Source organism: Nonomuraea sp. CA-143628, from assembly GCF_050942315.1.
GTDB lineage: Bacteria > Actinomycetota > Actinomycetes > Streptosporangiales > Streptosporangiaceae > Nonomuraea.
Map to the genome: position 1 here is coordinate 1,463,200 of NZ_CP192072.1, position 224,985 is coordinate 1,688,184.

The 224,985-nt window shown below is 68.0% G+C and carries 215 protein-coding genes, 3 tRNA genes, 2 pseudogenes and 1 CRISPR repeat array (2 of these 221 cut by a window edge); of the genes and pseudogenes, 128 read left to right on the top strand and 92 right to left on the bottom strand.

What is annotated here, in order from left to right:
* Positions 1 to 48: the 3' end of a benzoate/H(+) symporter BenE family transporter gene (locus ACQP2T_RS06795; RefSeq protein WP_433515339.1), read on the top strand. 1,191 nt of this gene lie to the left of the window's left edge; the window shows 48 of its 1,239 coding nt (coding positions 1,192-1,239); the start codon falls outside the window, past its left edge; it ends in the stop codon at positions 46 to 48.
* 17 nt (positions 49 to 65) lie between these two features.
* On the opposite strand, the gene ACQP2T_RS06800 is transcribed toward ACQP2T_RS06795, so the two are convergent.
* The 3 genes from ACQP2T_RS06800 to ACQP2T_RS06810 all read right to left on the bottom strand — a co-directional run bounded on the left by ACQP2T_RS06800 (position 66) and on the right by ACQP2T_RS06810 (position 3,286).
* Positions 66 to 1,634, bottom strand: a complete 1,569-nt coding sequence (locus ACQP2T_RS06800) for a hypothetical protein (protein WP_433515340.1) — start codon at positions 1,632 to 1,634, stop codon at positions 66 to 68.
* Positions 1,635 to 1,884: 250 nt separating this feature from the next.
* Entirely contained in the window at positions 1,885 to 2,262 is a 378-nt protein-coding gene (locus tag ACQP2T_RS06805) for a VOC family protein (protein ID WP_433515341.1), read from the bottom strand.
* A 46-nt stretch (positions 2,263 to 2,308) separates the two neighbouring features.
* Positions 2,309 to 3,286: a hypothetical protein gene (locus tag ACQP2T_RS06810; protein ID WP_433515342.1), complete on the bottom strand. Its 978-nt coding sequence runs from the start codon at positions 3,284 to 3,286 to the stop codon at positions 2,309 to 2,311.
* Between the two features lie 212 nt (positions 3,287 to 3,498).
* On the opposite strand from ACQP2T_RS06810, the gene ACQP2T_RS06815 reads away from it, so the two are divergent.
* Positions 3,499 to 3,942, top strand: coding sequence for a hypothetical protein (locus tag ACQP2T_RS06815; protein WP_433515343.1), 444 nt, complete (start codon positions 3,499 to 3,501; stop codon positions 3,940 to 3,942).
* Positions 3,943 to 4,131: 189 nt separating this feature from the next.
* On the opposite strand, the gene ACQP2T_RS06820 is transcribed toward ACQP2T_RS06815, so the two are convergent.
* On the bottom strand, positions 4,132 to 4,551 hold the full coding sequence (locus tag ACQP2T_RS06820) for a DoxX family protein (RefSeq protein ID WP_433515344.1): 420 nt from the start codon (positions 4,549 to 4,551) through the stop codon (positions 4,132 to 4,134).
* A gap of 382 nt (positions 4,552 to 4,933) precedes the next feature.
* On the opposite strand from ACQP2T_RS06820, the gene ACQP2T_RS06825 reads away from it, so the two are divergent.
* The 3 genes from ACQP2T_RS06825 (at position 4,934) to ACQP2T_RS06835 (ending at position 10,799) form a co-directional block, all read left to right on the top strand.
* Positions 4,934 to 7,480 (top strand): hypothetical protein, encoded by a 2,547-nt coding sequence (locus ACQP2T_RS06825; protein WP_433515345.1) that lies wholly within the window; start codon positions 4,934 to 4,936, stop codon positions 7,478 to 7,480.
* Positions 7,481 to 7,647: 167 nt separating this feature from the next.
* Entirely contained in the window at positions 7,648 to 8,130 is a 483-nt protein-coding gene (locus tag ACQP2T_RS06830) for a hypothetical protein (RefSeq protein ID WP_433515346.1), read from the top strand.
* The gene (locus ACQP2T_RS06835; RefSeq protein WP_433515347.1) at positions 8,127 to 10,799 is read left to right on the top strand and encodes a M48 family metalloprotease; all 2,673 of its coding nucleotides are present in this window, start codon (positions 8,127 to 8,129) and stop codon (positions 10,797 to 10,799) included. The genes ACQP2T_RS06830 and ACQP2T_RS06835 overlap by 4 nt, the downstream gene beginning before the upstream one ends.
* Here ACQP2T_RS06835 and ACQP2T_RS06840 read toward each other — a convergent pair.
* The 3 genes from ACQP2T_RS06840 to ACQP2T_RS06850 form a co-directional block, all read right to left on the bottom strand.
* On the bottom strand, positions 10,796 to 11,419 hold the full coding sequence (locus ACQP2T_RS06840; protein ID WP_433515348.1) for a neutral zinc metallopeptidase: 624 nt from the start codon (positions 11,417 to 11,419) through the stop codon (positions 10,796 to 10,798). The genes ACQP2T_RS06835 and ACQP2T_RS06840 overlap by 4 nt on opposite strands.
* A gap of 172 nt (positions 11,420 to 11,591) precedes the next feature.
* Positions 11,592 to 12,548 (bottom strand): cyclase family protein, encoded by a 957-nt coding sequence (locus ACQP2T_RS06845; protein ID WP_433515349.1) that lies wholly within the window; start codon positions 12,546 to 12,548, stop codon positions 11,592 to 11,594.
* 87 nt (positions 12,549 to 12,635) lie between these two features.
* Positions 12,636 to 14,246, bottom strand: coding sequence for a thiamine pyrophosphate-binding protein (locus ACQP2T_RS06850; protein WP_433515350.1), 1,611 nt, complete (start codon positions 14,244 to 14,246; stop codon positions 12,636 to 12,638).
* Positions 14,247 to 14,418: 172 nt separating this feature from the next.
* Between ACQP2T_RS06850 and ACQP2T_RS06855 the strand changes: the two genes are divergently transcribed.
* Entirely contained in the window at positions 14,419 to 15,522 is a 1,104-nt protein-coding gene (locus ACQP2T_RS06855; RefSeq protein WP_433515351.1) for an FAD-dependent oxidoreductase, read from the top strand.
* A gap of 17 nt (positions 15,523 to 15,539) precedes the next feature.
* On the opposite strand, the gene prfH is transcribed toward ACQP2T_RS06855, so the two are convergent.
* The 5 genes from prfH to ACQP2T_RS06880 all read right to left on the bottom strand — a co-directional run bounded on the left by prfH (position 15,540) and on the right by ACQP2T_RS06880 (position 19,388).
* A complete protein-coding gene (gene prfH, locus ACQP2T_RS06860; RefSeq protein ID WP_433515352.1) occupies positions 15,540 to 16,217 on the bottom strand; it encodes a peptide chain release factor H in 678 nt (225 codons plus the stop codon).
* The gene (locus ACQP2T_RS06865; RefSeq protein WP_433515353.1) at positions 16,214 to 17,380 is read right to left on the bottom strand and encodes an RNA ligase RtcB family protein; all 1,167 of its coding nucleotides are present in this window, start codon (positions 17,378 to 17,380) and stop codon (positions 16,214 to 16,216) included. Before ACQP2T_RS06865 ends, prfH begins: the two co-directional genes overlap by 4 nt.
* A gap of 245 nt (positions 17,381 to 17,625) precedes the next feature.
* Entirely contained in the window at positions 17,626 to 18,495 is an 870-nt protein-coding gene (locus ACQP2T_RS06870) for a LysR family transcriptional regulator (protein ID WP_433515354.1), read from the bottom strand.
* Entirely contained in the window at positions 18,492 to 19,187 is a 696-nt protein-coding gene (locus tag ACQP2T_RS06875; protein WP_433515355.1) for a CTP synthase C-terminal region-related (seleno)protein, read from the bottom strand. Before ACQP2T_RS06875 ends, ACQP2T_RS06870 begins: the two co-directional genes overlap by 4 nt.
* 54 nt (positions 19,188 to 19,241) lie before the next feature.
* Positions 19,242 to 19,388, bottom strand: coding sequence for a hypothetical protein (locus ACQP2T_RS06880; protein ID WP_433515356.1), 147 nt, complete (start codon positions 19,386 to 19,388; stop codon positions 19,242 to 19,244).
* A gap of 149 nt (positions 19,389 to 19,537) precedes the next feature.
* On the opposite strand from ACQP2T_RS06880, the gene ACQP2T_RS06885 reads away from it, so the two are divergent.
* The 3 genes from ACQP2T_RS06885 (at position 19,538) to ACQP2T_RS06895 (ending at position 25,096) form a co-directional block, all read left to right on the top strand.
* On the top strand, positions 19,538 to 20,716 hold the full coding sequence (locus tag ACQP2T_RS06885) for a lactonase family protein (protein WP_433515357.1): 1,179 nt from the start codon (positions 19,538 to 19,540) through the stop codon (positions 20,714 to 20,716).
* Between the two features lie 245 nt (positions 20,717 to 20,961).
* Positions 20,962 to 21,750 (top strand): hypothetical protein, encoded by a 789-nt coding sequence (locus tag ACQP2T_RS06890; protein WP_433515358.1) that lies wholly within the window; start codon positions 20,962 to 20,964, stop codon positions 21,748 to 21,750.
* 283 nt (positions 21,751 to 22,033) lie between these two features.
* Positions 22,034 to 25,096: an NACHT domain-containing protein gene (locus ACQP2T_RS06895; protein ID WP_433515359.1), complete on the top strand. Its 3,063-nt coding sequence runs from the start codon at positions 22,034 to 22,036 to the stop codon at positions 25,094 to 25,096.
* Between the two features lie 411 nt (positions 25,097 to 25,507).
* Here ACQP2T_RS06895 and ACQP2T_RS06900 read toward each other — a convergent pair whose 3' ends face one another.
* The 3 genes from ACQP2T_RS06900 to ACQP2T_RS06910 form a co-directional block, all read right to left on the bottom strand.
* Positions 25,508 to 26,002, bottom strand: coding sequence for a cupin domain-containing protein (locus ACQP2T_RS06900; RefSeq protein ID WP_433515360.1), 495 nt, complete (start codon positions 26,000 to 26,002; stop codon positions 25,508 to 25,510).
* Between the two features lie 75 nt (positions 26,003 to 26,077).
* A complete protein-coding gene (locus ACQP2T_RS06905; RefSeq protein WP_433515361.1) occupies positions 26,078 to 26,320 on the bottom strand; it encodes a hypothetical protein in 243 nt (80 codons plus the stop codon).
* 54 nt (positions 26,321 to 26,374) lie between these two features.
* Entirely contained in the window at positions 26,375 to 27,343 is a 969-nt protein-coding gene (locus ACQP2T_RS06910; protein WP_433515362.1) for an NmrA/HSCARG family protein, read from the bottom strand.
* An 85-nt stretch (positions 27,344 to 27,428) separates the two neighbouring features.
* Here ACQP2T_RS06910 and ACQP2T_RS06915 point away from each other — a divergent pair, with 85 nt between their 5' ends.
* From ACQP2T_RS06915 to ACQP2T_RS06950, 8 genes and pseudogenes are all read left to right on the top strand, one after another.
* On the top strand, positions 27,429 to 27,902 hold the full coding sequence (locus tag ACQP2T_RS06915; RefSeq protein ID WP_433515363.1) for a MarR family winged helix-turn-helix transcriptional regulator: 474 nt from the start codon (positions 27,429 to 27,431) through the stop codon (positions 27,900 to 27,902).
* A 591-nt stretch (positions 27,903 to 28,493) separates the two neighbouring features.
* On the top strand, positions 28,494 to 29,273 hold the full coding sequence (locus ACQP2T_RS06920; RefSeq protein ID WP_433515364.1) for a class I SAM-dependent methyltransferase: 780 nt from the start codon (positions 28,494 to 28,496) through the stop codon (positions 29,271 to 29,273).
* On the top strand, positions 29,270 to 29,392 hold the full coding sequence (locus ACQP2T_RS06925) for a hypothetical protein (protein WP_433515365.1): 123 nt from the start codon (positions 29,270 to 29,272) through the stop codon (positions 29,390 to 29,392). Before ACQP2T_RS06920 ends, ACQP2T_RS06925 begins: the two co-directional genes overlap by 4 nt.
* 100 nt (positions 29,393 to 29,492) lie before the next feature.
* A complete protein-coding gene (locus tag ACQP2T_RS06930) occupies positions 29,493 to 30,503 on the top strand; it encodes a ferritin-like domain-containing protein (protein ID WP_433515366.1) in 1,011 nt (336 codons plus the stop codon).
* 204 nt (positions 30,504 to 30,707) lie between these two features.
* Positions 30,708 to 30,851: pseudogene (locus tag ACQP2T_RS06935) on the top strand (hypothetical protein); the annotation flags it as partial.
* Positions 30,852 to 30,923: 72 nt separating this feature from the next.
* Positions 30,924 to 31,311, top strand: a pseudogene (locus ACQP2T_RS06940) (transposase); the annotation flags it as partial.
* Between the two features lie 383 nt (positions 31,312 to 31,694).
* Positions 31,695 to 32,999: a hypothetical protein gene (locus ACQP2T_RS06945; RefSeq protein WP_433515367.1), complete on the top strand. Its 1,305-nt coding sequence runs from the start codon at positions 31,695 to 31,697 to the stop codon at positions 32,997 to 32,999.
* Positions 33,000 to 33,656: a hypothetical protein gene (locus ACQP2T_RS06950; protein ID WP_433515368.1), complete on the top strand. Its 657-nt coding sequence runs from the start codon at positions 33,000 to 33,002 to the stop codon at positions 33,654 to 33,656. It begins immediately after the preceding gene.
* Between the two features lie 150 nt (positions 33,657 to 33,806).
* On the opposite strand, the gene ACQP2T_RS06955 is transcribed toward ACQP2T_RS06950, so the two are convergent.
* The 3 genes from ACQP2T_RS06955 to ACQP2T_RS06965 form a co-directional block, all read right to left on the bottom strand.
* On the bottom strand, positions 33,807 to 35,831 hold the full coding sequence (locus ACQP2T_RS06955; RefSeq protein ID WP_433515369.1) for a WD40 repeat domain-containing protein: 2,025 nt from the start codon (positions 35,829 to 35,831) through the stop codon (positions 33,807 to 33,809).
* Between the two features lie 183 nt (positions 35,832 to 36,014).
* Entirely contained in the window at positions 36,015 to 36,278 is a 264-nt protein-coding gene (locus tag ACQP2T_RS06960) for a GntR family transcriptional regulator (protein WP_433515370.1), read from the bottom strand.
* A gap of 22 nt (positions 36,279 to 36,300) precedes the next feature.
* The gene (locus tag ACQP2T_RS06965; protein WP_433515371.1) at positions 36,301 to 36,459 is read right to left on the bottom strand and encodes a hypothetical protein; all 159 of its coding nucleotides are present in this window, start codon (positions 36,457 to 36,459) and stop codon (positions 36,301 to 36,303) included.
* Between the two features lie 755 nt (positions 36,460 to 37,214).
* Here ACQP2T_RS06965 and ACQP2T_RS06970 point away from each other — a divergent pair.
* Positions 37,215 to 37,892, top strand: coding sequence for an ABC transporter ATP-binding protein (locus ACQP2T_RS06970; RefSeq protein ID WP_433515372.1), 678 nt, complete (start codon positions 37,215 to 37,217; stop codon positions 37,890 to 37,892).
* Here ACQP2T_RS06970 and ACQP2T_RS06975 read toward each other — a convergent pair.
* Positions 37,880 to 38,305 (bottom strand): DUF1801 domain-containing protein, encoded by a 426-nt coding sequence (locus ACQP2T_RS06975; protein ID WP_433515373.1) that lies wholly within the window; start codon positions 38,303 to 38,305, stop codon positions 37,880 to 37,882. The two genes, ACQP2T_RS06970 and ACQP2T_RS06975, sit on opposite strands and share 13 nt — an antisense overlap.
* On the bottom strand, positions 38,296 to 38,439 hold the full coding sequence (locus tag ACQP2T_RS06980; RefSeq protein ID WP_433515374.1) for a hypothetical protein: 144 nt from the start codon (positions 38,437 to 38,439) through the stop codon (positions 38,296 to 38,298). The genes ACQP2T_RS06975 and ACQP2T_RS06980 overlap by 10 nt, the downstream gene beginning before the upstream one ends.
* Positions 38,440 to 38,922: 483 nt before the next feature.
* Here ACQP2T_RS06980 and ACQP2T_RS06985 point away from each other — a divergent pair, with 483 nt between their 5' ends.
* The gene (locus tag ACQP2T_RS06985; RefSeq protein ID WP_433515375.1) at positions 38,923 to 41,532 is read left to right on the top strand and encodes a TrlF family AAA-like ATPase; all 2,610 of its coding nucleotides are present in this window, start codon (positions 38,923 to 38,925) and stop codon (positions 41,530 to 41,532) included.
* A gap of 377 nt (positions 41,533 to 41,909) precedes the next feature.
* On the opposite strand, the gene cas3 is transcribed toward ACQP2T_RS06985, so the two are convergent.
* Positions 41,910 to 44,957: a CRISPR-associated helicase Cas3' gene (gene cas3, locus ACQP2T_RS06990; RefSeq protein WP_433519723.1), complete on the bottom strand. Its 3,048-nt coding sequence runs from the start codon at positions 44,955 to 44,957 to the stop codon at positions 41,910 to 41,912.
* A 50-nt stretch (positions 44,958 to 45,007) separates the two neighbouring features.
* Between cas3 and ACQP2T_RS06995 the strand changes: the two genes are divergently transcribed.
* Genes ACQP2T_RS06995 through cas6e form a run of 5 tightly spaced genes read left to right on the top strand, consistent with a single transcriptional unit; the run spans position 45,008 to position 50,071 of the window.
* Entirely contained in the window at positions 45,008 to 46,543 is a 1,536-nt protein-coding gene (locus tag ACQP2T_RS06995; RefSeq protein ID WP_433515376.1) for a type I-E CRISPR-associated protein Cse1/CasA, read from the top strand.
* Between the two features lie 3 nt (positions 46,544 to 46,546).
* Positions 46,547 to 47,110, top strand: a complete 564-nt coding sequence (gene casB, locus ACQP2T_RS07000; protein WP_433515377.1) for a type I-E CRISPR-associated protein Cse2/CasB — start codon at positions 46,547 to 46,549, stop codon at positions 47,108 to 47,110.
* The gene (locus tag ACQP2T_RS07005; protein ID WP_433515378.1) at positions 47,107 to 48,480 is read left to right on the top strand and encodes a type I-E CRISPR-associated protein Cas7/Cse4/CasC; all 1,374 of its coding nucleotides are present in this window, start codon (positions 47,107 to 47,109) and stop codon (positions 48,478 to 48,480) included. Before casB ends, ACQP2T_RS07005 begins: the two co-directional genes overlap by 4 nt.
* Positions 48,477 to 49,331, top strand: coding sequence for a type I-E CRISPR-associated protein Cas5/CasD (cas5e, locus tag ACQP2T_RS07010; protein WP_433515379.1), 855 nt, complete (start codon positions 48,477 to 48,479; stop codon positions 49,329 to 49,331). The genes ACQP2T_RS07005 and cas5e overlap by 4 nt, the downstream gene beginning before the upstream one ends.
* Positions 49,328 to 50,071, top strand: a complete 744-nt coding sequence (gene cas6e, locus ACQP2T_RS07015) for a type I-E CRISPR-associated protein Cas6/Cse3/CasE (protein ID WP_433515380.1) — start codon at positions 49,328 to 49,330, stop codon at positions 50,069 to 50,071. Before cas5e ends, cas6e begins: the two co-directional genes overlap by 4 nt.
* A 633-nt stretch (positions 50,072 to 50,704) precedes the next feature.
* Here cas6e and ACQP2T_RS07020 read toward each other — a convergent pair.
* Positions 50,705 to 51,118: a GntR family transcriptional regulator gene (locus tag ACQP2T_RS07020; RefSeq protein WP_433515381.1), complete on the bottom strand. Its 414-nt coding sequence runs from the start codon at positions 51,116 to 51,118 to the stop codon at positions 50,705 to 50,707.
* Positions 51,119 to 51,226: 108 nt separating this feature from the next.
* Here ACQP2T_RS07020 and ACQP2T_RS07025 point away from each other — a divergent pair, with 108 nt between their 5' ends.
* From ACQP2T_RS07025 to ACQP2T_RS07035, 3 genes are all read left to right on the top strand, one after another.
* Positions 51,227 to 51,541 (top strand): hypothetical protein, encoded by a 315-nt coding sequence (locus tag ACQP2T_RS07025; protein WP_433515382.1) that lies wholly within the window; start codon positions 51,227 to 51,229, stop codon positions 51,539 to 51,541.
* A 194-nt stretch (positions 51,542 to 51,735) separates the two neighbouring features.
* A complete protein-coding gene (locus tag ACQP2T_RS07030; protein WP_433515383.1) occupies positions 51,736 to 52,215 on the top strand; it encodes a GntR family transcriptional regulator in 480 nt (159 codons plus the stop codon).
* A gap of 3 nt (positions 52,216 to 52,218) precedes the next feature.
* Positions 52,219 to 53,133, top strand: a complete 915-nt coding sequence (locus tag ACQP2T_RS07035; RefSeq protein ID WP_433515384.1) for a phosphotransferase enzyme family protein — start codon at positions 52,219 to 52,221, stop codon at positions 53,131 to 53,133.
* Positions 53,134 to 53,208: 75 nt separating this feature from the next.
* Here the strand turns inward: ACQP2T_RS07035 and ACQP2T_RS07040 are convergent, their stop codons facing one another.
* Complete coding sequence (locus ACQP2T_RS07040; RefSeq protein WP_433515385.1) at positions 53,209 to 53,403, bottom strand: hypothetical protein; 195 nt, start codon at positions 53,401 to 53,403, stop codon at positions 53,209 to 53,211.
* Between the two features lie 867 nt (positions 53,404 to 54,270).
* Between ACQP2T_RS07040 and ACQP2T_RS07045 the strand changes: the two genes are divergently transcribed.
* Together ACQP2T_RS07045 and ACQP2T_RS07050 are read left to right on the top strand one after the other, a co-directional pair.
* Complete coding sequence (locus ACQP2T_RS07045; protein WP_433515386.1) at positions 54,271 to 54,579, top strand: hypothetical protein; 309 nt, start codon at positions 54,271 to 54,273, stop codon at positions 54,577 to 54,579.
* Positions 54,579 to 56,522 carry a hypothetical protein gene (locus ACQP2T_RS07050; RefSeq protein ID WP_433515387.1) on the top strand — a complete coding sequence of 648 codons (1,944 nt, stop codon included), beginning with the start codon at positions 54,579 to 54,581 and terminating at the stop codon, positions 56,520 to 56,522. Before ACQP2T_RS07045 ends, ACQP2T_RS07050 begins: the two co-directional genes overlap by 1 nt.
* A gap of 10 nt (positions 56,523 to 56,532) precedes the next feature.
* On the opposite strand, the gene ACQP2T_RS07055 is transcribed toward ACQP2T_RS07050, so the two are convergent.
* Together ACQP2T_RS07055 and ACQP2T_RS07060 are read right to left on the bottom strand one after the other, a co-directional pair.
* Entirely contained in the window at positions 56,533 to 57,006 is a 474-nt protein-coding gene (locus ACQP2T_RS07055) for a hypothetical protein (protein ID WP_433515388.1), read from the bottom strand.
* Positions 57,007 to 57,114: 108 nt separating this feature from the next.
* Positions 57,115 to 57,501, bottom strand: a complete 387-nt coding sequence (locus ACQP2T_RS07060) for a hypothetical protein (RefSeq protein WP_433515389.1) — start codon at positions 57,499 to 57,501, stop codon at positions 57,115 to 57,117.
* A 46-nt stretch (positions 57,502 to 57,547) separates the two neighbouring features.
* Positions 57,548 to 57,880: a CRISPR direct-repeat array (repeat unit 28 nt; unit sequence GGACCATCCCCGCGTGCGCGGGGAGCAC).
* Between the two features lie 344 nt (positions 57,881 to 58,224).
* Here ACQP2T_RS07060 and ACQP2T_RS07065 point away from each other — a divergent pair.
* On the top strand, positions 58,225 to 59,283 hold the full coding sequence (locus tag ACQP2T_RS07065; RefSeq protein WP_433515390.1) for a tyrosine-type recombinase/integrase: 1,059 nt from the start codon (positions 58,225 to 58,227) through the stop codon (positions 59,281 to 59,283).
* Positions 59,284 to 60,557: 1,274 nt separating this feature from the next.
* Here the strand turns inward: ACQP2T_RS07065 and ACQP2T_RS07070 are convergent.
* Positions 60,558 to 60,633 (bottom strand) — tRNA-Arg (locus ACQP2T_RS07070).
* Positions 60,634 to 61,923: 1,290 nt separating this feature from the next.
* On the opposite strand from ACQP2T_RS07070, the gene ACQP2T_RS07075 reads away from it, so the two are divergent.
* Positions 61,924 to 62,949 (top strand): D-alanyl-D-alanine carboxypeptidase family protein, encoded by a 1,026-nt coding sequence (locus tag ACQP2T_RS07075; RefSeq protein ID WP_433515391.1) that lies wholly within the window; start codon positions 61,924 to 61,926, stop codon positions 62,947 to 62,949.
* Positions 62,950 to 63,011: 62 nt separating this feature from the next.
* Here the strand turns inward: ACQP2T_RS07075 and ACQP2T_RS07080 are convergent, their stop codons facing one another.
* Positions 63,012 to 63,458, bottom strand: a complete 447-nt coding sequence (locus ACQP2T_RS07080) for a flagellar biosynthesis protein FlgA (protein ID WP_433515392.1) — start codon at positions 63,456 to 63,458, stop codon at positions 63,012 to 63,014.
* A 374-nt stretch (positions 63,459 to 63,832) separates the two neighbouring features.
* Complete coding sequence (locus tag ACQP2T_RS07085; protein ID WP_433515393.1) at positions 63,833 to 64,639, bottom strand: S-methyl-5'-thioadenosine phosphorylase; 807 nt, start codon at positions 64,637 to 64,639, stop codon at positions 63,833 to 63,835.
* 109 nt (positions 64,640 to 64,748) lie between these two features.
* Between ACQP2T_RS07085 and ACQP2T_RS07090 the strand changes: the two genes are divergently transcribed.
* Positions 64,749 to 66,731: a DHA2 family efflux MFS transporter permease subunit gene (locus tag ACQP2T_RS07090; RefSeq protein ID WP_433515394.1), complete on the top strand. Its 1,983-nt coding sequence runs from the start codon at positions 64,749 to 64,751 to the stop codon at positions 66,729 to 66,731.
* A 38-nt stretch (positions 66,732 to 66,769) separates the two neighbouring features.
* On the opposite strand, the gene ACQP2T_RS07095 is transcribed toward ACQP2T_RS07090, so the two are convergent.
* The 3 genes from ACQP2T_RS07095 to ACQP2T_RS07105 form a co-directional block, all read right to left on the bottom strand.
* Positions 66,770 to 67,087: an FmdB family zinc ribbon protein gene (locus tag ACQP2T_RS07095; protein WP_358542049.1), complete on the bottom strand. Its 318-nt coding sequence runs from the start codon at positions 67,085 to 67,087 to the stop codon at positions 66,770 to 66,772.
* Between the two features lie 68 nt (positions 67,088 to 67,155).
* Positions 67,156 to 68,661: a potassium/proton antiporter gene (locus ACQP2T_RS07100; RefSeq protein WP_433515395.1), complete on the bottom strand. Its 1,506-nt coding sequence runs from the start codon at positions 68,659 to 68,661 to the stop codon at positions 67,156 to 67,158.
* Positions 68,662 to 68,685: 24 nt separating this feature from the next.
* The gene (locus tag ACQP2T_RS07105) at positions 68,686 to 69,246 is read right to left on the bottom strand and encodes a 5-formyltetrahydrofolate cyclo-ligase (RefSeq protein ID WP_393476318.1); all 561 of its coding nucleotides are present in this window, start codon (positions 69,244 to 69,246) and stop codon (positions 68,686 to 68,688) included.
* A gap of 33 nt (positions 69,247 to 69,279) precedes the next feature.
* On the opposite strand from ACQP2T_RS07105, the gene galU reads away from it, so the two are divergent.
* The 7 genes from galU to ACQP2T_RS07140 all read left to right on the top strand — a co-directional run bounded on the left by galU (position 69,280) and on the right by ACQP2T_RS07140 (position 73,903).
* Complete coding sequence (gene galU / locus ACQP2T_RS07110; RefSeq protein WP_433515396.1) at positions 69,280 to 70,182, top strand: UTP--glucose-1-phosphate uridylyltransferase GalU; 903 nt, start codon at positions 69,280 to 69,282, stop codon at positions 70,180 to 70,182.
* The gene (gene glp / locus ACQP2T_RS07115; protein WP_433515397.1) at positions 70,169 to 71,356 is read left to right on the top strand and encodes a molybdotransferase-like divisome protein Glp; all 1,188 of its coding nucleotides are present in this window, start codon (positions 70,169 to 70,171) and stop codon (positions 71,354 to 71,356) included. Before galU ends, glp begins: the two co-directional genes overlap by 14 nt.
* Positions 71,357 to 71,394: 38 nt before the next feature.
* Positions 71,395 to 71,820 carry a cyclic pyranopterin monophosphate synthase MoaC gene (gene moaC / locus ACQP2T_RS07120; RefSeq protein WP_372470479.1) on the top strand — a complete coding sequence of 142 codons (426 nt, stop codon included), beginning with the start codon at positions 71,395 to 71,397 and terminating at the stop codon, positions 71,818 to 71,820.
* A gap of 37 nt (positions 71,821 to 71,857) precedes the next feature.
* Entirely contained in the window at positions 71,858 to 72,352 is a 495-nt protein-coding gene (locus ACQP2T_RS07125; RefSeq protein ID WP_433515398.1) for a MogA/MoaB family molybdenum cofactor biosynthesis protein, read from the top strand.
* A gap of 56 nt (positions 72,353 to 72,408) precedes the next feature.
* On the top strand, positions 72,409 to 73,062 hold the full coding sequence (locus tag ACQP2T_RS07130; RefSeq protein ID WP_357944580.1) for a GNAT family N-acetyltransferase: 654 nt from the start codon (positions 72,409 to 72,411) through the stop codon (positions 73,060 to 73,062).
* Positions 73,063 to 73,186: 124 nt separating this feature from the next.
* A complete protein-coding gene (gene sepX / locus ACQP2T_RS07135; RefSeq protein WP_433515399.1) occupies positions 73,187 to 73,777 on the top strand; it encodes a divisome protein SepX/GlpR in 591 nt (196 codons plus the stop codon).
* Between the two features lie 49 nt (positions 73,778 to 73,826).
* A tRNA-Ala gene (locus ACQP2T_RS07140) sits at positions 73,827 to 73,903 on the top strand.
* Between the two features lie 104 nt (positions 73,904 to 74,007).
* On the opposite strand, the gene ACQP2T_RS07145 is transcribed toward ACQP2T_RS07140, so the two are convergent.
* The 11 genes from ACQP2T_RS07145 to ACQP2T_RS07195 all read right to left on the bottom strand — a co-directional run bounded on the left by ACQP2T_RS07145 (position 74,008) and on the right by ACQP2T_RS07195 (position 84,558).
* Positions 74,008 to 74,655 (bottom strand): tyrosine-type recombinase/integrase, encoded by a 648-nt coding sequence (locus ACQP2T_RS07145; RefSeq protein ID WP_433515400.1) that lies wholly within the window; start codon positions 74,653 to 74,655, stop codon positions 74,008 to 74,010.
* Positions 74,627 to 75,511 carry a helix-turn-helix domain-containing protein gene (locus ACQP2T_RS07150; protein ID WP_433515401.1) on the bottom strand — a complete coding sequence of 295 codons (885 nt, stop codon included), beginning with the start codon at positions 75,509 to 75,511 and terminating at the stop codon, positions 74,627 to 74,629. Before ACQP2T_RS07150 ends, ACQP2T_RS07145 begins: the two co-directional genes overlap by 29 nt.
* A gap of 9 nt (positions 75,512 to 75,520) precedes the next feature.
* Positions 75,521 to 76,354, bottom strand: coding sequence for an alpha/beta fold hydrolase (locus ACQP2T_RS07155; RefSeq protein ID WP_433515402.1), 834 nt, complete (start codon positions 76,352 to 76,354; stop codon positions 75,521 to 75,523).
* A 127-nt stretch (positions 76,355 to 76,481) separates the two neighbouring features.
* Positions 76,482 to 78,197 carry an ABC transporter ATP-binding protein gene (locus ACQP2T_RS07160; protein ID WP_433515403.1) on the bottom strand — a complete coding sequence of 572 codons (1,716 nt, stop codon included), beginning with the start codon at positions 78,195 to 78,197 and terminating at the stop codon, positions 76,482 to 76,484.
* Complete coding sequence (locus tag ACQP2T_RS07165) at positions 78,194 to 80,014, bottom strand: ABC transporter ATP-binding protein (RefSeq protein ID WP_433515404.1); 1,821 nt, start codon at positions 80,012 to 80,014, stop codon at positions 78,194 to 78,196. Before ACQP2T_RS07165 ends, ACQP2T_RS07160 begins: the two co-directional genes overlap by 4 nt.
* Positions 80,015 to 80,039: 25 nt before the next feature.
* On the bottom strand, positions 80,040 to 80,402 hold the full coding sequence (locus ACQP2T_RS07170) for a cupin (protein ID WP_433515405.1): 363 nt from the start codon (positions 80,400 to 80,402) through the stop codon (positions 80,040 to 80,042).
* An 18-nt stretch (positions 80,403 to 80,420) separates the two neighbouring features.
* The gene (locus tag ACQP2T_RS07175) at positions 80,421 to 80,609 is read right to left on the bottom strand and encodes a hypothetical protein (RefSeq protein WP_433515406.1); all 189 of its coding nucleotides are present in this window, start codon (positions 80,607 to 80,609) and stop codon (positions 80,421 to 80,423) included.
* Positions 80,610 to 80,786: 177 nt separating this feature from the next.
* Complete coding sequence (locus ACQP2T_RS07180; RefSeq protein ID WP_433515407.1) at positions 80,787 to 80,990, bottom strand: hypothetical protein; 204 nt, start codon at positions 80,988 to 80,990, stop codon at positions 80,787 to 80,789.
* Between the two features lie 448 nt (positions 80,991 to 81,438).
* On the bottom strand, positions 81,439 to 82,302 hold the full coding sequence (locus ACQP2T_RS07185) for a hypothetical protein (RefSeq protein WP_433515408.1): 864 nt from the start codon (positions 82,300 to 82,302) through the stop codon (positions 81,439 to 81,441).
* Positions 82,299 to 82,805 (bottom strand): SigE family RNA polymerase sigma factor, encoded by a 507-nt coding sequence (locus tag ACQP2T_RS07190; RefSeq protein WP_433515409.1) that lies wholly within the window; start codon positions 82,803 to 82,805, stop codon positions 82,299 to 82,301. Before ACQP2T_RS07190 ends, ACQP2T_RS07185 begins: the two co-directional genes overlap by 4 nt.
* Before the next feature lie 499 nt (positions 82,806 to 83,304).
* Positions 83,305 to 84,558, bottom strand: a complete 1,254-nt coding sequence (locus tag ACQP2T_RS07195; protein WP_433515410.1) for a hypothetical protein — start codon at positions 84,556 to 84,558, stop codon at positions 83,305 to 83,307.
* Between the two features lie 364 nt (positions 84,559 to 84,922).
* On the opposite strand from ACQP2T_RS07195, the gene ACQP2T_RS07200 reads away from it, so the two are divergent.
* Positions 84,923 to 86,440: an apolipoprotein N-acyltransferase gene (locus ACQP2T_RS07200; RefSeq protein WP_433515411.1), complete on the top strand. Its 1,518-nt coding sequence runs from the start codon at positions 84,923 to 84,925 to the stop codon at positions 86,438 to 86,440.
* A gap of 247 nt (positions 86,441 to 86,687) precedes the next feature.
* On the opposite strand, the gene ACQP2T_RS07205 is transcribed toward ACQP2T_RS07200, so the two are convergent.
* Complete coding sequence (locus tag ACQP2T_RS07205; protein ID WP_433515412.1) at positions 86,688 to 89,501, bottom strand: BTAD domain-containing putative transcriptional regulator; 2,814 nt, start codon at positions 89,499 to 89,501, stop codon at positions 86,688 to 86,690.
* 271 nt (positions 89,502 to 89,772) lie between these two features.
* Between ACQP2T_RS07205 and ACQP2T_RS07210 the strand changes: the two genes are divergently transcribed.
* Positions 89,773 to 90,318, top strand: a complete 546-nt coding sequence (locus ACQP2T_RS07210) for a dihydrofolate reductase family protein (RefSeq protein ID WP_433515413.1) — start codon at positions 89,773 to 89,775, stop codon at positions 90,316 to 90,318.
* A 576-nt stretch (positions 90,319 to 90,894) separates the two neighbouring features.
* Entirely contained in the window at positions 90,895 to 92,391 is a 1,497-nt protein-coding gene (locus ACQP2T_RS07215) for an apolipoprotein N-acyltransferase (RefSeq protein ID WP_433515414.1), read from the top strand.
* 164 nt (positions 92,392 to 92,555) lie between these two features.
* On the opposite strand, the gene ACQP2T_RS07220 is transcribed toward ACQP2T_RS07215, so the two are convergent.
* Positions 92,556 to 93,524, bottom strand: coding sequence for a GlxA family transcriptional regulator (locus ACQP2T_RS07220; RefSeq protein ID WP_433515415.1), 969 nt, complete (start codon positions 93,522 to 93,524; stop codon positions 92,556 to 92,558).
* Positions 93,525 to 93,650: 126 nt separating this feature from the next.
* Here ACQP2T_RS07220 and ACQP2T_RS07225 point away from each other — a divergent pair, with 126 nt between their 5' ends.
* The 4 genes from ACQP2T_RS07225 (at position 93,651) to ACQP2T_RS07240 (ending at position 97,203) form a co-directional block, all read left to right on the top strand.
* Positions 93,651 to 94,466: a dienelactone hydrolase family protein gene (locus tag ACQP2T_RS07225; RefSeq protein WP_433515416.1), complete on the top strand. Its 816-nt coding sequence runs from the start codon at positions 93,651 to 93,653 to the stop codon at positions 94,464 to 94,466.
* 731 nt (positions 94,467 to 95,197) lie between these two features.
* Complete coding sequence (locus ACQP2T_RS07230; protein WP_433515417.1) at positions 95,198 to 95,851, top strand: hypothetical protein; 654 nt, start codon at positions 95,198 to 95,200, stop codon at positions 95,849 to 95,851.
* Between the two features lie 123 nt (positions 95,852 to 95,974).
* The gene (locus ACQP2T_RS07235) at positions 95,975 to 96,625 is read left to right on the top strand and encodes a TnsA-like heteromeric transposase endonuclease subunit (protein ID WP_433515418.1); all 651 of its coding nucleotides are present in this window, start codon (positions 95,975 to 95,977) and stop codon (positions 96,623 to 96,625) included.
* The gene (locus ACQP2T_RS07240) at positions 96,622 to 97,203 is read left to right on the top strand and encodes an N-acetyltransferase family protein (protein WP_433515419.1); all 582 of its coding nucleotides are present in this window, start codon (positions 96,622 to 96,624) and stop codon (positions 97,201 to 97,203) included. The genes ACQP2T_RS07235 and ACQP2T_RS07240 overlap by 4 nt, the downstream gene beginning before the upstream one ends.
* A gap of 135 nt (positions 97,204 to 97,338) precedes the next feature.
* On the opposite strand, the gene ACQP2T_RS07245 is transcribed toward ACQP2T_RS07240, so the two are convergent.
* Positions 97,339 to 98,472, bottom strand: coding sequence for a hypothetical protein (locus ACQP2T_RS07245; protein WP_433515420.1), 1,134 nt, complete (start codon positions 98,470 to 98,472; stop codon positions 97,339 to 97,341).
* 294 nt (positions 98,473 to 98,766) lie between these two features.
* On the opposite strand from ACQP2T_RS07245, the gene ACQP2T_RS07250 reads away from it, so the two are divergent.
* The 3 genes from ACQP2T_RS07250 (at position 98,767) to ACQP2T_RS07260 (ending at position 101,158) form a co-directional block, all read left to right on the top strand.
* A complete protein-coding gene (locus ACQP2T_RS07250) occupies positions 98,767 to 99,699 on the top strand; it encodes a MerR family transcriptional regulator (RefSeq protein ID WP_433515421.1) in 933 nt (310 codons plus the stop codon).
* 329 nt (positions 99,700 to 100,028) lie between these two features.
* Positions 100,029 to 100,598, top strand: a complete 570-nt coding sequence (locus ACQP2T_RS07255; protein WP_433515422.1) for an RNA polymerase sigma factor — start codon at positions 100,029 to 100,031, stop codon at positions 100,596 to 100,598.
* A gap of 5 nt (positions 100,599 to 100,603) precedes the next feature.
* A complete protein-coding gene (locus ACQP2T_RS07260) occupies positions 100,604 to 101,158 on the top strand; it encodes a hypothetical protein (RefSeq protein WP_433515423.1) in 555 nt (184 codons plus the stop codon).
* Positions 101,159 to 101,550: 392 nt separating this feature from the next.
* Here the strand turns inward: ACQP2T_RS07260 and ACQP2T_RS07265 are convergent, their stop codons facing one another.
* Positions 101,551 to 101,769, bottom strand: a complete 219-nt coding sequence (locus ACQP2T_RS07265; RefSeq protein WP_433515424.1) for a helix-turn-helix domain-containing protein — start codon at positions 101,767 to 101,769, stop codon at positions 101,551 to 101,553.
* Between ACQP2T_RS07265 and ACQP2T_RS07270 the strand changes: the two genes are divergently transcribed.
* Complete coding sequence (locus ACQP2T_RS07270) at positions 101,768 to 102,886, top strand: MFS transporter (RefSeq protein ID WP_433515425.1); 1,119 nt, start codon at positions 101,768 to 101,770, stop codon at positions 102,884 to 102,886. The two genes, ACQP2T_RS07265 and ACQP2T_RS07270, sit on opposite strands and share 2 nt — an antisense overlap.
* Before the next feature lie 84 nt (positions 102,887 to 102,970).
* Here the strand turns inward: ACQP2T_RS07270 and ACQP2T_RS07275 are convergent, their stop codons facing one another.
* Entirely contained in the window at positions 102,971 to 103,738 is a 768-nt protein-coding gene (locus ACQP2T_RS07275; RefSeq protein ID WP_433515426.1) for an SDR family NAD(P)-dependent oxidoreductase, read from the bottom strand.
* Positions 103,735 to 103,866 (bottom strand): hypothetical protein, encoded by a 132-nt coding sequence (locus tag ACQP2T_RS07280; protein ID WP_433515427.1) that lies wholly within the window; start codon positions 103,864 to 103,866, stop codon positions 103,735 to 103,737. The genes ACQP2T_RS07275 and ACQP2T_RS07280 overlap by 4 nt, the downstream gene beginning before the upstream one ends.
* A gap of 334 nt (positions 103,867 to 104,200) precedes the next feature.
* On the opposite strand from ACQP2T_RS07280, the gene ACQP2T_RS07285 reads away from it, so the two are divergent.
* From ACQP2T_RS07285 to ACQP2T_RS07320, 8 genes are all read left to right on the top strand, one after another.
* Positions 104,201 to 104,806, top strand: coding sequence for a TetR/AcrR family transcriptional regulator (locus tag ACQP2T_RS07285; RefSeq protein ID WP_433515428.1), 606 nt, complete (start codon positions 104,201 to 104,203; stop codon positions 104,804 to 104,806).
* A gap of 345 nt (positions 104,807 to 105,151) precedes the next feature.
* Positions 105,152 to 106,222, top strand: coding sequence for an adenosine deaminase (add, locus tag ACQP2T_RS07290; RefSeq protein WP_433515429.1), 1,071 nt, complete (start codon positions 105,152 to 105,154; stop codon positions 106,220 to 106,222).
* 11 nt (positions 106,223 to 106,233) lie between these two features.
* Positions 106,234 to 107,313 carry an ABC transporter substrate-binding protein gene (locus tag ACQP2T_RS07295; RefSeq protein ID WP_433515430.1) on the top strand — a complete coding sequence of 360 codons (1,080 nt, stop codon included), beginning with the start codon at positions 106,234 to 106,236 and terminating at the stop codon, positions 107,311 to 107,313.
* A complete protein-coding gene (locus ACQP2T_RS07300; RefSeq protein WP_433515431.1) occupies positions 107,310 to 107,915 on the top strand; it encodes a helix-turn-helix domain-containing protein in 606 nt (201 codons plus the stop codon). The genes ACQP2T_RS07295 and ACQP2T_RS07300 overlap by 4 nt, the downstream gene beginning before the upstream one ends.
* A 91-nt stretch (positions 107,916 to 108,006) precedes the next feature.
* Entirely contained in the window at positions 108,007 to 108,744 is a 738-nt protein-coding gene (locus tag ACQP2T_RS07305; protein ID WP_433515432.1) for an ABC transporter ATP-binding protein, read from the top strand.
* 10 nt (positions 108,745 to 108,754) lie between these two features.
* Positions 108,755 to 110,359, top strand: a complete 1,605-nt coding sequence (locus ACQP2T_RS07310) for an ABC transporter permease (RefSeq protein WP_433515433.1) — start codon at positions 108,755 to 108,757, stop codon at positions 110,357 to 110,359.
* Between the two features lie 87 nt (positions 110,360 to 110,446).
* Positions 110,447 to 111,697, top strand: coding sequence for an ABC transporter substrate-binding protein (locus ACQP2T_RS07315; RefSeq protein WP_433515434.1), 1,251 nt, complete (start codon positions 110,447 to 110,449; stop codon positions 111,695 to 111,697).
* Entirely contained in the window at positions 111,694 to 112,701 is a 1,008-nt protein-coding gene (locus ACQP2T_RS07320) for a Gfo/Idh/MocA family oxidoreductase (RefSeq protein WP_433515435.1), read from the top strand. Before ACQP2T_RS07315 ends, ACQP2T_RS07320 begins: the two co-directional genes overlap by 4 nt.
* A gap of 116 nt (positions 112,702 to 112,817) precedes the next feature.
* Here ACQP2T_RS07320 and ACQP2T_RS07325 read toward each other — a convergent pair whose 3' ends face one another.
* The gene (locus ACQP2T_RS07325) at positions 112,818 to 112,976 is read right to left on the bottom strand and encodes a hypothetical protein (RefSeq protein ID WP_433515436.1); all 159 of its coding nucleotides are present in this window, start codon (positions 112,974 to 112,976) and stop codon (positions 112,818 to 112,820) included.
* Positions 112,977 to 112,993: 17 nt separating this feature from the next.
* Entirely contained in the window at positions 112,994 to 113,566 is a 573-nt protein-coding gene (locus ACQP2T_RS07330) for a dihydrofolate reductase family protein (protein WP_433515437.1), read from the bottom strand.
* Between the two features lie 219 nt (positions 113,567 to 113,785).
* On the opposite strand from ACQP2T_RS07330, the gene ACQP2T_RS07335 reads away from it, so the two are divergent.
* The gene (locus tag ACQP2T_RS07335; protein ID WP_433515438.1) at positions 113,786 to 114,994 is read left to right on the top strand and encodes a hypothetical protein; all 1,209 of its coding nucleotides are present in this window, start codon (positions 113,786 to 113,788) and stop codon (positions 114,992 to 114,994) included.
* A 270-nt stretch (positions 114,995 to 115,264) separates the two neighbouring features.
* On the opposite strand, the gene ACQP2T_RS07340 is transcribed toward ACQP2T_RS07335, so the two are convergent.
* Together ACQP2T_RS07340 and ACQP2T_RS07345 are read right to left on the bottom strand one after the other, a co-directional pair.
* Positions 115,265 to 116,386, bottom strand: a complete 1,122-nt coding sequence (locus tag ACQP2T_RS07340; RefSeq protein ID WP_433515439.1) for an erythromycin esterase family protein — start codon at positions 116,384 to 116,386, stop codon at positions 115,265 to 115,267.
* Positions 116,383 to 116,970, bottom strand: a complete 588-nt coding sequence (locus ACQP2T_RS07345; RefSeq protein ID WP_433515440.1) for an NADPH-dependent FMN reductase — start codon at positions 116,968 to 116,970, stop codon at positions 116,383 to 116,385. Before ACQP2T_RS07345 ends, ACQP2T_RS07340 begins: the two co-directional genes overlap by 4 nt.
* A 103-nt stretch (positions 116,971 to 117,073) precedes the next feature.
* On the opposite strand from ACQP2T_RS07345, the gene ACQP2T_RS07350 reads away from it, so the two are divergent.
* On the top strand, positions 117,074 to 117,715 hold the full coding sequence (locus tag ACQP2T_RS07350) for a TetR/AcrR family transcriptional regulator (RefSeq protein ID WP_433515441.1): 642 nt from the start codon (positions 117,074 to 117,076) through the stop codon (positions 117,713 to 117,715).
* Here the strand turns inward: ACQP2T_RS07350 and ACQP2T_RS07355 are convergent.
* The gene (locus ACQP2T_RS07355; RefSeq protein ID WP_433515442.1) at positions 117,657 to 118,331 is read right to left on the bottom strand and encodes a TetR/AcrR family transcriptional regulator; all 675 of its coding nucleotides are present in this window, start codon (positions 118,329 to 118,331) and stop codon (positions 117,657 to 117,659) included. The two genes, ACQP2T_RS07350 and ACQP2T_RS07355, sit on opposite strands and share 59 nt — an antisense overlap.
* A 45-nt stretch (positions 118,332 to 118,376) precedes the next feature.
* Between ACQP2T_RS07355 and ACQP2T_RS07360 the strand changes: the two genes are divergently transcribed.
* Genes ACQP2T_RS07360 through ACQP2T_RS07370 form a run of 3 tightly spaced genes read left to right on the top strand, consistent with a single transcriptional unit; the run spans position 118,377 to position 120,636 of the window.
* Positions 118,377 to 119,252: a lysostaphin resistance A-like protein gene (locus tag ACQP2T_RS07360; RefSeq protein ID WP_433515443.1), complete on the top strand. Its 876-nt coding sequence runs from the start codon at positions 118,377 to 118,379 to the stop codon at positions 119,250 to 119,252.
* Between the two features lie 33 nt (positions 119,253 to 119,285).
* Positions 119,286 to 119,792 (top strand): VOC family protein, encoded by a 507-nt coding sequence (locus tag ACQP2T_RS07365; RefSeq protein WP_433515444.1) that lies wholly within the window; start codon positions 119,286 to 119,288, stop codon positions 119,790 to 119,792.
* A gap of 25 nt (positions 119,793 to 119,817) precedes the next feature.
* A complete protein-coding gene (locus ACQP2T_RS07370; protein ID WP_433515445.1) occupies positions 119,818 to 120,636 on the top strand; it encodes a MerR family transcriptional regulator in 819 nt (272 codons plus the stop codon).
* Between the two features lie 8 nt (positions 120,637 to 120,644).
* Here ACQP2T_RS07370 and ACQP2T_RS07375 read toward each other — a convergent pair whose 3' ends face one another.
* On the bottom strand, positions 120,645 to 121,328 hold the full coding sequence (locus ACQP2T_RS07375) for a metalloregulator ArsR/SmtB family transcription factor (RefSeq protein WP_433515446.1): 684 nt from the start codon (positions 121,326 to 121,328) through the stop codon (positions 120,645 to 120,647).
* Between the two features lie 43 nt (positions 121,329 to 121,371).
* On the opposite strand from ACQP2T_RS07375, the gene ACQP2T_RS07380 reads away from it, so the two are divergent.
* Positions 121,372 to 122,481, top strand: coding sequence for an MFS transporter (locus tag ACQP2T_RS07380; protein WP_433515447.1), 1,110 nt, complete (start codon positions 121,372 to 121,374; stop codon positions 122,479 to 122,481).
* 13 nt (positions 122,482 to 122,494) lie between these two features.
* Here ACQP2T_RS07380 and ACQP2T_RS07385 read toward each other — a convergent pair whose 3' ends face one another.
* On the bottom strand, positions 122,495 to 123,439 hold the full coding sequence (locus ACQP2T_RS07385; RefSeq protein WP_433515448.1) for a LysR family transcriptional regulator: 945 nt from the start codon (positions 123,437 to 123,439) through the stop codon (positions 122,495 to 122,497).
* 107 nt (positions 123,440 to 123,546) lie between these two features.
* Between ACQP2T_RS07385 and ACQP2T_RS07390 the strand changes: the two genes are divergently transcribed.
* The 3 genes from ACQP2T_RS07390 (at position 123,547) to ACQP2T_RS07400 (ending at position 126,569) form a co-directional block, all read left to right on the top strand.
* Positions 123,547 to 124,260, top strand: a complete 714-nt coding sequence (locus tag ACQP2T_RS07390; RefSeq protein WP_433515449.1) for an MBL fold metallo-hydrolase — start codon at positions 123,547 to 123,549, stop codon at positions 124,258 to 124,260.
* 58 nt (positions 124,261 to 124,318) lie between these two features.
* Positions 124,319 to 125,236 carry a transglycosylase SLT domain-containing protein gene (locus ACQP2T_RS07395; RefSeq protein WP_433515450.1) on the top strand — a complete coding sequence of 306 codons (918 nt, stop codon included), beginning with the start codon at positions 124,319 to 124,321 and terminating at the stop codon, positions 125,234 to 125,236.
* A gap of 79 nt (positions 125,237 to 125,315) precedes the next feature.
* Positions 125,316 to 126,569, top strand: a complete 1,254-nt coding sequence (locus ACQP2T_RS07400) for a serine hydrolase domain-containing protein (protein WP_433515451.1) — start codon at positions 125,316 to 125,318, stop codon at positions 126,567 to 126,569.
* Between the two features lie 55 nt (positions 126,570 to 126,624).
* On the opposite strand, the gene ACQP2T_RS07405 is transcribed toward ACQP2T_RS07400, so the two are convergent.
* From ACQP2T_RS07405 to ACQP2T_RS07415, 3 genes are all read right to left on the bottom strand, one after another.
* A complete protein-coding gene (locus ACQP2T_RS07405; protein ID WP_433515452.1) occupies positions 126,625 to 127,797 on the bottom strand; it encodes a PQQ-binding-like beta-propeller repeat protein in 1,173 nt (390 codons plus the stop codon).
* 51 nt (positions 127,798 to 127,848) lie between these two features.
* Positions 127,849 to 128,403, bottom strand: a complete 555-nt coding sequence (locus ACQP2T_RS07410) for a dihydrofolate reductase family protein (RefSeq protein WP_433515453.1) — start codon at positions 128,401 to 128,403, stop codon at positions 127,849 to 127,851.
* Positions 128,404 to 128,489: 86 nt separating this feature from the next.
* The gene (locus ACQP2T_RS07415) at positions 128,490 to 129,137 is read right to left on the bottom strand and encodes a TetR/AcrR family transcriptional regulator (protein ID WP_433515454.1); all 648 of its coding nucleotides are present in this window, start codon (positions 129,135 to 129,137) and stop codon (positions 128,490 to 128,492) included.
* A 121-nt stretch (positions 129,138 to 129,258) separates the two neighbouring features.
* Between ACQP2T_RS07415 and ACQP2T_RS07420 the strand changes: the two genes are divergently transcribed.
* Both ACQP2T_RS07420 and ACQP2T_RS07425 read left to right on the top strand, forming a co-directional pair.
* On the top strand, positions 129,259 to 129,639 hold the full coding sequence (locus ACQP2T_RS07420) for a VOC family protein (protein WP_433519724.1): 381 nt from the start codon (positions 129,259 to 129,261) through the stop codon (positions 129,637 to 129,639).
* 145 nt (positions 129,640 to 129,784) lie between these two features.
* Positions 129,785 to 130,006, top strand: coding sequence for a DUF5701 family protein (locus ACQP2T_RS07425; RefSeq protein ID WP_433519725.1), 222 nt, complete (start codon positions 129,785 to 129,787; stop codon positions 130,004 to 130,006).
* 262 nt (positions 130,007 to 130,268) lie between these two features.
* Here ACQP2T_RS07425 and ACQP2T_RS07430 read toward each other — a convergent pair whose 3' ends face one another.
* On the bottom strand, positions 130,269 to 131,879 hold the full coding sequence (locus ACQP2T_RS07430; protein ID WP_433515455.1) for an FAD-dependent monooxygenase: 1,611 nt from the start codon (positions 131,877 to 131,879) through the stop codon (positions 130,269 to 130,271).
* Between the two features lie 109 nt (positions 131,880 to 131,988).
* Here ACQP2T_RS07430 and ACQP2T_RS07435 point away from each other — a divergent pair, with 109 nt between their 5' ends.
* Both ACQP2T_RS07435 and ACQP2T_RS07440 read left to right on the top strand, forming a co-directional pair.
* Positions 131,989 to 132,645: a TetR/AcrR family transcriptional regulator gene (locus ACQP2T_RS07435; protein WP_433515456.1), complete on the top strand. Its 657-nt coding sequence runs from the start codon at positions 131,989 to 131,991 to the stop codon at positions 132,643 to 132,645.
* A 71-nt stretch (positions 132,646 to 132,716) separates the two neighbouring features.
* Positions 132,717 to 133,193 carry an NUDIX hydrolase gene (locus ACQP2T_RS07440; RefSeq protein ID WP_433515457.1) on the top strand — a complete coding sequence of 159 codons (477 nt, stop codon included), beginning with the start codon at positions 132,717 to 132,719 and terminating at the stop codon, positions 133,191 to 133,193.
* 105 nt (positions 133,194 to 133,298) lie between these two features.
* On the opposite strand, the gene ACQP2T_RS07445 is transcribed toward ACQP2T_RS07440, so the two are convergent.
* Positions 133,299 to 134,444 carry a helix-turn-helix transcriptional regulator gene (locus ACQP2T_RS07445; protein WP_433515458.1) on the bottom strand — a complete coding sequence of 382 codons (1,146 nt, stop codon included), beginning with the start codon at positions 134,442 to 134,444 and terminating at the stop codon, positions 133,299 to 133,301.
* Between the two features lie 137 nt (positions 134,445 to 134,581).
* Here ACQP2T_RS07445 and ACQP2T_RS07450 point away from each other — a divergent pair, with 137 nt between their 5' ends.
* The 3 genes from ACQP2T_RS07450 to ACQP2T_RS07460 are packed head-to-tail and all read left to right on the top strand — an operon-like array spanning position 134,582 to position 136,376.
* Entirely contained in the window at positions 134,582 to 135,139 is a 558-nt protein-coding gene (locus tag ACQP2T_RS07450) for a YceI family protein (protein ID WP_433515459.1), read from the top strand.
* A 42-nt stretch (positions 135,140 to 135,181) separates the two neighbouring features.
* Positions 135,182 to 135,784 carry a dihydrofolate reductase family protein gene (locus ACQP2T_RS07455; RefSeq protein ID WP_433515460.1) on the top strand — a complete coding sequence of 201 codons (603 nt, stop codon included), beginning with the start codon at positions 135,182 to 135,184 and terminating at the stop codon, positions 135,782 to 135,784.
* Between the two features lie 4 nt (positions 135,785 to 135,788).
* Positions 135,789 to 136,376, top strand: a complete 588-nt coding sequence (locus ACQP2T_RS07460; RefSeq protein WP_433515461.1) for a dihydrofolate reductase family protein — start codon at positions 135,789 to 135,791, stop codon at positions 136,374 to 136,376.
* A gap of 339 nt (positions 136,377 to 136,715) precedes the next feature.
* Here ACQP2T_RS07460 and ACQP2T_RS07465 read toward each other — a convergent pair whose 3' ends face one another.
* Positions 136,716 to 138,074: an erythromycin esterase family protein gene (locus tag ACQP2T_RS07465; RefSeq protein WP_433515462.1), complete on the bottom strand. Its 1,359-nt coding sequence runs from the start codon at positions 138,072 to 138,074 to the stop codon at positions 136,716 to 136,718.
* 124 nt (positions 138,075 to 138,198) lie between these two features.
* Positions 138,199 to 139,353 carry a cytochrome P450 gene (locus tag ACQP2T_RS07470; RefSeq protein WP_433515463.1) on the bottom strand — a complete coding sequence of 385 codons (1,155 nt, stop codon included), beginning with the start codon at positions 139,351 to 139,353 and terminating at the stop codon, positions 138,199 to 138,201.
* Between the two features lie 200 nt (positions 139,354 to 139,553).
* Between ACQP2T_RS07470 and ACQP2T_RS07475 the strand changes: the two genes are divergently transcribed.
* The 3 genes from ACQP2T_RS07475 to ACQP2T_RS07485 all read left to right on the top strand — a co-directional run bounded on the left by ACQP2T_RS07475 (position 139,554) and on the right by ACQP2T_RS07485 (position 141,962).
* Positions 139,554 to 140,024, top strand: a complete 471-nt coding sequence (locus ACQP2T_RS07475; protein WP_433515464.1) for a MarR family winged helix-turn-helix transcriptional regulator — start codon at positions 139,554 to 139,556, stop codon at positions 140,022 to 140,024.
* 105 nt (positions 140,025 to 140,129) lie between these two features.
* The gene (locus tag ACQP2T_RS07480) at positions 140,130 to 141,041 is read left to right on the top strand and encodes an aminoglycoside phosphotransferase family protein (protein ID WP_433515465.1); all 912 of its coding nucleotides are present in this window, start codon (positions 140,130 to 140,132) and stop codon (positions 141,039 to 141,041) included.
* A gap of 42 nt (positions 141,042 to 141,083) precedes the next feature.
* Positions 141,084 to 141,962 carry a phosphotransferase enzyme family protein gene (locus ACQP2T_RS07485; RefSeq protein ID WP_433515466.1) on the top strand — a complete coding sequence of 293 codons (879 nt, stop codon included), beginning with the start codon at positions 141,084 to 141,086 and terminating at the stop codon, positions 141,960 to 141,962.
* A gap of 15 nt (positions 141,963 to 141,977) precedes the next feature.
* Here the strand turns inward: ACQP2T_RS07485 and ACQP2T_RS07490 are convergent, their stop codons facing one another.
* The 3 genes from ACQP2T_RS07490 to ACQP2T_RS07500 all read right to left on the bottom strand — a co-directional run bounded on the left by ACQP2T_RS07490 (position 141,978) and on the right by ACQP2T_RS07500 (position 144,008).
* Positions 141,978 to 142,817, bottom strand: coding sequence for a hypothetical protein (locus ACQP2T_RS07490; protein ID WP_433515467.1), 840 nt, complete (start codon positions 142,815 to 142,817; stop codon positions 141,978 to 141,980).
* A gap of 146 nt (positions 142,818 to 142,963) precedes the next feature.
* On the bottom strand, positions 142,964 to 143,527 hold the full coding sequence (locus tag ACQP2T_RS07495) for a hypothetical protein (protein ID WP_433515468.1): 564 nt from the start codon (positions 143,525 to 143,527) through the stop codon (positions 142,964 to 142,966).
* 130 nt (positions 143,528 to 143,657) lie between these two features.
* Positions 143,658 to 144,008, bottom strand: a complete 351-nt coding sequence (locus tag ACQP2T_RS07500; RefSeq protein WP_433515469.1) for a hypothetical protein — start codon at positions 144,006 to 144,008, stop codon at positions 143,658 to 143,660.
* Positions 144,009 to 144,236: 228 nt separating this feature from the next.
* On the opposite strand from ACQP2T_RS07500, the gene ACQP2T_RS07505 reads away from it, so the two are divergent.
* Together ACQP2T_RS07505 and ACQP2T_RS07510 are read left to right on the top strand one after the other, a co-directional pair.
* Positions 144,237 to 145,157, top strand: coding sequence for an alpha/beta fold hydrolase (locus ACQP2T_RS07505; RefSeq protein ID WP_433515470.1), 921 nt, complete (start codon positions 144,237 to 144,239; stop codon positions 145,155 to 145,157).
* The gene (locus ACQP2T_RS07510; RefSeq protein ID WP_433515471.1) at positions 145,154 to 145,813 is read left to right on the top strand and encodes a TetR/AcrR family transcriptional regulator; all 660 of its coding nucleotides are present in this window, start codon (positions 145,154 to 145,156) and stop codon (positions 145,811 to 145,813) included. The genes ACQP2T_RS07505 and ACQP2T_RS07510 overlap by 4 nt, the downstream gene beginning before the upstream one ends.
* Positions 145,814 to 145,845: 32 nt before the next feature.
* On the opposite strand, the gene ACQP2T_RS07515 is transcribed toward ACQP2T_RS07510, so the two are convergent.
* Complete coding sequence (locus ACQP2T_RS07515) at positions 145,846 to 146,778, bottom strand: LysR family transcriptional regulator (protein WP_433515472.1); 933 nt, start codon at positions 146,776 to 146,778, stop codon at positions 145,846 to 145,848.
* A gap of 251 nt (positions 146,779 to 147,029) precedes the next feature.
* On the opposite strand from ACQP2T_RS07515, the gene ACQP2T_RS07520 reads away from it, so the two are divergent.
* The 5 genes from ACQP2T_RS07520 to ACQP2T_RS07540 all read left to right on the top strand — a co-directional run bounded on the left by ACQP2T_RS07520 (position 147,030) and on the right by ACQP2T_RS07540 (position 152,255).
* Positions 147,030 to 148,217 carry an MFS transporter gene (locus ACQP2T_RS07520; protein ID WP_433515473.1) on the top strand — a complete coding sequence of 396 codons (1,188 nt, stop codon included), beginning with the start codon at positions 147,030 to 147,032 and terminating at the stop codon, positions 148,215 to 148,217.
* Positions 148,218 to 148,245: 28 nt separating this feature from the next.
* Complete coding sequence (locus tag ACQP2T_RS07525; RefSeq protein WP_433515474.1) at positions 148,246 to 149,004, top strand: ArsR/SmtB family transcription factor; 759 nt, start codon at positions 148,246 to 148,248, stop codon at positions 149,002 to 149,004.
* Positions 149,005 to 149,113: 109 nt separating this feature from the next.
* Entirely contained in the window at positions 149,114 to 150,283 is a 1,170-nt protein-coding gene (locus ACQP2T_RS07530; protein WP_433515475.1) for an MFS transporter, read from the top strand.
* Between the two features lie 81 nt (positions 150,284 to 150,364).
* On the top strand, positions 150,365 to 151,489 hold the full coding sequence (locus tag ACQP2T_RS07535) for an NAD(P)/FAD-dependent oxidoreductase (protein ID WP_433515476.1): 1,125 nt from the start codon (positions 150,365 to 150,367) through the stop codon (positions 151,487 to 151,489).
* A gap of 25 nt (positions 151,490 to 151,514) precedes the next feature.
* The gene (locus tag ACQP2T_RS07540; RefSeq protein WP_433515477.1) at positions 151,515 to 152,255 is read left to right on the top strand and encodes a hypothetical protein; all 741 of its coding nucleotides are present in this window, start codon (positions 151,515 to 151,517) and stop codon (positions 152,253 to 152,255) included.
* A gap of 19 nt (positions 152,256 to 152,274) precedes the next feature.
* Here ACQP2T_RS07540 and ACQP2T_RS07545 read toward each other — a convergent pair whose 3' ends face one another.
* Positions 152,275 to 153,132: a polysaccharide deacetylase family protein gene (locus ACQP2T_RS07545; RefSeq protein WP_433515478.1), complete on the bottom strand. Its 858-nt coding sequence runs from the start codon at positions 153,130 to 153,132 to the stop codon at positions 152,275 to 152,277.
* Between the two features lie 164 nt (positions 153,133 to 153,296).
* Between ACQP2T_RS07545 and ACQP2T_RS07550 the strand changes: the two genes are divergently transcribed.
* Entirely contained in the window at positions 153,297 to 154,322 is a 1,026-nt protein-coding gene (locus tag ACQP2T_RS07550) for a helix-turn-helix domain-containing protein (RefSeq protein ID WP_433515479.1), read from the top strand.
* A 69-nt stretch (positions 154,323 to 154,391) separates the two neighbouring features.
* Here the strand turns inward: ACQP2T_RS07550 and ACQP2T_RS07555 are convergent, their stop codons facing one another.
* A complete protein-coding gene (locus ACQP2T_RS07555) occupies positions 154,392 to 155,921 on the bottom strand; it encodes a serine/threonine-protein kinase (protein ID WP_433515480.1) in 1,530 nt (509 codons plus the stop codon).
* Positions 155,922 to 155,982: 61 nt separating this feature from the next.
* On the opposite strand from ACQP2T_RS07555, the gene ACQP2T_RS07560 reads away from it, so the two are divergent.
* From ACQP2T_RS07560 to ACQP2T_RS07630, 15 genes are all read left to right on the top strand, one after another.
* Positions 155,983 to 157,248 (top strand): SMI1/KNR4 family protein, encoded by a 1,266-nt coding sequence (locus ACQP2T_RS07560; protein ID WP_433515481.1) that lies wholly within the window; start codon positions 155,983 to 155,985, stop codon positions 157,246 to 157,248.
* Between the two features lie 90 nt (positions 157,249 to 157,338).
* Positions 157,339 to 158,178 (top strand): NAD(P)H-binding protein, encoded by an 840-nt coding sequence (locus ACQP2T_RS07565; protein WP_433515482.1) that lies wholly within the window; start codon positions 157,339 to 157,341, stop codon positions 158,176 to 158,178.
* Positions 158,179 to 158,318: 140 nt separating this feature from the next.
* A complete protein-coding gene (locus ACQP2T_RS07570) occupies positions 158,319 to 158,927 on the top strand; it encodes a dihydrofolate reductase family protein (RefSeq protein ID WP_433515483.1) in 609 nt (202 codons plus the stop codon).
* 170 nt (positions 158,928 to 159,097) lie between these two features.
* Positions 159,098 to 160,471, top strand: coding sequence for a cytochrome (locus ACQP2T_RS07575; RefSeq protein WP_433515484.1), 1,374 nt, complete (start codon positions 159,098 to 159,100; stop codon positions 160,469 to 160,471).
* A 60-nt stretch (positions 160,472 to 160,531) separates the two neighbouring features.
* Positions 160,532 to 161,047: a hypothetical protein gene (locus ACQP2T_RS07580; RefSeq protein ID WP_433515485.1), complete on the top strand. Its 516-nt coding sequence runs from the start codon at positions 160,532 to 160,534 to the stop codon at positions 161,045 to 161,047.
* 215 nt (positions 161,048 to 161,262) lie between these two features.
* Positions 161,263 to 161,742 carry a hypothetical protein gene (locus ACQP2T_RS07585; RefSeq protein WP_433515486.1) on the top strand — a complete coding sequence of 160 codons (480 nt, stop codon included), beginning with the start codon at positions 161,263 to 161,265 and terminating at the stop codon, positions 161,740 to 161,742.
* Positions 161,742 to 162,845: an SRPBCC family protein gene (locus ACQP2T_RS07590; RefSeq protein ID WP_433515487.1), complete on the top strand. Its 1,104-nt coding sequence runs from the start codon at positions 161,742 to 161,744 to the stop codon at positions 162,843 to 162,845. Before ACQP2T_RS07585 ends, ACQP2T_RS07590 begins: the two co-directional genes overlap by 1 nt.
* 107 nt (positions 162,846 to 162,952) lie before the next feature.
* Positions 162,953 to 163,348, top strand: coding sequence for a gas vesicle protein GvpJ (gene gvpJ, locus ACQP2T_RS07595; RefSeq protein WP_433515488.1), 396 nt, complete (start codon positions 162,953 to 162,955; stop codon positions 163,346 to 163,348).
* Position 163,349: 1 nt separating this feature from the next.
* Positions 163,350 to 164,159 (top strand): GvpL/GvpF family gas vesicle protein, encoded by an 810-nt coding sequence (locus tag ACQP2T_RS07600; protein ID WP_433515489.1) that lies wholly within the window; start codon positions 163,350 to 163,352, stop codon positions 164,157 to 164,159.
* Positions 164,160 to 164,165: 6 nt separating this feature from the next.
* On the top strand, positions 164,166 to 164,432 hold the full coding sequence (locus ACQP2T_RS07605; protein WP_433515490.1) for a gas vesicle protein GvpG: 267 nt from the start codon (positions 164,166 to 164,168) through the stop codon (positions 164,430 to 164,432).
* A gap of 130 nt (positions 164,433 to 164,562) precedes the next feature.
* Positions 164,563 to 164,826 carry a gas vesicle protein gene (locus ACQP2T_RS07610; protein ID WP_433515491.1) on the top strand — a complete coding sequence of 88 codons (264 nt, stop codon included), beginning with the start codon at positions 164,563 to 164,565 and terminating at the stop codon, positions 164,824 to 164,826.
* A 17-nt stretch (positions 164,827 to 164,843) separates the two neighbouring features.
* On the top strand, positions 164,844 to 165,221 hold the full coding sequence (locus tag ACQP2T_RS07615) for a gas vesicle protein (protein WP_433519726.1): 378 nt from the start codon (positions 164,844 to 164,846) through the stop codon (positions 165,219 to 165,221).
* Entirely contained in the window at positions 165,214 to 166,011 is a 798-nt protein-coding gene (locus tag ACQP2T_RS07620) for a GvpL/GvpF family gas vesicle protein (protein WP_433515492.1), read from the top strand. The genes ACQP2T_RS07615 and ACQP2T_RS07620 overlap by 8 nt, the downstream gene beginning before the upstream one ends.
* Positions 166,001 to 166,210, top strand: a complete 210-nt coding sequence (locus tag ACQP2T_RS07625) for a gas vesicle protein (RefSeq protein WP_225296244.1) — start codon at positions 166,001 to 166,003, stop codon at positions 166,208 to 166,210. The genes ACQP2T_RS07620 and ACQP2T_RS07625 overlap by 11 nt, the downstream gene beginning before the upstream one ends.
* Positions 166,200 to 166,523, top strand: coding sequence for a gas vesicle protein K (locus ACQP2T_RS07630; protein WP_358541825.1), 324 nt, complete (start codon positions 166,200 to 166,202; stop codon positions 166,521 to 166,523). Before ACQP2T_RS07625 ends, ACQP2T_RS07630 begins: the two co-directional genes overlap by 11 nt.
* On the opposite strand, the gene ACQP2T_RS07635 is transcribed toward ACQP2T_RS07630, so the two are convergent.
* A complete protein-coding gene (locus tag ACQP2T_RS07635) occupies positions 166,520 to 167,413 on the bottom strand; it encodes an aminoglycoside phosphotransferase family protein (RefSeq protein ID WP_433515493.1) in 894 nt (297 codons plus the stop codon). The genes ACQP2T_RS07630 and ACQP2T_RS07635 overlap by 4 nt on opposite strands.
* A gap of 611 nt (positions 167,414 to 168,024) precedes the next feature.
* Between ACQP2T_RS07635 and ACQP2T_RS07640 the strand changes: the two genes are divergently transcribed.
* Positions 168,025 to 170,025 carry a zinc ribbon domain-containing protein gene (locus ACQP2T_RS07640; protein WP_433515494.1) on the top strand — a complete coding sequence of 667 codons (2,001 nt, stop codon included), beginning with the start codon at positions 168,025 to 168,027 and terminating at the stop codon, positions 170,023 to 170,025.
* A gap of 26 nt (positions 170,026 to 170,051) precedes the next feature.
* Here ACQP2T_RS07640 and ACQP2T_RS07645 read toward each other — a convergent pair whose 3' ends face one another.
* From ACQP2T_RS07645 to ACQP2T_RS07655, 3 genes are all read right to left on the bottom strand, one after another.
* Positions 170,052 to 171,512 carry a DHA2 family efflux MFS transporter permease subunit gene (locus tag ACQP2T_RS07645; RefSeq protein ID WP_433515495.1) on the bottom strand — a complete coding sequence of 487 codons (1,461 nt, stop codon included), beginning with the start codon at positions 171,510 to 171,512 and terminating at the stop codon, positions 170,052 to 170,054.
* Positions 171,513 to 171,590: 78 nt separating this feature from the next.
* Entirely contained in the window at positions 171,591 to 172,076 is a 486-nt protein-coding gene (locus ACQP2T_RS07650) for a MarR family winged helix-turn-helix transcriptional regulator (protein ID WP_433515496.1), read from the bottom strand.
* Between the two features lie 26 nt (positions 172,077 to 172,102).
* The gene (locus tag ACQP2T_RS07655) at positions 172,103 to 172,906 is read right to left on the bottom strand and encodes an AfsR/SARP family transcriptional regulator (RefSeq protein WP_433515497.1); all 804 of its coding nucleotides are present in this window, start codon (positions 172,904 to 172,906) and stop codon (positions 172,103 to 172,105) included.
* Positions 172,907 to 173,137: 231 nt separating this feature from the next.
* Between ACQP2T_RS07655 and ACQP2T_RS07660 the strand changes: the two genes are divergently transcribed.
* The gene (locus ACQP2T_RS07660) at positions 173,138 to 173,353 is read left to right on the top strand and encodes a DUF397 domain-containing protein (RefSeq protein WP_433515498.1); all 216 of its coding nucleotides are present in this window, start codon (positions 173,138 to 173,140) and stop codon (positions 173,351 to 173,353) included.
* An 82-nt stretch (positions 173,354 to 173,435) separates the two neighbouring features.
* Here the strand turns inward: ACQP2T_RS07660 and ACQP2T_RS07665 are convergent, their stop codons facing one another.
* Together ACQP2T_RS07665 and ACQP2T_RS07670 are read right to left on the bottom strand one after the other, a co-directional pair.
* On the bottom strand, positions 173,436 to 174,308 hold the full coding sequence (locus tag ACQP2T_RS07665) for a Scr1 family TA system antitoxin-like transcriptional regulator (protein ID WP_433515499.1): 873 nt from the start codon (positions 174,306 to 174,308) through the stop codon (positions 173,436 to 173,438).
* A gap of 442 nt (positions 174,309 to 174,750) precedes the next feature.
* Positions 174,751 to 175,539, bottom strand: a complete 789-nt coding sequence (locus ACQP2T_RS07670) for an MBL fold metallo-hydrolase (protein WP_433515500.1) — start codon at positions 175,537 to 175,539, stop codon at positions 174,751 to 174,753.
* Positions 175,540 to 175,592: 53 nt separating this feature from the next.
* Here ACQP2T_RS07670 and ACQP2T_RS07675 point away from each other — a divergent pair, with 53 nt between their 5' ends.
* The gene (locus ACQP2T_RS07675) at positions 175,593 to 175,991 is read left to right on the top strand and encodes a MerR family transcriptional regulator (RefSeq protein WP_433515501.1); all 399 of its coding nucleotides are present in this window, start codon (positions 175,593 to 175,595) and stop codon (positions 175,989 to 175,991) included.
* Between the two features lie 283 nt (positions 175,992 to 176,274).
* Here ACQP2T_RS07675 and ACQP2T_RS07680 read toward each other — a convergent pair whose 3' ends face one another.
* Together ACQP2T_RS07680 and ACQP2T_RS07685 are read right to left on the bottom strand one after the other, a co-directional pair.
* Entirely contained in the window at positions 176,275 to 177,459 is a 1,185-nt protein-coding gene (locus ACQP2T_RS07680) for a hypothetical protein (RefSeq protein WP_433515502.1), read from the bottom strand.
* 113 nt (positions 177,460 to 177,572) lie between these two features.
* Positions 177,573 to 179,219: a dolichyl-phosphate-mannose--protein mannosyltransferase gene (locus ACQP2T_RS07685; RefSeq protein WP_433515503.1), complete on the bottom strand. Its 1,647-nt coding sequence runs from the start codon at positions 179,217 to 179,219 to the stop codon at positions 177,573 to 177,575.
* A gap of 78 nt (positions 179,220 to 179,297) precedes the next feature.
* Between ACQP2T_RS07685 and rsmI the strand changes: the two genes are divergently transcribed.
* Positions 179,298 to 180,146, top strand: coding sequence for a 16S rRNA (cytidine(1402)-2'-O)-methyltransferase (gene rsmI / locus ACQP2T_RS07690; protein WP_433515504.1), 849 nt, complete (start codon positions 179,298 to 179,300; stop codon positions 180,144 to 180,146).
* A gap of 52 nt (positions 180,147 to 180,198) precedes the next feature.
* A complete protein-coding gene (locus ACQP2T_RS07695; RefSeq protein ID WP_433519727.1) occupies positions 180,199 to 181,743 on the top strand; it encodes a dolichyl-phosphate-mannose--protein mannosyltransferase in 1,545 nt (514 codons plus the stop codon).
* Here the strand turns inward: ACQP2T_RS07695 and ACQP2T_RS07700 are convergent.
* Positions 181,679 to 183,223: a hypothetical protein gene (locus ACQP2T_RS07700; protein ID WP_358541796.1), complete on the bottom strand. Its 1,545-nt coding sequence runs from the start codon at positions 183,221 to 183,223 to the stop codon at positions 181,679 to 181,681. The genes ACQP2T_RS07695 and ACQP2T_RS07700 overlap by 65 nt on opposite strands.
* Positions 183,224 to 183,322: 99 nt before the next feature.
* Here ACQP2T_RS07700 and ACQP2T_RS07705 point away from each other — a divergent pair, with 99 nt between their 5' ends.
* Both ACQP2T_RS07705 and metG read left to right on the top strand, forming a co-directional pair.
* A complete protein-coding gene (locus tag ACQP2T_RS07705) occupies positions 183,323 to 184,546 on the top strand; it encodes a glycosyltransferase (RefSeq protein ID WP_433515505.1) in 1,224 nt (407 codons plus the stop codon).
* Positions 184,547 to 184,608: 62 nt separating this feature from the next.
* A complete protein-coding gene (metG, locus tag ACQP2T_RS07710) occupies positions 184,609 to 186,390 on the top strand; it encodes a methionine--tRNA ligase (RefSeq protein WP_433515506.1) in 1,782 nt (593 codons plus the stop codon).
* Here metG and ACQP2T_RS07715 read toward each other — a convergent pair.
* Positions 186,335 to 187,558, bottom strand: a complete 1,224-nt coding sequence (locus tag ACQP2T_RS07715; protein WP_433515507.1) for an FAD-dependent monooxygenase — start codon at positions 187,556 to 187,558, stop codon at positions 186,335 to 186,337. The two genes, metG and ACQP2T_RS07715, sit on opposite strands and share 56 nt — an antisense overlap.
* A 24-nt stretch (positions 187,559 to 187,582) precedes the next feature.
* Positions 187,583 to 190,786 carry an ATP-binding protein gene (locus ACQP2T_RS07720; protein WP_433515508.1) on the bottom strand — a complete coding sequence of 1,068 codons (3,204 nt, stop codon included), beginning with the start codon at positions 190,784 to 190,786 and terminating at the stop codon, positions 187,583 to 187,585.
* On the opposite strand from ACQP2T_RS07720, the gene ACQP2T_RS07725 reads away from it, so the two are divergent.
* Together ACQP2T_RS07725 and ACQP2T_RS07730 are read left to right on the top strand one after the other, a co-directional pair.
* The gene (locus tag ACQP2T_RS07725; protein ID WP_433515509.1) at positions 190,785 to 191,660 is read left to right on the top strand and encodes a TatD family hydrolase; all 876 of its coding nucleotides are present in this window, start codon (positions 190,785 to 190,787) and stop codon (positions 191,658 to 191,660) included. The genes ACQP2T_RS07720 and ACQP2T_RS07725 overlap by 2 nt on opposite strands.
* A 142-nt stretch (positions 191,661 to 191,802) precedes the next feature.
* Positions 191,803 to 192,660 (top strand): ubiquitin-like domain-containing protein, encoded by an 858-nt coding sequence (locus ACQP2T_RS07730; RefSeq protein ID WP_433515510.1) that lies wholly within the window; start codon positions 191,803 to 191,805, stop codon positions 192,658 to 192,660.
* Between the two features lie 26 nt (positions 192,661 to 192,686).
* On the opposite strand, the gene ACQP2T_RS07735 is transcribed toward ACQP2T_RS07730, so the two are convergent.
* Positions 192,687 to 193,880 carry a hypothetical protein gene (locus tag ACQP2T_RS07735; protein WP_433519728.1) on the bottom strand — a complete coding sequence of 398 codons (1,194 nt, stop codon included), beginning with the start codon at positions 193,878 to 193,880 and terminating at the stop codon, positions 192,687 to 192,689.
* A 2-nt stretch (positions 193,881 to 193,882) separates the two neighbouring features.
* Positions 193,883 to 195,847: a serine/threonine-protein kinase gene (locus ACQP2T_RS07740; RefSeq protein ID WP_433515511.1), complete on the bottom strand. Its 1,965-nt coding sequence runs from the start codon at positions 195,845 to 195,847 to the stop codon at positions 193,883 to 193,885.
* A gap of 92 nt (positions 195,848 to 195,939) precedes the next feature.
* On the opposite strand from ACQP2T_RS07740, the gene rsmA reads away from it, so the two are divergent.
* Positions 195,940 to 196,782, top strand: a complete 843-nt coding sequence (rsmA, locus tag ACQP2T_RS07745) for a 16S rRNA (adenine(1518)-N(6)/adenine(1519)-N(6))-dimethyltransferase RsmA (RefSeq protein WP_433519729.1) — start codon at positions 195,940 to 195,942, stop codon at positions 196,780 to 196,782.
* Between the two features lie 417 nt (positions 196,783 to 197,199).
* On the opposite strand, the gene ACQP2T_RS07750 is transcribed toward rsmA, so the two are convergent.
* Positions 197,200 to 197,397, bottom strand: coding sequence for a hypothetical protein (locus ACQP2T_RS07750; protein ID WP_433515512.1), 198 nt, complete (start codon positions 197,395 to 197,397; stop codon positions 197,200 to 197,202).
* Positions 197,398 to 197,614: 217 nt separating this feature from the next.
* Between ACQP2T_RS07750 and ACQP2T_RS07755 the strand changes: the two genes are divergently transcribed.
* Positions 197,615 to 198,436 (top strand): C40 family peptidase, encoded by an 822-nt coding sequence (locus tag ACQP2T_RS07755; protein ID WP_433515513.1) that lies wholly within the window; start codon positions 197,615 to 197,617, stop codon positions 198,434 to 198,436.
* Positions 198,437 to 198,802: 366 nt separating this feature from the next.
* Here ACQP2T_RS07755 and ACQP2T_RS07760 read toward each other — a convergent pair whose 3' ends face one another.
* On the bottom strand, positions 198,803 to 199,537 hold the full coding sequence (locus ACQP2T_RS07760) for an arginase family protein (RefSeq protein WP_433515514.1): 735 nt from the start codon (positions 199,535 to 199,537) through the stop codon (positions 198,803 to 198,805).
* A gap of 559 nt (positions 199,538 to 200,096) precedes the next feature.
* On the opposite strand from ACQP2T_RS07760, the gene ACQP2T_RS07765 reads away from it, so the two are divergent.
* Positions 200,097 to 200,294, top strand: coding sequence for a hypothetical protein (locus ACQP2T_RS07765; RefSeq protein WP_433515515.1), 198 nt, complete (start codon positions 200,097 to 200,099; stop codon positions 200,292 to 200,294).
* A gap of 2 nt (positions 200,295 to 200,296) precedes the next feature.
* Positions 200,297 to 200,614: a hypothetical protein gene (locus tag ACQP2T_RS07770; protein WP_433515516.1), complete on the top strand. Its 318-nt coding sequence runs from the start codon at positions 200,297 to 200,299 to the stop codon at positions 200,612 to 200,614.
* Between the two features lie 84 nt (positions 200,615 to 200,698).
* Here the strand turns inward: ACQP2T_RS07770 and ACQP2T_RS07775 are convergent, their stop codons facing one another.
* Both ACQP2T_RS07775 and ACQP2T_RS07780 read right to left on the bottom strand, forming a co-directional pair.
* On the bottom strand, positions 200,699 to 201,052 hold the full coding sequence (locus ACQP2T_RS07775) for a hypothetical protein (RefSeq protein ID WP_433515517.1): 354 nt from the start codon (positions 201,050 to 201,052) through the stop codon (positions 200,699 to 200,701).
* Between the two features lie 872 nt (positions 201,053 to 201,924).
* Positions 201,925 to 202,383 carry a hypothetical protein gene (locus ACQP2T_RS07780; protein ID WP_433515518.1) on the bottom strand — a complete coding sequence of 153 codons (459 nt, stop codon included), beginning with the start codon at positions 202,381 to 202,383 and terminating at the stop codon, positions 201,925 to 201,927.
* Between the two features lie 561 nt (positions 202,384 to 202,944).
* Between ACQP2T_RS07780 and ACQP2T_RS07785 the strand changes: the two genes are divergently transcribed.
* A complete protein-coding gene (locus ACQP2T_RS07785) occupies positions 202,945 to 203,847 on the top strand; it encodes a 4-(cytidine 5'-diphospho)-2-C-methyl-D-erythritol kinase (RefSeq protein ID WP_433515519.1) in 903 nt (300 codons plus the stop codon).
* Between the two features lie 355 nt (positions 203,848 to 204,202).
* On the opposite strand, the gene ACQP2T_RS07790 is transcribed toward ACQP2T_RS07785, so the two are convergent.
* Both ACQP2T_RS07790 and ACQP2T_RS07795 read right to left on the bottom strand, forming a co-directional pair.
* Positions 204,203 to 205,195, bottom strand: coding sequence for a CU044_5270 family protein (locus ACQP2T_RS07790; RefSeq protein ID WP_433515520.1), 993 nt, complete (start codon positions 205,193 to 205,195; stop codon positions 204,203 to 204,205).
* Positions 205,195 to 205,758 (bottom strand): RNA polymerase sigma factor, encoded by a 564-nt coding sequence (locus ACQP2T_RS07795; protein ID WP_433515521.1) that lies wholly within the window; start codon positions 205,756 to 205,758, stop codon positions 205,195 to 205,197. Before ACQP2T_RS07795 ends, ACQP2T_RS07790 begins: the two co-directional genes overlap by 1 nt.
* A 138-nt stretch (positions 205,759 to 205,896) precedes the next feature.
* Here ACQP2T_RS07795 and ACQP2T_RS07800 point away from each other — a divergent pair, with 138 nt between their 5' ends.
* Positions 205,897 to 207,696 (top strand): ABC-F family ATP-binding cassette domain-containing protein, encoded by a 1,800-nt coding sequence (locus ACQP2T_RS07800; RefSeq protein ID WP_433515522.1) that lies wholly within the window; start codon positions 205,897 to 205,899, stop codon positions 207,694 to 207,696.
* Positions 207,697 to 207,941: 245 nt separating this feature from the next.
* Here the strand turns inward: ACQP2T_RS07800 and ACQP2T_RS07805 are convergent, their stop codons facing one another.
* Positions 207,942 to 208,442 carry a MarR family winged helix-turn-helix transcriptional regulator gene (locus ACQP2T_RS07805; protein WP_433515523.1) on the bottom strand — a complete coding sequence of 167 codons (501 nt, stop codon included), beginning with the start codon at positions 208,440 to 208,442 and terminating at the stop codon, positions 207,942 to 207,944.
* Positions 208,443 to 208,550: 108 nt separating this feature from the next.
* Between ACQP2T_RS07805 and ACQP2T_RS07810 the strand changes: the two genes are divergently transcribed.
* Genes ACQP2T_RS07810 through ACQP2T_RS07825 form a run of 4 tightly spaced genes read left to right on the top strand, consistent with a single transcriptional unit; the run spans position 208,551 to position 212,387 of the window.
* Positions 208,551 to 209,321, top strand: a complete 771-nt coding sequence (locus ACQP2T_RS07810) for a trans-aconitate 2-methyltransferase (RefSeq protein ID WP_433515524.1) — start codon at positions 208,551 to 208,553, stop codon at positions 209,319 to 209,321.
* Positions 209,318 to 209,653 (top strand): glyoxalase, encoded by a 336-nt coding sequence (locus tag ACQP2T_RS07815; protein WP_363989957.1) that lies wholly within the window; start codon positions 209,318 to 209,320, stop codon positions 209,651 to 209,653. Before ACQP2T_RS07810 ends, ACQP2T_RS07815 begins: the two co-directional genes overlap by 4 nt.
* A gap of 53 nt (positions 209,654 to 209,706) precedes the next feature.
* Positions 209,707 to 211,215: a CHAD domain-containing protein gene (locus ACQP2T_RS07820; RefSeq protein WP_433515525.1), complete on the top strand. Its 1,509-nt coding sequence runs from the start codon at positions 209,707 to 209,709 to the stop codon at positions 211,213 to 211,215.
* On the top strand, positions 211,212 to 212,387 hold the full coding sequence (locus tag ACQP2T_RS07825) for a cytochrome P450 (protein ID WP_433515526.1): 1,176 nt from the start codon (positions 211,212 to 211,214) through the stop codon (positions 212,385 to 212,387). The genes ACQP2T_RS07820 and ACQP2T_RS07825 overlap by 4 nt, the downstream gene beginning before the upstream one ends.
* 41 nt (positions 212,388 to 212,428) lie before the next feature.
* Here the strand turns inward: ACQP2T_RS07825 and ACQP2T_RS07830 are convergent, their stop codons facing one another.
* From ACQP2T_RS07830 to ACQP2T_RS07845, 4 genes are read right to left on the bottom strand one after another with little or no spacing between them, the layout of a single operon-like run.
* Positions 212,429 to 213,262, bottom strand: a complete 834-nt coding sequence (locus tag ACQP2T_RS07830; RefSeq protein WP_433515527.1) for an NUDIX hydrolase — start codon at positions 213,260 to 213,262, stop codon at positions 212,429 to 212,431.
* On the bottom strand, positions 213,255 to 215,315 hold the full coding sequence (locus ACQP2T_RS07835; RefSeq protein WP_433515528.1) for an RNA degradosome polyphosphate kinase: 2,061 nt from the start codon (positions 215,313 to 215,315) through the stop codon (positions 213,255 to 213,257). Before ACQP2T_RS07835 ends, ACQP2T_RS07830 begins: the two co-directional genes overlap by 8 nt.
* A gap of 53 nt (positions 215,316 to 215,368) precedes the next feature.
* On the bottom strand, positions 215,369 to 216,271 hold the full coding sequence (locus ACQP2T_RS07840; RefSeq protein WP_433515529.1) for a TetR/AcrR family transcriptional regulator: 903 nt from the start codon (positions 216,269 to 216,271) through the stop codon (positions 215,369 to 215,371).
* Between the two features lie 58 nt (positions 216,272 to 216,329).
* Entirely contained in the window at positions 216,330 to 217,268 is a 939-nt protein-coding gene (locus ACQP2T_RS07845; RefSeq protein ID WP_433515530.1) for an acyl-CoA desaturase, read from the bottom strand.
* A 232-nt stretch (positions 217,269 to 217,500) separates the two neighbouring features.
* On the opposite strand from ACQP2T_RS07845, the gene ACQP2T_RS07850 reads away from it, so the two are divergent.
* The 9 genes from ACQP2T_RS07850 to cysN all read left to right on the top strand — a co-directional run.
* Positions 217,501 to 217,572: transfer RNA gene (locus ACQP2T_RS07850), tRNA-Gln, on the top strand.
* Between the two features lie 119 nt (positions 217,573 to 217,691).
* Positions 217,692 to 219,143: a bifunctional UDP-N-acetylglucosamine diphosphorylase/glucosamine-1-phosphate N-acetyltransferase GlmU gene (gene glmU, locus ACQP2T_RS07855; RefSeq protein ID WP_433515531.1), complete on the top strand. Its 1,452-nt coding sequence runs from the start codon at positions 217,692 to 217,694 to the stop codon at positions 219,141 to 219,143.
* A gap of 64 nt (positions 219,144 to 219,207) precedes the next feature.
* On the top strand, positions 219,208 to 220,185 hold the full coding sequence (locus ACQP2T_RS07860; RefSeq protein WP_357943919.1) for a ribose-phosphate diphosphokinase: 978 nt from the start codon (positions 219,208 to 219,210) through the stop codon (positions 220,183 to 220,185).
* Positions 220,186 to 220,277: 92 nt separating this feature from the next.
* Positions 220,278 to 220,892, top strand: a complete 615-nt coding sequence (locus ACQP2T_RS07865) for a 50S ribosomal protein L25/general stress protein Ctc (RefSeq protein ID WP_433515532.1) — start codon at positions 220,278 to 220,280, stop codon at positions 220,890 to 220,892.
* Between the two features lie 61 nt (positions 220,893 to 220,953).
* A complete protein-coding gene (gene pth / locus ACQP2T_RS07870; RefSeq protein WP_357943921.1) occupies positions 220,954 to 221,538 on the top strand; it encodes an aminoacyl-tRNA hydrolase in 585 nt (194 codons plus the stop codon).
* A gap of 200 nt (positions 221,539 to 221,738) precedes the next feature.
* Complete coding sequence (locus tag ACQP2T_RS07875) at positions 221,739 to 223,091, top strand: sugar transferase (RefSeq protein WP_433519730.1); 1,353 nt, start codon at positions 221,739 to 221,741, stop codon at positions 223,089 to 223,091.
* Positions 223,091 to 223,855, top strand: a complete 765-nt coding sequence (locus tag ACQP2T_RS07880; RefSeq protein WP_358444411.1) for a 3'(2'),5'-bisphosphate nucleotidase CysQ — start codon at positions 223,091 to 223,093, stop codon at positions 223,853 to 223,855. The genes ACQP2T_RS07875 and ACQP2T_RS07880 overlap by 1 nt, the downstream gene beginning before the upstream one ends.
* 18 nt (positions 223,856 to 223,873) lie before the next feature.
* Complete coding sequence (gene cysD / locus ACQP2T_RS07885; RefSeq protein WP_357943925.1) at positions 223,874 to 224,788, top strand: sulfate adenylyltransferase subunit CysD; 915 nt, start codon at positions 223,874 to 223,876, stop codon at positions 224,786 to 224,788.
* Positions 224,789 to 224,792: 4 nt separating this feature from the next.
* Positions 224,793 to 224,985, top strand: partial view of a sulfate adenylyltransferase subunit CysN gene (gene cysN / locus ACQP2T_RS07890; protein ID WP_357943927.1) — the 5' end (the start) only. Its footprint extends 1,070 nt past the window's final position; only the first 193 of its 1,263 coding nucleotides appear in the window; the start codon lies at positions 224,793 to 224,795; its stop codon lies beyond the right edge, outside the window.

A 224,985-nucleotide genomic window follows, 5' to 3' on the forward strand; every position in this document is an offset into this window, starting at 1 on the left:
CGACCCGTGGGCCAAGTGGCTGGTATGTCGGCCGATCAGCCGTCGTAGTGGAAGGTCCTCGCCCCTCAGTCCCACATCATGGGCCCGTCGCTTGAGGGATTCAGTGCGGTGAGTGGCGAGGCCAGTCTGCTTGTCAGGTCGGCGATCACCAGCTCGGTCAGGGTGCCGGGGAAGGTGTGCCGGTTGAATTCGACGTCCCAGACCATCGTCCACCGGTTGGGGTCCGGATCGCTGGTGTCCCACCAGATGGTGTCGCGGCCTTCAGTGTTCGCGCACCACAGCAGTCCTCCAAGGGCGGGATGCACGGTCATCGCCGTGTCTTCTTCCCAGTCGAGGTATTCGACCCGCTCTTCGTGCTGCTGCTGGAGTTCCTCCGGATGTCCGATCGTGATGCCGTTGATCCCGATCGCCCCGTACACCTCGAACAACCGCTTGTAGTCGGCCGGAAGCCGCAACCCGAGCGCCCGCTCGATCGCCGGCCAGTCGTAGGTATAGCCGCTGGTCCGTGGCTCCCCGATGATCGTCGCCAACTGCGCCAGCGTGTCTCGCGGCCCCTCCTCTACAGCCGCGGCGGGGTCGACGTCCGGCGGGAACAGCACGCGCGGACGTGGCACCGCCGACAGCGACAGCACGGACAGGTCCAGCCGCCCGTCGAGCCACCGATCGAGGAACCCTGTGGCGCTGTACGGCAACCGCTGCCACCCCAGACCATCGGCATCGACCAGCACCACCGGCCACTCGGCCGGCTCGCCGCTGACCGGAAGCCACCAGCATGTCTCACCACCGTCGAACATCCCCCACAACCGCAAGCCGCCGGGCTCAGGCGCGATCGGTGACGGGACCACCCGCTCGCCCGCCGCTCGCCGTGAACGCAGCCGCTCGCTCACCACGGCCTCCTCCGCATCCAGGTCGAAGCCCTTCGGCGCCCCCGGAGCGAGCAGCCGCAGCACGCCGGCCAGCCTCCCGACGCCGTACTGGCCGACCAGCGCGGCATAATCCTCGGGCACCCCTGTGGTCGCCTTGACCGTCGCCGCCTGCCCGGCGACCTCGAGTGCGAGCGGCACTCCCGGGAAGGAGGCCCGCTCCGGCACATCCTTCAGCACGAGCGGAGCGAATTCCCAGGCGTACGGAGGCGACACCGCGACCAGGGCCTCTCCCAGACCGAGGCTGCCGCGCACCCGCGCGGCGAGCACCTCCGTCATGGGTGCGTCCACCAGTTGCCACGCCGGATCCGGCGAATGCTGGGTGAAGATCCTGGTCGGCCAGTCGTTCGGGTCGGCGGAGACCGAGGTGTCCCAGAAGTAGTACTCGCTTCCGCGCGACTCACCCCACACCAGGAGCCCGCCTGGTTCGGGATGGAAGGCGTACGGGTGAGACGGCGGATCACCGGCGCGGATGCTGCGTTGCAGCCCTTGCCGCTGGTCGAGTTGCCGGAAATACCCGCGGCGCCCGGAGCGATGGGGCATCACGACCCAGATCCACTCACCGACCAGCACAGGTCCGTACCTCTCGGTGAACTCTTTGTAGTCGTCGGGAAGCCGGAGGCCGAGCCACTGTTCGACGCCGGGCCAGTCGACGGGAAAGGCGGCAGGGGGCGGCGGGCCGATGACGGCGGCCAGGGCAGCAAGATCCATGCCTGGATTCTGCAGCACCGCCCGACACCGTACTCGCCGCGGTCGATGAGCCGGCCTCGGGTGATGACGCTGTTGACCCGTGTGGCGTTGCGGATGTCGTGCATCGGGTCGGCGTCCATTAGGCGGCGTTGAGGGCTTCGGTGATTTTGCTGGCCATTTCGGTCATGGTGGGGTTGGGCTGGCCTTTGTGGGGTTGTGTGGCGGCGTCGATGCCGTCCTGACGCGGACACTGACAAAGGCAGGTGTGATCTCAGCGGGGATCAGCGACGCAGAATTCGTTGCCCTCTGGGTCTCGCATGATCGTCCAGGAGTCGAACTCGCGAACCACTGACGCGCCTTGCGAGACCAGCCGTTCGACTTCAGCCGATCGATCAGCGGCGATGAGATCGAGATGGAGGTGGTTGCCGGGGTTGCCGGTCTCAGGGACTTCGCTGAAGAACAAGATCGGCCCAGGGCCGTCGACGGCCACGCTGGGGTCGGTCTCGGGTGTTCGGCCCAGGCGGGCGAGCCGCTCGATCTCGGCGTCGTCGTATGGCCGTATCTCGTATCCGTCTAGTGCTTGTGCCCAGAACCGGGCCATCGCAGACGGCCGCTCACAATGGAACACGATCTCCCGTAGTACCGCCATCTATGTCCCTTCTTCGGCAGTTGAAGCAGAGCCGGCGCGGCGACGATCATGCTGGGGGTGCGGAGACACCTTCCCGGGATTGAGCCGGAGTAGTGGCGTAGCAGGGAGGAAGGGGCGCTGGAACGACCGCGGCCGGGTCGATGACGGCGCGGCGCTCGCCGGTGGGCTGGGGGCAGTGGTCGTCGCGGCTGATGCGGATATCGGCCACTTTCGGGGCCAGGCGGTAGGTCGCGAAGGGCACGGTGCACTCGGTGTGGCCGTCCTCCCAGCGCAGCCACACCACGTCGTCCTTGCGCGGGTTGACCATGGCCAGCGTGTCGCGGCTGTCGTTGAGCGGCTGGTAGTCGTCGGTGACGTCGTGGAACCGGCCGGTCTGCCCGTGATCGTAGAAGCAGACGGAGGGCGAATCGCATCGGTTGGGATCTTCGCCGTGAATCTGGGGGATGGCCTGACTGGCGGCGGGCCGTACTAACAGGGTCACCACCGTGGCGATCAGTGCCCCTGCCACGAGCCCGGCCAGGCCGACCAGCATGACGCGGGCGCGACCCGGCCGGGCGGCGGCCGGGTCCGGTGCGTCGGTCTGGGATGCCTCTCCCTCGGCGTCCTGGGCGGCGGGCTCGAGGTCCCCCGGAGCAGCGGGGTCGAGGTCGCCTGGGGTGGCGGGGTCGAGGTCGCCCGGGGCGGCGACCCGCCGCCAGGCGTCCTGCCAGCGCGCGACCTGCGCCTCGATCTGCTCGGACGGCATGTCGCAGGCGGTGAGGCATGCCGTTATGTAGGCCTCGACGAAGGCCAGCCGCGGCAGGCTGGGCAAACCCCGCCCATTGAGTGTGTAGGACACGGTGCTCGGCGGCAGGGCGTCCACCTCATGGCCGTCTGGGGTGGTCGAGCGGCCGGCCAGGTGGCGCAGTCGGCGCAGTGAGGGCCGTCCCGCCCAGAGCCTGAGCCGATCGAGCGCCTCGACGAATTCTCGGGCGGTGCTTGCTGATGCCGGGTCCGGCGGAGGCGAGGTCACCGCATCGGCCATTTGAAGATCACCTTCGTGGAGTCGGAGAGCGGAGTAGTCGGCTGCACCTTTAGCGTCTTACGCCCGTTGTACGAGATCAGTCAATTGTGTCCAAGAGTGTTGCGCCGCTTGTTGGACACCTGTCCGCCCAGGTGAGCTGGCTGTGCCTGGCCGAATTCGGGCCAGCATCCTGCAATTCCCCAAATGGTGGAAACACCGAGAGGACTCCCGCCATGCATGCCGCAAGATACGCCGCGCTCGGTGCCGTCCTGGTGGCCGGCGCGATCATCGCCGCGCCGCCGACCCAGGCGGCCACCTCATCTGTTCCCCTGGGCTCGACTGTCGCCCAGGCGTCCCAGAGCACCGCCGTCCAGGCCGCCCACGGCAAGGAGGTCGCCGCAGGGTGCCTGCACATGTACCGTCCCGAGGTACGTCCCGGCAAGATCGCGGCCACCGTCTATGCGCCGGGCTGCCGCGGCGTGCTCTTCGGCACCAACCTGGTGCGCAAGCGCGCGTGGGGCTGGCAGACCATCAAGTACATCACCTGGCGCGGCCCCGGCCCCCGCACGCTCTACGCGGGCTGCAAGAGGGGCACGACCTTCACCTACATGACCGAGGCGTGGGTCGTCTCCCAGAACCGCCCGGTCTACAGCCCCAAGCGTCGCGGCCGCTGCTGACCTCACCGGCCTGACCCCGGCACTCGGCGCCCCGGCATGCCTGACCCTGGCGCTCCGGCATGCCTTGCCGAGGTCCGCGCCGATGTCCGCGCCGACGTCCGCCGGCTCAAGGGCATCGCACGGCACGCCCCGCCAGGTCACCGGCGGGGCGTGCCCTGCGAAGGCGTCGGCTCGGGGATCGGCGGGCCGTCATCTGCCTCTGTCGTACTCCAGAGTTCGCGAGGGCAGCAGCGTGGCCAGTGCCCAGCGTCCGGGGCCGAAGACGGCGATGATCAGAAACGACCAGCAGAAGAGGGCGGCCGGTTCGCCGCCGTTCTGGATCGGGAACAGCGCCTGGGGCTGGTGGACCACGAAGTAGGCGTACGCCATGGTGCCGGAGCAGACGATGGCGGCGGTACGGGTGCCCAGCCCGAGCAGGACGAAGATCCCGCCGGCCAGTTCGATGACCGCGGCCCACCACCCGGGCCACTGCCCGAAGCCGGGCGCCGGGCCGTGCGGCCCGCCCAGCACGTTGAAGAGGGTCGCGGCGCCGTGGCAGGCGAACAGCAGACCCACCACGAACCGGTACAGGGCCAGGACCAGCCCCTGATTCTTGGCCAGAAGCTCCATAGCGCATCCCTTTCAGAAAGAGGTCGGGAAGCGGGTTCATGGCATGTCGGCAGCCGGCCCGGTGGAGGGACGGCCGCGATCGTGACCCGCTAGAAGGGCATTGGGAGCGCTCCCAATGAGTTTCTGGAAGCTGGTCGTGAGCTGTCAATCTCAATCCCCGGAAAAAGGCGCCCCCAATAGTCGGCAAACGCCTCATGTGGCCATATATCCGCACTGACTCGGACGGTCAGTGAAATTTTCACCCCTGCATGACTAGGGCAGGGCCAGGGCAACCTGTTCCACCAGTAGGGGCCGATCTTGAAATGCCCGTGCCCGTCACATCTGTGTTGCAGCTTGACCTCTCCTACCCGTCACAGACGCTTGCCGGAAAATACTTCTCTACATGAGCAGCCGGGAGCGGATCTTCGACGACTTCGCCAAAGCCGTCTTCACAAAGGTGCTTCGCCGCAGGAAGTGGCGGAGCCGCCTGCTCATAGGAATTCATGAGGGAGCCGCGGGTTTGGCGCCCACGGTGCTCATCGATGCCCTGACAAACCGGCTGCGACTAGGCAAGACACCGCTGGTGCCGTACGCGGTGGTGGATGAGCGGGCTCGTGTGGCGCGGCAGATCGCGACAGGGCTGACGGCTCCGAGGGGGTGGGGCACGCTTCGCTTCCCCCAATACAACGTCTTCAGGGCACTCGAGTCGGATGCCTTCGCCGGAATGGATCCGCAGGATTGTGCCTTCAGAAAGCTCCACCCTTTCCTGTGCCGGTTCGTCCAACTTCCGGGCGCGCCTGATCCGGTTCTTTGGTGGATCCGGATGGTCGGCTTCGCCATAGTGTTCGCGGGCTGGTTCGAACAGTTGCGGTTCGGCGGGACATGGAGACGTCGCATGCGCCGCAACTGGTTCGCGAAATTCGCCGGGGGAAGCCACGAGGATTTTTTCGAGCAGGCCGCGACCATCATGCGTGGCAGCGACGAGCGGAAGAAGGAAGGCGTGCTTCTCCGCGCGCTCCTGTGCGATCTGGACGCGGCGTTCACCCCGCGGCTGTCTCCTTGGCGGCGACGCCGGCGGAGCGGATTCATGCTGTTCATCAAGAACGGCGACGAGCTCGCTGATCTCGTACGGCAGGCGATAGAGGACACCAAAGCGCGACACATCACCGTGATCTTCGCCCGATCCGGTCAGGCCGCGGGCGCGCCGAATCTCGCCGAGGCCACGCTCCGTCTCATCCTGCACGGAGACACCGAGCTTCAGGTGACGACGAGGGACATGGCGGCGGGTGCCACCGCGGAGCAGCTCGCCGGCGCGTACAAGATTCCGGTGAGGCTGAGCAGCTCCGCCCTGGTCGTCGTCGTCGCTGTCCTGCAGATCGTGATCCCCACCGTCGTTGGCTATTTCGGCGCCGCGCGGCTTTTCCAATTCTGGCCCTGGTCCAGGGATGAGACCTGTCTCGGCGAGACCGCTGGTCATGCGGCGACGGCGACCACGCCGATCGGCCTGCTCTCCTCTCAGGAGGCGACCCGTCTCTACAACGCCGACAAGCAGGCGATCGACGACGAGAACACCCGGGTCAGGGGCCTGGCCAGTAAGAACCCCGACATGAGATACACCATCAAAAGGATCGTCTACCTGGGCTCCGGTGTCGCGGGCGCCTTCGACGCCGGAGTCGCCTACAACGGCGTGATCCCCGAACTGCACGGCATCCGACTGGCGCAACGGAAGATGAACGAACTCGCCGAGGGCAATCCGCGAACGAAGGATCAGCTCTCGGGCAACGTCTTCGTCATCGTCGACATCCGGGAGGCCGGCAAAGACTATGCCCAAGCGCCTCAGATCGCTCAGCAGGTGGTGCGGCAGTCAACCGAGACCGTCCTCGGTGTCATCGGGCTCGGCGAGAGCAGACAGCAGACACTGGAGGCCCTGAAGACCCTCGGCGACGGCGGGCTGCCCATTCTCGGCATGGGCGCCACCTCCGAGGATATGCAGGCCCATCCGCTCTACCATCAGATCTCCTTCGACAACCCGTACCAGGCGCGCATGTTCGCGGCGTTCGCTCGACAGGCCAACATCATCCGGGCAGGTGAATCCGGCCGCTGTGTCCCCGCTGACAAAGCACTGGTCATCGGCGACCCCACTGACAACTACAGCCTCCGGCTCGGGGAGGACCTCGTGGCCGCGTTCCCCGTAGACAAGGCGCACGTCATCTGGTTTCCGCCGCCGGGATCGGCGACGTCCGTCCATCCCGCGGGCACCTTCGTGACCAGCGACTCGGAGTTGCTGGAAAAGGCGTGCGCGCAACTGACTCAGGGTGCCGACGACCGTACCGTGGTCTTCTGGTCCGGCAGGGGGGAGCGTCTGCGGGACTTTCTTGTCGCGGCCAAGGACAGCGCCGCCTGCCCCGCGTCGTTCACTGTGGTCAGCGGTGGCGACATCTCGACCACGGCCGTTCTCAAAGAGCGATTTCCCACCGACTTCGCCGGCGTGACGCTCTTCTACTCCGCGCACGCGCTGCCGAGCAGCCCGCCCAACAGCGCCGGGGATGACTACGCTCACCGTTACCTGGACCTGTACAAGACCACGAATGATCCCTGGTACGACAACTGGCGAGGACCGATCGCCTATGACGGCCTCGTCACCATGGTGTCGGGAATCAACACCGTGTGCCGGGAGAACGGGCCGGCCGGCTGCGGGAGGGGATCGGTGGCCAGCCATTTCCGCTACCGCGTCGGAGGAGAGTCCGGGCTTCGGGGCGCGACGGGGATCATCCGGTTCGTCAAGGATCCGTGGGCGACCGCGGTTCCCGCGCCTCTCCAGAAGCGGTTCCTGATGCTCCGCGCGACGCCTACGGGACCATCGATCGTCATGGAGTGCGGGCAGCGCGACACCAACGACCTCAGGACCACCTGGGGGCCCAAGGGCGCGTTCGACTGCCCGAGTGCATAAAGGCCACGAAATCCGGACGCGGCGTACCATTTCCGCTCGAATCGGAACTACTTTTGGACTTGACGCGCACCACGTATCACGCCGGCCGGAATTTTTCTTTCTGGTGTTCCTTCCGGAACGGAAGTTAACATGCGGTGACTCTAGCCATTCATTCGGTAAGGACGGATATGGCGCTGGAATCGGAGAACGGGGCCGTTCGTCGCTTTGACGACATCGCTCGCGCCATTGTCGCCGAGGTCGCCCCCAAAGAGGCGGAATACTTTCCGGCGATCGCCCGGGCCACCCGGAGCAACCCTCGGCGAGCCTTCCGCGGCGGCGGTGACGACCTTCTCGGGTTCTCGCTCGCGGACGCGGTGACGCTCCTGACGCCCATCGTCCTGACCGTCCTGACCGGCGCGGCGACCAACACGCTCACGCAGGCCGTCGAACGTACCTCGAAACAGGTCTCCAAGAGCGTGTGGAACAAGCTCTTCCCTTCACGCCCGGCACCGATCGCCGACTCTGAGGCCGTCGTCCCCGTTCTCGACCCCGCTCAGGTGAAGGAGACCGCGCGGGCGGTCGAGGAGATCGCACTCGCGCTGGGCGTGGACAAGGCGACCGCCCTCCTCCTGCGACAGGCGACCTTCGGGCACCTGTCGGGCGAGAGGTGACCACGCCGGGCGAGATGGTGTCAGGCCGCAGGCTGAATCCGTTCACGCTGCCGTCGTCGACGACGTCCCGGTTCCTCATCCTGATCACCGCGACGATCGCCTGCTCCCTCTACCTCGCCCTGTTCCTGTTCGAGCTCCGGCTGCGCGTCGCCTATCTGCCCGAGCACGTCCGGCACGCGGAGTGCCTGTCATCGCTGCGTTCCGGCGCGGGCTCGGTCGAACCGACCCTGCTCGTGGACAGGTACGGCGAGTGCGCCGCGGGAGTGACGGCGGCCGAGGCACTCCTGCCGATCGGGTCGCTCGTCGTGCCCGCGCTGTTCGCCCTGCTGCTGTACGCGCTTCACCCGCTGTGGGCGTTCCGCCGCGGGCTCATGACCCTCGCGGAGGTGAGTGACGGAGAAGCCCACGCGGACCTGGTACGTACGTTCACCTCCATCGCCGAGCAGGAGGCTCCCGGCAAGAACGTCCGATTGCTGGTGGATCCGGGCAGGGGAGAGGTCACCGGGCGCGCGCTCGGCCTGCCGCGACGCCACATGGTGGTGCTGAGCATGGGGCTGGTCCTCGAACACGCGACGACGCCCACTGTTACCGAGGCGGTCCTGCGGCACGAACTGGCGCACATTCGCAACCGCGACGTCGGCATCGCGCACTTCACGGTGGCGATCTGGTGGTCGTTCCTGCTGACGGCCTGCGTGCCCGCGCTGGTCGCCACGGCGATCTGGGTTCCCAGCGGCCTGCCTCTCCAGTGCGCCAGGCTGGCGGCGATGACTGTGGTGCTGTGGCTGGCCAGGACCGCGGTGCTGCGCGCTCGCGAGCACCACGCGGACGTCAGGGCGGGCGACACCGCCGAACGGCAGGAGACGATGGCCGCGGCGATCGAGACCGCCTCGTCGAACCGGCACTACCCGGGGCCGCTGCGCTTCTTCAGCAGCCATCCCGCCCGGCGGTATCGCCTGGACGTACTGAACGAGCCGGGCAGGCTCCTGCGCCTGGACCAGTGGGAGATGTTCAGTGCGGGGTCGCTGGCGGGCCTGGGTTTCGCACCCGTCTACCACTCCTATTCGCGGCTCGACACCGAGGGCGTGATCGACGCCCGCTACTTCATGCCCGGGCTCATGTTCGGGCTGCTCATCTCGGGCGTCGTTGTCGTGGCCGTCTGGAGGGCGAGCATCGGGCGGCTCGCGGGACATGGTTCGCGGATGAGTCTGTGGTGGGCCTCGGCCAGCTTCACGGTGGGCGTCGTCGCCGGCCAGTACGCGGCGATGATCCGCGCGGAGGTGTGGATCTGGACCCTCGTCTCCGTGAACCCGCTGGTCGGACTCACCTACTGTCTCGTGCTTCTGCTGATCATCCGGGCCTTCCTCTCCTGGGCCAAGGCCTGCTCCTCGGCCTGGCTGGCCGGCACCACCCACCCCCGGACGATCACCCTGGCGGCCGTGGCGGTGTCGGCGGTGGTGATCGGCCCGTGGCTGGGTTTCTGGTTCTACGGCATCGCCGCCGTCGTACAGGTCGGTGTCACGTGGGACCTGCTGGTGGTGACCCTGGTGACGATGGTCAGATACACCCCACTGGTGCTCACCATCGCGCTGGCCTGCGCCTACCTTGTGGCGGCCGGGACGCGAGCGCGGCCGGCACCGGGGCGCGGCCTGCGGCTTCATCTCGACGACTCCGCGCCCGTCCCGCTCCAGCGCCTGACCGCCCATCTCGTACGGGCATCCCTGCCGTTCGCCGTGGCCTGCTGCCTCATGGCGGTCGGCGGTTTCGCGCTGCAACCCATGCTCACCGCGGGCAGCAGGCAGAAGGAAACGGGTCAGTTCCTCGAGGCCGTCTACGTGACCATGGGCGTGGCCGTGGGCCTGCTGGCGCTGGCCGCGCTGACGGCCGGGATCCTGGTCGGAGGCCGCGGCCGGGGAACGTGGGCCGTGGCTCATGCGGGGGTCATGCTCCTGACGGCGGCCGTTCCGATGGCCCTGGTGATCCTCGGCCACGTCGCCGTGGCCGAATGCGGGTGGGAGCGGGCGGGCGCCTGCTTCGCGCAGGGCGCGCCGCTCCAGGTGGCGATCGGCAACTACGCCACGCTCACGTACACGTACGCGATCTACCCCGGTCTTCTGCTCGCCGGGTGCGGCAGCCTCATCAGGACCTGGAAGCGCTCGCCTGCACCCGAACCGTCCCGGACCGTCAACCGCCCGGTCGTGGCGAGCGCGACGATCGTGATCACGCTCGCCCTGGCGGCCGGCGTCTACGGCGCCGTGGTGAACTGGCGGCTGGCCGTCGGAGCCATCCCCGCGGCGCGCATGACCTGGCAGCAAGCGGTCATGGAGGCGGCCGACCAGCCGATCAAGCCGGGCTCGGTTCCGCAGCTCGACGCCTGCCGCAACGCATTGCGCGTGTTCGCCAGCCCGGGGGTGCGCGACGCGCTCAACACCGACCAGCGCTACTACGTGCTGGCGGCCGGGCTCATCAACCATGTCGCCTCGTCCGACGACCCCGCCCTGCGGGCGATGGCGCAGGCCGGACGCGTCTGGCTGGACAGGGGTCGCGCGGACATGGTCACCAAAGTAGTCACCAGAGTGCTGCACTACTGCGTGCTCGTCGGAGGCGAACACCAGGTCGATCTGCAGGCGAGCGTCGTTCCTCGGGCAAGCGTCGTTCCGGGGACAAGCTAGGCCAGGCACGCCCTGACGCCGTACCGGACGCCGGTGTTGAACGCGTTGATCCGTTGGGTGGCGCTGCCGTGATCGCGCGGATTCGTCCAGGGCGTGTCACCCGACAGCCCCCGCAGCGTCGCCGCGATCTCTCGGTTGTCGCCCTGCTCCCACGTGAGTGTGCCGTCCCTCGACGCCCCCGCGAGTGCCGCCCCTCCCATGCAGTCCGCCTGCAGTTCGATCTGCGGCACCAGATATCTGGGCGGCATACGATTCTGGATGGAGTGGCTCCATTCATGCGAGATGACCTGGTAGACGAGCCCGTCGCCGTAGGTGTAGCTCATCCTCATCAGGTTGATGTCCCAGGCGATGAAATGCTGGGACGTGCAGTAGGAGGCGTTGTAGGGCAGCACCTTGTATCCCGAGCACGCGGGCCGGTACGGGCTGCGCCCGTCGTAGGAGCCCAGGACGCGGGGCGGCGAATATCTGCCGGGGAAGTAATCCGACCAGTGATCTGACCAGAATCGATGGACCGCGTAGACGGCCGTCCCGATGTCCTCCTGGAGGCCGTCGGCTTTCACCCCCGCCTCGGCTCCGTTCGCGCCTCCTCCGCCGATCCATGTGACGGCGAGAATGGTCACCACAGCCAGTCGTAAACCCGCTGACATGGAGCCCCCATTTGCTGGTTGTTCGCTTTCGCCAGGCTCCGAACGATAAACGCGTGCATACGCTGCGAATAGTCTCGGTTACCGAAATATCACCGTTGCCTTCGGGTGGGCGAGGGCCTGCGTCGTACCCCCTCGTGAACTGGGGTCAGAATGTGGCGATCGGGTTGACTGGGCTGCCGGACGTACCGGCGAAGCGGACCGGCGCGACCGCGAGGTGGAAGTCCCACTGCCCGAGCTCGGCGGCGGTCGTCGCGCACGCCTCCAGGTCGCAGTTGTCGAGCAGCCACAGACCCATAGCGACGAGGCTCACGGCATGAACCGGCATCAACACGTCTTCGTACCCCGACGGCTGAACGTCCTGGGGGGTGTCAGCGCCGATCAGCGCCACTCCCCGTTCATGCAGCCAAGGCAGGCAGGACGCGTGCCAGCCGGCCTGCGTGAAACCGCCGACCGCACCGGCCTCGTGCCGGACGCGGCCATAGCCGGTCCGCAGGAGTACGGCATCGCCGGGTCGCACCCGCACACCCTGGCGACGTTCGGCCTCCTCGAGATCGTCGGGATAGACACCCTGCCCCGGTTCCAACCACGGCACATCGCGGACCTTCGCGATGTCCAGCAGGACGCCACGCGTGATGATCCCGTTCGCCGCCGCCGTGACGGCGGCCCACGCCGATCCTGTTTCGGCGTCGACCAACGAATGCGACCGTCCGTTGTACATCGTGCCGTCCCAGAAGATGTGGCACGGCGAGTCGACGTGGGTGATGGTGTTGCCGTGGAACATGATGCCGAGCCGCTCGTTCGAAAAGCCCCAGCGCCGGTCGTTGTGGAATGCGGGCACCGGCATGTTCTCGGCACCCGGCATGTCGGCGGCGCACGGGCACGTCGTCGTCGACCGCTCCATGTCTTCCGGTACGGCAACCTCCCACGCGCACGACACACTCCTGCCGTGGCGCACGGCCCGCGCCGCCGCCAGCCGGACATCGTCGGTGATGTGGTTCAGGGTGCCGAGCTCGTCGTCGTCGCCCCACCGTCCCCAGTTCGACAGCGTGTCGAAGTATCCGAGCACGTCGTCCTGTGTGGGCATCGGTCGCCCTGCCGTCATCCCAGCATCAACTCCTCCGGTCACCTGGTACGAGGCACCGCGGGCAGCGTATCCCGCCCTCTCCTTTGACATGACGATCCCCGCGGGTCAGGGCAACTGCGCCGGCAGGCCGCGCGGGCTGACCTTCGCGACGATCAGCGCCGGGGCGCTGGACGTCTTCACGGCGGCGAGCGCCTGGTCGAGCTCCGCCGCGGTGTCGACGGAGTAGGTGGACCGGACACCGAGGCCGTTGGCCAGCTTGACGAAGTCCCATCGGTTGAGCAGGACGTAGGGCTTCGGCGGCACGCTGGGATCGCTGAAGTAGTGCACGTCGATGAGGTACTGCTCCAGGCCGTAGATGCCGTTGTCGATGACCACGACGACGGGATTGCGGCCGTAGCGCGCGAACGTGGACAGTGCCTGGGCGGTCATGTGGAAGCCGCCGTCGCCGCAGATGACCAGGGGGCGCCGGCTCGACCCGAAGGACGCGCCGACCGCGGCGGCCACGGAATGGCCGATGGAGGCCCACACAGCACCGCACAGGAACCCGTCGCGGCCCTTGACCGGCAGGTTCGCGGCTGAGGCGCCGCCGAGGAAGGTGTCGGGGATCACGAGCCACGAGGTGTCCAGAGCGGCGCCGATGCTGTCGAACACCTGGCCGTAGGTAAGCGGGCCCGAGGCGACGGGCGGGGCCGGGTCAACGGCCACGGGCAGGAGCTCCGGCGCCTCCTTGGCCGCCTCGGCCACGAGCGCGGTCACCAGAGCGGCGATCTCCGCGTTCTGCTTGCTCCCGTTCTTGATCTTCACCTTGCCGTCGTAGGCGATGACGATGCGGTTGACGCTCTCGCGGACGAACGTGGCGTAGCTGCTGGGAAAGACGCAGCCGAGCATCACGATCAGGTCGGCCCCCTGGACGGCGGCGGGCAGGGAGCTCGGCGGAGCGAAGACCCCGGCCCAGCCGTCCTCCTGTTCGGAAAGCACCGACTTGGCCGGCACCTGGGTCACCCACAAGACGCCGAGCTTGGCGATCAGCTCGGCCACCTTGTCGGCCAGCCCGTAGCGCTGGATCTCGGTGCCCACCATGAGCACCGGCTTCGTGGCGGCGCGAACGAGGCTGACGATCGTGGTGGCGAGTTGCTGCTCGGTGCCCGCCGCCGGGTTGGTGACGGACAGTGTCCCGTCGGGAGGCGTACAGGGCGCTGTCCAGATGGTCCGGTCGATCTCGATGTAGACCGGTCGCTGCCTCCTTATCGACGTCGAGATCGCGTGGTCGACCAGCGCGGGCACGTCGGTGGCCCGCTCGGCGCGGGCCGCGCTCGCGGTGACCAGCCGATAGGCGTTGAGGTCCCCGTCCGGCCGGCCGGTCGAGTGTGAGAACAGGACGTCGAAGTCCTTCAGGTTGGCCAGGTTGGCGGCGTTCGGGCCGCCGTTCAGGACGACGACCGGACTGCGCTCGACGTACGCGCCGGCGATGGCGTTGATCATGCTGAGCATGCCGACGCCGTTGGCCACCGCGACGGCGCCGAGGCCCTTCGTACGCGCGTAGCCGTCGGCCGCGTAACCCGCTTCGAGGTCGGTGGCGGTCACGACCGGCTCGATGTTGTGCGCGCTCACGGCGTCGAACAGCGGCGCACAGTAAGTGGCGGGCACGCCGAACAGAGTGTCGACCTGCTGCTCGCTGAGCCGCTTGAGGATGTAGTCGGCAACGGTGAAGGGCACGATGACGCTCCTGGAGACGCCCGCCGTACGGCAGCTCAGTGGGATGGGGGCAGGCGCGGATCGTCCGGCCGCTTGGCATACTTACTCAGAGTAGCGGAGCGAACACGCGGGTAGGCGTACCGCACAGGGCAGCACTCATCGGAGGTCGGAAATGTTGCTGGATGAGCGTGGTGTGAGCACAGTCCCTAACCTGCCCACCCCGGATTTCACCTTCGATCCCCATCAACCGGGCGCGTGCGTCGCGGGTCTGCGGCCCTACCGCAAGGGGTCCTATCGGCTCGACAAGGAGGTGCTGGGGGACAAGTTCGTCGTCCACAACTATGGCCATGGCGGCGGAGGCATCACGCTGAGCTGGGGCTGCGCCGCCAAGGTGCGCGACATGGTGCTCCGGCGCCAGACCGAGACCGGGACGGTCGAAAGGGAGATCGCGGTGCTCGGCGCCGGCGTCATGGGGATGACCGCCGCCACGCTGCTGCTCGACCTCGGCCTCAACGTCACCATCTATTCCGACCGCAAGCCGGTCGACACCACGTCGTACAAGGCGGGTGGCCAATGGGCGCTGTCCATCCTGGAGTATTCCAAGGAATTCACGAAGGTCCAGGAGCTCCAATACATCATCAGAACCGCCCACACGATGTTCAGGGCCTGCATCGGCAAGGGCTTCGGCGTCTCCGAGTGTGACAACTACAGCGTCAACGCGACCTCCGGTATCGACGTGGTGCACGACCTCGTGCCAGGGCTGTTGCCGCAGCGCGAATACCTGGCGCGTCTGCCGTTCGAGGGGCACAACACTTCCGGATACCGGTATCGGACGTTGCTCGTCGAACCGCCGATCTTCATACCCAGGCTGGAACGCGACCTGAGGGCGCGCGGCGTCACGTTCGTGAATCGCAGATTCATCAACAGCGCGGACGTGCTCACGTCCTTGACGCAGAAGGTGATCATCAACTGCACCGGGCTCGGCGCCAAAGAGCTGTGGAACGACTCCGCGATGCTCTCACTCAGGGGACAGCTCGCGATGCTGCGGCCGCAGGTCGACCTCGAATACCTGTACGGCCAGAACGGGTACCTGTTCCCACGCAACGACCACGTCGTCATCGGGGGGACCGTCGAGGACAACGACGAGGAGGTGTTCGATCCGGAGAGGTGCAGGGGACTGGTGCGGTACATGGCCGGGGCGTTCGGCCAGCTACCGGCGGTGCCGATGCCGGACTTCCACGTCCACCATCCGCGCAACGAGCTTCTGGTCGATCCGAGGTTGTCGATCTCCACCTGACACAGAGCGGTGGACTGTCATCGTCGCCGGCGTGTCCGCACCCGCGGGATCAGGTTCTGCTCCGACGGTTCCGGGCGTTCGACGCGGGTGGGATCGCCGCGTACGAGCTCATCGTGGACACGCCACCGGGCGGCGGTGACGGCGCGCTCCGCCGCCTCGTCGCCATGCTCTATGCGTTCCCGCAGCAGCCGCATGGCGATCCGGCGATTGAGGCTGAACTGCCGCTCGGTGTCGACCACGACGACGATCCCCGTGGGCCGGTGGGTCGCTCGTACGGCCGTGCTGGCCTTGTTGCGATGCTGACCGCCGGGGCCGCCGGTGCGGCAGGCGACGATGTCGACGTCCGCTTCCGCGAACGTCGTACGCGGGGTGTCGACCTGGCACGTTTGGGCGATGACGTACCAGTTCTTCCGGCCGGTGTTCACCCGGTAAGGGCTGGGCGCCTGCCAGCACAGCGTTCCGGTCCATGAGGCGGCGAACGCCTCGGCGTCGTCTCCCGCGATCCGGATGAGGACCGATCGATAGGTGCCGGGCCGGTCACCGGGAACAGTATGGGCCCGGTGGATCTCCAGATTCTGCCGGGCGGCGTCGGCTTCCAGGCGGTGCAGCAGCCGGGCCAGCGCCCAGGCGCACTCCTGCGGGCCGCGCCCGGCCGACAGGAGCAGGTGGACGCTCACGGCCAGGTGCACGCTCACGACCGCCCCCGCCTGCGGCGCTGCTCCCGGCGGTCCCTCTGGGGCGCCGACCCGAGGTCGGGCGTCTTGTAGGTGACCAGAGGGATCGTGGTGGCCACGGGCGTGGCCAGGTCATGCTCGACGAGGTCGGCGATCACTTGCTCGATGCGCTTGTACGCCGTCGGCGCCTCCTCGAAGAGCAACTGGCGGTCGCCGCACACCACCAGCGATCCCATCGGTGTGCGGCGCAGTTCTTCGACCGTGTGCTTGGCCCGCCCGCGCCGCAGGGCGTCGGCACGGGACATCTTGCGGCCGGCGCCGTGCGCCACGGAATGGCCGGCGTCCGGCCCGGCGTGGGCGGCAACGAGGTAGGACGGGGTGCCGCGCGTACCGGCGATGAGCACGTCGCGGTCGTCACCCGGCGCCGCTCCCTTGCGGTGCAGGTAGATCCCGTCGCGGACCTCGACCAGGTTGTGGCACTGGTCGAGGATCGGTTCGGTGGGCTCGGTCCCCAGCGCGTGGGCGACCCGGGCGGCCAGCAGCCGCCGGTTGAGCGACCCCCACCGTACGGCGTCATCATGCATTGCCAGGTAGGCATCGGGATCAGGGGCGCGGCCCGCGCCGTGGACCTCGGTGTGCGCGCGCAGGATCCGTTCGCCCAGCCCCCGGGAACCGCTGTGGACGATGAGAACCAGGTCATCGGTGGCGAGTCCGAGCCGGCTCGCGTGGTCCGGCTCGAAGACGGTCCCGATTCGCGCCAGCTCGACGAAGTGGTTACCTCGGCCGACCGTCCCGAGACCTTCGACATGACCTGCGGGAATGTCGCCCTTCACCACGGCCCAGGCCGGGTCGTCGGCATCCTGCTCAGGGTCGAGCGCGCGATCGAGGTCGGGGAACCGGGCGGCGAGCTTCTCGGGTACGGCGCGCTTGAGCTTGACGGGGAACACGGCGATGCCGCAACCGATGTCGGAGCCCACCAGGAACGGGTACAGGATGGTCGACGCCATGGCGGCGCCGATGGGGGCGCCCTTGCCGGGGTGCAGGTCCGGCATGCCGGCGACGTGCATCATGCCGTCGAGGGCGGCCACCTGGTGGCATTGCGCGACGGCATCGGACTCGATCCAGCTGGTGGGGGAGGCGAACACGGTGACGCTGGACGGCAGCTGGGAGTGTTGCTGAGACAAGGACGCTCTCTTCGCTGAACAGGGGATGGGCAGGCGGCATCACGGTGCGAGCCGGCGCCGTGGCATCTCGGATTAGTGGGGTGCTGTCCGTCAGAGCCTCATGGACACCACATTCCCCTGAGCCCGCCGAGCGAGGCAAACGGTTTTCGCCGTACGGGCTTGCATGTCCGCACGCACCCTTTGGAAGACGATGTCGCTGAGGAGTGGAAGCGCTGGGGGCTTGCGGTAGAGAGCGCCGGCGTGCTTCAGACCGTTTCGAGCGCATGGTCGAGGAGCGCGATGGCCGCAGGGAGCGGGTCAGCCGGGAAGGCCAGCAGGATAGTGCGCACGCAGGCCGGTTCGAGAGGGATGGTGTGAACGCCAGGATGGTGAGCGGGTAGAGAGAGCTCGGGCAGGATGCTCACGCCGAGCCCTTCGGCGACCATCGCGAGGATGCTGTTGGTGTCGCGGACTCGATAGTGGCAGCGCAGGCTCGCACCTGCTTCCCGCGCCAGCGCCGTGATAAGCGGCTCGCATCCGCCCGTCGACATGATGAACGGCTGCCGGGCCAGGTCCGCGACCGGCACGCCATGGCGTACGGCCAGGTCATGGCCGCTGGGCAGGGTGGCCAGCATCTGGTCGGTGGCCAGCGGGCGCATGACCAGATCGGGCACGCCGGCGGGGACGGCCCCGGCCGCCAGGGTGCCGATGTCGACGGCCCCGGTCTGCAGCCAGTCGAGCACCTCCCCGTCCGACCCCTCGATCACGGTGAGCCGCACGTGCGGATGCGCTTCGCCGAACGTCCGCAGGATCTGCGGCAGCAGGCGGGCGTTGGCGCTGGGGATGGCGCCGACGCGCAGGCTGCCGCGGCCGTCCCCGCGCGCCGCGGCCGCCTCCTGCTCCAAGGCTTCGAGCTGGGTGAGGATGAGCGCGGCGCGGCGGCAGACGGCCCGCCCGGCCGCGGTCAGGCTCACCCCTTGGCCGCCCCTGATGAGGAGGGCCAGCCCAAGCTCCCTCTCCAGGCCGCGCACGGCGTGGCTGACCGCGGACTGCGTGGTGTTCAGCTCCTCGGCCGCGCGGGTCATGTTGCCCGTACGCGCGACCGCCTGGAGGATCCTGAGCTGCGTGAACGTCATAGCGCCGCGCGCAGCAGCCCCACGACCAGCGGGTGCGGGCGCCCGGGCCACGAGCTCGTCTGCGGCACGAACAGTGTGGCCAGATAGTACGGGTGGCCGGGAATCTCCAGCACCCGGGCCTCGCCGGTGTCGTCCACGCCCGTCACTCGTAGTCCGCCCACGTGCAGGGCGCTCTGGTAAGCGGGATTGAGGCCGAAGTTGCAGTAGTACTGCTCCTTGGCCTCCTCGCGCCCGTACACGTCGGCCACCAGGGAGCCGGGCGTGAGCGTGACGGGCATGGTCCGGCCGGCGAGTGAGCAGGCCAACTCGGAGACGAACAGGCTGGAGGCGTAGGGGTCGTACTCGGCGTGCTGCGCGTCCTCGAACCCGAGCACGTGGCGGGCGTACTCGAGAATGATGTGCTGGCAGCCGCCGCACGTCCCCAGGGTGGGGACGCCGTGCTCGCGGGCGTGCCGGAGCGCGGCCAGTGCGCCGCGCAGGCTGCGGTACGGGCTCCCAGGAGCGCACCACAGCACGTCCGCGGCGCGGACGGCGGACAGGTCCGCTTCGAGCGGCTCGGTGGCCAGCCAGCGGACCTCGATCTCGATCCCGAGGTGGTCGGCTGCGTGGCGCAGCGCGTCGTCGGTAGCCACGTGCGGGGTGTACGTCTTGTCGTAGTCGCCGATGACCGCGACCTGCAAGGAAGGCGTCATGCGCCCACTATGCGGGGACGGCGGCATGAGCTCCAATACCTGATCACGCGGACGTCATGAGCTCACGCTCATGACGTCGTCCGTCTCGATGTCCACGTGGAAACGGGGCGCGTCGTCGACCGACTGCACGACCACGAGCGGGCCGGGTTCGGGCAAGGCGCTGTGCCAGGTAGAGGCAAGACCGCCGGCGCCGGTTGTCACCGAGCGCGTTTCTCGCCACGTTCCGCCGAACCGTCGGTCGCTACCTCTGTAGGGACGGCGGAACGAGCCCATGGAACGGTACGGCACCCGGGTGGAACGCCTATGAGGGTGTCGACAAATCAGGTTCAAGGAGTGACAAGGAGACGTTCGTGTCATCCGTATTCAGGAGAGCGCGTGCTGCCGTCCTGGCCGCCGCACTGCTCTGCGTCCCAGCTCTGGCCCCGTCCCCGGCCGCCGCGGACCCGGTGTTACCACCCTCCGGCGGCGTGCTCTACGTCACCAACGCGGTCTCCGGTGACGTCTCGTCCCTGGCGATCGGCCCGGGAGGCACCTTGTCGCCCCTGCGCACGCCCGTGTCCACCGGCGGCTGCACCCTGGAGGTCACAGGCCCCGGCTGCACCCCGCGGGGCATAGCCCTCACCCCGAACGGGGCCACCGCGTACGTCGTCAACAGCGACTCGAGCACGCTGGCGGTGTTCCGAGTGGGAGCGCGGGGCGCGCTCCAGCCGCACCCGCTGCTCGTCGAGACCGGGAAGGAGCCGTGGGGGGCGACGATCGCGCCCAACGGCCGCACCCTGTACGTCACTGATACCGCCGACCGGACCATTTCGGCGTACCACATCGGCGTCGACGGCACGCCCAGCCGCTTCGCCGCTTTCCGCACCACCTCGGACCACCCGAAGCAGACGGTGCTGTCCCCTGATGGGCGCTTCCTCTACCTCTCGTACGCGGACGCGGACGAGACCGAAGACAGCCCGTCGCGGCCCATCACCAGGTACGTCGTGCTGCCGGACGGCTCGCTCGGACCCCCGCAGGACGTGGCGAAGGCCGGGCAGGCCAACTTCGGGATCACGATGAGCCCGGACGGCGGCCTGTTGTACGTGACCTCGAACGTCGCGCAGAACGTGCGGGGGTTCCGGGTCGGTAAGGATGGCTCACTGACACCCGTGCCCGGGTTGCCGGTCTCCGTGCCGTTCCCGGTCGGTCTCAAGGTCACGCCCGATGGGCAGCACCTGTACGTCAGCGCCAACCTCGACACCGGCTCGCCCCCCGGCGGTCTGTTCGGCTTCACGATCCACGCGGACGGCTCGCTCACGCCGACCGCCGACTCGCCCGCCCCCACTGCCGGCACCTCGGCGGTCGCGATCACACCGGACGGCCGGGACGTCTTCGCCAACATCCAGGACACGAGCCAGGTGGTCGCGTTCGCGATCGGATCCGGCGGCACGCTTAAGCAGGCTCCTGGATCGCCGTTCAGCACCGGTGGGAAGCGCCCGCTGAGCCAGTCGCTCGCCGTACGGCCGGTTCCCGCAGCCACTCCGCAGTAGGGATCGGCCCGACCGTGATGCGTAGATCGCCGCTACTGACGATCTGCGCATGACGGTCGGCACCCACCAGTACCAACTCCTACCGCATGGCTCAGACCCGCGCCCAGAATCGGCCTGATCATTACAGCTCACTATGGGCCCACGCCTGATCACGTTCCTTGTCAGGCAGTTGACCGCGTTCCGGCAGGGGATGACTCTCTCGAACCTATGATCGAGCTCTGCTGATCCAGCTAGCATGGCGTGCCATGGCGATCACTGAGGAGTTGGTCACGAGGCTGCGGGCCGCGGCGACTGCGGGGGATCCGGACGCCGCTCGCGAGCTGGGCCGCCTGCTGTGCATGCTCAGGACCGACTCTCGGGAAGACGCCATGGACGGGGAGTTCCTCGCTACTTGGCCGGAGGAGTCGTGGCTGCGCGCCGCCTTGCGCGCCCGCCCCGACGACCAGCTCGCCGCCGTCATGCTCGCCGGGCGGCTCGTTCAGCAGATCGCGTACTGGCAGATCGATGATGACCATGCGACCGCGCATGGCGAGGACGACCGCACCCTCGCTCGCAGGCGGGACGAAGCACACGCCCTCTACGCGCGAGTGCTGAATGCGGACCCCGGCAATCCCGCCGCGCGCGCCGGAGTCGCCACTCTGGGCGCCTTGGCCGATGACACTGGCAGCATCGACGTACTGGAGAAGGAGCCTCCCTTCTCGTACTACGAGCTCAATCTGGAGGCGGGGTCAGGCTCGTTCCTCCATACCGAGTCCGTTGTCACCACTCATCCGGACGAGGTGCGCTGGGCCTGTTCATGGCTCATGGCTCCGGTGGTGGCGGAGGTGGAAGAACCTCCCTTCGGCGTAGAACTTAGCCTCTTCACCTATTCGGACGGGCGGTTCGCCGGCTCGATCAACCTTGGCGAGTATTTCACCGCCGACGGCATGCTCAACTGGGACGCGGTTGAGATACCGCCGCTCATCGGCGAGCCGCTCCCCGCAGGCCACCCGGTGGGCACGAGTCACTACGGCTACTCCTGCGACTGGGGATGAGTTCGAACCTGCCTTCAACCGATCACCGGTCGGATCGGCCGGCCGAGGAACTGTCGAGGCCGAGGAGGCCACGGCGACGGCCCGGTTGAGCTCGACCACCGGCGAGGGGGCGACCCGGCCGAGTCGCCCAGCCCCTCCCGGCGCTTGGCGGCCGGCGGTGGCTCGAACGGCACCCCGGCCGCCGCGATCGTCTTCTTGCTCCGGGTGAGCAGCTCTGCCCAATGCGTAACGCTCGTCGCGGAAGCTCCGTTGTTCAGGTAGCCGAACATCTGGGAGTGCGGTCGTGACGCAAGAGCTCCTCAACCAGATCACCTGGACACTGTCCGTCATCGCCACCGTGGCAGCCCTGATCAGCCTGAGGTTCGACGCCTTCACGCACGCGCATGGCCGTGAGGAGGCGTTCCGGAGGATCAGCGGGCGGACTTTCTCGGTGTTGGGCCTGCTGTTGATCGGGTTCGGCCTGTACATCTGGCTCACTGCCGCCGGGGTTCCGCCTCGCGCCTGGCCGGGCTTGACGCCGTGGGTGGCTTCAGGGATCGGCTGCGCCGTGTTCGCCTTGGGAGCCGTACGTGTCGCGCGGACGGGGCCGGAGACGTATGTGGACCAGTTGCGGTATATCTCCAAGACTGTCGTCGAGAGGCTTGGCGAGCCGGTCCAGGTCACCGAGCCTCTCGTAACCATCGAGAAGAGGTTCCGCCGCCGGCGGCCTGTTTCTCGGGAACTGCTGCGGTCCGACGCCAAGGTTACGTTCATCCTTGGAGAAGCCGGTTCCGGTAGGACCTTGGCCCTGCGGAAGGCAGTGTTGCGGACACGCCGACACATCCTGAACACGAAGAAGCCCCGCCGAATCGCTTTATATGTTGATCTCGCCGCGCTGGCCGTTCCTGTCACGGCGGATGTCATACGCAGCCACATCTACAGGTTCGTCGCCGATGGGGACTCGATCATCGAGGACGACCTCCGTCGCCTGCTGACCGAACGACGGAAGCTGAGGTGGGTCTTCTTGTTCGACGGTTTCGACACCGCCGAGTCGAGAGAGACGCTGCTGAAGGCCATTCGTCAGTTCACTGACAGCGGGCCGACATTCAGGGCGGTCGTCGTGATCCAGGACGAGCCCGACCTGCTCGCCGGTGAGGACATCCTGCGCGTCTCGCCGCTGACCTACGCACAGCAACAGGACATAGCCGCGAGGAGAGGCATCGCCGACAGCGTGCTCTTCGGACTCTTCACTCACCTGGCTGAGCACCCTGACTTGGCGCGGCGTGCGGCCAACCCACTGTTTCTGCAACTCCTCTGCGACTACGTGCGGCGAGCCGGGGCCGAGCACTTCCCCAGCACCTCGTACGAACTGCTGGAAGCGGCCGTAGCCGAGCGGCTGGCGGCCGTTGATGGATCGCTCCAGGCCGCAGAGGTCGCCGAGGCCCTGGCCGCCCACGCGATCGAGCCCGACCTGACAGCGGGCACCGAGTCCCCGGCTCCCGCGCCCGTCCAGGCCTTGACGGCGGCGGGACTCATACACGCCTACCGGAACGGTTCAGCGGTATTCGCCAGCCGCATGTTCAGGGACTACTTCGCGGCGCGCCGGCTCGTACGTATGCGTGGGAGTCTTGACCCGAGGCCCCTTATCACGGCGCCGGTCTGGCGCGACTCCGTGGCGCTCTGTCTTGGCCTCCATGAAGGTGAGCTGCGGGAGAAACTGATCGCCGCGGCCCGCGAGGTGCTCGACGAGCAGATGACCAAAGCGGAGTGGGGAATCGAGGACGTGACCCCGTACCTGGCGGCTCCACCGAACGCTCCCACCGCGACCGCACAATCCGGGCTGGCCTGGCCCGCACCGATGAGACACGTGCTCGATCTGCTGAACAGGGTGGAGGGCAACGTGCCTGAGTTCGCCGAGCTGACGCCTCTCATCGACCGCATCGTGGTCAGCGCGTTCGTACGCGGCAGACCGGCGGAGCAGAACCGTGCCCTGGCCCTGCTGCCGCTCGCGTCGCCAGAGGTCGGGGCGTGGGCGGTGACCCGGTTGGAACGGGCGAACGGCTCCGACGAGCTGGTGCTCGACGCGGCTGAGCAGCTCAGCGCCTCGCCCGAGACGTTCCTGCGCCTGCCGGGACACGTCCGTCTGCTGCTCGTCGGCCGGGTCCTGCAGTCCCCGCCATTGGTCACCCTGCTGGTGCCACGGGCCAGGATCCGGCTCCACGACGACGTCATCGGCCTGGCGGCCATTATTCGCGCCACCATGCGCCTGCTCCAGGCATGGGCGGTGGTGAGCATCGTCCAGATCGGCGGCCAGCTGGTCACACATCTCAGTGAGTGGTGGTTCTGGACGCCGCTGCTACTGGTCTGCGCCTTCTTCCTGTACGGCTCCGGCCTGCAGCTGAGGACCATCTCCCGACAGGCGTACACCGCGGCCTTGATCCCAGCGTTCACCGGGCTCATCCTCACGATCGCCGACACCGTCCTGGCCGTGCACGCGGTCGTCTCCCTCCTGATGGGGGAGGTGGGAACCGCAGTGCTCGAGATGTTCAGGGCGGCAGCCGATACATGGCCTGTCGCGCTAGTGGTCTACATGAGCTGGACAGGACGGCTGCCCCAGGACGTACGAGACTGGGTCCTCCCACATCTGCGCCCGCTGCGTGACCTCTTCAACCAGCACGTCGCCTCCCGCGACCCGAACCTGATCCTCCGCGGCGTCCAGCGGAACCTGGCACAGTCGATCGACATCGCCACCGTGCTCCGCTGGGTCAACCGCGGGCTCTGCTTGGCTCTCGTACTCGTCGTCCTCGTGCTGCCCATCGAACTCCCGAACGTGACCCCGGACCAACAGATCCCGGCGCGCGGTGCGGTGGCGGTGGGTCTGATCGTTGTGGGTTTCTTCATCGGGAGCGTTCTTTCCAAGTGGCAGCGGAATATCAAGCGACGGCGTGTCATCGGCCGCGTAGCCAGCGGCCACCTCACCGCCGAGGAACTGCTCGCGATGCTGGACCGGGCCGGCCGCGCAGACTTCCCCGGCAAATCCGGCACAAGCACCAAGAACTGGGCGATGCCCGAGACGGATTTTCTGGCCGAAACGCTAGCCATGAGCCCGCCCGAGTCGCTGAAACACGTCATGGACGTGCTGCGAGATCTGGACGCGGCCTTGGGACACATCGCGTGGATGGTCGACAAGAACAGCACCGACCCGATCGCCCGTGGAGTATGGGAGTCTGTGCCGCAGCTACGACACCCTGGTCTGTTGTTGTCGCTCATCCAGTACGACAACCGCTACCCGGGACAACTCGAACGCCTCGCTGACGCGCATCATGATCGGATCAGGCAGATCACTGAGAGTGCCTCGCAGAGGTGATTCAACCATGTCCAGGGATTGTGGGACGGCGGCGTAACTCTGTAGCCCTTCAGCCTCAGGCATTCGATCGCCGTACCCGGTCGCCGGTAGATGGCCGCACGCAAATGCGCCAGCGATATGCGCCTGGGCGTCGGTTGTGGACCTAGCCCAGGAGCGGCGGATCGCACTTTGGAGTGACGATCCCGTGCTGCGGGCTTTTCTCTCTCGGATCTCCCCAAAGTGCATCGTCGGCCAGGGGGAGGCCGCCAAGCGTCGACTTTGTGCTCGGTTCCGCGCGCGTGCCCACCTGCGCGTGCCGCGGCCCATGGCCTGACCCCCGGACGGCGAGCCCCGCCCCGTGACGTCCCGGCGACGACCGGTGTCACGGGCGCGGGGCCCGCCTGTCGGTGGGATTCTTACGTGCCGCCGCTCCTACTCCACGAAGTACGAGTCGTGCTCGTCGCAGAACGTGGCACGCTCCTCCTCCGAAGCGTGTGCCAGGTGCGACATCTGCTCGAAGTACTCCTCACGCGGGGCTCCCGGGGTGAACAGCAGCAGCATGTCGGCCGGGGCGTCGGAGTCGTTCCGGAAGGCGTGCAACCCGCCCTGGGGCACGTGCAGGAAGTCTCCCTTGCGGGCGTCGACCCACCGCACACCGTCGAACACGCGCACCGTGCCGTCCAGGATGTAGAACGATTCCGAGATCCGCTTGTGGAAGTGCTTCTTGGGGCCGCCCGCCCGGGGCCGCATCTCCACCCGGTACAGCCCGAACTCACCCCGGGTGGTGGCGGTGGTCGCCAGATAGTGGAGGGCGTCCTTCCCGGTACCGCTCTCACCGATGTCCGGCGGTGCGGTGGCCGGACGGAAGATGGCGCTGACCTCACCGTCCTCACCCCAGTACTTCTGCTCCGGGTACGGGTGCGACATGTCTTGATCCTTTCCTGTACGGCAGGACCGGTGGGCATCCACCGGTGTGACGGCCGGGAGCCCCCCCACCGGGCCTCAGCCGACGGTTTGGTGATGGGCGAAGCGGGACGCCGGCGGCGGGTCCATCAGCCGGCTGTGGGTCCGCCCGTGCGGTCGGCGCGAGGCCGCGGCGGTCTGCTGCGGCATGCCGAAGGCGATCGACGCACCGATGGCCACCAGGCCCGCGCACAGCGGCATGGCCCGGCTGAACGACGTATCGAAGGCTGCGCGGCCGCAGGTTCGTCCCTGTAGACAGAGCAGTTCCCGATCCTGTGACACGGCTCCGCGACGTTACCCGGGGACGACCACGCGCGGGGAGAGGACGGATGCCGGTCAGCGCGGGATGGTGTCGCGGTGGGCGGCCAGCCACGTGTCGAACGACTGCAGCCTCGGGTTGAGCTCGCGTAGCAGCTCGAAGTCGATGAGCTCGGCGATGTCCGGGGCGGCCGCGATCAGGTACTGGAGCATGTTGCCGACCTCGCCCGCGCCCGGGAACCCCGAGGCCCGGATCATGTCGGGACTGACCGCCTGGTAGGTGACGGGCTCGCCGAGCGCCAGGCTCAGCGCGGCGGCGTACTGCGCGCCGGTGAGCACAGACCCGGCGACGCTCACCCGCCTGCCGGCCATCCCGATCCCGTGGCGGAAGATCCCCAGCGCGGTCCTGCCGACGTCCTCCGCGGCGTGCGCGGCCACCCGCGCCTCGCCGAACCCGAGCGGCAGCACCAGCGCGCCCGTCTCGTCACGCCGGGGCGCGAACATGTCCCGGAACGCCTCGTAGTAGACGTTCGCCTGCAGGAAGGTGGTGGGCACGCCCGACTCCAGGAAGAACCGGTCGGCCTCGGCCTTGCCGTCGGCGTGCGGCACCTTGTACGAGCCATCGAAGCTCGGCGTCCCGTCGCCCGGCCGGAAGTAGCCGCGGGTGTCGGACAGCGTGGACCAGACGAAATGCCGTACGCCGGCCTCCTGCCCTGCCCGCGCCGCGTTGCCGGCCTGCTCCCGCTCCTTGGTGGTCGCGGGCCGCGCCCGCTCCTCCTCGGGCGTGCGAGGCTCCCAGAAGTTGGTCACCACGAAGGCGCCGTGGGCGCCGTCGAACGCCTTGCGCAGGCTGTCCGCGTCGTCGAGATCGGCCCCGACGACCTCGGCCCCGAGCGCGGCCAGTTCCCTGGCCCGCGCCGAACCCGGGTCCCGGGTCAGGGCTCGCGCGGCGAACCGCCCACTGCGGTCGTCGAGGATCGCGCGGACCAGCCCGCCCCCTTGCGCTCCGGTCGCGCCCACCACGGCGATGATCTGCTGCTCGCACATAGAGACCTCGTGTTCAGGTTGATGTATCAACCCGGCCACCATACACGCCAGGTTGATGCGTCAACCCACGGGTAGAGTGGGCGTCATGGGATGGGAGCAGGAACTCGGCGAGGCCGACCGGATGTGGCGCACGTACATCGAAATGGCCAAGCACCTCGGCTCGCACCTGCAGCAGCACCTGCAGCGCGAGTGCGACCTGTCCGCGGCCGACTTCGAGGTCCTGGTCCGGCTCACGGAGTCGGAGCAGCGGGAGATGCCCGTCGCGGAGGTGGCCGCCGCGACCCAGTGGGAGAAGAGCCGCCTGTCCCACCAGCTCACCCGGATGGCGCAACGCGGGCTTGTCGAGAGAGTGGACTCCAACGACCGCCGCTACCCCGACGTGCGGCTCACCGACAAGGGCCACGCGGCGATCAACAAGGCCGTCCCCGAGCACACCGAGGTGGTTCACGCCCTGTTCATCGACGTGCTGGGGCCCGAGCGGCTGGCCGGCTTCGCGCAGGCCTGCGCCGACGTGCTCCGCGCACTCGACGAGCACCGGGAGCGGGACTGCTCGTTGTGATCACGCTCCCGCGCCGAGCTCCCTGATCGGCGCGACATCTGCTCCATGTCTTCCGGCTTCTGCTTGGCCGGGCAAGTTGGTCTCGACCATGCGGGTCCATTGCGTGATGTCCGCACCCACGATGGGGCCGTTGAGCATCACCCCTGCGTTGTGCACCAGGACGTCCAGGGCGCCGAAGCGACACCGGCGACTCCTTCCACCTGGCCGTCCTGGTCGGCTGCCGCGTCCGCGACCCCGAGCTGGTGCAGTTCCATCCGTCCGGTCTCATCACGCCGGAGAACGCGGCCGGCACGCTCGTCTCCGAAGCGGCCCGGCTGAAGTCCGCGGCGCTCGCCGCGCGCGCGACCATCGAACCCACGGCTGCCACAACCGCTCCGACTACCCGGAACTCGACCCCTCGCCGCAGGTCAGCCTCGTGTGCTCCGGCCCCGGATCGCTGGACCGGGAGAGCATCCCGCCGAGATCGCAGCGCTCATGCGCGAGGTCTCCACCGCGGGAAAGCTCGTCGAGTAGCCGGATCCTGTCACAAGTGCCGGGGCTGTCCTGTCTTAGCTGCCGATCGGGCCACATCACTGAACAGGGGAAGTCGTTGTGACCGCGTTGGCGATGGTCGCCGAGTTCGACGATGTCGCGGGCTGGACCGCCGACGCGGTCGAGCTGCTCGGGGAGCGGCATGCCGTACCGGCTGCCTGCCGTGGCAGCGCGAGCCCCGCGGCGCTGGCATGGCTGGCCGAGGCGTGCGAGCTGGCGCCCGGGATGCGGCTGCTCGATGTGGGTGCGGGAGTCGGCGGGCCGGCGGCCTGGGCGGCCGAGCGCTTCGGGGTCCGGCCGATCCTGATCGAGCCGATGCCGGCCGCCGGCCGCGCGGCCGCCCGGCTGTTCGGACTGCCGATCATCGCGGCAGACGGGCGAGAGATCCCGCTCCGCACGGCAACCGCCGACGCCGCCTGGTGCCTGGGCGTGCTGTGCACCGTGCGGGACAAGGCCGGGGTGCTCAGGGAGATCCACCGGGTGCTCAAGCCCGGCGCCTCGCTCGGGCTCTCGGTGGTCGTGGCCAGGGGCCCGCAGGTTCTCCAGGTCCCCGACGGCAACCACTTTCCCACCTGCCGGGAGCTCGACGCACTGCTCGAAGGCGCCGGGTTCGAGGGTCTGGAGCAACTCGACCAGCCCGGCCAGGCACCTCTGTCGTGGTCGCGGCGCGCCGACCAGGTCGCCGCGGTAGTCGCCCGCCGCCACCGGGCCGATCCCGCCTACGCGCTCGCTGCCCGCCAGGGCGAGCGCTTCGCCCACCTGTTCGCCACCGGCCAGATCGCCGTCCGGCTGATCCACGCGGTCAGCAGGCCGGCCACACAACCCATGGAGGAGACATGAGCACCCCGAACGGTGAGAAGGAGTTCCTGTACGAGCTCCACGTCGAGGTCGAGGAGGAGCTGATCATCGCCGATGCCAGCCCCTCGGAGGAGGAGATGGAGCGGCCGGTCACCGAGTGACTGTACGACCCGATGGACGTCGAGCGCGAGAAGATCGAGCTGCGGGTGCTGCGCGACGCGGTCGAGGTGCTGGAGGGCGGCTTGCGGCCGGGTGGCGACGTTGCCTGAGCCGCGGATCGACACGCTGGACAGCCTCCGTGAACACCTGCAGTGGGCGATCGAGCTGGAGCACGCGACGCTGCCGCCGTATCTGACGGCGCTGTACTCGCTGGATCCGGAGCGTAACCCGGCGGCGGTGGAGGTGGTGAGCGGCGTCTTCGTGGAGGAGATGCTGCATCTGGCGCTGGCCGCGAACCTGCTCAACGCCGTCGGCGGTCGGCCACGTCTGGACATGCCGCAGATGTTGCCGCCGCATCCGCGCAAGCTGCCGCACAGCGATCTGGAGGTGTCGCTGGTGCCGTTCGGGCCGGAGGCGCTGGAGATGTTCCTGCGCCTGGAGCGGCCGGCGGCGCCGAGCGCGCCGCCGGAGGACGATGGTTACGAGACGATCGGGCAGTTCTACGCGGCGATCGAGCAGGGGTTGCGCTTCCTGTGCGACACGCTCGGCGAGAATGAGGTCTTCTGCGGCGACCCGGCAAGGCAAGTGAGCGGTGCTCGCTTCCGTCACACTTCCGGATCGCTGTTCGCCGTCGAGGATCTGGAGTCCGCGCTCGGCGCGCTGAAGGAGATCGTCGAGGAGGGGGAAGGCAACGCCCGCGACGAGGTCTGGGACGGTGACCAGGATGTCCTCCACCCCGAGCGGGACGAGGTCGCCCACTACTACCGTTTCCAGGAGCTCAAGCTCGGCCGCCGTTACCAGCGGGGCGACACCCCGAAGACCGGCCCGACCGGCGAGGAGATCGGCGTCGATCCGGACGGCGTGCTCCCGATGACACCCAACCCGCGGCCCGCCGCGCCGGGCAGTGCCGTACGGGCGGCGCAGGATCTGTTCGACACCACCTACAGCACCCTGCTGAACCTGCTGGAGCAGGCGTTCAACGGCGACCCGAAGCGGCTCACGGACGCCACCCGCACCATGTTCACGCTCAGGGCCCAGGCGCAGGCCCTGATGGCGCTGCCCGGCGGCGCCGGTCCCACCTTCGCCTACGTACCGCGCGAAGCACGTAGCTGATCCATGGCGAAAGAAGGCACATCATGAACAAGCACATCCTCAAGCCCGCCGCCTGAGAGCTGGCGCAGGCCACTTCGCAGCCGCCGTTCCCGTACGAGCCCGGCCCCGAGGGCGCCCGCAAGGTCCTCGACGACCTGCGGGCCGCCCCGATCGCCAAGCCGGACGTGGACGAAAAGTGGATCGTCGTCCCCGCCGAGGCCGGCAATGTGCGGATGCGGATCGTCAAGCCGGTCGGCTCGACGGGCACGCTCCCCCGTCGTCCCGTACGTGCACGGCGGCGGCTGGGTCATCGGCAACGCGGGCACCCACGGCTGGCTCGTGCGCGAGCTCGCCGTCGGCGCGAGCGCGGCCGTCGTCTTCGTCGAGTACGACCGCTCGCCCGAGGCCCGCTACCCGGTGGCCCTCGAGCTTGCCGAGGGCAACGGCATCCCGCTCGCGTTGTCGCTGACTGGCGGCAACCGCAGGCGACGTCACCCAACTGCTGCCGCTGATCAAGGCGATCCCGCCGGTACGGGGCCGGCCCGGCCGGCCGCGCAAGCGTCCTGCCTGCTTATACGCCGACCGCGGCTACGACCATGACGTCTACCGCCGCCGGGTCTGGCGCGTCGGTGTCCGTCCGCACATCGCCCGGCGTGGCACCGCGCATGGCTCCGGCCTGTGCGTTCACCGCTGGGTCATCGAACGCACGATAGCCCTCCTGCACTGGTTCCGCCGCCTGCGCATCCGCTGGGAGATCCGCGACGACATCCACGAAGTCTTCATGACCCTCGCCGCCGCGATCATCTGCTGGCGACGCCTCGTCCGATAGGTCGTTTTTAGGACCTCTTTAGGCGACTCGGCGATCGTCTGGGCTCGTAAAAAGCGTCTCATGAGCAACTTAGACTGAGCGGCGTTGGACCCGGACTGCACGGGATCTTTCGGCGAAAAAAATTCGGTCTCGCCATGAAGCGCTTACGGTTGAGTCGCTCCCCGCGCCACATCAGTCCTCACCTGCGAACAGACGGCAAAGTGGGTCACGAAAATGACGGTTACCTTGTAAAGCTGGCCATCGCCGTTGTCAAGATCTTGCATCGAAATCCGTTATCGAGCAGGGTGGGGTGGCCTCGCGAGGCGCGTCTTTAGCCACGGACGGGATTCCTGTCAGAGTCGCCCGTCCGTGGCGCATCTTCGATGCGATAGGAGTCTAAGCGCATGGTCTTACAGCGGGCGCTCCGTGGCGCGCTCTGCACCCTCCTCGCCGCGACCGCGATAGTCGCCGGCACGCCTACCTCGAATGCGACCGTCGAACCCGAGCACCAGCTCAAAGGCACCCAGAGACCGAATGCGGCCCTTGCGGAAGCGGCCAGCAAGGCCTTACGCGGAGCCGAGCAGGACATCGTGCCCCTGGTCGCCGGAACTCTTCACGACAGTGCGGGCCGCCCCTTGGCCGACACGTCACTCCGTGTAGACCTGGAACCGACGCGCGCCTTCATCTCCTCCGCGGACGTCGGCGTTGGCCTGGAGTACGTCAAGCTCGCCGAAACCCGCACGGCGAAGGATGGCAGCTTCGCCTTCACCGCCCCCCGGCTTCAGGATCTGACGGGATACGCGGACGAGCACGGCGTCGCCTCGGCGCTCATCACGTCGGCAGGCGGACAGCACAATGTCTGGCGGCGGATCTACCTGCACACGCCTTCCGCCAAGAGCAGTCGTTGGACACTGGCCGAGCCCGCTCCGCCCCGCAAGGCCATCACCAACCGGCAGCGCGTGATCGATGGATCCGGCTTCGCCCCGTCCACTACGACCGAGAACGAGGCCGCCCTTCAACTGGTCGGCCACCCCGCCTCGCCGTCGAGCACGCCCCAAGCGATCCCGAATCCCGCACAATACTGCAACAGCAACGAAGGCTACTTCTTCGCCATGTCGGACCTGCCGGTCAAGCGCAGCCTGGTCACCGTCCGTGCGCATGCGACAGGGCCGAACACCACGGCCACCTACGCATGGGGCAACACGGAGACGACGCAGGTGGAAGCCGCAGCCAACATCGCCGTGGGCGGGGCATTGGCCAAGGTCGGATTCACCGGCGTTCAGACCGTTTCCGCGGGCATAGACTTCGCGATCGGCCACTTCAGACCGGCACATTTCCAGGCGGAATTCGAGTTCCGCACCTGGGACCTGTGGTGCGAGAACTACATCACCCTCGAAAAACGGCTCTCCGGAAAGTTCGAATGGCGCCCGTACCGATTCACCGGTGGTAACGACATCATCCCGGGCGGCGGAAACCAGGGAGTCTGCCCGGACCCCGACACCACTACGTCCATCTCCAGTGCCACCTGGGTCGCCCGTGACTCCACTTGGACGAGATACGGCGACGTCGACTTCGGCACCGTCGCTCTCGCCTCGCGAACGACAAACGGATCGAACTGGAAGCTCACCGTGACCCCGGTCAAGCCGGCGAGCATCTGCGGCCTCGAGGACGTTCCGATCTACGCGTCCTACGTGATGGAAGAGTACTAAGTGAGATTTACGCACGAAAGCCATGGGCCGCTCGTCATCGCGCGGCCCATCGGCCTTCTCGTCTTCTTGGTCCTGAGCACGTCGAGCTGCGCCGGCACGCCCCCTGATCCGGCTCCGGCGAGCACGACAGATGACGGACGAGCTGCCGTTGGCACGCGGGTAGGAGAAGGCCCCCTGAAGTCGGCCCCTGCGACCGGGTACGCGCTACGGCGCGACACGGGCGCCACCTTCACCGACGGATGGGTCCTGCTCTACAACTTCGGCGACGCACCCATCACCATCACCGGAGTCAGGTCGATGTTCGACGGCAACGGCCTGCGACAGCTCGGAGTACTGTCCGCCGGATACGGCCGCAAATTCGCCGCTGAGCAGACTGTTGACGGCTATCCTCCGCGAAAAGCCTCTCTGGGACCGCTCACCGCCGCCGAAGGATACGTCCTGCCGGCCGAGGAAGGCCGCCCGCGTAAGAAGGGCCACGAGTTGCTCATCGGCATCCAGGTGACGCAGGCGACGGGACGGACGGCGCGATCCGAGGTCGAGATCACCTACTCGTACAAGGGGCGCACGTATACGGACAGCTGGGTGAACACGATTGCCGTATGCAGCCCCGCCAGCGGTCCGAGTTGCCCGCAGGAGTACGGTCCTCGATCACAGTGACCTCGGCGCGGTTGAGCTGGGATGGCCACTTAGGGTGATTATTTCCACACCTAGAGTGATGCCCCCGAAGTCTCGGCTGATGCGTTACAGAGTGCGCTGTTGCTGCCCGGGTGGCCAATATGTGGGCCGGCGCCCTCGGGCGGTGGCGGTTCACGCTCGATGCAAGGGCTGGGGCTGTCGAGCCGCGGTCGGCTCGCCCGCATAAGGCGAAGTGGTGCTGGCCAGGGTCTTTCGGAGCTTGGTGCTCGCGGTCATGACGGTGATCTTGCGGCTTGCGCAGATGATGAGGTGCCCGGCCGGGGTGATGGCGACGGCGGTGACGGGTTCGGAGAACTGCTGGTCGGGGCCGATCTGATTGCCGGTGGTGAGGTTCCAGACTTTGATGGTGTCGCGGACGCTGGTGACGGCGATGGGGTGGCCGTTGACGAGGGCGGCCGCCAGGTTTTCGGCATCGCGAACAGGTAGTTCGCCGGTGGGCTGGCCGGTGGTGACGTTCCAGGTCTTGGCCAGTTCTCTGGGGTGGGTGCTGGTGGTGACCGCGATGAGGTTGCCGTCGGCGGTGGTGGTGAGGGCGATTTTGCGGATCGGTTTGCCGTGGTAATAGCCGGTGGGGTGGGGGGCGGTGTTCTGGTTGGTGTGCAGGTCGCGGACGCGCAGGGCGCCGCGATAGGTGCCAGTGATCGCGAGGGGGTGTCCGTCGGAGCCGGTGGTGGTGGCCAGGGCTTGGGCCCAGCGGCGGTTGCGGGTGGCGACTGGCGGGAGTTGGGTGCCGTTGGCCGGGTCCCAGCGGTGGATGTCCTTGCCGGAGTCGGCGGTGACGACGAAGGGCCGGCCATTGAGGACGGCGGTGGTGAGCGCGTGAATGGTGGATCCGGAGTAGGTGATGGCGTTGGTCTGTTGCCCGGTGGCGGGATCCCAGGTGCGGATGGTGCCGTCGGAGCCGGCGCTGTGCACGATGAGGCGCTCGTCCACGGTGACGGCGGTGACCTGACTGACGGGTCCGGTGTGGCCGGTCAGCGGGTCGTCGGCCGGTTCGCCGGTATCCACGTCCCACACGCGGATTGTGGCGTCGGTGGCTGCGGTGATGGCGACCTGTCGGCCGTTCAGCATTGCGGTGGTCACCGCCTTGATGACGCCCGTGTCGGCCGTGGCCACATCCCATACTCGGATGGTCTCGTCCTGGCTGCCGGTGATGGCGATGGGGTGGCCGTTGAGTTCGGTGGTGGCCACCGCGTACACCGGGCCGATGTGGTCGGTGAGGGGTTCGCCGATCTGGTGGCCGGTGGTGAGGTCCCACATCCGTACGGTCTCGTCGCTGCCGCCGGTGATGGCAATGGGGTGGCCGTTGAGTTCGGTGGTGGTCACCGTCCACACCCAGCCGGTGTGGCCGGTGAGGGGTTCGCCGATCTGGTGGCCGGTGGTGAGGTCCCACATCCGTACGGTGTTGTCGCTGCCGCCGGTGATGGCGATGGGGTGGCCGTCGAGCTCGGTGACGGCCACTGCGTACACGTGGCCGGTGTGGCCGGTGAGGGGTTCGCCGATCTGGCTGTGGGTGGTGAGGTCCCACATCCGTACGGTCTCGTCGCTGCCGCCGGTGATGGCAATGGGGTGGCCGTTGAGTTCGGTGGTGGTCACCGTCCACACCCAGCCGGTGTGACCGGTGAGGGGTTCGCCGATCTGGCTGTGGGTGGTGAGGTCCCACATCCGTACGGTCTTGTCTTCACTACAGGTGATGGCGATGGGCTGGCCGTTGAGTTCGGTGATGGCCACCCCCTCCACCCAGCTGGTGTGGCCGGTGAGGGGTTCGCCGATCTGGCTGTGGGTGGTGAGGTCCCACATCCGTACGGTGTTGTCGTCGCTGCAGGTGATGGCGATGGGACTGCCCTTGAGTTCGGTGACGGCCACCGCGCACACCGAGTCGGTGTGGCCGGTGAGGGGTTCGCCGACCTGGCGGCCGGTGGTCAGGTCCCACACTCGCACCATGTGATCCTCGCCGCCGATGATGGCGACGGCATGGCCGTTGAGTTCCGTGGTGGCCACCGCGTACACAAGGCCGGTGTGGCCAGTCTCCGGTCGTATGGCCTCGGTGTACGTGCGCCGGCCGTCGCTGCTTCGCGTCCATCGCACATTCCAGGCGGTGGAGCCGGTGCCTTGAGGTAAGGGCTGGATCGACATGATCGGCAGCGTAGCCACTGGCACCGACAGTGTGATCAGGTTCGGGCACGCGGCGGGCTCGATGCGCCGACTGAGCCACCTCGTGACTGCCGGGTTCCGGGCGGTAGGCACGCTGCACGTCACTTCCGGGACGTGCCAGGGGAGGGGATGAGGAGTCAGGACTTCGACAGCCTGGCTGACGCCCTAGGTCTCGCTGCCGGTCTTCACGAAGCTGCCCAGGTTGGGGACGGTGTAGACCTTGTCGGCGTTTCGGAGGCGTTCCATGGCCTTGCGGATGGTGGGGCGGGCGACGCCGAACTCTTCCATGAGCTTCACTTCGGAGATCTTGAACTTGGGGCCCCACTCGCCCGAGTCGATGCGCGCGTTCAGGACTTCGAGGATCTGCTCCCAGCGGGAGCGGTCCTCGTCGTACTCCCAGGTGCGGGTGTGCTCGACATATCTGGCCACAGCATGAGAGTAGGAGGGCGTTTCATGGCCCTTCACACCGCAGCGCCTCGCGATGCACGCCGAGCCGGTCGGCCACCCGGGCGATCGCCCCTGCCTTGCCTCCGGTCTCCTCACGCAGGTCGAACACCATCTTGACGGCGCGATCACGCAACTCTTGGGGGTACTTCCTCGGTGCGGGCACGACTCCCAGCCTTCCAGTCTTGGGAGCCTCCAACCAACCCAGGGCAGCTCACTCCGCTCTGTACCGGGACAGCCAGACGCAGGCCAACTCATCGACCGTCGGCTTGCGGTCCACTGTGACGCTTGGTTCAGAGTAGATCGACTGCTCGTGTTCGTCATGGGGATTTTGTAGGCATGATCGGCACGTCCGTGATCCGACGTGGTGTCAATGGCCTGGTTCCAACGAGATGATCTGGAGGAGCATGGGCTAAAACGGCGTTCCGACATGCGGCTACGCCTTCAAGATCATCCCGTATATCTCTCGTGATCAACGTCCTACGGCTGCATACGGCTGCTCCCGGTGACCTCTCCCGGGCCTGGAAAGCAGAAGACCTGCGGATGAGAAACCGCAGGTCAGATAGCAAAATGCCTGGTCAGGATGTGTGCCCCCGGCAGGATTCGAACCTGCGGCACCCGCTTTAGGAGTCAGGCGAGCATACGTGTCGTTTTCCCAGTTCAAGAGGGGTAAGTGAGAGTTGGTGGGAGGTCGCTGCGCATGTATTTGGCACCCGCAGATCATATGGATTGTTGCTGCGTTATCAAATAGCCGGTTTAGCTCACCGAGCTGAGACCACCTTTCGGCCCCGTGAGGGAACGCTCAGTCCTTGAGGGCTATGTAGTTCCCTTCGAGACAGGTCCGCCACCTGCTGTTGTTGGGTCATTCCGCGCGTGCGCAGACATCCGATCTGCCTACGGTGTCAAGCCGCGGTTGGCGAGGTGTTCGAGCGCCGGAACGAGAGCGTTCGTGATCCCTGGCCGAGCGGGAGCGGGTGCTGGGCGGCGACCCCCCTCCACCCTGACCTCCCGCAACAACCTGGCCTACGCCTACCGGACGGCGGAGGACCTGGGGAGAGCCATCCCGCCATCCGCCGGGCCCGCGACGGCCTGCGCCGTACCTTCCAGCGAACCCAGGTGTTCGGCCGCCTGACCGTCCTCGACAACGTCCTGGCGGCCCTCGAATGGCACGGCGGCGGTGGCGGCCTGCTGGCCGACCTGGTCGGCTGGCCCGCCCGCCGCGCCCTGGAACGGACCCGCCGTGAACGCGCCGATGAGGTCCTGGCTCTCTGCGGCCTGACCGACCTTCGCGACGCCTACGCCGCGTCCCTCCCGGTCGGCCGGCGCTGCCTGGTCGAACTGGCCCGCGCCCTGGCCGACCGCCCCGCCCTGCTCCTCCTCGACGAGCCCGCCTCCGGCCTGGACACCGACCAGGCCGCCCGCCTCCGCGACATCGTCACCTCCCTCGACATCACGGTCCTGCTCGTGGAACACGACATGGCCTTCGTCATGTACGTCTGTCACCGCCTCGTCGTCCTCGACCTCGGCCCCGTCATCGCCTCCGGCACCCCGGCCCAGATCCGCGACGAGCCCGCTGTACGCACCGCCTACCTCGGCTGATCCTTGAGCTTGCGCCAGCCCCCGGCCCGGTTGTTGGCGATGATCTGCCGGAACATCGCCACGAGGGCGCGTTCGTTGATGGTCTCGCCCTGGCGGAAGGACACGGTCCGGGCGGTCTTGTTGTTGTGCCCGGCCGTGATGATGCCTTCCGGGTCGGGCACGATGGCGCCGTCGTACAGGAACACGTTGACGTGGTCCTTGGCGGCCAGCAGCGCGCAGACGTTGCCCTTGAGGACGAAGTAGGGCTGGACGGTCCGCTTGATGGTCTCGGCGACCTCGGGGTCGGCGGCGTGGATCAGGTCGCGGACCTGCCGGCAGATGTCCTGCTGCCACTCCGGCAGGTTCGCGATGTAGTCGTCGACGCGCGGGTCGCTCTCGTAGGGTCCCTGAGGTCGTACGTCGTTCACAGCCACGCTCCCACGATCGCGGAGATTGCCAGGATCTTGATCAGCCAGTCGCCGGCGTGCAGCGCGGCGGTGACGGCCGGGGTCTTCTCCCACATCATGGACCCCGTGAGCAGCACGGCCGGGAACCCGACCCACAACACCAGGCAAGGCGCATGATTGAGGCCCCGGCACCGACCAGCTCATCCGCATAAGCCACTACACCTCCCGTCAGGACATCGTTGGCTACGCCCGACCATTCTGACTTGCTGTGTGTCGGCGCTTGCGAGATAACCGTTGACCACGGGGGACTTCGCAGTTGGCCAACGGATGCGGTGCTCGTCAGGTGGCGGTGACATTCAGGCGACCCGGCACCGTGCAATGAGCCGCATACCCAACGCGATGACCACGAGACCACCCACCGTTAGTTCATCAGCGGGACCGCGAGCCCTAGCGCGCTACGCGCGATTCATCGCTAATGAGACATTTGGGACTCCAGGCACTTGAGAGTCGCTTGTGTGTCACGTTACAGAAGGTGTACCCGCCAACTAGGATGAGACGTTCTACACGTCATCCCCTCAGGAGGATGCTCCATGATCGACGCTTGGACCGTTCTACGCGAGGGGGCTCGCTGGTACCGTTGCGCCTTGCAAGTCAACCCCTTCACCTATCTAGCTATCCACAATAAGCTCGATCCGGCATTTCCGGACGAGGAGAGTTACAATACCTCCTTGATTGCCGCATTTAAAACAAACATGGTTGACGCCATAGCGATAACAGACCATTGGAGCGTTGACAGCGGTGAAGAGCTTCGGCGTCATGCGACATCAGCGGGCCTTGTTGTTTTCCCGGGCTTTGAAGCCACTAGCAAAGAAGGCGTACACTTACTGGTTCTGTTTGACCCAGACACATCGGCAGGGCAAATCAACAGGTGTATCGGCGAGTGCGGCATCAAAGCAGATTGCCAGGATTCCGCACCAGGCATGCTTGACATTGCCGAACTTCTCATTCGCGCCGAGCGCTGGAACGCTACAATCATTGCTCCTCATGTCACCACAGACGCAGGGCTGCTCGGTCAGCTGAAAGGGCAAGCTCGCGTTCAAGCATGGACCAACCCTCGCCTCCATGCTGCGGGACTCTCCGGAGGAGCTCCCTCTCAGGCACATGGAGATATCCTCAAAGGCAAGAACTCCGAGTACAAGAGAGCCGCTCCAATGGCCCTTATCAACGCAGCGGACATTAACAGTCCAAGCGACGTAGGGAAACCAGGTTCCGCAACCTGGATCAGGATGTCGAGCCTAACGGCAAGGGGTCTCGATCTCGCATTCCGTACCCCTGCTACCCGCATCGAGCGAGGATCTCTTACGGCTTCGGAGCATCCTGTAATTACAGGAATTGAGTGGACCGGCGGCTTCCTTGATGGGGTACGGCTTCGCCTGAACGAATCGCTGAATACCCTTATCGGTGGCCGCGGATCAGGAAAGTCCACAGTGATCGAAAGTATTCGATACGCTCTCGGTGTCGAACCGCTTACCCACAAGGCCATAGAAGAGCATCGGTCAATGGTGAACGATGTGAACGTTCTGGGGAGCGGCACGCAGATCAAGCTACTCATCAGATGCCAAAAGCCGACGCCGACGTACTATGTTGTCGAACGGAGTGTTCCCGGTGAACCTACCGTAAGCACTGCGGATGGAGCAGAAATGCACTCCACTCCAGTCGATCTGTTCGGAAATATTGAAGCATACGGCCAGCGCGAGCTTGCAGATCTTGCACGCGACAAAAAGCAACTAACAAGCATGATCGCCCGCTACATGCCTCAAGCGAGTGCGTATTCGGAGAAGTTCCATGAGCTCGAGACGAAGCTTCAGAGGTCTCGCAATGGCATCCTGGACCTAGAGCGGGAACTCAAGGACATCGAAGAGAAGCTCGGACGACTACCTAGGCTGCGAGAGCGCCTTCAGAACTTCGAGAAAGCCGGTATCGCCGAACGGCTTTCAATTCAAGAGAAGATGCAGCAAGAAGAGACTCTCCTCGGGCGAGCTCTCAGTTCTGTTGACGGTCTTTATCGCGGACCGGGCGACTGGCCCGGAACGCAGCCCATCGACACGACTTTCCTCGAAAACGATCGGATTGGTGAGCAGCTGCCCAACGCGGAGCTCTTGCAGCAGGCTAAGTCGGTTCTCAATCACCTCAACATTTCGATTAGCACATCCATCGCCGACATGGGATCGTCCGTACTAGCAGCAAGAAAAGAGCTCGAAAGTGTCAAGGAGAAATGGATCCAGGAAAGCTCTGGCATCCGGTCCGCGCTCAATGACGCATTGCGCGCCCTTCAGCCTGATGGAATAGATGGGAACGAATACCTCCGACTTACTCGCGAGGTTAAAACCCTTGAAGGATTCCGCCCACGCCATGGCGAGCTAGCAGCTAACCTGCAGCGCCTGAAGGACGAGCGTCGGCAATTGATCAGGACACTTGAAGAACTTCAACGTGATCGCGTGAGCGATCTCAAGTCGGCGGCAAAGAAGATCAGTCGCAGACTTACGGGCACCGTCCGCATAGAGATCGTCGAAGGCAGGGACCGAAGCCCTCTAGTGAAGTTGATAGATGACCACTTGAGCGGCAGGAAGGAGAAGATTCGCTCCGCTATTGAAGCCGCCGCCACTCTGTCGGCTCGCGAACTCGCCGATACATGTCGCGGCGGAATACAAGAGATAGTAAGTACATATCCATCGATCACGCGGATGCAGGCAGAGCTCCTTGCCAACGCTGGAGAAGAGCTCTCCATGCTTATCGAGGAGATGGTTCTTCCTCTCACCACCGAGCTTGAGTTGAATCTGGGCACGCAAGGTGCCGAGAATTGGCGGACACTCGATCGCCTATCCACTGGGCAGAAGGCGACCGCCCTCCTACTTATTCTCCTGCAAGAGAGCAGCGCGCCGCTGATCATTGATCAGCCAGAAGATGATCTCGACAATAGGTTTATCTATGATGAGATCGTACCGAAGATACGCTCATGCAAGACTAAGCGCCAGCTCATTTTCGCCACTCACAACGCCAACATTCCTGTGTTGGGCGATGCCGACCAGATCGTTACTCTCGAGGCTTGGGATACCACAGGTAGGATCACTGGCGTTATAAGTCCCGAAGGCTGTGGTTCTATCGATGACCAGGGGGTTCGGCAAACAGTAGAGGAGCTACTTGAAGGAGGAAGAGAAGCGTTCGACAATCGCCGCTACCTATACGGTTTCTGAGGGAGCACGGCACGGACAGGCAGAACGTGGAGACGAAGGCGGGACCATCCCCACATGCGCGGGGAGCACTACAGGCCGTATCCGGCCACCGAGACGTTGTCGGGACCATCCCCGCGTGCGCGGGGAACACACACCGCCAACGCCGCCGATCACGTACGTCATGGGGCCATCCCCGCGTGCGCGGGGAGCACCACTACACGCCTACCGTCTCCAACTCGGCCAAGGGGCCATCCCCGCACGCACGGGAGGCTTCTTTTGTGACCTGCTCGTCTACCAGCATGTAGCAGTGATGGCGGTAGCCATTCAGAAGTGGATAGGTGCCCCGCTGAAGCGGGGAGGATGTCGTTGGTGGGTGGTTCATCGCACCGGCCAACGGGTCATTCCAAGGGACTTGAACGTGGTCGACGATAGCGTGCGCGTGAGGGCCTGAGCGAACCAGTCCTTTGGAGCCCGGTCTTCTGGGTGAGGGTGATCTTTCCAGGGAGGCCGTGGATACATGTGCCGACTGAGTCGAACAGTAGGGTCGGTCGGATGCGGATGGGGCCGTTCCCGGTGAGGGGCCACTTGTTGGGGGGCGGCCACTTGCCTTGTTGGAACCAGCGGTGCGGGATGCGGATGGTGTTGAGGAGTAGCTGGCGAAGTTGCTCGCGGTACTGGGCAGGTTGCTTGGTGCGGTCGTAATACTTCAGATCGGCAGGGTTCTGTCCGGCTTGATCCCAGGTCAGCTTGCCGTCAGATTGTTTGAACAGACAGACCACGTCGTAGCTGTCGGCTCCAAGGCGGGAGCGCGCGCCGAGGTGGGCAGGTAGACCTTGGTCGGTTTCTTCGCCATTCAGCCAGTCGGAGGATAGGTCTGCTACTTCGGGGCCATCATCGTCGTGGCCAAGGTAGGCGGGGACCATCCTGGCTTCGGCTTCTAGGCGTTCTTCAGTGAGGTTGTTTTGCATGTCGTGCCATGTGAACTGAAGGAGACGGTCCAGCTCAGGAGTGCGCCCACGCACGGCTTGTTGTCCGTAGACGGTCTCGATCAGTGCGGGGATCTGGTCAGAGCTGATGACCTGCCGACGGGGCGTATCCCGATCCTCCGTGAGGACGTGCCAAGTGGCCGCAAGCAGGTAGGGGGCGTAAACGGCGCCATCGATGTTGTCGGGGTAGGCGACCAAGGGCGTTCGATTTGGGGAGGGCAGCCACAGAAGACGCAGTGGAGTGATGTCGTTGAGATGCGGGGCTCGGCCGGAGTCATTGACGTGGTGGCGGCGTACGCGTCCGCGGCGCTGGATGGCCAGGTCGACAGGGCATAGATCGCTGATCATCAGGTCGAAGTCGAGATCGAGAGACTGCTCGATCACTTGGGTGGCGATGAGCAGCATGCGTGGAGGCCGCTGCGGATTGGGCTTGATATCCCGTAGTTCTCGATCCGGATGCGGGCCGAGAAGGTTGATCAGGTGCCGCTGGATGCGGTTGCGATCGCGCTCTAGGAGCCGGCCGTGAAGCAGGAGGACCTCTGTGTCGGGCGTCCATCCGTATTCCTCGGCGAGCTCGCAGACCGCCGTGTAGAGGTCCACAGCGCTGTCCACCCGATTGCGTACGACGGCAACGATGCCTCTGTCTCGAACCTCTTCGAGGATGGTCCGGGCCCACCGGTGCTCCAGGCTTGCACTGGCGGGTCCCATGAACGCCTTCGGGGTGATCAGCTCCAGCGCTCCGTCATACGCGGTTTGAGGTGCGGCTGCGTTGTTCGCAATGGCCTTCGGAGAGTCGCCGACGGCCATGCCGTTCGCGTCAATAACGGTGATGGTGTTGGTGGTCTGATCGTTCCGGCTGAGGGGAGCCTTGCGGCCTAGACACCATGCATCGATGAGGAGGTTCTTGGCCGAGGCCGGCAAGGTGGCCGACAGGACGATCACGGAGGCTCCGGCGTCGGCGAGCCAGGTCACTGCCTGGCTGAGCAGTGTCTGCTGGTAGAGCTCATAGGCATGGGCCTCATCAATGATGACGACCTTCTGGGCCAGACCGAACAGCCGAAGGAACCAGAAGCGGGATTTCTGGACCGAGAGGACGATCTGATCGACGGTCCCAATGCCGAAGGGGGACAGCAGACCACGCTTGCTAGCCAAGAACCACTCGTCCAGAACGGCTCGGAGTTCGTCGCCACAGATCAGATTGATGTCGTCGGGTGCGACGGCCGAACCTGGCGAAGCGGCGGCCTGGAGGAGTTCTTCGGCAACTGCGGAAGCCGCGGCCGTACCGTGGACAACGGCTAGGTTGGCCCTTTCGATGTCGCCCGCAAGGCTGGCGCTGACGAACGTCGCAGCGCGCATGGCCGCTTGCTCGGTTGAGGCGCGGCTGGGCAGCGCCATATACATGCCGTGGTAGCCGTTGGTGAGAGTTAGATGGTGGGCCGCCCACCAGGCGGCTTCGGTCTTGCCGCTGCCAGTGTCGGCTTCCACGATGACCATCGCCGGCCCGGTCCGAGGGAGCAGTCGCATGACCGCCTGTTGAGCGGGGCGTGGTTGGTGCTGTTCGCCGAAAAGTGTGCTCCAGGTGGCCTGCTCCACGGGCCAGCGGCGCAGGTTGAGGCTATCGACGGCGTGGATGGCCTCCCGTTGGGACGAGGCCCACCAGTCGAGAGTCGGGGTTGCCGCGTCGCGGTAGGTGAAGAACGACTCGTTGGAGGCGAGCCAGTCGGCCAAGACGACAAGGCCCGCGAACAGGGGCATTGCTGCTGGGCGGGCAGGCTTGGCGACTGTTTGCTTGACGTCACGTTGATCGATGTCCAATAGACGCGCGAGGTCGCCGATGAGAGCCTGATGGATGTTCTCCCACTTGTTGCAGCTATCGATGCTGATTCCGCTGAGTTGATCGGCGTTGGGGATGTGGCCGTGGTGCCCGCCGAGCAAGTCGCCGACCATGTGGAGCGTCGGGGTCTTCAGACCATCGGATCCGCATCGTCGACACGCGCAGCCGAGAAGCCGGGGAAGCAAACGAGCGGTCACCTTGGCGTGGGCGATGGATGGGTGTTGCTCAAGGTTGGTGACCAGGGGCAGCCCGACGGTCCGTGCCTCTCCCTCCCAGCGTCGGGCTGCAGCTCGCAGGCCGTGCTTGTCGCGGCTGGGGTAGAACAGCTTGAGGAATTCCGAGCATGCCTTGCCGGGGATGTCGTGCAGCGCGGCCAGAAGGGCGACCATCTTGCGCGCTCGGGCGGGTTCTCCCTGGCCGAATGTCTCGGCGAGCAGATGGCGGACGGGGTCGGCCAGATAGTCGTCGAACAACAGCAGAGTAACGGCTGCCGTGTCGAGCGAGTGGGCGAGCAGAGGGTTCCATGCCGCCCGTCCTGCCTGCTGGTTGACTCCGCTGCGGTCCGTCTTGCCCCATACCAGCAGGTGTGGTTCGGGTTCGGGGGACAGGCCGCCCGTCGTTGGCATAGAGTCCACGGCGTTACGTCATCTCTCATCAAGTTGGCGGTGCAATGAATATGCAGCGTTCGGAGGATGGGCTAGCCCGGCTAGGGTTCGACCTGGCCGTTCAAGAATGCATTCCTGCACTGACAAAAAATGAGCCTGATCCTGTCTGGCGATCTCTCGTTGGAGCATTCGCTCATGCAGAGGACGACATCGCGATCAGTCACCCGTCGTCAGGTACAGAGATCGCGGTCTATGAACTCCTCCTTGCAATCTGTCACGCGGCAGGCTTCACACCAACGCGGCCTAGCATGTGGAAGTCCTGGGTGGAGGGGCGCCGGTCGCTCGAACCTGTCGTCGAGTGGTTGACGAGTCCGGAGAACCGCGGTCTCTTCGATCTGTTCGATCCCGTGCGGCCGTACGGGCAGAACAGATTGCTCGCCGACCAGGTGGCCGAGCACGGATACAGCCCGGTCCAACTAATTCTGGAGCGGGCCAAGGACTACAACCAGTTCACTGATCATGTCCACCTTCATGACCGTGAACCGGTGCTGGCACGTGATGCCTTCCTCGCGATGATTACTCAGCACGCCTATGGGCTGGGTGGACGGACAATGGGATCGGTCTCTGGCGCGCTCGGTAGACCATTCACGTATGGGTCGGTGGGCCGACTGGGCGCGCGGGTGAGGATCCTGGCCGTTGGCGACTCCGTGGCCGACACGCTGCGTCTCAACCTGTGCCCGGCACCGCAGAGCGGAACCCTGAACACCACATGGACGAGCGGGACAGAACGGAGAAGGTTCGCCTCGACGCGAGAGCTGCGCGTTCCTGAGGGGCCGGCGGACTGGCACAGCGCTCTGGGACGTTCCATCCTGCTGCGCCCTCGCGCTGGACTCGAGTCGCCTGACGAGGTCGTGGTGGATCGCGTTCTAATGGGTGCTGGGGAGATGATTACCAAGAGTCCGATTGGCGACCATGACGCCGTCTACCTCTCGACCAGACCTATGCAGGCCAGCCTGAGCAAGGCGCTATGGCGCGACGCGCATGCCATCTACGCCGCCAGCCTGAAATCGGGCCGCACGAGCCTGTTCACACTGGTCGCTGACCTTGATCGTCCCCTGAGCCTGCTTGCGGTTGGCCTGGACGCCGAGAACTCGAAAGTACGAGGCTGGGTCCGCGACATGTTCCCCTACAACCCGCTTCGAGCCGACGAACTCCGCAACGCGGCCGAGCACGGAGTCAAGCTCGCCGACGAAGCGGTCCAAGCCATCCAGCGCGCTGCCGCCACGGCATGTAGATATGCCTATCCAGCGCGCAGCCGAGAGAACACCAAGGCGCTAACCGGGCGTTTCGACGCGTCCGATGAAGTCTGGGCCAGAGCTGGGGCACCGTTCCATCACCTGCTCCGCGAGGTTGCCAATGGTGCGAGCCACGTCGCCTCCCTTCGCACGCACGCCACCACCATGCGCGCCGTAGCCGTTGGCGCGCTCGATGAACGGCTCCGCGCACTGCCGCCGAACACGCGTGGCTGGCGGGCCGTTGTCCAAGCCCGCCAAGAGTTGCTTGACCAGCTTGCTCGTAAGACCACCTTCAAGACCTATTCGGAGTGATCCATGTCACGAAGCGATCGCGAGGAGGAACTCTTCGTACCCTACGAGCGCGATGATGAGCGGCCGCCCGAAAAACGGCTGGTCGGATGGCTCGCGGGCCTGGTGAATACCCGCGACGTCGGAGCGCTCGCAGACCTGCGTCGCACCCGGGTCTTCACGGTGCCACGCCTGGTCGCGGGAACCTTCGCGTACGGCGACAAGCAAGGCATAGCTGTGTTTGAGCAGGTGGCTTATCTGTTCGCACGTTTTCACGCTGGCCGTCGCGACGCACACTACGGGTTCGGAAGTCTGGGACTCGCCATGCGCCGCATCGGTGGGCCGAACTCCAAGGGGCCTGACAACGACGGATGCGTCCGACTGCTCAACCAAATCTTGGTCTCGCGTCAACCACCGTGGCGACGCATTCAGCACGCCATCGACCAGCTTCGGCCGGACAAGATAACCCCGCCGCCCTCATGGGCGCAACTCGCCGTTGACCTGCGCTTGTGGAACGACCCCGGCAAGACCGTCCAGCACGACTGGGCGAGCGACTTCTATCTCCCGCCGAAGAAACGGAAGCAGTCATGACCGACCAGTACCTGTCGCTGCACTCGATCATCACGTTCGCCGGGGTACTGCTCAACCGTGACGAGAATAATCTCCCTAAAGATCTCGTGTATGGCGGGGTGGTCCGCACCCGCGTCTCCGCGCAGTGCTGGCGCAGAGCAGAGCGTATGCACTTGCGGGATCGAGCCAACGAGGGCACAGGACCACTGGCTGGATATGCCTTTGGGCTACGCACCCGGGAGTGGGGCATCAAAACCGCTGAGGAACTCATCGCCCTCGGCTGGGATAAGGCGGAGGCCGATGAGATTGCCAAAGCGGTCCTGACAGCGTGCCGACTTAAATTTGGTGACGAAGGCAAGAGGCCGGATCTTACGAAGGTCGCTGTCTTCGCTCCCGCTGACGCTGCAGTAAAGCTCGCCGCCATCATCTCTGATCACAAGGATGAACTGACTCCGTGGCTCATCATGGACCGAGAGAATCGCGTTAAGGCGGCGAAAAAGGAGGCCGCCAAGAAGGCTCGCGGCACGCGCCGAGGCCGTGCGGCAGCGGCGTCCGCCGAAGATGCTCCGCTTACTGGGAGCACGGCCGATATCGTCGGCGACGAGGAGGAGGCAGAGGCCAACCCCCTACCCAAGCGGATCAGGGACGAAGCGATCGCGGCCCTGGCGCCCGCCGATGCCATCGATATCGCGCTTTACGGTCGGATGCTTGCCGAGATCGTCGAATCGCCGAACGTGGATGGGGCGATCCAGTCCATGCATCCCTTCACCGTCGATGAGGGCGTAACGGACGAAGACTTCTTCACCGCGGTGGATGACGAGAAGGACCGTCGCAAGAGGTACGCCCTCGATGCCATCGACGCCAGCTTCGGCGACGACAGCGGTGCCGCGATCACCGGCTATCAGAGCCTGACCTCCGGCACGTTCTACCGAAACGCCGTCCTGGATCGTGAGCAATTGCGGCGCAACCTCCGCAATGGAGGAATGGACGCCTCCCAGGTCGACGCCGCAGCCAACGCCGCTGAGCGTGCGTTCGTCGAAGCGTTCTCCCACGCCGTACCGCCTGCGAAGAAGACCAGCACGGGGGCCCTGGGAGTCCTGCCCAAACTTGTTTTGGCGGTCAGCGGCAACCGGCCGGTCAACTACGCTGCGGCTTTTGAGCAGCCGCTGACCGCCGCAGCAGGCGGCGACCCGGTCAGCATTCAGGCAGTGCGCCGGCTCATCCGCCAGCACCAGCTGGCCGCGCGCAAGCTTCCAGGCATAAGCCGCGGCATCGTGCTGACCTACGACATAGACGTCGCCGACCTGTTGCAGAAATTCCGCTCCGATGACGCGGCCGGTGTGACAGAAGTGGATACGCCCGGCGAGCTCGCCCACGGCGGCCGGGCATGACAGCGACTCTGCTCATCCGGTTGGCGGGCCCGCTTCAAGCGTGGGGTACCGGTTCACGGTTTCTGCACCGTGACACCGACCCCGAACGCCCCACCAAGAGCGGTGTCATCGGACTGCTCGCCGCTGCCGACGGACACAACCGCAACCAGCACGACGCCGACTACCCGGACGCTCTGTCGCTCGCGGTCTTCGCGCAACTGCGTTTTGGGGTACGAGCCGACCGGCCGGGCGTCCTCATACGAGACTTTCACACCGTGGGGGGCGGCAGGTTTCCCATTCGACCCAGGGATGTGATCCTCGACCACCGGAGAACAGCGGGGATATCCGATATCGAGAGCCACGAGGAAGGCCCGTTCGGAGTCGTTGACGTCCCCACCTGGTACGGCGCACCCAAAGGCATCCATCCCGATGAGTCTGGTTCTCTTCAAGCAAAGGCCGCGGTAGGCCGTAGTCCACTGATCACGACACGCTGGTACCTGTCAGATGCCGCGTTCGTGGCCGCTGTGGAATCCAACGACCACGCCCTCTTGGAGCGGTTGTCCGATCGCCTGGATTGCCCACGAAGGTTCCTCTGGCTTGGCCGGAAGAACTGCCCGCCGGCCGAACGACTCAACCACGGCGTACACGACGGCCCAATCGAATCCGTGCTGGAACGCACCGCACTGCTCCCCAACGCCACCGAGGCCGAGCCGTACGTGTGGATCGAGACCAGTCCCAACGAACGCAACAGCGTCCCGGTAGCTGACCAGCCTGTGTCGTTTTCCTCACGACATCGGGTGCACACCCAGCGCTGGGAACGCCGCCGCCACATACCGCTGAGCGAACCCGCCATCCGATGGGAGTTCGAGTGAGCGCCGTTTTCGTTGCTTGTCACAGCATTCTGGAGCTGGACGCTCGACACAGGCTCACCTCCAAGGCCCTGCTCAACGCCCAAGACATGCATCGGCTTGTCATGAGCGGCTTTTACGGCTGGGTCGAAGATGGTGCTCTCGACGCTCGGGCCCAAATGCAGGTTCTCTACACGGCCAATGCCGATCTGAAGAGCGGGAAGCTAACTGTCGTCGTCCAATCACGCGTCCAGCCCGACTGGTCACGGATCCCATCTGGAGCTCTCACCGAGCCCCCAGATGTCATCCTCGTAGATCAGAAGATCGAAATTGGTGACAGATACCGCTTCCGATCCGTGATCAATCCGGCCCGCATGAGCGACCGCCATCGCAGGCCGGATGCGCCGCCTCCCGCCGACGGCAAGCGCGACCTGAAGCGCCTGGCCGACACAACCGCCGACCACGCGCGGCAATGGTTCGCCGAACGACTCCAGGCGCCAGGCGAGCCCTCGACCAGCGAGAGAGGCGTACGTAGAATCGGCGCTCACACAGACCCGGCTGGGCTGGTCGCCCGCATCCTGCCCAAGATTTCCAGCGTCGTTGAGAAGAAAGACGGCAAACACGCCGTTCGCATTGGCCGCGCGGAGATCCGCGGCGAACTGACCGTTACCGATCCTCGCGTGTTCGCCGAGGTCCTGACGGTTGGCTTGGGCCGTGGGCGCGCCTACGGCTGTGGCCTGATCTTGATCAAGCCCCTCTTGTAGAACTGAGTGGTGAACAAAATACAGCGATTGATCTAGTGGCATCGCAGGTCAGAAAGTGTGCTCCCCGCGCATGCGGGGATGGCCCGCCTTCACACTGATCGTGCCGCCCGCCACAGACGTGCTCCCCGCGCATGCGGGGATGGCCCGGTGTAGTAGGCATCAGGCGCCAGGTAGAGCATGTGCTCCCCGCGCATAGCGGGGATGGCTCTCCCACTGTCGTGGGCGCTGCGGCGATGCTGTAGTGCTTCCTGCGCACGCGGGGATGGTCCCGCCCGCGTGCTGGGCGAAGGGATCGACGTGCAGTGCTCCCTGCGTACGCAGGGATAGCCCAAACGGCGCGGCCGGCAACACGATCACGTTCTAGTGCTCTCCCGCAGGGGACGGTCCCACGTTCGGGCCCGGCATCGCCTCCAGCAGCCGGTGCCTTCCACGCACGTGGGGATGATCCCGGCGGGATCAGCACGTCACCTGTGGTGGTCGGGTGCTCCCCGCGCACGCGGGGATGATCCCAACCCGATCACCCTCGTATGCCGGGTCGGCGCGACGATATTCGGGAGGCATTATTGGCCTTGGCCGCCCCCAGCATCTGCTGGCTTTGCCCTGCTCGTTGTCTGAAACGTCAGGCTGTGCGTGTCATCTCTCTACACCCCAAACGAGGGCTGTCCGGTCGGCGGGCAGGATGCGGTTGCCCTTGTGCGGCTGGCTGAGGACGAATACCGGAACCCCCTCGGGGATGTCCAGCTCCCTTCGCTCGTCTGGGGACGGCATGCGAGCGGTGACCTCTGCTGGCCCCTCCACTATCACCCGTTCGACGGGGGCCTGTGGACGGACGTAGGAGCCTTCACGCTTCACGGTGACGATCAGTCCCTCGCTGCGCAGTACCCCGAGTGCCTGGCGTACGGCTACGCGGCCGAGCTCGTACTCCTGCATCAGCCGGCCCTCTGACGGGAGTGCCTGGCCAGGCTCGAGTCGCCCCGCTGCGATGTCCGCGCGGATGATGTCGGCGAGCTGGCGGTGCACAGGTCGATCGGAACCGAAGTCGATCACAACAGGTCATCATCACAACCCCACTACCTCATAAGGGCTTGTAGGCATATGCTCATAAGGAACGAGCAGCAGAAACGTTGCCACATCAAGGTAGGGGAGGTTGCCGCTATGCCTGAGCTTCTCGGTCTAGAGGCAGATGCCTGGCCTTGTCCGAGGCTCGCCGCTCACCCGCCAGGCCGCAGCACCGCCGCCACCACCACGACGCACATCGACTGGACCAAGGAGGAACCGGTCCGCCTGCGGATAGTGGACTACACCTGCTCCTGCCGTGCACTCGTCTATGAGCTGCTGAGCTGCGGCGGCCACTTCATGATCCGTCGCACGCACCAGACCACTTCTCCCGAGGTCTTCTACGCCGGGCCATGGCCGCGGGCCGTGGCAGAGCGCGTTTGGACGATGATCCTCACGGGCGAGGCTCGTTGATGGCACCGGTCCGTTGGTCGCTCCATGGCGGAGCCTGGGCCCAACCAAATCGAGAGCGGCAGGTAGGGCCGCCTCGCCCCATGCCGGGCCGCAGCACGGAGGCGAAGCACGGATCCTCGACGAGGCCGTGGTCATCCCTGCTGATGCTCTGTCGTCTTAGCCTTGAGTCCGTTGTTGCTCGGCAAGGGAGCCTCATGACTCAAGGCAAAGCTCAACCCGCCTACGCCACGCTGGCAAGCGACCTCCGTCGGCGGATCACCACAGGGGAGTACCCGCCGGGCGGGATGATCCCGTCCGAGACGGCGCTCATGGAGACGTACGGCGTAGCCCGCGGGACGGTCCGGCAAGCACTCGCGGAGTTGGAACGCGAGGGCCTGGTCGTCAGCCACATGGGTCGCGGCCGCAGGGTGCAAGGGCAGGCCGCCGAGGACGCCAAGCCCAGTACCCGCTACGAGGACGTGGCCAACCAGCTCCGCGCCGCTATCAAGAGCGGCGAGTTTCCGCCTGATGTACGCCTGCCTGGTGAACCTGTCCTCGCAGGCAGGTTCGGCACCGCGCGCATCACGGTACGCAAGGCCCTGGAACTGCTTCAGCAAGAGGGCTTGATCGTCGTCGTCCCCAGCAAAGGCCGCTTCGTGGCCACCGGTCCACCAGACACCAAGAGCGAGGACTGATCCATGACCGAGACTCACACCGCACGAGGCTTCTCCCAGCAGGACGCGCACAGGGCGCTGGTCGCGGCCTGCGCACACGCTGGGCTGGACAGCAGGGATGCGAGGTTCATGCGGATCGGCGAGAACGCGATGTACCGCCTCGCGTCGGCCCCGGTGGTTGTGAGGATCGCTCGAACCGTGGATCGCCTGTCCGAGGTGCGCAAAGAGGTGGCGGTCGCGTCCTGGCTGGAAAGCGCCGACTTCCCCAGCGTGCGGCTCTTTCCGGACTGCCCGCAGGCGACCGTCCATGACGGCCGGGTGGTGACCTTCTGGGGCTACATTGAGAGCGACAGCCCGCCTCTGGACTTCGTAGACTTGGCGGCGATGCTCAACGAGCTGCACAGCCTGGCCAAACCGGTGGACCTGATCCTGCCGCTCTTCGACCCGCTGGGCCGCGTTGGGGACCGCTTGGTCTGCGCCTCGACCGTCGCCGATGAGGACCTTGAGTTCCTGCGTAAGCGGGTTAAGGACCTGTACGTCGAGTACAACGCCCTCGACTTCGCGTTGCCCGCTGGCCACATCCACGGCGACGCGCACAAGGGCAACCTGCTCCGCCGTACGGACGGGCGAGTGATTCTGCTCGACTTCGAGGCGTTCGCGTTCGGACCTCGCGAGTGGGATCTCAGCAGCGGCGTGGGCATCCCCTTCAGAGGCTTCCGGTGGGTGGCGCGCGAGGAGTACGCACAGGCTGTGGACGCCTACGGCTTCGACATCACCGAGTGGCCCGGCTTCCACACCCTGCGCCGTATTCGTGAGATCACCATGACCACGTGGCTCATGCAGAATGTGGAGGAGAGTCCCGACATCAGGGCCGAGTTCGATCGTCGCGTTGCTTCGCTACGGCATGACGTCCTGCCGCGCGTCTGGCGGCCCTTCTGAGCGGCCTGCGAATGACGTCTGGTTCTGCCTGACGGGATGTCGCCAGCGGGATGGCGACGCCCACGGCCGAGCCCGCTACCCCCAACAGGCCCCGTATAGCTGCTGCTCCACAGTCGCCCGCCCCGGGTCGAACGGCTCCTCGCGGGCGTCCTCCCAGGTCATCTCGGGGGCCTCCGCGCCGATGAACACCATGTCGCGGCGGGCGTCGAAGTTCCGGCCAAGAATGGTTATCGCCCCTTCCGATGCGACCCGGCCTACTGGGCAGGCCATGGACGGAATCCACAACCCGACCGTAGGTCTCCAGAGCCGGATCGAGGAAGAGCGTTGTCGCCGCCGTTGCGGGCGCTAGGAAGCTTCGTCGCGACGGGGCACGCGCTCGTCGCCGCGTGCGCGGGCAGCACAGCACAGACCGGGTTTCGATCTGGATGCACGAGGGACCATCCCCGCGTGCGCGGGGAGCACCCGCTGCACACCAAGCATTGCCTGGCGGACCTGGGACCATCCCCGCGTGCGCGGGGAGCACCGGGGCCTGAACTGCACCTTTTTGCCCTGGCGGGACCATCCCCGCGTGCGCGGGGAGCACGTTTCCGCGCTGCGCCGGTCGGCGTCGGACTCGGGACCATCCCCGCGTGCGCGGGGAGCACACTCCACGACCTGCATAGTTAGCGGTCGCAGGTGCCATTTTCGAGCACTTTCACTGAATCGGACATTATGGACATCGCCGTTATGTACTGGCTTTCGAAGGTAGGGCATAGGGGCGGGACGCGGAGGCCGTTGGATATTGTCGGGCATCGCGAATCGGTCGATGAAGGGCTCTAGGCGAGCGTGTGGTGCGTGCCCGCGCGGCCTGGCCGACAGCGCTACGGAAGGCCCCCTGCTGTCGCCTGAGGACGTTGGCCCAGCCGATTCCCGGACCCCAGACGGGGCGTTCGACGGCTGATGTCCCAAAGTCGATGACAGTAGCCAGTCTCCCGCCGTCGATTGCTGGCCGAAGCCTTCCTCCATGCGGCTATACCGTTTCGCAATAGCGTCACTCCTCCTTTATGGCATGCCTCAAGCCAGATCTCTTGCGGAATGCCTTAAAATCGGTCTAATGTACTAAGTCCGCATTTCTCGGATTACACCCGGGAGATCTTCGTGGCTGAGGTCATGGTCCCCAACCCGCGACACGTACGCCTGAAGCAGTTGCTCGCCCAGGCCGAGGATGAGGCCCGCCAGCTACGCCAGGCGTACCTTCCGGCCATCCACGCCATGTCCTCCGGCACGGTATGGACCGGCCCTACTGCCCGCAAGTGGTCCGCCGACCTGCAGGAACGCCAGCATCAGCTACTCCGCATCGCGCAACGAGTGACCAGCGCTGTCGAAGAAGAGTTGCGCCATCACCCGCCCATGGTCACGGAGACCATGGCGAACGCCATCCGCCACGAGATGGCCGGGCGCGCGTAATGACAAGCTCTGCCAACGAATTCTGCGGCATCGATCCCGACGCGATGGATGGAATGTCGCGTTCTTTGCAGAACGCGACAAACCGCCTAGGCGACTTCTATCATGAATTCGATCAGCTTTTCCGCGCAAACGGCATCAGTACCGGATCTCTGCGAGAGATTCTCGATGTCTCCAAGTGGAGCGAAGGCCAAATCTCCATGCTCGCCTACCGCAGCCAGACGATCCGCGAGCTGGGCAAGGGGGCCGGCGCGGCCTTCCTGATGCTCCCCGACCAACTCGCCGCCTTCGACGACGCTCGCGGGCTGGCCAACATGTACAGCCAGGGCATCGTGGGCAACGGCTCCGCCGACCTCCAGGCGCAACTGATCCACGAACACGCTGATGAGATAGCCAAGCTGGCGAACAACCCGCAGGCCGCCGCCGCTTTCTTCGCCATGCTCTCTCCGGCCGTACGCGGCGCCCTGCCCAGCCTGATCGTCGCCACAGGCAGCAAGACCGCCAAACAAGACCTCGCCGCCTTCAGTAAGGCCCTCGGCGCCGCACTACGCGCCCCGGCGAGCGTGCCGGCCTTTGAGCGGTTCAAGAATGACTTTCTGAAGCCCACCACCAAGAACGCCGCCTGGAACCGATTAGCCCTCCTCAAGGGCGCCAACGCCCCCACCGCGTACCGCACCGCAGCAGCCCGCGCCCTGGTCTTGGACGCCTTCGTGGCTAATCCGCAGCAAAGCTTCCGCGCTGGGAGCAATACACAGACCCAGGCCCTGGGCATCCCGTCGGACCTCGTAGCACTCGGATTGGAAGTACTGGATGGCGACGGTGCGGCTGTGCGGGCCACCTTCGCCGCAATGGGTACTCCGCAGTCCAAGCTCACCCAGCCAGAGAAGATGCAGCTGTTCATCAACTACGCAAAGGGCCCCGGCATCGAAGAGGAGGTTGCCGACGCCTTCGGCAGAGTTCTAGCGTCCGGCGCGGAGGTGAAGACAGAGCAACCCGGTAAACACTCAACTGACGCCCCCGCCTTCGCTCTCGACGCGATCAAAGCCACCAGCGCGTACCGAGAGAAGCTACCCGGCGCCGCTCGGGACTCGATGAGCCTGATCGCCCAGTCCTACATCCACGAACTGACCACAGGCGGCCGCTTCGACAAGGCCATCGACCGGTCATCAGGAATGGGACATCCACCGGAGTGGATCGATATCCCCGGCGTCACCCCCGGTTTCTACCTCAGCCCAAAAGACACCTTCAACTTCCTGCGCACCTTTACCGGCGACGAACGCCTCACCAAGGAGTTCGACTCGGCCGTGGCCCGGTTCTACCACGACACGCTCGTGACGACAGCGGGTCTTGATGGGAAGAACGCGACTACCCACTTCGACAATGCTGCCATGATGTTCGGCGATTTCGCCGGGATCGAATTCCAAGCGGCGTCCAAGGTACGCGGGCAGGCCGACGCCATCGACGCGCTCGTCCTCGACATGGTCAAGAACACCGCCGCTCTGGGCATCGACAAGGTTCCGGTAGCCAGCCAGGCAATCGACATGGGATGGACCGTGGCCAAGACCTATGCCGTCAGCAGGTTGCTCGACGGATGGGTAGCCAGCTTCGAGACTCGGGTCGAGAAACTCGATGCGGAGCGTGTCGATTACGTCGTACGCCAGAGGTACGACATGGCACGTCTCCTTCACGAGGGCGGCTTCCCCTCCACGCCCCCTCCTGACGAGCTGGTCAGCAAGGAGACCGGCCATCTCAAGACTTACGACGAGATCCTCAAAGAGGCCAAGCGGGATGCGGCAGGTGGCGACGCGGAGAAGGTCCTGAGAGACAAGCTCTCGGCCTTTGAGCACTGGACGGACGCCAACCAGAAGCTGGACTGGAAGGCGGAAACCGCCTCAAGATTCACCACCAACACCCTGACCAAAGACACGATCGAGAAATGGAGTTGAGGTCTGCGACTCAACGTGTCAGGCAACGAGATTCAGCCCGCAAGCGCCAGGTCGGCGGCCCTTGTTGTACCTCCACTGTCACGGTGATGCCAAGCGCCTCCTTCGTTCCGTGGATGGTCCGATCTGTAAGCCGGTCCACTTGTGCGGGATCGAACGTCACGTCATAGCCGAAGCGAGGCAGCCGCAGAGTGTCCTCCATCAGGCGCTGAGCTCGGTCCAGATAATTGTCAACTGGTTCGTTGGCGCGTGTGTAGTCCGCCGTTGCCGTGAGAACTCGTTTGAAGCGACCTTCTCCGCAGGAGATATCGGTGTCCGGCCTGGTGACGATGTGCAGCTTCGCAAGCGGATTCTTGAAAACGTCGTCTGTCTCCAGTGCATGGGTGTCCTTCTGCAACTCGGTCGCCGCATCATCAAGGGATGGTGCTGACGAGCAGGAGACCATGGCCAGAAGGAAGATCGCTAAGGGGCAATATGCCGCGCGCATGCAGTACCTCCATTGGCGCCCAGACGGTGCATCAATCCTGACCCGAAGTCGGCTGGGCGGCTACCGCTTCTGGAAAGCTGCGATGCGCCTGTAGGCCGTTCTTAACGGCTACCGCGTCCCGCCGGCCTCCGAGCGGGCTCGGGCGAGCCGGGTCTCGCCGAAGGTCCGAAAATCCCGCACCAGCGGATCGTTGCCGTATCTCGCGAGCTGGTTGACGAATTCTCGGACGTAGCGCCGGGTGCGTGCCGATCGCAGGTCGGCCACCGTGGCGACCACCTCGCGCACTATCGCGATGCCCTGCTCCAGATCGCCGCCAGCCACGTGATTGGTGGCCAGGATGGTCCGTACGGAGGACAGACTGCGCACGTACAGGGCCTCCGACAACTCCACGCTCTCCAGCACCCGCTCACGCGCTCGATGATGATGTCCGAGGTCGCGGAAGCAGTGCGCGAACTCCGCCGCCAGCTCGGCCTCGTTGAAGTACTTCAGGCACACCGGATCGTCCTCAGGGGTACGCCGCTCGAAACAGCGCGCTTTGGGGACCACATCCCCGCGTGCGCGGGGAGCACGCGTACTGGCCTATCAGGGTGATCATGTGGTCGGGACCATCCCCGCGTACGCGGGGAGCACCTCCGGCCATGCCACCTTGTCCAGCGCCTCACGGGACCATCCCCGCGCGCGCGGGGAGCACCGCTGGAGTTCCTCGGCAATCGGTATCGCCCAGGGACCATCCCCGCGTGCGCGGGGAGCACCACGGCCCGGACTTCGCCCCCTACGTTGACGAGGGACCATCCCCGCGTGCGCGGGGAGCACGACTCGACGAACTCCTGCCGCGGCATGAACGGAGGACCATCCCCGCGTGCGCGGGGAGCACCCTGAGTGACCTGCGCACTTAGCGGCGCCGGAGGCCATTTTCGAGCACTTTCACCGAAACGAATGCTTCGGACATGTTGCCGTCGACTTCCTGGGGAGGGCATTTGAAGGTGAGACGGTCTTCTGTGTGGTCGGTCATGGCGTCGCGGGTCGATACAGGGTTGAGGAAGAGTGAAGCACTGTGCGCACGCATTTGGCACGGTCAATCGCTAACGATCAGCTACAGCCGGACGGCACTGGACACGCAAAGAAGCCCCTGATTATGGAGTCTTTCCAGGCATCCAAGAACAGCTGCACGAGTACCGCTAGGACCTCGCCCGGGCGCTTACCGCTGCCACGCCGGCCATGTACAGCACGACGCGAGGCAAGCCAGAGGACCGCGCCCTGCGCACCGCGATGCACCGGTGGGCTTGCAACACGAAACAACGGGAGCAGGCTCCCGAGGGCGCTGCTGGCGCGCTGCGCTGGCTCGAAGCCAATACCAAGCCCGTCTCCGCGTTCACCGATGATCCTGGACTCGCCCGTGACCTTCTTGACGCGGCCACCTCTCTTCTGAACGGTCAGCGTGCGGCAGCCAACACGGTGCGTAAACACCGGATGCTGCTGTCCAACGCCCTGGACTACGCCGCGGAACTGAAGCTGTTGCCGGAGAATCCGCTCAAGACGCTGAAGTGGAAGCCGCCAGCTGGCACCTATGAGGTAGACCGTCGAAGCGTCGTCAACCACACGCAGGCGAAGGCGTTGCTCGCCGCTGTGGCGGCACAGCAGCCGAGTGGCGAGCGACTCGTCGCGTTCTTCGCGCTCATGTACTACGCCGCCCTGCGCCCGGAGGAAGCCATCAACCTCCGCCGCGACAACATCACCCTCCCGTCTCTTATCCAGAGTGCGGGTTCGGGAGAGATGGAGGAGCCTGTGGCTGCCTGGGGAGAGTTGCACCTGCTCAGGGCTGCGCCTTACTCCGGCCGGGAGTGGACCGACTCTGGCGCCGCCCGCGAGGAACGTGCGCTGAAGCATCGCGCTGAAGGGCACGGCCGTACCGCGACGATCCCTCCGCCGCTGGTTCGCATCCTGCGTGCCCATCTCGCCGAGTTCGGCGACGGAATGGGCGGACGCCTCTTCTATGGCGTGAGGGGCGGAGAGTTGCCGTTCATCACATACCGACGCGCCTGGAAGGCCGCGCGAAGGACGGCGCTGACGGCAAAGGAGTTCGCCTCGCCTCTGGCCGCCAGGCCGTACGATCTCCGTCATGCCTGTGTCTCTACCTGGCTGAACGCTGGAGTTTCAGCGCCCCAGGTGGCCGAATGGGCGGGGCACAGCGTAGAGGTGCTCTTGCGGATTTACGCCAAGTGCATCGTGGGGCAGGACGAGGCCGCCAAGCGCCGAATCTCCGAGGCGCTGGAGTAATGATGAGGTCGGCGTTGAAAGGTGTCTTTCTATCCTCGGGAGGGACGCCGACCCGGGCGGGCCATCCCTGCGTGCACGGGGAGCGCAGCCCGGCTTATCTCGGATGGGCCCTCAGGAAGGACCATCCCCGCGTGCGCGGGGAGCACAAGACCAACGCGGCGGACTGCCTGGTCAGTGCGGGACCATCCCCGCGTGTGCGGGGCGCACCTCTGCCTCCGACAGGCTGAGGCGTGGATCGTGGGACCACCCCCGCATGTGCGGGGAGCACCGATCGATTCCATGGCATCAGCATTACCAGGAGGGACCATCCCCGCGTGCGCGGGGAGCACGCCGTGAAGACGCCCTTAAGGATGCCGATCACGGGACCATCCCCGCGTACGCGGGGAGCACCCGGCGGTGCTGGCCGGCACGACGCGTGAGCTGGGACCATCCCCGCGTGCGCGGGGAGCACATCGGCATCGCGACCACGCTCCAGGAGTCCGAGGGACCATCCCCGCGTGCGCAGGGAGGACTTCTGGGGTCCGGCCCCGTAGACGATCGCGAAGGGACCATCCCCGCATGCGCGGGGAGCACCTGCCCCGGGATGACATCAACCGGATCAAGTACGGACCATCCCCGCGTGCGCGGGGAAGCACCGGATGGAGCCCGGCCCGGCCGGAGGTCGTGAGGGACCATCCCCGCGTGCGCGGGGAGCACCCGGACAAGGGCTCCAGCCTCTACCGGTACGTGGGACCATCCCCGCGTGCGCGGGGAGCGCCGTACCACAGATATTTGACAGTCCTAATCCCCGGGACCATCCCCGCGTGCGCGGGGAGCACGGGTGCTGCCAGTACTTCTCCCAGAAACTCGGGGGACCATCCCCGCGTGCGCGGGGAGCACGACCCGATCCTGGTCATCGACCTTGAAGCGCCGGGACCATCCCCGCGTGCGCGGGGGGCACACTCCACGACCTGCGTAGTTAGCGACCGCAGGAGTCATTTTCGAGCACTTTCACAGAATCGGACATTGTGGACATTGCCATGAGGTGCTCGCATTCGAAGGTAGGGCATGCCGACGGGACGCGAAGGCAGTGGCTGTTGTCGGTCATCGCGAGTCGGTCGGTGAAAGGCGCTAAGCGAGCGTGTGGTGCATGCCCGCGGCCCTGCCCGGACTGTGCGCACGTATTTGGCACGATCACCCGCTAACGATCAGCTACAGCCGTACAGCCCCGGACACATCAAGAAGCCCTTGACTGGCGTTCCTGCTGGCAAGGGCGCTCTACTGCTGATCAATAGTGGTGCCCCCGGCAGGATTCGAACCTGCGGCACCCGCTTTAGGAGAGCGGTGCTCTATCCCCTGAGCTACGGAGGCGGACCCCGTAAGCCTAGCGAAACTACGGCAGTGTGTGGGACGCGGGGCGGCGGTGAGTTTGGCGGGGTGGGTCATGGGTGCTCTGAGCTGCAGTAAAGGCATGGCAAGCGATCAGATTGTTGCGCATCCCGCGTCGATAGCGTCGGGTCCGTGACCAGAAGGCGACGTAGTCAGGTGCGTAGGCGGCCTGTCGTGTTGATTGCGGCTGTGTTGGCGCCGGGGATCCTTGCTGGGGGGTTGTTGGCGGGGGAGCTCACCGGCTATGAGAGGGCGGCGGCGCAGCGGGGGATGCGGGCTGGGGTTGGAGGGTGGGTGGGGTTTGAGCCGGTTTTGATGCCTGCGCCTGCTCGGCCCGATCGGTGGTACGAGGGGGTGGTGCCGGCGGTTGTGCGCGATGCTGCTCCGAAGTTGCAGGAGGGCGAGGCGGAGGGGGTGGCGCCTCCTCCTGTGCCTGTCGTCGTGGAACGGGGTACTACGGCTGAGCCTGTGCGTACGGAGCCGGCCTGCGCGGGGGAATGGGTGGATACGTGGCTTTGGAAGTCGTGTCGGGAGCATGAGCGGCGGCCCAAGCGGGAGGCCGCCGGGCTCAAGCGGGAGATGACCGGGCCCACACGGGAGATGGCTGGGCTCAAGCGGGAGGCCGCCCGGCCCACCCGGGATGTGGCTGGGGTCGAGCCGGAGATGACCGGCCCCAAGCGGGAGGTCACCGAAGGAGGAAGCGAGGGTGGAAGTGAAGGCGGAAGTGAAGGCGGGGAGGTGGATGCTTGGGAGTGGTGGTGGCCTGCTTGATGCGTTCGCGAGCCTCGTCTGACTGTGTATGGCTCCGCTTGCCCGCGAAACCGAGTCTTGCCGCGAAACCGAGTCTTGCCGCGAAACCGAGTCTTGCCCGTGACACCGAGTGCCGAGTGCGGGTTGATCTGACCGTGAGTAGTGCGGCAGTCGCCTGCCTCGCCGCCCAACCCGATGGATGCCACATCTGACCGCCGCGCCAACCCCAGGGTCAACACATGCCCCACTGAGTCATATGCCCGTGAGGATGCACCGGCCGCATACGTGGGCGGATCTGTCCGTGATGTACCCGTCCTACCTGGGACGACAAGCCCATGAAGGCCGCCGGGAAGGCAGTTGGACGTACAAAGTGGTTCTTTCGCGGTCATAACAGCTCTTCGGAGTTCGGTCCGGGCACTCGGGGGGCTGTAGTAACGTGCGTGCCGGACCCAGGTAACAGAGTTGCAAACGGAGGAGTCGACGGTGCCATCCCCTCGGTCAGCGGGTCTGATCGCGGTTGTCATGGCCATGACTTCCCTGGTCGTGGTGCCTGTGGCCGCGCCCGCGTACGCCGAACGGCGGGATCCGGCGAACCTTACCGAGCTTCGCAAGGAGGCCGAGAAGTCCGCCAAGGAGCTTGAGGACGCGACCAAGGCGCTGGAGAAGCGTCGTAGCGACATCGCTGCCTCCGAGAAGAAGCTGACGGGCACGCTCAACACGCTGCAGGAGGCGGAGCGGAAGCTGGCCGTGATCCGGCAGCCGGTGGCGCAGATGGCGGAGTTGCTCTACGAGCAGCCCATCGGGGGTGATGGGATTGCGCCGTTCCTGTCCGGTGACGCTAACGCGGATACGTTGCGGGCCATGACCAACACCTCTCAAATCGTGGCGAATCGGCAGCAGGTGGTTGAGCAGACCAGCACGCTCTACAAGGAGACGGAGCGGCTGGCCGGGGAGGCGCAGGAGCTGCGGGCGTCGAATCTGCTGGCCGAGGCGCAGATGGCGGTGGAGATCGACACGCTCAGGCAGCGGTCGGACAAGATCGTGAAGTCGTTGACCGCGGCGCTGGTGAAGATGGGCATCAAGGTCGACAAGGTCGGGCGGGCGGCGCTGGGGTGCAATCCGTTGCGGGCGGCGACGGCCAACTCCTATCCGAATGGGTTGATCCCGAAGTCGATGTTGTGTCCGTTGCAGCAGAAGGGGCAGAGCCTCAGAGCTGATGCGACGATCGCCTTCGTCAGTTTGAATGAGGCCTATCGGAAGCGGTTCGGTAAGCAGATGTGTGTGACTGACGCGTACCGCAGCCTTGCTGAGCAGCAGTCGGTTTACTATCGGCGGCCGGGGTTCGCGGCGGTGCCGGGGCGGAGCAACCACGGGCTGGGGCTGGCGGTTGACCTGTGTGGTGGGGTGCAGACGTTCCGGTCGGTGGAGTTCGTCTGGATGGAGAACAACTCCAAGAAGTATGGGTGGTTCCATCCGTCCTGGGCCTACAGCAGCCCGTTCGAGCCGTGGCATTGGGAGTACGACCCCAAGAAGGATTCGGTTCTCTAAGCGAAGTTCTGTAATCGGCGTTCTCTAGGCGATGTCCACTTCGGCGCAGTCGGTGACGGTTGCTACGGGTGGGGCTTGATGGTGATGGACAGGCGGCCGCCTGCCTGAGCGGCGGCCAGCTGGCTTGCTTGTGACGGGGTGGTGGCCAGCACGACCAGAGCGCCGTGGTCGTCCTCGGCCTTGGGGATGGTTACGACGGTGACGTCATCGGCGACCAGTTGGGCCGACTGACCCTCCCACGCCGCCAGGACGCCGATCGTCGAGCCTGGGGTGATCAGCTGGGCCGTGTCGGCGTCCGCGATGCGCACCGGCGCGGCCACGGTGCCGGGTGGCAGCGGGAGTGAGTGGAGCAGGCGTACGTCGGTGAGGGGCTCGCCGCGGCGCATGGCCCCGGCCAGCACGCGGCCGACGGCGCCCGAGCGGATGGCGCCGGACGGGGGTGGGTTGAGGGCGGCCGGGCGGAGGTCGCCCGGTTTGAGGATGCCAGGGGAGAGGTCATGGGTTGCCACCAGTACGGAGGGGGCGTGAGTAGGGCGTAGGGCGATATATGTGGAAAGGACGCCGATGCCAGCTGCCATTGCCGCGACGAGCCGCCGACGACGACGCCCAACCCGCGCAAGGCGCCCAACCCGCGCAAAGCGCCCGAGCCCGCCGAGCCGCCCAGGCCCGCCGAGCCGGCTGAGCCGTTCAGGCTGCCCTGCCGAACCGGGCCGCGCGAGCCCTCCGGCCCGTTCGGGCTGCCCCGCCGAACCGGCACGTGCGAGCCCTCCGGCCCGTTCAGGCCGCCCTGCCGAACCGGCACGCGCGAGCCCACCGAGCCGTTCGGGCTGCCCCGCCGAACCGGGGCGGGCGAGCCCCGGCCAGCCGCCCGCAGGGCTTCTACTCACGGCAGTTCGAACGGCAGCTTGATGCCGTCCAACGCCGAGCCGCACGGGCACGATCGCTCACTCGGCAGCGCCTGCACGGCCTCGGACACCAGGGTCCGCATGCGTGTCACATTCCGGGCGAAGAACTCCATCACCTGCTCATGGGTCACGCCTTCGCCGGCCTCGACCCCGGCGTCGTGATCCGTCACCAGCGACAGGGACGTGTAGCAGAGCGCCAGTTCGCGGGCCAGAATCGCCTCTGGGAAGCCGGTCATGCCGACGATCGTCCACCCGTTGCCCGCGAACCAGCGCGACTCCGCCCGGGTCGAGAAGCGCGGGCCCTCGATCACCACCAGGGTGCCGCCGTCTACCGTGGCCCAGCCGCCCGCCCGAGCGGCCGTCACGGCCACGGAGCGGCCCGATGGGCAGTAGGGGTCGGCGAAGGACACGTGCACCGCGCCGTCGATGTCGTAGAAGGTCTGGACCCGTCCTGACGTACGGTCGATGAGCTGATCGGGGATCACTATCGCGCCCGGCCCGTGCTCGACCTGGAGCGAGCCCACGGCGCTGGGCGCGAGCACCTGGCGGACGCCGAGTGAGCGCAGCGCCCAGAGGTTGGCCCGGTAGGGGATGCGATGAGGCGGAAAGCGGTGATCCCGCCCGTGTCTGGGGATGAACGCCACGGAGCGTGAGCCGATCCGCCCGACCGTGACCACGTCGCTGGGCGGGCCGTAGGGGGTGGCGACCTCTATCTCTTCCGCGTCGTCGAGCAGGGAGTAGAAGCCCGAGCCGCCGATGACGCCGATGTCTGCACGAGTGAGCATGGCGCCGAGATTAGCGGCATTGGTGGAGGGGGAGCAGGGGCTGAATGGCGTTCTGTGGATAACTTACTTCACTGCGTTAGCACACAAGTGCGAAGAGTAGTATCTTCGCATGCGGCAAAAGGGCCTCGTCCTCATCATCGTCGCGCTCATGCTCGGTCTGCTGCTCGCGGCGCTCGACCAGACGATCGTGTCGACCGCCCTGCCGACGATCGTGAGCGACCTCGGTGGCCTGGAGCAGCTGTCGTGGGTGGTGACGGCCTACCTGCTGGCCTCGACGGTCTCCACGCCGCTGTGGGGCAAGCTGGGTGACCAGTACGGCCGTAAGAGGCTGTTCGTCGCGGCGATCGTCATCTTTCTCGTCGGCTCGGCGCTCTGCGGCCTGAGCCAGAACATGAGCGAGCTCATCTTCTTCCGCTCGATCCAGGGCCTGGGCGGCGGCGGGCTCATGGTGCTGGCCCAGGCGATCGTCGGCGACGTCGTGTCACCCCGCGACAGGGGGAAATACCAGGGGTTCTTCGGCGGGGTCTTCGCGGTGTCCAGCATCGTGGGGCCGTTGCTCGGCGGCCTGTTCGTCGACCATCTCAGCTGGCACTGGGTGTTCTACATCAACCTGCCCATCGGGGCGGTCGCGCTGTTCGTGATCGCCACGGCGCTGCCGGGGGATCAGACGCGGACCAAACACAAGATTGACTATGTGGGCGTTGTGCTGCTCGGTGGCGCCACGTCCTGTCTGGTCCTGATCGCCACCTCGGGTGCCACCGTGAGTCCGATGGTCATCGGACTCACGGTCGCGGCCGTCGCCCTGCTCGCCGGGTGGGCGCTCGCCGAGCGGCGGGCGGCCGAGCCGGTTCTGCCGCTCGGGCTGTTCAAGGTCAGGGCGTTCTCGATGACGGCGTTCGTCGGGTTCGTGGTGGGGTTCGGGATGTTCGGCGCGCTCGCGTACCTTCCGCTCTATCTGCAGGTGGTTCACGGAGTCACCGCGACGCTGTCCGGGGTCTATCTGCTACCGATGATGGCGGGGATGTTCACGATGTCCATCGTGAGCGGTCAGATCATCGCCAGGACCGGCAAATACCGCTTCCTGCCTATCGCGGGCACGGGGGTGGCGACGGTCGGGATGTTCCTGCTGTCCATGGTGACCGAGCACACGAGCCTGACGGGGCTGGGTCTATATCTGCTGGTCCTGGGTGTGGGGCTGGGGATGACCATGCAGGTGCTGGTGATCATCGTGCAGAACGCGGTCGACTTCAAGGATCTCGGCGTGGCCACGTCGGGGGCGACGTTCTTCCGGATGATCGGCGGCTCGTTCGGCGTCGCCACGCTCGGCGCGGTCTTCACCGCCCGGCTCGACGCCGATCTGCGCGGGCTGCTGGCCAGGACCAGACTGCCGCCGGGCTTCGATCCGGCGCAGGTTCAGCAGGATCCCACCACCATTCAGCGGCTGCCCGGCGACCTTGTCGCGGAGTTCTTGCACGTCTACGCCGACGCGATTGCCGCCGTGTTCCGGGTGGCGGCGCCGGTGATGTTCGTCGCCTTCCTGCTCAGCTGGCTGATTCCGCAGCAACGCCTCAGGGAGACGACCAAGGCGACCGACCTGGGCGAGGGGCTGGGCGCCACGTCGGCGGAGCGGTCGTCGCTGGCCGAGGTCGAGCGAGGTCTCGTACGCCTGGCGGACGCCAACCTGCGCAGGGGCTTCTACGAACGGCTGGGCGACTTGGCCGGTTTGACCGGCGTGCCACCACAGGGCGTCTGGATTGTGGCCAGGCTCGGCGGTGAGGGCTGGGTCAAGGCCGCGGACCTTGCGGCGCGTGCGAACGTCAGCCGCGAACAAGGCCGTCCCTATGCCAACCAGCTGATAACGGACGGCCTTGTCGAACGATCGCCGGACGGCGACTCGCTACGGCTCACAGAAGACGGCCAGCGGGCCGCGCTGAGGCTGCTGCGCTGCTCGAGTGAGGGATTGAGCAGACTCGTCGCGGACTGGGGCGCGCACCCCCAGCTGGAGCAACTCGTCGAACGAGTCGCCCCCGCCCTGCTCGGCGTCAACGCCGATTGCCCACGCCAGACGAGCCCGCGTAAGGGCGCAGCGTAGGGCCTGAGCGTGAGCGCTGAGAGCGAGCGTAAAGGGCGCTAGGAGGTGGCGGAAGCGGCCGCGGGGGCCGGAGTCGTGGTGGACTTCGACTCGGCCGGCTTGGACTCGGCGGGCTTGCTCTCGCTCGACTTCCCGTTGGAGGAGGACGAAGAGGAGGAGGTGGACGAACCAGTCGAACTGGCCCGGTTGTCCGTACGGTAGAAGCCCGATCCCTTGAACACGATCCCGACGGCGGAGAACACCTTGCGCAGGTTCCCCTCGCAGGCCGGGCAGACCGTCAGCGCATCGTCGGTAAACTTCTGAACGACTTCGAGCTGCTCACCGCAGTCGTTGCAGGCGTACTGGTAGGTCGGCACGCGCTCCTCCTTCAAGTTCTGGCACTCGAGCGATGCGACTGCTAATGGTAACCGATTAGGTCAAACGACTATTCCGAACCGCGTTCTCCGTACCATCCGGCCAGCTTGCCCCGGCGGCTGACGGCGCGCATGCGGCTCTCGACCTCGTCGCGGCAGGCCGCGGTGGCGACCACGAGCAGCTGGTCGTCCGCCCGGACCCGGGTGGTGGCCGAGGGCACGAACGATTTGCCGTCGCGGACGATGAGCGTGACGGCGGCCCCGGCCGGCAGGCGCAGCTCGAAGATCTCGACGCCGTGCAGCTGGGAGCCGGGCGGCACCTTGATCTGCAGCAGGTCGGCCTTCAGCTCCTCCAGCGGCGCCGACTCCACCTCCAGGTCGTGCGCCTCTCCGGGGGCGGCCACGCCGAGGATCCTGGCCACCCACGGCAGCGTCGGCCCCTGCACCAGCGTGAACACCATCACGATCACGAAGACCTCGTTGAAGATGTCCTTCGAGCCCGCGACGCCGGCCGCCCAGGGGATGGTCGCCAGGACGATGGGGACGGCTCCGCGCAGGCCGGCCCATGACAGGAACGCCTGTTCGCGCCAGTTCGTCCGGCCGAGGCGCAGCAGCCGGGCCGCCAGCGCGCTGACCATCACGGACAGTGGCCTGGCCAGGAGCACCAGGACCGTTCCCGCGATGAGGCCCTGAACGATCGCCGACGGCATCTCCTTCGGGTCGGCCAGCAGCCCGAGCATCACGAACAGCCCGATCTGCGCCAGCCAGGCGGCCCCTTCCGCGAACCCCCTGGTCGCCGCCCGGTGCGGCAGCCGCGAGTTGCCCAGGATCAGCGCCGTCAGGTAGACGGCCAGGAAGCCCGAGCCGTGCAGCAGCACCGCTCCGCCGTACGAGACGAAGGTCAGCGCCAGGACGGCGATCGGGTAGAGGCCCGAGGCGGGCAGGGCGACGCGGCGCAGGGTGTAGGCGCCGGCGGGCCCGATGGCGAGGCCGACCGCCGCGCCGATGACCAACTCGATCCCGGTCTGCAACAGGAACGAGTCGAGCGACGGCGGCGAGTGAGTGGCGGCGCTCAGCAGCACCACCGCGATCACCGTGGGCGCGTCGTTAAAGCCCGACTCCGCCTCCAGCACGCCGGCCAGGCGCGGCGGCAGCGGCAGCCGCCGCAGCACCGAGAACACGGCGGCCGCGTCGGTGGAGGCCAGCACCGCGCCGAGGATCAGCGCGGAGTTCAGGCCGAACCCCAGCAGCCCCTGTACGGCCACCGCCACCACCAGGATGCTGACCGCCACCCCCAGGGTGGCCAGGATCAGGGCCAGCGGCACCGAGCGGCGCACGTGGCTCCAGCTCGTGGTCAGACCACCCTCGGCCAGGATCACCGCCAGCGCGCTCAGGCCGATCTGCTGGGCCAGCTCCGGATTGTCGAACGGGATGCCGAACCCGGCCTCGCCCAGGACCAGGCCCAGGCCGAGGAAGAGCAGGAGGCTGGGCAGGCCGCTGCGATGCGCGATGCGGACGGAGGCGATGGCCGCGATGACGATCGCGGCACCAAGGAGAAGCCAGACATCTAGCGTCATCTGGCCCCCTCCTGTGTGTTTCCTTCACATAAGCCTAGTGAGTCCGCTGGGTGTGATCGCCCAACGGACCTGCTGATCGTGCGGCTCGGCCGGCACGTCGTCGATCAGCTCGCCGTCATGGAGCAGGGCGACAGTCGGGACGTTCGGCCCCACTCTGGACAGGGCGCGGTCGTACGAGCCGCCGCCACGGCCGAGCCGTACCCCCGAGTGCCTGTCCACGGCGAGAGCGGGGACGATCACGAGGGCGGCCGTGCGGACCGCGTCGACGCCGCGCCGGGTGTCGACCGGCTCCATGATTCCGAAGCGGCCGGGCGCGAGCGTGTCAGGACCGTCATAAACCGCCCAGTCGAGGTCATTGTCCTCCCGCAGCACGGGCAGCATCACGGTCGCGCCGTGCTTCCACAGCGCGAACACCAGCCCATGCGTCCCTGGCTCGGAGCCGACGGACCAGTAGCACGCCACTAGCCCGGCCATCTGCACCCACGGCTGATCGAGCAGTGTTTCGCGGACCTTCGAGGCGTTTATCCGCAACTGCTCCGGGGAGAGGAAGCTACGCGCTGAGAGCAGCTCGCGGCGCAGTTTCATCTTGTCCACAGATACCTCCACTAGGGTCTACTCATGGCTGACTTCGACCCTGTGACGAAAGCCGTCGTGCCCGCCGCAGGTCTGGGCACCCGATTCCTACCAGCGACGAAGGCGACACCCAAGGAGATGTTGCCCATCGTCGACAAGCCCGCGATCCAGTATGTCGTTGAGGAGGCGGCCTCCGCCGGGCTCCTCGATCTCCTCATGGTCACCGGCAAGAGCAAGCGGTCGATCGAGGACCACTTCGACCGGGCGTTCGAGCTGGAGGAGGTGCTGGAGGCCAAGGGCGACGAGCATCGGTTGTCCCAGGTCCGCGAGCCGGCCTCCCTGGCGACCCTGCACTACGTACGCCAGGGCGAGCCGAAAGGGCTCGGCCACGCGGTCCTCTGCGCCAAACAGCACGTCGGCGACAACCCGTTCGCCTGCCTGCTCGGTGACGACCTCATCGACCACCGCGACAAGCTGCTCGACCGCATGATCCAGGTGCGCAACACCTACGGTGGCAGCGTGATCGCACTGATGGAGGTGCCCAAGGAGCAGGTCTCGCTGTACGGCGTGGCCACGATCGAGGCCACCTCCGAGGAGGACGTTGTACGGGTGACCGACCTCGTCGAGAAGCCGCCGGTGGAGGAAGCGCCCTCCAACTGGGCGATCATCGGGCGTTACGTGATCGACCCGGCGGTCTTCGAGGTGCTCGAGAACACCCCGCCGGGCCGCGGCAACGAGATCCAGCTCACCGACGCGCTTCGCACGCTGGCCGCGCGCGGCACCGAGGAGGGCGGGCCGGTCCACGGCGTGCTGTTCCGCGGCCGCCGCTATGACACCGGCGACAAACTCGACTATCTACGTACGGTCGTGAAGTTCGCGGCCGATCGGCCCGACCTGGCGCCCGAGTTCGTGCCGTGGTTGCGGGAGTTCCTCGATGAAATCAGTTGACGCCCACCTGGCCGAGATCCTGGCCACCGTGCGTCCACTGGCGCCACTCGAACTCGACCTGGAACAGGCTCTGGGCGCGACGCTGGCCGAGGAGGTCTCCGCACCGGTACCGCTGCCGCCGTTCGACAACTCGGCCATGGATGGCTACGCGGTACGTGCCCAGGATGTCGCGGATGCCCCGGTCACCCTCCCGGTGATCGACGACGTGGCCGCCGGGTCGAGCGAGCTGCGGGCGGTCGGTCCCGGGCATGCCGTCCGCATCATGACGGGGGCGCCACTGCCCGCCGGCGCCGACGCCGTCGTGCCGGTGGAATGGACGGACGGCGGAACGGTCTCCGTCACGATCGACCGCGCCCCCACGCTCGGCAACGCCATCCGCCGGGCGGGCGAGGACGTACAAGCCGGTGAAGTCGTCCTCAAACCGGGCACGGTGATCGGGCCCGCGCAGCTCGGCATCATCGCCGGGGTAGGCCGTCGCCGCGTCATGGTACGGCCGCGCCCTCGCGTCGTGGTCCTGTCGACCGGTGCCGAACTGGTCGAACCCGGCATGCCCCTGGGGCCCGGCCAGATCTGGGACTCCAATAGCGTGACACTGACCGCCGCCGTACGCGAGTCCGGCGCCGAGGGTTTCCGCGCGACCACCGTCGGCGACGACCCGGCCGCCTTCCTCGACCAGCTCGACGCGCAGCTCATCCGCGCCGACGCGATCGTGACCAGCGGCGGCGTATCGATGGGTGCGTACGAACCGGTCAAAGAGGCGCTCACCCCGCTCGGCACGGTCAACTTCGAGAAGGTCGCGATGCAGCCCGGCATGCCGCAGGGCTTCGGCGTCGTGGGCCACGACCAGGTGCCGATCTTCGCGCTGCCCGGCAATCCGGTCTCGTCGTTCGTCTCTTTCCTGCTCTTCGTACGGCCGGCGCTGCTGAAGATGCGCGGGCTGCCCGTGGACCCACCGGAGAAGGTCTCCGCCCGGGTCACCGGGCCGTTGCGGTCACCATCGGGGCGGCGGTCGTACCTGCGTGGTGTGCTGTCGTCCGACGGCACCGTCTCACCCGTGCGCGGGCAGGGCTCGCACCAGCTGGCCGCGCTGGCCTCGGCCAACGCGCTGATCGTCGTACCTGAGGATGTGACCGAGGTGCCCGCCGGGGCTGTGGTGGAGGTGACCCGGTTTTGACGGAATTCACCCATCTCGATGAGACGGGCGCCGCACGCATGGTCGACGTGTCCGGCAAGGAGGTCGGGGCGCGTTCGGCCACGGCCACCGGGCGGGTGCTGCTGTCGGCCGCGGTGGTGGAGCTGCTGCGGTCGGGTGAGGTGCCCAAGGGCGACGCGCTCGGTGTGGCGAGGATCGCCGGCATCATGGGCGCCAAGCGGACGCCCGATCTGATCCCGCTCTGCCATCCGATCGCGTTGCACGGGGTCAAGGTGTCGCTCGACGTCGAGGATTGGGGGGTCGCCATCACCTGCCGGGTGAAGACGGCCGACCGTACCGGTGTCGAGATGGAGGCGCTGACGGCGGTGTCCGTGGCGGCGCTCGCGTTGATCGACATGGTCAAGGCGGTCGATCCGGCCGCGGTGATCACCGATGTGCGGGTGGAGGAGAAGGTGGGCGGGAAGACCGGGTTGTGGACGCGGTGATCATGCGGGTGGGCGGCGAGGCCGGGTTGTGGGCGCGGTGACCCCCGATGCGGTGATCCGGGCATTAGTGGTTACCGTGTCGAATCGCGCATCAGCCGGGATTTACGCCGATAAATCGGGACCGCTCCTAGTTTCGCTGCTTTCGGACGCCGGGTGTGCCGTGGAGGGGCCCGTCGTGGTGCCCGATGGGGAGCCGGTCGAGGCCGCACTCCGCGACGGCGTTTCGGCAGGGTACGCGGTGATCGTGACGACCGGCGGGACCGGACTGACACCGACCGATCTGACGCCGGAGATGACGGCTCGGGTGATCACCCGCGAGATTCCCGGGATAGCCGAGGCCATCCGGCAGGCGAATCGCGACAAAGTTCCGACCTCGATCCTTTCCCGTGGTCTGGCGGGCCAGGCGGGCGACACGTTGATCGTCAATCTGCCCGGATCCTCCGGCGGCGTACGGGATGGTGTGGCCGTACTCGCTCCCGTCCTTCAGCACGCGGTCGATCAGATTCGGGGCGGCGACCACCCCCGCCCTTAGTGTGCGGAGAGTCACCGCTGCTGATCCGTGGCGACATCGTGCCCGATAGGGGGATGATGAGAGATGTGGATCGACTTCGTGGCTGGCCGGCGGTTCTCAACGAAGGCCCGGTGGGCCTGCGACCGCTGCGACTGGCCGACGTACGTGTGTGGCGAGAGACACGGCTGCGCAACGCCGAGTGGCTGCGTCCCTGGGAGCCCAGCAATCCGGAGACGCCGCTGTTCCGAACGGGCCTCGGCCCGTACATCTCCATGGTCGGCACCCTGCGCCGCGAGGCCAGGCAGGGCCTCGCGCTGCCGTGGGTCGTCACGCACGGTGGCCGGTTCGCGGGGCAGCTGACCATCGGCGCCATCGTCTGGGGCTCGGCCCGCTCAGCACAGGTGGGCTACTGGATCGACGGCGCGCTGGCCGGTCAGGGCATCACCCCGACCGCGCTCGCGATGGCCGTCGACCACTGCTTCTTCACCACCGGCCTGCACCGGCTGGAGGCGAACATCCGCCCCGAGAACCAAGCCAGCCGCAGGGTGGTTGAGAAGCTGGGATTCAGGGAAGAAGGCATACGGCGTCGCCAACTTCACATCGATGGAGCCTGGCGCGATCACATTTGTTACGCGTTGACCGTCGAGGACGTACCCGGGGGCTTGCTCGTACAGTGGCGTCGCGCGCGTGAGTCAGCCGCTCACGGTGGGTCTCCGGTAGAAGAGGTTTGACGATCTCGCGACACACCGCACCGAATGCTCGTCAATTAGTGACACGCGGTCTTACGGTGCGTGACGTGAGCACATCGAAGACGCCGCCAGCAGCAAGGCGTCTTCGTGCTGCCCGGAGGTGGCTGTGAGCATCCTCCTCTACCTGGCCATCGTCGTCATGTGGCTGTGTGTCCTGGTTCCGATGTGGTTGCGCAGGGACAAGACCAACCTCGCCGAGCTGGTGGAGCTCGAGGAGTACTACACCGGCGAACACCAGCTACCGGACCTGTCCCAGCAGCCCGACGATCTGGTGGAGCAGCCCGAGGACTACACGGGCGAGTTCGAACGAGTCGACCCACGGCAGTTCCGGGCCAGGCGCCGCGCGATCATCGTGGCCCGGCGCCGGCGACTGCTCTTCTTCACCGCCCTGCTCGTGATCGCCTCTGTCGTCACCGCTGCGGTCAAGGTGATCCCCTGGTGGAGCGTCGCGCCCGCCGGGGTCATCATGCTGGCGTACATGGCCTTCCTCCGGATCGCGGTCCAGGTGGACCGCGAACGGCGCGATCGTGCGGCTCAGGCCCGTGCGGCCCGCGCCCGCCGCCTGCGCGAGCAGCAGCGGGCTGCGGAGCTGGCGGCCGAACAGGCACAGGCCGAGATCATCGATCTGGCGGCTCGGCAGGGGGACGTACTGTTCGATCAGTACGCGGAGCCGCCTCGGCGGGCGGTTGGGGACTGAATGTGTGGCGCGAGGAGTGCCGGGGGTTTGCTAATCTGGTCACGTCCATGGGGATGTAGCGCAGTCCGGTAGCGCACTTCGTTCGCATCGAAGGGGTCAGGGGTTCGAATCCCCTCATCTCCACCAGGATAGTTGCAGGTGACAAGGGGTTTCGGAGTTGATCCGGAGCCCCTTTTCCCTTGTCTGGGAGTCGATGGGAGCCAATCGGGGAGCCATCTCACTCGGACTCTCTACCCGTGTTGGCTGTCGCCGAAGATGGTGTTCATCGTTTGGGCACCTTTGGTGATCACCGGTCTGAGCTGGCGCCGGTACACGGCTTCCGTGACGCTGGTGCCCGCGTGCCCGACGAGATCGGCGATGGTCTCGATGGGTATGCCCTGGTCGCTCATGATGGAGACGAATGAGTGGCGTAGCTCACGAGGCGTCCAGTCTGTCCCGAGCCCCGCATTCTTGGTGATCCTGCGGAACGAGCGCCGGACGTTGTGAGCGTCCAGAGGGCACCACCTCCATGTGCTCGGTGCGCGAGACATCGAAGTCGAACGGCCATACCAGCAACTCGGCGGCCGCTGGAGTACGGCGAATGAGGCTGAGAAGAGTGTTCGGATGAGCCACGGTGAGTACCGTACAGCTTTCTGTCGGGAAACGATCACTCCCAGCCCGGGAAAGCGATCAACCGCCCACTGGTTCATCGGCAGGTCAAGGCCACTCGTGAACACCCCACCCACGGAAGTTCTCGAGATGCGGCCACGACCAGCGAACCTTCTGCGGGGACTTTGACGAAACCGCCCTGACGCGGCGGGTCTCTCCACCTGCGCGGCGCGTGGCAGCCGCATCGTGGAGGCAAGCTGTTCAACGAAGGTCGGGGATGCGTTCGCCATCCTTCGCCGGGCGCTGGGTCGGCGATGAAGCCGGCCACGCGACGTCGTCGACCGCGAGCCACGGCGCGACGGCCAGGGCCGTGGGCGTGAGCCCGGCAAACGTCGTGACCTCGCGGTGGAGGTGGGACTGGTCGACGTAGCCGCTCTCGGCGGCAACGTGGGCGGCGGCGTGGCCCGCCGCGAGTAGGTGGGCGGCGTGGTCGAAGCGCACCAGCCGGGCGGCGCGTTTGGGTGTGATGCCGAGCTGGGACCGGAAGCGGGACCACAGGCGCTTGCGGCTCCAGCCGACCTCGTCCGCCAGGCCGTCGACCCGCACCCGCCCCCGGCTGGTGAGCGTGCGCCGCCAGGCGTAGGCGACCCGCGGATCGACCGGTGGGTGGGCGCCCAGCCGTCGGCCGAGGATGTCCACCGCGATCGTGAATCGTTCGTCCCACGACGCGGCGGCGCGCAGCCTGTCCTCGGCTCGCTCGGCGTCGCGGCCCCAGACCTCCTTAAGGGCTACCACCGTTCCGCTGAGCTCGGTCGATGCGCCGAACAACGCAGCCGCCGCGACCGGCTCCAGCCGGATCTGGAGGCACTGGCCGGCTCCCCAGCCAGCCGCCCGGAGATCGCCGGGGAGGAGCCCGACGACGACACTGCCGCGCTCGTGCCGGCCATGGGTTTCGTAGACGACGCCTTCTCCCTCGCTCAGATCGACGAGCAGGGTGACGGACGGGTACGCGACCATGGCGATGTCCACCAAGGCCGGGGCACGATGGCGGAACCCGGCCATGCTGACCCCCGGCAGCCGAACCGACGGGCCTGGGACTGCGACGTCCACCCACGCCCGGTCAGGTGGCGTCCCGGTCGGCAGCACATGGCCAGTCTAGGCATCAGGGACCACGGGTCGTCGGCGGCCCGTTGCCGTGAAGCTCAGCAGCAGTTTGCTGGTCGTCTCGGGCTCTTCCACCATGGGTAGGTGCCCGACGCCGGGCAGCAGCTCGACCCGTGCGTTCGGCACCGCGTCGTACTGGTGCGCCGACGACGGCTCCCAACGGGGGTCGGCAGAGCCGAAGATCACCTGAACGGGGACCTGGAGGGCGGCCAGACGCTCGGGCATGCTCCGTTCGGCGATGTAGGCGGTGTTGCGGCTCAGCACCGTTCTCATCACGCGGTAGGTGATGCTCCGTACGTCGGCGACCACGTCGTCCGGGAGGTCCACCGGGCGAACGGCCGTCGCGTTGATCCCCTTGCGGATCATCGCATCTGAACGTGTCGGCCAAATGAGCGGGCCCAAAGGCGGGGCCAGCAGCACCCGAAGAATGAACGGCTGCCGGAGGAGTGCATCCGGACTCGGGCCGCTACTGATCAACGAAAGCGAACCCACGAGGTCGGGACGTTGCTCGGCGAGCGCGGTGGCGACGTAGCCGCCGCTGGAGTGCCCGGCCACGGCGACATGACGAAGCCCATGGTCGTCCAGCAGCGCCGCCACCTGACCCGCCTGCGCGGGCACGTCATACGACGGCGCGGGCGGGGACTGCCCGCAGCCCGGCAGGTCGATGCGTATGACGTGATGGTGGCCGGCCAGCGCCGGGACCACTGGACCCCAGAAACCGCCCGAGGCCCCCGACCCGTGGATGAGCAGCAACGGCGGCGCCTGCCGCGGGCCGTCATGGACCACGTGCATCCCATGCGAGTGCTCAATGTCGTATTCACTCATAGGGAGACTGTGCACGGGCGGCTGGCCGCCAGTCTTGGACAAATGTTCCCGCGGAGTCGAAACCCGGGCGGCCGCCACCATGACGGCTGTACCAAGGCCCCAAGGCCGGAACACGGGCCCGGCGGGCTCATTCCCGCACGGCGGGAGCCATGGAGATGTTCCAGAAGTCGGCGTAGCGGCCGCCGTGGTCGAGCAGTTCGTCGTGGCTGCCTTCCTCCACGATCCGACCGCCGTCCAGAAAGACGATGCGGTCGGCGCGTTGGACGGTCCGCATCCGGTGCGCCACCATCACCACCGTCCGGCCCGCCATCAGGCGCTGGATGCCCTCGTGGACGGCCGCCTCGTTGACCGGGTCCAGCGCCGAGGTCACCTCGTCCAGCAGCACAATGGGCGCGTTCTTCAGCAGCGCCCGCGCGATCGAGACACGCTGGCGCTCACCACCTGACAGCAGCGCGCCGCCCTCGCCGACGTTCGCCGCCCATCCGCCGGGCAGTCGCTCGATCACCTCGTCCAAACGCGCCGCAGTCGCCGCCGCCCGCACCTCGGCAACGCCTGCGTCGGGACGGCCCAGGCGCACGTTCTCCTCGATCGTGCCGTCGAAGAGATAGACATCCTGGAAGACGATGGCGATCCGCGCCATCAACGCCTCGGTGCTGATCGCGCGCACGTCCACGCCTCCCACGCGCACCGCGCCGGCGTCCACGTCGTAGAAGCGCGCCAGCAACTGCAGCAGCGTGCTCTTGCCCGCGCCGGACGGCCCGACGACCGCGAGCCGCTGTCCCTCAGGGACGGTGAGCGACACCTCGTCGAACACCGTGAGCTCGCCGTGCCGGAAGGCGACGGCGTCGAGCTCGAGGCCGTGGTGCGTCGGCTGGATCGGCTCGCGGGGTTCCCGCAGCGGCTCGGTGCGTAGCACCATCTCGAGTCTGGCCAGCTCCGAACGCGCGCCGCGGAGTTTGCCGCCGATGTCCGACAGCGACAGCAGCGGGTCGGCGCAGCGAGCGGCCAGCACCAGGATCGCCAGGATCTCCGCCGCGCCGATGTTCCCGCCGAGCGCGAGGTAGGCGCCCAGGACCAGTAGCCCGGTGAAGATCGTCTGCACGGTGAGCGTCAGCCCCACGGCGCTGGGCAGCGTCGCCAGCACGGTACGGCGGGAGGCGCGCTGGGCATCCAGCAGCGAGTCGTCGAGCAGCTGGAAGCGTTCGCCGGTTCGACCGCCGGCCCGCAGCACCGGCTGAGCCTGGAGGAATTCGATGACGCGCCCGCTGGCCTCCTGGTCGCGTTCGTGACGCTCGGCGTCGGCGGCAGCCGTCGCGCGTGCCGTCCAGGCCTGGATCGCCGCCACGACGGGTGCGGCGAGCAACGCGGCCAGCCCCATCCGCCAGTTGAAGGCGGTCATCACGGCCACGATGGTCAGGGGCGTGACCAGGGCGGAGATGAACGGTGCCAGCAGATGCGCGGCCACGCCCATGGCTTGCAGGAGGCCGCGGCCGGCCAGGACGGACACCTCGCCAATGCGAGCGGCGTTGTACCAGCCGAGGGGGAGGCGGGCCAGATGCTGGCCGAGCCGGTGATACATGCCGCGCAACATGGTGGTCCCGACCCGCATACCGGACAAGTCGCTGATGTAGCGCAGCACAGCGTAGAGGGCGACCGCGGACCCGAACGCGACCAGCCAGGGCACGGCGTTCGCGGGCGTGCTGCCGAGCAGCGCCCGCAGCACCGGGACCAGCAGCGCGTAGGACAAACCTTCGACCACCGCGGTGATCGTCATCAGGATCACGGTGCGGCGCATCGCCTGCGCGTACTCGTCTCCGAGCACGCGCAGCAGCATTCGGATCATCGGGGCTCGTCTCCTCGCAGTACGCCATCGTGGGTTTCGATCTCGGCGGATTGGTGGGATCGCCAGAACGCGGCGAACCTTCCGCCTCGTGTCAGCAGGTCGGCGGATCTGCCGCGTTCGACGATCGCTCCGTCCTCCAGCACCACGACGGTGTCGGCGTCGGCGACCGTCTCCAGCCGGTGGGCGATGACGACGATCGTGCGGTCGCCGCTCAGCGTCGCCAGGGCCCGGCGGACCGCCTGTTCGGTCTGCGGGTCGGCGAAGGAGGTCGCTTCGTCCAGCACCAGAACGGGCGCGTCGGCCAGCAGCGCGCGGGCGATCGAGATCCGCTGCGCCTCGCCTCCGGACAGCTTGGTCTCTTCACCGAGCACCGTGTCGTATCCGCGCGGCAGTTGGAGGATGCGGTCGTGGATGTCGGCCAGTCGGGCGGCGCGGATCACGTCGTCGCGGCTGGCCCGCGGCACCGCCAGCGCGATGTTGTCGGCGACCGAGACGCGCAGCAGACGGACGTCCTGGAAGACGAAGGACACCTGCCGATGTAGCTCCCGGCTGCCGATCTCGCGCAGATCGATGCCGCCGAGAAGGACCGAGCCGTGGGTGGGGTCGAAGAACCGCGGCAGCAGCTGGACCAGCGTGGACTTGCCGCTTCCCGACGGCCCGACGACCGCGGTGACCGTCCCCGGCTCCAGCACCAGGTCGATGCCGCGCAGCGCCTCGTGGTCGGCGTCGTAGGCGAAGCGGACGTCACGCAGTTCCACCCGGTGCCCCTGCGGCGGACGCGGGTGGGCGGGCTCGGGCAGTGGCCGGACGGCGAGCACGTCTTTGATCCGGCCGATCGCGCGGCCAGCGCTCTGCAAATCGTCGAAGCCGTGGCCGAGCGCCGCCACCGGAGCGGTCAGTCCCAGCCCGAGCAGCAGGAACGGCAGCAGATCCGCCGGGGCCAGGCCGCCGGAGGTGATCAGAGCCGTGCCGCCGACCAGCACGACCAGCAGCACGAACGGCGGCGACAGCGCCAGCTGCATCCCGGCGGCGATCACGGACATGCCGCGCACCCAGCGGGAGAAGATGCTGACGAAGTCGTCGGCGGCCGTCAGGAACGTGCGGTGGGCGCGCTCGCCTCCGCCGAACGCCTTGACCACCGAGATGCCTTGCACGAACTCGACGACGGAACTGGCGATCCGTGCCATGGCCGCGTCGTAGGCCTCCTGCTCGCGCGTCCTGGTGGGCAGCATCAGCAGCGGGACCAGCGTTATCGCCAGCACCACAGGGATCAGCGTGATCAGCGTGAGCCGCCAGTCGACGGTGAACAAGTAGATCAGCGACACCAGCGGCACTACGAACGCGGCGACGAGCTCGCCGGGGGCGTGGGCGATGAACGGGTGCACGGCACTGACGTCCTCGCCCACCACCTTGGCCAGCTCGCCGGTGCGGCGCCGGGAGAACCAGCCGATCGGGACGCGTCCCAGCGATGCGGCCAGCTGCCGGCGGAACGTCAGTTGCACCCGGCTGTCGAGAACATGCCCGATTCCCGACGACGCGGCGGTGCACAGCAGCCGGATGAGCAGGCCGGTCGCACCTGCGATCATCACGGTCCAGACGTGAACGTGGTCGATCGGGTCGGGCGACAGCAGGGTACGGCCCAGTTCGACGACCGCCAGTAGCGGGGCCAGACCCGCGAGCGCGCCGATGACCTGCAGGATCACCACGGCCGCGAAACTCCGCAGATGAGGGCGCAACAGCCGTGTCATGCTCTGTCCCACCGCGGAATCGGCATCCGGTTGCTCGATCGTCTGAGCGAGGTCGGTGGTGGTGGTCATCGTTCTCCGGTCTTCGTCGATCTCGTCACGACCCGGCCCGTGGCCGAGCCGATGGTGGATGAGGGGCGGCGGTGGATGAAGGGGCAGGGTGCGAGCGGGCCGGCCTGGGCTTCCAGGCTCCGGTCCGCATCTCCAGGCGGCTGCCTCGCGGCAGGGTGACGGCCATGATGTTGCTGGGGACGTCCAGCTCGATGTGGTACCACAGTCCGCGCGGGACGATGGCAGCGGTGCCGGCCACCAGCCTGACCTCTTTCTCCTGCTGTCCCGCCAGCTCGGGACGGAGGTAGAGGCGTATCTTCCCGATGAGGCAGGACACGATCTCCTCGGCCGCGGTGTGGACTTCCCAGCGGTCGGCGTGGACGTCGGCATCGGTCTTCGCGTGGAACACCTTCAGCTGCCAGCTGTCCTAGCCGGAGTCCGTGAATCTTCTCCTGGCGTCGATCTCGCCGACTTGGCGCAGGTGGATGGAGGACTCGAAGAGATCGATCGGGGAGGACGAGTGCGGGGGCACGTGGGTGCCGTCCTGACACACGTAGACGTCTCCGTCGTCCAGGGCCAGGATCGAACTCTCCGTGGTGCCGTCAGGAATGGTCATGGGCCCACTGTCGCCGAAGGCGCTCGCCGGCGGATTGGACAAATGTTCCTCTAGTCGCGGCTTGGGGACATCTTCGGGAGCGGAGTGCCCTGTCGGCCTGGCGTTCCAGAGTGCTGGCAGGGTTGTGGAACACGTCGTGTTCGCGGACGCGCTGCAGCGCGGCGAACAGCGCGTTGATCACTCGCGGGCTCGGCCGGCGACGGCGGCCAGGATGGGGTGCCCGGCCTGGACGATGCCGGCGGCTTTCATCCGGTCGCTGCTGGTGCGCAGGGTCGGCGGCGGGCCGGCGGCATTGTCTGGGTCGTCCGGGCGGGCGCGGAAGCGCCATTCCAGGCGGTAGCGGGCGCCCATCAGCGGGTCGGCGGTGCCCCAGGTGAACACCGTCTCATCCTCGCGCTGGGTGCGGGTGATGGGGTCGTGCCCGCCCGGCGACCTCGGCGGCTGGGAGCTGCGTCATATGGCAGGGCATCGCCGACATCGTCCCCCACCTGATCATGGCCGGGCACACCCTGCAGACCGCGGAGAAGGCCCTCGTCGGCGTGCCCGCCTGGGACGCGATCCCCGCCGCCACCCTGGCCAGCTACGCCGGGGTACTAGACGCGGATGAGCCGCTAGCCCGCGCCCGCCGGGGTTCCGCACCTGCGCGCCTACCAGCGCATGGCCGGCAAGGGCGCGCTCGCGTGGACGATGTATCGCACCGGCTGGTAGCCCCAAGGGACTGTTCCGGCGCGGAGTGGTCCGGTGAGCCCAAGACGGCGGTGGAGGGCATCGTGCGGGCCCCGAGGTCGGTAGCCGCCGCCCTCGCGGCTCCAGCGGCTGCCTGATGCCGTCAGTCGCTGCCGCGCCCCAGCGGTCCGAAGGCGACGTTCTTCTCCTGCCGCAGCACCTTCCCGTCGGTCCCGTACGCCGTCACCGTGACGGGCGGCGAGTCCAGGATCGTGGCTTCCTCATTCTCGGGGTCTTCGGGGTCGCGCACCAGCTTCCCGATGATCCGTACGATGAAGAACCCGTTGGCGATCCGCGCCGACGTACGCCGCCCGTCCGCCCAGTCGACCTCAACCCGCCGCACGGCGTCGCTGGCCCGCCCGGTGACGACCCGGTACATGTCGTCCTTCTGGATCCGCTGCTTGCCGACGGTGTACGAATGCGTGTGGCTGGTGTATGCGTCCACCTGAAGATCACCGGAGAACCCGGCTAGATCCCCGGGCGGCTTGAACCCCCAGTAGGTGAAGACCGCGCGCTCCGCCATGTCCTTCTGATCGGTCGGCGTGCAGAGCACGAAACCGGCGTCACTGCCCACCAGGGCAGTGGTTCCGCCCGTGTCTTGGGACTCCACCAGTACCCGGAAATCGTCAGCCGCCCCGTGCTCGGCGATCCGCCGGTTCCCGTCCATGCTGTGGACGGGCCCGCCCTGGGGCATGCACTTGCGTACGAGCTGCAACTGCTCGGGGGTGTTGTCCGGCAGAGCCGCCACGCCGGCCGCGGTGTCCGGGCCGGGGGTGTCCGGGGAGGGCAGGACCACCGCCGCGACCACCGTGGCGGCCACGGCCACCGCCGTGAGCCCGGCGACCGACCACGCCCGGCGCCGGCGCCGGGCGAGAGTCCGCGTGGCATAAGCCAGCGGGTCCACGGGGGTGGCTTCGCCGGCCATCAGGCGCAGCTCTTCGGCGATCCGCCGTTCGTCGATGGTCACTGCAGGCCTTCCAGGATGACGGTCTCGCCGACCAGCTTGCGCAGGCGGGCGACGGCTTGATGGGTTTGGCTGCGTACGGTGCCCACCGAGCAGCCCATGACCTTGGCGACCTCGGACTCCGAGAGGTCTTCGTAATAGCGCAGCACCAGCACCGCTCGTTTGCGCGCGGGCAGGACCCGTAACGCCTTGGCCAGCGTGATGCGGGTCTCCACCTCGGAGGTGTGGTCGGCCACGCCGTGATCGGGAGGCGCTTCGAGCACGCGTTCGCGGCCCCAGCGCGGGCTGCGCCACCGCCCGACCTGTTCGTGGTACATGACCCGGCGCACGTACGCCTCCGGGTTGTCTCGGATACGCCGCCAGTGAGCGGCTGTCTTGGCCAGCGCCGTCTGCAGCAGGTCCTCGGCGGCGTGCTGGTCGTTGGTCAGAACGTAGGCGAGCCTGATCAAGCTGTCGGATCGGCTGGCGACGAACTCGGTGAAGTCGCGCTGATGGTCAGGGTGCAAGGGCTCTCCTCGTGTCTCGCACCATTAGACGTAGGAGGGCTGACGGATCTATGGTGCGAGTCAGCTGGCACCGCAGGGCGTCGCCGATGTCACGGAGGCGGCGGTCAGCAAGTGCCCGTACACAAAATGATCGTCAGGGCTGCGTGGGAGAGGCGGATCGCGCGAGCCGTCGTCCCATGAGGATGATCATCGCCGCTGGATGGGCTGGTTCTGGTCCACGTGGTGGCTGCGGCGGAGGGCGCTGGTGGGGTTGGACCACTGTGAGCGCGTACGGGATTGGCCGGTGGGCATGCGAGGCCCAACGGTCGGCAGGATGCTGTGCGATCGGCGGCGGAGTCGATCAGTCGGGTGATGGGCGCTTGCTGGTCGGTGTAGGCGCGGTCGACGACGGTGGGGAAGCCGAGGGCGGGCGGCGCCGTCCACGCCGTGCTGACCAGGCCGATCGCCTGCCTCGCGCCGCGCCCGGCTCCAGACGGCCGGACGCGAAGCTGAGGAGACGTCAGGAGATGGTGAGCGTGCCGTTCGGGTTACGGGCGCACGTGACGATCGCGCGGGGCGCCGCGGCGAGGGCGCCGGTCAGGCACTGGCCGAGGACCGCGTCTCCCGCCGCGTTGGGGTGCCACGACTCCTGGCAGGTCTGGAAGTAGGTGCCGCAGGTGTTCGCCGCCCGTTGGATACCGATCTTGTCCCAGCCGGACAGGCTTGTGATGAACGTGCCGGACGGCCCGTCCTGTACCCGGATCGGCGTCGCGAGCGCGCCCGCCGGGCTGCCGGGGTTCTCGCAGAGCCTGGCCCCGTCGAAAGCCCGCTGGACGTCCAGTAAGCGCAGGTCGGCCGCCGGGCGTTCGGCTGCCAGCGTGGCATGCGCGTTCTTGACCAGGGAGCCGAGGTTCTGGGAGAACACCTGCCCAGGGGCGAGGCTCGCCCGGTGGATCGGGCACCCGGCGGCGTACCGTTCGGCGCCGAGGGCGCGGAACTTGTCGCGGGTGTCGGTGCGGCCGTCCTCGTCGTAATACTCCGGGGCGATGTCGGGGGGCAGCGGGTTGGTGTAGGTCTGCAGAATCACCTGGTGGGTGCCGTCGGCGTCGATCTGGTCGAGGGTGTCGAGGATCTGGCGCAGGGCCGTGATGGTCTCGGTGGTGGCGGCGGCGACCTCGGTGTCGGTGGCCAGGTCGGAGGCGGTGCAGGGCTTCTGCGGCACCTCGCCGTTCAGATAGGCCCAGAACTCCCACCAGCCTGTCCAGGCGTCGGCGATGAAGCGGTTGGCGCACAACGTGGCGACGTCGCCGAAGGTGAACTGGCTGTTGTTGGAGCCGAGGCCGACGAGGACGACATCGATATCGTGCGTCTGGGCAACTGCGCGCAGCTGATCGAGTTGCGAGGCGACGGCGCGTCCCTCGGCCCGGGCGCTTGAGGGGGCGGCGATGTCGGCAGGCTGGGCGCCGGAGCAGGCGAGGTTGAAACGTTGCTGAATGCCCGGGAGCGACGCCGTGAACACCGAGGCATTCGCCGACCGGTGACAGAAGTAGGCGTTGCTGTTGTCCGCCGACCAGCCGGGGAAGTCCTGTGCCGTACCGGAGGCGTCGACGACGGGCTGGTAGTCCCCCGCGCCCTCCCCGCTGACGAAGCTGTCGCCGAGCACGACGGCTGCGGTGGGCAGAGCCGCCTGCGCCGGTCCGCCCTGCACGACATGGATGCCCGCCGCGCTCACCAGGAGCATGACAACCGCGCCAGCACGCTGGAGCAACCTCATAAGCGCCTCATTTCCTACTAAATAAGTACTAAATAACGCATGTGTGGATCACAACATGCGGCACCAACGGCGTCAACATCTCCGAGGGACCACGCCGATGCGTTGCCTGGCCGGCTATACGGGCGAGGCAGTGGTGCGTGAGCGCGTCGCCAGTTGACGGGATCCCGTCTGATCATCGCGATCAGGCGGGATCTTGTCGTTTCAGGGGTTCCGAATCGGATTCGTTCTGTGTGGGGCCGGTACCACCATCTTTGTGAGTGGCAAACCGGGGGTACGCCTTCCGCTCAGGCGGGGGGTGTTCCTTACCCTGGTTCGGAGGCGTGCGAGATGGGATGGTGAGGTCCGCGCTGCCTAAATTTGCCGCATGAACCGTCAGACTCGATGGGCAATGCTCGCTGCCGGAACCGCGCTCTCAGCCGTGGCCGCGCACGGTCGATGGGAGGTGGCCGGGGCGGCATGGGGCTATCTGATCCTGTTATTACGGTTCTCCCGCACAAGCCGGCCTCTACCGGCAATGGGCGGCATCGCACTCGCCACCATGGTGGCCACTACATTCTGGCTCTACGAGAGCGGGCTGCCAGTATTCAGCCCAGTCTTGGCGCTCTCCCTGGTCATGGCGCTGACGGGCGTGGTGCCGTACGTTCTGGACCGTCTGATCGCGGCGCGCTTGCCCGGCGCGTGGGCCACGCTGGTCTTCCCCGCGGGGGTGGTCGGCGTGGAGTACACGCTCGCGAGCCTCAGCCCGGTCGGCAACATCCTGAGTTCGCTGGCCGCCACCCAGCACGACAACCTCCCGTTGCTGCAGGTCGTCTCGGTGACCGGTGGCTACGGGGTCAGCTTCCTCATCGCATGGTTCGCCGCCGTCTGCAATCACCTCTGGCAGGACGGCTTCGCTTGGCGGCGGGTGGCACCCTTCGGAGCCGTGCTCGCGCTGGTGCTTGCCGGAGGAAGCCTGCGGTTGGCATTCGCGGCGCCCGCTGGTGAAACCGTACGGGTGGCTGGGGTCAGCCCTGCGCGTTCGGTCCTGGAGACGTCCAACAAGGCCTTGAACGGTTACCCCTCGCCAGAACAGCTTGCCGGCGCCGATCCCGACATGGTTCGGCGAGTATTCGCTCCTGTTAATGACTCCCTGCTGGCCGCCACCGAACGGGAGGCCAGAGCCGGAGCGAAGATCGTGGTCTGGCCGGAGGCGGGTGGTGCGGCACGCGAGGCCGACAGGCAGCGGCTGATCGACGAGATCGCCGCGATCGCCGCCAGGACAGGCAGCTATGTGAACGCGGGATTGATCGTGATCACGGGCGCGCCGCCGTACATGCGCAACGAGACTGTCCTCGTCGACCCGAGGGGGAAGGCCCGATGGACCTATGAGAAGGCCCGCCCGGTGCCGGGCCTGGATCCGTTCAACCCCGGCGACGGCAGGGTGCCGACCGCGGACACGCCGTTCGGCCGCCTGGCCAACGTCATCTGTTTCGACGCCGACTTTCCCGCGCTGATGAGGCAGGCCGGGGATGTGGATCTGATGTTGGTGCCGTCGAACGACTGGTACGGCTTCGGCACCGCGCATACAGAGAAGGCAGGCATCCGGGCGGTGGAGAACGGGTACTCGCTGGTTCGTCAGGCGAGCAACGGCCTGGCCGCTGTCTTCGATCCCCAGGGCCGAACGCTCACCTCGGCGGACTACTTCACGACCACGCAGCAGACGATGACCGCGCATGTGCCTGTCGCCGGTAGTCCGACGGTATATGCGCGGGTCGGCGACGTGTTCGCCTGGCTCTGTCTCGCGGCAATGGCCGCCCTCGGGGTCGCGGCCATGCGCGCCAAGCGGCTGACCGTCGCCCCATCCGGGAAACGATCAGAGCGAACTCGGGAAGCGATCTTCTAAGTACCTCCTTCCTCCCAGGATGGACCCACTCGTGAACACCCCACCAGGAAGTTGCCGGTGAGAAGGGTCTTCGGAGTAATCCGGAGGCCCTTTTCTCATGTCTGGAAGTCGATGGGAGCCAATCGGGGAGCCATCTCAGTCGGATTCTCGACCCGTGTCGGCTGTCGCCGAAGATGGGCACTCCTGGCCCTTTCGATAGTCGCCAGCTCACCGAGGAGCAGGCCAACATGCAGCGCCGTTCGCCGAGTCAGCGTCGGCGACGGAAGGCGTCGGCGGTGGACTTGTCGATGATCGCCAGCTGGGTATGGATTTGGTCGGTGGCGGAGAGGTCGTGGTCTCCGAGGAGGGTGTGGGTGTGGCGCCAGTGCTCGTGGGCAGCCAGGTGGTCGCCGGCGAGGTAATGGCAGGCGCCCAGGTGGGCGAGGGTGCTGGCCTCGGCGTACGGGTCGCCGAATTCCCGGAACAGCTCCAGGGCCTGGTGGTAGCAGGGGACGGCCCCAGCCGGGTCGCCCAGTTGGAGGCGGGTGTCGGCCAGGCACGACCAGGTGTGGGCCTCGTGGGGGCGGTTGCCGAGCTTCTGGTGCAGGATCAGGGCCTGCTCGCACAACTCAAGGGCCTGGGCGTGGTTTCCCAGGCGGCCGTGGTGGAAGCCGAGGTCGGTGAGCGCGATGGCCCGGCCCGCCTGGTGGCCCAGCTGCTCGAACAGGTCGTGGGCGCGGCGGGCGGCATCGAGTGCGTCGGCCTCCCTGCCCTGGAGGGCGTACACGATGTCGCGGTGGTAGTGCGTCCACGCCTGACCTGCGGGGTCGTCATGTGCTTGTTCCAGGGCGGCGTCGAGATTGCGGTGGGCGTCGTCGAAGCGACCCAGGTCGGCCAGCGCGAAGGCCAGGTTGCGGTACGCGCGAGACTCTTCCACCGGGTCGCCCAGCCGCCGGGCGGCGGCCACGGCGGCCTGCTGGGTCTCGGCCCGGTCGTGCCAGAAGCCCTGCCCATGCAGGAAGACGAACAACGCCCGCGCCAGGTAGCAGACCTGCCGGTCGAGTCCCAGGTCGGCGGCGAGCTCCAGGGCGGCGAGCAGGGCGGGGCGCTCGGTCGCGAACCAGGCCATCGTCGCGTCGCGTCCGGCGAGGGCGGTGACGCAGACGCCCGGGCCTGGCGCGGCAGGGTCGATGGTCTCGATGTCCCCCTCCATGTCGCCGCCAAGCAATCGCTGGGCGGCGTACGCGGTAAGGACGTAGTGGTCGACGATGCGGCGCCGCGCCGCGTCCCGGTCCGCGTCGCGGGCCTGGCAGAGTTCGGAGGCGTAGGCGCGCAGCAGGTCGTGGCAGGAGTAGCGGCCTGGGGCGTGCTCGGTGAGCAGGTTGGCGCGGGTCAGGTCGGCCAGTGGTGCCCGTACCCGGGTGACCGGGACGCCCGCCAGGCTGGCGGCGGCGGCGATCGTGCTGTCCGGGCCGGGATGTAGCCCTGCGACCAGCCGGAACAGCCGCGCCGCCGCCTCGTCGCCGAGCGACTCGTACGACCACGAGAAGATCGCCCGTACGTCGGCGGCACGGTCCAGGGCACCGAGCGTGTCCTGGAGCTCGGTGGCGAGCGCGTCGAGCGGGTGCGTGGGATGGATCGCGGCGCGGGCGGCGACGATCGCCAGCGCCAGCGGCAACCCGGCGCAGCGGCGGATGATCTCTTCGACGGCGGCGGGCTGGGCGGTGATCCTCTGCTGGCCGAGCCGGGCGGCCAGCAGCCGCCTTGCCTCGTCCGGCGGCAGCAGGCGGAGGGGGAGCGGATGCGCGCCGTACGTCATGACCAGCCCGGTGAGGTGATCCCGGCTGGTGACCACCACCAGGCAGCCGGGCGCCCCAGGCAGCAGTGGGGCGATCTGGTCGGCGTCGCGGGCATTGTCCAGCAGCACCAGCATGCGCCGTCCGGCCAGCAGGCTACGGTAGAGCCCGGCTTGCGCGTCCAGGCCGTCCGGGATCCGGTGCGGCGGCACTTCCAGCACGTCGAGGAACTCGCGGATAGCCGCCGCCGGTCGTACGGCCTTCCCCGAGGGGTCATATCCGCGCAGGTTGACATAGAGCTGGCCGTCTGGGAAGCGCCCGGCGACCCGGTGCGCCCAGTGCACCGCGAGTGTGGTCTTCCCGATCCCGGCCGTGCCGGAGATCACCGTGATCAACGGAGACCGGGACTTCGTCTTCTCCGGCGGGCCGAGCAGCGGCGCCCGGGACTTCGTCTTCTCCGGCGGGCCGAGCAGCTCGTCCAGCGCCGCCAGCCCGGCCTCCCGCCCGGCGAACCCGTTGACGGTGGCGGGCAACTGTCTGGGCACCGTGCGCCCGGCCGCCGGGGCGCCGACGGCGAGCAGATCGGCATGGACCTGCCGCAGCTCAGGGCTGGGATCGGCGCCGAGCTCCTCGGCGAGCCGGCGCCGGATCGTCTCGTACCGCTCCAGTGCCTCGGCGGGACGACCGGCCGACTCCAGCACCCGCAGCAGCCGCACCCACAGCGATTCCCGCAGCGGGTGCCGCTCTGCGGCCTTGGCCAGCTGGACCGGGTCCGGCTGCGCTCCGTGTGCCAGGTCGAGGTCGACCCGGCGCTCCAGCGCGGTCAGGTACCGATCCTGCAGCGCCGGGGCCACGGAGTGCTCTAGCCAGTCCGATCGGATCCCGTCGAAGGGGGTGCCGCGCCACAGCGCCAGCGCCTCGGCCAGCCGGGACCGCTCGGCCACCGGACCGGGTGCCGCCGCGGCCTCATCGAGCAGGTGGCCGAAGCGTAGCGCGTCTACCTTGTCCGGCTCGGTCGCCAGGAGGTAGCCGCCCGACCGGGCCGTGATCAGCTCGACGGTTCCCAGAGCGCGGCGTACGCGCTTGACGGTGGTACGGAGGTTGGCCCGCGGGTCGCCGCGCGGATCGGTGCCCCACACCGCGGTCGCCAGCTTGTCCGTCGGTACGGTATGGCCCGCCGACATCGCCAGCACCGCCATCAACACGCGCTGCCGCCCCGGGGGCAGTTCGACCGGCCTCCCTGCCACGGAAACGCGCAGCGGCCCGAGCAGCTCGACGGCCAGCATGCGCATCACCCCCTCTCGCCCCGCCCGGTTCGGCGGTGAGTGCCACCGGAATGACACCACTTTGCCACCCGGGGTCCGCCAAACTAGCGATCACAGCGTGATCCACCGAGGGCCCCGGCCAGCATGTGATCTTCGATATGAGGTATGTCGCTGGACGGGTTCGTCGGCCCCGCCGCTCGGGTCAGGCCCATGGGTGTGCGAGGCCGGGCAAGGCCATTGTGGATCGAGATCACAGGAGGCCAAAGTGTCCATATCCGTGCTCGACATGTCAGTGTCCCTCGACGGGTACATCGCCGATCCCGACGATTTCCTCGGCGGCGACGACGGCGAGCGGTTGCACAAGTGGGCGGACGTGAAGGGGGAGTCCGGCCAGCAGTCCGTGCCTGTCGGGCAATTTCAGGACGAATGGAAGGCTGCTGGTGCGGTCCTCGCGGGACGGCGGACTGCCGAGCTCATGGATCATTGGGGCGGTGATCACAACGGTCTCCCGATCTTCGTGCCCAGTCACCGGCCGCCCGGCCCGGCCGCCCGCTGGGGCTATCCGTTGGTGACGTACGTGACCGACGGGATCGAAAGCGCGATGGCGCAGGCAAAGGCTGCCGCCGGGGACCGGGACGTGCAGGTGCGTGGCGCGTACACGGGGCAACGGGCGCTCGAGGCCGGGGTGCTGGACGAGGTGCAGATCCATCTGATCCCGGTGCTGCTCGGTCGTGGCCGCCGGCTGTTCGATGTCTTGTCGTCGGAGATCGAGTTGGAGATCGTCCGGGTGATTGACACACCGGAGGCCACCCACATCCGCTACCGCGTCTGTCTCTGAGCTGATCGACCAGCGCCGACCAGCCGGGACGTGCTACCGCGGACCCTGCATGAGGTATTCGGCGGTCGGTATCCCAGGTATCCCTGAGCCGCCAAGACCCCCTATTCGTCGCATCAGTCCACTAATGGCGGTGTGCGTGGCAGCGCGCTTGTCGCCAGAGGCCTCGGCCGACGTACTCATCCGCGATGACCTGCCACGCGGCTTGTCGCTGATCTCGCAGATCCTGCGGCGCTACGAAGCCGCAGACACAGCTGAACTCCGCTACGCGTCCCCGCCGCGTGCTTCGGCTCCCATTCCCTGACGCCTCAGCCACCCCCTCTGGCAGTGTATGCGGGAAACGATCAACGTCTGCGTGGGAAGGGATCTCTAACGGCGCCATTGGCGGATTTCAGGCGCAGGACACCAGATGAGTGGCTTAGGCGCTGTCACGCAGCCGTGTGGGCGTGGTGAACAGCCTGGTGGGGATGACACGGTTGGTTTTTTTCGGAGCCGGCATCGGTGATGCCGGTGCCCCCTACCCGTGGTTCGGGGGAATGCAGGCTGGGAGGCGAGGCTCACGCTTCTTAGATTTTCCGCATGAATCGACTGACTCGCTGGGGGGTCCTCGCCGCCGGAACCGCTCTCTCACTCGTGGCCGCACACGGCCGGTGGGAGGTGGCCGGGGCGGCATGGGTCTATCTGATCCTGCTGTTACGGTTTTCCCGCACAAGCCGGGCGTTGCCCGCGATGGGAGGCATCGCACTCGCCACCATGGTGGCCACCACGTTCTGGCTCTATGAGAGCGGGCTGCCGGTGTTGAGCCCAGTGTTGATGCTCTCCCTGGTCATGGCGCTGGCGAGCGTGGTGCCGTACCTTCTGGACCGTCTCATAGCGGTGCGCCTGCCCGGCCCGTGGGCCACGCTTGTCTTCCCGGCAGGGGTGGTCGGCGTGGAATACGCGTTGGCGAGCGTCAGCCCGGTCGGCAACATCCTGAGTTCGCTGGCCGCTACCCAGCACGACAACCTTCCGCTGCTCCAGCTCGTCTCGGTGACCGGTGGCTACGGCGTCAGCTTCCTCATCGCCTGGTTCGCCGCCGTCTGCAATCACGTCTGGCAGGATGGGTTCGCTTGGCGGCGGGTGTCGCCCTTCGGGGCCGTACTGGCGCTGGTGATCGTCGGCGGAAGCATGCGCTTGGCACTCGCGGCACCCGCTGGTGAAACCGTACGGGTGGCCGGGGTGAGCCCGGTGCGTTCGGTGCTGGAGACATCCAACAGAGTCCTGAACGGCTACCCCACGCCCGAACGACTCGCCCACGCGGAGCCCGCCTTGGTCCGGCAGGCGTTCACCCCTGTCAACGACTCGCTGTTGGCTGCCACTGAACGGGAGGCGAACGCCGGAGCCGAGATCGTGGTCTGGCCGGAGGCAGGCGGTGCGGCACGCGAGGCCGACAGGCAGCGGCTGATCGACCAGATCGCCGCAATCGCGGTCAGGACCGGCAGCTATGTGAACGCCGGACTGATCGTGATCACGGGCGCGCCGCCGTACATGCGTAACGAGACGGTACTCGTCGATCCGGCAGGACAGGCCCGATGGACGTATGAGAAAGCCCATCCGGTGCCGGGCATGGATCCGTTCGATCCTGGGGACGGTCGGGTGCCGACCGCCGACACCCCGTTCGGCCGCCTGTCCAACGTCATCTGCTTCGACGCCGACTTCCCCGCCCTGATGAGGCAGGCCGACGACGTGGATTTGATGCTGGTGCCGTCCAACGACTGGTACGGCTTCGGCGCCACCCACACCGAGAAGGCAGCCATCCGAGCGGTGGAAAACGGCTACTCGCTGATTCGTCAAGCCAGCAACGGCCTGTCCGCCGTCTTCGATCCGCAGGGCCGAATGCTCACCTCGGCCGATTACTTCGCCACGAGACAGCAGACGATGACCGTGTACGTGCCTGTCACCGGTTCTCCGACGCTGTACGCGCGGGTCGGCGACGTTTTCGCCTGGCTCTGTCTCGGGGCAATGGCCGTACTGGCGGTGGTGGCCATCCGCGCCAAAGGGTCGACCGGCCCCACATCCGGGAAACGATCAGACTGAACTCGGGAAGCGATCTTCTATCACCTCCTTCCTCCCAGGCTGCACCCACTCGTGAACATCCCACCAGGGCCTACCGGGCTACTCGGTCCTGTTGACAGACGAGCCTGGCGCTCAGCGGCACCACACGGCGAGCGTGTCCAGGCTAGGACGTCGGGGCCGGAAGATCAGTCAACACGGCGGAAGGCCGAGCGATAGTCTCCCGGGCGCCGTCCGGTGTGCTTGGCGAAGAGGGCGGCGAACGTGCTGGGGTCCCTGTACCCGACCGCGGCGGAGATGCCGGCGACGGTTCGGTTCGTGGTCTCAAGGAGGTGGCGGGCGCGACGGACACGCGACGACTGCAGGTACTCCAGCGGACTCTGGCCGGTCTCGTCCGCGAAGCGCCGCAGCAGTGTCCGAGTGCTGACCTTGAACGTGTCCGACAACGCGGCGAGGTCGTATCGCGCGGCAAGGTTCTGGTCGAGCCGTCGCATGACCTTGTGGGAGAACTCGTTTCCGGGCTGCGGAAGAAGTCGCGCGTCCACGTACGGAGTCTGGGACGATCGCGCATCGTCGAGGAGCGCCACCCGCGCGGTCGTCCGTGCCACGCCGGCACCGCTGTGCCGGCGGATCAGATCCAGCGCGAAGTCGTACATGGCGCTGAAGGCCGCCGTCGTCGTCACCCCCGTGTCGGTGACGACCAGACACTCGGGCCGGATGTCAGCGTCCGGACAGCGTCGAGCCAGTTCGTCCGCGAGGAGCCAGGCCGTCGTGGCCCGGCGTCGGTTGAGGAGACCAGCCTCGGCGAGCAGAAACACACCGACACAGATCGAGACGACGGCAGTGCCCGCGGCAGCGTATGAGCGGATCGCCGCAATCTCAGGGGCGAGGGGTGCGAGCTTCGCGTCCACATCCAGGCTCGGCAGGAGCTCGAACCCTGGCACGACAAGGACATCCACCTCGCGCAGCGGAGAGACGTCCAGTGCCGCACCACCTGATGCGGCGATACGACGACGAGGCGAAACGATCGACACTTCGTATCCGGAGCCGTCCGGTCCGGCAACGTGCGTGGCCATCGTCAGGAGATCGGGTACGCCGAACACTTCGGACGCGAAGCAGCCTGGATAGGCCAGGACGCCAACCCGCAGCGTGCTCATGCTCGCCTCCTCACCATCAGCCAGTGGCGAGATTACCCCCATCCATGGCGATCTGGCCTCTCACCTTGTGCAGGTGCATAGGTCCACGCTGTCACCATGAGCGTTGCCAGCGGACGACTTGACGACATGATCATGGACTTCTCCCGCCGACTCGTGGACGTGGAGGGGGTGGTGAAGACGGTTTACGTGGCGGGCTGCGGGCCGGCCGTTGTGTTGATGCCGGAGATGCCCGGCATCAGTCCTGACGTCCTTCGGCTGGCGCGGTGGCTGCGGGATGCGGGCTTCACCGTCTATGTCCCCTCGCTCTTCGGGATCGACGGCGCCTATCCCACGGTCGAGGGTGGTACGGAGGTTCTCCGCCGCGCGTGTGTCAGTGCCGAGTTCCGTGCGTTCGCCGGAGGTGGGACCAGCCCCGTCACGGCATGGCTACGTGGGCTCGCGCGCCAAGCCCATGCCGAATGCGGCGGTCCGGGAGTCGGCGCGATCGGACTGTGCTTCACCGGCAACTTCGCTCTCACCATGACGCTTGAGCCGGCTGTCATCGCGCCAGTGGTCAACCACCCGTCGCTGCCGCTGGATGATCCCGCCGGACTCGAGATCAGCGACGAGGACGCGCGCGAGGTCCGAGACCGCATCGCGCGCGACGGGCTGAAGGTTCTCGCCTACCGCTTCGACAGCGATCGCTGGTGCACCGGCCAGCGCTTCGCCGCCTACCGGGCACTCCTCGGCGATGCCTTCGACGGTCGCGTGCTTCCGGGCAATTCCGCGAACACCAGCCCGCCGCCGTTCTTCGCCGACGTGGTCGGGACTCCCCACAGCGTGGTCACCGCCCACCTTGTCGATGCAGAAGGGCATCCCACGGTGAAGGCCAGGGACGAGATCGTCGCCTTCCTGACCGACCGCTTGAGCCCGTTCGGACATTCCGAGACGGCATCCGGCTGAGTGAAGAGGCTGGGGCACGTGCGCTCTTGGGCGTGACCAAGTCGCCTGCGCCCACCACATCCTCCGCACGGCCGAGTCGTGGTTGGGAACGGGACACAGCCAGGCGCCCTTCGGGAGGTGCAGGGTCCGGACGGCATGATGCGGGGCACCCGCTGGTCGGCCGGTTCGCGCCGGCCCTGGACCCGGACACGTGGGATCTCATCGCAGTACCCCTGCGGCAGGGCTGTGCGGTACTGCTGGATCTGGCCGACGCGGCGAAGATCCGTTCAGCAGCGCAGGAACCGATACGCACTCAGGGAGACGATCACACTAAGCTCGGGAAGTGATCTTCCAAACGCTCTCCGCCCCTGCTTGCACACACTTGTGAACGGCCCACCCAGAGTCGTTCTTGAGATGGCTCGAAGGAAGTTGACTGGGTCCCGTCCGATCATCTGAATCGGACGGGACTTCGTGTTTCCTGGTGTCCTGTCGCAGCGAAAACTGAGCATTGTCATCGAAGGTTGATGACGGCTACGGTGTCTCACCGAAGGTTGAGTGACTGCTGGGGCTTGATGCCCGTTGCACCTCACGGACAGCGCGTTCGAGGTCTGGTACATCGTCGCCGCAGAGGGCCGGACATGTGCGGTGTCCCATGAGGTGAGGCGGGTTGCAGTGCGCGGGTTGGATTCACAGGTTTGGCGGGAGGCCGTCCTTACGTGGAGCAGTGCCGCTCGCCGACCGGGTCCGGAGGCGTGATCGAGAAGCGATCGTATGCGTTGACCGCGACCATGGTGGCGAGTTGGCTCGTGGTCGTGGCTGGACGGTATCTGCTGTGGCTGGAGTACTACGATCGGATCATCGAGCAGCTGATCCTTGGGATCGCGTTCGTCGTGGCCGTGCTTTCCACGTCGTGGTGGGCGCAGAGACTTGTACGCCGCCGTGGTGACATTCGCGGTTACGTCGCGGCCGGTGCGGCGGTCGTCCTGTGTGCCGCCGTTGTGGTGCTGCCCTGGAACGGGATCTTCGGGCGTACGTGGTTCGCGGTCCATCACGGCAAGTTCACCGCGCTGGCCCAGCTGGCCAAGGACAGGAAGCTGTCGGCGGACATGCCTTCGGGCGGCTGGGTGCATCCGCCTGATGAGTTTGATGTCCTGCACTTTGATCATCTCAGTACGCAGGATGTGCCGATCGAGCTTTATCCCGGACGTGTTCTCATGATGGGCCTGTCGAACGAGGAAGTGTCGGAGAACATGTTCCTCTACATCTATGACCGGCCTGACGCCGCGCGGGTAAGCCCCTGTGATCTCACCAAGACCACATTCGACGATTACTACTGGTGCACTCGGCTGAGTGACGGCTGGTGGTGGCTGGCGCGCAAGGCGAACTATCCGGACGTGGACGAATAGGCGCGCGAGGCTGAGCGGGGCCGGTGCCCCAGGGCCGTGATGCCTTCGTGTCATGGTCAGCGGAGACACCTTCTCACCGACAGGAAGACCTGAACGACTGCGTTCGGAAACGTCCAAACCAAGGTGACGTGCCGCGAGTCAGCGCGTGTCCCTCCCGCCAACTCTCTTTGGAAGGGACACCCGAATTCCAGGAGAGACGGTGAGGCTCGCCGTCACGCGCCCGACTACTTCGTACGGCTGGCGGACGGCCGCGCGAGGGTGATTGATGTCCGCGCGGCGGACCAGGTGAACGAGCGAACCGCAGAGGCGTTCGCGGCCACGACCGAGGCCTGCGCAACTGCCGACTGGGAGTTTGAGCATCTGGGCGTCCCTGACCCGGTGTTCATGGCGAACGTGCGGTGGCTGGCCCGTTACCGGCACACGCGATGCGTCCGCGATGAGGTGAGCGGGCACCTGCAAAGCGTCTTTCGTCTGCCACGCCCACTGCGGGCAGGCGCGGAGGAGGCCGGCGATGTGCTGGCGGTGCTGCCAACGCTGTTTCACCTGTTGTGGACGGGTGTGCTGCGGGTGGATCTGCATACCTGTCTGCTGAGCAGCGGCACCATGGTGCACACGGCGGACGGGCCGGTTGCGGCCTTGAAGTCTGGGGTTGGGACGCGGGGCGTCCTTGCGGACCGCGGACGGGGCAGGGACGGCGGGAGGAACGAGATGAGCGGCAAGCTGTCGCGGCCGGGTTCCGGTAGTCGGTTGCGGGCCCTAGCGTTCTGCACATGAGCTACAGCACTCTCCCGCCCGGCACCACAGGCGCCGACCGCAACCAGGCCGGCGGGCTTCCCCGCGCGGACGGGATCGTCACCGCCGCGCCGCCGACAGGGAGCGTCCGCCCCGCTGTACCGGACGACCTGCCTGCGGTGGCCGCACTATGTACAGAGCATGCCGCCTTTGAGCGATCCGGTCCGGTCCCGGCCGATCTCGCGGACCGGCTGGGACCCGTGTTGTTCTCAGAGAACCCCAAAGCCTGGTGCCTGGTGGCCGACCGTGGCGGCGAAGTGATCGGCTACGCCACCTGCTCGCTGGAGTTCTCCACCTGGCAAGCGGCGGCATTTGTCCACATGGACTGCCTGTTCGTGGCCGAGCCCTACCGTGGGGAAGGCTGGGGGCGGGCACTCCTCGACGCCGTGCAGCGCAGCGCGGAGGGCCGTGGCATCGGGGAGGTGCAGTGGCAGACACCCGACTGGAATGTTGACGCCATCCGCTTCTATCACCGAGCGGGAGCTCAGGGGGCCTCGAAGGTTCGGTTCTCGCTCGCGGTCGGGCCTCCCAGGGATCCGGCTTCACACCCCTCGCCTTGACCAGCCGTCACGATCGGACGCGGAGCCTGACCGCGCACTCACCTCACTCAGCGTAAGATCGCGCGGTGGCCGCTGGAATGCCGATCGCGTTGAGGAGAGACGTTGAGGAGAGACGTTGAGGAGAGAACGGTCGGCTCAGCGGTCCCCGGCGGCCAGCAGCAGGTTGGCGTTTACCCGGGCGAGGCCGGAGACGTTCGAGCCGCCTTCGGTGTACCCGGCCTCGCGCTTCCACCCTCGCCCGTCGTAGTGCAGCAACGTGACTTCGGTCGTCACGTCCTGTTCGTAGCCCACCGCCCACACGTCGTCCTCGCCGACGGCGGCGACGCCGTACAGCGAGCCCTTCCACCTGGGGGGTTCGACCTGCTTCCAGGAGCTTCCGTTCCAGTGCAGGATCAGCGGTTTGCCTGTGCCGTACTCGTCACAGTCTCCCGAGGTGCCGCGCTCACCCACGGCCCACACGTCGGACGGCCGGTTCTGCCAGATGTGCCGCAGCATGCCACGGCCCAGCGCGGGCAGCCGCATCTCCACCGGTGCGCTGCCGGGAGTCGCGCTGTGCCAGATCGCCGGGCGCGAATCAGCGCATCGCCCGCTGGACGAGCTGCCCGCGATCCATACCTGCCCGGCTCCGGCGTCCACGGCGTGGAATCTGCCTCCGCGCGGGACTTCCTGCTCGCCGAAACGCCTGCCGTTCCAGGTCACGAGGACAGGGACGGCCGTCTTGCCCTCCCCGCGCCTGCCGATCAGGAACGCCCGCGAACCGTCCACGGCGACGTCGGCCAGCGCGCCGACCTTCGGGAGCTGGGCAGGTCTGAACGTCTTCCAACGCAGGCCGTCCCAGCGCAGGGCGAAGGGAAGCCGCACCTCCTCGAAGTCCTCGTCGAGGTCGCCGCTGTCGCCGACTGCCCAGACCTCGTCCGGTCCGTCGGCGTCCACGCCTGACACGATGGAGTCGATCGCGTCGGGGAATCGCTCGCGCAGGCGCTGGTCGACACGCCATCCGTCGCGGTCCATCCGCAGGAGCACGCCGTCGGACGGCTCGTCCTCCACTGTTACGGCATAGCCGGCCGCCCAGGCCGCGTCCGGACCCGCCACCGCCACGTCGAGCACCGTGCTGGCGCTGTCGTCAGAGGCCTTCTCCTCCTCGAGGTCGCTCTCCGTGGGCGACGAGGAAGGGGTCGTGCTCGCCGCCGCTGTCTTCGGCACGGTGCCCGCTGGGGCTGCAGTGCAGCCCGCCAGGACGAGGACACAGACGATCCACAAGATCTTCATGGCTTCCGGAGTCTCGCAGACACCCGGGCATGATGTGATATTTCCGGCGCCTCCGCAGCGCACACGTGACGGTGGCGCGGATGACGAACGAACAACGCCAGACGTTCCAGCCAGGCGGCCACCGAGTTCGGCCCGCGCGGTCGCGATGACGGGCCGGTTCGCGGGCGCGTCGCGTAAGCAAGACCACCGCCAGGCCACGTCCCGATGCACGTGACGGTGGCGGCGGGTCACATGCCATGAAGATCCCGGCTTTTGGGTTGAGTCTCCCCTGAAGGGAGACGGCAGAGTGTGCGCATGGACGGCGACGTGCTGCTGACGATCGGAGACCTGGCCCGGCGCACCGGCCTCACGGTGAAGGCGATCAGGTTCTACTCCGACCGCGGGCTCGTACCGCCCACCACCCGCAGTCCCGCTGGTTACCGGTTGTACGACGTCGGCGCGCTGGCCCGGCTGGAGTTCGTGCGCGCGCTGCGCGAGTTGGGGATCGATCTGCCCACCGTGCAGCGCTTGCTGGAACGTGATCTTCCGGTGGTGCAGGTGGCCGAGGAGTACGCCGAGGCGCTGGACGTGCAGATCCGCATCCTGCGGCTGCGCCGAGCCGTGCTGCGCGCGGTGGCCAGACGGGGGTCGACGTTAGAGGAGACGGAACTCATGCACAGGCTCGCCAAACTCTCCAACGAGGAACGCCACCGCCTCGTCACCGACTTCATCGACGAGGTCTTGGACGGTCTCGATGCCAATCCCGAGTGGGTCGCGATGATGCGCTCGGCCATGCCGGATCTGCCCGACGACCCTGATCCCGCGCAGGTGGACGCCTGGGTGGAGCTGGCCGAACTGGTCCAGGACCCGGATTTTCGCGCGGCGATCCGTCGGCTGGCCGAGTACCAGGCGGCCGAGCGCGCCCAGGGCGACACCACGGGGCTGCACCACGAGCTCACCGAGGAGGTCCGCGACCGCGTCGGCGCGGCGATGGCCGCGGGTGTGGACCCCGCGTCGCCGCAGGCGGCCGCCATCGTCGGCACCCTCGCCACCCGATACGCGCAGACTTTCGGCCGCGCCGACGACGCTCACCTGCGGGACTGGATGCTGGACCGCCTGGAGACGGCCGACGAACCGCTCGCCGAGCGTTACCTGCAACTCCTCGCGATGATCAACGGCTGGCCGGTGCCGCCGAGCATGGCGCCGCTGTTCGGCTGGTTCATTCAGGCTCTGCGCGCGGGTCGGTGAGATCGCTCTCCGTCTTCTCCTGGAACAGCGACACCCCGCCAGGAAGATGCAGGTGAGAAGGGTCTTTGGAGTGATCCAGAGGCCCCTTTTCCCATGTCTGGAAGTCGACGGGAGCCATCTCACTCGGGCTCTCTACCTGTGTCGGCTGTCGCTGAAGACGGCGTTCATCGTGCGAGCGCCTTTGGTGATCACTGGCCGACGAGCACCGTCCGGATCGGCGCTCCCGCCAGCGCGGGCCGGCGCTCGCCCGCGTCACCTGCCTCGTAATGCATCGCAAGCTTCGGTCAAGTACATGGTGTAAGCACTGTTGAACGAAGGGAGCCCAGCTCGTGCGGCCCGACCAGGAGGAACCGGCGGACCCGTTAAGGCGGACGGAGGCTTTCGAAGACTTCTACCTGCGGCACTTCGACATGATCACGCGGTTCGTCGCACGGCGGACAGCCGACCCGCACACGGTGGCCGACCTCACAGCGGAGGTATTCCTTGCGGCCCTGCACTCCCGGCACACCTACCGGCCAGGACGAGGCAGCGAGACCGGATGGCTGTACGGGGTTGCGCGCAACGTGCTGTTGGCCCAACGACGCCGCAACGAGCGCGAGGCACGCGCCGTCGAACGGATCGTCGCGCGCCGGCTGCTCGACGGCGACGACATCGCCGACCTGACCGATCGCATCGACGCCGAGGAGCCCGCCCGGCGTGCACTGTCGGCCATGGCCGACCTGCCGGAAGGGGAACGGGCGTTGCTCGAGCTCGTGGTCATCGACCAACTGACGGTGGCAGAGGCGGCCCAGGGCCTGGACATCAGGGTCGGGACGGCCAGAGTCCGGCTGCATCGCGCCCGCCGGGCTCTGCGGAAGGTACCCGGCGTAGCGGAAGCTCTCGTGACGGAAGGACTGTGATAGCGGTGTCGTTCAAGGACAAGCTGCTCGAGGAACTGCGCGCAGAGGCCGCCACGATCTCCTGGGAACCCCGGCCGGCGCATCGGCCCGCACGCCGGCTGGTGGCTGCGGCAGGGCTGGCCGCCGCGGTGGCCGCGGCGATGGCGGTCGCCGTACCGCTGGCGTCGGAAACGCCGGCGTTCGCTGTCATCAAGAATCCCGACGGGACCGTCACCGTGCGGATCAACGAGTTCGTCAGGCCCAAGGACCTGGAGAAAAGGCTGCGAGAAGAGGGTGTGCCAGCGGTAATCGACTATGTTCCTTACGGTCAGGCCTGCCGCCAGCCCCGAGGCCAGATCGTGCCGCAGCCGAACCGGATGCCGCTGAGACAAGCCGAGGACTCAAGAGACTTCTGGATCGACCCGAAGGATTTCGGGCCGGACGAGACGCTTGTCGTCCAGATGCATTCCGCCAACGGCGACGTGGCGAAGAGCAACGGAGGCAGCGTCTCGGTCATTCGCGGATCGGTCGCCCCTTGCGAACTCGTTCCAGCTCAGTTCAGCGGCGTAGATCGCGAGTGATTCAGCTCAAGGCACCCGCTCGAGTACGGGCAGACGCGGCTGGTTCAGGAGCCACGGAGCGGGCGCCCGGGAAGGCCCGGGTGGTGTCAGGGCGCTGGTGGAGGTCGGAGTTCGCGTCCGACTGGCTTTCCTCTCCGACATGGATCGGCTCGGCGAGGCCGCAGCACAATGTCATACGTGAGGCGATCAAACGTGAACTGAACCTACTCCCCGGAAACGATCGCCCCTGAGTAGGGAAGCGATCGTCGAAGTAGCTCTCGCGCCGCAGGTCAGCCGTGCTCGTGAACACGCCTGATCACGCTCGTTCAGACGTTGTCGCCGTACCACGCCTGGCAGATGCCACGGCAGCGCGACCGGCTGAGCTGGAAGATCCCCCGGCAGCAGGAGCTCCATCAGCGCGGCCAGGCCCGCTGGCCGGGCGTGTGACCCAGTTCGTCGCGCATGACCCGGGTCAAGTGGGACTGGTCGTTGAACCCGAGTCTGATCGCAAGCGCGGCGAGGTCGGTCTCGCCTTGGTCCATGTACGTCAGCGCGCGACTGACCCGCACGCGGTTGTGGTCCGCAAATTTCTTCAAGACCGAGCGGGCACGTACGGCAGATGCTGGATGCATGATCGCTCTTGCTCCTCCGTCGATGACGGCTGCCCGCCGGGGCCGGATGCTCGCCGTTCTGCTCACCGGGCAGGTCATGGCGTCCATGGACGGTTCGATCGTGTCAGTGGCGGCGGAGACCATTCGTGACGAGCTCCACGCCGACGGTGCCGCGATCCAGCTGATCGTGTCGGGCTACCTGTTGACCACCGGTGTGCTCCTGGTCACCTGTGCGCGGATCGGTGACGTTGTCGGACAGCGACGTGCGTTCTTGCTCGGGCTTGGCTGGTTCACCGGCGCTTCGCTGCTGTGCGGCCTGGCTCCAGACGCGACCGTGCTGGTGCTCGCCCGCATCGTGCAAGCCATGGGGGCGGCGCTGCTCACCCCGCAGATCTTCGCGCTCATCCAGGTGCACTGGGAGGGTGGGGCACGCCGTAGGGCGATCGGCCTCTACAGCATGGTGCTCGCCTTGGGAGTCGCGCTGGGGCAGGTCATCGGAGGGCTGGTCGTCAGCGCCGACCTCGTCGGCCTATCCTGGCGGCCCGTCTTCCTGATCAATATCCCGATCGGCGTGATCTTGCTGGTTGTAGGCCCACGCCTGCTGCCGAACTCCCGCACAGACGCGCAGGCGCGTCTCGACCTTGGCGGAGTGGCGGTCCTTACCGTCGCCATGACCGCGGTCACTGCCCCGCTCATTTTCGGCCATGACCACGGCTGGCCTGTATGGGCATGGACCTCGCTGGTGTGTGGCGCAGCGCTGCTGGTGGGGTTTGTCCGGTATGAGACCAAAGCGCGGCATCCGCTGCTGGACCTGGCGGTGCTGCGGCCGAACGGGGTGAAGCCGGGGCTGACGGCCTGCTGGATCATCATGGGCTGCTACACCGTCTTCCTGCTCAGCCTGACTCTCCACCTCCAAACCACGCTGGGGTATTCGCCGCTTCAAGCGGGGCTGGCGTTCGTCCCGTACGCTGCTCGCCGGGGTGACCGCCGTCGCCGGGCTTGGGAGCGTCTACTTCGCAGCGTCCTCCTCCGCCGACGGTCTCCTGCGGGTTGTCACCGGGGTCGCTGTCCTGCTCGCGATCGGGACGACGTGCGCCATCCGGGTCGCATCGGCTTACCGGGCCGCGGACACGGCTGAGTAACGTTCGCCTTGGTGAGGATCTGGCCGGGCAGGTTGCACGCGTTGCCGGGCACCTGGCGCCCGCAGGACGGGAGCAGGCCGTCAGATGGCGTGGTAGCCGCCATCGACGGGGACGGTCAGCCCGGTGATCCAACGGGCCTCGTCCGAGAGCAGGAAGGCGACGACCGCAGCCACGTCCTCGGGCGTCGGGAGCCCGGGGATGGGCGTCTGCGTGGTCAGCAACCGCTCCATGGCCTCCGGGTCGGGCGCCTGCGCGATGTGCGCCTCGACCAGCGGGGTGCGCACAGCCGTGGGCGCGATCGCGTTGACCCGGATGCCCCGGTCGGCGTACTCGATCGCGGCGGAGCGCGTGAGTCCGACCAGCCCGGCCTTGCTGAAGCTGTACGGCGCCATGTTGCGCTTGCCGGACAGACCCGAGCTCGACGAGGTGTTCACGACCGCACCGCCTCGGGAGGCGACCATGGCTTCCAACGCCGAGCGCAGCACGTAGAAGGCACCGTCAGCGTTGATGCCCATGACCCGTGCCCAGGTCTCGTCGGTTGTGAGGTGCACCGGTGTCTGCTCGCCGACCACCCCGGCGTTGTTGAACAGCAGGTCCACGCCACCGTGTGCGGCCACCACCGCGGCGAAGGCCTCGCGTACCTGGGCAGCGTTGCTCACGTCGACGACGTACGGCACGCCGCGGGGGAGTGTCGCGGCCACCTCCTCCAGGCCGGCCGCGTCGACGTCCAGCAGTGCGACGTGGGCCCCCTCCTCCGCGAGCCGCTCGGCCACCGCCCGCCCCAGCCCCGATGCGGCGCCGGTGACCACGGCCACCCGGTCGTCGAACCTCGCTCTCCAGTGCGTCATCGTGCGGTGAACCCCCCGTCCACGGCGTAGAACGCCCCCGCTTCCGAGCCTAGCCACGTGACGATCGATGCGACCTCATCAGTCGTCCCGAGTCGGCCGGAGGGGTTGAGCTTCTCCAGCGTGCGCATGCGCGCTCCTCCCGCCAGGGGTCCGGCTCCCGGCTCCGTTCCGCTCACGCACCGCTCTCTTCCTGGTCCGAACCGCAGAATCAAACTGAACTCAAGTTAGTTAGCGACGGGCGGCGCGTCAACGGGCGCCTCCTCGGCGCCCCGCGGTGCAGTCCGTGGCGCGCGAGGTCAGACGGACCGGGGCGTTGTACGTCCTGGTCGACAACGCGGGGTTGGGGCAGCCTGGCGTCGGTGGGGGACGAGACCGTCCAGCACTACAAGCGCATCGTCGCCGTCGACCAGACCGGGACGTGGCTGGGCATGAAGCACGGCGGTCCCCATTACCCTTGGCGCCATGGCTCGCACACTCTCCTCGATGAGCGATGGGGAACTCGCCCGCCGGCGGATCTTGGATGCGGCGCACGCCGTATTCGCTGCCCGTGGGTATCGCGCCGCGACGCTTGACGCGATCGCGCGACGTTCAGAACTGTCACGCGCCGGTGTGCTGCACCATTTTCCCAACAAGCAGGCGATCCTTACGGCCCTGCTGGATGAACGCGACGTCGATCTGGCGATGGAGACGGATGCCGCCGCCGACTCGGTGGCCACACTGATCGCCGGCGTGCGGGCGAGGCTGAGCCGGATCCTCGAGGGTCGCGATCTGATCCTCCTCGCTCATGCCCTGGCGTCCGAAGCCGTGGATCCGGAACATCCTGCTCACGATTGGCTGGTGAACCGTTCGCGCCGTCTGCGGGCCGCACTCACGGTGGCCTTCGAGACGTCGATCGCCAACGGCGAACTCAAGCCGGACGCTGATCCCCGGATGCTGGCCGCCCTGCTGCTGGCGGTCATCGAGGGTCTGGAGACGCAGTGGCTCGCAGACCCTGGCGAGGTTGACGTCGAGGCCGGGGTCGCGCTGTTCGACGAGTTGCTGCAAGGGCGCATCGCAGCGCGCCCGTAGGTCGTCGATGTCCAAGCCCGGTTGGGCGCTTCCTACTCCTTTCGGTACAGACCTACCAACATGTCGGTCTGTTCTGGCATGATGTCGGAACCCGGGTCACTCGGCCCGCGCTGACATCGCTGGATTCACCGGAAGGTCGCGGGTCCCCGCTCCGTCGCCAGCGATCTTCGGCAAGCATTTTGTTAAGTGTCACTTGATCTTCGATGGCAGGGTAGATCGCGCAGCAGTCCATCATGCCTGGCGGTGGAGCACTAATGGCTCCTCTGGATAGATCATTAAAACGTTTTATTGACACGAAGTTCAGTGTCACCTAATCTCGTGCAATCTCAACGAGGAGGAGATGACGTGAGTGCAGAGCCCAACCCGACAGCATCGCCCACTCGGCAGCCTCTGAGCGCGGAATATCTCCGCGCGCTGCCGAAGGCCGAGGTGCACTGTCATCTCGAAGGATGCGTGCCTCCGGAGATGGCCCGCCGTCTGGCCAAGTGCCACGGCGTCACCCTCCCCGCTGGAGCGCGTGACGGGGGTGACCGGTATCTCTTCCGCGACTTCGACGAGGGGCTCGAGATCTACGTCGCGGTGTCGAACTCGATGCAGACGCGGGATGACTTCAGGGCGGTCACCTATGAAAGCCTTCTCGCCGGCGCCGAAGGAGGGCTCCGATACCGCGAGATCGCCTTCAACCCGCAGAACCATCCCGAGCTGAGCTACGCCGAGATGATGGACGGGATCCTCGCCGGCGCGCGCGAGGCCCGGGCCGAGGCGGGCGTCGAGTCGCGGGTCATCGTCGCGATCAATCGCGAGCTGGGTGGCGAAGCGGCGCTCAACCTCGTCCGCGAAGTGCTCGCGCATCCTCACGATGAGGTGGTGGCGATCGGCCTCGACTCGAACGAGTTGGCGGGGCGGCCGTCCGAGTTCGTGGCCGCGTACGACCTGGCCCGCGAGGCGGGCCTCAAGCTGACGGCGCACGCGGGAGAGCACGGCGACCCCACCGAGATGGTGGAGTGCCTGGACCTTCTCCGGGTGGACCGCATCGACCACGGATACGCCGCACTGCTTGATCCCGACCTGCTGTCGCGCACCGTTGCTTCGCAGATCCCCTACTCGGCGTGCTGGTTCATCGACTACCCCGAGCTCGAGGTGGAGGGCCGACGCCGCGATGTCGCGGCGATGGCCGCGGCCGGGCTGAACATGTGCCTCAACTCCGACGACCCGGCGCTCATCGGGCCGGAGCTCCATGAGGACTTCATCGATGCGGCCGCGCATCTCGGATGGACCGTCGAGGACGCCGAGAAGTACGCGTTGGCCGGTCTGGACGCCTGCTTCGCGGACGACGCCACCGTCGACCGCCTTCGCGCCGAGTTCCGTGCCGAGCTTGAGCGTCTCCGCCCGGTCGCCTACGGCTCGGACGAGTAAGGACAACGACAATGACCGATCAGCTGAATTCTCCCGGCGGCGCGATGTCGCGCCGCGGGCTGCTGGGGCTCGGCCTCGCCACCACGGTGGGCTTCGCGCTCGCCGGTTGTGGAGCATCGACGAGCACTGGGGCGGGCGCCCCGGCCGCCGGCGGTCTAGGTCAGCTCCAGTACGCCTTCTCCTGGCTGTACGACGTGACACAGGCCGGTCCGTACATCGCAGACACGAAGGGGTACTACAACAAGGTCGGCTTCTCGTCGGTCAAGTTCATTCCGGGCGGCCCGTCGGCGGTCTCTGTGCTGACCCAACTGGCAAACGGAACCGCGCAGTTCGGTGTCTCGTCGCCGACGGAAATCGTCGCAGCGAATCAGAACGGCGCATCGTTCCGGGTCATCGGCGCGATGTACCAGAAGACGCCGTCCTGCATCGTGTCGCTGCGGAGCAACCCCATCACGACGCCGGCGGACCTGAAGGGGAAGACGATCGCTGTTTCCAACGCGGACAAGCCCGCGGTGGAGGCGTTTCTCGCCGTCAACGGCCTCAAGTCCTCGGATATGACGATCGTGCCGTTCCAGTACGACCCTGCCCCCTTGGTCGCCGGTCAGGTGGACGGGATCATGGACTACTCGACGAACTCTCCGATCAGTCTCAAGCAGTCCGGGCACGACCCGGCCGTGATGATGTTCGCGGACTTCAAGTACGCCACCATCACCCAGACCTACGTCGCCTCGACGGATCAGATCTCCAAGAACCGGACGATGCTCAAGGCGGCTCTCCGTGCCGACATCATGGGCTGGAGAGCCGACATCGCCGACCCGAAGGAGGGCGCGAGTCTGGCCGTGAACAAGTACGGCAAGTCGTTGAAGTTCTCGCTCGAGAACCAGCTGGCCTGCAATCAGGCGGAGATCGCCCTGATCAGGACCGCCGACACCGAGAAGAACGGCATCCTGACCGTCACTGAGGCGCTGCAGAAGGAGACGGTGGAGACGCTCGCGCTCACCGGCGTTCACACGACCGTGGACAACCTGTTCGACATGTCCCTGCTGGCCGAGGTCTACAAGGAGTACCCGGAACTGAGGACGCTGTCGTGACCGAACACAAGGACACGGGCGACCAGATCCAAGGGAGCGAGGCCGACGACTTCGCGCGCGACGTCGGAGCGGCGGTGCGCCATCGGCGTCAAGAGCTGGGTATGGCGAGCAAGGATCTCGCCGCCCAACTGGGAGTGTCGGCGTCGTTCATCACCCAGCTGGAGCAGGGCCAGTCGTCGATCAGCCTGCCCCGGCTGTACCGCCTCGCCGAGTTGCTGGGCACCACGCCGAACGGTCTGCTTCCTGTCAGCTCCACGTCGATGCTGATCACCCGGGCCGGAACCGGCCAGGAGATGCGAGCGGGGAATCGCGACGATGCCCAGCGGTCGCGGCTCCTGACGCGGGGCAGTTCAGGGCTGTCGCTGAAGGCGCACCACTATCTCATCGAGCAGGCGGACCCGCCGCAGGACTGGTTCGAGCACGAGGGTGAGGACTTCGTGTACGTGATTCGCGGGCATCTGCGCGTCGAATTCCTGCGCGGCCGCCCTGTCGATCTCGGCCCCGGCGACGCGCTGAACCACGACGGTGACATCCCCCATCGGTGGGGACTCGGGAGCGACGAGCCCGCCGAAGTCCTCATCGTCAACAACTTCCAACACTGAGGGCGAGGGACCCCGAATGCGTGCGCAGGTAGACCAATCGCCCACGAAAACGCCCGCTGGAATCCAGCTTCACGAAATCACGAAGACCTTCATGGCGAGGCGGCAGCGCGTCGACGCTCTGGGCGGCGTGAGTCTCACGGTGGACCGAAACCAGTTCGTGAGCCTGATCGGTCGATCCGGGTGCGGGAAGTCGACGGTGCTGCGCCTTCTCGCCGACCTGGATCGCCCGACCGCCGGCAGCCTGTCGATCGATGGTCAGAGCCCCTCGGTCGCCCGCAAGAGCGGTCGCCTGGGAGTCGCGTTCCAGGACTCCGCGCTGCTGCCGTGGCGCACCGTCACGGACAACATCCGGCTTCCGCTCGAAGTGGCGGGCCGGCGGCCCGATCCGGCGGCCATCCAGGACGTTGTCGAGCTGGTGGGGCTGCGGACCTTCGAGAAGGCGCGGCCGAACCAGTTGTCCGGTGGGATGCGGCAGCGGGTCTCGATCGCGAGGGCCCTCGCCTTCGAGCCGGACGTCCTCCTGCTCGACGAACCGTTCGGCGCACTCGATGACATGACCCGGCAGCGGCTGAACCTCGAACTCCAGCGGATCTGGACGGAGCGGCCGGCCACGACACTGCTCGTCACCCACGGGATCTCCGAAGCGATCTTCCTCTCCGACGTGGTCGTCGTGATGACGCCGCGACCCGGCCGCATCCTGCGCACGGTCGCGATCGACCTGCCGCGACCCCGAGTGCCGGAGATGATGCGCGGCCCGGAGTTCCATCGTCTCGTCGACGAGCTGAGTGAGCTGCTCTTCGAGGACGACGCGACCGGGCAGAGCGCCTGAGATGGCCTCGATGGACACGACTCAGGGGCTCCCGTCGACGGGGCGACCCGCCAACGGATCCCGGCGCGCCGAGCGCCAGGTCCCGAGTGCCGTGTGGACACTCGGGGGATTCGCGCTCGCCATCGGGCTCTGGTGGCTGGTCGCGCTCTCCGGGCTTCTTCCGTCCGGCTCGGTGCCGACGCCGCTGAGCGTGGCCGAGGATCTGATCGGGAATCTCTCGTTCTACCTCGCCAATGCCGCCCCCACCCTCGTGACGGCGCTCGAGGGTTTCGCCATCGCCGCTGCCATCAGCCTCGTGTTCGGTGCGGTCGGATCGCTGACCGGGCTGCTCGAGCGCGCCGTCTCGCGCGTAGCTCTCGCGATCTACTGCCTGCCGCTGCCGGCGCTCCTCCCGTTGATCTCGAGCCTTGAGGGCCCGGGTCAGCCCACGAGGATCACGATGGCGGTCCTGTTCTCGTTCTTCCCGATGCTCGTCGGGGTGATCACGGGTCTTCGTGCCACGCCGGCGGACATCGCCGCGATCGTGCATTGCGCGGGCGGTGGTCGTCTGCAGATCCTCCTCAAGGTCGGACTCCGGTCGGCGCTGCCGAACATCGTGGCCGGCATGCGCATTGCCGGCCCGGGGGCGCTCCTGGGGGCTCTCGTGGCCGAGTTCAGCGGCGCCGACAACGGACTGGGCGTGGTGCTCGTGGTCAGCCAGCAGAAGCTGCAGACCGCACAGACCTGGGGCGTCGCCATCGTCGCCACCGTGATCGGCGGCCTCCTCTACGTGGCGGCCACGGCGATCGGCCGCTGGCTGCACGTGGACCCGGTCGAGGGCCAGACCTCGTTCGGGGCGGTGCCCGGCGCCGGCCTCCCGGGGCGTGTGGCCGAGTTCCTCACGCCCGCCGTCGCGCTGATCGTGATCTGGGTCGCGATCATCCTGTTCGGGGGTGCGAGTCCCCTCGTCTTCAAATCCCCGCTCGACGTGCTGAACTACCTGGTCAGCAATCCGACTGCCGCCGCGCACCGCAGCGCGTTGGCGACGGACTGGCTGATCACCATGCGCGACAGCGGCATGATCTTCGGAGCCGGCATGGCCGCGGCGATCATCGCCGGATGCGTCCTCGTGAGCTTTCCCGTCTTGCTGCGTCTGGGTCTTCCGCTGCTCATCGCATCGCAGTGCGTTCCGCAGATCGCCTTCATCCCGCTGCTGGTCGCCATCTGCGGTCGAGGACCCGCGTTCATCATCGTCACGGGACTTCTGGTGGTCTTCTTCCCGGCGATGATCGTCATCGTCACGGCGCTGGAGGAACGGTCGCGATCCACCCTCGAAGTGGTCAGCGTCTACAGCGGTGGCCGCTGGGCGACCCTCCGGTTCGTCAGGATCCCCGGAGCCGTTCCGGGAATCCTGAACGCCGCGCGGATCAGCATCCCGCTCGCGCTTTTCGGCGCGCTCGTCGCCGAGTGGCTCGTCACCGGGAACGGGATCTCGCAGGCCATGACGACCGCCACGACGACCTTCGACTACACCCGGCTCTGGGCAGACGTGGTCGTCGTGACCGTGACCGTGATCGTGCTCTATGAGGTCGTCGCCGTCCTCCATGAACGTGCGCGCCGACGGTTCCCGGTCTGACGACAGTCGCGTACCCGGAACCTCCCACCCTCCGCCCGGCCCCTCTAAGGCACGCAGGCCGAGGCATTGCAAAGGAGACATCACAGAATGGTCCGTTTCATCGGCCCCGACAACGACGCGTACGTCGCGAGCCTCACGAGGCACGTCGATGAGTACGAGGAACTAACGGGCGAGACCGTGGCACTCGAGATCATCCCCGAGACGGATTACGTGACGAACACCCTCGACGCGCTGCGCAGCCGGCTTCGCGGAGAGTCCCCGCCGGATGTGTTCGTGTCGGGACCTGTTTCGATGTGGAAGCTCGCCGGCGAGGGCATCGTCGAACCACTCGACGCCTACCTCGACAAGTGCGGCGACGACTACCGGCCGGACGACTTCCTGCCGTCCTTGCTGGACGCCAACCGCTGGACGGGGCGGCGGGGGGACCCTCTCGGTGCCGGTCCCTTGCTGGAGATCCCGGTCAACTGGGAGACGTACAACCTGGCGTACCTGCCGGACGTGCTGGAGCAGGCAGGTCTCAGCGAGCCGCCGTCGACGTGGGAGGAGTACTTCGCCGCGGCAGCGCGGATCGCGGATCGCGTACCCGGCGTCCGCGGCTTCGCCCAGCGCGGCACCGACACCTGGCACACGATGTACACCGGCTACGCGACCCAGGTCTGGTCGTACGGCGCGAGCGACTTCGACGACACGGGCCGCAGCGCGCTCGCCAGTCCGACGATGCTCGCGGCGACCCGTGACTTCCTCATGTCGGCGCGCGCGTCGGGGCCGACGCGGTTCCCCGGCGGGCACTGGCTCGACGTCGCCCGCGACTTCGCGGCGGGCCGGTACGGCATGATCGTCGATTCCGACCACTACGTCGCCTTCTTCGAGGGAGCCGACTCGGCCGTTCGCGGGCGGGTCGCGTACACCAGGCCGCCGCTGGGACCCGGAGGCGGGCGAGAGGCGAACATGTGGACCTGGTCGCTCGTGATGAACAGCGCCTCGGACGACAAGGCCGGCGCATGGCGGTTCATCGAGTGGGCCAGCTCCCCGGCCTTCCTCGCCCGGGCGGCACAGGAGGGCAACATGAACCCGACGCGGCAGAGCACATGGGACGACGACGCGTTCCGCACCGCGGCCTCCGGGTGGAACGGCTTCGGTGACAACAGCCTCGAGATCCTCCGGACGACCGCCCGAGTGCTGCCGACGCCCATGCCGGAGTACCTCGATGTCGCGAGCATGTGGTCGGCGGCCATCGTGGAGGCGTACGGGCAGCCGGATGCCCTTGAGCGTGTCTTCAGCGAGACCGCGAGCCGCATCGATCGGCTCCTGAGCGGGGATCGGGCGAGCGCGTCGTGAGGGTCGGTGTGGTGGGCGCGGGCCGGCACGCGAACAACGCCTTGTACCCGTCGATCCTCGAGGCCGGTCTCGATCTCGTCGCGGTCTGCGCCCGTACGCCGGAGCGTGCGGCGATCACTGCCGGACGCTGGGGCGCCGATGCTCACCACACCTCGGTCGAGGACATGCTCGCGGCCGGCGGTCTCGACGGGGTAGTGGTCGCCGTCCCGCCGGCCGCCTACCGGCCGATCCTCGCCCAGTGCATCGAGGCTCGGATCCCGGTCTTCTGTGAGAAGCCAGGCGGGCAGTCCGCGTCCGAGCTCCGGGAGTTCGCCGCCCTCGCCGCCGAGGCACGTACCGAGGTCGTCGTCGGGTACATGAAGCGGTTCGCGCCGGCGTACCAGCGTGCTCGGGAGGTGATCGGCTCCGCGGGCTTCGGCTCTCCCTCCCTGGCGCATTTCACGTTCGCGATGGGCCGCGTCGACGAGTATCTAGCCGATCTTCGCCACTACCTGATCGACAACCCGGTGCACATGATCGACCTGGCACGGTACCTCGTGGGGGAGATCGACGAGATCTCCGCAGTCCTGAATGTCGTGCCCACCGTCGGCCTCAGCGTGAGTCTCGTCGCCCGGACGGAGGGAGGTGCGACGTGCTCGTTCGACTTCTGCACGACTGCCTCCTTCGCGCATCGGGGTGAGTTCGTCGAGGTCTACGGGCGAGGAGAATCCGTGCAGGTCGACAATGTCGACACCTGCACCTATCGTCGCGCCGACGGTCCAGCGGAGGTCTGGCGTCCCAACTACACCCTGCCGACGCCGTCGAACTCCGGCTGGACCGTGATGGGTTTCGTCCCCGCCCTACAACACTTCCGAGATGTTGTGGCAGGACTCGCCGACAACCGGTCCGATCTGGGGAGCGCCGCGCGGACTCTCGAGACCACCGAACTCGTCTGGCATCGGCTCGAGTCATCGTCCATGCCGGAGGTGTCCACCTCCAGCTCGTCGACGCGAAGGAAGAAGTAGGAATCCACTGAGCTGAACGTCTCACCGCCTAGTGACCATGTTCCCGAACTGGTCGCGACGACCGGCCCAAGAGTCGAGGGGGCGATGACGTAGCCCACCGAGCGGCGCCGGCTCGATCAGTATCCGCTGCGGCGAGGGGCGGCGGTCGGGCGGCGGGAGGGATTGGTCCGGCCCGTGGGCTTGAGGTCGCGCGCCAGGTGTTCGTGCCGGTGCGGCGATCGGGCCTGGTGGTCGTTCTTGGCCCAGGTGATCGAGGCTGGGAGTTTGATATGCATGCTTCTTCCTTTTGGTGCTAAGCCCTGGTGAGCCAGGTGACCTGGGCGCCGTTGTCGAAGGACTCGCGCCGAGTGGGGGCGAACAGGGTGGGGCGGAACTGCCCGGAGAACATGGGGATGCCCGTGCCCGCCACCACGGGGTAGCTCTTGAGGATGATCTCGTCGATCTCCGGGAGCAGGGAGGCGGCGAGCCTGCCGCCGCCGCAGAGGTAGATGTCCATGCCGGTGTCCTCGGTTTTCAGCCGCCGGACGAGCTCGATCGGGTCGCCGGTCTCCACCTGCACCGTTGGGTCGTCGATCGTCAGCGTGCTGGAGACGACGTACTGGCGCAGGTGGGAGTACGGGCTGGTGGTGGGGACGTCCAGGGCCGGCTCGTAGGTGCCGCGGCCCATCACCAGCGTGTCGAAGACCTTGTTGGGCACGCCTTCCAGGCCGACAAGCTTGCGGACGTGGGTGGGGAGCGTCTCGGGGTAACGGTCGTTGATCCAGGCGGCCATCTGGTCCGACACGGGGTAGAAGTCGAACTCGACGTTGGGGCCCGCGATGTAGCCGTCGAGTGAGACGCCGATGTAGTAGACCAGCCTTCGCATATTGATCAACTCCTGATGTAGTACTCTGCTTGGAGTGGTTAAAACGTAGTACTACAAACGGAGTGGTGTCAAGCGTCGAGGGAGTGCCGAGCGGCGGCAGGCGCTGATCGACGCGGCGACTCGACCTCGGTGGTGCTCCTCTGCCTTGCTCTGAACTGGCTCGGCGATATTTCTGGAGAAATCGGATTGCGCTGGGAAAGGCGGGAAGGATGGCCGAGCATGACGATCATGTGGCGTGTGGCGGCAATGGCGGCCTTTCTGGGTGTGCTGGCGGCATGTTCGGGTGAGACGCCCGAGGGCGTACGGTCCCCCACGCCTGCCGTCTCTCCGGCGACCGCCGGTCCTGCCGCGCCCACCACGTCGTCAACAGCGGGTCAACCGATCGAGCAGTCCAGGCGGTGGAAGGACATCAAGGTCCCGAAGCTCAAACGGGCCTCGGGGATGATCAAGGTGAAGGCGCTTGGACGGCGTGACGCGTGGGCCATCGGGTTCGAAGACGGCGCGGAAGACAGCGAGGGCGTGGGCGTCCTCCTGCGGTGGGGCGGCTCGGCCTGGGCCCGTGTTCCGCTCCCGTGGAAGGACGAGGACGGCCTCCGCGCGCTCGACGTGGACGGGCAGGATGGCGTCTGGATTTCCGCTGGTTCCAAGATCGCCCGACGAAGTGGCGGCCGCTGGACGACCTTCGAGCCGTTCGGAATCGCCGAGAACTATTTCTTCTACGACATCGCCGTGGACAAAGGCCGTGCTGTGCTGCTCGGTGACGGCCCCGAAGGCCCCTACGCCGTCCGCTGGGACGGCAGGAAGTTCTCGCTGAACTCGGTCGGCGACGGCGGCAGGATGAACGCGGTCTCGTTGAAGAGCGGTCACATGTGGATCGTCGGTGCCACGGACCACTTGGAATGCCAAGGGGTCACAGCGGCGATCTGGCACACGGACCCGGTGCACACCAACTGGTACATGGACGACGGGCTCGTCCCCAACGTACCCGGCGGGGTGCTCAAGAGCGTCTGGCAGATCGACCCGGACGACGTGTGGGCCGTGGGAGAGCTCTCCCCAAGCGAACAAGAGCGGGACTCCCAGTCGGGCAGATGCATCGACAAGCCCAAAAGTGATGTCCCCCCTGTCCCGCTCGTCATGCACTGGGACGGCGCCATCTGGAAGCGGGTGAAGCTGCCCGCCTGGAATGTCTCCCTGACCAGCGTCACAGCCGCGGGCAAGAACAATGTGTGGGCGAGCGGCGTGGGCCCTGGCGGCGAAATCGCCTTCCTCCACTACGACGGCGTGAAGTGGACCCGGGAGGACCGCCGCGTCCCTGCTGCAAGCTACGTCAACACGACCACGATCCCGGGAACGCCTGACCTGTGGGCGGTGGGCACCATCGACGAAGGGAGAGACGATGCGCAGGCGTTCATCCTCAGGCGGCGTTAGCCCGGCCGATCTCGTGGGAGGGCCACACCGCCACCGGGGTGGCCTGGGTGGCCCGCGTCGTCGGCGAGGCCGTCTCGCCTGCTCACGCGCACGCTGCCCGCTACTTCGCCCGGCCCGACATCACGTACGTGCCCATCCACGACTCCGCGCTAAGCGCTGACACACCCCCGGATCCCGGGGAAGTGATCACAACGCTCGCTCGCCCCGTCCGGAGCCGGCCATGATGACGACGACCTCGTTCACCGGTACATCGGACTCCTCGGCGCACCTCTACGCCGTCAACCAGTGCACGGGGGACACCTGGCGCAGGTGGACGAGCACGTCGAACGCAGCGGGCAGGGAGGCGACGGCGAGGTGTTCGGCCGCGTCCCTGGTGGGGTCGTAAACGCCGCTGATGACGCGTACCTTCATCGGCCCGTCCCATCCGCCGTCACGCAGGTCGAGCCAGTGGGCGGGCTGGTTTGTGGCGCCGAGGCGGGCGTCGAGCCAGTCCGAGGCCGGTTCCGGGACGGTGACGGCACCGAGGTCGCCGTGGTGGAAACCGATCGCCGCAGAGACGTAGCGCGTGCCGTAGTGGTCGCGCAGCACACTGCCGACCGTGGGCTGAGGGCCACGTTCAGGCGCCAGGCCCAGGGTCGCCGGAGCGGCTGAAGTGTGCGCGATGCCGTCCCAGTAGGCCACGCGGCGGCCGGTCCGGTGCTGGTGGTCGACGATCGTGTCGGCCCAGGTCTGGGAATCGCCGGCATAGTTGTCGCGTCCGGCGACGCTGCGCTGGTGGAAGTCCACGATGAGACGCATCCGCTCCAGGACGGAGCCGGAGGACAACTGCTCGATGATCGCGAGTGCGTCGCGGGCGTGTTCGGCGAAGGGGCGGCCCGGGTGCAGGCCTCTGGCCCGCTGCACGTGCTCGTCGATCTCATGTGCGGTACGGATCGACTCCAGGTGTACGGCCAGTTCGGCCAGCCGGTGCGGGGCGGCCCGGCGAACGTGCTCCATGATGACGTCGTAGTCGGCGGGCTGCGCTTGGGCGGGTTTGACCCCGAAGATCCGGACCGGGTCGTCCGGGTTGCCCTGGTTGAAGGCGCGGATCCACTCCAGCGCCGCGGCCATTTCGGCGGTGCGCCAGGGCCGCCAGGCGCCGGCCAGGGCGGATCGTGCCGTGCCCGCGCCCCTGGTGACGTACGCGTCGAGGGCCGCCCCGACGGAGGCGTGGTCTTGTACGGCCAGCGCGCGGAAGCCGTGCCCGCGGACGAGGCGGCGGAAGAGCTGGTCGCGCACCTCGAAGGTCTCGTGAGCGAATCTGGTGGACTCGCCGAGTCCGGCGACGGTCGCGCCGGTGGCGATCGCGTCGGCCAGGTCGTCGAGCGCGGTCTCGGTCGTCAAGGCGGTCATGCCGGAGCTCCTTCACGGATCGGTTCGAGCGCCCGCGACCAGGCGACGACGTCGTTCAGCAGGGCAGTGAGGGCGGAGTGCTGGTGCGGGCCGGGAGTGAAGTCGCCCGGCTCGGTGGGGGCGGAGAAGGTGAAGTCGTGGTGCAGGGACAGCGCCACCTGGCTGCGTACGGTGGCGACCTTCAGCTCGGCCAGGATCAACCGGAGGTGCTCGACCGCGCGGGTCGCGCCATGCAGTCCGTAGCCGACGAAGCCGGCCGCCTTGTCGTTCCACTCGGCGTAGACGAAGTCCAGGGCGTTCTTCAGCGCGCCGGGGATGGAGTGGTTGTACTCCGGTGTGACGAACACGAACCCGTCGTAGCCGGCGACCGCCTCCGCCCAGCGGATGGTGTGCGCGTTGCCGTACAAGCCGGACGCCGGCGGGTGCGGCTCATCCAGCAGCGGCAGGCCGAAGTCGGCGAGGTCGATGATCTCGAAGTCGACCGTCGGCTGCTCCCGCGCGGCGACTTCGGCCACCCACTCGGCGACGGCGCGGCCACGGCGGCCGGGGCGCGTGCTGCCGACAACGATGCCGATCTTGGTCATTGACGTCTCCTCAACAATGGGGCGTTGCACCGATCGGTGCAGACATTACGTCGATCGGCGTAGCGAATGCAAATGTCGGTGTAATCGGCTAGGCTCGGGAAGCGTGATCGAGAGAAAGAAGCCGGTCGGCCAGCCGGACAAGCGCCGGGCGATCATGGCCGGGGCGCTGGCCCTGTTCGCCCGCGACGGCTACACGCGCGCCGGGCTGGACGCGATCGCCGTCGAGGCGGGGGTGTCCAACCGCACCATCTACAACCACTTCACCGACAAGGCCGAGTTGTTCCAGGCGGTGATGCAGGAGAGTACGCGGCGGGTCGCGGACACCATGGTCGACATCATCGATCGCCATCTGACCAAGGTGATCGATCTCGAGAGCGACCTGATCGACTTCGGACTGGCCTGGCTCGGCGTGCTGACCTCCGACCTGGCCCCGCACTTCGCGCTCATCCGCCAGGTCAACGCCGAGGTCGAGCACATCCCGCCGGCCGCGCTCAAGCTCTGGCAGGAGACCGGCCCCGGCCGTACCCGACGCGAACTGGCCGAACGCCTGCGCAGGATCGCCGAGCGCGGCGACCTCACGATCCACGATCCCGCTCGCGCGGCCGGGCACCTGATGCTGCTCATCTCCGCCGACAACCTCACCGACCGGGCGGACCTCCACAACGAGGACGCGCTCCGAGAGATGATCACCGCAGGGGTTTCGACCTTCCTGTACGGCTACGCGGAACGGGCCGCGGGGACGTGAACGGCGCCTCAGTGAGGAGGCGCAGTTCGTCGCGCACGATCTGACGTATGGCTTGAGGCGTGAAGTTGTGTGGGAAGGTCGCTGTCTGGAGCGTGAGGCCGTCCACGAACACGTGGAGGCGCGTGGCCTGGCCTTCCAGCTCGGTGTCGGCGAACTCCTGTCCCACGCGATCGGGGAGCGGCAGGCTGTGGCAAGAGGCGATCGCCAGGCGGCAGATGTGGCGTTCCCCCGGCCAACTCGCGTCACGCAGCTCCGCCAGGGACTCATCCACATGCGAGCGCACCAGGCATGCCAGCCATACGTCCACCTCGACGCGGCGGTTGTCATCGAGGGGAAGAAGCTCTTCGAGGATGAGCTGGGCGCGCCGCATGCCTGGCAGGTCCGCATCGAGGTGGCCGGTGATGCGCTTGGTGACACTTCTGGCGACCGCCTGCGCCGCGAAGCTGAGCAGGCCGCGCTGATTGTCGAAATAGTGGCGCAACCCGCCGACCGAGACGCCTGCCGCCTCGGCGACCTTGCGGACCGTGGCCCCTTCGATCCCGTCCCGGCTGATGATGCTCCACACGATCCGGGTGAGTTCCTCGCGCCGCTGCTCGTGGTCCACGATCTTTGGCATGCTCCTATTACAGCACACCTGTACGGTCTCCTATAAAGTACGGGCGTGCGAAATAAAGCATGGCAACCGACGCTGGGCCTGAGCATCCTGGTGGCCGGCCTGGCCCTGATCGCCGGAGCGGCACTATGGCTGGCACTGAACGGCAACACCGGCATTCGCTACTCGGCCGACCACGCCGACACCGTGCCCATGTGGCACCGCTGGATCCCGGCTCTCACCGGACTGGTCCTCATACGGCTGCTGCCCCCCAAGGCGACTCCCGCCGGCGCCGCACCGGCACGTGGCGGCCTTCACCTCCAGGCCATCCTCCTCTTGGTCTCAGCCACGCTCTTCGCCGCGGGGTTATGGTTGTCGGGCGGTGGTGAACCTGCCCACACGCTGCTGAAGCTCATCCTGCTGCTCGCCGTACCCGCACTGCTGTTCTGGCTGTCACGGCGCGATTCCGCGGATCGCGGCCAGATCCATGAGCGGCCCGCGGCCTGGCGTAACTACGGCCCCATCGCACCGGTGACCGCGTGGCTCGTTCTCACCTACACAGGTCCGCTGGCCGTGCCGTCCAGCGACTACGCGGCGAGAGTCGATCCCGTCACACTGGTGCTCACCATCGTCGTGGTGTTCAGCGTCAACAGCCTGCTCGAAGAGGTCTTCTACCGGCGGTGGCTGCAGACCCGATGGGAGCACATCATCGGCCGCTGGCCCGCCATCGTGCTGGCTTCCCTGCTCTGGGCGGCCTGGCATGTCGGCATCCAGGGCACGGGGCACCTTCCCACAGACCTCTCCTCGGCCTTCGTCAATCAAGGAGTGCAGGGGTTGTTCCTCGGCTGTCTGTGGAGCCGATACCGACTGATGTGGCCCATTCTCGTTGTCCACGGTGCCATGAACGCCGGTCCCGTTCTTCTGGGCATGCTGCAACGCATTTGACCCTGACGTTGCGTTAGGCTCCACGATGAGCGCATGACCGAGTACTACGAGGCATTCGATATCAGCCCGGTCCCTCCGCCCGGGCCCGACGCGAAGCCGCCTGAGATTTACCGGGGCATCTACGGCATGCCGATGTTCGTCACCGTGCCGACGCCGGACCTGGCCGCGTCCGTGAACTTCTGGACCCGCGGGCTCGGTTTCATCGACCTGTTCACGGTCCCGGGCCAGGTCACGCACCTTCGGCGGTGGGCGTTCCAAGACATTCTGCTCGTCCCGACCGACGTCCCGCCGGCCCTGTCAACGGTGAGCATCGGCTTCAGCTGCGTGTTGAGCCAGGTCGACGAGATCGCGCAGGCGTGCACCGCGCTGGTGCCCGGATGCACGACGGGACCGCGGCAGACTCCGTGGAACACCGTAGAACTGGAAGTCGTCACCCCGGAGAACGCTCGCGTGATCATGACCGCGGCCCGTCCTCTCGACCCCGACAGCGCCGAGGCACGCTACCTCGAAGCAAACGGTTTCACCCTCCCCAAAGGGTGAAACCGCGCATGTCAGACTCGATGGCGTGACCGACACCGTGATGGACGATGCCGCGCGCCCCGGCGGGCTGACCGTCGGGGCCGCGGCATCGCACGTGGGAGTCACCGTCCGTACCCTCCATCATTGGGACGCGATCGGGCTGGTCCGCCCGTCCGGGCGGACCAGCGGCGGTTACCGGCTCTACTCCGCGGCCGACGTCGCACGCATCCACCGGGTGCTCATCTACCGCGAGCTCGGCCTGTCGCTCGACGACATCGGTGAGCTTCTCGATGCTCCGACGGCCGATATGACCGTGCCGCTGAGACAGCAGCGCAGCCAGCTCCTCGATCGCATCTCCCGCTTGCAGGCGATGGTCGACGCGGTCGATCGCATGATCGAAGCCGCGCGCGTCGGCATCCTGCTCTCCGCGGAGGAACAAGTCGCGATCTTCGGCCAGCGCTGGAAGCCGTCACTGGCCGCGGACGCACGTGACCGATGGGGGGACACGGTTCAATGGGCACAGTACGCCGAGCGCGCCGCGGGCATGACCCCCGAGGACTGGCAGCGGATCGCCGACAACATCGCAACGCTCGAGCACGACCTGGCGGAAGCCAAGCGCGCCGGCGTCAGGCCAGGCAGTGCCGAGGCCAACGCCCTGGCGGAGCGACACAGGGCCTCCATCGACGCGTACTTCGACTGCACTCTTTCGATGCATGTGTGCCTGGGAAGGAAGCACGCCGCCGATCCTGGCTTCACGGCCTACTACGAGGAAATCGAGCCGGGCCTGACCATCTGGCTCCGTGACATCATCGACGCCAGCGCCCGCGATCGAGGCATCGACCCGGATTCGGCGACTTGGACCTGACGCCGAGCCTAGGTAGCTGTCCCGCTGAGGGACGCCCCGAGAGCGGTCGCCATGTACAACACGCTGCGCCCGGATCGCTCGCGGGCGACCAGCCCGCTCTCGCGCAGTACGCGGAGGTGCTGTGAGACCGCGCTGGGTGTGATCCCGAGGGCTCGAGCCAAGTCCGTCGTCGTCGCGGGGGACCTCAGGGCCTCAAGTAGTTCGGCTCGCGCCCGGCCGAGCCGCCGGATCGTACTGCCTGCGACCGCCTGTGTCCCGGCCGTCCACAGAGCCCCGACACCCCGTGCCGGATAGCGCACCGTGGTCTGCGTTGACGTCCTTTTCTTGATCAGTACGTACGGTGAGCCGAGAACGACCGGCATGAGCACCAGCCCACCCGGACCACGCTCCACGACCCGCTCGACTCGCCAACGCGCTCCTCCCAGCTGCAGCCGGCCATCGTGCCAGCGCAAATCCGGATGCAGGTCGGCGAACAACCTCTCGGCACCACCTGCGGCCATCTGCTTGGCCCGATAGATGACATCCGCATCAAGCACGGCCCGGATCCGCGACCAGTGCGGCGCGATGAGCCGTTCGTGCGCCGCGCGCAGTTCCGCGGCGATCGCACGCGGTCCTGCCGCCGGCTGGTCGGCGAGCGCGACGGCCGGGGCGGGGAGGTTCTCGCCGAACACCCGCCGGAGGCTGATCCGCACCTGAGACGCAGGTGTCCTGCGCAACGCGGCAAGGTCGTCGTCGATGGAGGCCCCCGAACCGAGCGGGGCGGGAACGAGGAACTCCGGCCAGTTCGGCCGATCGCTGACGATCAACGGCCAGGTATGCGAGAGATCCAGCGGACACCTGGCGAGCTCATCCACCGCCCACCGCAGCCACCGCAGGTGGAGCGCTCAGGCGATCCAGGCGTTGATCGTCGCTGCCCTCGCGGGCTTTGCCGCGTTCGGCCAGATCGGTATCCCGGTGCTCGCCATCACCGCCTTCGCGCTGGGAGCGTGCACGGTCGTCTTCGCCAACGCGGCGCAGGCGGCGCTGCCGGATATCGTCGCCGAACCGCTGCTGCACAAGGCGAACGGTCACCAGCAGACGATCACCGCGGTCGGCCTGCAGTTCGCCGGGCCACCGGCCGGCAGCCTGCTCTTCGCGGTCGCCGCGGCGTTGCCGTTCGGTGTGGACGCCGCCTCATTCGCCCTGTCCGCGGCACTGCTGGCGACGTTACGCGGGCGCACACGTGTGCGGATCGAGCACCCACCGATGCGAACGGCGATCACGGACGGCCTGCGCTGGCTGACCCGTCACCGGCTGCTGCGCACCCTCGCGCTCCTGCTCGGCGTCAACACCTTCTGCTTTCAGCTCGGCAACGTCTCCCTGGTTCTGCTGGCGACCCAGACACTGCGCCTCGACGCGGCCGGTTACGGGCTGCTGCTCGCCGGCGCCGCGATCGGCAGCCTGCTCGGAGGACTGCTCAGCGCCCGCGTCATCACGAGGACGGGCGAGCTTCCCGCGCTCCTGGCCGCGCTCGTCACGAACGTCGTCACCTTCGCCGGGATCGGGCTGAGCCCGAACATGATCGTGCTCGGCATCCTGCTGGCCGTCAGCGGCTTCGTCACCACGCTATGGAGCATCGTGACCGTCGGCCTCCGGCAACGGATCGTGCCATCCGAGCTGCTCGGCCGGGTGAACAGCGTCTACAGGATGCTCGGCTGGGGACTGATCCCGCTCGGGGCGCTGTCCGGGGGGCTGGTGGCGCACGCGTTCGGATCGCGGGCGTCCTACCCGGTCGCGGGGGCGTTGCGCGGAATCGCCTTGCTGGTCGCGATGCCCGTACTGATCCGTACCATGCGTGACTCGTAGCGGTGGGAAACGATCAGTGACTCATGGGGGTCAGATCGATCTCCGGTAGCCATACCGTCGGATCGGACGGCGAAGGCAGCGTGGATGGGCGCAGTTGTCGCAGAAAGGCCCGCAGCAGAGGGCGGGGGTTGCGACGGTGCCAGACCACCGACCAGGGCATCAGCGGCGTCGGCTCGACGATCGGAATACGGCGCAGGCCGCTGCCGGCCGGATCGATGCTCATCTCACCCAACCCCACCGCCGCCTTCTCGGCCAGGAACTGTTCCACCAGATGTCGTTGACCGATGGCCGGTGCGTTGAACCGCAACGGCACGCCGAACCGGTGGGCCAGCCGTCGCAGATAATGCCGCCATTCGACCGCGCCCGCTGGGTCGGGCATCGCGATACCCGCCTCGCGCAGGTCGGCCGGCCGCAGCACGCTTCTGTCGGCCAATCGATGATCCTCGGGTACGAACGCGTGCAGCGGCTCCAAGCGGACCAGTTTGTACGCCAGCTCGGCCGGCCACGGTGCCGACGCGTCGTGGACCCGGCCGAACGCGGCATCGATCTCCTGCCGCCGCAGCGCCGGCAACGCCACGGACAGCCCTTGGCGCATGCTCAGCTCGATCCGCATGCGTCGGTCGCGCTCACTCACCCGGCGCACCATTCGCAGCGGCGTGAATCGTTCGTCGTAGACGTCCACTCGCAGGATCTCGTCCACCGCGCGGACCGTCCGCACCGCCCGGTCGAAGGCGGACACGGCCTCGCTCGCGCGCGGCAGCAGCAGCCGCCCCGCCTCGGTCAGCTCCACCGCGCGGGTGGTTCGCCGGAACAGCGGAACCGCCAGAGCCTCCTCCAACCGGCGGATCCTTTTCGACAGCGCCTGCTGGGTGATGAACAGCCTCTCGCCGGCCCGCCCGAAGTGCAGCTCTTCCGCGGTGACGACGAACGCGCGCAGGCCCTCGATGTCCGCTTCCACGTGCCGAGCCTGGATTGGAAACCGTTGGTTGTCAATCCGGCGGAAATCGTTGTTGGACGCCACCAGGCGGCTGCGGGTTTGCTGTTCTCCAACCGAAGGGGCATGAGATGAAAACCGTGGAACTCCGTTCCGAACTGCACCTGCTCCTGCTGGAGTTCGGCCAGGCGTATCTGTGGAACGACGGCGGCGAGCTCACCCTGGTCGACACCGGGATCGCCACCTCCGGCGGCGATATCGCGGCCGCGATCGAAAAACTGGGCTTCCGTACCAGCGACGTCAAGCGCGTCGTGCTCACCCATTTCCACGAGGATCACTGCGGCGGCGCGGCCGAGATCAGCCGCTGGGGAGACGTCATCGTGCTGGCCCACCGCCTGGAGGCACCGGTGATCCGCGGCGACAAGTCCGCCCCCGCTCCGCGGTTCACCGACGAGGAGGCCGCTCTCCACCGCAGCCTTGGCGCCCACCTGCTGCCCCCCGCACCGGCCTGCAGGGTGGACCGCGAGCTGGAGGACGGCGACGTGATCGATTTCGGCGGCGGCGCACAGGTGATCCACACGCCCGGTCACACCGACGGCAGCATCGCCCTCCACCTGCCGCGATCCGGCGTGCTGTTCACCGGAGACACTGTTGCGCACGTCAACGGGCAGGTCATGCCCGGCGTGTTCAACCTTGACCGTGCCGAGATGCTCCGCTCCTTCCACAGACTCGCCCGGATCGACGCGCGACTGGCCTGCGTCGGCCACGGCGAGCCTTTCTCCGACGCCCACGCTGCCCTCACCGCAGCCGCGGCGGCCCTCTCCGACCCGCAGGACCTGACCTAGGGCCATGACTCGGCGTCCACCCCTCCTGTAGGTGGTCCGGGCGATACGGTAGGGCGTCATGAGATCGGTCCACGTCATGATCGCGGCGTCCCTCGTAGCCGTCCTCGCGGGATGTGGCGGTGAGGCGGACGGATCGGCGGCACCGGAGCGGCCCGCCCAGGCCACCGCTCCGAGTGCCACCCAGACGCCCTCTCCGGAGGCGGGGGCCGTGGGGGTGCCCGCGCCTGATGTCCGCATTCCCAGCGACCCCGTCAAGCTGGCCGATGCTCTGAAGAAGACGACCGCCGCGCTGAACGAGGCGATCGACAGCTGGACCAAGGGGGCGCAGGAGCGGCCGCCGCAGGACGTCGTGTTGCTCGCTCTTCATCAGCAGCGCATCTACCGGGCGATGGCCCGCAGTACGGAGCTGACCCAGGGGGTCGTCAAGCGTCTGCCCAAGGGGCTGGCCGCTGAGGCGCGTGACAACACCACGGCGATCGGGAAGCTGCTGTCCCTGGCCCGTCCGATCAGTGCGGCGCAGCGCAAGCGGATGCGCCTGGTGGAGCCGCAGCCCGCCGAGCGCTTGCGTGGCTACATGGTGCGGGCCGAGAAGCGGTTCGGTGTCGAGTGGGAGGTTCTCGCGGCGATCATGCTCGTCGAGACGAAGTTCGGACGGGTCAGGTCGGCGAGCTCCAGTGGGGCGCAGGGGCCCATGCAGTTCATGCCGGGTACGTGGCGGCAGTACGGGCTGGGCGGGGACGTCCAGGACGCGCATGACGCGGTGCTTGCCGCGGCCAACTACCTCAAGGCGTCGGGGGCGCCGAGAGATTACCGGCGTGCGGTGTTCGCCTACAACCACGACGCCCGGTACGTGGATGCCGTCCTCGCGCACGCGCGCCAGATCAAGCGCGACTCGCGCAGCTTCTACGCCTACTACAACTGGCAGGTCTTCGTCCTGTCCGCGCAGGGCGACGTCCGGCTTACCGGCCCCCGCTGACCCGGTTCCCGGAAACGTCGAGGAAACGGCCTTCTTGCTTGGATCTCTCGCAGATCGTTTCCCGCGAGAGGAGTTCTCCATGGTGTTGTCGCGTCCCCTGGCCGGCCACGACCCTTCACGCCGCTCGGCCCTCGGGCTCCTGGGCGCGGTCCCGTTGGCTGCCGGTGATCTCCTGGCCGCGCCGGGAACCGCCGAGGCAAGCACCGGCCGGATTCCGAAGGATCTGCGTCCTGGAGGGGCCTTCGACAGGTACGTCAAGGAACTGGCGGACAAGGAGCAGTTCTCCGGCACTGTGATGATCGCCTACCGCGGCCGCCAGGTTCTGGCCCGCGCCTACGGCTGGGCGGACAAGGAAAGCAAGATCCCGAACAAGATCGACACCATCTATGCCCTGGCCTCGACCTCCAAGCTGTTCACCGGGCTGGCCGTCGTGCAGCTCGTCCAGCAGGGCAAGCTGAAGTTCTACGACCTGGTGAGCAAGCATCTGAACGGCCTGCCGGCGGCGATGGCCGAACGCATCACCGTGCATCATCTCCTGACCCACACCAGTGGCCTGGGCGACGCCCGGCGCCCCGGCGAGCAGCCGCCGCCGGAGAAGATCCACACCAGCTACGAGGGGCAGCTGGCGGACTTCTGGGAGAATCTGACGACTTTTGAGCTTGAATTCCCTCCTGGGACGAGAAAGGCCTACAGCAGCATGGGCTACACCCTGCTCGGCGAGCTCGTGGCGAAGGTCACCGGCATGTCGTTCCAGGACTACGTCCGCCAGAACATCTTCCTCCCGGCCGGTATGAAGGACTCCGCCTATTACACTCGCCGCCAATGGCTGGCCGACGACCGCATCGCCCATCCGTACATGTATCAAAAGGACGGAACGCGAGTGGACGCCGTCCGTAACCTCGACAAGGGCTCTGTCTACGGCGACGCCGGCCAAGGCAGCAACTCCGCGCGGGGATGGATGGGAACAGGCGGCGGCAACGGCTTCTCCACCGCTCCGGACCTCGTTCGCTTCGCGGTCGCGCTGCAAGGCGGCAGGCTCACCTCGCGGCCCTACACCGAGGTCTACGTGAACGGAAAGATCTCCGCCAAGCCGCTGAAGGAGGACACCTCCGGTAACTCGCTCCGCGGAGAGACCTTCCAGGCGTACGGGCCGGTGGCCCCCATCTATAACAACCAGCGCATCATCACTCACGGGGGCGGCGCGGGCGGCATCTCGACGAGTTGGTCCTTCTACCTCGACATGGACTGGACGGCCATCGTCCTGAGCAACTACGACCTGCAGAGCATCGAGCCGATCATCGCCCTGGAACGCAGTCTCGTCACCGGCGCATAGCTCCACAGTTCGGCGCAGGTGACCTGCCGCGGGGCCGGTGGGCTTTCGGGACGCGTCAGCCGATCACCGCGTCGTCGCCGGCGCCCACGCCGATCCCGGCCAGTCCGCCGCGCATCCATCGTGGGGAGATGTCGTCCTCGAAGCGGTGCCGGTCGATGATGCGTCCCGTGCGGGCGTCGAGCTTGACGAGTGTCTTCGCGTCCTCGGCGACGTAGGTGTCCACGCCGTCCGTCAGTACGGTGCCGTCCCTTGCGTCGCCCAAGGTACGGCGCCAGGCGACCTCGCCGTCGGCGATCCGGTAGGCGGCCACCTCGGTCTTCGAGCGTACGGTCACCAGTTCGTCCGACACCCCCATCGCGTCCCCGTAGGGGTTGTCCTTGAGCCCCGCCGACGGGGCGCGCCAGAGGACCTTCCCGTCGCGGACCCTGCGGACGACCAGAGCGCCGCCGGCGTCCACCGACGCCAGGCGGTCGGCGCCGAGCGCACGCGCGTGCCACAGCTCTCCACCGCCGAACTCCCACAGCCGCCTGCCGTCCGCGGCGCTGAGCGCGACGTTCGACTCCTTGCCCGCGCAGTCCTGGAAGACGAGCACGGTCTCGCCCGCGCCGCGGGTTTCAAGGCTGGAGACTCCTGTGGCGCAGGAAGCGGACGAGTCAGACGGGTAGGACCAGCGGATCGCCCCCGTGCGGCCGTCCAGCACGTCGAGCCGCCCCTCGTGCAGGGCCACCACGAGGGGAACGGAGCCGTCCCTGGCCATGGAGATGCTCCAGGCCGCCCCCCATTCCTCGTCGTAGGCCCGGTTGGCCTCGTGGTCCGGGCCTGGCGGCAGGTCGGCCTGCCAGACGATGCGGCCGTCCGGCACGTCGATGAGGCTGACCCGCCCGTCCCGCCAAAGGGCCGCGACCCGGCGATCGTCCACCCGGACGGGGTCCAGCGAGTCGTCGGCCCAGCCGTTCACGTACCGCCAGGCCGTGGATCCGTCCGTGATCCGCTCTCCGACCAGCCCTGCGGTACGCAGGCCCCACCGCGAGCGCACCGCCACGTCACCGTAGACCTCGGCCGCGAAGGGAGCCCTACCGACGACGTCGATCGACGGCGTCCCCCACCCCGCCGGACGCCAGGGAAAGGAGGAGCCCGTCATCGGCGTCATGGTCTCGCCCGGCCAGCCGACGAGGCCGAGCAGCAGGATGCTGACGACGGCGCATGACACGATCTGGATCAACCGCATAAGACCCAGCATGGCCCTTTAATGTGATGAAGGCGGCAAAACGAACGCCGGTCAGGACCGTACGTAGCGCCGGAACATGGTTCCCGAGGCGAAGGAACGGTGCTCGACCAGGCGCAGCCGCAGTTTTTCCGCCACGGGCAGGTACGGCTTGCCGCCCCCGACGATCACGGGGAGCGCGTACACCCAGAACTCGTCGATCAGGTCCAGCAGGGAGACGGCCAGCTCGGGGCCGCCGAGTTGGAGGGTGCCGTCGATCTCCCGCTTGAGGCGCGTCGCCGCGGACACGGCGTCCTTGCGACGGACGATCGTGACCCCTTCGGGGACGGTCTGGAGGGTGTCGGAGAAGACGTACTGCGGCGTCTCCTTGTAGAACTGGGCGAACTCCCGCTCGAGGGCCGGGGCGCCTTCCTTGCCGAGGTCCTGCGTCCAGGGCTTTTCCATCGCCTCATACAGCCGCCTGCCGAACAGGAACGCCGCGGTCCGGCGGACGTGGTCGTTCGCCGCCTGGCGAAAGTCCTCGTCCGGGTCCATGAAGTCCATGCCGCCCTTGGGATCCTCGATGTAGCCGTCCATCGAGGTGTTCATCCAGTAGATGACCTTGCCCATGAAACTCCTCCTTGGTTGTAGAGATCGTCCGGAGTGGAGACCCGATGGAGCGCCGGAACTCATCGCCGCCCTCGCGATGACTCACATCAGGCGGAGGCGTAGGTGGCCAGGGCGGGTTCCAGCAAGTCGAAGGCTTGGCCGGCTTCGGCGGCGATGGTGTGGGCGATCTGGTCGTTGGGGTGTCCGGCGAGGGTGAGGGCCTGGATGCGGTGAAACAGCACGCGGTGGACGGTGCCCAGCAGGGCGGCGGCGGTCTGCACGGTGATGTCGCCGGGCTGAGCGGCGGTGATGTCGGCGAGCACCTGGGCGAGGTGGTGTTCGCGTTGGTCGTGCAGGCCGCGCAGGCAGACGGTCAGGGTGGGGCTGTCGGCGATCATGCGGGCGAACTCCTGGCCGGAGAATCCGGCGACCGGGTCCTGGGCGGCCACGGCGTCGGCGAACGCGCGGCGCAGCGCGGCCAGCGCTGATTCCCCTGGGCGTCGTGCGGTGACGGCGTGGGCCAGCGAGGCGGCGAACTCCTCCTGATGGTCCAGGGCCAGGTCTTCCTTACGCGGGAAGTAGTTGGTGACGGTCTTCTTGGCGACGCGGGCGACGACGGCGATCTCGGCGATGGTCGTCTGCTCGAAGCCCTGGGCGATGAACAGCCGGGTCGCGTGGTCGGAGATGAGCTGCCGGGTCTCGTGCTTCTTGGTCTCGCGCAGCCCGGCGGCCGGGGCGGGAGTCTGGGTATCCATGACGCAATCTTACCCTCGTAGCATCTTTATGTTGACACCCTCAGGCGCCTCGGACTAACTTTACCTCCGTCATAAGTTTATGACGATAGAACACTCCACCGGAGGAGATCCCGTGCAGTTCATGGCTTCCACCGTCTCGCTGACCGTCGACGACGTCGCCGCCTCCCAGGCGTTCTTCACCACCTACCTGGGCTACACCGTCCAGCAGGCCGCCGACGGCTTCGCCTCCCTTTCGCGCGACGACGCGGTCGACATCGTCCTGCTCGCCCGCGGCCTCGAGGTGCTGCCGCCCGAGCAGCGCGACCAGCGTGCCAGCGGTCTGATCATCGCCTTCACCCTCGCCGGCGGCCTGGCCGAGCAGGAAAAGCGGCTGCGCGACGCCGGGGCGCGGATCACCATGCCGCTGCGTCAGGAGCCCTGGGGCGAAGCCCTGTTCCAGGTCACCGACCCCAACGGCGTGATCGTCCAGTTCGTCGAATGGGCCGCCCCCGAACACCCCTGACTCCGCCTCCACCTGCTGATCGTCACCGCGAAACGCCCTTGAACAGGAGAAACCGCCCTCTAAGGCCCTGCGGCGGCACCGATCGCCTCCGCCCTCCACCATGATCGACACCTCAGGAAGGAGCTTTTTCTTGACGCCAGACCCGATGACCGGTGACAACGATCGACGCAGCCGCGGAACTCGACCGCCAGCCTGGTGGACATCGAACGCGGCGAGGAGTTCTGCGGGGCCATACCCTGGGACGCCGCTGTGGATCAGTCAGAACGCCCCCGAACTCGGCTGGTGCTGGGAACGCAATCCGCACACCTGGCTCGGCATGGCCTCCGCCGGCAATCGCCGCACAGCCGACGACCGTCTCGCCGGCTAAGGCTCGGCGATCGGTGCGGGATCGAGGATCGCGCTCGCGCCGCGAAGGATTCCGCACGTAGGTCGTCCGCCGGCACGTCCGCGAGTTGGCTGATGGGATCGGTGGCCGCGGCGAACGCCTGGGCCGCGCGTACGCGCCGGCGCCACTACCTACCGGTCGGTCGGGCCGCAACCGGTCTTGGCCGCTTCCCCGGGACGCACGCTTGTGCGGCGGAAATTCTGAGCCGCGCTGGGACGCTTGCCGCGTGGCCCTGGGATGTCCGTCAGATGCGGGCGGGTTCCATGGGGCCGAACCACCGCCGCAAGGCCGCCCGGAGCGTTTCCATCTCCGCGGAATCTGGTTGGGGCGATGCGGACGCCCAGGCCACGTAGCAGTCCGGGCGAAGGAGCAGCGCGGTGAGCCCGTGAGGCTGGGGGTGTGCGGTGACGATGTCGACCTGGTCGTGTCGTAGGGCGGGTGTCCGCGCCAGCGATGCTCCTTCGGTCAGGTCGAGCAGCAGGGGGCGTGCGGTTCTGGTCAACTCGGCCAGCCGGATCGGACCGGTCGGGGTGTGCAGCTCCAGATCCGGGGCGAAGCGGCCGATCAGCGGGTGCGGCTTAGGTCCGCCCACGTTTTCGCTTTTGTCTTCGCCCACGTCTTCGCCCACGTCTTCGCTCATGTCGTAGCGGACGTCGGCGCCCGCGGTGAGTTCGGCCAGGCGCCGTACGGTGTTCGGGTCGCGGAGCAGCTCGCTGAACACTTCGCGCAGTCCGGTGACGTCGCTGCCGGGGGCGATCAGCGCCGACTGTGCCTGGGCGTTCAACACCATGCGGTGCGCGGCCGATCGCCGCTCCGTCTCGTACGTGCTCAGCAGTCCGGGCGGAGCGCTTCCTCGGATCTCGGCGGCGAGTTTCCAGCCGAGATTGATCGCGTCCTGGAGGCCGAGGTTGAGCCCGGGGCCGCCCCCGGTGGCGGCGTACACGTGGGCGGCGTCACCGATCAGGAACACCCGGCCGTGCGCGAACCGTTCGGCGACCCGGGTGTTGCCGCCGCTGAGCCGCCGCAAGGCGTGCGGCCCTTCGCCGTTGGGCGGTCCGAGCGGTACGTCGACGCCGAGCACGCGGTGAGTGCTCGCCCGCAACTCCTCCAGGCTCATCGGGGCGTCAGTCGCGGGCTGGTCCCACTCGGTGGTGGTGACCAGCGGTGGGTGGCCGGGCATCGGCGCGTACGAGAACCCTCCCTGCTCGGTGCGGTGGGGCAGGAACGGCATGACGGTGCCGTAGCCGGGCACGTTCAGCGCGCCGTTGGCGGGGTCGACCCAGTCCGCGGGCACGGTCGCGTGCGCCGAGCGGACGGTCATCCGGTCGTAGGTGACGCCAGGGAATCTGATGCCGGAGAGCTTGCGCGTGGCGCTGTGGGCTCCGTCGGCACCGATCAGGTATCGGGCCTGTAGGTGGTACTCCCCGTCCGGGCCCGTGACGTCGATGGTGACGGCGTCGTCGTCCTGTGACAGGCCCACGAACTCGTGTCCCCGCCGGATCTCCACCCCCAGCTCGATCGCTCGATCCTCCAGGACCCGCACGATGCGTCGCTGCGGCACCGGCAGGGCGTAGACGGGGCTGTCCGCCAGCAGGCTCAGGTCAAGGCCCATCGCGCCGAACATGAAGTACGCGGAGTTCGGCCGCGGCGGTTCCGGGCTGCCGCTCAGACGTTCGTGCAGCCCGCGGTGGTCGAGCATCTTCACGACCTGGCCCAGCAATCCGTTCGCTTTCGGCTCCTGGCTGGGCTCGGGTAGCCGCTCCAGCACGAGCGGCCGGACTCCTGCGAGGCGTAGTTCGCAGGCCAGCATCAGCCCGTTCGGGCCGCCGCCGGCGATGACGACATCTGTGATCATGTTGCTCCTTCACTCGCCTGGGACTCGCATGGGTATGGGGCGCCAAGGCTAGGCAGAAAAAGTGCGTGCACGCAAATTTGCGCGCACGCACTCAAACTGAGAGGCTGGGATGGTGACGACAAGACGAACCGGGTTGCGTGAGCAGAAGAAGCAGGCCACCCGGGAGGCGTTGGGCGCGGCGGCATTGCGGCTGGCCCTCGAGCGTGGACCGGACAACGTGCGTGTCGACGACATCGCCGAGGCCGTCGGCGTCTCGGTCCGGACCTACAACAACTACTTCTCCAGCCGCGAACAGGCGATCGTCGCCGCCATCAACAGCGAACGGGAAGCACGGGTCGCGGCGGCAGTGGCTGACCGGCCCGCCGATGTCGGCCTCGCCGCCGCGATCATCGAGGCGATCGTGGATCAGTACACGGATCCGGGCGTGCCCAGCCGCGAGGCGCTGCTGATGATCACCACCCGTCCCGCGCTGCGCGAGGCGTTCTTCGACACCACCAGCGCGATCGAACACCCCCTCACCGACGCGATCACCAGACGGCTCGCCGATATCGACCCGCACACCGCCCGTGTGCTCGCGGCCAGCGTGGCCGCCGCGGTCCGCGTCGCGATCGAACGGTGGCTGCACACCACTGCCGCGTCCGTCACGGCCGGCGGACTCGTCGTGCCGTCCGGCTCGCTATCGGACCTGCTGCGCACCACGCTCGCACCACTCACGCCCGCACTCGACGCCGCGGAGCAACAGGTACGCCGCCCAGCCGCTTCCTAGTTATGGGAGCGTTGCCGGGTGGCTGCGCCGGATGGGAGCGAGTGATGCGGACCCGACAAGGTGCCCGGATTGTGCTGCTGGATCAGGACGATCGGATTCTGATGCTCCGGCACAGGTACGACGGCGTCATCGTCGTCCCTGGATCTCCGGTCCAGGAGTTCTTCTGGGTGCCCCCAGGCGGAGGATTGACGGAGGACGAAGACTTCCTTCAGGCCGCCCGTAGGGAGCTGCTGGAGGAGACCGGACTGACGGAGGTCGAGTGGGGGCCGTGCCTGTGGACTCTGGATGCGGACGTCCGGTGGGGCGGCGAACCCGTGCACATGCACGAGCGGTACTTTCTGGCGCGGGCGCGTGGCGCGCAGACCGTCACCCGCGCCTACCTGGAGCCAGGGGAAGAGCAGGGCATCATTGGCCACCGATGGTGGTCCTTGGCCGAGCTTGCCGCGACCACAGAGACTCTGCGGCCTGTGGGACTTTCGGAGCTGTTGGCAGACGTGCTGGCCGTAGGGGGTCGTCCGTCAGGTGAGTCGCGTGCCCTGCGCACGTAGGGGCTGGACGTGGCCATGTGCTGGACGGTAGCGGTGCCGGACAGCGGAATGCACTCACGATGCTTTCCTACCGCGCAAATCACGCTGTCCGCGGAACGATCAAACCTACGTCAGGGTTCTCCGATCGGATGCGGTCGGCGACGCGACTCCCGACGTCAAGGAGGCGGCATAGTGATCGAGGAACAGCCGGGCGATCAGGTCGCCGCGTGAACCGGTGCCCGACTTGGCGAAGATCGACTTCAGGTGGTCCTGCACGGTGTACGACGACACATGCAGCCGACCGGCGATCTGCTTGGTGGACAAGCCCTTGGCCACCAACTCGGTGACCCGGCGCTCGCTGTCGGTGAAGCCGTAGGCATCGACCATCAGGGGCGCCATCTCGGCGGGGCGAGCGACTTCCAGCATCACCGCGACCTGCGGTTCCGGACCCTCATTCAGCAGCGAGCCGCGGACGATCAGCCACTGACCGGCCCGGGTGCGCGCTCGGGCCCTGGCCGGCCGGAGGTCGGTCGGCGCAGGTGCCGCACTCGTCGCCGGGCCGCAGAGGGAACGGGCCTGGCGGGCGACAGCGGAGATCACCAGCGGCAGCCGAGCGCCCGCTCTGTCGCTGGTGCCCAGCTCGTCCAGCCAACGATCCGCTGCCTTGTTGGACATGTGTACGCCGTCATCGGCGTCGAGGATCAGCAGACCGACGTCGTCGTCACTGGCCTGTGCGCCACCGAGCAACAGACCGCGCCGTAGTCCATCAGTGATCAGGGGGGCGATCGACGATACGAACTCCACCTCGGCCAGGGAGAAGTACGGGCGCTTCGCCTCCCGGAACACGGTCAGCTGCCCCCATGTCCCCGTGCTGCCGGCGAGCATCACCCGCAACTCATCGGAGAATCCCCCGGGGCGACGGATCTCCCGCTGGCGCGGACTACGGTCGAGGTCACCGGCGGTGGCTTCGCTCAGGGTGCCGGCCGGGCGGCCAGCATGGGCGAGCTGTACCCACGTGTTGAAGTCCGGTTCACGCACCTCGATCTCCACGAGCCGGAGCAGCTCTGCCGCGGGCAAGCCGTTCTCCACGAACTCGGCGGTCGGGAGCATGGTCGCCGGGTCGGTCGTCATCAGGCAGGTGCCTTCGGCGGGCACCGCCCGGCCCAGGGCGTCACCGACGGCACGCGCGAAGTCCGGCACAGGCAACCCCCGGTGAACCAGCCTGACGATTTCGTCGCGGACGCGCGCATGCGCCGCCGATGCGTTGACCACGATCGGGAGCCTATGGCGATCGACGGCCTAATCCCAGAAATCTGGGATACAACCCTGCTCCACGATCTCGCATGCTGGTCGCACAGATCAGTAGCCGCCCGGGCAGGGCGGGCCGCACAGAGGGAGCCCCGTACGCCATGATCACCGTCGATGCCACCCTCGCCGCCGGCACCTGGGTCGGCGATCCCGTTCATTCCGACATCTCGTTCAAGGTCCGCCACATGGGCGTCGGCAAGGTCAGGGGAACGTTCGCGCTCGCCTCGGCGGCGCTGAGCGTCGGTGAAGGCGGTGGCCGGGTGACCGCCCTCATCGACCCCGCCTCGGTGCACACCGGCAACGAACAGCGCGACCAGCACATCCGGTCGGCCGATTTCCTGGACGTGGAGAAGTACCCGCAGATCGAGTTCACCTCGACCGAGGTCCGCGGTTTCGACGGCGAGACCTTCATCCTGGTGGGCGAGTTGACCCTGCACGGTGTCACCAGGACCGTCGAGATGGAGGCCGAGTTCCTCGGCGTCGTCGACGATCCGTCCGGCGCGCTGCGGACCGGGTTCTCGGCGACCACCACCATCAGTCGCGCCGCTTTCGGCGTCGACATCCAGCTCGGCTTCGGTGCCGGCAACGTCGTGGTCGCCGACACCATTGAGATCGCCATCGAGATCGAGTTCACGACCACCGAATCGGACCCGCGATGACTCGCGTGGCACGCCGTTGGACGTACTGAAAGGATCGGAAACGTGAGTAAGACCGTGCTGTACATGTCGATGTCGGTGGACGGGTTCATCGCCGGGCCGAACGTGGCGCCGGGCAATGGGCTCGGTGACAAAGGGCATCGGCTGCATGAGTGGTTTCTGCCGGATGCCGACGCCGATCGAAGGAGAGACCTCGACCACCTGGCGGGCGCGAACCGTGAGGTCACGGACGAGGCCATGGCCACTGGGGCGGTCGTCGTCGGCCGGCGGACGTTCGAGCTCGCCGAAGGCTGGGGCGGCGACCACCACGATGGCGTGCCGATCTTCGTCCTGAGCCGCCATCTGCCCCATCCCGAGCTGCAATGGCCCGGGGTCACCTATGTAAGCGACGTCACGACCGCGATGAACATGGCCAAGGAGGCGGCCGGCGACAAGGACGTACTGGTCCACGGAGCCCGCACCGCTCGGCTGGCACTTGCCGCAGGCGTCCTCGACGAGCTGCAGATTCACCTGATCCCGGTCCTGATCGGGCAGGGTGAACCGCTCTTCGAGGACATGCCGCCCGACCACATCGAGCTCGAACTGCTCCGTGCCGTGGACGGGCCGGGTGTGGCGCACCTGCGCTACCGCGTAAGAACGGCGGGCTGAGGTGATGGCGCTCATCCGGCTGTACATGACCATGTCCCTGGACGGTTACGTCACCGGGCCGCAGGACGGCCCGGACACCCCGATGGGAATCGGCGGGTTCCGGCTTTTCAACTGGCTCGACCGGCGCAACGACCCGGGACCCAGCGGACAGGTGTACACCGAGGTGCTGGCCACCCGCGCCGTCATCTCCGGCCGCCGCACCTACGAGCACGCCGACCGCTGGCAGGGCGACCATCACGACGGCGTCCCCGTCTTCGTCCTGACCCACGAGGTGCCGGACGACCCGCCGCCGGGCAGCGTCCGCTACGTTACCGACGTCCGCGAGTGCGCCGCACAGGCTCGCGCGGCGGCCGGGGACGGCGACGTGATGGTGCACGGTGCCGGGGCGGCGCAGGCGCTGCTGCGGGCAGGGCAGCTCGACGAGCTCGAACTACACGTCGTACCGGTCCTGCTCGGGCGGGGGCGCCGGCTGTTCGACGACCTGTCGGCCGAGCACATCGAACTCGACCCCATCCGCCGGTTGACCACTCCGCAGGTCGGGGAACTCACACAGCACGTCATGCACCTGCGCTACCGCATCCGCCGCCCGTGACCTGCGAAGTCCCTCCGCCTCGTCGGGCGTGCGCCCCGTCGTCCAGGGAGTGACGCTGAGAATCCTCTCGGCCAGGGGGATCGTGAAGCTCCCGTTCGTGGATCGGACCGGTGCGAGCACCCCGGGAAAGCCTGTCACCGCGAGCTCGGACGCCGCCGCGTATGCGCCCTCGAACAAGTCGGGGGTTCGATGCCCGCCCGGCACCGACCGCCAGGGCACTTGCCAGCACAACGGTTCGGCGTCCAGAGAACAAGCTGACAGTCCCCTGAATTCACCGCGCCTGGCTGATGCCGGGCTGGGGAGACGAGCGGGTGTGTCTCGCCTGTCTCCCCGGAGACGTCACGGCAGCAGTGTGGCGGCCTTGACCTTGTGCAGGTGGATCAGGATGTCGAAGGACTGGCCGAGGGCGGCCTTGGTGGCCTGGTCGGGTGACCAGAAGCCGCCACCGATCAGGCGGGTGGGGCGGGGTTCGGCGAGCCAGGTTCTGGCCGCCTGCGGGGTGGCGCGGGTGTCGATGATGAAGTCGCGGTAGCGGACCTGGTCCAGGACGTACTCGTTGTAGTCGCTGTCGGCCGCCGCGACCGAGCCCTTGCAGGTCAGGGGCCGCTCGGCTGGGGTGGAGCCGGCCGGGCACTCACCCTTGTCGAGGGTGAAGTTGTAGCCGCCCTGGTCGAAGCTGGTGCCGACGGTGACGAAGCGGTTGCCGAGGCGTTCGCGCAGGACGCCGCCCATCGGGGCGGGGACGAACATGGTGTCGATCGGGGTGTAGCTGATGTGCGCGTTCAGCCCGGACATCTGGATCTTGTGGCCGGTCGTCTTGTTCCACCAGACGACGTTGTCGGCCAGCGCGGTGTCCCGGTACTCCTGCGCTTGCCGGCGTCCCTCGGCAGCGGCCTGGTCGAAGGCGAAGTCGGTGAAGGTCTGCGACAGGGCGCGGGCGTGCTGTACCGCCCATTGGTAGTCGTCGCCGCCGGGCTTCTGCCGCTGGAGGAGTTCGAGGGCCTCGGTGGCGCGGCGGGCGTTGTCCTTGCGGGTCTCCAGTGGCTGGGACAGGGCGATGCCCATGTACTGCCCGGCGTTCGGGGTGGTGGGCCGTAGCCCGTCGTACAGCTTGGTGAACTCGGGTGTCAGGTCGGGGTGGTGCTTGGCGACGTAACCGAGGACCTTGTCGAACAGGACGTCGCCGGGATAGAGCAGGTCGGCGCCCATGAACTGGACCTTCGCCTTGTGGGTGGTGTTGTAGGAGCGCATCCAGGTGATCAGGCCGAGGAACTCGCGGTTGTTGAACAGGGCGTAAGGGCCGGTGACCTCGTCGTGCAGGATCTGCCGTGGGTCGCCCTTGCCGTGCAACACGTAGTCGTTCAGCCGTACGCCAGTGCTCCAGCTCAGCTCCCGGGCGAAGGTGGTGAACCCCTTCTCCGTCACCAGGTAGCGGAACAGCCGGTGGTTGAGGGTGTAGAACTCGGCGGTGCTGTGCGTGGCCTCCCCGACACCGACCACCTTCGCACCCGCCACCATCGCGCCGAACGCGTCCAGGTCGCGCAGGCCACCCAAGGGTGAGGTGGTGACGAGAGGCTTGGCCACCGCGTTGAGCGCGGTCACGACGGCGCCCGGGGTGTCGGCGGTCGCGGCGGGGCCGATGGCGGTGGTGAGCGCGAGGCCGAGAACGAGTGCGCCGCCCCAGGTCTTGGTGTGCATATGGTGTCCCGTCGCGTGAGTGCGTGTTGTTGACGGGGGTAAGCCTCGGCGGGAGCGCTGACAGTACGGCGACAGTCCGCTGACGATGATCGAGAGACGCCGGCACAAAATACGGCTGTCTATTTCACCGCAGGTTCACCGGGAGAGCGGTCAGCCGGCTTCCCTGTATGCCGCCGAGGTCGACCTGCTGGAGTTCGGAGATCGGCACCGCGAGGCGTGCGTCGGGGAAGTCGGCCCGTAGGACCGCTACGACCGCGCTCAGCTCGAGTTGAGCCAGTTGCGCACCGGTGCAGTAGTGAGGACCGGCGCCGAAGGTGAGGTCCGGCCCGATCGACCGGCCGGGATCGGTGTTGATGCCCTGGATGTCGATGAGCACGGGGGAGTGGGCCGGGAGCCGTACCCCGGCGAGATCGATGTCGGCGGAGGTGAACCGCCAGAGGCTGAAGGGTGCGGGCGCGTGCAGGCGCAGCGTCTCCTTGACGAACTCCTCGATGGTGGTCTCCCGCGCTGAAGCGCCGTCGGAGTCGAAGACGTGGGCGAGCAGGAATCCCAGTGAGGGGTCGGTGGTCAGCTGCCCGGCGTAGATCAGTGTGAAGATCAGGTAGTGCAGTTGTTCCTCGGTGAGCTCGTCGGGGACCCGTTCGCGTAGCTCGGTGGCCAGGCCAGGCCGGGCGTCGCTGAGCGCGGCGGCGGCCAGCTGCCCGAAGGCGGCCATCGCCGCCTCCACCTCCTGGGGATCGGCGCTGTGCATGCCCCGGCAGGCCGTGATGGCCTGGTCGATCCGGTCGAGTGGCACGCCGAGCACGTCGCAGACCACGGTGAGAGGGAACCGAGTGGTGAAGTCGGCCATCAAGTCGACCGTTTCACCGGTCGCGGCGAGCTCGGTGAGCTGATCGCGGGCGAACCCGGTGATCCGTTCGGCATAGTCCCGCATCCGCCGGGCGGTGAAGAGCGGGGCGTGCGCTCGGCGCAGCCGCGTGTGCGCCGGGCCGTCGAAGGTGGTCAGTGACGGCTGCGCGGCGGCAGTCGGTTCCAGACCCGCGGTACGCGGGTCCCAGTGCGCCGGTGCGTATGCGGGGTCTTTCACGATGTGGGGGTGTACCAGGGCTTCCCGGGCGAGAGTGTCGTCGGTGATGATCCATACCGGGCCGCCGGCTGGGGCGTCGGCCTGGACGATGGGACCGGTGGCGCGCAGGGCGGCGCGGACGGGATGGGGTTCGCCGATCCCGCGGACGGTGACGGCGAACGGGTCGACGGTGGCACGGGGCGCGTCGGTCATCGAGTCTCCATGGGGTGGTCCGAATCGGATGGTGAGGCAGGCGTCCTAGCCGATCGCGGCCAGAACGACGGCGGCCGTACGCCTGACCAGGGTCGATCTATGAGATAGAATGACTGCGTAGCACAGTAACTGCGCCGCGCAGTGAATCTACCACGAACTTCGCTGCGCGACGCAGCGAAATGGAAGGGATGGGTGTCGCGATGGCGGAGCCGGCGGCGGGCAGGGAGGCGCTACTTGCCGAGGTCACCACGGACGTGGTGCCCAGCTGGGCGATCTTGGTCGTCCAGCTCAACAGTCTTGTCGCCGAGCGGCTGGGCGTCACCGACACCGACGTGCAATGCCTGTTCGTGCTGGGCCGTCACGGTCCGACAACACCCGGCGTCCTGGCCAAGCACGTGAACCTCACCACCGGATCGGCCTCGCGCATGATCGACCGGCTCGTCGCCGCAGGCTGCGTCCGACGGGTGGCCGACCCCCACGACCGCAGGCGGGTGCTCATCGAACCCACCCAGGAAGGCCTCGACCGGGTCAGCGCCGCCTACTCAGGACTGATCGCCCGTACACGAGACGACCTCGGCGACTTCGACGACGCGGAGCTCGGCACCATCGTCCGCTTCATGAAAACGGCCGAGCGCAGCACCGCCGCCGAGATCCACCGACTCCAAACATGATCGTGTTTGGCTAGGGTGGAGATATGTTTTGACGCTTGCCCGGAAGTCGGGCACCCCCATGGCCTCCTTCGTATCCCGAACAATCCACGAAGGAGACAACCTGCCATGAACACGTTCATCCCTGCCGCGTTCGCCGCGTCGTACGGCAACAACAACCCGACCGCCCGTGCCTGGATCGCCGAGTTGCCCCGGCTGGCCGCGGACTTCCTCGACCGCTGGACGCTGCGGCAGGACGGCCCCGCAGCACACGGCATGGCCTCGCTCGTGCTGCCGGTGATCCGCGCGGACGGCGCTCCCGCGGTGCTGAAATTGCAGCAAGCGAGCGAGGACAACGCCGGCGCCGCCCTCGGCCTGCGGGTATGGAACGGCAACGGCATCGTGCACCTGCTCGACCACGACCTCGACACCGGCACCATGTTGTTGGAGCGGCTGGACGCGGCCCGGCCGCTGTCATCGGTGGTTGACGACGATGCCGCCATGCGGATCCTCGCCGAGCTGATGGCGCGCCTGGTCGCGGTGCCCGCCCCGCCCGGTCTGCGGCATCTGTCCGACATCGCCGCCGCCATGCTGGACCAGGTTCCACGCGCTGTGTCGGCGTTGCGCGACCCGGCCGAGCGGCAGCTGGTACGCACCTGCGCGTCCGCCGTGGCCGAATTGATCGGCGAATCCGGAGACCGCCTGCTGCACTGGGACCTGCACTACGGCAATGTCCTCGCCGGGCAACGGGAACCATGGCTGGCCATCGACCCCGAACCGCTGGCCGGCGACCCCGGGTTCGACCTGTGGCCGGCGCTGGACAGCCGATGGGAGGAGGCGGTCGTGGCGACCGGCGACGTGACCCGTACGGTCCTGCGCCGCTTCGACCTCCTGACCGAGGCGCTCGGCCTGGACCGGCAGCGGGCGACCGGGTGGACACTTGGCCGCATCCTGCAGAACGCCTTGTGGGACATCGAGGACGGCAAGACCACGCTGGAACCGGCCCAGGTCGTCCTTGGCATGACTCTGCTGCACCGGTGATGTCGCGCCACGCCCCTGCCCGCAAGCCGAACGGAAGTACGGATGATCTACGTCAAGACGCCCCTTACGCGTGAGATCCGCGAAGCCGTGGCCCTGACCTGGGGCGTCACGGAAGAGGGGGAGGGTGAGCGGTTGCACGGCGGGGAGGAATCCGCCGCCTACCGCCTCGACGGGCACGTCATCCGCGTCGGCCCGGCGTGGCGCGCCGCCGCCGAGTCGGAGTGGTGCCACTCGATCGCCCGGCACGCCGCCGCCGCCCTCCCTGAGGCGGTCGCCCCGCTGCCGACCGCCGAAGGGGCGACGGTCATCGTCGTGGACGGCCGCCCGATCTCCTGCTGGCCGTACGTCGAGGGTGCCTGGCCGGACTCCGACATCCCGGCCCAACGCGCGGCCGGTGCCCGTCTGCTGGCCAGGCTGCACAGATCCCTGGCCGGCTTCCGCCCCGGTCCGCGCCCGGTGCCCGCCTTCCAGGAGTCCGGCCTGTACGGCGATGCGCCCCAGGACGCCGCTGAGCTGGCCGACCCCGACCTGGACCGCTGGCTGGCCGCCTTCCACGCCGAGCACCCCGTGCGCCACCCCCTGCACGGCGACTACTACACCGGCAACACCCTGGCCAGGGACGGCCGGATAGTGGCGGTTCTCGATTGGGACGAGACCTTCGTCGGCGCCCCTGAGCTGGAGCTGGCCGCCGCCGCCCTGGAATGGGGCGACGACCTGGCCGGGCCGAGCGAGGAGTTCGTGGCCGCGTACCACGAGGCGGGCGGCACGGCAGCCCGCCTGGACGAGGAGTCACTTGCTCAGCTCGTCAGGCACAAGCTCCGCAGGGAGTACGCCTACTTCCACAAGGGGGTGACGCATGACGAGGAGGACATCGAATACCACCGCGCCCGGGTGGAGCTGTTCCACCGGCTGCGCCCCTGACAGCAGGATGCGGGGCTAATTCCAGGCGCCAGGCACCCCGTAGGGCACCTTGCCCTCGAGTTGCTCCTGGTCGAGCACCTCGCCTCTCAGCGGCAGCAGAACGGTGACCTCCCGTCCCCAACCGGAGTAGCGGGTGTCCGACTCGACGCGGAGCACGGAACCCTTCCAGTGGTGCAGGACGCCCCTGGCCGTAACCCGCTCCACCAGTCCGGCCGCACTCAGCCGGAGGGTGTAGGAGATGGTGCTGACGGGCCTGCTGATGGAGTAGCCACGGAAGCGAGAGGCGAAGGAACTGGATACCTTAACCAGCTTGTCGGCCTTGATCGTGCCCTTCACCAACCCGTCCCGCCAGGACGTGCGGTGGGCCAGCAGCGCCTTGAGCGTGGCGGGCTCCAAGACCTCCAGCGGCGGGTTGCTGACAGGCAGATCGGTGGCGGAGTAGCGCACCCAGTTCGTGCCCTGTGGCAGCGCGTCGGCGAACTGGGGCCCTGAGACGTAGTCGTCGTAGCCTGACGAGATCACCCTCAGAGGCATCTCTTCCAGGGCGGCGTCCTCCGCCATGCCGAGTTTCTTCAGGCCGCTCATCATCGTCTTGCTGAACCGCAGGCGCTGGGACGTATCAGCGGCCGTCTCGCCTCGCGGTCCGAACCCGACCGTGCCGTCCACGTCCTGGGTGTAGTAAAAGCCGCGACCCTGATCAACCTTTGTGGTGGACACGATGTTGACGCCCTTGCCGCGGGTCAACGCGGCTTGGAGCGCCTTTACCGGGTCGACCCTGGGCGCTGCCTGCGCGGGGGTGGCGACGAGCTGTGCCAGTCCCGCGATCAGGATTGCCCCCACGACGGTCCGCTTCATCACGATCCCCTGGAAATTGGTCGGAGGGACGATCAATCTCGTGCATACGAGATCAACTGTCAAACCGAACCCGCGATTCATGAGATGACCTCGATGGGCATGCCGGAATCGGAGAGCTGTGCTGCCTGTGGCTTGTGGGGCCGCCGTTAACAATTGAGAGTGGCGGTGGTCTGGGGCCGGCCCGAGTCGGGATCCAAGGCCACGGGGAACGTCCGCCCGTCGGCCACCCGGATCTCAACCGAACTCGGCCCCGTCCATTTGACCGAGTCGAAGGTGTCGTCGGGGACGTCGTCGTTGAAGCAGCCGAGATGCCACTCCCTGCTGAGCAACCCGCCGTCATTGCGGACGCTGAGCGACATCACCATGTCCGGCCCGAGACCCGCCATCGACTGCTGGAGCCGGATCCTGTACGGGGGCGGCCCGTCGATGAAGCCGACCTCCTCGGTAGAGGAGAACCCGATGGTGAGCAACCCTCCGAACAGCGCGACACTCGCACCGAGCCCGGCAAGGATGACGATCACGACGCGTAGCCACATCCACCGCAGCCCGACGGTGGCCAACGCCATCAGGAGGCAGGCCAGCACGCCGAGCGCGAATGGATGGTTCAGATGTTCCCTTAAGAGCACGAGGTCAGAGTCGTGGAAGTACACCAGAGCCGCGAGACCGCCCACGCAGAGCGAGGCGGCCAGCAGCGCGAGTGAGCGAGACATCGTCAATCCCATCGGTGGGGGCCACCGAGATCATGGCAGCGCCGCGGCGCCGTAACCGCAATTGCGCGGAATATCCACAAAACCCGCACAGACTCCGAGGCGGCACTCTCGCGGCCCGCCGAGGTTCTTCTCAGGTCCCGAAATCACGAACCCGAAGTGACCCGGTTCCGTAGTCCGGACCACTGAGGCTGTCGTGGGCCCTTGCCCACGCTTGGTCGAAAGCGTCGAGAGTCAGCGGCTCGGGGTCATGCCCTTCCCACTCATGGACGGGTTGCTCGGCTATGCGGTCATAGACGGCTCCGTATCGTGCGACTTCTCCGCTCTCGAAAGCCGTCTGCCATTCGGCCAGGGAGGCGGCGGCGAAAGGCTGTTCGTCGGGGCCGCGGAATTCGATCTGCCGGGTCACCCAGCCTTCGTCGTCGGCCTCGATGTAGAACCAGGTGTCCTCGTCGGCCCAGTGGCTGCGGAACCAGTGCGTCATCGTGGCATTCCTCCTGGGGCGAGTGGGAGGGCATGGAGCTTCCCGATATCGGGGCTCGTTCTGGAGGCCGAGCATGCCGGCGGCTCGGGAAAGCACGGCTTTCATTTCCGGGATCACCGAATACCAAACCCGTCACAGCGATCTTCAGGTTCGCCTGTTTCACCAGGTCATCCACTCTCCTGTGAGGCGGCTGGACCGAAGCTGCTGTCATGCATCTACACTGTAGACATGGACTACAGCGTAGACAGCACGAACACGGCGAGCGGCATGGTGGAAGCGCCCGGAGCGCGGTTGCACGTCGAGCGGACCGGCGACGGACCCCCACTCCTCCTGATCTCCGGAGGCGGCGGCGACGCCGGCATGTACGCGGACGTGATCCCGCTCCTGGCCCGGAGCTTCACCGTGATCGCCTACGACCGGCGCGGCAACTCGCGCAGCCCGTTCACCGATCCCGGCGCCTCGATCACGGTTGCCCGGCAGGCTGACGACGCGGTCGCAGTCCTCGACCACTACGGCCTGGAGCGCGCCTTTGTCTTCGGCAACAGCGCGGGCGCGATCATCGCCCTGGAGATGGTGATCGGGCACCCGGATCGCCTCCTGGGCGCGGTGGTGCACGAGCCGCCGCTGGTACAACTTCTCGCTCCCGACAGCCCCGAACGGCGCGAGATCGAACACATCGGCAGCCTCGCCCGAGATGGCCATCTGATGCGTGCATACGCGGCCTTCGGCGCGATGACGCTGCCGGACCCGCCGCGCGTGTTCCTGTCGCCATCCGGCCAAGCCACGATCGCCGCCGCCACTCACCTCATGCTTGCCGCCGACGGTCTGGTACGAAAGATCACCCGACGTACGCCGGACGTGATGACCCGCCAGCTCCGCAACGCCGAGCTGACCCTGCGCCGCGAACTGCCCGCGTTCTGCTTCGACTACCAGCCGGACCTGACCGCGCTGGCCGCCACCACGGCGCCCTGGTGCCCGGCCACTGGCCGCGACAGTGTCGGCAAGCCGTACCACGCGCCCGCACACCTGCTGTCTGGGCGCCTTGGCGTACCCTGCCAGGAGTTCCCCGGCGGCCACGTCCCGTTCATGCAGCACCCGGACGAGTTCACCACGACGCTCACGAAGATCCTGGAGGGCTTCCAGCCATGACGGCCGACCCCAGCCCACCGGTCAGGTTGCCAGAGCCGCCCACCCGGCCCACCCTCACCCGCGAATACCTCGCCGCCGCGGCGCTCGCCCTGATCGACGCCCATGGCCTGCGGAAATTCTCCATGCGCAAGCTCGGCACCGCCGTCGGCTTCGACCCGATGGCCGTCTACCGTCACTACGACGACCAGGAGGACCTCTTCGACGGCGTTGCCGAGACGCTGTTCACCGAGGTCGGCGTCGACACTCTGCCCTGGGACGGCCCCTGGCGGGAGCTGGCCCAGAACTACTGCCTGCGCCTGCGTGACACACTCCTGCGCCACCCCCACGCCGTGCCACTGTTCGCCACCCGCCCGGTACGTTCACCAGCCTCCATCGACACCGGCGTGAAGATGCTCACCAAGCTCAGCGACGCCGGCATCCCTCCGGCACAGGGCTTGCGCATCATCCGCTGCCTGCGAGAGTTCACCATCGGCCACACCCTCGCCATCGCCGTGACCAAGCTCGGCGCCGACCAGCGCAGTCGCAAACCTCAGCCCGGCAGCCCCGGCTACAACCTGCTCGCCGAGGCCGCCGACGCCACCACCCTCGACGACCACTTCGAGACGGGGCTCACCGCGATACTGAGTGGCTTCGAACAGTCCACCCGCATGCGCTGACGCGTCTCGACAGTGCCGGACGGCTGACGTGATCAGGTGGCCACCCGCTGAGGCACCCCCGTCTCCGCGACCGCCATGGCCGTACGGACGAAGGCGGCGACGGCCGGCGAGCGTGCCTCTTGTGGCCAGGCGACCGACAGCGTGATCGGCTCAAGGTCGGCGACGGCGCGGTAGGCGATCTCGGGCCGCGGGTAGCGCCGTGCGATCGAGGCCGGGAGGAACCAGACGATGCTCCCCAGCTCGACCAGCTTGAAGATCTGTGTCATGTCCATGGCGCTGTGCTGGGACGCGGTCACGAGCCCGTGGTGCGGGAGCTCGCCGTCGCGCCGGGCGGCAGACGCGTACGGAGGCGGGAATTCGCCCTGGTCGGCGGGGCCTCCGCCGGGGAGCCTGCGGCCGGCGAAGTCGGCCAGCCGCAGGTGTGACCGGGCGGCCAGCGGGTCGGCCGCCGCCAGGGCGGCCAGGCGGGGCTCGGTCAGCAGCGGCTGGTGGTCCAGGCCGCGGTCGTCGAAGGCGCCGGTCACCAGCGCGACGTCGGCCCGGCCGTCGCGCAGCGCCGGGGCCTGTTCTCCCCGTCCGCCGAGCACCAGCTCCACCGCGAGCGCCGCGTCCTCGCCCTGGTAGGCGGAGAGGATCCGGGGCAGCAGCCCGGCGTCATGGTCGGCCTTGAGCGCGAGTCGCAGCCGCGGCTCGGGGCGGCCCGCGTGCCGGGCGCGCCGACCGGCCGCGGTGATCGCGTCGAGGGCGGTCCGCGCGTCCCGCAAGAAGATCTCTCCCGACGTGGTGAGTGCGACGTGACGTGTGGTCCGCTCAAGGAGCCGCACGCCCAGGTGGCGCTCCAATGTCTGGATCGCCCGGGACAGCGGCGGCTGCGCCATGCCCAGCCGCTCGGCCGCCCGCCCGAAGTGCAACTCCTCCGCGACCGCCACGAAGTAGCGGAGCTGGCGCACCTCCAGATCATTCATATCCGCAGGGTATCAATGGTGATCCGATCGGTCCTTCAGGTTCACGTCGGCGCCGGGTTGACTGAGCCCCGCCGACGGGTTCTGCCGGCCAGCTTCGCTCTGGTCGCATGTCAGCACATTTCCCCCCCGAACGATCTGTCATGGAGATTCATGATCGTCATTACGGCCTCCGCCTGCCCGCTCGGCCGGCGGATCGACTACGACCTAGCGTCAATCAGGAACGCCGCGCGCACCGAGCCGGCTGGGGAAGCATGAGAGGGCTCACCGGGGGATGGCAAGGGTACGCGGCGATCCTGGCGTTCGGGACCTTCGCCGTGGGCACGGACGCCTTCGTCATCGCCGGCATCCTCCCCGAGATCGCCCGTTCGCTGGACGTCGGCGTGGCCGCGGCCGGCCAGCTCGTCACGGTCTTCTCCATCGCCTACGCCGTGCTGGCCCCGGTGCTGGCCACGCTGACCGCGGGCTGGTCGCGGCGCGTGGTGCTGCCCGCCGGGCTGGTGCTGTTCGCCGTGGGCAACGTGATCACCGCGTTGGCGCCCTCGTACGGCCTGGTGCTGGTGGCACGGGTGTTCGCCGCGGGCGGTGCGTCGCTCTACGCGGCGACCGCCAGCGCGACCGCGGCGGCGCTCGCCGGAGAGGAGCGTCGCGGCCGGGCCATCGCGATCGTCATGCTCGGACTCACGTCATCGCTGGCACTCGGCGCCCCGCTGGGCACCGCGGTGGGCGCGGCGCTCGGCTGGCGGGCCACGATGTGGCTGGTCACGGCGTTGGCCGCGGTCGTGGTCCTGATCATCGCCGGTCGCCTGCCCGACGTCGGCCATGGCCCGGCCGGCGGCCTGCGGCAGCGGCTCGCCCCGCTCGCCGACCGGCGGGTGCTCGGCGTGCTCGTCACCACGGTCGTGGCCTTCACCGGGATCTACGTCCCCTACACGTACCTCAGCGCCGTGTACGAGCCGGCCACCGGCGGTCAGGGCGGCCGATTGGCCGTGTTGCTGCTGGTGTTCGGGGTGGGCGGCACGATGGGGAACCTGGTGGCCGGGCACTTCACCGACCGTCGCGGGCCCCGCCGCGTCGTGATCGCCGGCACGTTGCTCCTCGCCGCCGTCTTCCTCTTGGTGCCGGCGCTGCGCTTCTCGTACGCGATGGCGCTGCCGGCGGTCGCGGCCTGCGGCGTGTTCTCCTTCACGGTCACGACGCCGCAGCAGCACCTGATCATGGGGTACGCCCCGCCGGGCACGCAGCCGATGGTCGCCTCGCTGAATCAGTCCGCGCTGTACCTGGCGGTCTCGTTGTCCGGCGCGGTCGGCGGGATCGCGCTCGACGCCGCCGACGCCGCGCTTCTCCCACCGCTGGCGGCGGTGCTCGTCGTGGCCGCGGCCGGCCTCACCTGGTGGTACGGCCGAGCGGACGCACGCGGGCGGGCTCCGGCAGCGAGGTGATGCAGGCAAATACCTGCATAATGGAGGCGTGAGCCTCGAAGCGAGAGCGATGGACTCGGTCTTCAAAGCGCTGGCCGACCCCACCCGCCGACTCCTGCTCGACCGTCTGCGCGAGCACAACGGCCAGACACTGCGCGAGCTGTGCGAACGCCTGAACATGGCGCGCCAGTCAGCGACACAGCATCTCGACATCCTTGAGCGGGCCAACCTCGTCACCGTCGTACGACGCGGACGGGAACGGCTGCACTACCTCAACCCGACACCGATCCATGAGATCGAGGAGCGCTGGATCTCGGGGTTCGACAAAGCGATTGGTGACATCAAGTACGCCATGACCGAAGTGCCCACCTACGTCTATGTCACCTACATCCGCGCGAGCGCCGAGCAGGTGTGGCAAGCCCTGACGGACGCGGACCTGACAGCGCGATACTGGGGACACGCCAACGTCTCGGACTGGCGGCCGGGCTCGACCTGGGAGCACCGGCGCGCCGACGGATCAGGCGTCATCGATGTCGTCGGCCGAGTGATCAAGGCCGAACCCCCGACGCGCCTGGTCATCACCTTCGACGATGAAGCGCCGAGAGAGCCGTCGATCGTCACCTTTCTCGTCGAACCCCACCAGGACATCGTCCGCCTCACCGTGACCCACGAGAATCTCCCCGACCAGGAGACGCTCACCGGCATCTCGCAGGGATGGCCGGCCGTGCTGGCGAACCTCAAGTCGCTGCTGGAGACCGGCGAGATCCTTCCGCAGGCGCCATGGGACATGAACAGCACGCACGCCTGAGGCCGAAGCCGCAAGGGTGATGGTCGAGTCTGAAACGTGCCAGTATCAGCGGCTTCATGACTGCTTGGGTGGGTGTCCCAGTCCACGTACACCTGCCTGAACGGGAACCATGTCAACCACCACCCTGGCCCCGCCACGCCCGCCCCTCATCAGCTGGCTCGCGGTCACCTCACTCATGCTGGGCATCTTCGCCATCGTCACCAGCGAAATCCTGCCCATCGGCCTGCTGACCGCCATCGGCGCCGACTTCGGCATCTCCGACGGCACCACGGGGCTGACCATGGCCCTGCCCGGCATCGTCGCCGCGGTCGCCGCACCCGCCGTCACGCTGACCACCGCGCGTCTGGACCGCCGGGTGATGCTGTGCGTCTTCATGGCGGTGCTCGCCGTGGCCGACGTGCTGGCCGCCGTGGCGACCTCCTACTGGGTGATGCTGGTCTCCAGGGTGCTCGTCGGCCTCACCATCGGCGGCTTCTGGTCGATCGGGGCCGGGCTGGCCGGCCGTCTGGTGCCGCCGCGCGCCGTGGGCACCGCCACCGCGGTGATCTTCTCCGCCGTGCCGCTGGGCTCCGTGCTCGGCGTACCGGCCGGAACCTTCATCGGCGACCTCGCCGGCTGGCGAACCGCGTTCCTGGCTCTGGCCGCGCTGGCCATCCTGGTCCTGGCCGCCCTGGTGATGTTGCTGCCGCCGCTGCCCGCCCACCAGGTCACCAGCCCGCGCGTCCTGCTCGACCTGCTCCGCGCCCGGGGCGCCGGCATCGCCCTGCTGGCCACCTTCCTTATCGTCTTGGCCCACTTCGGCACCTACACCTACGTCACGCCGTTCCTCCAGAACGTCACCGGCCTGTCTCCCGTGGTGGTCAGCGCAGTCCTGCTGGCGTACGGCATCGCCGGAATCGCCGGTAATTTCCTGGCCGGCAAGGCCATCTCCACACGTCCGCGAGCCGCCTTCGTGACCTGCGGCTGTCTGATCGCGGCCACCACCCTGCTGCTGCCCTCGGTCGGCGGCGCAACCGTGGGCGCCGTGGTGCTGCTCGTGGTCTGGGGCCTGGCCTACGGAGGCGTGCCCGTCTGCTCGCAAGCATTGTTCATCGCCGCCGCCCCGCGCGCGCCCGAAGCCGCCACGGTCGTCTTCACCTCCTCCTTCCAGGCGACGTTCGCCCTCGGTGCGTTCGTCGGCGGCCGCGTCGTCGACGCCTTCTCGGTCTCCACCGTGATGATCTGCGGTGGGCTGGCCGCTCTGCTGATGGCGGTATTCCTATGGTCCAGAACCCCCTGAGTGTGGCGGCCACGTGGAGATACAGGGCAGGTAGCGTGCAAACGGGCGTATGGGTGAGCCGCCGCGCCTACCGTCGCAGGTATGCAGGCCGTCGATGTACTGGTCGTGGGCGCGGGTCTGGCCGGGCTGCGCACAGCCCGCTCACTCGCGCGACGGGAACTGAAGGTGATGGTGGTCGACCGCCGCAGGTCGCTGTCAGCGGGCATCCGTACGACGGGGATCTTCGTACGGCGTACCCTCGACGACTTCGACCTGCCGGACCATCTGCTCGGGCCCGGTATCCGGGACGTGCTGCTGTATCCGCCGTCGCGACGGGCACCGATCCGGCTCACCAGTGACCGCGACGAGTACCGCGTGGCCGACATGGCGGCCGTCTACGAGCACGCGCGCAGCGCCGCGGAGTCGGCCGGGGCGCGGGTCCTGCTGGGCGTACGGTATGTCGGCGCGACGAGAGGTTTGGTGCGGTTCGCAGATGCGGACCCGGTGACGGCCCGGTTCATCGTCGGCGCGGACGGCGCCCGCTCCCGGGTGGCCCGTGACCTCGGTCTCGATGTCAACCGGCGCTCCCTGCTCGGTGCCGAGATCGTGCACCCGATCGCGTCCGGCACGGCCACCCCGGCGTTCCACTGCGTGCTGGACCCCCGGGTCGCTCCCGGGTATCTGGGGTGGGTCATCGACGACGGTCAGCACGCGCATGTCGGCGTCGCGGGATATCCGGCCGCGATGCGCACCGGCGTTCGTCACCTGCTGGACGCGTTCGCGGCGGACGCGCCCGGCCGTGCGGCGCCGACCGGGCCGGTCGAGCGTCGAGGCGGTCCGATCCCGGTCGGTGGTGTGCTGCGACGCCTGGCGTGCCCCGCCGGGCTGCTCGTCGGCGACGCGGCGGGCGCGGTGTCGCCGCTGACGGCGGGAGGGTTGGATCCCTGCCTACGCATGTCCGAGTGGGCCGCGGCGGTCGCCGCCGGGTACCTGCGCACCGGGGATCAAAGCGTCTTGAGCCGGTACGACGGGGGCGCGTTGCGGGCCCGGTTCCGAGGCCGCCTGTTGCTGCGCCGTGTGTTCGCCGGCATCCGATCTCCCGCCGCGGCAGAGGCGGTGGTGACGCTGCTACGTGGTCGTGCCGGTCGGGCTTTGGCGGCGCGCGTCCTGTTCGGAGACGGCTCATTTCCCGATGTCCTGGCGGGCAGGGCCGTGCCCCGTTTGTGATCCGGCTCCGGCATCATCGCTGACCATGAAGAAAATGATCACTGCTTTGGCGGCCGGCGCCGCCCTGTCAGCCGCTTTATCGGCGGTTGCCGTACCCGCCCAGGCGGCCACCAAGGACCCCGTCAGCGCGCTGAAGGCCCAGCTCGTACCCGGGCACGGCGTGCGCTTCACCGAAACGGTCGCCTGGTCGGACGGCACGGACGAGAGCGAGATCCAGGACCGCAAGGGCGTCTTCCAGTTCGACAAGAAGGGCGTCGCCGCGTTCGACATCAACATCCACTGGGACGACGACACCTACGGGCGGCAAAGGGCCGTCGGGATCGGCAACATCACGTACCACACCGGCGGTGTCATGCCCATGGTGCTCCCGGAGGGCAAGACCTGGTACAAGGTCAAGGGGTACGGAGTGCCCGACTCCTACGGCCAGATTCTCAACCCGGCCGAGCCCAAGACCATGGCCGCACTGATCAAGCACGGCAAGTCGACGAAGAACTCCGTCACCGGCACGATCACCTTCAAGGACCTCAAGCAGGCCTCGGCCTGGTGGGCGGGCGCGAAGGCGCCCAGCTCGTTCGACAGCACGAAGGTCTTCTACACCCTCACGCTCACCTCGGGGGGCCTGGTGAGCAGGGTGCAGAGCAAGTTCACGGCTACGGAGGCCGGGCGACAGGCCATGATCGCCGTGGACAGCCGCTACAGCGGGTGGGGCGCGAAGGTGTCGGTCAAGGCGCCGGATCCCGCCAAGGTGACCACCGACTTCCGCTGACCCCCACTCCCTCTCGGACTCAGCGTCCTGGGAACCCGGCGTAGTGCTCGGCGATCTCGTCGCTGGTCGTCAGCCATACGTCGGGGCGGCTGGCGACGTACTCGAGCGCCTGATCGAGGTACTTCGCCCGGAACGCCTGGCCGATCACGAACGGGTGCAGCGCCAGCGCCATGACGCGCCCGCTGTCCGCGGATTCGGCACAGAGCTGGTCGACCTGGTCCTTGACCATCTGGACGAAGTCGCCGCCGCTCCTGCCGTGCATGGTGAAGATGCCCAGGTCGTTGAGTTCGAGTGAGTACGGCACGCTCAGCATTCCCGGGACGTTCAGCCGGTACGGCTGGTCGTCGTTGGTCCAGTCCAGCACGTAGCTCAGGCCGAGCTCGGCGAGCAGGGACGGCGTCTGGAACGTCTCGGTGAGCGCGGGACCCAGCCAGCCGCGCGGCCGCCGTCCCGTGGCCTTCTCGATGGTGTCGACGACCTCGGTCAGGTAGGCGCGCTCGTCGTCGACGTCGGCCTGGAGGGTGGAGTTGTTCTTGCCGTGGGCCAGCCACGCCCAGCCGCGGGCGTTGCCCGCCTCGACGATCTGGGGGTACTGCTCGCACACGTCGGCGTTGAGCAGCACGCTCGCCCGGATGCCGTGCCGGTCGAGTGCCTCCATCACGCGCCAGATCGCCACCCGCGGTCCGTAGTCGCGCCAGCCGTAGTTGAGCGGATCCGGTACGAGGGTCGCGGTCGCCTCGTTGATGCTCGTGGACGGGCGGTCGATCATGAAGTGCTCGACGTTCAGGCCCACGTAGAAGGCGACGCGGGCACCGCCCGGCCAGCGGATCGGTTCGCGGCCGACGATGGGGCTGTAGTCGAACAGGGTGTTCTGCATGGTGTTCCTCCCAGGGGGCTGCCTGTCCACGAAGGTAGAAGCCCGAGGTGCGGGTCAGGAGGGCCGGAGGCGTCACGAGGAGGGCCGAAGGCGCCATCTCCGTTGCGACATATCCCGCTTTTCGGTTATGTCATACCAACCGTCCTTGGGAGATGGATCACGCGATGCACGACGACAGCGCCGTGAAGGGCACCGTCTCGCCCCACCTGGCCCGCCTGCTGGTCCGTGCGGGCATCGCGACGGGCCTGGATCGGTCGCGCCTGGTCGGCGTACCCGGCCTGGCCGTACTGGACGAGGACGGGATCCGCATCCCCACCGCCACCATCCTGCGGATCTGGGAACTGGTCTCCGGACCGGTGTGGGAGGCGGGCGGCAGCGACAAGGTCATGGAGCTGTGGCGACCAGGCGCGCTGGGTGTGTGGGACTACCTGTTCTCGGTGTCGAGCACCCTCGGCGACGCGTTTCGCCTGGCCGGCCGCCGTTTCACGGCCATCGCCGACCCGGCCGACCGGCTCACGGTCACCCGTCACGATGGCGGGGTGACCGTCGCTTGGGAGGGCCCGTACCGCGACTACCCCGAATACGCGATGATCGCGGAGTTCGTGCCGTACATGCTGCTCATGCTGGCCGGCTCGGGGGCCGGTCGGCGGCTCACGCCGGTGTGGGTGGGGCTGCCGCGCCGCCCGGCGACCGCGCCCGAGCGCCTGGTCGCGCTGTACGACACCAGGCGCGTCGAGTACGAGGCCGCCCACCCGTCGATCACGTTCGCCGAGGCCGACATCGCCGCGCCCCTGCCGCGCGCCGATCCCGCGCTCGCCGCGATCCTGGACAACCACGCGCAGCTGTCCACGGCGGCCGCCCGTCCGGTGCGGGGCTGGCTCGACCGCTTCCACGCCGCGCTCGAGTCCGCGGTCGCCGACGGCCCGCCGGGCCTCGACCAAGTGGCCCGGCGGCTGGCCATGAGCCCCCGTACGCTCCAGCGCCGCCTGCGCGACGAGGGCAGCAACTGGCGAGAGGAGCTGGAGAAGCTGCGCCAGCGACGGGTGGACCGTCTGCTGCGGGAAACCACGCTCAGCGTCGAGTCCATCGCCGCGCGGGTCGGCTTCACCGACCCCCGGGCCCTACGGCGAGCCATCCACCGCTGGTACGGCCACGGACCGGCCGCCATCCGCGCGAGCGGCCCGACATAAGCGATCAAGCGGCCAACCCCAGGTCGGGGTGCAACTCGATCTCCTTCGGGGCGAGGTGGGTGACGGGTCTCAGCCGAAGCCGTTGGGGCAGAGGAAGGCTCTGATGGCGCTCGGCGCGCTCTTGACGAGCGCCGACTCGTTCTCCAGCGAGCAGAAGTCACTGCCGATCTCGGCGTTGACGAATTGGGTCGCGTTCCGCTTCGCGACCAGGTCGATGCCGCCGACGCTCGGGGAGTCGAGTTCGGCCGCCACCCAGTAGCCCACGCACCGCTTGCGGGCGACCCTGGCGTCCTGCGGCAGGCCGCCGTTCAGCGTGGCGGCCTGTCGGAGGATCGAGCTCGCGGACGCGCACGGGACGCTGGTGGCCGAGCGGCGTGTGGTAGGGGACGCGCTCGCCTTCTCTGTTGTGGCGGGCGTTTCCTCAGGGGTCTCCGTCTCCTCAGGGGCCTCCGTCGTCTCCTCGGGAGTCGGGGTCGGGGTCTCCGTCGTCTCCTCGGGGGTCGGGGTCGTGTCCGGCGTCAGGTTCTCCGCGGGCGTGGACGCGGGAGGATCGCTCAGGCTCCGGAGTGCCGCCGGTATCCCCTCCGAGCCCACCCAGACCAGCGCGCCGATGGCCACGACCGTCGCCAGGACGGCGGCGGCCGGCCACAACGGCACGCGTTTGGCAGGCGGTGATACCGGCGGCGGCATGACGACCGTGCCCGACCTGGGTGGGGGCGGCATGGGGGTCGTGCCCGCCGTGAGTGGGATCGTGCCCGCCGTGAGTGGGGTCGTGCCCGATTTGAGTGCGGTGACCTGGGCGAGCAGCTCGTCCGCGGTGGGCCGGGCCGTCCGGTCCTTGGCGAGCGCGCTTCGTACCAGGTCTCGGACCTGCGCGGGCACCCCGGACAGGTCGGGATCGACGCTCATGACGCGGTAGGCGAGGACGTCGGGCGCTCCGGTGCCGAACGGTGGGCGCCCCGTCGAGGCGTACGCCATCAGCGCGCCCCAGGCGAAGACGTCGGCGGCGGCGTCCGCCTCGTCGCCCCGGTACTGCTCAGGGCTGATCCAGCCGGGGGAACCGATCAGCGCGCCGGTGCCCGTGAGGCCGCTCTCGTCGAGGGCTCGGGCGATGCCGAAGTCGAGGACCTTCGCGCCGGACTCGGAGAGGATCACGTTCCCGGGTTTGAGGTCGCGGTGCACGATGCCGGCATGGTGGATGTCGGTGAGCGCCTCGGCGATGTCCACGCCGAACGAGAGCAGCTCGTCCGGCGGTAGTGGCGCGTTCTCCTGTACGTACGCGCTGATCGTCGGGCCGGGGACGAACTCGGTGGCCAGCCAGGGAGGCGTCGCGGCGGTGTCGGAGGCCACTACCGAGACCGTGCAGCGCCCGCGTACCCGGGACAGGAGATCGACCTCGCGGACGAAGCGGGCGAGAAACTGCGGATCAGCGGCTAACCCCGGATGGATGACCTTGACCGCGACCCGGGCGCCGTCGTCCGCGACCCCCGCGTAGACCACGCCCATGCCGCCGGCGCCCATCCGGCCCACGATCCGGTATGGACCGATCGCCTCGCGCTCGTCCTTCACCAGAGGGCCGAAGCCGCCGGGGTCACTCATCGAGGCTCCGCTCGCCGGATCATCGCAACGGCAATGATCCTAATGACAGGTGCCCGGGTGTGTGCGCTCGCCCTCGGAGCGTGATCGTCGGCAGGGCGACCGTGGGCGGAGTCGTCATCCGCCTAGATCAATTCCGGGTAATCTGCCGGACATGCGGCGATTGATCACATCCCGCGGGCTATGGCTCGCGCTTTTGGCGGCCATAGCGGCAGCGGCGATCGTGGTGATCGCGCGCTCTCGACGGCGCCCGGTCCAGCGGGCTTCCGATTCCATTTCGATCCCGCTCCGGAGCGAGAAAGCGCAGTGGCCGCCGGCTCCGATCCTCGGCACTCCCACCGCTGAGGATCTCCAGCGCTATGGCGCCGGAAAGCCCTCCCTCTTCGACCGCCCCACGTTCACCAAGTTCTTCGAACGCGGCGAGCCAAGGCAACCGCTGGACGCCGCCACCCGCCGTCGCCTGACTCGTTGGGGCGTCGCCGGATTCGCGATTCTCATGCTGGCTCTCGGTACCCAAGTCCTTGAATCCGCGGTCTTCTCCGAGCCTTCATCTGAGGTGACTTGGGGGCCATGCCTTGAGAGCCCCTCGGACAGCGGTACGGCCTGCACGTTCGCCGGAAACGAGGAGGAGCACGGTTCGGACGCCGATTACGTGTCCCAGCAGTCGGCGGAGAGTGAGGAAACGCAGGCCCGTCCCGACGCGGACTGCCGGCCCGTGGGCGCCGAACCGCGCGTACGGAAAATCAACATGAAGGTCAAGCGGGCAGTGGACCGGCAGTGGCAGCGCATCGAGGGCTGGCTGAAGACCAACGCCCCCCGGAGTTATCGCACGCTTGGTAAGCACGGAGACGCGAAAACCATCGCGGCCGCGGAGGCGTATATGGGAATGCGATTCCCCGACAGTCTGCGGGCCTCACTCCTGCGCCATGACGGGGCCGTCTACCTCAAGGACACCTGGGCCTTCGGCTTCCTGGGCAACTCGAACCTGAGCGTCCGGGAAATGCGGGAAATGTGGCGGCAGCTGTGCGATATCGACGGTGAGGAGGAAAGTGACGGGGGGTTCTCCGACCCACGATCGGAATGGTGGGACGGGCGAATGATCCCCGTCGGCGCCGACGGAATGGGCGATCACCTGGTGATCGACTCGGCGCGGAAGGACATCGGCGGCACCGATCACGAGGGCACCATGGACTTCACACCTGGAGGCGTTCGGATCCGCTCGTTCTACGCCCTGCTGAAGACCACCGCCGACGCCATGGAGAAGGGTGGCTCCATCGGCTACTGGAAGCCGAAGGTGGTCGACGGTGAGCTCGACTGGGACGTCCTCTGAGCGCCTGAGGCGAGCAATGCGCCCGGTGCGGGCATGATCGGCGACGCACCGAGTCGGAATATTTCCGCAAATGGCCAGGCTGACCGGGGCATGATTCTTGTGACCGGTGCCACCGGCAACGTCGGACGGCAGGTTGTCGCCCAGCTCGTGTCCGCCGGCGCCCCTGTGCGGGCGCTTGTGAGAGACGGCCAGCAGTCTCGGCTCCCTGAGGGGGTTGAGGCGGTCGAAGGTGACCTGTCCAGGCCGGGCACCCTGAAGGGAGCGCTGGCCGAGGTCGAGACGGTGTTCCTGATCTGGCCCTTCCTCGCCACGGACGGTGCCTCCGCCGTACTCGACGTGATCCAAGGCCGGGCCCGCCGCGTCGTCTACCTATCCTCGTCGGGGGTGGATGACGAGGCCGAGCGGCAGAGCGACCCGATCAACCAGCTCCACGCCGACATGGAGCGTCTGATCGAGAGGTCCGGCCCCCGGTGGACGATCCTGCGGGCAAACACCATCGCTTCCAACACTCGTGGGTGGGCCGAGCAGATCCGTGGCGCGGGTGTCGTGCGTGGTCCTGACATCGCCGCCACCGCGGTGATCGATCCGCGCGACATCGCCGCCGTGGCCGTACGTGTGCTGGTCGAGGACGGGCATGCCGGCGCGACGTACGTGCTGACCGGCCCGCAGGTGGTGAGCAGGACCGAGCAGGTGCACGCCATCGGGGAGGCGATCGGACGCCGCTTGCGTTTCGAGAAGGTGCCCGTAGAGCTCGCCCGGCAGCAGATGCTCGCGGACGGCAGGCCGCCGGCCCTGGTAGAAGCCCTGCTGGCCAGTGCCGAAACGCGGCCTCACTCGGCTTTGATCACCTCCACCGTGGAAGAGGTCACCGGAACTCCGGCGCGTACGTTCCGGGACTGGGCTTTCGACCACGCCGACGACTTTCGCTGAGCGAGCGGGCGAGCGGGCTGGGCTGCCGTCCGGGGCATAGGGAAGCCTTAAGGATTCCGTAAACGGGTCGCGCCACGCTGAAGGCAGATGAAGACGGCGGGACCGGACGGACCCGCCCAGCCCTCAAGGGAGTGAGACAGATGGCGAGCAGGCTGGTCGTTTCGACGTTCGTGTCGTTGGACGGTGTCATGCAGGGCCCCGGCGGCGTCGGCGAGGACGACTCCCACGGCTTCCAGCACGGCGGATGGCTGCCCCCGCACGTGGACGAGGGGTTCGGCCGCATCATGAACGACCAGCTTGAGCGGGCGGACGGAATGCTGCTGGGCCGCAGGTCGTATGAGATCCTCGCCTCGTACTGGCCCAACGTGCCGGACGAGGAGGGCGGCGCCAAGATCAACAGCATGCCCAAGTACGTCACCACCAGGTCGCCGATGGCCGCCGAGTGGCGCAACACCGAGGTTCTGGTGGGCGAGGCCGCCCAGACGGTCGCCGAGCTCAAGCGGCGCACCGACGGCGAGATCCTCGTGCAGGGCAGCAGCGACCTGATGCGTACGCTGCAGGAGGCCGAGCTGGTCGACGAGTATCGGCTGCTGATCTTCCCCGTCGTTCTCGGCCAGGGCAAGCGGCTCTTCGCCGAAGGCACCACGCCGGCCGGCCTGAAGGTCACCGGGTCGACCACCACCGACGCCGGCGTCATCTACGTCACCTACGAGTGGGCGGGCAAGCCCTCCTACGGCTCCGTCGCATAGCAGAAGCCAGATCTCCCTCGTCACGTGCTGTGCTGTGATTTTTCCGTAAAGTGTCCCTTTCGCGCCCGCGTGGTGATACAAAACCCCCAATTTGGTCTTCCACGTGGGCGCCGGGATGCGACCGCTCTCACAGAAGCAGTGGACCGAGAGAGAGGTCGTGCATCACCTTGATGCCTGGCGCGTGGACCCCATCGACCCCCGAACCACTGGCGTCGGTATCCGTAGAACCGCTGCTCACCAGGGACTACGACGCGGATCCCGCGCTCGTCCATGACCGCCTGCGCGCCAAGTACGGGCCGGTCGCGCCGGTGGACCTCCTAGGGGTGCCGGTGTGGCTGGTCCTCGGGTACGCCGAAGTGCTGCGGGTCATGAAGAACGAGGGCGACATCTGGAGCAAGCGCCTGGACAACTGGCGGGCGAGGGTGGAAAGCGCGTTGCCACCGGACTGGCCGGTGCTTCCCGCGTTCGAGCTCAACAGCGTCGCCTTCCAGGACGGGATGACGCTGCACCGGCTCCGCGACACGTGGACCTCGGCGCTCGCGCCCTTCCAGGACCGCGGTCACCCTCAGGCGCAGCTGCTGGAAGACGCGATCAGACGATATGCCGACGACCTCATCAGTTTGCTGGCCGAAGGCGAATCCCGTACCGGATGGGCGGATCTGTCCGCACAGTACGCACGACCGCTTCCCTTGATGGTCGCCAACCGGCTCTTCGGCTTCGAGACCGCGCGTGGCGATGACGTGGTCATGGACACCTGGCGGGTGCTGGACGCCGGTCCCGAGGCGGCCGCGGCCTCGCAGCGGTTGTTCGCCGCGATGATGGAGCTGTCCACCGCCAAGATGAGCCGCCCCGGGAACGACCTGCCTTCCTACATGCTCGCCGCCAATCCCGGCTTCACCCTCGAAGGGCTGTCCCGGGAGCTCCTCATGCTGCCGGGTGTCGTCGGCGACATGACCGGGGGCCTGATCTGCAACACGATCCTCGAGGTGATGACCAATCCGGACGTGCGGTCGGGCCTGTCCGCGGGGACGATCGAGGAGACCGTGAACCGCGTCGCGCTGGCCAACCCGCCGATGGCCAACCTCACGTTCCGGTTCCCGACGGCGGATGTGCGGCTGGGGCGCTTCGTCATCGCCGCGGGTGATCCCGTCATGTTGTCCGTCTCCGGAGCCCACAGCGATCCGTTGTTCGGCAGCGCGATCGATCCGTATGCCATCCGCAGCACTCGCGCTCACCTGGCATGGGGCGCGGGGCCGCATGCCTGCCTCGCGCGGCTGCTGGCCACCCGCATCACCACCATCGCCGTGGAGCGGCTGTTCGATCGCCTCGACAGGCTGCGGCTCGCACTGCCCGCCGACCAGCTCCCGTGGCGTTCCTCTCCGTTCATGCGGGCGCTGCGGTCACTGCCGGTCGAGTACGAACTCGCCCAGGCCCCGGCGGACACCGAACCGGCGGTGTCGGCAGACGCGGTCACCGTGGAAGAGGAGCGGCCCCGCTCCGCGCTGTGGCGTTTCCTGCGCGGGTTGCGTGGATCACGGAAATAGTCCCCATTAGGGTAGGCGACGCACTCCCGCAGTCGATCATGTGGCGTTGGAAGGCGGCCCATGCCCCGGTGGCGTTACCTGCGATGGTGGCTGGCCGCACTGGTGGCCTCCGCGCTGAGTTTCCTGGCCCTGTGGCTGCCGATGCTCTTCAGACCCCAGGGGGCGGCCGGCTGCACCGGTTACGGCCCCCTTCCGTTCGGCCTGGCGGAGGTGTGGTCCGAGCTCGAACGGATGTGGCTTCATCTCCGTGAGCCCGTGGCCTCCTCGTTCGAGGGGAGTCTGCTCCTGAACGGTCTGCCGACGCTGAGCGTCCTGCTGGCGACCGTGGTCTCCGCCTGGGCGGGTCGGCGGCTAGCCGTGGTGGTGGGGGTGCTGGCCGCCCTGGTCGTGGCGGTGGTCGCGCTGGACTGGGCGTTCATGGTGGTCTCGTATTTCATGATGCTCGGCTGCGCGGGCTGGGAGGGAAGGCTGCCGTGGTTGGTGTGGCAACTGCTGCCGATGTTCGGATACGGCAGCGCGGTCGTCATGCTGGTCGCGGGCATGCGGGTCCGGCGGCGTGCGGAGCGGGTTCTCTAGCCGCACGGGAAGCGTGCAAATCGCTGTAAAAAGCGAACTATTGACCATATCTGTACGAAGTTCGCATGGCACTCCTTGTGCGACCCCTGCGGACCTCTGGTGCCTGATGCGCCCCGCCTGTCCGTTTTCTCCGATCATGTGTTTGTTTGTCTTTTTTGTGGGGCAGGTGGAGACCGGTTGTTCCAGGCGAGTCGGGAGGGCAAGGAGCGCTGGTCATGAAAGACAAAGTTCAGATAGGGCTGGCCATCGCCGCGGGCTACTACCTCGGCCGACGCCACAAGCTGCGTTGGGCGACCACGTTGGCTTTGGCCGGGGTGCTCAGTCGGCTGCGCGGCCAGGGGGGCCTGCTGTCGCAGGGGATCAAGATGCTCGGTTCGTCGCCTGAGATGGACAAGCTCACGGGCCGCCTGCGTGGCGAGCTGCTGGACGTCGGCAAGGCGGCAGCCGTGGCCATGACGAGCAGGCAGCTCGAGTCGCTGACCACGCGGCTGCACGAGCGGGCCGAGGGTCTGCGCCACCCGGGCACGCCTGAGGAAACGGCCGAAGACGAAGAGGACTACGAAGAGGGCTACGAGGAGGAAGAGGAAGAGGCGCCTGAGGAGGAACCGCCCAAGCCGGCACCTCGGAGAAGGAAGCCCAAGGCCGAGCCCGCACGCGCTACGCGGCCGGTCACCAGGACACGGAGGCGAGCTTGATGGCTCAGGTATCGAAGGCTCGGCCCATCAAGAAGGTCACTGAGGCGCTGCCGACAGACGTCAAGAAGGTCGCGGAGGCTCTGCCCACAGAAGCGCTCACCCAAGAGCTCAAAAACCTCGCACAGGCCTTCATCGAGCGAGCGCTGCAGTCCGTGAGCGACAAGGTCGAGGACGTGGCGGGCCGGCTCGCCGATCCCGCGGCAGGCGGCGGAGTTTCCGGCCTGTTCAGCGCGCTCACCGGATCGGATGAATCTGGCGGCAAGTCCGTCAAAGGTTCGATGCTGGGTGGCGCGGCCATGGGGGCGCTCAAGGGCCTGTTCGGAGGCATGGGCAAGGGGACCAAGAAGCTACGGTTCGTCAACATCGCCGAGACGCTCGACATCGGCGCTCCCGTACGGGTCGTCTACAACCAGTGGACGCAGTTCCAGGACTTCCCGACCTTCATGAAGAAGGTGGAGCACGTAGAGAGCGAGAGCGACGAGAAGCTGTCGTGGAAGACCCAGGTCTTCTTGTCCCATCGCAACTGGGAGTCGGACATCGTCGAGCAGGTGCCCGACGAACGGATCATCTGGCGGTCCAAGGGCCCCAAGGGCTACGTCGACGGTGCGGTGAGTTTCCACGCGATAACCCCCAACCTGACCAGGGTCGTGCTCGTACTCGAATATCACCCGCGCGGACTGGTGGAGCACGTCGGCAATATCTGGCGTGCGCCGGGCAGGCGGGTACGGCTGGAGTTCAAGCACTTCAGGCGGCATGTCATGACGCAGACCATGCTGCACCCAGAGGAGATGGCCTCCGGCGGGTGGCGCGGCGTGATCCACGACGGTGAAGTCGTCAAGGACCACGAGACCGCGGTCCAGGAGGAGGAAGAGGAACGGCCGGAAGAGGAGCCGGAGGAAGAAGAAGAGGAAGAGGAGCTGCCGGAGGACGAGTACGAGGAGGAGGAAGAGGAAGAGCCCGAGGAGGAAGAGGAGGAGCCGGAGGAAGAAGAAGAGGAAGAGGAGGAAGAAGAGCCGCCTCGCGCGGCCTCTCGGAGACGGGGGCGCGCCAAGGAGCCACCGGCGCGGCCGGTTCGTCGCAGAGCCGGTACCCGGACGACGTAACACGGGAGGGCGTCCGCGAAGACCGGCGGGGCAGCGTCGCCAGAGACCGGCGGGGCAGCGTCCCCGTAGAGCGGCGGGCGGCGTCCGCGAATACCGAGGGAGAAGTAATGACCGTGCAACCCGCGACAGGCGGAATAGCCGACCGTCCGTCTCCGTCGGGCCTGGCCGACGTCATCGACACGATCCTCGACAAAGGGCTGGTCATCGACGCCTACGTCCGGGTCTCACTCGTCGGCATCGAGCTGCTGACCATCGACGCGCGCATCGTCGTGGCCAGCGTGGACACCTACTTGCGCTACGCCGAGGCCGTGAACCGGCTGGACCTCGCGGAGTCCGGGGGAGAAGGGCTGCCCGAGATCATGCAGAACATGACGCAGAGCAAGGGCAAGAACGTCACCCAAGGAGCCCTGGAAGCGGCGGGGGAGAAGCTGAGCGACTTCGTCGGCGAGCTTGGCGAGAAACAGGAGACGCGCAGTCGGCGGCAAGAGCGAGAGGAGCGGTGAAATGGCGCAATCCGCAGAAGCCGCGAAGGCCGCCGGTAAGGATGTTCCCGAGCAGGTCACCAAGAAGACCGGCATCTACATCTACGGTCTCGTACCCGAGGACGTCGAGGTGGCCGGCGACGCGCAGGGCGTAGGGGACGAAGCCGCGGAGATCAGGCTGGTACGGCATGGCGAGATCGCCGCTCTGGTGAGCGACGTCGCGCTCGACCGTCCGCTCGGAACCCCCGACGACCTGTTCCGGCATGGGGCCCTGCTGGATGCCACCGCCGCCGAGGTGCCCGTCGTCCCGCTCCGCTTCGGCTCGGTGATGACGAACGAGGAAGCCGTCGTCGAGGAGCTGCTGACGCCGCACCACGATGAGTTCCGCAGCGCGCTGGACGAGCTGGAGGGGCGGGCCGAGTACGTCATCAAAGGACGCTACGTCGATCAGACGCTGTTCCGTGAGGTGCTGAGCGAAGTCCCGGAGGCCGAGCAGCTGCGTACGGAGATCCAGGGCCAACCGGAGGATCTGACGCGGAACGCGCGGATCCGGCTCGGGGAGCTGATCAACCAGGCGGTCGTGGCCAAACGCGAAGCCGACACGCAGGCGCTGACCGAGGAGGTCGGCCCGCTCGCCGTACTCACCGTCATCCGGGAGCCGTCTCACGAACAGGACGCCGTTCACGTGGCCGTGCTCATGGAGACGGCCCGGCAGGACGAGCTGGAGCGGTTGGTGAACGAGTTCGCCGATCGCTGGTCCGGACGGGTGGAGATGCGCATATTGGGCCCGCTGGCACCGTACGACTTCATCACCGCGCGGACTCAGGAGTGATGACGGATGGGACTCATCGGCCTGATCTTCGGCTGGCCGCTCGCGCCGGTCAAAGGGGTGATCCGGCTCGGCGAGCTGATACAGGAGCAGGTGGAGCGGCAGACGCATGACCCGGCGGTGGTCCGGCGTCGGCTGGAGGAGATCGAGCAGTCCAGGGCCGCCGGCCTGATCTCCGAGGAGGGAGAAGCGCTGGAGATGAAGCAGACGCTCCAATCGATGATCGGCGAGCCCGGCCAGGCTGTCGCGCCGGCAGGTGAGGAAGAGGAGGGGTGATCGCATGCCTGTCAGGCGCGGTGTCCGCGAAGAGCGGCCGGCCGGCAGCCAGGCGCCAAGGCGCCCAAGGGAGGAGCCCGACGAGAGACGAACCGAACCACGTCAGAAACGCCGCCCACGCGGCCTGTCAGTGGCGGACGTCGGCGAAGCCGGTTTGGCCCACATCGCCGACTTGGTCGCGGGCGAGCCGGAAGGCATCACGATGGTGAAGCCGGTCGAGCGCGGCTGGGTGGTGAACGTGGAGGTCCTGGAAGATCACCGCATTCCCTCTTCCGGTGACATTCTCGCGCTCTACGAGGCCGAGTTGGACCCGGAGGGAAACCTGCTTTCCTACCGGCGGATCCAGCGGTATCGGCGGGGCAGTGGCACCACCGGGGAGGGCGATTCGCGATGACCGAGCCCGGCTCTGTGATGCGCCAGTCCAACGCCCCCGCCGGGCGGCTGTCCAACCACGAGCCGGCGAACCTCGGCGACATCCTGGAACGGGTTCTCGACCGAGGCATCGTGATCGCGGGAGACATCCGCGTGAACCTCCTGGACATCGAGCTCCTGACCATCAAGCTCCGGCTGATCATCGCCTCGGTCGACACCGCCAGGGAGATGGGGATCGACTGGTGGGAGCACGATCCATGGCTCAGAGGGCAGGACCAGGAGCTGCGCGAGGAGAACCGCAGGCTCCGGCGACGGCTCGCCGCCGCGGAGGAGGGCGCCGCACTGCCGCGCGGACCGACCGCGGAGGTCGAGTACGTCGACGAGGCAACAGCCGAACTGGACGAGCGTGATGAATGACGCGGGCACTTACCTGTACGCGGTGACTCGCGACGAGGGTGCCACCCTTCCCGAGGACCTGAAGGGTGTGGCCGGCGAGGGGGTGCGCGCGATCACGCATGCCGGTCTCGTCGCGTACGTGAGCACGGTCCCGCTGGACCGGTTCGGCGAGGAGCCGCTGCGGCGGTCCATGGAAGACCTGGACTGGCTGGGCGAGACTGCTCGGGCACACCATCGCGTGGTGGAGGCGGTGGCCCGGACGACGCCGACGGCCCCGGTCCGTCTGGTCACGGTCTACAGCGGCGAAGACCAGATCAGGGAGCTCCTGGACCGGCGGCATGACGATTTCGCCGAGACGCTCGGGCGGATCGCCGACCGGCAGGAGTGGGGAGTGAAGGCGTACGTCGATCCGGCCGCGCCGCCGCCCGCCGAGACGGGGGCGGAGAGCGCGACCAGTCCGGGACTGGCGTACCTCAAGAAACGGCAGGCGAGTCTGCGCAGCCGTGAGGAGACCTGGCGCCAGGCCGCCGCGCGTGGGGAGCACATCCATGACGTCCTCAAGTCCGTGGCGGTCGCCAGCCAGCGGCATCGCCCCCAGGACCCGCAGCTGTCCGGTCGCGCGGAGTGGATGATCCTCAACGGCGCCTACCTGGTCGATCTCGACCGCGGCGCGGAGTTCGCCCGGGTCGTCGAGGGGCTGCGGGGCGAGGGAATCGACGTGGAGCTCACCGGTCCGTGGGCGCCGTACTCCTTCGCCGCCTTCGCCGAGACACCGGAGAGGCCGGGAGGGGGGACCGGCGGTGACGCTTGATGAGCCCCGCGGCGCCGTGCTCGCCCGGGAGGACCGGCTGCCGCCCGAACGCGTGGCGCTGGTGGACCTCCTCGACCGGCTGCTGGCGGGTGGGGTCGTGGTGAGCGGGGACCTCGTCCTGTCCATCGCGGACATCGACCTGGTGCGCATCTCCGTACGCGCGCTGATCATGTCGGTCCGGAGTACCGATGAGGAATGACCTGGAAAAGGCGTCATCGGTGCGGAAGGTGCCGTCGAGACGGCTGCGCATCGAGACCGACGCCGAGGCGGTGGAGCGCGACCTGTCGCGCCTGGTGCTCACCCTGGTCGAGCTCGTACGCCAGCTCGTGGAGCGTCAGTGTGTGCGCCGGATGGAGCAAGGGGACCTGTCGGACGAACAGATCGAGGCACTGGGCGTGACCTTGATGCGACTGGAAGCGGCGATGACCGAAATGTGCGACAAGTTCGGTCTGTCGCCCTCCGACCTCAATATCGACCTCGGACCGCTCGGGACCCTGCTTCCCCGGGACTAGCTGTCGGCGAGGACCTGCGCCAGCGCATGGGAGGCCTGGCGGATCATGCCGGGGTTGGTCTCCCAGTAGTACGGCAGCGCTATCACCGCCTGAGCGAGCGCCCAGCCGCGCCCGCGTACCCAGGAGGCGTCGTCGACGCCGAGTTCGCGCCGGAACAGGCGTCGACTCTCACCCGCGAACACGTTCCACGCGGGCTGGAGGTCGCAGGCGGGGTCGCCCACGTTGAGGCCGCCGAAGTCGATGACCGCAGACAGACGGCCGTCGACGACGAGCAGGTTGCCCGGCAGCAGATCGCCGTGCAGCCAGAGCTCCGGGCCGTCCCAGACCGGGGCGTCGAGCGACTCCTGCCACGAGCGGAGCGTGGCGTCGCCGTCGATCCGGTCGCCGAGCTGGACGATCGCCTGACGAACAGACGCGTCGCTCTCCGCGAGCGGCCCGCCTCGGCTGTGCGGGGAGCGTGGGGGCGCACCGGCCGTGGTGACCTGACGGAGCGCGGCCACGAACGCCGCGAGATCGACGGCTGCCTGGTCCAGGTCGTCGATCGTGCCGTTGGCGTTCGCGCCGGGCAGCCACTCGTACACCGACCAGTCATAGGGATAGCCCTCGGCCGGCCGTCCCATGGCCAGCTGCACCGGAAGTGCGAGGGGCAGGTGCGGCGCGAGCCTCGGCAGCCACTCCGCCTCCTTCGCCGCCTGCTTGGTGGCCCACCCGATGCGCGGGAGCCGAGCGACCAAGTGGTCACCGAGCCGGTAGATGTCGTGATCGGTTCCGTACGAGTCGACCGGCGCGATCGGCAATTCGGCCCAGCGCGGGAACTGCGCGGCGAGCAGGCGGCGCACGAGGGCGACGTCGGTCTCGATCTCGTCGGCATGCATCTTGGTCGCTTTCATCGCCGACATTCTTGGTGAACCGCCTTGACCGTCGCAACGGAGTTTCGCCGACCGACAACGGCCGGGACCGGCCCGGCCGTTGTCGGGAAGTCAGGGTATGAACCGCTGCTCGTATTCGCTATGAAAACCTGAACATCGGCCATGATCTGTCAAGGTTGCCTCTGGGGCGGCGGCGGCCGAGCCGAGCATGATCGGCCCGCAGGGCGCGTCATGAGTCGGCGGGGTACTCGCCGGATCGCTTGCCTGCGGTGTTGCTGAGTCTGCGCGATGCGATGCGATGGGCTGCGGCTGGTTCTGGCCTGGCGGGCGGGCGAATCGGAATGTTGTCGTTCACTTGTTCTACCCGTCAGGTTCAACCGATGGTAATCTTTCCGTTGCCGATCGTGATGTTGTGTTCCGGGGGGTGCAGACATGCGGGCATACCAGCTTTCCTGCGATCGGGCCGCGCCGACCGTGTGGTGCGGCTGTTGCCACGATCGCCGCCCGGCCGGCACCCTCGCCCGCATGTGGTCGCCGGCTGTCGGGCCGTGCTCACCGGGCGGCCGATCCGAGCGCGGTGCGTCACCGTCCGCCCACCCCGTCTTCCGCCTGCCCCGAGACGGGAGCGGTGCATGAGTGAACTGACCGCTACTGCCTCGTGCACCGCTCATGCGGCGGTGGTGGAGGTGACCGGCGAGGTCGTTCCTCAGCCGCTGCTGGTGCGGCGGGTGGCTTGGCTGGCCGCTCTGGCCCGCGACCTGACCGCCCGTGTGGTGGCGGCCCGGTGGAATGCGGCTGATCTGGACTCTTTGGCGTCGGGGGTGGGGTTGGACGGGCGGGTGTTGCCGTCGAAGGGCTGGATGGCTCTGCGCAGGCTGGGCTGGGCCGTGGGCCCGCCTTCGGGTGTGCATGTGTGCGATCGGGTGCTGCGGTGCGCGCAGGAGCAGGCCGCTCGCCTGTTGCGGCTGGCGCTGCACCGGCGTCGCCTGGTGGCGGCGATCGTGGCGACCTGGCCGCACGATACGAGTGCGCGCACCGACGCCGAATGGGACGCGCTGCGCGCGCTGCTGCCGGACGGGGTGGCGGCGGCGGACATCCGCAACCGGACCCGGCAGATCCGCGCCTACCTCGACGAGCATGGCACGTTCCCGGCCGATCTGACCGAGTTGGAGGAGCCGCCGGACGTTGCGGCGCAGGTCGTGCTGGCGGCGGCCGACCGGCAACTGGCCACCCTGGAGCACGCCGGCGAGCGCGGCGCCCGCTTGCGGGTGCGGCTTCCGCTGGTCGAGTTTCCCACCAGCGGCAGGGACTGGGCGTGGCATGTGCTGCCGATCGCGTTGCCGCCGACCGTGCCGCCGGAGGCGACGTTGTTGACGCCCACCGTGCGGGTGAGCAAGGGGCGGGCGCGTGTCGATCTGCCGTTTAAGATCCCGATCGGTGTCGCGCCCGCCACGGGTCATACGGTCGGGTGCGGCTTCGACTGGGGCCTCAACACTCTGCTGACCGGCGTGGCCGGGCGTCTGGCCGACGGGCGGGTGCTCAGTGATGGGCGGCCGTTCGCCTACGACGCGAGCGGCATCTGCGCCAAGCTGCACCGGTTGCGGGCCGAGCGTGAGCACCTGGCCGCCAAACACCGGCACCTGGCAAGGCTCCTGGCCGACATCACGCCTGCCGATTCCCGCTACGCCGCGTTGAGTACGGCCTGGCAGCGGATCGGGGTTGAACATGAGCGGCTGTGCGCCCGCATCCGCAACCTGAACAAGGCGCTGGCCTGGTCGGCGGCGCGCTGGGCGGTCGACCAGGCCGTGACCGCGGGGGCGACGGTCATCTATGTGGAGGACTTGGCCACCTTGGAGGCGCGCGGGCGCCGGGGGAGGGTGAACGCGCGCCTGTCGGGGCAGGTGCGCGGGCGGATTGTCGAGGCGATCCGGCACCTGGCCGCCAAACACGCCATCGCGGTGGTCACCGTCCCGGCGCGCGGCACCTCAAGGTACTGCCCCCGCTGCGGAGCCGGCACGTCGATACTGCGGCATTGCCCGGCCCCGGATCGGCTCGGCGAGCGGGGCTGGAGGTGGGCGTACTGCCCGGCCTGCGGCCTATCCTGTGACCGGGACTGGGCAGCGGCCGAGCGGATCCTCGCACGCGGCCTACTCGGCCAGAAGGCTACCCGCACCCACCGTTCCACCGGGGCGCGCACCATCCACGCCGTCGTGGAGGGCAACGTGGCCCGCGCCCGCCGAACGCGCAAGCCCACCCGCGCGGCCCGGCGCGCCCGCCGCACCCGAGCAGACCTGCACCCCCGCCCGGCAGCACGCGACAGAGCCAAGAACCGCCCCACCCCGAAACGGCCCACCCGCACCTCACCCAACCCACGAAACAACGCACGAGACAATCCGATGACTTTCACCCGTGTGCCCGACCGGCGCACGGTGCCCGCCCCACCGCCCACCAGCGGTGGACAGCGTCCGGCGGGCCATGCACCCAAGCCGGGACGGCACCAGCCGTACCGGACAGGGCATGTCAGGAATTCCCACCACCGGACCGGCTTCCACCACGCCAAAGCCACCCCCGTGCTCACGCTTGCCAAGCACGGGAGCGGCCCAATGCAGGCCACGCCTGTCCGAGTTGCCTGAATCCTTCAGGTGGAACTACAGGGAATTCAAGACGCTGAGGTGAGCACAACCGGGTCCTGGGCGGTGGTCGTGGTGTCCCGTTCGGGCCGGCGCAGCACGGTCAGCGCCACGATGAAGGCGGCCACGAGCAGTGCGGCGGAGATGGTGAAGGCCACGTGATAGCCGCCGGTCAGCGCGACCGCCTGACTCTGCCCGGCGGACAGCAGATCCTCGGTACGGGAGGCGGCCAGCGTGGACAGGACCGCGACGCCGATCGCCATGCCGACCTGCTGGGTGGTGTTGAACAGCCCGGAGGCCAGGCCCGCGTCGTCGGCCTTGGCGCCGGACATGCCGAGCGCGGTCAGCGCCGGCAGGACCAGGCCGCCGCCCGCGATGAGCAGCATGACCGGGAGCAGGTCGGTGACGTAGTCGGCGGTCACCGGGACGCGGGTGAGCCAGCCCATCGCCGCGAGCAGGAGCGCCAGGCCGACCAGCAGGACGCGGCGGACGCCGAAGCGGGTGTTGAGCCGGGCGGAGACGAACAGCGACACGGCGCCGATGGCCACCGCCGCGGGCAGCATCGCCAGGCCGGTGCCGAGCGCGCTGTAGCCGAGGACCTTCTGCATGAAGAGCGCGACGATGATCTGGAAGGCGAACATGGCCGACAGCGCCAGCATCTGGACCAGGTTGGCGCCCGAGACGGTGCGCGAACGGAAGATCCGCAGGGGCATCAGCGGCGTTCTGGCGGTCGCCTGACGGACGACGAAGGCGGCCAGCAGAGCGAGGGATACCGCGCCGAGGCCGAGGGTGTGCGCGGCGAGCCAGCCGTACTCCTCGATCTTGACCACCGTGTAGATGCCCAGCATCAGACCGCTGGTGACCAGGACGGCGCCGATGACGTCGGCCCCGGCGGCGAGTCCGGCCCCGCGGTCGCCCGGCAGCGCCCGGATCGCCAGCGCGATGGTGGCCAGGCCGATCGGCAGGTTGATGAAGAAGATCCAGTGCCAGCTGAGCGCATCGGTGATGACCCCGCCCAGAACCTGGCCGATCGAGGCGCCGGCGGCGCCGGTGAAACTGAAGATGCCGATCGCCTTGGCGCGTTCGACGGGCTCGGTGAACAACGTCACCAGGATCCCGAGAACGACGGCGGAGGCCATCGCGCTGCCCACGCCTTGCAGGAACCGGGCGGCGATCAGCAGGCCGGGCCCGGTCGCCGCGCCGGCCAGCAGCGACGCGGCGGTGAAGACCGCGTTTCCGGCCAGGAACATGCTTTTACGACCGATGAGGTCACCCAGCCGACCGGCCAGGAGCAGCAACCCGCCGAAAGCGATCCCGTACGCGTTGACGATCCAGCTGAGCCCGGCGGGTGAGAAGCCCAGGTCCCGCTGCATGGCCGGCATCGCGACGGTCACGATGCTGCCGTCCAGGACCGTCATCAGCATCGCGGCGGACAGCACCATGAGCGCCGGCCAGCGCGATGGTTGGGGGGAAGGTGCGGTATATGACATGGCCATCTCCTGCTCAAAGGGGGAACAAGAGAGACCATAACAGATAGTTCCGTTGCGGACTATATGCCTCGGACCTTTTCAGCCCTTCTGCCGAGCCCTCCGGACTCCTTGCGGCGCCTCGGCGGCGGTGGCCAGATGCCCCGTCACCAGGCGATTCATGGCCCGCAGCAGCACCTCGGCCTCGTCTTCGGGCAGCGAGGCGAGGGCCGCCCGGTGTACGCCATCGACGATCGTCTGGCTCTGCTTGGCCACCTCCGCGCCCTTCTCGGTGACGGCGATGATCCGGGCCCGCCGGTCCGTGCTGGACGGGCGGCGCTCGGCCAGGCCCGCCTTCTCCAGGGCGTCGACGGTGACCACCATCGTGGTCTTGTCCATGTCGCCGAGCTCGGCGAGCTGGATCTGCGTGCGCTCCTCTTCCAGAGCGTGCACGAGCACGCAGTGCATCCGCGCCGTCAGCCCGATCTCCGCCAGCGCCGCCGCCATCCGGGTCCTCAGGATGTGGCCGGTGTGGTCCAGCAGGTACGACAGGTCCGGCGCGGTGCGGGAAGGGGCCATGGCAGTCATGTCGTCCAGTTTAACAATTAGTTCCGTTATGGATTATCCCGATGCTTCGCGTCGCCCTTCCTGGCGGCTTCGGCCACGCGGCGGACGGCGCTCTTGTCGGCTTCGCCAGCTGCTCCGGACGGCGCGAATCCCGGCGAATCGCCGAGGGCCGGGTCCTGGCTGAGGATGCGCTGATGGAGGCGCTCGATCTCCGCGCCCGGATCGGCCCCGAGCTCGTCGGCCAGCCGCTTCCGCAGGGCGGCGAACGCGCCCAGCGCTTCGGCCGGTCGGCCGGCGCGGTGGCAGGCCAGCATGAGCAGGCCGGTCAGCTGCTCGTCGGGCGGCCCGGCGGTGGCCAGGTCCAGGATCTCGGGGACGAGCAGCGCGTGGTGCCCGAGCCGCAGCTCGGCCTCCAGGCAGTCGATCACCGCGGCTCGGTGCTCCGCCTGCAGCTTGGCGCGGGCGTTCGCCGCGGACTGGCCGGTCAGGCCGCTGAGCGGCTCGCCGGGCCGCAGGCCGCGGGTGCCCCACTGGCGAAGGGCGTCACGCAGGATCGGTACGGCCTGAGCGTCGTCACGCCCGATCAGCGGCCGCGCCTCGTTCACCAGATCGCGGAAGCGGTAGACGTCGACCTGGTTCCGGTCGGCCAGCAGCCGGTAGCCGTTCTGGTACTTGGGCAGCATGTCGCCCAATTTCGGCCCGCTGGAATGTCCCAGATGGGCGCGCAGGTCGCTCGCGTAATGCTGGATGACCTTGCGCGCGCTGTTTATCGGCTCCGCGCCCCAGATCTTGTCGATCAGCTCCTCCATGGTGACCGGCCGGGCCCCGGCGAGCAGCAGCAAAGCCAGCATCAAACGTTGTTTTCGGTCACCGACATAAACCCGAACACCGTCCCGGTAAGCCTCCACGCCGTTCAACAATCGAAACTGCATCGGTCCACTCCTTCGTACTACGTGTATTGGATATGACTAACGGCGTTCATAGAATTCCTATGGCTGACCGACGGCGCGGTACCGAGCCGATACCCAGGCCGACCAGACAGCGGGCGGCACATGTCTCCCCGGACGGACAGGAGAGAAATAATGGGTACTGCCAAGGAAGGCCGGACGCGGCGCGCCGAATGGTTCAAGGCGACGTTCAGTGACAACGGCGGCGGCTGCGTGGAGGTCGCAATGGGCGAGAACGTGGTCGCGGTGCGCGACTCCAAGGACCCCGAGGGGCCCGTTCTCTATTTCAGCGGTGAGGAGTGGGGCGCGTTCCTCTCCGGGGTGTACGCGGGCGAGTTCGACCTGAGGTGATCCGGGTGGCGCGGGTCGCCTTGGGGAGTGCGCGAGGTGTCCGCTCCCCGAGGATGGGCGGACGGTCGTGCGCAAGGCGGGGTCACCGATCCGCGGCGCGGACGTCGGCGCTGATCGTGGCGAGGAAGTCCCGCGCCTCGTCGCCGAAGACCGCCATCTGGCTCAGCAGGGACCACTGACGCTGATAGACCGCGATGTCGTCGGCGTGGCCGGCGCTCAGCCTCACATGCGCGACTTCTATCTCCACAAAAGTGTCCGCCGCGCTGCCGTCGCTCTCGTAGAGGGTGAAACCGTGCGGGGGGCAGACAAGCGCTTCCGTGTTGTGCGGTATCAAGCCGATGGAGACGTTCTCCAGCGTGCTCAGCGAGGCTATCCGGTCCAATTGGGCGAGCAGGAGTTTGACCGGTCCAGGACGGCACCGCAGCGCCGCCTCGGTAATGAGGAATTCGAAACGCCGGCTTTCCTCATAGAGGGCGAGCTGTCGCTGCAAACGAGCCGCGACGGCCATGGACAGATTGCCCTCGGTGTACGGCGGGTCGAACAACGCGAAGATGCGCCGGGCATACTCGGCGGTCTGCAACAGCCCCGGAATGACGGTGGGCTGGAATCCCCGCACCAGCTGCGCCTGGTCCTCCTGCTCCCGGATCTCGTCCTGCAGGTGCGCCTGCCGCTGGAGCGCGGCCCGCCAGCTGTGCATCTCGGTGAAGGCCGCCTCGGTCAGGTCGGTCAGCCATTCCCGGGTCTGACTCGACGCCTCCACCGCCTCGCCCCACGCCGTCACCTCCGGCAGCGAGGGGATCACAGTCCCTGACTCGATGCGGGAGACCTTGGACTGGCTGATGCCGACCCGGTGGGCCAGGTCGCGACCGGAGATCCCGGCCAGGTCACGCAGGCGCCGCAGCTCTGTGGCCAGACGCTCACGCTTGGTGCGCTGTTCCGCGCCGTCACCGTTCATCCGCTCCGCACCCTCGACAGCATCCGGCGCACCATTCTCTACGAACCAGTTTGATGCCAATTGATGATGCACTAAATCAGCTAATGTCGCACACGTCAAACCGGTGGGCGGTGTCCGGTCTTGCCCCGGTTGGGGGAGAGATGGCTGGTCCACGCGCGGGCGCGCTCACATCGGCGGGGCGGCGGCGTGATTCACAGTGATTCAGAGGGGGCGCGCTCGGCTACGGTTCGAGTCAGATGGTGGCGCGCGACGGGCTCGGAGCCCGGCCACCGCGTTCTGCGCGCCGCGGTGGCCGGGCAGCCAGAGGTACGCGCGCGGGCGACAACCGGTTCATGCCCAGTAGAGCGCGCTCAATGACAACTGACCAGACCTCAACTGGAGCGCGCCCGATAATGCCTGGTCAGAGCTCGCTTGGAGCGCGCCCAAGGTGACCTGTCAGACCTCAGCTCATGCGGTGCAACTCCCACGGGTCGTGCGCGGAGAACACCTCCACCCCGTGCACGTTCGCCAGCTCGCGCAGCCGGTCCTGGCTCGTCAGCCGCGACCCCTCGTCCACCTGCGAGTCGAGCTGCACGATGTCCATCAGCGGATGCGGTCGCGGGTCGTCGGCCGACAGTTCGCGGTGGTAGAAGTAGGCGTCACCGGCGTGCAACAGCCACCGGTCGCCGTCCCTGACCGCCACACCCGCATGGCCCCGGGTATGCCCGGCGAGCGGCACCATCAGGAAGTCCGGCGAGAACGTCGAAGGCCGCACCCCCTCGACCCCGTACCAGGTGTCTCCGGTGCCGGGGTAGGTGACCCAGCGCGGGCCGTGCGCCCAATGGCCGGGGCGGTAGCGGCGGTTCGGCGCCTCCGTCAGCGCCGCCTGCAGCTCGGCCGCCATGACGTGCACCTCGGCCTGCGGGAAGTCGGGCAGGCCGCCGCTGTGGTCGACGTCCAGGTGGGTCAGCAGAATGTGCCGTACGTCCGCCGGGTCGTAGCCGAGGGCGGCGACCTGCTGGACGGCGGTCTCCGCCGGCCGGAGCTCGGGCCCGACCAGCTCGACCCACTCGGCTTCGAGCAGCTCGCCCGGCCGCGTCACGTCGTCCAGCCCCAGCCCCGCCTCCACCAGGACCAGCCCCGAATCGGGGGTCTCGACCAGCAGGGCGTGGCAGACGGCGGGCGCGGAGGGCAGGGACTCGGTCGAATCGATCTCGCGCATCGAGCCGAGATTCAGGTGATGGATTGTCATGTGCCCTAGACTGCGACTTGAAGCGCGGTTCAAGTCAAGTCAAGGAGCGGGCCGTGGACGAGAGGTTGCTCGACATCGGTGAGGTGGCGCGGCGCTCCGGCCTGGCGCCGTCGGCGCTGCGGTTCTACGAGCGCAAGGGGCTCATCACGGCCGACGGGCGCAACGGCCTGCGCCGCACGTACGTGCCGGAGACGCTCGAACGCCTGGCACTGGTCACCTGCGCGCGTGACGCCGGGTTCACGCTCACCGAGATCGCCGCGTTCCTGCGGGCCGGGCCGTCCGACGCCGTGTTGCGTGAGCGGATGGCCGCCAAGGAGCGGGAGGTGGACGAGCGGATCGCGCAGCTCACCCGGCTGCGCGACAGCCTGCGCCACGCGGCGGTGTGCGAACACGATCCGTTCGTGGAGTGTCCGGACTTCAAGCGGGCCATCCGCCGGGTCAGCGTCCCCTAGCGAGAGACCCCAGGGGGAGGTCCGTCACACGACCGTCCTGGCTCCTATGACGGTCCCGTGGCGGCTGAGGTCCCTTGGAGGGATTCCCCCTTCGGGGGAGGGGAGGCAGCCGGTCCGTCGTGGTTAGGGTCCCTCGGGAGGGATATTCCCGCCGAGGGAGCGGAGGCAGCCGGGTCCTTGGGGAGGTGCCCCCGTTCGGGGGAACGGTGGAAGTCGGTCCGTCGTGGCTGGGGTCCTTAAGAGGAATCCCCGTCGGGGAGCGGACGAAGAGGGTCTGTGGTGATCAGCCTGCGCTCACGTACTGCCTCGGTCTCAGGGCGTGGGCGCGGAGGGCGGCCAGGGCGGCGAGTTGGCCGGAGCGGGTCACCCGTACGGCGAGGTCGTCGGCGAAGGCCAGGCCGAGCGCCTTGAGCTGGGCGACCAGGTCGGCGACCGGCGTGGCGACGTCCTCAAGGCTCGTCGCGGGATGCCAGCCCTCGCCGCCGACCACCTCGGCCACCCGCTCGCGCAGCTCGGCAGGCGACATCAGGGCGCCGTCGGCGAGCAGCATGAGGGCGGCCTCACGCGCCGAGAGCTCGAACTCGTGCTCGCCCCTGGCCAGGAGCAGCTTGGTGACCGCGTCCCACATGGCCTCGGGGGAGTCGAGCAGTTGCCGGCCGTAGTCGGTGATCGACAGCCGGACGCCGGAGCGGCTGATCGCGCCCAGCTCGCGTTCGGCCAGCTCGCGCAGCCGGAGTGCCTCCGGTGAGGGGGCCAGGCGCATGGGGAGGCTGCCTTCCGAGGCGGCCAGCGACAGCAGGCCGTGCAGCGCGGGCAGCTGCTGGACCGAGACGGGAGCGTGCAGCCGCACCTCGAACGGCTGGGCCAGCTCGCGCCGGGCCGGGCCGCGGCCGAGCACCCAGCGGTTGAGCCGTTCGCCGTGTACGCGGTGCAGCCAGCTGTCGCCGCCCAGCTCGGTCCGCGGCGCGGTGAGCCAGCGCTTGGTAAGCGCGCCGGGATCGACGTCGTCGCCCGAGACGATCGCCAGCTCCAGCGCCGCGGAGCAGGCGACGTGCGCGCCCAGCTCCTCGGGGCCCATGATCATGCTCCATTGGAGGTCGGGCACGTCGGGCGGGAGCACACCGGTGGCCTCCAGCGCCACCTGGTAGGCGTTGGTGCCCGCGTCCTCGCCCTCACGGGCGTAGGTGCGAAGGATCTTGGTCGTGAGGGCCGACTCGCACAACCCGGCATAGCGCTCCAGCCCGCCGACCTGCAGCAGCCGCCCGAGCGCGCGGGCCAGCCGCTCATGGTCGCCACCGACCTTGAGCGGCAGTGTGTACCAGAGGAACTCGCAGACGTCGAGCTGCGTAACCGTCTCCAGCGGCTCCCCGCCCGTCAACCACTCCACAGCGGTCCTGGCCTCTTCGGCCAGGTCCGGCTCGGAGCGCTCCAACTCGGCGAGCAGGGCGGTGACGTCTGGTGCACTCATGCCTCGAAGTTTGCCGTATCGACCCCGGGCCTGACGATGACCGAAACCGGTGCGTATTGGGTCTTGCACTGCGACTACCCTATGAAATTAGTAAATATGGAACTGTGACCGGGTCAAATCCACCGCTTGTCGAAGAGCATCCGTGCCTTCCACTCGGTGTAGGGGATCAGCTCGGCGGACAAAACCGGATGCAGCCACCAGAAGTTGATCAGTGCGAGAAGTGCGAACGCACCGACGGCCGCAGCCCCGAGCGTACGCCTCAACGGTACAGCCCCGCCCGGTGTCTTCGCTGAGGGGCCTATCAGCAAACCCGCGCACAGGGTGATGGCCAGCACCATGAACGGCACCATCGGCACCGCGTAGAACAGGAACATCGTGCGGTTCTCGGTGATCGCGAAGTAGAACCAGGGCAGCCAGCCCATCGCGTAGGCCAGCAGCACCGCGCCCGCCCGCCAGTCCCGCGTGGCGACGTACCAGGCGATCAGGGCGATCAGCGCGGCCAGCGCGCCGAACCAGATCACCGGGGTGCCCACGCCGAGCACGGCCTCGGCGCAGTCCTTGGCGCCGCAGGCGCCGCCCTTGTTGCCCTCGTAGTAGAAGGCGACCGGGCGCAGCAGCAGCGGCCACTGCCACGGATCCGACATGTAGGGATGTGAGGTCGCCAGCCCGCTGTGGAAGGAGAAGACCTGCCACTGGTACTGGATCCACGACCGCATCGAGTCGATGACGAAGTAGATCGGGCCCGAGGAGGTGGCCTGGTCCCAGTTGCGCCCGTAGCCGGCCGCGCTGACGAACCAGCCGGTCCAGGTGGTCATGTACGTCACGAACGGGACCAGCGCGAAGGCGACCAGGCCGGTCGGCACGTCCTTGGAGAAGGCGCCGGAGTAGGGGTTGCGCAGGCCGACGGCCCGTCGCGCGCCGAAGTCCCACAGCAGGCTCATGACCGCGAAGGCGGCCAGGAAGAACACCCCTGACCACTTGACCCCCATGGCGGCACCGAGGCACAGGCCCGCGGCGATCCGCCACGGCCGCAGCCCCAGCCAGGGCCCCTGCGGCGACATCGGCGACGTCTCGTACCAGTCGACCAGCCGCTCCCGCGCCCGGTCGCGGTCGACCACCAGGCAGGCGAACCCGGCCAGCACCCAGAACATCAGGAAGATGTCCAGCAGCGCCGTACGGGACAGCACGAAGTGCAGCCCGTCGAGGGCCAGCAGGAGCCCGGCGAAGCAGCCGAGCAGGGTCGAGCGGGTCATCCGGCGGGCCACGCGGGCAAGGACCAGGATCGACAGCGTCCCGATCACCGCCGCGGCGAACCGCCAGCCGTAGGGGTTCATGCCGAACAGCCACTCGCCCACGCCGATCATCCACTTGCCCAGGGGCGGGTGGACCACGTAGGAGGCGCACTTGTCGAGCGTCGCCTCCGTGCACTTCTGAAAGATGTCGGTGTTGCCGGCGATGAGCGCCTTGTCGGCATCCTTGATCGTGACCCGCTCCACGAGCCACGTGATCAGCGAATAGCCGTCCTTGGCGTAATAGGTCTCGTCGAAGACGACGGCCTTGGGGTGGCCGAGCCCCATGAAGCGCAGCACCCCGCCGAAGACGGTGATGAACAGCGGCCCCAACCAGCCCCACAACACGCTGCCACGCATCGGCGGGACCACCCGATCTCGGATGGATCGCGTCCCGGGACTGCTCTCGTCCGCCGCCGGTTGGCCACTTGACTGGCCAAAGGTTTCGTACGGGAAATCGGTCACCGCCATTCGGACATCGTACGGGCCTCAAGCCAGTGCTTACCCAGGAAACAGGGTCTTATCGGGATGCCCTGCCACAATGGCCGGGTGACAGTAAAGGGCAGGTTGGTGCTGGCAGGGGCCCCCATCGGGCAGGCGGGCGACGTTTCGCCACGGCTGCGCGAGGTGCTCGAGAACGCCGACGTGGTGGCGGCCGAGGACACCAGGCGCCTGCGCAGGCTGGCCGGCGACCTCGGCGTGGAGATCCGCGGGCGGGTGGTCTCCTACTACGACGCCAACGAGGCCGGACGTGCGGCGGAGCTGGTCGAGACGCTCAAGCAAGGGCAGACGGTGGTGGTCATCACCGACGCGGGCATGCCGGGTGTGTCCGACCCTGGCTACCGCCTGACGCATCTCGCGGTCGAGGAGGGCATCACGGTCACCGCCCTGCCGGGCCCGAGCGCCGTCACCACCGCGCTGGCCGTCTCCGGCCTGGCCAGCGACCGGTTCTGCTTCGAGGGCTTCCCGCCGCGCAAGCCTGGAGAGCGCGCTCGCCGCTTTTCGGCGCTGGCGAAGGAGGAGCGCACGATGGTGTTCTTCGAGGCGCCCCACCGGCTCCAGAGCGCGCTGGAGGCGATGGCGGCGGCCTTCGGTCAGGAACGGAAGGCCGCCGTCTGCCGCGAGCTCACGAAGACCTACGAAGAGGTACGGCGCGGCGGCCTGGGCGAGCTGGCCGCGTGGGCGGCGGCGGGCGTCAAGGGTGAGATCACCGTCGTGGTCGCCGGTCACGTCGTGGCCGACACAGAGCCCGATATCGAGTCACTGGTCGCCGAGGTGGACCGCCGCGTGGCCGACGGGGAGCAGCGCAAGACGGCCGTCGCCGACGTGGCCAAAGAGGCGGGTCTGCCCAAGCGGGAGCTCTACGACGCGGTTCACAGGAGATCGTCCACCCCATAGGGTGCGCATCGTGAAGAAATGGGGGATTTCCGCACAGCGGCTGGTCCCGCCAATGCAAGGGGGCGCCCTCTGGGGGTGGCTGGGGCCGATCGCGGTCGCCCTCTTCGGCGGAATACTGAGATTCGTCAGATTAAGCGAGCCGAGGGCCATCGTCTTCGACGAGACGTACTACCTCAAGGACGCCTACTCGCTGCTCAGGTTCGGCGTCGAGCGGGTCACGCTCGGCGACTCCAAGAACCCCGAGGCCGACCACCGGCTGCTGGCCGGCAACCTCGACATCTTCAAGCACTGCCCGAACACGACCGACTGCGCCTCGTTCGTCGCCCACCCGCCGCTGGGCAAGTGGATGATCGGTGTGGGCGAGTGGCTGTTCGGCATGAACCCCTACGGCTGGCGGTTCGCCGCGGCCGTGGTCGGGACGCTGTCGATCCTCATCCTGGCCCGGCTGGCGCGGCGGATGACCCGCTCGACGATGCTGGGCTGCCTGGGCGGGCTGCTGCTCTCGCTGGACGGCCTGCACCTGGTGCTGTCGCGTACGGCGCTGCTGGACATCTTCCTGATGTTCTGGGTGCTGGCCGGGTTCGCCTGCCTGGTGGTCGATCGCGACTGGTCACGGCGGCGGCTGGCCGACTGGTACGACAACTCGCCGCTCACCCCGACCGGGCCGCCGCTCGGCCTGCGGCCATGGCGGATCGCCGCGGGCCTCTGCCTGGGGGCGGCCTGCGCGGTGAAGTGGTCAGGGGTGTTCTTCCTGGTCGCGTTCGCGGTCATGAGCCTGCTGTGGGACATGGGGGCCAGGCGGGCCGTCGGGCTGCGCAATCCCTACTCCGGCGCCTTCGCCAAGGATGTGCCGTCGGGGCTGGCCGCGCTCGGGCTGGTGCCCGCGCTGACCTTCGTGGCCTCGTGGGCGGGCTGGTTCGTCACCGCGGGCGGCTACGGTCGCAACTGGGACCAGGCGACGTCGGCGGGGCCGCTGTTCTTCGTCGTCGACTCGGTGCGATCGTGGCTGAAGTATCAGGTGCAGGTGCTCGGCTACCACACCGGGCTGCACGACTATCACCCGTACATGTCGGACCCGTGGACCTGGCCGGCCCTGTTCCGGCCGGTCTCCTTCTTCTACCCGACGGACCTGCCGCCTTCGGCGTGCGGGGCGGACAAGTGCTCGCAGGCGGTGCTCGGGGTGGGCACGCCCGCCCTCTGGTACGCCGCGATGCTCGCCCTGCTGGGACTCATCGCCTGGTACGTCGCCACGCGCGACTGGCGGGCCGGGGCGGTGCTGCTGACCTTCGCCGCCGGCTGGCTGCCGTGGTTCTACTACGCCATCGCCGACCAGCGGACGATGTACCTCTTCTACATGATCCCCGTGGTGCCGTTCATGGTGCTGGCGCTCGTCCTGGTCGCGGGGCTGGTGATCGGGAAGGAGAGCGCCACACCCGCGCGCCGGGCGGTGGGGGCCGCGGTCGTGGGGGCGTTCACGCTGATCGTCCTGATCAACTTCTGGTGGCTCTACCCGGTGCTGGTGGCCGAGACGCTCACGCAGGCACAGTGGTGGGCTCGGATGCTGACGCGGGCTTGGGTCGTACCCGCGCCAAAGTGACGCCGCGGCGCAGCGTGATCGCCGCGGCGATGCAGGCCAGGGGGACCGCCGGCAGGACGTAGCGGTAGTCGAACTCCGCCGTCGCGGCGGGCGCGAGCAGCAGGCCGAACGCCCCGAGCCAGGGCAGGATCACCGGCCCGCCGAACCGGCGCCAGCGGACCACCGTGCCGTACAGGCCGATCAGCATCACGCCGCCCAGCACGATGCCGGGCAGGTAGACCACCTGCTGGTAGCCGCTCATGATCTGTGCGAAGGGCGCGACGATCTTCGTCTCGGGCGGGCCCTGCTCGTAGGTGTAGGCGTCGGTGTCCGTACGGCCCTGATAGGAGGGCCACTGGGGCAGTCGCTTGGGATTGCCGCTGTCATCCAGCTCGTAGAACGGGATGAAGCGATACATGTTGTACGTCTTCTCGTCCGGGAAGCGCGGCCGGCCCCAGTTGAAGGCGCGGAAGAAGTCGCGCGCGACCACCTTCAGGTAGTCGCCGGGCTGTGAGGTGATCGCCCGGGTGGCGAACGCGCTGGCGGCCTCGTTGGTGATGTCGGTGAACTTCTTGCCCGCGCCCCAGCGGTGCAGCACCTCACCCGTGCCCTGGCCGTCGCCGTTGCCCTGGCCCCAGAGGTACCACTGCGCGTAGTCCTTGCGCTGATTGACCGGATCGTTGATGCACAGGAGCAGCATCTGGAGCTCCCGATATTTGTCGATATGCATCTTGTTGCAATCCGCGAAGATCGCCGTGCGCATGTAAAGGATGAGCCCGTCGCTGTTGGTCATCGCGAATTTACCGAAGTTTGTTGAGAACCACCCCATGTAGGCGAGGACCGGGACCGCGCAGGCCATGATCACGGCCACGATCGCCTTCCATCCGGTCCGCTTGATGAGCAGATAGGCGACGACCAGGGCGAGGATCGGCAGGCCGATCGAGCGGGTGAGCGCGGTGAGCGCGAGCAGCAGCCCGACGACGACGCCCAGTTTCCACGACATTCGCCGGTTCCACAGAACGATCGTGATCACGCCCACGACCAGCAGCGTGAACAGCGTGTCGGACATGATGAGCTGTTCGAGCTGGATCTGGTAGGCGTCGAACAGCACCGGGACGGCCGCCAGCGTCGCCCCCCACTTCGGCAGCCCGAACTTCGCGCGCACCAGCGCGTAGATGAGCGCGCCCGTGGCCAGGCCCATCAGGTGCTGGGACATGGTCACCAGGGTGAAACTGTGGAACGGCTTGAGCAGCAGCAGCCAGAACCCGTAACCGTCGGGCCGGATCGGGTGCGGCCGGGGGTGCAGCGCCACGGACACGTACTCGTAGGAGTCGTTGAACCACATCGCCGGGCCGTAGCCGAGCATGGTGATCAGCCGCAGCACCCCGCCAATGGCGAATGCGGCGGCGAACACCCGATGACGGCCGACGAACGCCCATGCGCGGGCTATCCGGCCAGGGGCGGAGGGGTCCACAGGGGTCATCTCCGCAGCGCTCACCATGCTGTAAAGAATGCCAGTCGTTTTTAGGACTTGACCCGACCATCCTCGGGCACAGGGCATGATGGTGGGCTGGAAGAGCCTTAACTGAAGGGTTGAGACGTGGAACTGACGGTGGTCATGCCCTGCCTCAACGAGGCGGAGACCGTGGAAGTCTGTGTGCGCAAGGCACTGGCGTGCATGGAAGAGCACGGCATCGAGGGCGAGGTCCTGATCGCCGACAACGGCAGCACGGACGGCTCGCAGCAGCTCGCCCGTGACGCCGGTGCGCGTGTCGTCCACATCGATGAGAAGGGTTACGGCAACGCCCTCATGGGCGGCATCCGTGCCGCGCGTGGCAAATACGTCATCATGGGCGACGCCGACGACTCCTACGACTTCACCTCGTTGCTCCCATTCGTCGAACAACTGCGCGACGGTGCCGATCTGGTGATGGGCAACCGGTTCAAGGGAGGCATCGCCCCCGGCGCCATGCCTCCGCTCCACCGCTACCTGGGCAACCCGGTGCTGTCGTTCATCGGCCGGCTGTTCTTCCCGTCGGCCATCGGCGACTTCCACTGCGGCCTGCGCGGGTTCAGGCGCGACTCGATCCTGCGGCTCCATCTGCAGACGGGCGGCATGGAGTTCGCCTCCGAGATGGTCGTCCGCTCCACCCTGTCCGGCCTCGACGTGCGCGAGGTGCCCACCACGCTGTCGCCCGACGGCCGCTCCCGGCCGCCGCACCTGCGCTCCTGGCGTGACGGCTGGCGCCACCTGCGCTTCCTGCTGCTGTACAGCCCCAAGTGGCTGTTCTTCTATCCCGGCATCCTGCTGATGATCGTCGGCCTGGTCGCCGGCACGGCGCTGACGTTCGGCCCGGTCGAGATCGGCGAGCTGGCCTTCGACGTCGACACGCTGGTCGGCGCGTCGGCGGCGGTGGTGATCGGCTTCCAGGCGGCGTTGTTCGCGCTGTTCACCAAGGTCTACGCGGCCGAGGAGGGCTTCCTGCCCGAATCGCCACGCGTGCGCAGGCTCATCGACATCGTCTCCCTGGAGAAGGGCCTGGTGGTCGGCGGGCTGCTGGCCCTGGCCGGTCTCGTCGGCCTGGTGATGTCGCTGGTGCACTGGCAGGTCCGCAGCTTCGGCTCGCTCGACCCGCGCGAGTCGCTGCGCATCGTCGTGCCCTCCGCGACGGCGCTCATCATGAGTTTCCAGACCATCTTCGCGGCGCTGTTCATCAGCATCCTGGGCATCCGCCGCACCCGCGAGAGCTCGATCGACGCCGCCGCCAAGGTGGCCGAGGAGGCGGCCGAGGCCGTGTCCCGCGAGGAGTCCAAGACGCGTTGATCATCCGCCTCGTGCCGGTGTTCGGTACGAGGCGACCGTGGTCGCACCGTAGGCTTGGGCCTATGTCCCAGCACATCTTGACCGCCGTAGCGTGGCCGTACGCTAACGGCCCTCGCCACATCGGGCACGTATCCGGATTCGGCGTGCCGTCCGACGTCTTCAGCCGCTACCAGCGGATGGCGGGCAACAAGGTGCTGATGGTGTCCGGCACCGACGAGCACGGCACACCCATCCAGGTGCAGGCCGACAAGGAGGGCGTGACCGCCCGCGAGCTCGCCGACCGCTACAACCGGGTGATCGCCGAAGACCTGACCGGCCTGGGGCTGTCCTACGACCTGTTCACCCGCACGACGACGAAGAATCACTACGACGTCACGCAGGCGATCTTCAAGGGCCTCTACGACAACGGCTACATCTTCCCCAAGACCACGATGGGCGCGATCTCCCCGTCCACCGGACGCACCCTGCCCGACCGCTACATCGAGGGCACCTGCCCCATCTGCGGCTACGACGGTGCCCGCGGCGACCAGTGCGACAACTGCGGCAACCAGCTCGACCCGATCCAGCTCATCCATCCCAAGAGCCGGATCAACGGCGAGACGCCGGTCTTCGTGGAGACCGAGCACTTCATGCTCGACCTGCCCGCCTTCGCCGAGGTGCTCGGCACCTACCTGCAGTCCAAGCAGGGCGAGTGGCGGCCCAACGTCCTCAAGTTCGCCCTCAACCTGCTCGGTGACCTGCAGCCGCGGGCGATCAGCCGCGACCTCGACTGGGGCGTGCCGATCCCGCTCGACGGCTGGCGCGACCAGCCCAACAAGCGGCTCTACGTCTGGTTCGACGCCGTCATCGGCTACCTGTCCGCCTCCATCGAGTGGGCCAAGCGCTCCGGCGACCCCGACGCGTGGCGCCAGTGGTGGCAGAATCCCGACGCCCGTGGCTACTACTTCATGGGCAAGGACAACATCGTCTTCCACGCCGAGATCTGGCCGGCGATGCTGTTCGGCTACAGCGGGGTGGGCGCTCGCGACGGCTCGCCGGGGGCGCTGGGCGCGCTCAACGTGCCGTCCGAGGTGGTCTCCAGCGAGTTCCTGACCATGGAGGGCAAGAAGTTCTCCTCCTCGCGGCAGGTCGTCATCTACGTCCGCGACTTCCTGGCCCGCTACGACGCCGACGCGCTGCGCTACTACATCGCCGTGGCCGGTCCGGAAAACCAGGACACCGACTTCACCTGGCAGGAGTTCGTCAACCGCAACAACGGCGAGCTCGTCGCCGCCTGGGGCAACCTGGTCAACCGGTCGATCTCCATGGCGGCCAAGAACTTCGGCTCGATCCCCGAGGCCGGTGAGCTGACCGACGCCGACCGGGCGCTGCTGGAGCGCTCGCGCAACGCCTTCGGGCCCGTCGGGGCGGAGCTCGGCCGCTCGCGGTTCAAGAACGCCATCACCGAGGCGTTCGACGTGGTCCGCGACGCCAACCGCTACCTGGCCGAGCAGGAGCCGTGGAAGCTCAAGGACGACGCGGAGCGGCAGAAGTCGATCCTGCACGTCGCCCTCCAGGTGGTCGACGACGCCAAGACGTTGCTCACGCCGTTCCTGCCCGGCTCGTCCAACAAGGTTCACGCGATGCTCGGCGGCGAGGGCGTCTGGTCCGGCATGCCGGAGATGCACGACGTCGACGAGGACGGCGGCACCCCCTACCCGGTGATCACCGGCGACTACAACGGGGCGGCCCAGTGGGAGCACCGGCAGATCAAGCCGGGCACACCGCTCGCGCCGCCCGTGCCGCTGTTCAAGAAGCTCGACCCGAAGGTCGTGGACGAGGAGCTGGCCCGGCTGGCCGACTGAGGTCATAGTCCTTGAGCGTGATGGCGCCGGCCGTCTTCCGTGCGGTCCGCGCCATCAGCCCGGTAAAGGGCAGATAGGGCATCAGCTTGTAGTTCTGGTTCATGAACCACCGCATGAACCTGGTCTCCGGCACCATGAACTTGCTGACCCCCTCGCCGGACTTCTGGCAGGTGAGCACATAGTCGCGCATGGCCGCGTCGTACCCGGCGAAGGCGGTCCGGTGGTCGCGGGCCGCCGCCAGTTCGCCCGCGAGCACGTACGCGCCCACCATGGCGAGCCCGGTGCCCATGCCCGACAGCGGCGAGGGACACCAGGCGGCGTCGCCGAGCAGCCCGACCCGGCCGTTTGACCAGCGGTCCATGCGCACCTGGGCGATGGCGTCGAAGTAGAAGTCGTCGGCCCGCCGCATGTCCCGCAGCAGCCGGGGAGCCTCCCAGCCGACACCCGCCATCGCCTGTTCCAGCAGTTCCTGCTGCCGGCGGGTGTCGTGGCGGTCATAGGTGAGCTCCGGCGAGCCGAACCAGAACATGGCCTTGGCCTCGGTGTTCTGCCGGGAGCTGTAGAGGGCGACCATCTTGCCCGGCGTGTTGTAGGCGTGGCCGCTGTAGTCGAGGCCGAGGTAGTTCTCCGTCGTGAAGACCGCGCAGTACAGGCCCAGGTACGAGATGAACTCCTTTTCGGGGCCGAAGGCCAGCTCACGCACCTTCGAGTGCAGGCCGTCGGCGCCGACCACCAGGTCGAAGCGCCGGCTCGGACCCCGCTCGAACGTGACCGTGACCCCGTCGGCGTCCTCGTCGAGCGCGGCGATGGAGTTGTTGAAGACGTATTCGGTGTGGTCCCTGGTGAGCTCATAGAGGATCTTGGCCAGGTCGCCGCGCAAAATCTCGACGTCGCCGGCGAACAGGTCGGCCGGCAGTGCGCTCAGCTTCTTGCCCGCCTCGTTGACGTTCCACATGGCGCCCATGTTGGTCTGCTGCCGCTGGATTTCGCCGAGTATGCCCATCTTGCGGAGCACGGTCAGGTGGGCGTCGCCGCGGAAGTCGACGGAGTAGCCGCCCTCACGCAGGGCGGCCGCCCGTTCGACGATCGTGGTGGAGTGTCCGGAGCGGTTCAGCCAGTAGGCCAGGGCGGGGCCGGCGACGCTGGCGCCGGAGATCAGGATGTCCATGCCGACGAGCTTCGCCGGGCGCGCTCACCGCGGGCTCACCCCGAGCTCACCGGGCTGGGCGGCGATCAGGCGCAACGGTGAGGCGGCGATCGCCGCCTCGGACACACCCGCCAGGAGGGCCGCTTGGGAGTGGGTGAGCGTCGCGCCCTCGGTCCAGGCCCGCTTGTACGCCTCCTCGCCCAGGACGGCCCGCGCCCGGGCGGAGACGTCCGCGGCGACGGGGGTCTCGGGATGGGTCCCGCCGAGCATCACGGTGCCGGCCCCCAGCAGCTTGGCGGCCTGCCACGCGCCGCCGGTGGCCGCTTCCGAGCTGAGGTCGGTGAGCGCGAGCCGGGCGAGCGACTCGAACGCGTGGACGCTCTCCGGCGCCGGGCCCGTCGCGACCGCGACCTCCACGGCCTGCCGGTATGAGTCCCTGGCCGCCTCGCGGTCGCCCTCGGCCTCCGCGAGGCGGCCAAGCCCGAGCCGGATCCGGATCCTGTTGCCGGCGCTCCTGAGCCACCCGGGATCCGAGCGCCGCAGCGCCCCCTCGTAGAGCTCCCGGGCCCTGACCAGGTCGCCCTCGTCCAGCGCCAGGTCGCCGAGCCCGCGCAGCGCGGACGCCACGTTCGTCGGCACGCCCACCCGCCGGGCCAGCTCGGCGGCCCGCTCGTAGTCGGCCCTGGCAGCGGCCGGGCCGGCGCGCAGATTGAGGTCGCCCCGGTTGCACAGCAGATCGGCCAGGTCCTCGGTCGCGCCCAGTTCCTCGGCCAGCGCGATGGCCTCGTCGGTGTGGGCCAGCGCGGCCTCCCGGCTGCCGTGCATGCCCGCCAGCATGGCCAGCGCGTCGAGCGAGAGCATCGAGCCCCACCGGTCGCCGAGCGCGCGCAGGTCGTCGAGCGCCGAGACCAGATCGGCCTGCGCCTGGGCGTGCTCGCCCCGGGCCATCAGCGAATAGGCCCACATGAACCGGGACATCGCGCGTTCCCACGGGTCGGGGCTGTGCGCGGCCCTGGAGATCACCGCGAGCGTCGCCTCGGGGGCGTGCATGGCCGAGGTGATCATCGGCCACAGGAACGTGAGAATGGGATACTCGCGTGTCCCCTCGCCCGTCGAGACGATCGCGTCGGCCACGGCGGAGTGGCGGGTCCACAGCTGGCCGGCCGCCTCGTCGCCGGCCGTGGTCAGCAGGCAGAGCACGTACGCGTCGCCGAGGTCCGGATCCGGCTCCACCTTGTTGAGCAATTCCACGGCCGGGGCCGTGGCTGTGCCGCGCATCCCACGCATCCACAGGTAGGTGGACTGCGCCGCCAGCAGCCGCATGCCGAGCCGCACATCGCCCGCCTCGGCCGCCCAGCTCAGGGCCGTCCGGAGGTTGTCGTGCTCGGCGGACAGCGACTCCAGCCAGTCGAGCTGCTCGGCCGCGCGCAGGTGCGGGTCGGCCCGCTCGGCGAGGGCGAGGAAGTAGCTCGCGTGCGCACGCCGTACGGAAGGTTCGCCGGTCAGCTCTTCCGCGCAGAAGGCGCGGATGGTCTCCAGCATGCCGTAGCGGCCGTCCGTGACGGTCACCAGCGACTTGTCGGCGAGCGAGTCGAGCAGGTCCTCGGCGTCGGGCAGGCCGCACACCTCGGCGGCGGCCCCGGCCGTCGCGCCGCCCGCGAACACCGTGAGCCGCGCGGCCATCGTACGTTCGCCCTCGGTGAGCAGCTCCCAGCTCCACGCGACGACCGCCCGCAGCGTCTGGTGCCGGGCGTCGGCGGTGCGGCTGCCGCGCGACAGCAGCTTGAAACGGTCGGTGCCGAGGCGTTGGGCCAGCTCGCGGGTCTCATGCGTGCGCATGCGGGCGGCGGCCAGCTCGATGGCCAGCGGCAGGCCGTCGACCGCCGCGCAGATCTCGCCGACCGCCTCGTCAGCCACGAAATCCGGTCGAACCGCCTTCGCCCGGTCGGCGAACAGCCGCACGGCGTCCGCCTCGGCCAGCGGGCGGACCGGCCAGAGGTGCTCGGCCGTGATGCCCAGCGGCTCGCGGCTGGTCGCCAGGACGCGCAGCCGGGGACAGGCTTCGAGCAGCCGTTCGGCCAGGGCGGCGGTGTCCGCGATCAGGTGCTCGCAGTTGTCCAGGACCAGCAGCAACGGCCGGTCGGCCAGTACGGTGACCAGCCGGGCGAAGAAGCCGTCGGAGGCGGTGGAGCGGGGGCCGAGCAGCCCGCCCTCACGTATGCCCAGCGCGGCGAGAAGCGCGCGCGGGAGGTCGGCGCCCTCGGTGAGGGCGGCCAGCTCGGCGAGGCAGGCGTCGGGGCGCTGCCCGGCGACCTCGACCGCCAGCCGCGTCTTGCCCGCGCCGCCCGGCCCCAGCAGCGTCACCAGGCGGGCCGAGTCGAGCAGTGTGTCGACCGCGGCCAGGTCGTAGGCCCGGCCGACCAACGTGGTGAGCCGGGCCGGTATCCGCGACCTGCCGCTTTGTTCGGCCGGCCGCTGTTCGGCCGTTCGGGTGGTGGTCGGTGCGGGTGCGGTCTGTGCGCTGGGCGGCGTCAGGTGGGTGAGTTCGCCGCGTAGCAGGCGCTGGTGCAGGCCGGACAGCTCGGGCGAGGGGTCGGTGCCCAGCTCGTCGGCCAGCAGCCGCCTGGCCTGCTCGTAGGCGACCAGCGCCTCGGCCGGCCGGCCGTCCGCGCTGAGCGCCCGCATGAGCTGGCCGCGCAGCCGCTCGCGCAGCGGGTGGCGGTCGATCAGCTCGCCGAGCTCCGGGATCGCCGCCCGCTGCGCGCCGCGTCGCAGGTCGGCCTCGATCCGGTCCTCCTGGGCGGCCAGATGCTGCTCTTCGAGGGGTACGGCGTGCGTCGCGTCGAGGTCGGAGAGCGCGGGGCCGCGCCACAGGGACAGCGCCTCGCCCAGCAACGCGGCGGCCCGGTCGGGGTCGCTGTCGAGCGCCTGCCGCCCCTCCTCGGCCAGCCGCAGGAACCGGTGCGCGTCGACGTCGCCGGGATCGACGGCCAGCCGGTAGCCCGTGGCCGCCCGCTCGACCATGATGCCGTCGCCGCGCAGCCTCGACACCTGGGAGTGCAGGGCGTGCTGGGCGTTCTTGGGCGGCTGCTCGCCGTACAGGACGTCGACGAGCCGGTCATAGGGGACGACCTCGCCGGGCCGGATGAGCAGCAGGGCCAGCAGCGCTCGCCGGGACCGGCCGCCGAGTGGCACCTCGGCGCCGTCCGCGCGCCAGGCACGGGTGCTGCCGAGAATGCCGAAGCGCATGGACGTTACTTTAGAGGGCGTGAGCAAGATTCCCAGCCCGCCCGAGCCCCTGTCCGCACCGGTGTTCGACAGCCACTGCCACCTCGACATCATGGTCGGCAACCGGCAGGCGTCCTCGGGCGATCCCGTGGCACAGGCGGCGCAGGCGGCTGCGGCGAGCGTACGGAGCATCCTCGACGACTCGCGTGCCGTCGGCGTGACCCGGCTCGTCACGATCGGCTACGACCTGCCCTCCTCCCGGTGGAACGCCGAGGCGGCGGCCGAGCATGAGGGGATCTACGCCGGCGTCGCCATCCACCCCAACGAGGCGCACGCGGCCACGCCCGAGACGCTGGCCGAGATCGAGGCGCTGGCCGGGCGCGACGAGGTGCGGGCGGTGGGGGAGACCGGGCTCGACTACTACCGCGACTGGGCGACCAAAGAGGACCAGCACGCGAGCTTCCGGGCGCACATCGAGATCGCCAAGCGCACCGGCAAGGCGCTGGTCATCCATGACCGTGACGCGCACGACGACGTGCTGAAGGTGCTGGCCGAGGTGGGTGCGCCGCCGGTGGTGGTGTTCCACAGCTTCTCGGGTGACCCCGAAATGGCGAAGAAGTGCGCCGAAGCCGGATATTTCATGTCTTTTTCCGGGCCGGTTACCTACAAGAACGCCTCCTACCTGCGCGAGGCGGCACGGGTGGCGCCGACGGAGCTCATGCTCGTCGAGACCGACGCCCCCTACCTGCCACCGGTGCCTTATCGGGGCAAGCCCAACGCGCCCTACCTCATACCCCTCACTCTGCGCTGTCTCGCGGAGGTCAAGGGGGTCCATCCGGATGAGCTGTGCGAGGCCATCAGTGTCAATGGAGTCACGGTCTTCGGAGAGTGGTGACCATCTTTCCGTGAACCGGTAGAGACGGCGGTTCGGGCGCCACTAGCGTCGTGCCGCCCGAAGCCACTACCGGAGGTAGTCCGTGCGCGGAAAGAGGCGCGCCCCGCGCCCTCGTATTGCCTGGCGATCACCGTGGACACCGGTGATCTGCCTGCTCGCGGTCGTGGCCGTGGGCGGCATCGGGACCGTCGCGGCGCTGGTCAAGAGCGTGGTGCTGGTCGTCGACGGCAAGCCGATGGCGCTGCGCAGCTTCGCCGGTTCGGTGCAGGAGCTCCTCGGCGAGGCCGGGGTCTCTGTGGGGTTCGGTGACTCCGTACGCCCGGCCGGGCAGGAGGAGATCGCCGACGGGACGCGGATCGTGGTACGCCACGCCCGCCCGATCACGCTGACCCTCGACGGCCGCACCAGCCGGCGCCTGGTGACCGCCACGAACGTGGGCGACGCGCTGGCCGAGCTCGACATCAGCCCGGCGGGCGGCCGGCTGTCGGCCCCGCCGACCAAGCACGTGCCGCTGTCCGGGATGTCGCTCTCGGTGTACACGCGGCGTGAGGTGTACATCGAGGCGGGCGGCCTCCGGATGGCGACCACGACCACCGGCCGGACCATCCGCGAGGTGCTCAGGCAACGCCGCGTCCCGGTGCGGCCCGGCTACCGGGTGCGGCCGCCGCTCGACAGCTTCCCGGCGCAGGGGACCGTCATCAGGGTCAGCCCGCCCGCGCCGCCGCACACCGTGGTCGTGCCGGCGGCCGTGGCGGCGCTCGACTGGGCGGCGCTGGCCCAGTGCATGTCGAACGGCGACCCGCTGGCGGTCAACCCCGCCGGGCCCTATTACGGGATGTACGGGTTCAGCCAGGCCATGTGGACGGCCGTCGGCGGGACCGGGCTACCCCACACCTGGCCGCCGGAGGAGCAGACCTATCGGGCGCAGCTCCTTTACCAGTTGGTCGGCGGGCGGTGGCAGGGGCAGTGGCGGGAGTGCGGGGCCAGACTGTTCGGCTGACCCCTTTGTGTGGGTTGCCGGGTGGATCAACCGGCGATCGATGTGCCGAAGTCGGCTCCCTTGGGCGGTTGGAGCGGCCGCAGCTCGTCGGAGTTGCGGGCCAGCACCATGACCTTGCCGGTCGGGACGGCGTCGGGCTGACCGATGTAGAGCTTGTTGCCGCTGTAGGCCAGCGACCAGCCGAACAGGCCGTCCGATGTCGGGAGCTTCTTGTCCTCGGCCTCGTTCTTGAGCGACAGCACCCGTACGGCTCCCTCATAGGGCGAGCCGACGGCCACCCTGCCGTCGGCCGAGGCGGCCAGCGAGAAGCCGAACCCGGCGCCCTGCCCCACCCGCCTCGTCGGGCGCATGGCCTGGTCGTAGAGCTGGACGTAGCCGCGGCCGGGTGCGGTCACCGCGAACCCGGACCCCTCGGCGTAGGCCACCGCGTAGCCGTACCTGTCTCCTGCCTCCTTGGTGGGCGAGTCGAGCTTGGTCCCCGAGAGCCTCGGCGCCAGCGCGTTGTCGATGCGGACCGCGGCCCCCGAATCGGACTTGCCCTGGTCGACCTGGCGGCCGGCGCCGTCGTCGTTCTCGTACGGGACGCCGACGAGCAGGCTGTTGCCCGGCCCGACCGCCACCGACCAGCCGAACTGATCGCCCACTTCGCCGTTACCCGGCACCTCCACTGAGTCCTGATTTATCCGGATAAGCCGACCCAAGCCCTGGCGTACGTAGACGGAGCCCGCGTCGGCGATCTGGGCCTGGTCCTCGTACGGCGCGCCGATCGCCACCACGTCGCCCCTTGCGGCCAAGGACCAGCCGAAGTGGGCGTTGCGCTGCGGCTCGGGAGCCGTCAGGCGTTCCGGTGCCTTGCTGTTCCCGCCGTACACGACATAGACCGCACCCGCGTCCCTGACACCGTCCACATCGGCGTAGGGCGCGCCCACTACCAGGTCGGCGCAGGCGTTGCCGGGGTCGATCTTGGCCAGCGTCACCGACCAGCCGAGCGCGTCGCCCTCGACGCTGGGCACCGGGACGGGGATCACCTTGTCCCCGGAGAGGATGTGCACCGCGCCCTTGCCGTCGTCGGCGAACGGATCGCCGACCGCCACGTCCTCCACGCCGTCGCCGTCGAAGTCGCTCGTGCCCGAGCACGCGGCCTTCTTGGCGGCGGCCGTCGCCGCGGTGCTCATGCCGCCTATGAGGACGGCCAGCGCCACAAGCGCCGCACCGATCATCTTCACAACCGGACCTCGATCTGGTTACCGTTCTTGAGCCTGGTCGCGATGAGTTGTACCGGTTTGCGGTACAGCGGCAGGTCGAACACGAACGCGTTGTCGACGCGGTCACCCGCGGTGATCGCCGCCGGGAACGCGGGCTCCACCGGGTCGTGACGCCCGCCCTTGTCGTCCAGCAGCGAGACGATCGGGTCGCCGATCTCCTGGCGCTCGCCTCCGGGGTTCAGCATCGTCCAGCGGACCACGCACAGCTGGCCCAGGGTCTGCGTCTTGCCCTCGTACTCCTTCAGGCCGCACTGCGGGGCCGCCGCGACGATGAGCTGCGGGTCGTCGAAGGACTTGCCGAGGGCGAACCGGTGACCGAGGTCGTTGGGCCGCGCCGAGGCGGACGCCGTCTGGGTCTGCGACTGGACGGGCAGCGTAGTGTTGCGGCTGGAGGTCACGATGAGGACGGCGAAGGTGACGGCGATGGCCGCCACGGCCGCGGCGGCCGCGATGAGCCACCGGGTGCTCAGAGACCGTCCGGGGGCCGGGGCCTGGGTGTCGTCCGTGGACAGCGCCTCTGCCTGGAGTCCCGGATTCGTCTGGCGACCCTGTACGTTCAGCTCCTCCTGACGGACCTGGGCCTGGACCTGAGCCTGGTCCGGCTGCTGCGTCTGCTCGGGTAAGCGGGCCTGCTCCTTCTTGGCACTCGGCTTCTTGCGCAGCCCTTTCTTGGGGGTCGGCTGCTGGGGGGTGGGCACCTCCCAGCGCGCCAGCTCCTCGCGAGCCGCCTGCTCCTCCCGGCGAGCCAACTCCTGCAGATCGGGCTGCTCCTGACCCGGCGACTGTTCCCGAAGAGCCTGCTGCGGCTGCGGCGCTTGCTGCCCCTGCGCCCCCGCCTGTGACCCAGGCTGTGACCCAGGCTGTGAGCCCGGCTGTGACCCCGGCGTCGCCTCCGGCCGAGATCCCGACCGGCCTGGGTCGGTCGCTATGGCCGGTCCCTTGGCCGTGGTGTCGCTGGGCGGCGGCGTGGCGAACGTGGCGGTGATGTCGGGCTCGTTCACCACGTTCTGCGGCGGCTCCCAGCCGTCGAGCAGCCCGGGAGCCACCAGAGTCGGCGGATCGACCGCCGGTGCCGCCGATGTCGGCGCAGGGGCGGGCGCGGTGCCTCCGACCAGGGCGATCAGCAGGTCCTGGGCGGTGGGCCGCTGAGCCGGATCCATGTCGGTAGCCCGCCGGACCAGCTCATCGAGTGGCGCGGGCAGAGCGCCCAGGTCCGGCGGCGCGTTCAGTACGCGCGTCGCGAGCGTGATGGGGTCGCCGCGCCCGAACGGGTGGCGCCCATTACCGGCGTACGCGATCAGGCAGCCCCAGGCGAAGATGTCGACGGCGGGAGTGACCGTTTCCCCGCGCACCTGCTCAGGCGCCCACCAGCCGGGACTGCCCAGCAGCTCACCGGACATGGTGAACCCGGTCTCCCTGTCGAGCGCCCTGGCGATGCCGAAGTCGATCACTCGCGGCCCGGACAGCGACAATATGACATTGGCCGGCTTGAGATCCCTGTGCACCAGCCCGGCGACGTGGATCGCCGCCAGCGCCGCCGCGACTCCCAGCGCGACGCCGTGCAGCGGCCCCGGGTCCAGCGCGCCGTACTTGGCGATCTGGTCCGACAACGGGGTGCCGCCGATGTACTCGGTCACCATGTACGGGCGGCTGTCGCCAGTGTTGCCGTTGTCCAGCACCTGGGCCGTACAGAACGATGCCACCCGTCGCGCGTTCTCCACCTCGGCGTGAAAGCGGTCCGCGAACCCTTGCTGGTTGGCGAACTCGGCCTTCACCACCTTGACCGCGACAAACCGCCCCGTCGGTGCCCTGGCCAGGAACACCGTACCCATGCCGCCCTCGCCGAGTCGGCCGAGCAGCCGGTACGGGCCGATTTCCCGCAGATCCGTCGGGCGGAGCGGCGCGGCGCCCGTTGGCTCCATCAAGGACGTCCCTTCCTGTTCCACGCCCATCCTCCCCTGTGGTGCCCCCATCCGCCATCGCAGGTTCTTCGATGCGGGAGACTGGTTGGATGATGAGCCTGTTGGGCCCTGCAGAAATACGTATTTTGGCGGATAAGCTAAATCTTCGTCCGACGAAAAAGCTAGGCCAAAACTTCGTGATCGACGCGGGAACCGTGCGGCGCATCGTCAGAGTGGCCTCACTGGCCCCAGACGACGTGATCATAGAGGTGGGCCCCGGCCTCGGCTCACTCACCCTCGCACTGCTCCCCGAAGCCCGGCATGTGGTGGCCGTCGAGATCGACCCCGTACTCGCGGGCCAGCTCCCGCTGACCGTGGCGGGCCGCGGCCTAGGCGACAAGCTCACGGTCGTGGAGGCCGACGCCATGCGCGTCACCCCCGCCGACCTGCTGGGCCACACGCCCACCGCCCTGGTCGCGAACCTCCCGTACAACGTCGCGGTCCCCGTGGTCCTGCACCTGCTGCAAGTGCTGCCGTCACTGCGCAAGGGCCTCGTGATGGTCCAGTCGGAAGTGGCCGACCGCCTCGCGGCCGGCCCTGGGTCGAAGGTGTACGGGGTGCCGTCGGTGAAGGCCGCCTGGTACGCGGACGTACGGCGAGCAGGCCCGGTGGGGCGGACGGTGTTCTGGCCCGCACCGAACGTGGATTCCGGCCTCGTCTCCATGGCCCGCCGGGATCCGCCCGAGACCTCGGCCTCGCGCGAGGAGGTGTTCGCGGTGATCGACGCCGCGTTCGCACAGCGCCGCAAGACGCTGCGGGCCGCGCTGGCATCCTGGGCCGGCAGCCCGGCGGAGGCGGAAACCGCCTTGCGGGCGGCCGGGGTGGACCCGTCCGCGCGGGGGGAGCAGCTCGACGTAACAGCCTTCGCCCGAATCGCCGAGGCCAAGCCCTCGTAGAGCGGGCGGGTACGGCTCGCACGCCTCGGGCTATCGGCGCGTTTGAGGGGATCCGCGCCTGTGGAGATTCGAGCCCGTGGAGATCTGCGCTCGAGGGGGACTCGTACCCGAGGGGGACCCGTACCCGAGTTTGCCTGCGTGCTTAGGCGATCGGACATCAGGGCCTGGAAGCCACAAAAGCCATCCCCGGCCACCCTGGTAATCCACAGAGGGTCGCCTCCGCAACTCCAGTTATCCACAGAACTCCGCTCGGCTCCCCGCCCCCAAGCCCGATCGCAAGATCCTGGGGCCTCCGTTCCGCACGTCGCAGGAGGCCCACATGACCCCCCACTCCGCCCTGACCTGCCGCTTCGGCTTGACCCTCCACTCTGATCTGGGCACTCGCTTCAGCCCGCCCGCCAACCCCGCCCCGACCCCTCACCCTGACCTGAACATCCGCTCCAGCCCAGCCACCCACTCCGGCCTGAACATCCGCTCCAGCCCAGCCACCCACTCCGGCCTGAACATCCGCTCCAGGCCAACCACCAGCCCCGCCCTGGCCAACAGCCCCGCCCTGAACGCCAGCCGCGCTGTGAGCCCCGGCCCCGCTGTGAGCCCCGGCCCCGCTCTGAACACCCGCGCTGCCCCGGACCCTCGCCCCGTCCTGAGCCTCCGCCCTGCTCTTACCGGGCTCGCGGTCGGAGGAGGCACCCTCGCAGCGCTCCTCGCATTCCCCAACACGGCTGCTGCCGCGAGCACCAGCGCGACCTCACTCAAGCCACCGACGACCCAGTGCTTCCACCTGATCGCCCTACCCACCAAACCCGTGAACGGCGCGCGCGATACAAGCCCCGTGAACGACGGACGCGAAACGAGCCTTGCAAACGGCGGACCCTATATGAGCCCCGCGAACGGCGGACACGATACGAGGCTCTCCCGGGACGTCCCACCAGAGACACTCTTGGCCCTGCGTCCTGAGAGCGTGGACCATTCTGATGGCGTCGACCATCCCGGTGGCGCGGACCAACAGCCCATCTACATCCTCATCCCCCTGCCCCCAGAAGCCTGTCCGGCCCCCAACCTCCCAGCCACAACTCCCGGAGACCCCGGAGACGCTGGAGATCCCCGAGACGCCGGAGATCCCCGAGACGCCGGAGATCCCCGAGACGCCGGAGACGCTGGAGACCCCCGAGATACTCCGCCCAAGCCAAGACCCACCAAGCCTGGGATCAATTCCGGAAACAAGCCCGGGACCAAGCCCCGGACCAAGGGCGACATCGCGGCGGCAGCCGCCATCGACCAGTTGGGCACCCCGTTCTCGTGGGGCGGCGGCACACCGTCAGGCGCCACCACAGGCATAGGCAGGGGAGCCCACACCAAGGGCTTCGACTGCAGCGGCCTGACCCTCTACGCCTGGTCCAAAGCCGGCATAAGGCTCGGCCATTACACAGGCACCCAGTTCCGCCAGGGCCGCAGAGTCACACTCGGCGAGCTACGCAAGGGCGACCTGCTCTTCTTCGGTGGCGGCACCGGCGACCCCACTCACGTCGGCCTCAACCTCGGCGGCGGCGTAATGATCCACGCCCCCAAAACCGGCGACGTAGTCAGAAGAACCCCGTTCCTAACCTCCACCTACTATCGCCCCCTATACCGAGGCGCTGTACGCCCGGGCTGACCCCGACAGCCGACAGCCCCCCGAGCCGCTCCTGGCCGTCACCACGGTACGAGGGTCGGTTCTCGTTCCTGGGCCGCGCCCCGCCGAGCCTCTCTTGGCCGTCACCACGGTACGAGGGTCGGTTCTCGTTCCTGGGCCGCGCCCCGCCGAGCCTCTCTTGGCCGTCACCACGGTACGAGGGTCGGTTCTCGTTCCTGGGCCGCGCCCCGCCGAGCCTCTCTTGGCCGTCACCACGGTACGAGGGTCGGTTCTCGTTCCTGGGCCGCGCCCCACCGAGCCTCTCCAGGCCGTCACCACCGCACGAGGACCAGTTCTTGTTTCCGGGCCGCATCCATCCCCTCGATTCGCCGGGTGCGGCCCGGCTCCTCAAGCACGAGCGCAGACTTTGACCAACTTCTCGACCAGAGGTGCGAGCAACTCCTGATCCTCGGACCTGCCCGGCTCATACTCCACGATCCCCAGCCCTGCCACTTCGAACCGCTCCGCCACCGCGCTGACCAGTCCAAGCAACCCATCAGGTCGCATCCCGCCCGGGGCCGGCGTCCCCACGCTGGCGAACACCTCCGGATCCAGCACATCAAGATCGATATGTATGTAGACGGCCTTCTCCTCGAATCCACGCTCCTTCGGAAAGCCGCCCTGCTCCCGATCGAAACCAGCTGAAGCGATCGCATCGACCAGAGTCGCGGAGTCCGGCATGCCCAGATGACACACCCCACTCGCCTCAACGAACGCACCCTCGGCCGGATCGAGATCCCGCACCCCGGCGAGCACGATCTGCCACGGACGGACCAGTTCCTCGGGCACCAGCCCCTCCGGTCCTTCACCGGTGAGGGCTCGCAGCACCATCCCGTGAAACGCCCCAGACGGTGAGCCGGACGGCGTATTGAGATCCCCATGAGCATCGAACCAGACGACCACCAGCCGATCCCCGTATGTTCGCCGAGCCGCCGCCACCGGCTCCAATTCGACCCCGCAATCACCTCCAGCAGTGACCATGAGCCCTTCGCCCACTTGCAACATCACCGCCCGCACCCGAGAGGCCGTGGTTACCAGATCATCATCGACTTGCACACGCAGTCGCCGCGTCGCAGGCACCATCCCGGCCACCAACCGGGCCCCCTCCCGAAGCCGCTCCGCCGTAGCAGACCCCGACCCCCGCCACTGCGGCACCTCAACAACCGTCACTTCCGACAAAACACACTCTTTCTCTCCAAAAGGCCTTATTCCCCCAATCTAACGTCGCCCAAGTCGAGTCATTTGCCGCCATGCTTCGCGCGGTCTGTGCCTTCCGGGTGGTGTCCCGCCGTGCAGCGAATCAACGACCTAGTGACACGTCGTCTACCAGGCCGCATGAGGGGCTGTACGGTTTTCGATCGGTTAACTGAACACACCCGGGACCGCGATGGCCCGCGACCTGCTCACCCGGTAACGGGCGACTGTTACGCACACGGTTGCGTGGGAGTCCAGGGCTGCGATGCCCTGGGCCACCCGACCTTCCGGTCTTCACATCTTCTTGGTCGGCGCTGATGGTGATCGGCTGATGGTGATCTATCGCTCGGTCGAGGACCGGTGGCGGGATTCGGCATGGTCGGCACCCCGCTTCCGGCCTTGATCGGTGCCGTCGGGACGACTAGCCTGATCGCCGTGCTGCCGGAAGGTGGGGGCCGAGGCGATCGCGCCAGGCGGGAAGAGCCCCAACCGCGACGAGCTGTTCGGCCACAATGAGCTGTTCGGCCACGACGAGCTGTTCGGCCACAATGAGCTGTTCGGCCACGACGAGCTGTTCGGCCACGACGAGCTGTTCGGCCACGACGAGCTGTTCGACCACGACACGATGGAGTTCGGGACCGACTGACGATGAGCGCGGAAGAGGATTTCAAGCAGGTCGGCGCCGAGCTTGCCGACCTGGGTGTACGGATCTCCAGGATGATGGGGAGTCCCGCGCTCAAAGATCAGGCGGGGAAGGTGTTCGCGAGTCTGCAGCGCGACGGCGCGATGGTGTTCCGGCTGGTCAGGGACACCCCCGAACACGCAGCCGCGCTCCAGCTGGCCGGGGCGTCCCTGTTCGACCCCTCGGAGCAGGGCAGGACGATGAAGGACTGGGTGGTCGTGCCCCACTCCTCGGTCGAGAAATGGACAGATCTGGCCGAGGCTGCCCTCAGCCGCCCACGCTGATCATCGGGCCACATCGGCGGTGTGGCGGCGGGTGTCCGAGTCGGGCAGGACGCGGAGCACAGCGTCGGCGAGGTTAGCCTGCCGCTAGCGCAGCCACCGCAGAGCTGCGTCGGCGCAGTCGTCGGGGCTGCTGTTGAAGGCGATGGCCGCGTTGGGCGCGTGCTGCCGGACCAGGTTGACCGCCTTCTCGAAGAGTTCGAGCAACGGCTCGTGCTTGCGGATGCCGCCCCCGATCACCACGCAGACGTAGTCTTTGCGGGTCAGCGCCTCAACGATCGCTCCTTCGGGGTTCTCGTCAACTGCCAACAGGCACCAGTCGGCCTCGATACCATGATCGTCGAAACGGGCCTGACCGCGTGCCATCGCCGCCTGAACTGGCTCCGGGTCCCAGCCCTCGAGCTTGGCGGGATCGAGGCCGACCACCAGTACTTGTGCCACTGTCACGCATCCTCCTTCTCAAAGAGCGTTCTGCCAGCGCGATGGTTGAAGGTGATGTCTGGGCGCATCGAACATTGTCGACCTCCTCCAGAGGGCGCCACGTTATCCCGATCTTGCCACGCGCGCTTCTCGACGTGCTCTCGCCAGAGTGGCAGGACATCGCGCCAGATACTTCCGCTTCAGGTGCTCGATCCATTTGCCACGTCATGCGTGCCGACGTGGGTCGGCAAAGCCCACAGGTTTCATCGGCCCGCCCGGCGGGTCAGCCCCGGGCCCGTCAGGCTGACGGGTCAGCCCTGGGTCGCCAGGATTAGCAGTAGGGCAGCTCGATCAGTTCCAGGGTGCCGTCGCCCTAGCGCAGCCACATGCTCTGGGACGTGCCTTTGAGTTCTTGGATCTGCGTTCTGTATGGGGTGGTGTGTGAGTTCTTGGGCCTGGGCTCTGTATGGGGTGGTGTGTGAGTTCTTGGATCTGCGTTCTGTATGGGGTGGTGTGTGAGTTCTTGGGCCTGGACTCCGTACGGGCCGGCGTGTGAGTTCTCGGGCCTGGGTTCCGTGTGTGTCGGCGGGGCCGGGCTACAGCTCGCAGAGCTCACCGGGCCTGGAGAAACAACAGGTCTGCGCCGAGATCGAGCAACGCGATCCCTGGAACGGCTGGAAACTCACCCTGGCCGTGGGTGACCCCGCCGAGTGGGCGGAACTGATCTGTGAGCGTGTTGAGGAGGCCACCTGGGTTGCCCCGCCCCTGATCCCATACAGGCCGATGCTTTTCGCGACCCGCCGTTCGAGTCGCGCGTGTCCGGCGGCCCACTTTCGTACCGAAATCAGGCCTGGGTACTGAGTCGGCTGCGGCGGTAAGCCCGCATGGACAGCTCAGGCCAGGGCCGAGATCTCGATCCGGGTATGGTCGGTGGGGTCCACCAGGCACGACAGCACCACGTTCCCCCGCTCCAGGTGTTCCCCCATGGACGAGCTGAGCCGGGCTGTGCGCTCGATCTCGTACGGGCTGCCGCCCTGAGGGGTCACGCGAAGCCGCAGCAGCCAGATGTAGCGTCCGTTGAACTTGTTGGACGTCTCCTCAATCCCCAGGACCGCCGCGTTGCACGGCACCGCGACCGCGCGCTCCTCCGGCGTGAAGATTCGCAGCGCGGCGGATTCCATGCTCGCGAACGAGATGGAGCCCATGGCGAGCAGCCCCGCGCCCAGGAGGACGAACATCGCGCTGACGTACGCCCCGACCCGGGTGTGCGGCTTTCGCCGCAACACGAGGAACAACACCACGGCCACGATCACTGCGATCACGGCGAATGTCCCGAAGACGATCGATGGCATCGTTCTTCCTCACGCTGAGAGGCGGACTCTGGCAGCCGGCCTTGTCCGTTCCGATGTCGATAGTTGATCAGGTGTCGCTTTCATGGCGACTGCAGCCCGCATGATCGCGCGGCTCCTCTCCTATGCGACATTCCGCCAAAGCGGGCCGGCGGAGCCCTCAGCGCACTGGCAACGCCGGCATCTGGCACCGCAAGTCGCGGGCGTCCGCTCCGCGCCACGCGCCACGCGCCACGCGCCACGCGCCACGCGCCACGCGCCACGCGCCACGCGCCACGCGCCACGCGCCACGCGCCACGCGCCACGCGCCACGCGCCACGCGCCACGCGCCACGCGCCACGCGCCACGCGCTCCGCGCCACGGCGATGGTTTTACCAGGATCGCCGACCGCAGTGCCGGAGAATCGCCCCCTCGGGTACGGGTGTTGCATCGGTCCCGTACAGGCGTCACCACTTCTGCCGAGAATCATGTGTGCGGGAAGCGAGCCCCTATAGGCTCGGGTGTCCTCGACAGGCTCGAGAAGAGTCCTCAACCTCGGCAAACGACGAAAGTGACAGAAGATCGATGAGCTCGGTTACCGTACGGGTGCCCGCGAAGGTCAACGTGCAGCTATCCGTCGGACCGCTTCGGGAAGACGGCTATCACGACCTGGTCAACGTCTTCCACGCCGTATCGATCTTCGACGAAGTGGTCGCCAACGAGTCCGAGTCGATCACCGTCACGGTGGGGGGCGACTGGGCGGACCGGGTCCCGATCGATAACGAGAACCTGGCGATTCGGGCCGCGAGAGCCCTGGCCAAGCACGCGGGCCGCACCTATGGCGCGGCACTGGTGATCCGCAAGGCGATCCCGGTGGCCGGTGGCATGGCCGGGGGGAGTGCGGACGCGGCGGGGGCTCTGGTGGCGTGCAACGAGTTGTGGGGGCTTGGCCTGCCGTTCGACGACCTCATGGAGATCGCCGGCGACCTGGGAAGTGACGTGCCCTTCTCACTGCTCGGCGGCACGGCGGTGGGGATCGGGCGGGGTGAGCAGCTCAGCGAGCTGCCGACCGGTGGCCGGTTTCACTGGGTGTTCGCGGTGGCGGAGGGCGGGCTGTCGACGGCCGCCGTCTATGCCGAGTGCGACCGGCTCCGTGCCGCGACCGGTGCGGAGACCCCCTGGCCGCAGCTGAGCGACCCGCTGCTGGAGGCGCTCGGTGCCGGGGACGCCCGCAAGCTGGGCGCGTACCTGACCAACGACCTCCAGCCCGCCGCCCTGACGCTCCGCCCTCAGCTGGCCGACACCCTTGAAGCCGGTCGCCAGTACGGCGCGCTCGGCGCGATCGTCTCCGGCTCCGGTCCGACCTGCGCCTTCCTCGCGACCGACGCCGCCCACGCCGACCGTCTGGCCGCCGCTCTCACCACGTCCGGCATCACCCGCACCGCGATCCCCGCTCACGGCCCTGTCCCAGGCGCCGTGGTGGTCTGACACCACCGGTCGGCCGACCGGTTCGTTGATCAGCGCGATCTCGATGGCCCAGATGCCCAGAGCTACCTCCTTCAGCCCCTAGATGCGGCGGATGTGGGCCCACTGCTGGTCACGGGGCTGGTCACGGGGCTGGTCACGGGGCTGGTCACGGGGCTGGTCACGGGGCTGGTCGCGTGGCTGGAGTCATGGGGCGGGGTCATGGGCGGGGGTCACAGGGCGGGGGTCACAGGGCTGACCTTCTCAGGTCGGAAGCCGGGGCAAGAGTTGATGCCTGTGCCATGTGCGTGCTGCCCATGCCAGGGCGGTCGGCTGGGCCGCGGCCCTGGGTCTCGTCGTCAGCCTGCCTCCGCTGTGATCAGGAGCGTTGGCCGGGCTGGTTCACGATCTTGGCTTCGAGCTGGGCGGTCAGGCCCACCTTGCCCGCCTTGAAGGTCTCCTTGCTGCCGTCGGCCCACTTGTAGGTGCGGTCCTTCAGCCGTGTTGAGTTGGTGCCCAGGTAGCGGAAGGTCTCCGGGTCCAGAATCAGGTAGTTGCGTGCCTCGGCCTCGGTGAGGCTGAACGCCACGCCACGCCGTCCGTCGGCGTCGGGCACGTCCTGGGTCACCGTCATGCCCTTGATCGTGGGCAGCGCGCGAAAGAGCGCGGCCCGTACCTCGGGGGCGAGCCACTGCTCGGTCATGAGCTGGTTGATCTCCATGAGAAGCATCCCCGGCGGGACGCGGCCGTTCAGCTCCTGCGGCCCCCGGCGGTCTTCGTCGAGGATGGCCGCCTTGATCTTGGTAATCACTCCGGTCGAGGTGACAGGGGGCTTGGCCAGCTCGGCCGGGTTCATGACCGCGCTGCCCTGGAACATCAACTTGCCGCCCTGGTACCAGGCCGACCGCTTGCCGTCCACGCTGGTCCACCGTTCCCAGGTGTCGCGCTGGTCCCGGTCGACGTCCCCTTCGACGCCGCTCAGCTGTAGTTCCTTGGTATAGAGCCACTGGCCGGAGGCCGGGGCGGGCGTGGGGTCGGTCTCGGCCGCACGAGCGGCGCGCTCGCCCAGCTCGGCCACGCTGGCCACCGGTGCCATGTCCGGCTGGTCCCTGAGCGCCACGACGGTCCCGCCGACGACCAGGGCCAGCGCCGCGGCCACCGCGACCCGCCAGCCGAGCCTTCTCGCGCGAGTCGCGGTCGGCTTCCCTACGGCCCCCGACACCAGTCGTAGGGCTCCCCGCTCGTGAACCGCCGTCACCAGCGGTGCGGCCCCCGGCTCGTTGATCGCCGTCATCAGCCGTGCCCTGGCCGCATCCGCGGCTTCGGCGGTCATCGACGGGGTGTTCCGGCGAAACTCCTTGATCGCGTTCATCACAGCTCCTCGTCCCCGAGCACGTTCCTGGCCTTCTTCCGCGCCCGGTGCAGCCGTGACCGTACGGTCCCCACCGAGATGTCCAGCGCCCGCGCCACCTCCTCGTACGACATGTCCTCCCATGCCACCAGCAGCAGCACGTCCCGATGTCCACGGGGCAGGGACGCCAGCGCCCCCGCCAGCTCACGCTCCCTGCCCTGCGCCGTCACCTGGCGCGTCACGATGTCGGCCAGCTCCTCGGGCAGAGGGTCAACCCCGGTGCGACTCAGCGCCCGCAGCAGCCGCTCCTCCTGCCGCCGATGCCTGGCGATCAACGTGGTGGCGATGCCGTACAGCCAGGGCCTGGCCAGCGCGAACGACGTGTCGTACGTCCCGCGCCTGCGGAAGGCCGCCAGGAACGTCTCGGCCACGATGTCGTCGGCGGCCTGCGTGCCGAGCCGCCGCGCCGCGTACAGGTGGATCTGCTTGGCGTAGCGGTCGAAAAGCGTGGCGAACTGCTCTGGGTCGTGTGCCGAACGACGGATCAGTTCTCCGTCGTCGATCTCGACAGTCTCAGCACTCAACGCCTCTCCTCCGTGAGTAGGTATTTCACCGTGCTGTCTCCCGAAGGGCGGCACCGAGTTCCCAAGACGGAGATGGGCGTGCCGGCCGGCCTGGTGCCGTCACCACAGCGCCTTTGAGGCCGATACCCTGGTAGGGCCATGAATCTGGTAAATCTCGAGTCTGTTTCCCATGCCTACGGGCCCAAACCGCTGCTCAACGACGTCTCCCTCGGGGTCGAGGTCGGCGAGCGCATAGGTGTCGTCGGACGTAACGGCGGCGGCAAGACCACGTTGCTGTCGGTGATCGCGGCCGACGTACGCCCGGACAGCGGCCGGGTCACCCATACCCGAGGGCTGCGGGTGGGCGTGCTGTCGCAGCATGACGCGCTCGATCCGGCGATGCCCATCCGGGAGATCGTGCTGGGTGAGAAGGCTGAGCACGAGTGGGCGGGGGATCAGAGCGTCCGCGAGATTCTCGGCAACCTCATCGGCGATCTCGATCTCGACGCCAAGGCGGGGGATCTGTCCGGTGGCGAGCGGCGGCGCACCGCGCTGGCCCAGCTGCTCATCGATGAGCACGACCTGATCATGCTCGACGAGCCCACGAACCATCTCGACATCGAGGCCATCGCCTGGCTGGCCGGTCATCTGGCCGGACGCAAGAGCGCGCTGGTGGTCGTGACGCACGACCGGTGGTTCCTCGACGCGGTCTCCACCAGGACCTGGGAGGTCGTGGACGGTCGGGTCGAGCGATATGAGGGCGGTTACGCCGCTTACGTGCTCGCGAAGGCGGAGCGGGCGCGCATCGCCCAGGCCGCCGAGGAACGCCGGCAAAACCTGATGCGCAAGGAGATCGCCTGGCTGCGGCGCGGCCCGCCCGCCCGCACGTCGAAGCCGAAGTTCCGGGTGGAGGCCGCGCAGGCGCTGATCGCCGACGAGCCGCCGGCACGGGAGAGTGTGGAGCTGCTGAGGTTCGCGGCGGTCCGGCTCGGCAAGACCGTCTACGACCTCGAAGACGTCACCCTGCACGCCGGTGGTCCCGGCAGCGGGCCGCTGGTGCTCGACGACTGCACCTGGCAGTTCGGGCCGGGCGACCGGGTCGGGCTGATCGGCGTCAACGGCTCCGGCAAGTCGTCCGTGCTCCGGCTGCTCGCCGACTCGGTCCAGCAGGACTCGGGGCGGATGATCAGGGGCAAGACGGTACGCCTGGCGCATCTGTCGCAGGAGCTGGCCGAGCTCGACCCCACCCGCCGGGTGCTGGAGACGGTCGAGGAGATCCGCAAGTACATCCAGGTCGGCAAGAAGGAGTGGTCCGCCTCCCAACTGCTCGAGCGCCTGGGCTTCAAGGGCGAGGCGCAGTGGAAGGTCGTCGGCGACCTGTCGGGTGGCGAGCGGCGGCGGCTGCAACTGCTCAGGCTCCTCATGGACGACCCCAACGTGCTGCTGCTCGACGAGCCGACCAACGATCTCGACATTGAGACGCTGAACGAGCTCGAAGACCTCCTCGACGGCTGGCCCGGCACCCTCATCCTGGTGAGCCATGACCGCTACTTCCTTGAGCGCGTCACGGACAAGTGTGTAGCGCTCCTGGGCAACGGCAAGCTCTCCTTCCTTCCGGGAGGCGTGGACGAATACCTGTCCCGCCGGGCTCAAGGCACCGCCCTGACCGCCCGAACGAGCTCACCCCAGTCGTCGGCTGCCACACCGATCCAGCCAGCAGCCCCTCAGGAGGGCATGTCGGCCAAGGAAGAACGCGAGCTGCGCAAGGAGCTCAACCGCCTCGAACGCCAGCTCGACCGGCTGGGCGACCAGGAGGCCAAGCTGCACGCGGCAATGGCGGACGCGGCCAGCGACTACGCCAAACTGGGCTCCCTGGACACCCAGCTCAGGGACATCCTCGACCAGAAGGACACGGTCGAGGCCGAGTGGCTCGAACTCGCCGACCGCCTGGGCGACTGACCGCCTGACGCAGAAAGCGGTCAAGGACGATCCGAAGAAGGCGGTCAAGGACGATCCGAAGAAGGCGGCCAAGGACGAGTCGTTACGGCGAGCAGTCCGTGAGCCTTCACGACCGGCGCTTGATGGTCGCCCGCTCACGACGGCGGGGCGGGCAACCCATGCGAAGCCGTACAAGAAAAGAGGTTGTCAAAAGCAGCCTCGAACGCAACGCGGCGTCAGGAATCGAGCGGTCAGGAATCGAGCGGTCAGGAGTCGAACGGGGCGAGGAGGGTGCGGAGCAGGGCGGAGAGGGTGCGTTGGTCGGTCAGGGGCAGGCCGGCGAGGAGATCGTGCTCGCGCCGCAACAGCCCGGCGAACGCCGCGTCCACCCGCGCCAGCCCGCTGTCCGTCAGCGACACCAGCACCCCTCGCCGATCCTCCGGATCCGGCCGGCGCCGCACCAGGCCCGCCTGGGCGAGCCGGTCGATGCGGTTCGTCATCGTGCCCGACGTGACCAGGGTGGCCCGGATCAGGGCTCCGGGGCTCAGCTCGTACGGCTTGCCCGCGCGCCGCAGCGCCGTCAGCACGTCGAACTCCCAGGGCTCCAGAGCGTGCTCGGCGAACGCCGCCCGCCTGGCCCGGTCGAGATGCTTGGCCAGCCGCGACACCCGCGACAGCACCTGAAGGGGCTCGACGTCGAGATCCGGACGCTCTGACCGCCAGGCCGCCACCAGCCGGTCGACCTCGTCCTGCGGCTCCTGGTTCATGCCACCGCCTCGCCACGAGATCGCCAGGTCGGGGGGAGCGCATCCTGCGTCATGGTCAGAGTGTACTGTCTTGACATCGAGATACATATCTCGATATCAATTATCTCTATGTCGAGAGATATCTGGGATCCCACCATATACGCCAGGTACACCGACGAGCGAGCACGCCCGTTCTTCGAGCTGACCGCCAGAATCGGTGCCGACAACCCTGATTATGTCGTGGACGCCGGCTGCGGCACCGGCGAACTCACCCTCGAACTCGCCCGCCGCTGGCCCCAGGCTACCGTGGAGGGCTTCGACGCCTCCCCAGCCATGATCACCGAGGCGCGCCGGCACCAGCGGCAGCGGTTCTGGGTCTCCGATGTCACGACGTGGCGGCCCGACCGGCCGGTGGACGTGCTGGTCTCCAACGCCGTCCTGCAATGGGTGCCGACGCACCGCGACGTGCTGGAGCACTGGGTCGACGCGCTGAGCCCCGGCGGCTGGCTGGCCTTCCAAGTGCCCGGCAACTTCGACGCCCCCAGCCACGTGGCGATCCGCGAGCTCTGCGCCGCGCCCGAGTGGTCCGATCGGCTCGGCGACCTCAACCGGGGCCGCCCGGTGGACGACCCCATCGACTACGTCGACTTCCTGAGCGGCTGCCGGGTCGACGCCTGGGAGACGACGTACGTCCACCTCCTCCAGAGCGACAACGGCGACAACGCGGTGCTGAACTGGATCTCCGGCACGGCCCTGCGCCCGGTCTTCGACCGGCTGGACCCCGACGAGCAGAAGAAGTTCACCGCCGAGCTGGGGCAGCGGCTCGACGAGGTCTATCCGGCCAGGCCGTACGGGACGCCGTTCCCGTTCCGGCGCGTCTTCGTGGTGGCGCAGAAATGATCACCGGCCTGCACCACGTCCAGCTCGCCGCGCCCGCGGGGAGCGAGCCGCTGCTGAGGGAGTTCTACGGCGGAGTCCTCGGGCTCCAGGAGGTGCCAAAACCGTCTGAGCTGGACAAACGCGGCGGGGTCTGGTTTCGTGGCCGAGGGGTTGAGGTGCATCTCGGCATCGAGGACGACTTCCGGCCCGCCAGGAAGGCGCACCCGGCGTTCCTGGTGGACGACCTCGGCGCCTTCAGCACAGAACCACCCGACGACCTGCTCCCCGGCTACCGCCGGATCTACCTCATGGACCCGGTGGGGAACCGAATCGAGCTCCTCCAAGGCGTGTGAAGTTCGTCCAGCGGTGGCATGATTGTCCAAATCGGCCAAGGCTGTGAGGTGCTGTGGGCATCGAAATCGAGGACAAGTTCGACGTCCCCTCCGACTACGAGATACCCGACCTGAGCAAGCTGGCAGAGATCTCGGGCCCGAAGAGTTACCAGCTCGTGGCGCTCTACTACGACACGCCCGATCTGCGGCTTGCCACCCGGGGCATCACGCTCCGGCGAAGACGCGGCGGTGACGACGCCGGCTGGCATCTGAAGCTGCCCAAGGCCAAGGGCGTACGCCAGGAGATCACCCACCCGCTCACCCGGAGCACGAAGATAGTGCCCGCCGAGCTGACCGAGCTCGTCCGCGCCTACACCCGCGGCGCGGAGCTCCAGGTGGTGGCCGAGCTCGACACCCGCCGGACCGTGACGCTGCTGCACGACGGCCCGACCGGGCTCGTCGAGATCGCCGACGACCGCGTCAAGGGCACGGTCTTCGACGGCAAAACGGGCAAAGCAGACGGAGGCCCGGAAAGCGGGCCGCGGGTCGTACGGTGGCACGAGGTCGAGGCGGAACTGCTGGAAGGCGACCAGGCCCTGCTCGCCAAGGTCGGCAAACGGCTCAGGAAGGCCGGCGCCACCCCGTCGGAGTCGGCCAGCAAGCTCGCCAGACTCCTCGAACCACCACCTGTCGCCCATGCCCCCACGAAGGACGGCTCGGCCGGCCAGACCGTCATGGACTACCTGGCGGGCCAGGTGACGGCCCTCCTCTCACAAGATCCCCGAGTACGGCGAGCGGAACATGACGCCGTCCACCAGATGCGCGTCGCCTCCCGCAGGCTGCGGAGCGCGCTCAGGGCGTTCGGCGGCATCATCACCGGCACGAAGCGGGTCCAGGACGAGCTGCGCTGGCTGGCCACGGTGCTCGGCGAGGCGCGTGACCTGGAGGTGATCAGGGCCAGGTTCGCCCGCGAGCTGGCGGCGCTGGCCCCCGAGCTGGTCACCGGCCGCATCCTGGCCAGGCTCGGCGACGACCTGCACGCCCGCGAGCTGGAGGCGTACGAGCGCATCAAGGACACGCTCAGCGGCGAGCGCTACTACGCGCTGCTCGACGCCCTCGACGCGTTGACGGCCGCCCCGAAGCTGACCAAGGCCGCGGCGGAGCCGGCGCACGACAAGCTCAGTGACGTGGCCGCCGAGAACTGGGACCGGGTGGCCAAGATCTACGACACCGCCCAGGCGATCTCGGACCTCGAACGCCGCGAGCTTGCCATGCACGACGTCCGCAAGGCGGCCAAACGGGCCCGCTACACCGCCGAGGCCCTCCAGCCCACGCTCGGCAAGAGCATGGTCAAGCTGGCCAAGCACGCCGCGGCCGTACAGGAGGTGCTCGGCACCCATCAGGACGGCGTGGTGGCGCAGGAGACGCTGGCCAAGGAGGCGGAGGCCGCGCGACAGGCGGGTGAGGACACCTTCACCTACGGCCTGCTCATCGGCCTCGAACGCGGTACGGCGGAGCGAGCGCACGCGGACTTCCCCAAGGTCTGGGCCGAGACGGCGCGAGCCATTAGGAAACTACTATGAGTGACTTACCAGTCATACCTTTCGAACGACAGGACGCCCTGGAGGTCCCCGCGGCCTATCGGGAGCTGCGGGCCGAGAAGGGCATCACCAGGGTACGCACCCGGGTGGGTGACGAGATCTGGCTGGTCAGCGGCTACGAGGACGCCCGCAAGCTGTTCGCCGACCCCCGGCTCGGACGCTCGCACCCCGAGCCGGAGAAGGCCGCCCGCGTCTCCGGCTCCGCGCTGCTCGGCGGGCCACAGGGCGAGAGCGCGACCGAGAAGGCCGACAACGAGCGGATGCGCCGGCTGTTCATGCCCTCGTTCTCCGCCCGCCGGATGAAGGCCCTCAGCGACCACGTGGGCACCCTGGTGGACGAGCGGCTGGACCACATAGCCACTCTCACGCCGCCCGCCGACCTGCACGCCGAGTTGTCCTTCCCGCTGCCCGTGCTGGTCATCTGCCAGCTGCTCGGCGTCCCCTTCGAGGACCGGGACTACTTCAGCGGCGTCTCCAGCCGGATGGGCGACGTCGCGGACGAGGCCAAGGGCATGGCGGCGCGCGAGGAGCTGGGCGCGTACATGGCCGGGCTCATCGAGCGCAAGCGGCACGAGCCCGGCGAGGACGTCCTGTCGGACCTGGCCGGGGTGCTGGACGACGACGGCAGGGTGGCGCAGCTGGCCGGCGGGCTGCTGTTCGCCGGGCACGAGACCACCGTGAACCGCATCGACTACGGCGTGCTGTTCCTGGAGGCCAACCCCGACCAGCTCGCGCTGCTCAAGGCCGATCCCGGACGGGCGCCCGCCGCCGTCGAGGAGATCCTGCGCATGGCCTCGCCCAGCCTGCACGGCCTGCCCCGCTACGCCCACGGCGACATCGAGATCGGCGAGGTCACGATCCGCCGGGGCGAGGCCGTGCTGATCATGCCGGGCGCCGCCAACAGGGACGAGCGGATCTACCCCGACCCCGACACCTTCGACGTGGGCCGGAAGTCCGCGGACCCGCACCTGAGCTTCGGGTACGGCCCGCGCTACTGCATCGGCGCCAGCCTGGCCAGGGTCGAGCTCGAAGGGGTGTTCAGCCGGCTCTACCAGCGCTTCCCCGACCTGCGGGTGGCCGTGCCGTTCGATCAGCTCCGGCGCAACGAGGGCCGGATCACCGAAGGCGTCGCCGAACTCCCCGTAACGTGGTGACCCTCAGGTCGCGTAATGCGACACAGTGAACCGGGTGACCCTCAGGTGGTGTAACGCTCCACGCTGACGACCCGCTCGCCCAGCCGGTGCAGGACGGCGAACGCCCCCTTGCGCAGCTGCACGTCCTTGCCGCTGAGCGAGTGGATCAGTTCGGGCAGCACCTTGCCGTGGCTGGACACGGCCGCCGCCGTCCTGAGCTCCCTGACCAGCGCGGGCGTCTTGTCCGAGTCCTGGTCTTCCTCGCTGAGCAGCGGCTCGGTCCTGATGTCGCCGCCGTACGGCTGGAGCGTCTGTACGCATCTGAGGCTGGGCGAGCTGACCAGGATCTCGGGACGGTAGGCGGGCAGCACCCGGGCGATGGTCTCCGCCTGGGCCCGGCCGTCCGTGTCGAGGGGGCGCAGGGCGTCATCACCCTTCCACGCCTGCCTGGAGCCCGCGGAGCCATGCCGTACCAGGACAAGAGGGACGGTGGTGAGCGGCGCCGCCTCCAGCGAGTGCAGCAGCCCTGCGTCCCATTCCCAGGTCAGCAGCTCGCGGGCGCGGTCGAGCGGCAGCCAGCGCAGCTCGTCCACCTCGTCGCCGGGGGCGAACGCCACGCTCTCGTCCGTGGCCTGGGCCGCCCAGTAGTCGACCCGCTTGAGCCGGTCCGTGATCAGGTAGTGGACGGGCGGCAGGGCGCGGCCGAGCGTCGTGACCAGGCCGGTCTCCTCGCGCACCTCCCGCAGCGCGGCGACGATCACGTGCTCGCCCTGCTTCAGCTTGCCCTTGGGAAAGGTCCAGTCGTCGTAGGCCGGGCGGTGGATGACGGCCACCTCGGGGTGGCGCTCGTCACCGCGCCACACCACGGCTCCGGCCGCGTGGAGCGGGTCAGTCATCAACGCTCCTCCAGCGGCGGGTGCCGATCAGAATGCTCTGCAGGTCCTCGCCCGGATGTCGCACCCAGGTGCCGTCGGAGTTCAGCAGCCACGCGCTCGTCGTGTCGGCGGTGGCGCGGTCCATCAGGTCGATGAGGTACGCCCGGTGCTGCTGGCTGGTCACCTTGACCAGGGCCTCGACCCGGCGTTCCAGGTTGCGGCGCATCAGGTCGGCGCTGCCGATCCACACCTCGGGCCGCCGGCCCAGCCCGAACTCGTAGATGCGGGAGTGCTCCAGGAAACGCCCCAGCACCGACCGTACGCGGATGTTCTCCGACAGGTCCGGGATACCAGGGCGGAGGGTGCAGATACCCCGCACCCACAGATCCACCTGCACACCGGCTCGGGACGCCCGGTAGAGGGCGTCGATGAGCGGCTCGTCCACCAGGGAGTTCGTCTTGATCCTGATGCGCGCGGGACGGCCCGCCTCCTGGTGCGCGATCTCCCGCTCGATCCTGGCCATCAGGCCGCCGCGCAGCGAGTGCGGGGCGACGAGCAGCCTGCGGTAGGCCGAGTGGTTGGAGTAGCCGGTCAGGTGGATGAACAGGTCCGTGATGTCCTCGCCGACCAGCGGGTCCGCGGTGAGCAGGCCGATGTCCTCGTAGTGCCTGGCCGTCTTGGGGTTGTAGTTGCCCGTTCCGATGTGGCAGTAGCGGCGCAGCTCGCCGGACGGCTCCTGCCGGACGACCAGGGCCAGCTTGCAGTGGGTCTTGAGCCCGACCACGCCATAGACGACGTGGCAACCGGCCTTCTCCAGCTTGCGCGCCCACTCGATATTGGCGTGCTCGTCGAAGCGGGCCTTGATCTCCACCACCACGACGACCTGCTTGCCCGACTCGGCCGCGTCGATCAGCGCGTCGACGATCGGGGACTCGCCGCTGGTCCGGTAGAGCGTCTGCTTGATCGCCAGGACGTTCGGGTCCTCGGCCGCCGCCTCGATGAAGCGCTGCACGCTGGTGGCGAAGGAGTCGTACGGGTGGTGCAGAAGCACGTCCCGCTCGCGCAGCGCGGCGAAGATGTCGTCGTCGGCCAGCACGGCCTCGGCGGGGACGAACGGCCGGTAGCTCAGCTCGGCCCGGTCCAGGTCGGCCAGGGCGTGCAGCCCGGTCAGGTCGAGCGGCCCGGCGAGCCGGTAGATCTCGTGCGGCGCGACTTCGAGCTCCTCGACGAGCAGGTCGAGCACCTCGGGCGTGATGGTGTCCTCGACCTCCAGTCGCACGGCCGGGCCGAAGCGGCGGTTCTTCAGCTCCCGCTCCAGCGCCTGCATGAGGTTCTCGGTGATGTCCTCGTCCACGTCGAGGTCCTCGTTGCGGGTCACCCTGAAGGCGTGGTGCTGGACGATCTCCATGCCCTTGAACAGCTGGCCCAGATGGGCCGCGATGACATCCTCCATCGGGACGAATCTGTCCTTGGAGGCGGTGACGAACCTCGGCAGCTGCGAAGGCACCTTGACCCGGGCGAACACGGTGTGATCGTCCACCGGATTCCGCACCAGGACCGCCAGATTCAGGCTGAGTCCCGAAATATACGGAAATGGGTGGGCGGGGTCGACGGCCAGCGGCGTCAGCACCGGCCGGATCCGCTCCCTGAACAGCTTGCGCAGCTCCGTACGTTCCTCGCGGCCCAGGTCGTCCCATCTGACGATCTCGATGCCCTCGGTGGCCAGCTGCGGGCAGACCTGCTCGTGGAAGACGGCCGCGTGCCGCTTGGCCAGCGTGTCGGAGATCGCGGCGATCCGGGCCAGCTCCTCGCGCGGCTTCAGCCCGCTCTTCGTCCTGAGCAGCAGTCCGGTGGCCATCCGCCGTTTCAGCCCGGCCACGCGTACCCGGAAGAACTCATCCAGGTTGCTGGCGAAGATGGCCAGGAAGCGCACCCGTTCGAGGAGAGGGAGAGAGGAGTCTTCGGCCAGTTCGAGCACGCGTTCGTTGAACTGTAGCCAGCTCTCCTCACGGTTGAGGAACCTCTCCTGCGGCAGGGGAAGGTCACTCTCGGGATGCAGCGGTTCCGCGGACATATGAGAAATATGCCCCATTTGGTTGAACAGAACGTGAACTAAGCGGCAACGGGTTATTCCACCTGGTCAGGTTGCTCCAACCGAGCCGCGCGTTCGACCAGCCGGGCCTCCCGCTGGCGCAGTTTCTCCTCGCGCTCACGGGCCTTCTCGGCCTCCTTCAGCAGCCGCTCGCGCTCCTTCAGCTCGCGGACCCTGGCCTTCTCCGCCTCTTTGAGCTCCCGCTGGCGGGCCTTCTCGGCCTCCTTGAACTCCTTGTCGCGGGCCTTCTCCAGCTCGCGCAGCTCCTTCTCGCTGGCGCGCGGCACGGCGGCGACGGAGTGGGCGCGGCCGGTCGCCGTGATGGCCGGCTGCGGGTTGAGCCCGGTCAGGCCGTTCCAGGCCAGGTTCACCACGTGGGCGGCGACCTCCTCGCGGCCCGGCTTGCGTACGTCGAGCCACCACTGGCCGGTCAGGGCCACCATGCCGACGAGCATCTGCGCGTACATCGGCGCCAGTTTGGGGTCGTAGCCGCGGGAGACGAACTCGTCGGCGAGTACGTCCTCGACCTGGCTGGCGATCTCGCTGATCAGGCTCGCGAACGTGCCCGTGCCCGAGGCGGCGTGCGAGTCGCGCACCAGGATGCGGAAGCCCTCGCTGCTCTCCTCGATGTAGTGGAGCAGCGCCAGGGCCGCCCGCTCCAGCTTGATCAGCGAGTGGGAGGCGGAGAGCGCCTCGGTGATCATGCTGAGCAGCTTCTGCATCTCCCGGTCGACCACGACCGCGTAGACGCCCTCCTTGCCGCCGAAGTGTTCGTAGACCACCGGCTTCGAGACCTGGGCCGTTGCCGCTATCTCCTCGATGGAGGTCCCGTCGAACCCCTTCTCGGCGAAGAGGGTGCGGCTGATCTGGATCAGCTGCTCTCTTCGCTCTCTGCCGGTCATCCGCCTGCGAGATCTGGGTTCGGTCACGGTTTCCATAATGGCGGTGCTCGAAGAAGAGCCCGTCATCAACGGACCGGTCATCAAGGAGCCGGTATCAGCCAATGCGCTTCGCCGCCAGGCGTTCTGGGGTCGGCCAGCGCACGTCGTGGACCCAGCCGAGCCGCTCGAAGATCCTGATGAGGCCGGCGCTGAGGTCGATCTGACCCTTCAGCGCACCGTGCCTGGCGCAGGTGGGGTCGGAGTGGTGCAGGTTGTGCCACGACTCGCCGAAGGAGGGGATGGCCAGCCACCACACGTTGCGCGACTTGTCGCGGACCTGGAAGTCCTCCTCGCCGAACACGTGGCAGATCGAGTTGATCGACCAGGTCACGTGGTGCAGCAGGCCGATGCGGACCAGCGAGCCCCAGAACAGCGCGGTCAGCGCGCCCTGCCAGGACCAGGTGACCAGGCCGCCGAGGATGCCGGGCAGCAGGACCGAGGTGAGGGCCAGCGGGCCGAACCACTTGTGCAGCTTGACGACGTCGTCGTCCTTGACCAGGTCGGGGGCGTACTTCTCGCGGTTGGTGCGGTCGGCGTCGAACATCCAGCCCATGTGCGCGTACAGCAGGCCCTTGGACAGCGACTTGAAGCCGGGCCCGAAGCGCCACGGCGAGTGCGGGTCGCCCTCCTTGTCGGAGAACTTGTGGTGCTTGCGGTGCGTGGCCACCCAGTCGAGCACGGACATCTCCAGCGAGAGGCTGCCCGCGATGCCCAGCGCGATCTTCAGGGGCCGCTTGGCCTTGAACGAGCCGTGCGTGAAGAAGCGGTGCAGGCCGACGGTCACGCCGAGCCCGCTCACCACATAGAAGACAAACGCGATGACGATGTCGCTCCAGCCGAGACCCCATCCCCACGCGAACGGCACCGCGGCCATGATCGCGATGAGGGGGAGCCCCACCACGAGGGCGAAGGTGACGAGTTCGGCCTTGGTCCGGGGCTCGGGCTCGACGTCGGGCTTCGGTCCTGGGGAGGTGCGCTCGGCGATAACGGTCATGGGCTACCTCTCACGACATGTATGAGGATGAATGTCCTGGCTACGCCACCGTAACCTACGCCATCGTAAGTTAGTAAGACCTAAGCGGCGAGTGTGGCGAAGGCGACTTCTGTCCCATGAGAGGAGTAGCTTCTGTACCTTGTGGCTTTTCGGGCGGTCTGTTATGTGGCGCGCGCGTGGGCCAGGGATCGGTATCGTAGGAGTGCGTCGGACGCTCAGGTGTCCGATTTAGTCCCGGATCGTCTAATCGGCAGGACAAGTGGTTTTGGTCCACTTTGTAGGGGTTCGAGTCCTCTTCCGGGAGCTTGGAGGCACTCCCCGCCGCTAGCGCGCGAGTGTCGGTTGGGTATCCTCACGGTGTCGGGAGGGTGGCGGTGCGACAGCTGCCGCCCCGAACCGCCCAGCCACAGGGAGCCCCAGTCCGTGAGTGTGCCGCGCCCGGCCGCAGTCATCGTCCTCGCCGCAGGCGAGGGCACCCGGATGAAGAGCCAGACCCCCAAAGTCCTGCATGAGATGTGCGGCCGCGCCCTGGTCGACCACATGCTCACCGCCGCTCGCGACCTCGGTCCCGAACGGCTCATCGTCGTCATCGGCCATGCCTCCGAACAGGTCGGCGCGCACCTGGCGGAGACGAGCCCCGACGCGCGCGCCGTCGTCCAGCGTGAGCAGCGCGGCACCGGCCACGCCGTCCGCACCGTGCTCGAAGAGCTCGGCACGATCGCCGGCACCGTCCTCGTCACCTACGGAGACGCGCCGCTGCTGCGTACGGAGACCCTCGCCGAGCTGCTCCACCGGCACACGGGTGACGGCAACGCGGTCACCGTGCTGACGGCCGAGGTGCCCGACCCGACCGGCTACGGGCGCATCATCCGCGACTCCGGCGGCGCCGTCCTGGAGATCGTGGAGGAGAAGGACGCCACTCCGGAGCAGCGCGCCATCACGGAGATGAACTCCGGCATCTACGCCTTCGACGGGCTGCTGCTCGCCGACGCCGTCAAGCGGGTCTCGACCGACAACTCGCAGGGCGAGGAATACCTCACCGACGTGCTGGCCATCCTGCGGGAGGACGGACACCGGGTGGGAGCGCACATCGCCGCCGACTTCACCGAGGTAGAGGGCGTCAACGACCGGGTGCAACTGGCCTTCGCCCGCAAGGTGCTCAACCAGCGGCTGCTCGACGGCCACATGCGCGCCGGAGTCACGATCATCGACCCGGCCAGCACCTGGATCGACGTCGGCGTCGAGATCGAGCCCGACGCGGTCGTCCACCCCGGCACGCAGCTGCACGGCCACACCGTCATCGAGGCCGGAGCGGAGGTCGGGCCGGGCTCCACGCTCACCGACACCAGGGTCGGCGCGGGCGCGGTCGTGCGCAACGCGGTCTGCGACCACGCCGTGGTCGGCCCGGAGGCGAGCGTCGGCCCCTACGCCTACCTGCGCCCCGGCACCGTGCTCGGGCACAAGTCCAAGGCGGGCACGTTCGTCGAGATGAAGAACACCCAGGTCGGCGACCGGTCGAAGGTGCCGCACCTGTCGTACGCGGGCGACGCCACGATCGGCCAGGACGCCAACATCGGCGCGGCCGTGATCTTCGTCAACTACGACGGCGTCAACAAACACCGCAGCACAGTGGGCGACGGCGCGTTCGTCGGCTGCGACTCCATGCTCGTCGCCCCCGTGACCGTGGGCGACGGCGCGTACACCGCGGCCGGTTCGGTCATCGACGGCGACGTCCCTCCGGGCGCGATCGGCGTGGCCAGGGCGCGACAGCGCAACATCGAGAAATGGGTCTTGCGCCGGCGCGCGGGCACGAAATCGGCTGCGGCGGCCGAAAAGGCGCTGGCCGCGCAAGAACAGCAGGAGAGTGGCAAATGACCGAGCTGGCCGAGGTCATCAGTAACAACCGCACCGTGGTCACGAGACCGGCGAAGGAGATCTCATGACCAGCATCAAGCAGCCAGGCGAGAAGAACCTCATGCTCTTCTCCGGCCGGGCCTACCCGGAGCTGGCCGAGGAGGTCGCCGAGCACGTCGGCGTCTCCCTCACGCCCACCAAGCTGATCGACTTCGCCAACGGCGAGATCTACGCCCGCTACCTCGAATCCGTCCGTGGCTGCGACGCCTTCGTGATCCAGAGCCACACCGGGCCCATCAACCAGTGGATCATGGAGCAGCTCATCATGGTCGACGCGCTGAAGCGGGCCTCCGCCAAGCGCATCACCGTGGTCATGCCGTTCTTCGGCTACGCCAGGCAGGACAAGAAGAGCCGCGGCCGCGAGCCGATCACGGCCAGGTTGATGGCCGACCTGTTCAAGACCGCGGGCGCCGACCGGCTCATGTCGATAGACCTGCACACCTCGCAGATCCAGGGCTTCTTCGACGGCCCGGTCGACCACCTGTTCGCCATGCCGGTGCTGGAGAGCTACCTGAAGAACCGGCTCGACCTGGCCAACACCACGATCGTCTCGCCCGACACCGGCCGGGTCCGGCTGTCGGAGCGCTGGGCCGACACGCTCGGCACGCCGCTGGCCTTCATACACAAGCGCCGCGACCTCGACGTGGCCAACTCGGTGAAGGTCAACGAGGTCGTCGGCAAGGTACGAGGGCGCACCTGCGTGCTGATCGACGACATGATCGACACCGCGGGCACCATCTGCAAGGCCGCCGACGCCCTCTACGAGCAGGGCGCCACCAACGTGATCACCGCCGCCACCCACGCGGTGTTCTCCGATCCCGCGGTCGACCGGCTGAAGAACTCCCGGATCTCCGAGGTCATCGTCACCAACACCCTGCCGCTGTCCCAGGCCAACAGGTTCGACAAGCTCACGGTTCTGTCGATCGCCCCGCTGATCGCGCGCGCGATCACCGAGGTGTTCACCGACGGGTCGGTCACCAGCCTGTTCGAGGGCGACACCTGAGCCGGTAGACTTTTACGGTTGCGTTCGTAACGCCTTCCGCTAGGGCGGGTGAGGGGGAACGCAAATCCCGCAAAGCATCCCTAGGAGATGTCATGTCTGAAGTACGTATCGCCGCCGAGCCGCGCACCACGTTCGGCAAGGGCGCCGCTCGCAAGATCCGTCGTGACAACAAGGTGCCCGCGGTCCTCTACGGCCACGGCACCGACCCCAAGCACCTGACGCTGCCCGGCCACGAGGTGCTCCTCGCGCTCCGCACCGCCAACGTGCTGATCCACCTCAAGGGCGACGGCGTCGACGAGCTCGCGCTGCCCAAGGGCGTTCAGCGCGACCCGATCAAGGGCTTCGTCGAGCACGTCGACCTGCTCCTGGTCAGGCGGGGCGAGAAGGTCACCGTCGAGATCCCGGTCACCACGGTCGGCGACGTCAACTCCGAGGGCCTGCTCGACCAGCAGCTCGTCTCCGTCGCGATCGAGGCCGAGGCCACCCACATCCCGACCGGCGTCGAGGTCGACGTCGAGGGCCTGGTGATCGGCACCGTGATCACCGCGGCCGACCTCAAGCTGCCCCAGGGCGCCACGCTGATCGCCGAGGGTGAGACCGTCATCCTCCAGGTCATCGCCAAGCCGGTCGAGGAGCCCACCGAGGCCGAGGCCGAGGCTGCTGAGGCCGCCGCGACCGCCACGGTCACCGAGGAAGCCGGCGAGTAACACACCGCTGTTCGGCGACGGGGCAGCCGGCCGGCTGCCCCGTTTCGCTTGAGGGAGACATATGGACCGCTGGTTGATCGTCGGGCTCGGCAACCCGGGCGCCGAATACGCCGGCAACAGGCACAACGCGGGCTTCATGGTGCTCGACGAGCTGGCCGCCAGGGCCGGCGGGCGGTTCAAGGCGCACCGGAGCCGGGCCGAGGTCCTGGAGTCCAGTCGCGCGGTACTGGCCAAGCCGCTGACGTACATGAACCTGTCGGGCGGCCCGCTCAAGGCACTGTCCGACTTCTACAAGCTCGGCCCCGACCGGCTGATCGTGGTCCACGACGAGCTCGACGTCCCCTATGGCGCGCTGCGCGCCAAGTTCGGCGGCGGCGACAACGGCCACAACGGGCTGAAGTCGATCACCAAGGTGCTCGGCACCCGCGACTACCTGCGGGTCCGCTTCGGCATCGGGCGCCCTCCCGGCCGCATGGACCCAGCCGCCTACGTGCTCAAGGACTTCGCCACGGCCGAGCGCAAGGACCTGGGCTTCCTGGTCGACCGGGCGGCCGACGTGGTCGAGTCGCTGATGGAGCGTGGGCTCGAGACCACGCAGAACGAGTTTCACCGCGCCGATCTGCACATTTCCGGCCCTCCTCGCTGACCATCGCATAGAGGCGTTCGCGGTTTCCCACGCGTCGCTCAGCGCTACGATCTGGTGACTGTCTGTTGATCATCGGTCACGTGGAGGATTTCGTGCGCGACGGCGATGGGCTGCTGACCGCTGTCCGGTCCGGCCACGCCAGGTCCGGGCGACTCAGTCCGCACCTGCCCCCCTGGATACGCGCCTACCGTGTGCGCACCATGCTCGGCGACTTCCTGTGCGCGGGGGCGGCGTCCGGGTTCGCGTTCTTCGCCAGGTTCGGCGGTTTCACCGCCTACGCCGCGCCGTACCTCGTGGTCAGCATGGCCCTGCCGGTGCTGTGGGTCTGCACGGTCACCTTCAACCGGGCCTACGAGCCGCGCATGCTCGGCATCGGCTCCGAGGAGTTCCGCCGCGTCGTGCAGTGCGGCGTCGCGCTGACCGCCGCGACGGCCATCGGCTCCTACGTGACCAAGACCGACATCGCCCGCGGCTACGTGGTCCTCGCCCTGCCGCTGGTGACACTCCTCACTCTTTTCTGCAGGTACGCCCTGCGCCGCTCGCTCCACCGGCGCCGGGCGGCGGGCGCGTGCATGCGCAAGGTGGTGGCCGTTGGGCACGCCTCCGCCATCGCCGAGCTGGTCCACCTGTTCCGCAGGGAGCCCTACCACGGCATGGAGGTCGTGGCCGCCTGCCTGCCCGACGACGCGCCCGGTGAGCGGGTCGGAGAGGTGCCCGTCGCGGGCGGCTTCAGCGACGTGTCGATCGTGGTCGACCAGTCCGGCGCCGACACCGTGGCCGTGCTCGCCTGCCCCGAGATGGACGGCCAGGCGCTGCGGCGGCTGGCCTGGCGGCTCGAGCGCACTCGCACCGACCTGGTGGTCGCCCCGGCGCTGATGGACGTGGCCGGGCCGCGCACGATGATCCGGCCGGCCGCCGGGCTGCCGCTGCTGCACGTCGAGCACCCCGAGCTGGCGGGGGTCAGGCAGCTGGTCAAGAACGGTTTCGACCGGGTGGTGGCCGCCCTGCTGCTGGTGTGCCTGGCTCCGTTGCTGGGCGGGCTGGCGCTGGCCGTACGCGTGACCAGTCCCGGGGCGGCGCTGTTCAAGCAGATAAGGGTCGGCAAGGACGGCCGGCCCTTCATGATCGTGAAGTTCCGCACGATGCGGCGCGGTTCGGAGCAGCAGAAGATCACCCTCGTCAGCGACGGTGACGGTGTGCTGTTCAAGGTCCGCAACGATCCCCGGGTGACGCCGCTCGGCACGCTGATGCGACGGCACTCGCTCGACGAGCTGCCGCAGCTCATCAACGTCGTGCTCGGGCACATGTCGCTGGTCGGGCCGCGCCCGCCGCTGCCGGAAGAGGTCGCCCGCTACGGCGACGACGTCCGCCGGAGGCTGCTGGTCCGGCCGGGGCTGACCGGTCTGTGGCAGGTCAGCGGAAGGTCCGACTTGTCCTGGGAGGAATCGGTCCGCCTCGACCTGCGTTACGTGGAGAACTGGTCTCTTATGTTGGATCTACAGATTCTTTGGAAAACCTGGTCGGCCGTCGCCCGCGGGCAAGGAGCTTATTGATGACGATTCGGGACGACCATGCCCTCGCTGCCGATCTGGCGACGGAGGCTGGCGAGCGGTTGCTGGAGGTTCGCAGGCGTACCGGGTTCGCCGACGCGTCCGCCTTGCGGGCCGAGGGCGACCGTAGCGCGCACGTCTTCCTGATGGAGTCGCTGGCCCGGCTGCGGCCGAGCGACTGCGTGCTCTCCGAGGAGGCCACCCGCGAGGAACGCCTCGACCCACGCAGGCAGAGCGCCTCACGGGTGTGGATCGTCGACCCGCTCGACGGCACCCGCGAGTTCTCCGAGGAGGGCCGGTCCGACTGGGCCGTCCACGTGGCGCTCTGGGAGCGGGGCGCGCTGAGCGCGGGCGCGGTGGCGCTGCCCGCCCAGGGCCGCACCCTCAGCACCGCCGAGCCGCCCACGCTGCCCACCTTCGACAAGGGTCGCTTCCGCATCGCGGTCAGCCGCACCAGGCCGCCCGAGTTCGTGCAGAAGCTGGCCTATCTGGTCGGCGCCGACCTCGTGCCGATCGGGTCGGCCGGGGCGAAGATCTCCGCCGTACTCACCGGAGAGGTCGAGGCGTACGTGCACGCCGGCGGCCAGTACGAGTGGGATTCGGCCGCGCCCGTCGCCGTCGCGCAGGCGGCCGGGGCCCACGCCAGCCGCATCGACGGCTCGCCGCTGACCTACAACCAAGCCGACCCCTCACTACCGGATATCCTTGTTTCCCTACCTGACTTGGCGTCTGCCCTGCTCGCCGGGATTCGGGACCTGCATCGCTGAAGGCCGGAGGAAGCCCCTATGCTCCAGCGCGACTACACGACGTCGCAGCTCGACGTACTCGAAGCCGAGGCCATTCACATCATGCGTGAAGTGGCGGCGGAGTTCGAGCGCCCCTGTCTGCTCTTCTCGGGCGGCAAGGACTCCATCGTCATGCTGCGGATCGCCGAGAAGGCGTTCTGGCCGGCACCGATCCCGTTCCCGCTGATGCACGTCGACACCGGCCACAACTTCGACGAGGTCATCGAGTTCCGTGACCGCCGTTCCGAGGAGCTGGGCGCCCGCCTGGTCGTGGCCAGCGTGCAGGATTCGATCGACGCCGGGCGCGTGGTCGAGGAGACGGGCCGCCGCGCCTCGCGCAACCGCCTGCAGACCACCACGCTGCTCGACGCGATCGAGGACCAGGAGTTCGACGCCGTCTTCGGCGGTGCCCGGCGTGACGAAGAGAAGGCCCGCGCCAAGGAGCGGGTCTTCTCCTTCCGCGACGACTTCGGCCAGTGGGACCCCAAGAACCAGCGCCCCGAGCTGTGGAACCTCTACAACGCGCGGATCCGCAAGGGCGAGCACATCCGGGTCTTCCCGCTGTCCAACTGGACCGAACTCGACATCTGGGACTACATCCGGCGCGAGGGCATCGAGATCCCGTCCATCTACTTCTCCCACACCCGCAAGGTCTTCGAGCGCGACGGCATGCTGCTGCCCGACTCCGAAGTCGTCAAGCGGGGCGATGACGAGCCGCTGTTCGAGGCGGTGGTGCGCTATCGCACGGTGGGCGACATGACCTGCACCGGGGCCGTGCAGTCCACGGCCGCCACCGTGGAGGAGATCATCGAGGAGATCGCGGTCACCCGGATCACCGAGCGCGGGGCCACCAGGGCCGACGACCGCGCCTCGGAGGCCGCCATGGAGGATCGCAAGCGGGAAGGCTACTTCTAAACCCATGGACATTCTGCGTTTCGCGACCGCGGGAAGTGTCGACGACGGCAAGTCCACCCTGATCGGCCGCCTGCTCTTCGACTCCAAGGCGATCTTCGAGGACCAGCTGGAGGCGGTCGAGCGCACCTCGCGCGACCGCGGCACCGAATACACCGACCTGTCGCTGCTCACCGACGGCCTGCGGGCCGAGCGGGAGC

Coding starts and splice junctions, on each gene's coding strand:
- ACQP2T_RS06800 (WP_433515340.1), bottom strand. CDS start 1,634: ATGGATCTTGCTGCCCTGGCCGCCGTCATCGGCCCGCCGCCCCCTGCC.
- ACQP2T_RS06805 (WP_433515341.1), bottom strand. CDS start 2,262: ATGGCGGTACTACGGGAGATCGTGTTCCATTGTGAGCGGCCGTCTGCG.
- ACQP2T_RS06810 (WP_433515342.1), bottom strand. CDS start 3,286: ATGGCCGATGCGGTGACCTCGCCTCCGCCGGACCCGGCATCAGCAAGC.
- ACQP2T_RS06815 (WP_433515343.1), top strand. CDS start 3,499: ATGCATGCCGCAAGATACGCCGCGCTCGGTGCCGTCCTGGTGGCCGGC.
- ACQP2T_RS06820 (WP_433515344.1), bottom strand. CDS start 4,551: ATGGAGCTTCTGGCCAAGAATCAGGGGCTGGTCCTGGCCCTGTACCGG.
- ACQP2T_RS06825 (WP_433515345.1), top strand. CDS start 4,934: ATGAGCAGCCGGGAGCGGATCTTCGACGACTTCGCCAAAGCCGTCTTC.
- ACQP2T_RS06830 (WP_433515346.1), top strand. CDS start 7,648: ATGGCGCTGGAATCGGAGAACGGGGCCGTTCGTCGCTTTGACGACATC.
- ACQP2T_RS06845 (WP_433515349.1), bottom strand. CDS start 12,548: ATGACGGCAGGGCGACCGATGCCCACACAGGACGACGTGCTCGGATAC.
- ACQP2T_RS06870 (WP_433515354.1), bottom strand. CDS start 18,495: ATGACGTTCACGCAGCTCAGGATCCTCCAGGCGGTCGCGCGTACGGGC.
- ACQP2T_RS06875 (WP_433515355.1), bottom strand. CDS start 19,187: ATGACGCCTTCCTTGCAGGTCGCGGTCATCGGCGACTACGACAAGACG.
- ACQP2T_RS06890 (WP_433515358.1), top strand. CDS start 20,962: ATGGCGATCACTGAGGAGTTGGTCACGAGGCTGCGGGCCGCGGCGACT.
- ACQP2T_RS06900 (WP_433515360.1), bottom strand. CDS start 26,002: ATGTCGCACCCGTACCCGGAGCAGAAGTACTGGGGTGAGGACGGTGAG.
- ACQP2T_RS06910 (WP_433515362.1), bottom strand. CDS start 27,343: ATGTGCGAGCAGCAGATCATCGCCGTGGTGGGCGCGACCGGAGCGCAA.
- ACQP2T_RS06915 (WP_433515363.1), top strand. CDS start 27,429: ATGGGATGGGAGCAGGAACTCGGCGAGGCCGACCGGATGTGGCGCACG.
- ACQP2T_RS06925 (WP_433515365.1), top strand. CDS start 29,270: ATGAGCACCCCGAACGGTGAGAAGGAGTTCCTGTACGAGCTCCACGTC.
- ACQP2T_RS06945 (WP_433515367.1), top strand. CDS start 31,695: ATGGTCTTACAGCGGGCGCTCCGTGGCGCGCTCTGCACCCTCCTCGCC.
- ACQP2T_RS06955 (WP_433515369.1), bottom strand. CDS start 35,831: ATGTCGATCCAGCCCTTACCTCAAGGCACCGGCTCCACCGCCTGGAAT.
- cas3 (WP_433519723.1), bottom strand. CDS start 44,957: ATGCCAACGACGGGCGGCCTGTCCCCCGAACCCGAACCACACCTGCTG.
- ACQP2T_RS06995 (WP_433515376.1), top strand. CDS start 45,008: ATGCAGCGTTCGGAGGATGGGCTAGCCCGGCTAGGGTTCGACCTGGCC.
- casB (WP_433515377.1), top strand. CDS start 46,547: ATGTCACGAAGCGATCGCGAGGAGGAACTCTTCGTACCCTACGAGCGC.
- ACQP2T_RS07005 (WP_433515378.1), top strand. CDS start 47,107: ATGACCGACCAGTACCTGTCGCTGCACTCGATCATCACGTTCGCCGGG.
- cas5e (WP_433515379.1), top strand. CDS start 48,477: ATGACAGCGACTCTGCTCATCCGGTTGGCGGGCCCGCTTCAAGCGTGG.
- ACQP2T_RS07025 (WP_433515382.1), top strand. CDS start 51,227: ATGCCTGAGCTTCTCGGTCTAGAGGCAGATGCCTGGCCTTGTCCGAGG.
- ACQP2T_RS07030 (WP_433515383.1), top strand. CDS start 51,736: ATGACTCAAGGCAAAGCTCAACCCGCCTACGCCACGCTGGCAAGCGAC.
- ACQP2T_RS07035 (WP_433515384.1), top strand. CDS start 52,219: ATGACCGAGACTCACACCGCACGAGGCTTCTCCCAGCAGGACGCGCAC.
- ACQP2T_RS07040 (WP_433515385.1), bottom strand. CDS start 53,403: ATGGCCTGCCCAGTAGGCCGGGTCGCATCGGAAGGGGCGATAACCATT.
- ACQP2T_RS07050 (WP_433515387.1), top strand. CDS start 54,579: ATGACAAGCTCTGCCAACGAATTCTGCGGCATCGATCCCGACGCGATG.
- ACQP2T_RS07055 (WP_433515388.1), bottom strand. CDS start 57,006: ATGCGCGCGGCATATTGCCCCTTAGCGATCTTCCTTCTGGCCATGGTC.
- ACQP2T_RS07065 (WP_433515390.1), top strand. CDS start 58,225: ATGTACAGCACGACGCGAGGCAAGCCAGAGGACCGCGCCCTGCGCACC.
- ACQP2T_RS07075 (WP_433515391.1), top strand. CDS start 61,924: ATGGCCATGACTTCCCTGGTCGTGGTGCCTGTGGCCGCGCCCGCGTAC.
- ACQP2T_RS07085 (WP_433515393.1), bottom strand. CDS start 64,639: ATGCTCACTCGTGCAGACATCGGCGTCATCGGCGGCTCGGGCTTCTAC.
- ACQP2T_RS07090 (WP_433515394.1), top strand. CDS start 64,749: ATGCGGCAAAAGGGCCTCGTCCTCATCATCGTCGCGCTCATGCTCGGT.
- ACQP2T_RS07100 (WP_433515395.1), bottom strand. CDS start 68,661: ATGACGCTAGATGTCTGGCTTCTCCTTGGTGCCGCGATCGTCATCGCG.
- ACQP2T_RS07105 (WP_393476318.1), bottom strand. CDS start 69,246: ATGAAACTGCGCCGCGAGCTGCTCTCAGCGCGTAGCTTCCTCTCCCCG.
- galU (WP_433515396.1), top strand. CDS start 69,280: ATGGCTGACTTCGACCCTGTGACGAAAGCCGTCGTGCCCGCCGCAGGT.
- glp (WP_433515397.1), top strand. CDS start 70,169: ATGAAATCAGTTGACGCCCACCTGGCCGAGATCCTGGCCACCGTGCGT.
- moaC (WP_372470479.1), top strand. CDS start 71,395: ATGGTCGACGTGTCCGGCAAGGAGGTCGGGGCGCGTTCGGCCACGGCC.
- ACQP2T_RS07130 (WP_357944580.1), top strand. CDS start 72,409: ATGAGAGATGTGGATCGACTTCGTGGCTGGCCGGCGGTTCTCAACGAA.
- ACQP2T_RS07145 (WP_433515400.1), bottom strand. CDS start 74,655: ATGGCGAACGCATCCCCGACCTTCGTTGAACAGCTTGCCTCCACGATG.
- ACQP2T_RS07155 (WP_433515402.1), bottom strand. CDS start 76,354: ATGAGTGAATACGACATTGAGCACTCGCATGGGATGCACGTGGTCCAT.
- ACQP2T_RS07160 (WP_433515403.1), bottom strand. CDS start 78,197: ATGATCCGAATGCTGCTGCGCGTGCTCGGAGACGAGTACGCGCAGGCG.
- ACQP2T_RS07165 (WP_433515404.1), bottom strand. CDS start 80,014: ATGACCACCACCACCGACCTCGCTCAGACGATCGAGCAACCGGATGCC.
- ACQP2T_RS07175 (WP_433515406.1), bottom strand. CDS start 80,609: ATGACCATTCCTGACGGCACCACGGAGAGTTCGATCCTGGCCCTGGAC.
- ACQP2T_RS07195 (WP_433515410.1), bottom strand. CDS start 84,558: ATGAGGTTGCTCCAGCGTGCTGGCGCGGTTGTCATGCTCCTGGTGAGC.
- ACQP2T_RS07200 (WP_433515411.1), top strand. CDS start 84,923: ATGAACCGTCAGACTCGATGGGCAATGCTCGCTGCCGGAACCGCGCTC.
- ACQP2T_RS07205 (WP_433515412.1), bottom strand. CDS start 89,501: ATGCTGGCCGTCGAGCTGCTCGGGCCGCTGCGCGTTTCCGTGGCAGGG.
- ACQP2T_RS07215 (WP_433515414.1), top strand. CDS start 90,895: ATGAATCGACTGACTCGCTGGGGGGTCCTCGCCGCCGGAACCGCTCTC.
- ACQP2T_RS07220 (WP_433515415.1), bottom strand. CDS start 93,524: ATGAGCACGCTGCGGGTTGGCGTCCTGGCCTATCCAGGCTGCTTCGCG.
- ACQP2T_RS07225 (WP_433515416.1), top strand. CDS start 93,651: ATGATCATGGACTTCTCCCGCCGACTCGTGGACGTGGAGGGGGTGGTG.
- ACQP2T_RS07240 (WP_433515419.1), top strand. CDS start 96,622: ATGAGCTACAGCACTCTCCCGCCCGGCACCACAGGCGCCGACCGCAAC.
- ACQP2T_RS07245 (WP_433515420.1), bottom strand. CDS start 98,472: ATGAAGATCTTGTGGATCGTCTGTGTCCTCGTCCTGGCGGGCTGCACT.
- ACQP2T_RS07250 (WP_433515421.1), top strand. CDS start 98,767: ATGGACGGCGACGTGCTGCTGACGATCGGAGACCTGGCCCGGCGCACC.
- ACQP2T_RS07270 (WP_433515425.1), top strand. CDS start 101,768: ATGATCGCTCTTGCTCCTCCGTCGATGACGGCTGCCCGCCGGGGCCGG.
- ACQP2T_RS07265 (WP_433515424.1), bottom strand. CDS start 101,769: ATGCATCCAGCATCTGCCGTACGTGCCCGCTCGGTCTTGAAGAAATTT.
- ACQP2T_RS07275 (WP_433515426.1), bottom strand. CDS start 103,738: ATGACGCACTGGAGAGCGAGGTTCGACGACCGGGTGGCCGTGGTCACC.
- ACQP2T_RS07280 (WP_433515427.1), bottom strand. CDS start 103,866: ATGCGCACGCTGGAGAAGCTCAACCCCTCCGGCCGACTCGGGACGACT.
- ACQP2T_RS07285 (WP_433515428.1), top strand. CDS start 104,201: ATGGCTCGCACACTCTCCTCGATGAGCGATGGGGAACTCGCCCGCCGG.
- ACQP2T_RS07295 (WP_433515430.1), top strand. CDS start 106,234: ATGACCGATCAGCTGAATTCTCCCGGCGGCGCGATGTCGCGCCGCGGG.
- ACQP2T_RS07305 (WP_433515432.1), top strand. CDS start 108,007: ATGGCGAGGCGGCAGCGCGTCGACGCTCTGGGCGGCGTGAGTCTCACG.
- ACQP2T_RS07310 (WP_433515433.1), top strand. CDS start 108,755: ATGGACACGACTCAGGGGCTCCCGTCGACGGGGCGACCCGCCAACGGA.
- ACQP2T_RS07315 (WP_433515434.1), top strand. CDS start 110,447: ATGGTCCGTTTCATCGGCCCCGACAACGACGCGTACGTCGCGAGCCTC.
- ACQP2T_RS07325 (WP_433515436.1), bottom strand. CDS start 112,976: ATGCATATCAAACTCCCAGCCTCGATCACCTGGGCCAAGAACGACCAC.
- ACQP2T_RS07330 (WP_433515437.1), bottom strand. CDS start 113,566: ATGCGAAGGCTGGTCTACTACATCGGCGTCTCACTCGACGGCTACATC.
- ACQP2T_RS07335 (WP_433515438.1), top strand. CDS start 113,786: ATGACGATCATGTGGCGTGTGGCGGCAATGGCGGCCTTTCTGGGTGTG.
- ACQP2T_RS07340 (WP_433515439.1), bottom strand. CDS start 116,386: ATGACCGCCTTGACGACCGAGACCGCGCTCGACGACCTGGCCGACGCG.
- ACQP2T_RS07345 (WP_433515440.1), bottom strand. CDS start 116,970: ATGACCAAGATCGGCATCGTTGTCGGCAGCACGCGCCCCGGCCGCCGT.
- ACQP2T_RS07355 (WP_433515442.1), bottom strand. CDS start 118,331: ATGCCAAAGATCGTGGACCACGAGCAGCGGCGCGAGGAACTCACCCGG.
- ACQP2T_RS07365 (WP_433515444.1), top strand. CDS start 119,286: ATGACCGAGTACTACGAGGCATTCGATATCAGCCCGGTCCCTCCGCCC.
- ACQP2T_RS07380 (WP_433515447.1), top strand. CDS start 121,372: ATGGAGGCCCCCGAACCGAGCGGGGCGGGAACGAGGAACTCCGGCCAG.
- ACQP2T_RS07390 (WP_433515449.1), top strand. CDS start 123,547: ATGAAAACCGTGGAACTCCGTTCCGAACTGCACCTGCTCCTGCTGGAG.
- ACQP2T_RS07395 (WP_433515450.1), top strand. CDS start 124,319: ATGAGATCGGTCCACGTCATGATCGCGGCGTCCCTCGTAGCCGTCCTC.
- ACQP2T_RS07400 (WP_433515451.1), top strand. CDS start 125,316: ATGGTGTTGTCGCGTCCCCTGGCCGGCCACGACCCTTCACGCCGCTCG.
- ACQP2T_RS07405 (WP_433515452.1), bottom strand. CDS start 127,797: ATGCGGTTGATCCAGATCGTGTCATGCGCCGTCGTCAGCATCCTGCTG.
- ACQP2T_RS07410 (WP_433515453.1), bottom strand. CDS start 128,403: ATGGGCAAGGTCATCTACTGGATGAACACCTCGATGGACGGCTACATC.
- ACQP2T_RS07415 (WP_433515454.1), bottom strand. CDS start 129,137: ATGGATACCCAGACTCCCGCCCCGGCCGCCGGGCTGCGCGAGACCAAG.
- ACQP2T_RS07420 (WP_433519724.1), top strand. CDS start 129,259: ATGGCTTCCACCGTCTCGCTGACCGTCGACGACGTCGCCGCCTCCCAG.
- ACQP2T_RS07425 (WP_433519725.1), top strand. CDS start 129,785: ATGACCGGTGACAACGATCGACGCAGCCGCGGAACTCGACCGCCAGCC.
- ACQP2T_RS07430 (WP_433515455.1), bottom strand. CDS start 131,879: ATGATCACAGATGTCGTCATCGCCGGCGGCGGCCCGAACGGGCTGATG.
- ACQP2T_RS07435 (WP_433515456.1), top strand. CDS start 131,989: ATGGTGACGACAAGACGAACCGGGTTGCGTGAGCAGAAGAAGCAGGCC.
- ACQP2T_RS07450 (WP_433515459.1), top strand. CDS start 134,582: ATGATCACCGTCGATGCCACCCTCGCCGCCGGCACCTGGGTCGGCGAT.
- ACQP2T_RS07460 (WP_433515461.1), top strand. CDS start 135,789: ATGGCGCTCATCCGGCTGTACATGACCATGTCCCTGGACGGTTACGTC.
- ACQP2T_RS07465 (WP_433515462.1), bottom strand. CDS start 138,074: ATGCACACCAAGACCTGGGGCGGCGCACTCGTTCTCGGCCTCGCGCTC.
- ACQP2T_RS07470 (WP_433515463.1), bottom strand. CDS start 139,353: ATGACCGACGCGCCCCGTGCCACCGTCGACCCGTTCGCCGTCACCGTC.
- ACQP2T_RS07475 (WP_433515464.1), top strand. CDS start 139,554: ATGGCGGAGCCGGCGGCGGGCAGGGAGGCGCTACTTGCCGAGGTCACC.
- ACQP2T_RS07480 (WP_433515465.1), top strand. CDS start 140,130: ATGAACACGTTCATCCCTGCCGCGTTCGCCGCGTCGTACGGCAACAAC.
- ACQP2T_RS07485 (WP_433515466.1), top strand. CDS start 141,084: ATGATCTACGTCAAGACGCCCCTTACGCGTGAGATCCGCGAAGCCGTG.
- ACQP2T_RS07490 (WP_433515467.1), bottom strand. CDS start 142,817: ATGAAGCGGACCGTCGTGGGGGCAATCCTGATCGCGGGACTGGCACAG.
- ACQP2T_RS07495 (WP_433515468.1), bottom strand. CDS start 143,527: ATGTCTCGCTCACTCGCGCTGCTGGCCGCCTCGCTCTGCGTGGGCGGT.
- ACQP2T_RS07500 (WP_433515469.1), bottom strand. CDS start 144,008: ATGACGCACTGGTTCCGCAGCCACTGGGCCGACGAGGACACCTGGTTC.
- ACQP2T_RS07505 (WP_433515470.1), top strand. CDS start 144,237: ATGGACTACAGCGTAGACAGCACGAACACGGCGAGCGGCATGGTGGAA.
- ACQP2T_RS07510 (WP_433515471.1), top strand. CDS start 145,154: ATGACGGCCGACCCCAGCCCACCGGTCAGGTTGCCAGAGCCGCCCACC.
- ACQP2T_RS07515 (WP_433515472.1), bottom strand. CDS start 146,778: ATGAATGATCTGGAGGTGCGCCAGCTCCGCTACTTCGTGGCGGTCGCG.
- ACQP2T_RS07520 (WP_433515473.1), top strand. CDS start 147,030: ATGAGAGGGCTCACCGGGGGATGGCAAGGGTACGCGGCGATCCTGGCG.
- ACQP2T_RS07530 (WP_433515475.1), top strand. CDS start 149,114: ATGTCAACCACCACCCTGGCCCCGCCACGCCCGCCCCTCATCAGCTGG.
- ACQP2T_RS07535 (WP_433515476.1), top strand. CDS start 150,365: ATGCAGGCCGTCGATGTACTGGTCGTGGGCGCGGGTCTGGCCGGGCTG.
- ACQP2T_RS07540 (WP_433515477.1), top strand. CDS start 151,515: ATGAAGAAAATGATCACTGCTTTGGCGGCCGGCGCCGCCCTGTCAGCC.
- ACQP2T_RS07545 (WP_433515478.1), bottom strand. CDS start 153,132: ATGCAGAACACCCTGTTCGACTACAGCCCCATCGTCGGCCGCGAACCG.
- ACQP2T_RS07550 (WP_433515479.1), top strand. CDS start 153,297: ATGCACGACGACAGCGCCGTGAAGGGCACCGTCTCGCCCCACCTGGCC.
- ACQP2T_RS07555 (WP_433515480.1), bottom strand. CDS start 155,921: ATGAGTGACCCCGGCGGCTTCGGCCCTCTGGTGAAGGACGAGCGCGAG.
- ACQP2T_RS07565 (WP_433515482.1), top strand. CDS start 157,339: ATGATTCTTGTGACCGGTGCCACCGGCAACGTCGGACGGCAGGTTGTC.
- ACQP2T_RS07570 (WP_433515483.1), top strand. CDS start 158,319: ATGGCGAGCAGGCTGGTCGTTTCGACGTTCGTGTCGTTGGACGGTGTC.
- ACQP2T_RS07575 (WP_433515484.1), top strand. CDS start 159,098: ATGCCTGGCGCGTGGACCCCATCGACCCCCGAACCACTGGCGTCGGTA.
- ACQP2T_RS07580 (WP_433515485.1), top strand. CDS start 160,532: ATGCCCCGGTGGCGTTACCTGCGATGGTGGCTGGCCGCACTGGTGGCC.
- ACQP2T_RS07585 (WP_433515486.1), top strand. CDS start 161,263: ATGAAAGACAAAGTTCAGATAGGGCTGGCCATCGCCGCGGGCTACTAC.
- ACQP2T_RS07590 (WP_433515487.1), top strand. CDS start 161,742: ATGGCTCAGGTATCGAAGGCTCGGCCCATCAAGAAGGTCACTGAGGCG.
- gvpJ (WP_433515488.1), top strand. CDS start 162,953: ATGACCGTGCAACCCGCGACAGGCGGAATAGCCGACCGTCCGTCTCCG.
- ACQP2T_RS07600 (WP_433515489.1), top strand. CDS start 163,350: ATGGCGCAATCCGCAGAAGCCGCGAAGGCCGCCGGTAAGGATGTTCCC.
- ACQP2T_RS07605 (WP_433515490.1), top strand. CDS start 164,166: ATGGGACTCATCGGCCTGATCTTCGGCTGGCCGCTCGCGCCGGTCAAA.
- ACQP2T_RS07615 (WP_433519726.1), top strand. CDS start 164,844: ATGCGCCAGTCCAACGCCCCCGCCGGGCGGCTGTCCAACCACGAGCCG.
- ACQP2T_RS07620 (WP_433515492.1), top strand. CDS start 165,214: ATGAATGACGCGGGCACTTACCTGTACGCGGTGACTCGCGACGAGGGT.
- ACQP2T_RS07630 (WP_358541825.1), top strand. CDS start 166,200: ATGAGGAATGACCTGGAAAAGGCGTCATCGGTGCGGAAGGTGCCGTCG.
- ACQP2T_RS07635 (WP_433515493.1), bottom strand. CDS start 167,413: ATGAAAGCGACCAAGATGCATGCCGACGAGATCGAGACCGACGTCGCC.
- ACQP2T_RS07640 (WP_433515494.1), top strand. CDS start 168,025: ATGAGTGAACTGACCGCTACTGCCTCGTGCACCGCTCATGCGGCGGTG.
- ACQP2T_RS07645 (WP_433515495.1), bottom strand. CDS start 171,512: ATGTCATATACCGCACCTTCCCCCCAACCATCGCGCTGGCCGGCGCTC.
- ACQP2T_RS07650 (WP_433515496.1), bottom strand. CDS start 172,076: ATGACTGCCATGGCCCCTTCCCGCACCGCGCCGGACCTGTCGTACCTG.
- ACQP2T_RS07655 (WP_433515497.1), bottom strand. CDS start 172,906: ATGCTGGCTTTGCTGCTGCTCGCCGGGGCCCGGCCGGTCACCATGGAG.
- ACQP2T_RS07660 (WP_433515498.1), top strand. CDS start 173,138: ATGGGTACTGCCAAGGAAGGCCGGACGCGGCGCGCCGAATGGTTCAAG.
- ACQP2T_RS07665 (WP_433515499.1), bottom strand. CDS start 174,308: ATGAACGGTGACGGCGCGGAACAGCGCACCAAGCGTGAGCGTCTGGCC.
- ACQP2T_RS07670 (WP_433515500.1), bottom strand. CDS start 175,539: ATGACAATCCATCACCTGAATCTCGGCTCGATGCGCGAGATCGATTCG.
- ACQP2T_RS07680 (WP_433515502.1), bottom strand. CDS start 177,459: ATGAGTGCACCAGACGTCACCGCCCTGCTCGCCGAGTTGGAGCGCTCC.
- ACQP2T_RS07685 (WP_433515503.1), bottom strand. CDS start 179,219: ATGGCGGTGACCGATTTCCCGTACGAAACCTTTGGCCAGTCAAGTGGC.
- ACQP2T_RS07695 (WP_433519727.1), top strand. CDS start 180,199: ATGCAAGGGGGCGCCCTCTGGGGGTGGCTGGGGCCGATCGCGGTCGCC.
- ACQP2T_RS07700 (WP_358541796.1), bottom strand. CDS start 183,223: ATGGTGAGCGCTGCGGAGATGACCCCTGTGGACCCCTCCGCCCCTGGC.
- metG (WP_433515506.1), top strand. CDS start 184,609: ATGTCCCAGCACATCTTGACCGCCGTAGCGTGGCCGTACGCTAACGGC.
- ACQP2T_RS07715 (WP_433515507.1), bottom strand. CDS start 187,558: ATGGACATCCTGATCTCCGGCGCCAGCGTCGCCGGCCCCGCCCTGGCC.
- ACQP2T_RS07725 (WP_433515509.1), top strand. CDS start 190,785: ATGGACGTTACTTTAGAGGGCGTGAGCAAGATTCCCAGCCCGCCCGAG.
- ACQP2T_RS07720 (WP_433515508.1), bottom strand. CDS start 190,786: ATGCGCTTCGGCATTCTCGGCAGCACCCGTGCCTGGCGCGCGGACGGC.
- ACQP2T_RS07735 (WP_433519728.1), bottom strand. CDS start 193,880: ATGATCGGTGCGGCGCTTGTGGCGCTGGCCGTCCTCATAGGCGGCATG.
- ACQP2T_RS07740 (WP_433515511.1), bottom strand. CDS start 195,847: ATGGAGCCAACGGGCGCCGCGCCGCTCCGCCCGACGGATCTGCGGGAA.
- rsmA (WP_433519729.1), top strand. CDS start 195,940: ATGAGCCTGTTGGGCCCTGCAGAAATACGTATTTTGGCGGATAAGCTA.
- ACQP2T_RS07760 (WP_433515514.1), bottom strand. CDS start 199,537: ATGGTGCCTGCGACGCGGCGACTGCGTGTGCAAGTCGATGATGATCTG.
- ACQP2T_RS07770 (WP_433515516.1), top strand. CDS start 200,297: ATGAGCGCGGAAGAGGATTTCAAGCAGGTCGGCGCCGAGCTTGCCGAC.
- ACQP2T_RS07780 (WP_433515518.1), bottom strand. CDS start 202,383: ATGCCATCGATCGTCTTCGGGACATTCGCCGTGATCGCAGTGATCGTG.
- ACQP2T_RS07785 (WP_433515519.1), top strand. CDS start 202,945: ATGAGCTCGGTTACCGTACGGGTGCCCGCGAAGGTCAACGTGCAGCTA.
- ACQP2T_RS07790 (WP_433515520.1), bottom strand. CDS start 205,195: ATGAACGCGATCAAGGAGTTTCGCCGGAACACCCCGTCGATGACCGCC.
- ACQP2T_RS07800 (WP_433515522.1), top strand. CDS start 205,897: ATGAATCTGGTAAATCTCGAGTCTGTTTCCCATGCCTACGGGCCCAAA.
- ACQP2T_RS07805 (WP_433515523.1), bottom strand. CDS start 208,442: ATGAACCAGGAGCCGCAGGACGAGGTCGACCGGCTGGTGGCGGCCTGG.
- ACQP2T_RS07810 (WP_433515524.1), top strand. CDS start 208,551: ATGTCGAGAGATATCTGGGATCCCACCATATACGCCAGGTACACCGAC.
- ACQP2T_RS07815 (WP_363989957.1), top strand. CDS start 209,318: ATGATCACCGGCCTGCACCACGTCCAGCTCGCCGCGCCCGCGGGGAGC.
- ACQP2T_RS07825 (WP_433515526.1), top strand. CDS start 211,212: ATGAGTGACTTACCAGTCATACCTTTCGAACGACAGGACGCCCTGGAG.
- ACQP2T_RS07830 (WP_433515527.1), bottom strand. CDS start 213,262: ATGACTGACCCGCTCCACGCGGCCGGAGCCGTGGTGTGGCGCGGTGAC.
- ACQP2T_RS07835 (WP_433515528.1), bottom strand. CDS start 215,315: ATGTCCGCGGAACCGCTGCATCCCGAGAGTGACCTTCCCCTGCCGCAG.
- ACQP2T_RS07840 (WP_433515529.1), bottom strand. CDS start 216,271: ATGGAAACCGTGACCGAACCCAGATCTCGCAGGCGGATGACCGGCAGA.
- ACQP2T_RS07845 (WP_433515530.1), bottom strand. CDS start 217,268: ATGACCGTTATCGCCGAGCGCACCTCCCCAGGACCGAAGCCCGACGTC.
- ACQP2T_RS07860 (WP_357943919.1), top strand. CDS start 219,208: ATGACCAGCATCAAGCAGCCAGGCGAGAAGAACCTCATGCTCTTCTCC.
- ACQP2T_RS07865 (WP_433515532.1), top strand. CDS start 220,278: ATGTCTGAAGTACGTATCGCCGCCGAGCCGCGCACCACGTTCGGCAAG.
- pth (WP_357943921.1), top strand. CDS start 220,954: ATGGACCGCTGGTTGATCGTCGGGCTCGGCAACCCGGGCGCCGAATAC.
- ACQP2T_RS07875 (WP_433519730.1), top strand. CDS start 221,739: ATGCTCGGCGACTTCCTGTGCGCGGGGGCGGCGTCCGGGTTCGCGTTC.
- ACQP2T_RS07880 (WP_358444411.1), top strand. CDS start 223,091: ATGACGATTCGGGACGACCATGCCCTCGCTGCCGATCTGGCGACGGAG.
- cysD (WP_357943925.1), top strand. CDS start 223,874: ATGCTCCAGCGCGACTACACGACGTCGCAGCTCGACGTACTCGAAGCC.